The 230,686-nt window shown below is 52.3% G+C and carries 176 protein-coding genes, 1 tRNA gene, 1 other RNA gene and 1 pseudogene (2 of these 179 only partly in view); 79 read left to right on the top strand and 100 right to left on the bottom strand.

Features of this window, described 5'->3' with window-relative positions:
* A protein-coding gene (locus J3P35_RS09500; protein WP_210464320.1) for a phosphoglycerate kinase crosses the window boundary here: on the bottom strand, window positions 1-52 show its 5' portion. The gene continues 1,157 nt to the left of window position 1, outside the view; the window shows 52 of its 1,209 coding nt (coding positions 1-52); the start codon lies at window positions 50-52; its stop codon lies off the left edge, out of view.
* Window positions 53-280: 228 nt separating this feature from the next.
* On the bottom strand, window positions 281-1,294 hold the full coding sequence (locus tag J3P35_RS09505) for a zinc-binding alcohol dehydrogenase family protein (RefSeq protein ID WP_210464322.1): 1,014 nt from the start codon (window positions 1,292-1,294) through the stop codon (window positions 281-283).
* A gap of 975 nt (window positions 1,295-2,269) precedes the next feature.
* Here J3P35_RS09505 and J3P35_RS09510 point away from each other — a divergent pair.
* The 4 genes from J3P35_RS09510 to J3P35_RS09525 all read left to right on the top strand — a co-directional run bounded on the left by J3P35_RS09510 (window position 2,270) and on the right by J3P35_RS09525 (window position 9,305).
* Window positions 2,270-3,352 carry an efflux RND transporter periplasmic adaptor subunit gene (locus J3P35_RS09510; protein ID WP_210464325.1) on the top strand — a complete coding sequence of 361 codons (1,083 nt, stop codon included), beginning with the start codon at window positions 2,270-2,272 and terminating at the stop codon, window positions 3,350-3,352.
* Between the two features lie 25 nt (window positions 3,353-3,377).
* Window positions 3,378-6,584 (top strand): efflux RND transporter permease subunit, encoded by a 3,207-nt coding sequence (locus J3P35_RS09515; protein WP_210464327.1) that lies wholly within the window; start codon window positions 3,378-3,380, stop codon window positions 6,582-6,584.
* The gene (locus J3P35_RS09520; protein ID WP_210464329.1) at window positions 6,574-8,007 is read left to right on the top strand and encodes a TolC family protein; all 1,434 of its coding nucleotides are present in this window, start codon (window positions 6,574-6,576) and stop codon (window positions 8,005-8,007) included. The genes J3P35_RS09515 and J3P35_RS09520 overlap by 11 nt, the downstream gene beginning before the upstream one ends.
* A gap of 464 nt (window positions 8,008-8,471) precedes the next feature.
* A complete protein-coding gene (locus tag J3P35_RS09525; RefSeq protein ID WP_246850134.1) occupies window positions 8,472-9,305 on the top strand; it encodes a class I SAM-dependent methyltransferase in 834 nt (277 codons plus the stop codon).
* Between the two features lie 97 nt (window positions 9,306-9,402).
* On the opposite strand, the gene J3P35_RS09530 is transcribed toward J3P35_RS09525, so the two are convergent.
* From J3P35_RS09530 to J3P35_RS09545, 4 genes are all read right to left on the bottom strand, one after another.
* A complete protein-coding gene (locus tag J3P35_RS09530; protein ID WP_210464331.1) occupies window positions 9,403-9,855 on the bottom strand; it encodes a GNAT family N-acetyltransferase in 453 nt (150 codons plus the stop codon).
* Window positions 9,856-9,948: 93 nt separating this feature from the next.
* A complete protein-coding gene (locus J3P35_RS09535; RefSeq protein ID WP_210464333.1) occupies window positions 9,949-10,539 on the bottom strand; it encodes an SMI1/KNR4 family protein in 591 nt (196 codons plus the stop codon).
* A gap of 216 nt (window positions 10,540-10,755) precedes the next feature.
* Window positions 10,756-11,871, bottom strand: coding sequence for a WD40 repeat domain-containing protein (locus J3P35_RS09540; RefSeq protein WP_210464335.1), 1,116 nt, complete (start codon window positions 11,869-11,871; stop codon window positions 10,756-10,758).
* Between the two features lie 95 nt (window positions 11,872-11,966).
* A complete protein-coding gene (locus tag J3P35_RS09545) occupies window positions 11,967-12,527 on the bottom strand; it encodes a suppressor of fused domain protein (protein WP_210464337.1) in 561 nt (186 codons plus the stop codon).
* A gap of 346 nt (window positions 12,528-12,873) precedes the next feature.
* On the opposite strand from J3P35_RS09545, the gene J3P35_RS09550 reads away from it, so the two are divergent.
* From J3P35_RS09550 to J3P35_RS09565, 4 genes are read left to right on the top strand one after another with little or no spacing between them, the layout of a single operon-like run.
* On the top strand, window positions 12,874-15,573 hold the full coding sequence (locus J3P35_RS09550; protein ID WP_210464339.1) for a D-alanine--D-alanine ligase family protein: 2,700 nt from the start codon (window positions 12,874-12,876) through the stop codon (window positions 15,571-15,573).
* 3 nt (window positions 15,574-15,576) lie between these two features.
* Window positions 15,577-16,371, top strand: a complete 795-nt coding sequence (locus J3P35_RS09555; RefSeq protein ID WP_210464341.1) for a PASTA domain-containing protein — start codon at window positions 15,577-15,579, stop codon at window positions 16,369-16,371.
* 10 nt (window positions 16,372-16,381) lie between these two features.
* The gene (locus J3P35_RS09560; RefSeq protein WP_210464343.1) at window positions 16,382-18,217 is read left to right on the top strand and encodes a T9SS type A sorting domain-containing protein; all 1,836 of its coding nucleotides are present in this window, start codon (window positions 16,382-16,384) and stop codon (window positions 18,215-18,217) included.
* Entirely contained in the window at window positions 18,214-18,519 is a 306-nt protein-coding gene (locus tag J3P35_RS09565) for a rhodanese-like domain-containing protein (protein ID WP_210464345.1), read from the top strand. Before J3P35_RS09560 ends, J3P35_RS09565 begins: the two co-directional genes overlap by 4 nt.
* A gap of 473 nt (window positions 18,520-18,992) precedes the next feature.
* On the opposite strand, the gene J3P35_RS09570 is transcribed toward J3P35_RS09565, so the two are convergent.
* Both J3P35_RS09570 and J3P35_RS09575 read right to left on the bottom strand, forming a co-directional pair.
* Window positions 18,993-20,117: a site-2 protease family protein gene (locus J3P35_RS09570; RefSeq protein ID WP_210464347.1), complete on the bottom strand. Its 1,125-nt coding sequence runs from the start codon at window positions 20,115-20,117 to the stop codon at window positions 18,993-18,995.
* Window positions 20,107-20,751, bottom strand: a complete 645-nt coding sequence (locus tag J3P35_RS09575; RefSeq protein WP_210464350.1) for an HAD family hydrolase — start codon at window positions 20,749-20,751, stop codon at window positions 20,107-20,109. The genes J3P35_RS09570 and J3P35_RS09575 overlap by 11 nt, the downstream gene beginning before the upstream one ends.
* Window positions 20,752-20,823: 72 nt before the next feature.
* Between J3P35_RS09575 and J3P35_RS09580 the strand changes: the two genes are divergently transcribed.
* Window positions 20,824-20,897 (top strand) — tRNA-Ile (locus J3P35_RS09580).
* A gap of 437 nt (window positions 20,898-21,334) precedes the next feature.
* Here J3P35_RS09580 and J3P35_RS09585 read toward each other — a convergent pair.
* Entirely contained in the window at window positions 21,335-22,417 is a 1,083-nt protein-coding gene (locus tag J3P35_RS09585; RefSeq protein ID WP_210464352.1) for a glycoside hydrolase family 5 protein, read from the bottom strand.
* A 635-nt stretch (window positions 22,418-23,052) separates the two neighbouring features.
* On the opposite strand from J3P35_RS09585, the gene J3P35_RS09590 reads away from it, so the two are divergent.
* Complete coding sequence (locus tag J3P35_RS09590) at window positions 23,053-24,729, top strand: GH39 family glycosyl hydrolase (protein WP_210465548.1); 1,677 nt, start codon at window positions 23,053-23,055, stop codon at window positions 24,727-24,729.
* A 139-nt stretch (window positions 24,730-24,868) separates the two neighbouring features.
* On the opposite strand, the gene J3P35_RS09595 is transcribed toward J3P35_RS09590, so the two are convergent.
* On the bottom strand, window positions 24,869-26,200 hold the full coding sequence (locus J3P35_RS09595; RefSeq protein ID WP_210464354.1) for a S41 family peptidase: 1,332 nt from the start codon (window positions 26,198-26,200) through the stop codon (window positions 24,869-24,871).
* A gap of 143 nt (window positions 26,201-26,343) precedes the next feature.
* On the opposite strand from J3P35_RS09595, the gene J3P35_RS09600 reads away from it, so the two are divergent.
* From J3P35_RS09600 to J3P35_RS09615, 4 genes are all read left to right on the top strand, one after another.
* Entirely contained in the window at window positions 26,344-27,066 is a 723-nt protein-coding gene (locus J3P35_RS09600) for a winged helix-turn-helix domain-containing protein (protein ID WP_210464356.1), read from the top strand.
* Window positions 27,067-27,347: 281 nt separating this feature from the next.
* Window positions 27,348-33,065, top strand: a complete 5,718-nt coding sequence (locus J3P35_RS09605; RefSeq protein WP_210464357.1) for a PAS domain S-box protein — start codon at window positions 27,348-27,350, stop codon at window positions 33,063-33,065.
* Window positions 33,066-33,408: 343 nt separating this feature from the next.
* Entirely contained in the window at window positions 33,409-34,911 is a 1,503-nt protein-coding gene (locus J3P35_RS09610) for a PhoX family protein (RefSeq protein WP_210464358.1), read from the top strand.
* 201 nt (window positions 34,912-35,112) lie between these two features.
* A complete protein-coding gene (locus J3P35_RS09615; protein WP_210464359.1) occupies window positions 35,113-36,798 on the top strand; it encodes a cytochrome-c peroxidase in 1,686 nt (561 codons plus the stop codon).
* Window positions 36,799-37,351: 553 nt separating this feature from the next.
* Here the strand turns inward: J3P35_RS09615 and J3P35_RS09620 are convergent.
* Complete coding sequence (locus tag J3P35_RS09620) at window positions 37,352-37,579, bottom strand: hypothetical protein (protein ID WP_210464360.1); 228 nt, start codon at window positions 37,577-37,579, stop codon at window positions 37,352-37,354.
* Window positions 37,580-37,759: 180 nt separating this feature from the next.
* On the opposite strand from J3P35_RS09620, the gene J3P35_RS09625 reads away from it, so the two are divergent.
* From J3P35_RS09625 to J3P35_RS09650, 6 genes are all read left to right on the top strand, one after another.
* Window positions 37,760-40,759 carry a SusC/RagA family TonB-linked outer membrane protein gene (locus J3P35_RS09625; protein WP_210464361.1) on the top strand — a complete coding sequence of 1,000 codons (3,000 nt, stop codon included), beginning with the start codon at window positions 37,760-37,762 and terminating at the stop codon, window positions 40,757-40,759.
* A 17-nt stretch (window positions 40,760-40,776) separates the two neighbouring features.
* Window positions 40,777-42,369, top strand: a complete 1,593-nt coding sequence (locus tag J3P35_RS09630) for a RagB/SusD family nutrient uptake outer membrane protein (protein ID WP_210464362.1) — start codon at window positions 40,777-40,779, stop codon at window positions 42,367-42,369.
* Window positions 42,370-42,750: 381 nt separating this feature from the next.
* Window positions 42,751-43,125, top strand: coding sequence for a beta-L-arabinofuranosidase domain-containing protein (locus J3P35_RS09635; RefSeq protein ID WP_210464364.1), 375 nt, complete (start codon window positions 42,751-42,753; stop codon window positions 43,123-43,125).
* 12 nt (window positions 43,126-43,137) lie between these two features.
* On the top strand, window positions 43,138-45,108 hold the full coding sequence (locus J3P35_RS09640) for a glycoside hydrolase family 127 protein (protein WP_210464366.1): 1,971 nt from the start codon (window positions 43,138-43,140) through the stop codon (window positions 45,106-45,108).
* A gap of 134 nt (window positions 45,109-45,242) precedes the next feature.
* On the top strand, window positions 45,243-46,907 hold the full coding sequence (locus J3P35_RS09645) for a M1 family metallopeptidase (protein ID WP_210464367.1): 1,665 nt from the start codon (window positions 45,243-45,245) through the stop codon (window positions 46,905-46,907).
* A gap of 109 nt (window positions 46,908-47,016) precedes the next feature.
* Entirely contained in the window at window positions 47,017-49,329 is a 2,313-nt protein-coding gene (locus J3P35_RS09650; RefSeq protein ID WP_210464368.1) for a S9 family peptidase, read from the top strand.
* A 70-nt stretch (window positions 49,330-49,399) separates the two neighbouring features.
* On the opposite strand, the gene J3P35_RS09655 is transcribed toward J3P35_RS09650, so the two are convergent.
* A complete protein-coding gene (locus J3P35_RS09655; protein ID WP_210464369.1) occupies window positions 49,400-50,308 on the bottom strand; it encodes an AraC family transcriptional regulator in 909 nt (302 codons plus the stop codon).
* Window positions 50,309-50,518: 210 nt separating this feature from the next.
* Here J3P35_RS09655 and J3P35_RS09660 point away from each other — a divergent pair, with 210 nt between their 5' ends.
* The 13 genes from J3P35_RS09660 (at window position 50,519) to J3P35_RS09720 (ending at window position 72,882) form a co-directional block, all read left to right on the top strand.
* The gene (locus J3P35_RS09660; RefSeq protein WP_210464370.1) at window positions 50,519-51,451 is read left to right on the top strand and encodes a dihydrodipicolinate synthase family protein; all 933 of its coding nucleotides are present in this window, start codon (window positions 50,519-50,521) and stop codon (window positions 51,449-51,451) included.
* A gap of 114 nt (window positions 51,452-51,565) precedes the next feature.
* On the top strand, window positions 51,566-53,020 hold the full coding sequence (locus J3P35_RS09665; protein WP_210464371.1) for an aldehyde dehydrogenase (NADP(+)): 1,455 nt from the start codon (window positions 51,566-51,568) through the stop codon (window positions 53,018-53,020).
* A 6-nt stretch (window positions 53,021-53,026) separates the two neighbouring features.
* Window positions 53,027-54,028, top strand: coding sequence for a 4-hydroxyproline epimerase (locus tag J3P35_RS09670; protein WP_210464373.1), 1,002 nt, complete (start codon window positions 53,027-53,029; stop codon window positions 54,026-54,028).
* A gap of 1 nt (window position 54,029) precedes the next feature.
* Complete coding sequence (locus J3P35_RS09675; RefSeq protein ID WP_210464375.1) at window positions 54,030-55,277, top strand: NAD(P)/FAD-dependent oxidoreductase; 1,248 nt, start codon at window positions 54,030-54,032, stop codon at window positions 55,275-55,277.
* 90 nt (window positions 55,278-55,367) lie between these two features.
* Window positions 55,368-57,140: a DUF885 family protein gene (locus tag J3P35_RS09680; protein WP_210464377.1), complete on the top strand. Its 1,773-nt coding sequence runs from the start codon at window positions 55,368-55,370 to the stop codon at window positions 57,138-57,140.
* A 160-nt stretch (window positions 57,141-57,300) separates the two neighbouring features.
* Window positions 57,301-59,514, top strand: coding sequence for a S9 family peptidase (locus J3P35_RS09685; protein ID WP_210464379.1), 2,214 nt, complete (start codon window positions 57,301-57,303; stop codon window positions 59,512-59,514).
* Between the two features lie 100 nt (window positions 59,515-59,614).
* The gene (locus J3P35_RS09690; RefSeq protein ID WP_210464381.1) at window positions 59,615-61,390 is read left to right on the top strand and encodes a glycoside hydrolase family 97 catalytic domain-containing protein; all 1,776 of its coding nucleotides are present in this window, start codon (window positions 59,615-59,617) and stop codon (window positions 61,388-61,390) included.
* Window positions 61,348-61,599, top strand: coding sequence for a glycoside hydrolase family 97 C-terminal domain-containing protein (locus J3P35_RS09695; protein WP_210464384.1), 252 nt, complete (start codon window positions 61,348-61,350; stop codon window positions 61,597-61,599). Before J3P35_RS09690 ends, J3P35_RS09695 begins: the two co-directional genes overlap by 43 nt.
* Before the next feature lie 343 nt (window positions 61,600-61,942).
* The gene (locus tag J3P35_RS09700) at window positions 61,943-65,128 is read left to right on the top strand and encodes a glycoside hydrolase family 2 TIM barrel-domain containing protein (RefSeq protein WP_210464386.1); all 3,186 of its coding nucleotides are present in this window, start codon (window positions 61,943-61,945) and stop codon (window positions 65,126-65,128) included.
* 169 nt (window positions 65,129-65,297) lie between these two features.
* Window positions 65,298-66,683: an aminopeptidase P family protein gene (locus J3P35_RS09705; RefSeq protein ID WP_210464388.1), complete on the top strand. Its 1,386-nt coding sequence runs from the start codon at window positions 65,298-65,300 to the stop codon at window positions 66,681-66,683.
* A 432-nt stretch (window positions 66,684-67,115) separates the two neighbouring features.
* Window positions 67,116-69,521 carry a glycoside hydrolase family 127 protein gene (locus J3P35_RS09710; protein ID WP_246850137.1) on the top strand — a complete coding sequence of 802 codons (2,406 nt, stop codon included), beginning with the start codon at window positions 67,116-67,118 and terminating at the stop codon, window positions 69,519-69,521.
* Between the two features lie 136 nt (window positions 69,522-69,657).
* On the top strand, window positions 69,658-72,225 hold the full coding sequence (locus J3P35_RS09715; RefSeq protein WP_210464391.1) for an alpha-L-arabinofuranosidase C-terminal domain-containing protein: 2,568 nt from the start codon (window positions 69,658-69,660) through the stop codon (window positions 72,223-72,225).
* Between the two features lie 99 nt (window positions 72,226-72,324).
* Complete coding sequence (locus J3P35_RS09720) at window positions 72,325-72,882, top strand: hypothetical protein (RefSeq protein ID WP_210464393.1); 558 nt, start codon at window positions 72,325-72,327, stop codon at window positions 72,880-72,882.
* 25 nt (window positions 72,883-72,907) lie between these two features.
* Here J3P35_RS09720 and J3P35_RS09725 read toward each other — a convergent pair whose 3' ends face one another.
* A complete protein-coding gene (locus tag J3P35_RS09725; RefSeq protein WP_210464395.1) occupies window positions 72,908-73,531 on the bottom strand; it encodes a TlpA family protein disulfide reductase in 624 nt (207 codons plus the stop codon).
* 61 nt (window positions 73,532-73,592) lie between these two features.
* Window positions 73,593-74,471, bottom strand: coding sequence for a cysteine synthase CysM (cysM, locus tag J3P35_RS09730; protein ID WP_210464397.1), 879 nt, complete (start codon window positions 74,469-74,471; stop codon window positions 73,593-73,595).
* 465 nt (window positions 74,472-74,936) lie between these two features.
* Between cysM and J3P35_RS09735 the strand changes: the two genes are divergently transcribed.
* A complete protein-coding gene (locus J3P35_RS09735; RefSeq protein WP_210464399.1) occupies window positions 74,937-76,421 on the top strand; it encodes a tetratricopeptide repeat protein in 1,485 nt (494 codons plus the stop codon).
* A 250-nt stretch (window positions 76,422-76,671) separates the two neighbouring features.
* On the top strand, window positions 76,672-77,808 hold the full coding sequence (locus tag J3P35_RS09740) for an AI-2E family transporter (RefSeq protein WP_210464401.1): 1,137 nt from the start codon (window positions 76,672-76,674) through the stop codon (window positions 77,806-77,808).
* A gap of 187 nt (window positions 77,809-77,995) precedes the next feature.
* Here the strand turns inward: J3P35_RS09740 and J3P35_RS09745 are convergent, their stop codons facing one another.
* A complete protein-coding gene (locus J3P35_RS09745) occupies window positions 77,996-78,346 on the bottom strand; it encodes a hypothetical protein (protein WP_210464403.1) in 351 nt (116 codons plus the stop codon).
* 648 nt (window positions 78,347-78,994) lie between these two features.
* Here J3P35_RS09745 and J3P35_RS09750 point away from each other — a divergent pair.
* The 6 genes from J3P35_RS09750 (at window position 78,995) to J3P35_RS09775 (ending at window position 88,314) form a co-directional block, all read left to right on the top strand.
* Entirely contained in the window at window positions 78,995-79,501 is a 507-nt protein-coding gene (locus J3P35_RS09750; RefSeq protein WP_210464405.1) for a cupin domain-containing protein, read from the top strand.
* Window positions 79,502-80,368: 867 nt separating this feature from the next.
* A complete protein-coding gene (glgP, locus tag J3P35_RS09755) occupies window positions 80,369-82,027 on the top strand; it encodes an alpha-glucan family phosphorylase (protein ID WP_210464406.1) in 1,659 nt (552 codons plus the stop codon).
* An 833-nt stretch (window positions 82,028-82,860) separates the two neighbouring features.
* Complete coding sequence (locus tag J3P35_RS09760) at window positions 82,861-84,087, top strand: multidrug effflux MFS transporter (RefSeq protein ID WP_210464408.1); 1,227 nt, start codon at window positions 82,861-82,863, stop codon at window positions 84,085-84,087.
* Window positions 84,088-84,308: 221 nt separating this feature from the next.
* Entirely contained in the window at window positions 84,309-84,986 is a 678-nt protein-coding gene (locus J3P35_RS09765; RefSeq protein WP_210464410.1) for a response regulator transcription factor, read from the top strand.
* 2 nt (window positions 84,987-84,988) lie between these two features.
* The gene (locus J3P35_RS09770; RefSeq protein WP_210464412.1) at window positions 84,989-86,374 is read left to right on the top strand and encodes a HAMP domain-containing sensor histidine kinase; all 1,386 of its coding nucleotides are present in this window, start codon (window positions 84,989-84,991) and stop codon (window positions 86,372-86,374) included.
* A gap of 377 nt (window positions 86,375-86,751) precedes the next feature.
* Window positions 86,752-88,314: a SulP family inorganic anion transporter gene (locus J3P35_RS09775; RefSeq protein WP_210464414.1), complete on the top strand. Its 1,563-nt coding sequence runs from the start codon at window positions 86,752-86,754 to the stop codon at window positions 88,312-88,314.
* A gap of 122 nt (window positions 88,315-88,436) precedes the next feature.
* On the opposite strand, the gene J3P35_RS09780 is transcribed toward J3P35_RS09775, so the two are convergent.
* Window positions 88,437-89,843 (bottom strand): hypothetical protein, encoded by a 1,407-nt coding sequence (locus J3P35_RS09780; protein WP_210464416.1) that lies wholly within the window; start codon window positions 89,841-89,843, stop codon window positions 88,437-88,439.
* A 311-nt stretch (window positions 89,844-90,154) separates the two neighbouring features.
* Between J3P35_RS09780 and J3P35_RS09785 the strand changes: the two genes are divergently transcribed.
* The 4 genes from J3P35_RS09785 (at window position 90,155) to J3P35_RS09800 (ending at window position 97,750) form a co-directional block, all read left to right on the top strand.
* A complete protein-coding gene (locus J3P35_RS09785) occupies window positions 90,155-92,617 on the top strand; it encodes a type IA DNA topoisomerase (protein WP_210464418.1) in 2,463 nt (820 codons plus the stop codon).
* Between the two features lie 287 nt (window positions 92,618-92,904).
* Window positions 92,905-93,921: a septal ring lytic transglycosylase RlpA family protein gene (locus tag J3P35_RS09790; protein WP_210464420.1), complete on the top strand. Its 1,017-nt coding sequence runs from the start codon at window positions 92,905-92,907 to the stop codon at window positions 93,919-93,921.
* 221 nt (window positions 93,922-94,142) lie between these two features.
* Window positions 94,143-94,922 carry a TIGR02757 family protein gene (locus J3P35_RS09795; RefSeq protein ID WP_210464422.1) on the top strand — a complete coding sequence of 260 codons (780 nt, stop codon included), beginning with the start codon at window positions 94,143-94,145 and terminating at the stop codon, window positions 94,920-94,922.
* Between the two features lie 419 nt (window positions 94,923-95,341).
* Complete coding sequence (locus J3P35_RS09800; RefSeq protein ID WP_210464424.1) at window positions 95,342-97,750, top strand: endonuclease MutS2; 2,409 nt, start codon at window positions 95,342-95,344, stop codon at window positions 97,748-97,750.
* A 101-nt stretch (window positions 97,751-97,851) separates the two neighbouring features.
* On the opposite strand, the gene J3P35_RS09805 is transcribed toward J3P35_RS09800, so the two are convergent.
* The 3 genes from J3P35_RS09805 to J3P35_RS09815 form a co-directional block, all read right to left on the bottom strand.
* Window positions 97,852-98,385, bottom strand: a complete 534-nt coding sequence (locus J3P35_RS09805; RefSeq protein WP_210464427.1) for a hypothetical protein — start codon at window positions 98,383-98,385, stop codon at window positions 97,852-97,854.
* Between the two features lie 19 nt (window positions 98,386-98,404).
* Window positions 98,405-99,424, bottom strand: coding sequence for a UDP-N-acetylmuramate dehydrogenase (murB, locus tag J3P35_RS09810; RefSeq protein ID WP_210464429.1), 1,020 nt, complete (start codon window positions 99,422-99,424; stop codon window positions 98,405-98,407).
* Window positions 99,425-99,559: 135 nt separating this feature from the next.
* Window positions 99,560-100,867, bottom strand: coding sequence for a sugar MFS transporter (locus tag J3P35_RS09815; RefSeq protein WP_210464431.1), 1,308 nt, complete (start codon window positions 100,865-100,867; stop codon window positions 99,560-99,562).
* A gap of 233 nt (window positions 100,868-101,100) precedes the next feature.
* Here J3P35_RS09815 and J3P35_RS09820 point away from each other — a divergent pair, with 233 nt between their 5' ends.
* Entirely contained in the window at window positions 101,101-102,282 is a 1,182-nt protein-coding gene (locus tag J3P35_RS09820; RefSeq protein ID WP_210464433.1) for a THUMP domain-containing class I SAM-dependent RNA methyltransferase, read from the top strand.
* 164 nt (window positions 102,283-102,446) lie between these two features.
* Here J3P35_RS09820 and J3P35_RS09825 read toward each other — a convergent pair whose 3' ends face one another.
* The 9 genes from J3P35_RS09825 to J3P35_RS09865 all read right to left on the bottom strand — a co-directional run bounded on the left by J3P35_RS09825 (window position 102,447) and on the right by J3P35_RS09865 (window position 116,930).
* Window positions 102,447-103,691, bottom strand: coding sequence for a serpin family protein (locus J3P35_RS09825; RefSeq protein WP_210464435.1), 1,245 nt, complete (start codon window positions 103,689-103,691; stop codon window positions 102,447-102,449).
* A 184-nt stretch (window positions 103,692-103,875) separates the two neighbouring features.
* Complete coding sequence (locus J3P35_RS09830; protein WP_210464436.1) at window positions 103,876-104,697, bottom strand: DUF4349 domain-containing protein; 822 nt, start codon at window positions 104,695-104,697, stop codon at window positions 103,876-103,878.
* Between the two features lie 514 nt (window positions 104,698-105,211).
* Window positions 105,212-106,516, bottom strand: coding sequence for a UDP-N-acetylglucosamine 1-carboxyvinyltransferase (gene murA, locus J3P35_RS09835; protein ID WP_210464437.1), 1,305 nt, complete (start codon window positions 106,514-106,516; stop codon window positions 105,212-105,214).
* A 6-nt stretch (window positions 106,517-106,522) separates the two neighbouring features.
* Entirely contained in the window at window positions 106,523-107,185 is a 663-nt protein-coding gene (locus tag J3P35_RS09840) for a DUF4290 domain-containing protein (protein WP_210464438.1), read from the bottom strand.
* A 213-nt stretch (window positions 107,186-107,398) separates the two neighbouring features.
* Window positions 107,399-109,636 (bottom strand): ATP-dependent helicase, encoded by a 2,238-nt coding sequence (locus J3P35_RS09845; RefSeq protein ID WP_210464439.1) that lies wholly within the window; start codon window positions 109,634-109,636, stop codon window positions 107,399-107,401.
* 118 nt (window positions 109,637-109,754) lie between these two features.
* Window positions 109,755-112,220 (bottom strand): hypothetical protein, encoded by a 2,466-nt coding sequence (locus tag J3P35_RS09850; RefSeq protein ID WP_210464440.1) that lies wholly within the window; start codon window positions 112,218-112,220, stop codon window positions 109,755-109,757.
* Between the two features lie 24 nt (window positions 112,221-112,244).
* Complete coding sequence (locus J3P35_RS09855; protein WP_210464442.1) at window positions 112,245-113,387, bottom strand: DUF4249 domain-containing protein; 1,143 nt, start codon at window positions 113,385-113,387, stop codon at window positions 112,245-112,247.
* Window positions 113,387-116,182, bottom strand: a complete 2,796-nt coding sequence (locus J3P35_RS09860; protein WP_210464444.1) for a TonB-dependent receptor — start codon at window positions 116,180-116,182, stop codon at window positions 113,387-113,389. Before J3P35_RS09860 ends, J3P35_RS09855 begins: the two co-directional genes overlap by 1 nt.
* A gap of 55 nt (window positions 116,183-116,237) precedes the next feature.
* Window positions 116,238-116,930 carry a hypothetical protein gene (locus J3P35_RS09865; protein ID WP_210464446.1) on the bottom strand — a complete coding sequence of 231 codons (693 nt, stop codon included), beginning with the start codon at window positions 116,928-116,930 and terminating at the stop codon, window positions 116,238-116,240.
* Between the two features lie 442 nt (window positions 116,931-117,372).
* Between J3P35_RS09865 and J3P35_RS09870 the strand changes: the two genes are divergently transcribed.
* Window positions 117,373-117,948 carry a DUF3109 family protein gene (locus J3P35_RS09870; protein ID WP_210464448.1) on the top strand — a complete coding sequence of 192 codons (576 nt, stop codon included), beginning with the start codon at window positions 117,373-117,375 and terminating at the stop codon, window positions 117,946-117,948.
* A gap of 198 nt (window positions 117,949-118,146) precedes the next feature.
* Here the strand turns inward: J3P35_RS09870 and accC are convergent, their stop codons facing one another.
* The 9 genes from accC to J3P35_RS09915 form a co-directional block, all read right to left on the bottom strand.
* Window positions 118,147-119,490, bottom strand: coding sequence for an acetyl-CoA carboxylase biotin carboxylase subunit (accC, locus tag J3P35_RS09875; protein ID WP_210464450.1), 1,344 nt, complete (start codon window positions 119,488-119,490; stop codon window positions 118,147-118,149).
* A gap of 161 nt (window positions 119,491-119,651) precedes the next feature.
* On the bottom strand, window positions 119,652-120,146 hold the full coding sequence (accB, locus tag J3P35_RS09880; protein WP_210464452.1) for an acetyl-CoA carboxylase biotin carboxyl carrier protein: 495 nt from the start codon (window positions 120,144-120,146) through the stop codon (window positions 119,652-119,654).
* A gap of 4 nt (window positions 120,147-120,150) precedes the next feature.
* Window positions 120,151-120,714 carry an elongation factor P gene (gene efp / locus J3P35_RS09885; RefSeq protein WP_210464454.1) on the bottom strand — a complete coding sequence of 188 codons (564 nt, stop codon included), beginning with the start codon at window positions 120,712-120,714 and terminating at the stop codon, window positions 120,151-120,153.
* Between the two features lie 123 nt (window positions 120,715-120,837).
* Window positions 120,838-121,836 carry a beta-ketoacyl-ACP synthase III gene (locus J3P35_RS09890; RefSeq protein ID WP_210464456.1) on the bottom strand — a complete coding sequence of 333 codons (999 nt, stop codon included), beginning with the start codon at window positions 121,834-121,836 and terminating at the stop codon, window positions 120,838-120,840.
* A 36-nt stretch (window positions 121,837-121,872) separates the two neighbouring features.
* Window positions 121,873-122,814 (bottom strand): phosphate acyltransferase PlsX, encoded by a 942-nt coding sequence (gene plsX, locus J3P35_RS09895; RefSeq protein WP_210464458.1) that lies wholly within the window; start codon window positions 122,812-122,814, stop codon window positions 121,873-121,875.
* 64 nt (window positions 122,815-122,878) lie between these two features.
* Window positions 122,879-123,073 (bottom strand): 50S ribosomal protein L32, encoded by a 195-nt coding sequence (gene rpmF / locus J3P35_RS09900; RefSeq protein ID WP_062544815.1) that lies wholly within the window; start codon window positions 123,071-123,073, stop codon window positions 122,879-122,881.
* Between the two features lie 32 nt (window positions 123,074-123,105).
* The gene (locus J3P35_RS09905; RefSeq protein ID WP_210464460.1) at window positions 123,106-123,666 is read right to left on the bottom strand and encodes a YceD family protein; all 561 of its coding nucleotides are present in this window, start codon (window positions 123,664-123,666) and stop codon (window positions 123,106-123,108) included.
* A gap of 321 nt (window positions 123,667-123,987) precedes the next feature.
* The gene (gene pdxA, locus J3P35_RS09910) at window positions 123,988-124,995 is read right to left on the bottom strand and encodes a 4-hydroxythreonine-4-phosphate dehydrogenase PdxA (protein WP_210464462.1); all 1,008 of its coding nucleotides are present in this window, start codon (window positions 124,993-124,995) and stop codon (window positions 123,988-123,990) included.
* 3 nt (window positions 124,996-124,998) lie between these two features.
* Window positions 124,999-126,435: a leucyl aminopeptidase family protein gene (locus J3P35_RS09915; protein WP_210464463.1), complete on the bottom strand. Its 1,437-nt coding sequence runs from the start codon at window positions 126,433-126,435 to the stop codon at window positions 124,999-125,001.
* A 54-nt stretch (window positions 126,436-126,489) separates the two neighbouring features.
* On the opposite strand from J3P35_RS09915, the gene rsmA reads away from it, so the two are divergent.
* Genes rsmA through J3P35_RS09930 form a run of 3 tightly spaced genes read left to right on the top strand, consistent with a single transcriptional unit; the run spans window position 126,490 to window position 129,636 of the window.
* Window positions 126,490-127,272 carry a 16S rRNA (adenine(1518)-N(6)/adenine(1519)-N(6))-dimethyltransferase RsmA gene (gene rsmA, locus J3P35_RS09920; RefSeq protein WP_210464464.1) on the top strand — a complete coding sequence of 261 codons (783 nt, stop codon included), beginning with the start codon at window positions 126,490-126,492 and terminating at the stop codon, window positions 127,270-127,272.
* The gene (mgtE, locus tag J3P35_RS09925; RefSeq protein WP_210464465.1) at window positions 127,262-128,614 is read left to right on the top strand and encodes a magnesium transporter; all 1,353 of its coding nucleotides are present in this window, start codon (window positions 127,262-127,264) and stop codon (window positions 128,612-128,614) included. Before rsmA ends, mgtE begins: the two co-directional genes overlap by 11 nt.
* Window positions 128,615-128,661: 47 nt before the next feature.
* Window positions 128,662-129,636 (top strand): NAD(P)-dependent oxidoreductase, encoded by a 975-nt coding sequence (locus J3P35_RS09930; RefSeq protein ID WP_210464466.1) that lies wholly within the window; start codon window positions 128,662-128,664, stop codon window positions 129,634-129,636.
* A gap of 263 nt (window positions 129,637-129,899) precedes the next feature.
* Here the strand turns inward: J3P35_RS09930 and J3P35_RS09935 are convergent, their stop codons facing one another.
* The 5 genes from J3P35_RS09935 to J3P35_RS09955 form a co-directional block, all read right to left on the bottom strand.
* Window positions 129,900-131,228: a type IX secretion system plug protein gene (locus J3P35_RS09935; protein WP_210464467.1), complete on the bottom strand. Its 1,329-nt coding sequence runs from the start codon at window positions 131,226-131,228 to the stop codon at window positions 129,900-129,902.
* A 223-nt stretch (window positions 131,229-131,451) separates the two neighbouring features.
* Complete coding sequence (locus tag J3P35_RS09940; protein ID WP_210464468.1) at window positions 131,452-133,380, bottom strand: ABC-F family ATP-binding cassette domain-containing protein; 1,929 nt, start codon at window positions 133,378-133,380, stop codon at window positions 131,452-131,454.
* A 222-nt stretch (window positions 133,381-133,602) separates the two neighbouring features.
* Window positions 133,603-133,959 (bottom strand): SxtJ family membrane protein, encoded by a 357-nt coding sequence (locus tag J3P35_RS09945; RefSeq protein ID WP_210464469.1) that lies wholly within the window; start codon window positions 133,957-133,959, stop codon window positions 133,603-133,605.
* A gap of 3 nt (window positions 133,960-133,962) precedes the next feature.
* Window positions 133,963-134,106: a DUF5989 family protein gene (locus J3P35_RS09950; RefSeq protein ID WP_210464470.1), complete on the bottom strand. Its 144-nt coding sequence runs from the start codon at window positions 134,104-134,106 to the stop codon at window positions 133,963-133,965.
* 5 nt (window positions 134,107-134,111) lie between these two features.
* Window positions 134,112-135,914, bottom strand: a complete 1,803-nt coding sequence (locus J3P35_RS09955; protein WP_210464471.1) for a carbamoyltransferase family protein — start codon at window positions 135,912-135,914, stop codon at window positions 134,112-134,114.
* Between the two features lie 50 nt (window positions 135,915-135,964).
* Here J3P35_RS09955 and J3P35_RS09960 point away from each other — a divergent pair, with 50 nt between their 5' ends.
* Entirely contained in the window at window positions 135,965-137,119 is a 1,155-nt protein-coding gene (locus tag J3P35_RS09960) for an SGNH/GDSL hydrolase family protein (RefSeq protein ID WP_210464472.1), read from the top strand.
* A 185-nt stretch (window positions 137,120-137,304) separates the two neighbouring features.
* Window positions 137,305-137,880 carry a 2'-5' RNA ligase family protein gene (locus tag J3P35_RS09965; protein ID WP_210464473.1) on the top strand — a complete coding sequence of 192 codons (576 nt, stop codon included), beginning with the start codon at window positions 137,305-137,307 and terminating at the stop codon, window positions 137,878-137,880.
* Window positions 137,881-137,934: 54 nt separating this feature from the next.
* On the opposite strand, the gene J3P35_RS09970 is transcribed toward J3P35_RS09965, so the two are convergent.
* From J3P35_RS09970 to hslV, 5 genes are all read right to left on the bottom strand, one after another.
* Window positions 137,935-139,368, bottom strand: a complete 1,434-nt coding sequence (locus J3P35_RS09970) for a pyridoxal phosphate-dependent decarboxylase family protein (RefSeq protein WP_210464474.1) — start codon at window positions 139,366-139,368, stop codon at window positions 137,935-137,937.
* A gap of 197 nt (window positions 139,369-139,565) precedes the next feature.
* Window positions 139,566-140,162, bottom strand: a complete 597-nt coding sequence (locus J3P35_RS09975; RefSeq protein ID WP_210464475.1) for a DUF4136 domain-containing protein — start codon at window positions 140,160-140,162, stop codon at window positions 139,566-139,568.
* 105 nt (window positions 140,163-140,267) lie between these two features.
* Window positions 140,268-140,972 (bottom strand): VOC family protein, encoded by a 705-nt coding sequence (locus J3P35_RS09980; RefSeq protein ID WP_210464476.1) that lies wholly within the window; start codon window positions 140,970-140,972, stop codon window positions 140,268-140,270.
* Window positions 140,973-141,111: 139 nt separating this feature from the next.
* Complete coding sequence (locus tag J3P35_RS09985) at window positions 141,112-142,083, bottom strand: deoxyhypusine synthase family protein (RefSeq protein ID WP_210464477.1); 972 nt, start codon at window positions 142,081-142,083, stop codon at window positions 141,112-141,114.
* A 109-nt stretch (window positions 142,084-142,192) separates the two neighbouring features.
* Window positions 142,193-142,732: an ATP-dependent protease subunit HslV gene (gene hslV, locus J3P35_RS09990; RefSeq protein WP_207431224.1), complete on the bottom strand. Its 540-nt coding sequence runs from the start codon at window positions 142,730-142,732 to the stop codon at window positions 142,193-142,195.
* Between the two features lie 327 nt (window positions 142,733-143,059).
* On the opposite strand from hslV, the gene nagB reads away from it, so the two are divergent.
* Window positions 143,060-145,000, top strand: a complete 1,941-nt coding sequence (gene nagB / locus J3P35_RS09995) for a glucosamine-6-phosphate deaminase (protein ID WP_317195396.1) — start codon at window positions 143,060-143,062, stop codon at window positions 144,998-145,000.
* Between the two features lie 574 nt (window positions 145,001-145,574).
* Here nagB and J3P35_RS10000 read toward each other — a convergent pair.
* Both J3P35_RS10000 and J3P35_RS10005 read right to left on the bottom strand, forming a co-directional pair.
* Entirely contained in the window at window positions 145,575-147,320 is a 1,746-nt protein-coding gene (locus J3P35_RS10000) for a pyruvate dehydrogenase complex dihydrolipoamide acetyltransferase (protein ID WP_210464478.1), read from the bottom strand.
* Window positions 147,321-147,457: 137 nt separating this feature from the next.
* Window positions 147,458-148,072, bottom strand: coding sequence for a histidine phosphatase family protein (locus tag J3P35_RS10005; protein WP_210464479.1), 615 nt, complete (start codon window positions 148,070-148,072; stop codon window positions 147,458-147,460).
* A gap of 52 nt (window positions 148,073-148,124) precedes the next feature.
* Here J3P35_RS10005 and J3P35_RS10010 point away from each other — a divergent pair, with 52 nt between their 5' ends.
* The 10 genes from J3P35_RS10010 to gldC all read left to right on the top strand — a co-directional run bounded on the left by J3P35_RS10010 (window position 148,125) and on the right by gldC (window position 158,556).
* On the top strand, window positions 148,125-148,544 hold the full coding sequence (locus J3P35_RS10010) for a hotdog fold thioesterase (protein ID WP_210464480.1): 420 nt from the start codon (window positions 148,125-148,127) through the stop codon (window positions 148,542-148,544).
* A gap of 7 nt (window positions 148,545-148,551) precedes the next feature.
* Complete coding sequence (locus J3P35_RS10015; RefSeq protein WP_210464481.1) at window positions 148,552-149,769, top strand: chorismate-binding protein; 1,218 nt, start codon at window positions 148,552-148,554, stop codon at window positions 149,767-149,769.
* Window positions 149,766-151,478 carry a 2-succinyl-5-enolpyruvyl-6-hydroxy-3-cyclohexene-1-carboxylic-acid synthase gene (menD, locus tag J3P35_RS10020; protein ID WP_210464482.1) on the top strand — a complete coding sequence of 571 codons (1,713 nt, stop codon included), beginning with the start codon at window positions 149,766-149,768 and terminating at the stop codon, window positions 151,476-151,478. Before J3P35_RS10015 ends, menD begins: the two co-directional genes overlap by 4 nt.
* Before the next feature lie 65 nt (window positions 151,479-151,543).
* The gene (locus J3P35_RS10025; RefSeq protein ID WP_210464483.1) at window positions 151,544-152,020 is read left to right on the top strand and encodes a DoxX family protein; all 477 of its coding nucleotides are present in this window, start codon (window positions 151,544-151,546) and stop codon (window positions 152,018-152,020) included.
* Between the two features lie 294 nt (window positions 152,021-152,314).
* Window positions 152,315-152,788 (top strand): DoxX family protein, encoded by a 474-nt coding sequence (locus J3P35_RS10030; RefSeq protein WP_317195367.1) that lies wholly within the window; start codon window positions 152,315-152,317, stop codon window positions 152,786-152,788.
* 109 nt (window positions 152,789-152,897) lie between these two features.
* Complete coding sequence (gene menB / locus J3P35_RS10035) at window positions 152,898-153,722, top strand: 1,4-dihydroxy-2-naphthoyl-CoA synthase (protein WP_210464484.1); 825 nt, start codon at window positions 152,898-152,900, stop codon at window positions 153,720-153,722.
* Window positions 153,723-153,935: 213 nt separating this feature from the next.
* Window positions 153,936-155,030 carry an AMP-binding protein gene (locus J3P35_RS10040; protein ID WP_210464485.1) on the top strand — a complete coding sequence of 365 codons (1,095 nt, stop codon included), beginning with the start codon at window positions 153,936-153,938 and terminating at the stop codon, window positions 155,028-155,030.
* Window positions 155,031-155,419: 389 nt separating this feature from the next.
* The gene (locus J3P35_RS10045) at window positions 155,420-156,112 is read left to right on the top strand and encodes a hypothetical protein (protein ID WP_210464486.1); all 693 of its coding nucleotides are present in this window, start codon (window positions 155,420-155,422) and stop codon (window positions 156,110-156,112) included.
* A 412-nt stretch (window positions 156,113-156,524) separates the two neighbouring features.
* A complete protein-coding gene (gene dnaN, locus J3P35_RS10050; RefSeq protein WP_210464487.1) occupies window positions 156,525-157,649 on the top strand; it encodes a DNA polymerase III subunit beta in 1,125 nt (374 codons plus the stop codon).
* Between the two features lie 544 nt (window positions 157,650-158,193).
* Complete coding sequence (gene gldC / locus J3P35_RS10055; protein WP_394344096.1) at window positions 158,194-158,556, top strand: gliding motility protein GldC; 363 nt, start codon at window positions 158,194-158,196, stop codon at window positions 158,554-158,556.
* A 65-nt stretch (window positions 158,557-158,621) separates the two neighbouring features.
* Here the strand turns inward: gldC and J3P35_RS10060 are convergent, their stop codons facing one another.
* From J3P35_RS10060 to J3P35_RS10095, 8 genes are all read right to left on the bottom strand, one after another.
* Window positions 158,622-159,101, bottom strand: coding sequence for a hypothetical protein (locus J3P35_RS10060; RefSeq protein WP_210464488.1), 480 nt, complete (start codon window positions 159,099-159,101; stop codon window positions 158,622-158,624).
* 225 nt (window positions 159,102-159,326) lie between these two features.
* A complete protein-coding gene (dcd, locus tag J3P35_RS10065) occupies window positions 159,327-159,863 on the bottom strand; it encodes a dCTP deaminase (RefSeq protein WP_210464489.1) in 537 nt (178 codons plus the stop codon).
* 204 nt (window positions 159,864-160,067) lie between these two features.
* On the bottom strand, window positions 160,068-161,051 hold the full coding sequence (locus tag J3P35_RS10070) for a glycoside hydrolase family 5 protein (protein ID WP_246850142.1): 984 nt from the start codon (window positions 161,049-161,051) through the stop codon (window positions 160,068-160,070).
* A gap of 129 nt (window positions 161,052-161,180) precedes the next feature.
* Window positions 161,181-163,151: a sialate O-acetylesterase gene (locus J3P35_RS10075; protein ID WP_210464491.1), complete on the bottom strand. Its 1,971-nt coding sequence runs from the start codon at window positions 163,149-163,151 to the stop codon at window positions 161,181-161,183.
* A 91-nt stretch (window positions 163,152-163,242) separates the two neighbouring features.
* The gene (locus J3P35_RS10080) at window positions 163,243-164,115 is read right to left on the bottom strand and encodes an alpha/beta hydrolase (RefSeq protein WP_210464492.1); all 873 of its coding nucleotides are present in this window, start codon (window positions 164,113-164,115) and stop codon (window positions 163,243-163,245) included.
* A 59-nt stretch (window positions 164,116-164,174) separates the two neighbouring features.
* Entirely contained in the window at window positions 164,175-164,576 is a 402-nt protein-coding gene (locus J3P35_RS10085; RefSeq protein WP_210464493.1) for an acyl-CoA thioesterase, read from the bottom strand.
* Between the two features lie 112 nt (window positions 164,577-164,688).
* Window positions 164,689-165,387, bottom strand: coding sequence for an SDR family NAD(P)-dependent oxidoreductase (locus J3P35_RS10090; protein WP_210464494.1), 699 nt, complete (start codon window positions 165,385-165,387; stop codon window positions 164,689-164,691).
* Window positions 165,388-165,569: 182 nt separating this feature from the next.
* Window positions 165,570-166,886 carry an NCS2 family permease gene (locus J3P35_RS10095; RefSeq protein ID WP_210464495.1) on the bottom strand — a complete coding sequence of 439 codons (1,317 nt, stop codon included), beginning with the start codon at window positions 166,884-166,886 and terminating at the stop codon, window positions 165,570-165,572.
* Window positions 166,887-167,053: 167 nt separating this feature from the next.
* Between J3P35_RS10095 and J3P35_RS10100 the strand changes: the two genes are divergently transcribed.
* The gene (locus J3P35_RS10100) at window positions 167,054-167,284 is read left to right on the top strand and encodes a hypothetical protein (RefSeq protein WP_210464496.1); all 231 of its coding nucleotides are present in this window, start codon (window positions 167,054-167,056) and stop codon (window positions 167,282-167,284) included.
* Between the two features lie 79 nt (window positions 167,285-167,363).
* Here the strand turns inward: J3P35_RS10100 and hemL are convergent, their stop codons facing one another.
* The 3 genes from hemL to guaA form a co-directional block, all read right to left on the bottom strand.
* Entirely contained in the window at window positions 167,364-168,662 is a 1,299-nt protein-coding gene (hemL, locus tag J3P35_RS10105; protein ID WP_210464497.1) for a glutamate-1-semialdehyde 2,1-aminomutase, read from the bottom strand.
* A gap of 99 nt (window positions 168,663-168,761) precedes the next feature.
* The gene (locus tag J3P35_RS10110) at window positions 168,762-170,447 is read right to left on the bottom strand and encodes an ABC transporter substrate-binding protein (RefSeq protein ID WP_210464498.1); all 1,686 of its coding nucleotides are present in this window, start codon (window positions 170,445-170,447) and stop codon (window positions 168,762-168,764) included.
* A gap of 26 nt (window positions 170,448-170,473) precedes the next feature.
* On the bottom strand, window positions 170,474-172,003 hold the full coding sequence (guaA, locus tag J3P35_RS10115; RefSeq protein WP_210464499.1) for a glutamine-hydrolyzing GMP synthase: 1,530 nt from the start codon (window positions 172,001-172,003) through the stop codon (window positions 170,474-170,476).
* A gap of 272 nt (window positions 172,004-172,275) precedes the next feature.
* Here guaA and J3P35_RS10120 point away from each other — a divergent pair, with 272 nt between their 5' ends.
* Window positions 172,276-172,938: a hypothetical protein gene (locus J3P35_RS10120; protein ID WP_210464500.1), complete on the top strand. Its 663-nt coding sequence runs from the start codon at window positions 172,276-172,278 to the stop codon at window positions 172,936-172,938.
* A 253-nt stretch (window positions 172,939-173,191) separates the two neighbouring features.
* Here the strand turns inward: J3P35_RS10120 and J3P35_RS10125 are convergent.
* From J3P35_RS10125 to J3P35_RS10140, 4 genes and pseudogenes are all read right to left on the bottom strand, one after another.
* Window positions 173,192-173,883, bottom strand: a pseudogene (locus tag J3P35_RS10125) (ABC transporter ATP-binding protein).
* 166 nt (window positions 173,884-174,049) lie between these two features.
* Entirely contained in the window at window positions 174,050-175,297 is a 1,248-nt protein-coding gene (locus tag J3P35_RS10130) for an ABC transporter permease (protein WP_210464501.1), read from the bottom strand.
* Between the two features lie 12 nt (window positions 175,298-175,309).
* The gene (locus J3P35_RS10135) at window positions 175,310-176,431 is read right to left on the bottom strand and encodes an efflux RND transporter periplasmic adaptor subunit (RefSeq protein WP_210464502.1); all 1,122 of its coding nucleotides are present in this window, start codon (window positions 176,429-176,431) and stop codon (window positions 175,310-175,312) included.
* Window positions 176,421-177,764, bottom strand: coding sequence for a TolC family protein (locus J3P35_RS10140; RefSeq protein WP_210464503.1), 1,344 nt, complete (start codon window positions 177,762-177,764; stop codon window positions 176,421-176,423). The genes J3P35_RS10135 and J3P35_RS10140 overlap by 11 nt, the downstream gene beginning before the upstream one ends.
* 215 nt (window positions 177,765-177,979) lie before the next feature.
* On the opposite strand from J3P35_RS10140, the gene ffs reads away from it, so the two are divergent.
* From ffs to J3P35_RS10165, 5 genes are all read left to right on the top strand, one after another.
* Window positions 177,980-178,079, top strand: an RNA gene (ffs, locus tag J3P35_RS10145) — signal recognition particle sRNA small type.
* A 234-nt stretch (window positions 178,080-178,313) separates the two neighbouring features.
* Window positions 178,314-178,970: a fructose-6-phosphate aldolase gene (gene fsa, locus J3P35_RS10150; RefSeq protein ID WP_210464504.1), complete on the top strand. Its 657-nt coding sequence runs from the start codon at window positions 178,314-178,316 to the stop codon at window positions 178,968-178,970.
* Window positions 178,971-179,059: 89 nt separating this feature from the next.
* Window positions 179,060-179,263 (top strand): fructose-6-phosphate aldolase, encoded by a 204-nt coding sequence (locus tag J3P35_RS10155; RefSeq protein ID WP_123128844.1) that lies wholly within the window; start codon window positions 179,060-179,062, stop codon window positions 179,261-179,263.
* A gap of 114 nt (window positions 179,264-179,377) precedes the next feature.
* Window positions 179,378-180,088, top strand: coding sequence for a cell division ATP-binding protein FtsE (locus J3P35_RS10160; protein ID WP_210464505.1), 711 nt, complete (start codon window positions 179,378-179,380; stop codon window positions 180,086-180,088).
* The gene (locus tag J3P35_RS10165; RefSeq protein ID WP_210464506.1) at window positions 180,078-180,965 is read left to right on the top strand and encodes a glycosyltransferase family 2 protein; all 888 of its coding nucleotides are present in this window, start codon (window positions 180,078-180,080) and stop codon (window positions 180,963-180,965) included. Before J3P35_RS10160 ends, J3P35_RS10165 begins: the two co-directional genes overlap by 11 nt.
* A gap of 103 nt (window positions 180,966-181,068) precedes the next feature.
* Here the strand turns inward: J3P35_RS10165 and J3P35_RS10170 are convergent, their stop codons facing one another.
* Window positions 181,069-181,935 carry a DUF6565 domain-containing protein gene (locus J3P35_RS10170; RefSeq protein ID WP_210464507.1) on the bottom strand — a complete coding sequence of 289 codons (867 nt, stop codon included), beginning with the start codon at window positions 181,933-181,935 and terminating at the stop codon, window positions 181,069-181,071.
* A 224-nt stretch (window positions 181,936-182,159) separates the two neighbouring features.
* Between J3P35_RS10170 and J3P35_RS10175 the strand changes: the two genes are divergently transcribed.
* From J3P35_RS10175 to J3P35_RS10190, 4 genes are all read left to right on the top strand, one after another.
* The gene (locus J3P35_RS10175) at window positions 182,160-183,287 is read left to right on the top strand and encodes a DegT/DnrJ/EryC1/StrS family aminotransferase (protein WP_210464508.1); all 1,128 of its coding nucleotides are present in this window, start codon (window positions 182,160-182,162) and stop codon (window positions 183,285-183,287) included.
* 151 nt (window positions 183,288-183,438) lie between these two features.
* A complete protein-coding gene (locus J3P35_RS10180) occupies window positions 183,439-184,452 on the top strand; it encodes a Gfo/Idh/MocA family protein (protein WP_210464509.1) in 1,014 nt (337 codons plus the stop codon).
* Window positions 184,453-184,479: 27 nt separating this feature from the next.
* Window positions 184,480-185,166 (top strand): class I SAM-dependent methyltransferase, encoded by a 687-nt coding sequence (locus tag J3P35_RS10185; RefSeq protein ID WP_210464510.1) that lies wholly within the window; start codon window positions 184,480-184,482, stop codon window positions 185,164-185,166.
* A gap of 20 nt (window positions 185,167-185,186) precedes the next feature.
* Complete coding sequence (locus J3P35_RS10190) at window positions 185,187-186,263, top strand: glycosyltransferase family 4 protein (RefSeq protein WP_210464511.1); 1,077 nt, start codon at window positions 185,187-185,189, stop codon at window positions 186,261-186,263.
* Window positions 186,264-186,297: 34 nt separating this feature from the next.
* On the opposite strand, the gene J3P35_RS10195 is transcribed toward J3P35_RS10190, so the two are convergent.
* The 3 genes from J3P35_RS10195 to J3P35_RS10205 all read right to left on the bottom strand — a co-directional run bounded on the left by J3P35_RS10195 (window position 186,298) and on the right by J3P35_RS10205 (window position 190,648).
* Window positions 186,298-187,800, bottom strand: a complete 1,503-nt coding sequence (locus J3P35_RS10195) for an oligosaccharide flippase family protein (protein WP_210464512.1) — start codon at window positions 187,798-187,800, stop codon at window positions 186,298-186,300.
* 128 nt (window positions 187,801-187,928) lie between these two features.
* Window positions 187,929-189,248: a polysaccharide deacetylase family protein gene (locus tag J3P35_RS10200; protein WP_210464513.1), complete on the bottom strand. Its 1,320-nt coding sequence runs from the start codon at window positions 189,246-189,248 to the stop codon at window positions 187,929-187,931.
* Window positions 189,249-189,328: 80 nt separating this feature from the next.
* Window positions 189,329-190,648: a glycosyltransferase family 4 protein gene (locus J3P35_RS10205; protein WP_246850143.1), complete on the bottom strand. Its 1,320-nt coding sequence runs from the start codon at window positions 190,646-190,648 to the stop codon at window positions 189,329-189,331.
* A 217-nt stretch (window positions 190,649-190,865) separates the two neighbouring features.
* Here J3P35_RS10205 and ffh point away from each other — a divergent pair, with 217 nt between their 5' ends.
* Both ffh and J3P35_RS10215 read left to right on the top strand, forming a co-directional pair.
* Window positions 190,866-192,203 (top strand): signal recognition particle protein, encoded by a 1,338-nt coding sequence (ffh, locus tag J3P35_RS10210; protein WP_210464514.1) that lies wholly within the window; start codon window positions 190,866-190,868, stop codon window positions 192,201-192,203.
* 500 nt (window positions 192,204-192,703) lie between these two features.
* Window positions 192,704-194,014, top strand: a complete 1,311-nt coding sequence (locus tag J3P35_RS10215; protein WP_210464515.1) for a glycosyl hydrolase family 8 — start codon at window positions 192,704-192,706, stop codon at window positions 194,012-194,014.
* Window positions 194,015-194,060: 46 nt separating this feature from the next.
* On the opposite strand, the gene J3P35_RS10220 is transcribed toward J3P35_RS10215, so the two are convergent.
* The 8 genes from J3P35_RS10220 to J3P35_RS10255 all read right to left on the bottom strand — a co-directional run bounded on the left by J3P35_RS10220 (window position 194,061) and on the right by J3P35_RS10255 (window position 201,814).
* On the bottom strand, window positions 194,061-194,819 hold the full coding sequence (locus J3P35_RS10220) for an OBAP family protein (protein WP_210464516.1): 759 nt from the start codon (window positions 194,817-194,819) through the stop codon (window positions 194,061-194,063).
* Window positions 194,820-195,090: 271 nt separating this feature from the next.
* Window positions 195,091-195,573: a nucleoside deaminase gene (locus J3P35_RS10225; protein ID WP_246850145.1), complete on the bottom strand. Its 483-nt coding sequence runs from the start codon at window positions 195,571-195,573 to the stop codon at window positions 195,091-195,093.
* Between the two features lie 71 nt (window positions 195,574-195,644).
* Window positions 195,645-196,166 (bottom strand): DinB family protein, encoded by a 522-nt coding sequence (locus J3P35_RS10230; RefSeq protein WP_210464517.1) that lies wholly within the window; start codon window positions 196,164-196,166, stop codon window positions 195,645-195,647.
* Between the two features lie 74 nt (window positions 196,167-196,240).
* Window positions 196,241-198,574, bottom strand: a complete 2,334-nt coding sequence (locus J3P35_RS10235) for a hybrid sensor histidine kinase/response regulator (protein ID WP_210464518.1) — start codon at window positions 198,572-198,574, stop codon at window positions 196,241-196,243.
* A gap of 15 nt (window positions 198,575-198,589) precedes the next feature.
* Entirely contained in the window at window positions 198,590-199,018 is a 429-nt protein-coding gene (locus J3P35_RS10240; RefSeq protein WP_210464519.1) for a response regulator, read from the bottom strand.
* A 62-nt stretch (window positions 199,019-199,080) separates the two neighbouring features.
* The gene (locus tag J3P35_RS10245; protein WP_246850147.1) at window positions 199,081-199,557 is read right to left on the bottom strand and encodes a response regulator; all 477 of its coding nucleotides are present in this window, start codon (window positions 199,555-199,557) and stop codon (window positions 199,081-199,083) included.
* Between the two features lie 45 nt (window positions 199,558-199,602).
* A complete protein-coding gene (locus J3P35_RS10250; RefSeq protein WP_210464520.1) occupies window positions 199,603-200,310 on the bottom strand; it encodes a sensor histidine kinase in 708 nt (235 codons plus the stop codon).
* Window positions 200,291-201,814, bottom strand: a complete 1,524-nt coding sequence (locus J3P35_RS10255; protein WP_210464521.1) for a sensor histidine kinase — start codon at window positions 201,812-201,814, stop codon at window positions 200,291-200,293. Before J3P35_RS10255 ends, J3P35_RS10250 begins: the two co-directional genes overlap by 20 nt.
* A 444-nt stretch (window positions 201,815-202,258) precedes the next feature.
* On the opposite strand from J3P35_RS10255, the gene J3P35_RS10260 reads away from it, so the two are divergent.
* The gene (locus J3P35_RS10260) at window positions 202,259-202,975 is read left to right on the top strand and encodes a class I SAM-dependent methyltransferase (protein WP_210464522.1); all 717 of its coding nucleotides are present in this window, start codon (window positions 202,259-202,261) and stop codon (window positions 202,973-202,975) included.
* A gap of 104 nt (window positions 202,976-203,079) precedes the next feature.
* Here the strand turns inward: J3P35_RS10260 and J3P35_RS10265 are convergent, their stop codons facing one another.
* The 3 genes from J3P35_RS10265 to J3P35_RS10275 form a co-directional block, all read right to left on the bottom strand.
* The gene (locus J3P35_RS10265) at window positions 203,080-203,499 is read right to left on the bottom strand and encodes a hypothetical protein (protein ID WP_210464523.1); all 420 of its coding nucleotides are present in this window, start codon (window positions 203,497-203,499) and stop codon (window positions 203,080-203,082) included.
* A 104-nt stretch (window positions 203,500-203,603) separates the two neighbouring features.
* Complete coding sequence (locus J3P35_RS10270; RefSeq protein ID WP_149091626.1) at window positions 203,604-204,587, bottom strand: pyruvate dehydrogenase complex E1 component subunit beta; 984 nt, start codon at window positions 204,585-204,587, stop codon at window positions 203,604-203,606.
* A 141-nt stretch (window positions 204,588-204,728) separates the two neighbouring features.
* On the bottom strand, window positions 204,729-206,510 hold the full coding sequence (locus tag J3P35_RS10275) for a tetratricopeptide repeat protein (protein ID WP_210464524.1): 1,782 nt from the start codon (window positions 206,508-206,510) through the stop codon (window positions 204,729-204,731).
* 130 nt (window positions 206,511-206,640) lie between these two features.
* On the opposite strand from J3P35_RS10275, the gene J3P35_RS10280 reads away from it, so the two are divergent.
* Window positions 206,641-206,859, top strand: a complete 219-nt coding sequence (locus tag J3P35_RS10280; protein WP_210464525.1) for a PspC domain-containing protein — start codon at window positions 206,641-206,643, stop codon at window positions 206,857-206,859.
* On the opposite strand, the gene J3P35_RS10285 is transcribed toward J3P35_RS10280, so the two are convergent.
* The 15 genes from J3P35_RS10285 to J3P35_RS10355 form a co-directional block, all read right to left on the bottom strand.
* A complete protein-coding gene (locus J3P35_RS10285) occupies window positions 206,824-207,876 on the bottom strand; it encodes a glycosyltransferase family 2 protein (RefSeq protein WP_246850149.1) in 1,053 nt (350 codons plus the stop codon). The genes J3P35_RS10280 and J3P35_RS10285 overlap by 36 nt on opposite strands.
* Complete coding sequence (locus J3P35_RS10290) at window positions 207,866-208,201, bottom strand: YbaB/EbfC family nucleoid-associated protein (protein ID WP_210464526.1); 336 nt, start codon at window positions 208,199-208,201, stop codon at window positions 207,866-207,868. The genes J3P35_RS10285 and J3P35_RS10290 overlap by 11 nt, the downstream gene beginning before the upstream one ends.
* A 210-nt stretch (window positions 208,202-208,411) precedes the next feature.
* Window positions 208,412-210,061: a T9SS type B sorting domain-containing protein gene (locus J3P35_RS10295; RefSeq protein WP_210464527.1), complete on the bottom strand. Its 1,650-nt coding sequence runs from the start codon at window positions 210,059-210,061 to the stop codon at window positions 208,412-208,414.
* Complete coding sequence (gene hutH / locus J3P35_RS10300; RefSeq protein ID WP_210464528.1) at window positions 210,058-211,563, bottom strand: histidine ammonia-lyase; 1,506 nt, start codon at window positions 211,561-211,563, stop codon at window positions 210,058-210,060. Before hutH ends, J3P35_RS10295 begins: the two co-directional genes overlap by 4 nt.
* On the bottom strand, window positions 211,563-212,945 hold the full coding sequence (hisS, locus tag J3P35_RS10305) for a histidine--tRNA ligase (RefSeq protein WP_210464529.1): 1,383 nt from the start codon (window positions 212,943-212,945) through the stop codon (window positions 211,563-211,565). The genes hutH and hisS overlap by 1 nt, the downstream gene beginning before the upstream one ends.
* A 135-nt stretch (window positions 212,946-213,080) precedes the next feature.
* Complete coding sequence (locus tag J3P35_RS10310; RefSeq protein ID WP_210464530.1) at window positions 213,081-214,334, bottom strand: O-antigen ligase family protein; 1,254 nt, start codon at window positions 214,332-214,334, stop codon at window positions 213,081-213,083.
* Window positions 214,300-215,415, bottom strand: coding sequence for a glycosyltransferase family 4 protein (locus J3P35_RS10315; RefSeq protein ID WP_317195368.1), 1,116 nt, complete (start codon window positions 215,413-215,415; stop codon window positions 214,300-214,302). Before J3P35_RS10315 ends, J3P35_RS10310 begins: the two co-directional genes overlap by 35 nt.
* Window positions 215,416-215,482: 67 nt before the next feature.
* Window positions 215,483-216,604 carry a glycosyltransferase family 4 protein gene (locus tag J3P35_RS10320; RefSeq protein ID WP_210464531.1) on the bottom strand — a complete coding sequence of 374 codons (1,122 nt, stop codon included), beginning with the start codon at window positions 216,602-216,604 and terminating at the stop codon, window positions 215,483-215,485.
* Entirely contained in the window at window positions 216,585-217,835 is a 1,251-nt protein-coding gene (locus J3P35_RS10325; RefSeq protein ID WP_210464532.1) for an O-antigen ligase family protein, read from the bottom strand. The genes J3P35_RS10320 and J3P35_RS10325 overlap by 20 nt, the downstream gene beginning before the upstream one ends.
* Before the next feature lie 56 nt (window positions 217,836-217,891).
* Window positions 217,892-218,875: a glycosyltransferase family 2 protein gene (locus tag J3P35_RS10330; RefSeq protein ID WP_210464533.1), complete on the bottom strand. Its 984-nt coding sequence runs from the start codon at window positions 218,873-218,875 to the stop codon at window positions 217,892-217,894.
* 9 nt (window positions 218,876-218,884) lie between these two features.
* Window positions 218,885-219,826, bottom strand: coding sequence for a glycosyltransferase family 2 protein (locus J3P35_RS10335; protein WP_210464534.1), 942 nt, complete (start codon window positions 219,824-219,826; stop codon window positions 218,885-218,887).
* A gap of 20 nt (window positions 219,827-219,846) precedes the next feature.
* Window positions 219,847-220,941: a glycosyltransferase family protein gene (locus J3P35_RS10340; protein WP_210464535.1), complete on the bottom strand. Its 1,095-nt coding sequence runs from the start codon at window positions 220,939-220,941 to the stop codon at window positions 219,847-219,849.
* Between the two features lie 2 nt (window positions 220,942-220,943).
* Window positions 220,944-222,062, bottom strand: a complete 1,119-nt coding sequence (gene wecB / locus J3P35_RS10345) for a non-hydrolyzing UDP-N-acetylglucosamine 2-epimerase (protein ID WP_210464536.1) — start codon at window positions 222,060-222,062, stop codon at window positions 220,944-220,946.
* A gap of 13 nt (window positions 222,063-222,075) precedes the next feature.
* Window positions 222,076-223,200 (bottom strand): glycosyltransferase family 4 protein, encoded by a 1,125-nt coding sequence (locus J3P35_RS10350; protein ID WP_210464537.1) that lies wholly within the window; start codon window positions 223,198-223,200, stop codon window positions 222,076-222,078.
* Window positions 223,187-224,710, bottom strand: coding sequence for an oligosaccharide flippase family protein (locus J3P35_RS10355; protein WP_210464538.1), 1,524 nt, complete (start codon window positions 224,708-224,710; stop codon window positions 223,187-223,189). Before J3P35_RS10355 ends, J3P35_RS10350 begins: the two co-directional genes overlap by 14 nt.
* A gap of 212 nt (window positions 224,711-224,922) precedes the next feature.
* On the opposite strand from J3P35_RS10355, the gene J3P35_RS10360 reads away from it, so the two are divergent.
* Window positions 224,923-225,834 carry a chain length determinant protein gene (locus tag J3P35_RS10360; RefSeq protein WP_210464539.1) on the top strand — a complete coding sequence of 304 codons (912 nt, stop codon included), beginning with the start codon at window positions 224,923-224,925 and terminating at the stop codon, window positions 225,832-225,834.
* Between the two features lie 86 nt (window positions 225,835-225,920).
* Here the strand turns inward: J3P35_RS10360 and J3P35_RS10365 are convergent, their stop codons facing one another.
* From J3P35_RS10365 to J3P35_RS10390, 6 genes are all read right to left on the bottom strand, one after another.
* Complete coding sequence (locus tag J3P35_RS10365) at window positions 225,921-227,474, bottom strand: GNAT family N-acetyltransferase (RefSeq protein ID WP_210464540.1); 1,554 nt, start codon at window positions 227,472-227,474, stop codon at window positions 225,921-225,923.
* A gap of 219 nt (window positions 227,475-227,693) precedes the next feature.
* The gene (locus J3P35_RS10370; RefSeq protein WP_210464541.1) at window positions 227,694-228,350 is read right to left on the bottom strand and encodes a CoA transferase subunit B; all 657 of its coding nucleotides are present in this window, start codon (window positions 228,348-228,350) and stop codon (window positions 227,694-227,696) included.
* 91 nt (window positions 228,351-228,441) lie between these two features.
* Window positions 228,442-228,798, bottom strand: a complete 357-nt coding sequence (locus J3P35_RS10375) for a four helix bundle protein (protein WP_210464542.1) — start codon at window positions 228,796-228,798, stop codon at window positions 228,442-228,444.
* A gap of 132 nt (window positions 228,799-228,930) precedes the next feature.
* Complete coding sequence (locus tag J3P35_RS10380; protein WP_210464543.1) at window positions 228,931-229,629, bottom strand: CoA transferase subunit A; 699 nt, start codon at window positions 229,627-229,629, stop codon at window positions 228,931-228,933.
* A gap of 114 nt (window positions 229,630-229,743) precedes the next feature.
* Entirely contained in the window at window positions 229,744-230,148 is a 405-nt protein-coding gene (locus tag J3P35_RS10385) for a hypothetical protein (protein ID WP_210464544.1), read from the bottom strand.
* Window positions 230,149-230,245: 97 nt separating this feature from the next.
* On the bottom strand, window positions 230,246-230,686 hold the 3' portion of the coding sequence (locus J3P35_RS10390; RefSeq protein WP_210464545.1) for a bifunctional riboflavin kinase/FAD synthetase. Its footprint extends 486 nt past the window's final position; only the last 441 of its 927 coding nucleotides appear in the window; its start codon lies beyond the right edge, outside the window; the stop codon is at window positions 230,246-230,248.

Below are 230,686 nucleotides of genomic sequence, written 5' to 3' on the forward strand. Positions count from 1 at the left end.
CCCGCACCAAGGCCCGCTTGCCCTGGAAATTGTATTGGTCAATGGTTATCATAGTCTGGTAAAGGTTTGATTGTAGCTACGGATTCCCGCCGAAACAGGTCGGGGCAAATATAGTAATTCTATTTTTCTTTGCGCTGTTGCCCTCTATTGAGGAAGAAACCGGGTTGATGCCTCCGTTTCAGGCCTGTTTTACGGAAAAAGGCACAAAAAGGAGAAATGCCGTTCAGGTAGGTGTAAATGTATCCTTCCCGGAAATGGCTTGGTACAGCGTTTCCATTTTCTAGAATTTAATGACGAGCTTCCCGATGGTGGTGCCGGATTCCAACTGGGCATGGGCCTTTTTGAGGTTCTCGGCCGTGAGGCCATGCAGGGTCTGGGTAAGGGTGCCTTGCAGAACGCCCTGGTCCAGCAGGTCAGCTACTTGGTTCAGGATGTGGTGCTGTTCTACCATGTCCTCGGTCTGGAAGGTGGAGCGCGTGTACATCAGTTCCCAGGAGAAGGTCACGCTCTTGCCTTTGATTTTGTTCAATGCAATAGGGGTGGCGCTGCCGGTAATGGAGGCAATGTGGCCCTGCGGCTTAATGAGATCGGCCATGACGTCCCAGTACTGGTTTGTGTCCACGAAATCCACGATGTAGTCTACGTAGTGGAATCCGGCTTTTCTCACTTCCTCTGTTAGGTTGCGGTGGTTCACCACGTAATCGGCACCCATTTTCTGGCACCATTCAATGGTCTCAGGTCTGGAGGCTGTGGCAATGACGGTGAGTCCCAGCAGTTTCTTGGCCATCTGGATGGCAATGGAACCTACACCGCCCGCGCCACCAATAATGAGCAGGGTTTTGTTCTGGTCCCGCTCACGGGAAAGCCGCATGCGGTCAAAGAAGATTTCCCAGGCGGTTAAAGCGGTCAACGGAATAGCTGCGGCGGCTTCATCTGATAAGGTGCTTGGTTTTTTGCCCACAATGCGCTCGTCTATCAACTGGTACTCAGCGTTGCTGCCTGGCTTGGTGATGTCGCCGGCGTAGTATACTTCATCACCCTCCCGGAACAAAGTCACCGCCTCGCCCACAGCTTCTACCACGCCCACGGCATCCCAACCAATGACCTTAGGCTGGTCTAAAACGGTATCCTTGGCAGAATTCTGCCTGATCTTGAAGTCTACCGGGTTCACCGAGACGGCCCTTACTTTCACCAGTAACTCGTGGCCGCTTGGGGTGGGTTTGTCTATTTCAACATCAATAAAACTGTTGGGGTCTGAAATGGGGAGAGAGGTTATAAATCCTACTGCTTTCATAGTTTGAATGGTTTAAGAATAGGGGCACGTTGTCTGGTGCCAACGCTCCCGTTGCTTTTGAAAAGCTAACTTAGCGCTTTTTTGGTTTATGAAATTGTTACCTAAAAGGCTGGTTAAAATTTCTAAATTTCAACCTTTCACACCTGGGTTAAGAAGGTTCATAGCGATTAACTTTTATTTTACCGAATTTAAGAGGGACAGTACTTGCCTAACTTAAATGCCTGCTATACCTTTACGCGCAGATGTTAAAGGCTTTCTTCAAATATCTTCTGTGTCTGGGTATTCTCCTGTTGGGAGTATACGGCTACCTGTCTGCCCATACCTATAAGGAAAGCACTTTCTTTTCTCCCGTAAGAATCTTAACCGGGGTACAACATGCCGGCATTGTCGGTATCCAGCATTCCAGTGATATTCACCTAAAGGCTACCAAACTTGACGTAGCCAGTGGGCATGACAAGATCTCTCCCTCTGAAACTGAGGTAGAGGATGACAAACTTGTTTCTCCCCAACAGAATCTTGGTAGCAGCTACTTTCTTGCTGCAGTTTACGCCGGCGCCTTAGCCTTCCTTTTAAGATACCTGCAACAAATCTTACACACTTGTAAGCAGATTGCATTCTTTTCCTGTCACAGGTGGTATCTCCTGTTCCGGGTTTTCCGGATTTGATTTCCAATTCTCTGAGGTAATTACCCATTACCGCTCACTTCCTTAGTTGCCATTCACCAGCTAGCAGGATGCTTCCTGGCGGCACAAGTGTAAGTACACATTTTAAAAAGTTTATGGACTGCGTATTCTGCTCCTGCAGCAAACGCGCAAACACCCAGACGGGCGATATCCATTGCCTGTGTTATTCCTGAAAAATCCTTTCTGATAAGTGCCTTACCCGCGGGTTGCTGCGGGCAGGCACGGGTGTATCTGCGATACACTTCTTAGGAGAAATCATCAACCAACCCTTTTACAATAATTCCAAAACAGTATGAAGAGAATTTTCATGCTCGTGGGCTTGTGTGCCTTATTGTGGCAGACGGGCTGCCAGTCAGAGAAAGTAGAGAAAGAAGAGGAGACTAGCTTTTTAGTCACCAGTCCTCTGGCAAAAGACACCTTGATTACCAAGGAATACGTGAGCCAAATCCGCTCCATCAGCCACATTGAAGTTAGGGCCTTGGAAAAAGGCTACCTGCAGAAAATCTTTGTGGACGAAGGACAGCACGTGAAAAAGGGACAGCTCATGTTCCAGATCATGCCGGTGATGTACCAGGCCGAGTTGCAGAAAGCCCAGGCCGAAGCCAGTTTCGCGGAGATTGAGTACCAGAACACCAAAAAGCTGGCCTCCAACAACGTGGTGGCACCCGGTGAATTGGCCATGGCGAAGGCCAAACTGAACAAGGCCAAAGCCGAGGTGAGCCTGGCCCAGGTGCATCTGGGATTCACCCAGATCAGAGCCCCGTTTGACGGCATCATGGACCACTTTCAAGTACGGTTGGGTAGTCTGGTAGACGAGGGCGATCTGCTGACCACCCTTTCAGACAACAGCCAGATGTGGGTGTACTTCAACGTGCCCGAGGCCGAATACCTGGATTATAAAACGAGCCAGCACAGTGAGAACCAGACCCAGGTTAAGCTTGAAATGGCCAACCGCCAGGTGTTTGACTACGCCGGTGTGGTGCAAACCATAGAGGCTGACTTCAACAACGAGACCGGGAACATTGCGTTCCGGGCCACCTTCCCTAACCCTAAAGGCCTGCTGCGCCACGGCGAGACCGGCAACATCCTCATGGAAGTGCCCATGAAGAACGCCCTGCTCATTCCGCAGAAAGCCACCTTTGAGGTCCTGGACAAGAAGTACGTCTATGTGCTGGACAAAAACAACGTGCTGCGCTCACGCGAAATCACCGTTGCCGCCGAGTTGCCGCACATCTATGTGGTGCAGAAAGGTTTGTCAGCCAATGACAAGATCCTGCTGGAAGGTTTGCGTTTAGTGCGCGAAAACGAAAAAATACACTCAAAATACGTGGAGCCTAAAACTGTCCTATCTCAGCTGAATTTGTATGCTGAGTAAGCGGGTATCCTAAAAACCAGAAGACATGTTTAGCAAGTTCATACGCAGACCCGTATTCGCTATCGTAATATCGGTCATGATCGTTTTTGTGGGTGGCTTGGCCATCCGGAAACTGCCTATTTCCCAGTTCCCGGACATTGCACCCACCACCGTCAATATCTTTATCGCTTACCCCGGCTCCAGTGCCGATGTGCTGGTCAAATCCACCCTGATTTCTCTGGAACAGGCCATAAACGGGGTGGAAGGCATGCGCTACATCGCTACGGATGCCACCAGTGCCGGTGAGGCTACCCTTAGGATTATCTTCGAGCCCGGCACCGACCCCAATGATGCGGTGGTGCGGGTGAAAACCAGGGTAGATCAGGTGATGCCGCTCCTCCCGGAATTGGTACAGCGCGAAGGGGTGGTAATTACCCCGGTGCAGCCCAGTATGTTGATGTACGTCAACCTCTACTCCAAGAATGAGAGCATGGACGAGAAGTTCCTGTTCAACTACGCCACCGTGAAGATGATCCCCGAGATCCAGCGGATCAAAGGGGTAGCCAGGGCCCAGATCCTGGGTAGCCGCCGCTATGCCATGCGTGTTTGGCTGAACCCAGACCGGATGCGGGCCTACAACATCTCCGTGGAGGAAGTGATGAAAGCCCTGGGTGAGCAAAGCATCATCGGCCGTCCGGGCCGCATTGGGCAAAGCTCCGGTATTGCCGCACAGTCACTGGAATATGTGCTCACCTACAAAGGCCGGTACAACAAACCAGAGGAGTATGAAAACGTCATCATCCGGGCCAACTCCCAGGGCGAAAGCATCCTCCTGAGGGATATTGCCAAAGTAGAGCTGGGCAGTGAATTCTTCGATATATACTCCAACCTGGACGGTCACCCATCCGCGGCGATTGTCTTGAAGCAGAACTACGGCAGCAACGCCAGCAATGTGATTGCCGATGTGAAAGCCCAGCTGGAGGAAATGAAACCCTACTTCCCTCCGGGAATGGATTACAAAATCAGCTATGACGTTTCCAAGTTCCTGGATGCCTCAATTGAACAGGTGGTGCATACCCTGCGTGACGCTTTCATTCTGGTAGCCATTGTAGTGTTCATCTTCCTGGGCGATTGGCGTTCTACTTTGATTCCTATCCTTGCGGTGCCAGTATCCTTAATTGGAGCGTTCTTCGTGATTCAGTTCTTCGGGCTATCCATTAACCTGGTGACGCTCTTTGCCTTGGTATTGGCCATTGGTATTGTGGTGGATGACGCCATTGTGGTAGTGGAAGCCGTCCACGCCAAGATGGAGGAAGAGCCGCATCTATCGCCGTTTAGTGCGGTGAAGAAAGTGCTGGGCGAAATTAGCGGTGCGATCATCGCCATCACGGCGGTAATGGTGTCTGTGTTCCTGCCTATCTCCTTTATGACCGGTCCGGTGGGTACGTTCTACCGGCAGTTCTCCATCACCATGGCCAGCTCTATTGTAATCTCGGCGCTGATTGCGCTCACGCTTACGCCGGTGCTGTGCGCCATGCTATTGAAAAACCACCACGGGCACGCCAAAAAGAGCAATGTCTTTACCAGAGCCCTGGACAGTTTTAACCGTGGTTTTGATAAAATGACCGGAAAATACGTGGGCTTATTGAAGTCCATCGTGAGCAGAAGATGGCTTACGTTTGGGGTGTTGCTGGCCTTCTGCGCCGGTATCTTCATCGAGAACCAGATGGTGCCATCGGGTTTCATCCCGAACGAAGACCAAAGCACCATTTACGCCATCATCCAGACGCCTCCGGGTTCCACACTGGAGAAAACAAACCAGGTCTCTCAGAAGCTGCAGAAAGTCTGCGAGGAGATTGACGGGGTAGAATCGGTGTCTTCTTTGGCCGGTTACGAGATCATGACCGAAGGACGCGGTTCTAACGCGGGTACCTGTTTGATCAACCTGAAAGACTGGTCAGACCGCAAGCACACCGTGAAAGAGATCATGGAAGAGCTGGAGGAGAAATCCAAAGGACTGGGCGCGGTGATTGAGTTCTTTGAGCCACCCGCAATCCCGGGCTTCGGTTCTTCCGGCGGTTTCTCCATGCGTTTGCTGGACAAAAAATCGGATACCGATTACCACGAGTTCGATAAGATCAACCAGGAGTTCATGGACAACCTACGCAAGCGACCTGAGCTTTCGGGTCTGTTCACCTTCTTCGCGGCCAATTATCCGCAGTACGAACTGGAGATTGACAACAACAAGGCCATGCAAAAGGGTGTGTCTATTGGCCGAGCCATGGATAACCTCAACATCTTGATTGGTTCTACTTATGAGCAGGGCTTCACCAAGTTCAACCAGTTCTTCAAAGTGTACGTGCAGTCAGACCCCAAATTCAGAAGACTTCCGTCTGACCTGTTGAATCTGTATGTGAAGAACGAGGCGGGGGAAATGGTGCCTTACTCGGCGTTCATGAAGCTGAAAAAGTCGCAGGGACCCAATGAGATCACCCGTTTCAACATGTACAACTCGGCCTCCATCCAAGGACAACCGGCCAAGGGCTATACCACCGCCGATGCCATCCGCGCCATCCAGGAGGTAGCCGCTAAGTCTCTGCCTAAGGGCTATGATATTGCCTGGGAAGGTCTGTCTTACGATGAGTCTATCCGGGGAAACGAGTCTATCTACGTCTTCGCGATTGTGGTGGCCTTCGTTTACTTCGTGTTGGCTGCGCAGTACGAGAGCTTTATCATTCCGTTGGCGGTGGTGTTCTCGCTGCCGGTAGGGGTGTTCGGGTCGTTCATGGTGCTGCAGATGATGGGGCTGGAAAACAACATCTACGCGCAGATCGGGCTTATCATGCTGGTGGGGCTTTTGGGTAAAAACGCGGTGTTGATTGTGGAGTTTGCCGTGCTCAAGCGACAGCAGGGTTACTCAATTCTGGAGGCCGCCATTGAAGGCGCCAAAGTGCGTTTCCGGCCTATTTTGATGACTTCGTTCGCTTTCATAGCCGGTTTGATTCCGTTGGTAATTGCAACCGGCGCCGGGGCCATCGGGAACCGGACCATTGGGGCTTCTGCCATGGGCGGGATGCTGTTCGGTACCATTTTCGGGGTGATTATCGTGCCGGGCTTGTACTACATCTTCGCCAAAATGGCCGATGGTCGTCACCTGATCAAAGACGAAGAAGAAAGTCCTTTAACGGAAGACTACGTGCATGCCATTGACAGTTTTCCCCAACCTTTAGAAACCGAAATCAATGCTCACTAAAAGAATAAGGAATTGGTTTGGGATCACGTTGGTAGCCCTTACCTATACCGCCTGCAGCGTACCCACGCTGGTGCAGAAATCAGAAAACAGAACAGTACCTGCGAGTTTCAACAACTCGCAGGATACTACCAACACCGCCCAAGCCAAGTGGAAGGACTTCTTCACCGATCCTAACCTGGCCTCGCTCATTGACACTGCTCTGCACAACAACCAGGAGCTGAACATCACCTTGCAGGAAATTGAGATTACCAGAAATGAGGTAAGAGCCAGAAAAGGGGAGTACCTGCCCTCGGTGGGCTTGCGGGCTGGAGCAGGCGTAGACAAAGTGGCCCGGTTCACCAACATCGGGGCGCTGGAAGCCACCACCGACATTGAGCCCGGAAGAGAGATGCCGGAGCCGTTGCAGGATTACCTGGTGGGCGCCTTTGCAACCTGGGAGGTAGATGTTTGGCATAAACTGCGCAACGCCAAGAAAGCAGCCGTAAACCGGTACCTCTCCTCGGTAGAAGGACGGAACTTCATGCAGACGAACCTCATTTCTGAGATCGCGAACTCCTATTATGAGCTGCTGGCCCTGGACAACCAACTGGCCATTGTGAAGCAGAACATAGAGATCCAGAGCAACGCCCTCAGAATTGTGAAACTGCAGAAAGAAGCCGCCCGGGTGACCGAGTTGCCGGTGCGAAGGTTCCAGGCTCAGGTATTGAACACACAAAGTCTGCAATACGAGATTCAGCAGAAGATCACCGAGACCGAGAACCGCATCAATTTCCTGGTAGGCCGGTTCCCGCAGCCGGTGCAACGGAATACCCAGGATTTTGCCAGCTTAACGCCTAAGGTTGTGAATGCCGGAGTTCCGGCGCAGCTACTTGCCAACCGGCCAGACATCAGGCAAGCCGAACTGGATTTGGCGGCGGCTAAACTGGATGTACAGGTAGCCAGAGCCAGGTTTTATCCATCCGTTGGAATCTCGGCAGGGGTAGGTTTACAGGCCTTTAATCCAACCTTTCTGCTGAAACCTGAGTCCATGCTGTTGTCCCTGGCCGGCGATGTTGCCGCGCCGTTGGTGAATAGAAATGGCATTAAGGCCGTTTACGCCAGCGCCAATGCCCGGCAAATCCAGGCGGTTTACAACTACGAGCGCACTATCCTGAACGCTTACGTGGAAGTAGCGAACCAGCTTGCCAAGATCAGCAACCTGGAGAAAAGCTATAACTTGAAGTCCAGGGAAGTGGAGGCGCTTACCCAATCCATTGATATCTCAAACACCCTGTTCAATTCTGCCCGGGCAGATTACATGGAAGTGCTCCTGACCCAGCGCGATGCCCTGGAGTCTAGGTTTGACCTGGTTGAAACCAAAATGCACCAAATGAATGCCATGGTAAATGTGTACAGGGCGTTGGGCGGCGGTTGGGCTCAATAAGGAAGTACACAAAAGACCAGATTTGTTTTGAGGCCAGTTTTGAAAAAAGGAAGCCCCTTTCACAAGGTAGTGAAAGGGGCTTCCTTTTTATTTTTTCATCTGACTCAGGAAATAGTTTGTCCAAATCAAATGAGGATTAAGGGGCTTGTTAGAATTACGGCTTAGGTTTGGTTAAGGCATCAAGGCAGGAAAGGGTTTGCAAAACAAGCTGATTCCTATTACCTTAATACTGGGCTAAGGCCTTAATAGCCATGATTGTACCTAAAGCGGCAGTTGGTTTACCACCTAAAATTAGCTATTCTGATTCTGGGCTGTTTTTGGTAAATAAAGCAAAACCCGGATTTCCTGATCCGACAAAGGAATTACCGGCCTTATCCTAAGCCTCCCCAAGGTATTTACCTCCAATACCTGATCACGTGAAAAGTTTGCTAAATCCTGCTTTTTAGTATTTAAAAACTAGTCACATGTTTCAAACCACAGAACAAATCAACCCCAACAAAGCCTTATGGGAAAAAGGCGATTTCACCCAACTAGCCGAAACCATGCGCGAAAGCGGGGCGGCTTTGGTAGACAAACTGGGCATTAAAAAAGGCATGCGCGTGCTGGACCTTGGCTGCGGAGATGGAACCACAGCTTTGCCAGAAGCAAGGTTAGGCGCTAACGTATTAGGCGTTGACATTGCCCGTAACCTGGTAGCCGCCGGGAACAAACGGGCAAAAGCCGAGGGACTCACCAACTGTACTTTTCAGGAGGGAGATGCAACTGATTTGCATGACCTGCAGGACCACACCTTTGACCTAGTGGTCAGCATTTTCGGGGCGATGTTCGCTCCCCGGCCATATGACGTAGCGCGGGAGATGGTCAGGGTTACCAAGCCAGGAGGGAGGATTGTCATGGGAAACTGGATTCCTGGCGACCCTACGTTGGTAGCGCAAATTCTGAGAATCAGTTCTGCCTACACCCCGCCTCCGCCCGAAGGATTTGTAAGTCCCATGCTGTGGGGCCAGGAAGATCAGGTCATTGAACGTTTCGGGAAAGCAGGCATACCAAAGGAAAACATCTCTTTTACCAGGGACACTTTTACTTTTGCAGCCCCATATCCGCCCTCAGAGTTCCTGGGGAAATTCAGGGATTACTACGGCCCCACCATGAATGCCTTTGAAGCCGCACAAAAGAATGGAAAAGCCCAGGACCTGCAGCGTGATTTAGAAGAACTGTTCAAAAGCCAGAACAAAAGCACCTCTGAGAACAGTACCTCTATTCCGGCTACTTACTTAAGGGTTACGGTGCAATGCTAAGTTAACAGGCTGTTCGACCTGTTTTCAAGCCGTTTTAAAGAAAATTACCCAAAGCAACCATGTAAACGGCGGCAAGTTCGTTGGCCATAGCTGCCGTTTACATGGTTGCTTTATTCTTTAGCTCCATCTGGTACAAGTCAAAATTTGGGGCCCAGAAATCCTTTTCCACCTTGGTTAGGGTGAATCCCATCTTTTCATAAAACCTGTAAACCAATTGGGTGGTTCTTACCACTATCAACTCAATCAATTTATTATTTTTAAGGTGGTTGATCCTGTGTTCGGTTAGCTTTTTGCCAATGCCTTTCCCATGCAGATCAGGCTTAATGATGTCCCAAGAGATACGCGCAGTTCTTTCCTCGGGGAAATAGTTGATGCCACCTGCTCCAATGATCTCAGCATCTTCTTCCACCACAAAGTAATCCTCCACTTCATGGTCCAGGTAATGCTCCAAATCCTTCTGCTCTGTAGGGTGGAAAAACTCAGGTGTGTTCAACTGTAGAAGGTTAATCACCGAAGCTTTGTCTGCTGTTTTATAGGTTCTTATTTTCACGTTTCTTTAAAACTTATGCACACGGTCTCATATAAACGACGGCGTGGCCGTCTGCCGGTGCTGACGTTTACACATTGATAGCAGCTGCTTTCTTTATACTTTTAGCCAATACTTTATTTTAGGAGCATTAGTAGGAGGATTCTCAAACTCTGAAATATTCTCAACATTATCGAATATCTCGTTCACAAGCATGTTAACAATATTCTCAGACAAGTAAATAATATCGGTTCCGTACATAGACAAAATAGGACAAGTCGGTTCGTCCACTAGCATGAATCTATGCCCGCTGATTGGAAATATTCTTGAGATTCCTGCTTGGAGCATTGTTTCTTGTTCAATGTGGTTCTCTTCATAAATCCACGCAATCATCTCTTTGATTTGAGGTAAGTTCTCTGGGTAGGAATAGTAAATTGGCTGATATTTAGGTTCACCTTTGTTGCTACCCGAGACATTAATTCCAGGTTTGTCCAACCCATTCATAGTGAGGTAGAAGTTAATTAACGGGAGAGGAAACGTTAACCCCATTTCCTTCTCAAAATCTTTTATCTGTTCCTCTGTTAATCCTTCCTTCCACTTTGTCCCTTTCTGGACTTGGTAGCCGTATACGCCAGGATTGATGTCAGTTTCAGACCAATACTTCCCACTCTCAACCTTTATAGCCATGAAGGTTTCAATATTTTCCAAAGAGGTTGGCAGCTTAATCATTTCAAAAGAAGGTTCTTGCCAAAAAAAAATCTAAGGAAATATCCATTATTTATAAGTTACTACTAACGGTCTCGTGTATGAATTGTGGATAGGTTTCAAAGAAGTATCCTGTCCTATGTGGCAAAACGTATTTAAAAAACTACAAATGCTCACTGTATTCCATCCATGTTCTATAAACCATGTCATGCATAGGCTTTACTCATTTTTCCAAATAATTACTTTCCCATTGTCATCTCCTGTAATAATGAACTGCCCATTAGGCGAAAAACCGATACTACTAATTTTACTGAACAATCTAATCTTTTCCCCTCGGAATGTCATTACCTCATTCCTGTCTTTGCCGAAAGTAGATAGGAGGTCTCCCTTTTCATTTATTACACGAATAAGTCCATCAACTCCAAGCAGTGCAAGTTTATTATTTGTGGGAGTACCAGTTAATGTGTAAAAACCATTTAAACTAAGTTCCTTTGAATGGGTTGTTGCAGAATTGTAAAGCTTTTCCTGTCTACTGTCATTATTATGATTGAAATGGAAATAGATTGCCGACCTAAAAGGAATGCTGGAATATCTCTCGAATCCTTTGATTATATGTGTACTGCTGTCCCTGATATTGAGGACAAGGTTCGGTTCAATGAAAATTGTAGAATCGGTAGAAAAGTAGATTTTGGTGTCCTTCTTATTGTTGAGTATTTTAAAAGAACTCTGAATTTCGTGATTCTGATTCCACGTCTTGAGGATATTAAACTTGTCTATAGATGCGATGGTCTTCTTGTCAGGCGTAACTGAAATTGACTGTACTAATTCAATGTGTGATATTTCCCTACTTACCTGAGGTACTTCCAAATCTTTCTTTATGTTCAATTTAGGAAATGTAGATTTAACAGAACCAATAGCATTACGAGCGCCAGTGACATTTTTATCAAAAGAAATATTAGCATAATCTTGAGTTAACCTTCTATCGATAAGCTCATATTCTATTTTCCCTAAACTGTTTAAGCATTTTATTACATGTCGATATATTTCATTGTTGTTCATTTCTGTAACCCCAACTAAAAGCGAATTGGAATTTGGAATAAATGACAATGAATTAATTTTTCCTTCAGCTAACTTGTAACTGTAAATGAATTTTCCATTATAGTCCCAAACGATAACTGACCTGTCATAACTACTAGTAGCAAAAAGAGAATCAGTTGTTGCTACTGAAATTATTTTTTCTGTATGCCTAGTTTTCAATTGATGTTTTTTGAAGTCCTGCCCATGAATATAAGAACAGGTAAAAAGCATTATTAGAAGTGCTAATATTCTACACATTATTTTTTAAGCTTTTGCATAAGGGTCTCGTGTAAACAGCATGCGAGGCCTTTGGCCGAAGTATGTTGTTTACATAATGTAAGCTCCTGTGTTTTTTATTCAATTCTTTTTCTGTTCACGTTGTAAAGGTCAAAATTGGGGTGATGCCAAAATTTTTCAAGACCTACTTTATTAAATTTTTCTATCTCTGAGGAGTAAATCGGGTAAAGTCCAGCAAGATTAATTTTATAATCTTGTCCTACATCAATACCAAGATAATCCTCCTTGCCAAGTATTGAAGGCCCGAAAATCAGGAACGCGTCCATTCCCGAATCATCAGATATTTGCTCTTTGAAATTAATAGTATGTCCATAGGCAAAGCTTGATTTTCCCCGAAGGTGGTTCCCAATGTATCCGACTACTTGGCCCCAAGATATGTCATCTGATTCAACCGTGATACAGAGTTCAGGTCGCCCAGATTTCCAATCCTTATGCTCTGTGAGGGAAACTCCGTAAGTCAATGCAGTAATCATCCCTTTTTCAGGTATGTCCCGGTATACAATGCTCGTTACTCCAGGAAGGTTTTCGTCCAATGACTCCTCAGTAAAGAATTCTGGCTCCACTTGAAATATAGAATCTAGATATTCAAGGTATTTTTCTATCGTGGTATTTGCCATTTCTTATTCTAACATTAGAGCTTACTATTGGCTAAACGGAGTTATTCGGCTTATCAGCATTATATCTGCAGTCAGACATACTGTTTAACAGCAATATAAACGGATAACTGAAACAGGGCTACCAAATGCTATTTGCAAAAGCAATGTAATCAATTTTGGCTGTGGCTTAATACCCACTAGGCATTTCTGTATTAAGGCTGTTTTCCTGAAATCGGCTTGAAAACGGAACAGCGGGTGGGGCTTGCTTCGTTATAGACAAATGCTATTCTTCGTTTCGGCAGGCTAAGGTTAGATGGAAAGCGCTGGCACTAGGAACGAAAGAGCAAAAACCAGTATCTTTGCCTTAATGAAAATTGGAATCATCTTTGGTGGACCGTCCCGGGAGCGCGAAATCTCTTTCGCCGGTGGCCGCACCGTCTTCGATAACTTAGATAAATCCCTGTTTGAGGCCGTTCCGGTATTCGCCGACAGCCTGGGGAACTTCATTCTGCTGGACTGGCACTACATCTACAAAGGAACCATCCGCGATTTCTACCCACCGGTAGACGTGCTGCCCAACACCGAGCACGGCCTGCAGATGTACCTGGAGTCTTTGGGCCAACTGACCGAGGAAGAACTGAATGACATCGCCTCGCGCGTAGGAAAGCGCATCCATCCGCACCAGTTCAAGGAGCTGTTTGACTTCGCGTTCCTGACCCTGCACGGGCCATATGGCGAGGACGGCAGCATCCAGGGCCTGCTGGAGTGGTACGGCATTCCGTATTCCGGCTCGGGTATTCTGCCATCGGCCATTGGTATTGACAAGATCGCGCAGAAAGCCTTGTTGCAGCAGCACGGGTTCGCCACGCCAGATTACCGCATTCTGAGCTTGCAGGAGTGGCACGCCACCCAGGACCGCGCTGCGTTGCTGGACAGCCTGGTGGCTGATCTGGGTTTGCCGTTGGTCTTGAAGGCCCCGCACCAGGGTTCTTCCATCGGGGTGTCTATCATCAAGGAGAAAAACCTGCAACTGTTTGAAGAAGCCATCGCGCGCAGTTTGTTCACCCTAACCATCCGCAAGAGCGAGTGGAGCAGCAAGAGCGCCGCGCAGCAACTGAACTTCATCAAAACCTTGACCGATATCCGCGAGGGCATCGGCTTGCCGGTACAGACCCAGGACGGAAAACTGGTGTACGCCCCCGAGGAACTGCTGAGCCTGCTTTCGGCCACTTTTACCCAAAACGGCCCCGAAACGCTTACCCTTACCAACGTGGAGAGCGAGACGCAGGTACTCATTGAAGCCTTCATCAACGGTCGCGAGTTCTCGTGCATAGTGGTGCAGGACCAGGCCGGGCATCCTATTGCCTTACCCCCCACCGAGATCCGGAAAGGCGGCGAGGTCTTTGACTACCGCTCTAAATATCTGCCGGGCCTCAGCCGCAAGATCACGCCGATAGATTTGCCCACGGAGCAGATCCAGGAAATCAGGTTGCAGTGCGAGCGCCTGTACACCAGCCTGGGCTTCAACGTGTATGCGCGTCTGGATGGCTTCATCACCGAGGCTGGCGAGATTTTCCTCAATGACCCCAACACCACCTCGGGCATGTTGCCGTCGTCGTTCTTCTTCCACCAGGCCGCTGAGATCGGGTTGAACCCGTCTCAATTCCTGACCTACATCATCCGGACGTCTCTGGCTGAGCGGGTGAAAAGCGGAAAGAACACGGCGTACCTCACCGGCTTATTGAAAAGATTAGACACGGCCATGGCCGATGAGCGCGCGCACCGCCACGACAAACTGCGGGTGGGCGTGATTATGGGGGGGTACTCCTCTGAGCGCCATATCTCGGTGGAAAGCGGCCGTAACATCTATGAGAAACTGTCTTCGTCCACCAAGTACGAGCCTATTCCTATCTTTTTGACCGGCGATCAGGACTCGCACCAGCTGTACCAAATTCCGATCAACATCATGTTGAAGGACAACGCCGATGATATCAGGGAGAAGATTGAGGCCTCAGAGGCGGGTGTGCCTACGCACCCGGTTTTGGCCCAGATCAAGGAAGCGGCCTCGGGCATCACGCGCCTGTACGCCGGTAACTCTTTGCAAAAGCCGCAGCGCCTGACCTATGAGCAACTGCAAGGGCTGGTAGACGCGGTGTTCATTGCTTTGCACGGCAGACCCGGCGAGGACGGTGAACTGCAGACCGAGCTGGAGAAATTCCATATCCCGTACAACGGATCAGGTATCCAGTCTTCGCAGGTGACCATCAACAAGTTTGAGACGAACAAGATCCTGCGCCAGAACGGCGTACCGGTGGCTGATCACATGTTGGCCTTCAAGAAAGACTGGCAGGAAAACCCCGAGGCGTTTTTCGCCCAAATTGAGCAAAGCTTCCGCTATCCGTTCATCGCCAAACCCGCCGATGACGGCTGTTCTTCGGCGGTGAAGAAGATCAAGACCCGCGAGGAGCTGGAGGCGTTTGCCGAGCTGATTTTCCGGAACTCCATTGATATCCCGGAGACCCCGGCCCGTGTGCTGAAGCTGAGCTTTAAGGAAGAGGTGCCCCTGAAAGGCTATTTCCTCATTGAGAACCTCATCTCTCGTGAGGGCGCGAAGCACTTCCTGGAGATCACCGGCGGTCTGCTCACGAGCTACGGCCCCAACGGGCGCACCGAGTACGAAATATTTGAGGCTTCAGAAGCGTTGGCCGAAGGAGAGGTTTTGAGCTTGGAAGAGAAATTTCTGGCCGGCGAGGGGCAGAACATCACCCCGGCCCGTTACGCCCGTGATCCTGAGGAGCGCCAGCGCATCTCAGACCAGGTGAAACAGGATCTGAAGCGGGTTGCCGAGATCCTTAGAATTGAGGGCTACGCCCGGATAGATGCCTTCGTGCGGGTGCACCCCGATGACAGCGTGGAGACCATCATCATTGAGGTGAACTCGCTGCCGGGCATGACGCCGGCCACGTGTATCTTCCACCAGACCGCCATCAACGGCTACAAGCCTTACGATTTCATTGACCGCATCCTGCAGTTTGGGATGGAGCGCACCAAAAAAGTTATTTCTTAATTCATGAGTGGTTTTCTGAAGGCCCAAACGCTGGGCGATTTGTTTAAGCACCTGTTCATCATGGCGGCCATTGTGTTGCTGCTATTGTTCCTGTTCTTCTTTGTTTACCTGCCCAGCACCACCAACCACGGCGAAACTATCTCGGTGCCCAACTTGGCGGGCATGAGCGTGGAAGAACTGGAGGATTTCCTGGCCGACAAAGACCTGCGCTTCTACGTGAGCGACTCTACCTATGAGCAGGGCAAGCAACCGTTTACCGTGATCACCCAGGAGCCTAAGGCAGGGGAGAAGGTGAAGGAAGGCCGCAAAATCTACGTGAGCATCAACATGAAGAACCCGCCGCTCATCAAGATGCCCAAGCTGATTGAGGGATCGGTGAAGAACGCCGAAATGATCCTAAAAAGCTATGACCTGAACCTGGGCGACATCAAATACGTGCCGGATCTGGCTGAGAACTCCATCCTGCGTCAGTTTGTGAACGGCCGCGAGATCAAACCCGGTGAGCCGGTAGCCAAAGGCTCACGCATTGACCTGGAAGTGGGCAATGGTCTGGGCAACACTGAACTTGAAGTGCCGCTTTTGGTGGGAATGCCCGTAGATGAGGCCACCATGCTGGTAACCGGACAAGGTTTGCAGATCGGGTCCGTTATCTACATGGAAGGGCCCAACGGAGAGCCCAACGGAACCGTATTGAAGCAAAGACCCACCACCACAGACAGCGTCAAAACCATGATCCGGACGGGTCAGTTTATAGACATCTGGGTGGCCGGTCCGCAACCGGTAACGCCAATCCAATAAAAAGACCTCTATGCGCAAGGGACTGACCATCTTTCTGATTTTAATCTTAGGGGGATGGACAGCCCGCGCACAGGTGCTGACTCCGCTCAACTCACTTCCCCGTTTAGGGGCAGATTTCGGGAAAACGGCCCTAAAACCCGTTACCGGCCCGCAACCGCTGGCCTCCGGTGATACCCTGGCCCTTCCTTTTTTTGATGATTTCGCGAAGGGCGAAGGCGCTCCCGATCCTGCACTTTGGATCTCCCGAGGCGGGGTCTCCGTGACCAACCGATACGCGGCCAATCCTCCCTCTATCTTCGCGGCAACCTTTGACGGCCTGCAGGCCGATGGTCAGCCCTACGGTGTAAGCACCAGCATCGGTCCTACCGATACCCTTACTTCCAAGCCCCTTCACCTGGGTGGTTTGCAGCCCCAGGACTCTATCTATCTCAGCTTTTATTGGCAGTCCGGCGGCTTGCTCGATGCCCCTGATTTCTCCAGTTCCAACCTGTTTTACCTGCAGTTGGAGTTCAAAGACGCTAACGGCGCCTGGAACCCGGTCTGGACCCAGAAAGGAAACGGCCGCTCTACAGATTTTGCCGCAGTGATGCTGGCTCTGAAAGAGAGCCGATATCTCTACAATGGGTTTCAATTCCGGTGGGTAAGCAGTGGGCGCCAAAGCGGCCTTAGGGATGTCTGGCAAGTGGATTATGTGTTCCTGGATCGTAACCGCCGCATGAACCAACTACAGACTTTTGACGTAGCCTTAACTCAGCGATTGCCTTCCTTGCTGCAGCGCTATACCGCCATGCCGATCTGGCAATTCCTGGAGAACCCCGCCGCTGAGACCCGGGCACAGGTGGGTTCAGAGATGGGCAACCTCAGCAACGTGCCCGCGGCCATCAGTTGGCGGGCCTCGGTGCGGAACCTTACCACCGGCGTGGTAGATACTTTCCTGCGCGGCAATGCGCCTATTAACGCCGGGACCAGAACCCCTATCACGGCCGCGCCTTCCAGCGCTTTCCTGGGGAGCCAGAGCCAATCCTATTCCCTGGAGACTCTGCTGTTCCTGAACACCAAAGAGCCTAACTTCTACACCCGCTACAACGATACCCTTCGGCGCCAGACCGATCTCCAGGACTACTACGCCTATGACGATGGTTCAGCAGAAACCGGTTTCAGCTATCCTTCAGGCACGGCCGTGCAGCTGGCTTACCAGTTTGACCTGAACAAAACTGACTGGATTAAGGCCGTCAGGATTTACTTTACCGGCACCAACACTCCTGGCACCGAGCTGTTCCTGCGTATTTGGAACGACAACAACGGCCAACCTGGAGCCCAGCCTGTGTACGAGCAACGCTTCGTGCTGCCCGCCACGTCTGGCTTGAACAACTGGTTGGATATTACCCTAGAGCGGCAGGTAGAAGTGCAGGGTCGGTTTTATGTGGGTTATCGGCAGCCTTCGGGCGGCGTGTTTGTGAACATCGGCTTTGACCTGAACGATAATGCAGATGGAAAGCTGTTTGCCATGAACGGTGCTACGGCCTGGGGAACGGTGCCCAACTTAGGCGGCGCTGTGCTCATCAGGCCTGTCATGACCGGTACGTTGACCGCAGCCGGGGATGAGCTTGCGACGGTTGAAACGCTTCTCTATCCAAATCCCACCACAACGGGAGAATTTTACCTGAGCCAGCCTTTTGATAGCTTTGAGCTTTATTCCCTCACCGGTCAGATGCTGCAAACCTGGACTAAAGGAACAGCCAGCCAGCGGTTGACGTTACCTACAGGGTTGGCCTCGGGGATTTATCTTGTAAAAGCCCGGAAAGGTGACCAACTTAGAACCGCTAAACTAATACTTCATAGATGATTACTTCTGATATCACCGCCGCCGAGCTGAAACAACGCCTGGCCAACAACGAAACACCTATCCTCATTGACGTGCGCGAGCCCTGGGAGTTTGAGGAACAAAGCATCCCCGGCGCCAAATTGATTCCCCTGGGGTCTTTGCCAGAGCAACTCCATGAACTGGAAGAATACAAAGACCAGGAAGTGCTGGTGCAGTGCCGCTCCGGCAAACGCTCTGCCACCGCCCAGGCCTTCATGCAACAGCAAGGCTTCACCAACGTGCGCAACGTGTTAGGCGGTATCCTGGCCTACAACGAAGCTTAAGCAACTAACCTTTTATAAAAGAGAGAACCCGTTTGGGGTCTGTTTTTCAGAAAACAGTCTCCAAACGGGTTCTCTCTTTGTGGCCTGTAATAACTGGGTTAAGGATTGGTGGCTAAATAGCTTGGCTAGAAAAGCCTGGCGCTAGTCCATTCACCTAAAAACCTGGTTCAAGTTTTCAACTTGGACCCAACATGCCGGAAGTTTGCAAATCAGTGAGGCAAAGCCTCAAATGGGTTTTGCAGATGATGTCACCCACAGCCTCACACCAGAAAGATCCAGGTAATCTTAGCTGCGGTGGCAGGCGCAAGGGCAACCACAAGGGATTGCCTCTATAAAAGATAAAGTCAGTAAAACCAACCAAACAGTTTAAAGGGGCAATGCTACCTTGAGCGTATTGATTCCCCTCCTAGGAGGGGTAGGGGAAGGTTCCATTTTAGCCCTACTTTCCTCAAAACAGCCCTAAAACAAGAATCTTAATCTATGATGAACGGGGCCGGGCTGAAGCAGAGCACAAAGACTACCAAGGCAAACCAACCCAGAATTAACCTTCCCCTGCTCAATGGCTCCTCGTTGGGGCTGGGTGGGTGGAACACGCCCAAGGCCCTGGACAGCACCAACCCGAATACGAGCCAACCATTGTAACCCTGCACTTGGGGCCAAATCGATTGTACGGCCAACTGACCGCTTAGCACCCCGGCGGCTACGAGCAGACCCCGGCGAGAATCCGGGAACAGCGGCTGGAACACAATAATCAGGTACAGCGCGTAACCTCCCCATTTCCACCAGTCCTCCTCCAGATTGACCTGCAACGGTAAAAGCCCCAGGCCGGCGTAAAACACGAAAATGGTGAAGAGGATGGGAGACAACCGGTTGAAGCGTTCGTAGCCCATCATTCCGTACAGAATGTGGCCGCCGTCCAGCTGGCCGATAGGCAGCAAGTTAAGGGCGGTAAAAAACAGGGAGAGAAACCCCGCGAACAGGATGGGGTAATGCATGATCTCGTAGCGACTGGGCAGCAAGGCCGGATCGGCTATCAGTTCCTCAAAAAGCCAGAACAGCAGGTTTTTCCCAATGGCCAGGTCATCAGGCTGGAGATAGGCAAAGGCTTGATAATTCTCTCCCCAAGCGCGGTAATTTGGGTGGATGGCGTACAGGTACTCCATTGACGGCAGGTGGGTGAACCCGTAGCCCAGCAAACCCAAGGCTACCACAAAGCCGGCCAAGGGTCCCGCAATGCCGATGTCAAAGAACTCCTTCCGGGAGAAGATACGCTCTTTGATCTTGATGAAAGCCCCCATGGTTCCAATCCCGAAGGTGACGCCCAGCCAGACGGGGATGTAATAGGGCAGGGTCACGCGTACCCGGTAGAAGCGGGCAGTGAGATAGTGCCCGAACTCGTGGGCCGTGAGGAACCCCAGGAAAGCCAGGGAAAACACCAGGCCGCCGGCCACCTCCTGGACGGTGATCGTCGGGGGCCAGATGAATCCCTCCAGTCCGTAAAAGAAAGACCTCCCGTAACGCCATTCGGCCCCCGCAAACGTGGTGGTGGCGAGGGTGATCAGAAAAAGTAGCGCATGCAGGAAAAGGTTACGCTTCATGCGCGGGCAGGGCCTCTTTCAGGGCTTGGTTGATGGTAAGGGGAGGAGCCAGGTGAAGCGTTTGCAGGCCCACTTGTTTAGCGCCCTCAATGTGCTGGATGCTGTCATCAATGAAAAGGGTCTCTTCGCGGTTCAGACCGTTTTCTGCTAAAATGTGCTCAAAAACCTCTCCGCCGGGCTTCCGCATCCGCACCAGGTGCGAGTAGTAGGTTTTATCAAAGAGGCTGTCCAGGCTGGGGATCCCGAAGTTGTCTTCCACAATCTTGTTGAAGGCCAGCATGTGGATGGCGTTGGTGTTGCTGAGCAAGTACAGGTTGTAACGCTTTTTCAGCTCGCGGAGCAGTTCAATCCGCTCGGCCGGGATGTCCAGGAGCAGGCTGTTCCAGGCTTCGTCTATCTGCGCATCAGAGGCCTCAATGAAGTACTCGGCCCGGAGCCCTTCCCTGAATTCCTCAGAGGAGATATCTCCGCGCTCATAGAGGTCAAACAATTCAGATTGTTTCTTTTGGCTGAAATCTACGTTGGCGCCGGTTCTGCCGTAAGCTTTCAGGGCATCGGTTCCTTTGGCATAGTCAATGTTGATGATCACGCCGCCCAGGTCAAAGATGATATTTTTGATTGAAGAAAAGTCCACGATTATTGAGTCTATATTTTGCGATTTAAACGCAAATTTGTAGAATTGCACTCCCAAATCAAAGATTTGGCCGGGCCTATAGCTCATTCGGTTAGAGCAACTGACTCATAATCAGTAGGTGCTTGGTTCGATTCCAAGTGGGCCCACTTCATAATCAGCCACTTACGAGGTAAAACTTGTAGGTGGCTTTTTTGTTTGCACACAATTTGCACACCATTCAATATGTATTGGTTTATCTAAGTACTTCAAGTGCTGGTATATTACCTTAGGCAGAGGTATTTTAAATACTAGTCCATTCTCATAAACTATATTTTCCTGCGTTTCTATCTGATTAAGTGCAGGGTGCTACAGAAGGGGCTTCCATCAGAAGCAATTAAAGAACTTGTTGCGAAGCCTGCTGATCTAACAGCCTATAAGGTTGTATTGGGTTAGCCTCTTTTGCTTAACATGTGCCATGTCAAATTGGAATCCTTCCGGTTCATCTATATGATAGAAAAGAGCAGGTGGCTCTCGGGTGGCGAAATGCAATAAACAGCTACATGTTCAGGATGCGTTTCGGGGAATGCTTTCGTGGCTCTCTATTTTAGTAAGCCTGGAGTAGCGCCAACATCTTTCTATCCAGTTGATGCCCTTTATAGTCTTCATAGGCAACATCAGCCCGGCCGCTGTCCAGCACTCCGAAATCGCCGCGCAGATTCCATAGTGACCAACCCCACCCGTTTTCTTTCCAGATCTCCAGATTGTCTTTCATCCAGGCGAGGGACACATCGTGGGGCGTGTGTCTGTAAGCCCCCCATTCGCCCACATGAACCCCTACGTTTTCATTTGATAACTTCTTCCAGGGTGCAAATATTTCGCGTTGCAGGCGTGCTTTGTCCCACACATCCGTTTCGCTTTGTTTATAGGGCCAGGTTGGCAGGGGCCATGTATCGGAGCCGGATACCCAAGATGCCTTGTAGTGGGTAAGCTGGAAAGGCCCGTAACCGCGGGTGCTCTGGCCCACCTGCAGGTCTTTGATGCCGAAAACAGGCTTGGTGCCGTAATGCATGCCATCGGCAATAATAAGGCGTTTCGGGTCCTCCGCCCGGATGGCTTCAACCAGTCGCGTTACCACGCGCACGTAATCGGGTTCCTCTACCTTGGAGGGCTCATTGATCAAATCGAAGCTCAGCCTTTTATTGGAGATGCCTTTGTAGCGCCTGGCAAACGTTTGCCAGTGGAAAGCGGCGGCCTCCAGGGCTTTCTCATCTTTCCAGAGGTTAAGCGGCTCTTCCGGCGGATTCACGCAGTAGCCTGGAATGCGGTGGAGGTTCAGGTTTACGTGTATCTTGTACTTGCGGCCAATGGCAACAGCCTGGTCAATTTCCTTCAGCACCTTCTCATCCATCTGCAACCAATTATCGGGCTTGGACCAGCAATGGTACGACATAGGTAGGCGGGCAAAATCAAAACCCCATTCGGCCATCATCTGAAAGTCGGTTTCCCGGTAAGGCTGGTTATGGTCACCGTTAAACTTCTCAAGCAAGTTAAAGCCTCGCCAGCGCGGCAAGTGGTTTGGGTTGGGATTATCGCGGGCGGCTAACGGGAAAGGCACTCCCGCCAGCGCAAAGGCAGTAGCACTTAGCCCTAATTTGATAAAATGGCGACGGTTCAGGTTTTCGAGCATCAGAGGCAATTAGGCATTATACAAACCTTTGGCTGACTATACCTTTAAATATAAGCAAGTGATTGTATCCTTCGGCAAGGTTACTAAGATATTTTGATGAGGTCTGATGCCAGGCCCTGAGAAGCTTGCGAAGCATCATTCAAGACCAGTTCCCAAACGTTCCTCCTACCTGGCTCACCTCGGGCTTTGAGCTGCCTGGTACCTCTGTTTTTGGCGTCTGCTTATTCAAGAATTCTACTGAATTTGTAAGCCGTTATAGAACAACGATGGGCCCTAAATCCACCAGGTTTAACAAGTAAATCCACAGGAAACTTTAAATGCCCTAATTCCAATGTTGTATATCCCGCTACCATGTATACATATTAGGTAGCAGGTTTCTTCATAGTATTCTGCTATTATTTTGGTGATTTATAAGCCATTTTTTGTAAAAAACTTAATAAGTGTCAAAAAAACACTATATTGCTTTAGAGAAACACTACAGCATACCTCAAATACCTCTGGCAGTAGAATAGACTTAGTAGAATAGACTTATTTAGATATCAGATCAAAAGTTTAACTCACAAACAAAGGACATGATACAAAGATTTATGACGGCTTGCATCTCAAGATTGGTCTTCATGGCCCTTACAGGGGTGATGGCTATAGGAATTTTCGCCCAGAACGGACACGCGCAGACGAGAAGCAGTAGCCAGGAGAAAAAGGTATCTGTGGAGATCGATCTCGCCAAACCCATCGGCAAAATGTATCCGGCCTGGGCCTGGTTTGGCTATGATGAGCCAAACTATACCTATATGAAGGATGGCAGGAAGCTGCTGACCGAGATTGCCCAGCTAAGCCCTGTGCCGGTGTATGTCCGGACCCATAGTTTGCTGGTCACCGGCGATGGGGAGGCTGCCCTCAAATGGGGATCTACCAATGCCTATACCGAAGATGCGGCTGGAAACCCGATCTACAACTGGCGACTGATTGACAGCATCTTTGATACGTATGTCCAAAGAGGCATGAAGCCCTTGGCGCAGGTAGGGTTTATGCCCCAGGCGCTTTCCACCAATCCAGAACCGTACCGGCACTACTGGAAGCCCGGCGACCCTTACACCGACATCATTACCGGCTGGGCCTATCCGCCGAAAGATTACAACAAGTGGGCCGAACTGGTCTTTCAATGGGTGCGGCACTCGGTGGAGCGCTACGGCCAGAAAGAAGTAGAGAGCTGGTATTGGGAGCCCTGGAATGAGCCGAACGGCCACTACTGGAAAGGCTCCAAGGAAGAGTTTTTCAAGCTGTATGATTATACCGCCGATGCGATTAAAAGAGCCTTGCCGTCCGCCAAAGTTGGGGGTATCAATATTGCGGGCACTGGTGGGAGAGACGCGCAACGCTGGATGCACGCCTGGGCAAAGCACTGCCTGGAGGGTACCAACTACGCTACCGGTAAAAAGGGCTCTCCGGTAGATGCCATTCTTTTTCATGCCAAAGGAGCGCCGCGGATAGTGGATGGACACGTACGGATGAACATGGGGACTCAGCTAAGAGACATAGAGGCAGGCTTTAAGTTTGTAAAGGCTTACCCGCAGTTCAGGAATCTACCAGTCATCATAGGAGAGTCAGACCCTGAAGGATGTGCGGCCTGTGGGATGGCCACAAACCCTGAGAACGCCTATCGCAACGGTACCATGTACTCCAGTTATACGGCTGCTTCGTTTGCCCGCAAGTACCTGCTGGCCGACCTGCACCAGGTAAACTTTGCCGGGGCTGTTTCCTGGTCGTTTGAGTTTGAGAACCAACCCTGGTTTTATGGTTTTAGGGATCTGGCCACCAATGGCGTAGGTAAGCCGGTACTGAATGTGTTCCGTATGTATGGCATGATGAAAGGCGACAGAGTGGCGGTAACCTCAGCGCAGGGGTATGATTTGCGTACGGCCGTTGACTCCAGCTTTCGCAAACCCTTCACCGACATCAACGCGCTGGCCTGCAAAGATGCCAGGGAAGCCACTGTCATGCTCTGGAACTACCATGATGATGATGTCAAAACCGAAGCAGAAGCCATCGCGGTGCGCCTCAGCGGCGTTCCGGCTAAAAAAGTAAAACTGACGCAGTACCTCATAGACAGCCAGCACAGCAACTCTTATGAGCTTTGGAAAAAGATGGGGTCACCTCAGAATCCTACGGCACAGCAAATAAAAGAATTGGAGAAAGCCGGGCAGCTACAGATGCAGGGCTCACCCTGGATGGTTTCTGTCAGCAACGGAAAAGCGGTAGTTGATATGAAACTGGAACGGCAAGGGGTAGCGCTACTGAGACTACAGTGGTAAGGAAGCCTTTGAAAAGCCGGCAGAGGAGTTGAACCAAACGGGGATCTTGTAAGGGAGGAAAAATAATCAATCTGGTTTGGTGACCAATTCAGAAAAATAGCCTCAAAAGAGCAGTAAGTAGTTAATGATTTGTAAAGGGTTAAGGTTGTTGACTCTTATTGACATCATCCACCCAGCCATCATTCCATAAGAGCCTTATGGCACTAATGCTACCACCTGAATCTCTGATAAATTCTACCTGGCTTTCATTGTCTACCTTAAAGAGACTTTCACTGATTGGTACCAGCAAGTCCATTTTATCTTTCTGATGCAGGTTTCTGCACCAAAGCTGGCCTTTTTCTACGGTAAATTGAAACTCTTCAAAGGTGCCGGTATACTGGGCAAGTGTCTTCTCAGGTAATGCCAGCTTCCTGGTTTTTGCCTGTAGGTCGTTCAGTAACCACTGGAATTTTCGTTTCTCAGCAGCTTCATTGGTACTACTCAGCAACTTGATTAAAATCAACTCCTGGGCTTTCAGGAAGGCACTGTCCTCAGGGATTGCAACGTTGGGAACAACCCCAATTCCTTCCCAATCTGTTTTCGTTTCTACATGCTCTAGCCGCGAGAAGGGGATAAACCCCACAAAGCCGTTTCCTAGGGCAAAGCTTCTGGTGGCATGGGCACCGCCCCGGGTGGTATCTCCTACAACTACAGCCTTTTTCAGGTGTTTCAGGTGATAGGCAAGGCCTTCGGCGGCAGAATAGGTTCTTTTGCTGGTCAGTATGTAGATTGGCATCTCAAGGTGAAAAGCATCCGGGCTTTCTGGCTTACTACCCACCCATTCTTCGGTCCAGCTATTGGTGATTCTATTGAAGGTTTTTCCGGCCAGTTGGGGTTGGCTGAAAAAGTATCGGGCTATCACCTGACCCATTTCTGGCCTACCTCCCATGTTGTTGCGCAGGTCCAGGATAAGCGCATCTGCATTGGCTACAAACTGCATGGCGGCTTGCACGGTTTTCTTTGACAGATCATTGAGGTCCGCAAAGTTGTTGAACACCAGGTATCCGATGTTCCCGGGCAGGACCTCGGCTTTTTTGAAGTAAAAGTTCTGCTTTTTGTCTTTCTCCGCGTCCTTTTGGTCTGGTTGGGAGGTGGCTACAAACTTCCGGATTCTTTTCTCCAGTTCAGGGTCATATCTTACTACCAGATGTTTGTCATGGTGATGCGCTCTTAAATCCCTGGTGAGGGCATTCGCCAGTTGAGGGTTGTCAGGCAGGTGGTCATATTCACCCTTTTTCAGCTTCTTTTGGATGCCTTTACTCATTTCATTGGCCTTCTCAGGGTACACGTAAACCCGCTTCAGAACACTGCTAAGGCTATCCACTACTTGCCTCCTGACAGTTCTATCCATTTTAGCGGCCTCCTGGGCAGTGGAAGGCCAGGAAAGTAAAACCCATAGCAAACCTGTGAGCACGGTTGATTTAAAGTTCATAAGGATTTTTGTTGAGGTTAACAGTGGCCGTAAACATAAAGCAACATGCCCCTTCACAGGCTTTAGAATTTCTTAAGCTATCCTGTAGATTTCACCATGGCTGGTCATCAATAACTTGTATATTTAGCTTAGGAGACATTTTTATGGAACAGAAAGACTTTCTTCTACAAGGCAGATATCTGGTGCGGCCCAACATTAATTCCGTTTCAGACACCTTTTCGCAAAATGAGGTGCGAATTGAACCCAGGCTGATGAAGATTTTATGTATGCTGGCCAGCCATGCGAACCAGTTAGTGACCAGGGAACAGCTGGTGAAAGAGGTATGGGATAATTACGGGGGAGGCGAGGAGGGGCTGACCTACGCCATCTCCTCCTTGAGAAAATTGCTCCATGACACCTCCAAGGAGCTGATAGAGACTATTCCTAAGAAAGGGTATATGCTTCATGCCCAAATCCAGGAGGCTGGTCAGCAGGAGCAGGTTACAAAAACAGAAAGGAAAGCAAGGCCCTTAAAGCCTGTGTTATATGGCTTGGTTTGCCTGGTGCTGGTCATGGGTATATACCTAGTGAGGGCGCTACCTTCAAAAGAAAGTGCTGCAAAAGAGGAGCAAATGGCCCAGGGTAAACTGATGGAGGTACCATTTGCAGCGGTGAACAGGCCAATAGAGGAGACTCCTTACAACACCATCACCACCCTTGGAAATGATAGTACCCGGTATAAACTGAAAGTGGAGGGTGACCGCCGGCCTGAGTTTTACATCAATGGCAGACTGCTTACTCCAGAGGAGATGGAAGGCCATCTAGATCTTATTCATCACCTCCGTAAAGAGTTAAAAAGGAGAAACGCTATTGGATTGAAAAACTAAGTAAAGCTGAAAGCCCGGTTTTCCGGGCTTTCAGCTTTACTTAAGCTTATGAAGTTTTGTCTCCTTTTCTTCTAGGACACTTCAGTATTTGCACCAGAACTCCTTTACATAAGTCTCACATAGCAATTGATTTGAGAAAGGGAGAGAAACGGAAGATGGTTTCTAAAGGTAATTTACCGTGTTTCCCTCCTAAAATACCGTATTTGTTCATCAACCAGCGGAGGAATAACGCTATAAAGAATTATGTTCCTTTGTATATGTAATAAGTTCCAGACTTGAATATGAAGCCTGCCACTTTAGTGCCATTGGAAGTGTTGAAAGCGTTTGAGACCGTGCCAGACCTCTACCTGGTGCTGTCTCCGGAGTTGGAGGTACTAACGGCCTCAGATGCCTTTTTGTGGGCTTCAAGGTCTGGGCGGGAAGAGTGGATGGGCAAAAACCTGTTCGGGGGAGCCTTGCCTGGCAACCTGGAGCAGCATGTTTTTTCCCCCGCAAAAGTGGAAGATGCCTTCCGGCAGGTACTCTCCGGCAAAAAGCCGCACCAACTGTCCCTGCACCTCCACAGCGAATTCCCCTGCACCAACGGTACCAGTAAACCAGGGCAAAAGTTCCTGCGCCTGCACTTAACCCCCGGCTTCAACGGCCAGCAGGAACTCCAGTACCTGCTGGTAAAGGTGGAGGACCAGACCGAACTGACTCTGTGCCGGGAAACGGTGCAGGCCATCACCTGTGACACCACCCAGCTCAAAAAGGCCGGAGAAGAACTAAAGCAGAACCAGCAATTGCTGCAGGCCACCCTGGACAGCTCCCTGGACATGATCCAGGTGTTTGAAGCCGTACGGGATGAAAGCGGCGAGATCATTGACTTCAGGTGGGTATTGAACAACCATACCTCTGAGAAATGGTACGGCAACGTCATCGGGCAGAGCCTACTGCAATCAAACCCCGGGGTGCGGGAAGAAGGGATTTTTGACACCTTCAAACGCGTGGTGGAAACCTGCCGGCCCGAGCAGTCTGAGCGGCACTATGTGCACGAGCAGTTTAACGGCTGGTTTTTCCAATCTGTGGTGAAACTGAACGACGGGGTGGCCACCACCACAACTGACATCAGCGAGCAGAAGAAAGCGGATAAACAAATAAAGATAGCCAAAGAGAACCTGCAGGCCGCGCTAGACAGCTCCCTTTACGTTATCCAGGCCTTTGAGGCGGTGAGAAATGAAAGCGGCGAAATAGTGGACTTCACCTGGATTTTCACCAATAATGCATGGAATGAGCTTTATGGGGAAATGATTGGCAAAAGCCTGTTGCAACAGAACCCCGCGGTTGTAGAAACAGGCTTGTTTGAAAAATTTGTGCAGGTAACAGAAACCGGCATTCCCGTAGACCACGAGCAATTTTACTCGCATGAACAGTTTCAGGACCAATGGTTTCATCAAACCCTGGTCAAGATGGGCGATGGCTTTGTGATGAACACAGAAGATATTACCCAACGCAAAAAAGCCGAAGAGGAAATTAATCGTCTGAAAGATGAAATAGCGCAAAAAGCAACCGATAAATACAAGGCACTTTTTGATTCCATAGATGAAGGGTTTGCCATACAGGAGGTGGTTACAGATGAAAATGGAAACGTTACTGATGTGATTTACCTTGAGGTTAACAAAGCTTTCGAACAGATCTCCGGAATGAAGGATGTGCCTGGCAAGAAGGCAAGTGAATTGCTTCCCCATCTCGAACAACACTGGCTCGATACCCAGACACATGTTTATAAGACAGGCAAGCCCATACGTGGCGAAAATTATTCAGTAGACCTGGGTCGCTGGATTACATATCAATTTTCACGGATAGGCGAGGCAGGCAGTCCGCTTGTTGGTGTCGTTTTCAATGACATCACGGATCGCAAACAGCGTGAGCAACAGCAAGACTACCTGCTCCGGCTGAATGATGCATTGCGCCCCATTGCTGATCCGAAAGAAGTTCAACGGGTCGCAATGCAGGTTTTAGGAGAGCACTTAAATGTAGACCGGGCTATATATGCTGAGATAAACATTGAGGAAGACTGGTTTGAAACAACAGATAATTATACAAGCAAGTCCGTTCAAAAGGTAATTGGTCGTTTTCCTTTTACTGCATTTGGGCCTCCCGGCGAAAAACTCAAAAAAGGTGAAAGCCTCATCATACATGATGTAACTGATGAGGTGGATGATGATTCAAAAAAGGCGTTTTATTCCATTAATGTGCATGCGGTTGTTGCAGTACCGCTTATTAAGCAGGGGAAGTTAGTAGCAGATCTCTCTGTTCACCAAACAACGCCCCGTCATTGGCTTGACCATGAAATCGCCCTCATACAGGAAACGGCTGAACGTACTTGGGCCGCAGTAGAAAGAGTGAACGCAGAAGCAGCGTTGCGCGAAAGCGAAGAAAAATACCGGACGCTGTTTGAAACAATCGAAGAAGCCTTTTGCATCATGGAATTGGTGCGAAATGAACAGGGCGATGTGGTAGATGTTATTTACAGGGAAGTAAACAAGGCTTTCGAACGCCACACCGGTCTTACCAATGTAGTAGGAAAAAGGTCCACCGAAACCATTCCAAACCAGGATCCTAATCGCTTCAAATTCTACCAGCGCCTTAGCGAAACAGGTGAAACAAGGCTGGATGAAGTGTATATAAATGACGTCAACAGGTGGTTGCGTCTTTATCGTATGCGCCTTGGCAGGCCAGAAAGCAATTTAATTGCAGCGGTGTTTGAAGATATTACCGAACGCAAACGCCGCGAACAACAACAGGAGTTTCTGCTACAGTTCTCAGATAATCTTCGTGCAGAACGAACAGCAGATGCAGTGGCTAATAGAGCGCTCCAAATGCTTATTGAATATTTGCGGCTTGATCGCAGCTATATCGTTTCTTATTATTTAGATAAGAACATCGCTTTACTTGATTACCAGATTGGCAATGAAACGGTGCCACCTTTGCCGGATACATTTGACCTTTCTCATTATCCTGAGGCTTACAAAGCGGTATTAGATCAGACCCTTGTGATAGAAGATGACTTTGAAAGACAAGGCTTATCAGAAAACGAAAAGCAAAACAGTGCCACGTTAGGAATGCGTGCAATGGTGGCTGCAACGGTACGTAAAAGGGAGAATAAGCCGCTTTGGTCAATGGTGGCTATCAACTCAAAGCCTCGGCATTGGACACCAGATGAAGTGCGGTTGGTTGAAGAAGTAGCAGAACGTACCTGGGCTGCAGTAGAAAGAGCCAAAGCAGAAGAAGCGTTACATAAAAGCGAAGAAAAATACCGCAGCTTGTTTGAATCTATTGACGAAGGCTTTGCTATACAGGAAGTGTTAACAGAGCAAGGTGGAAATGTAGTTGATTTAATTTACCGTGAAGTAAACGAGGCTTTTGAGCAACACACGGGAATGAAAAATGCACTTGGCAAAAAAGCCAGTGAACTAGTTCCCCATCTTGAACAGCACTGGCTACATGCCTTAACCCAGGTTTACAAAACAGGTAAGCCGTTACGTAGTGAAAACTATGCAGCAGATTTAAATCGTTGGATTACGTATCAATATTCACGTATCGGCGGGGAAGGCAGCCGGCTTATTGCTGCAGTCTTCAATGACATCACCCAACGCAAGCAACAAGAGCAACAACAGGCTTTTTTGCTCAGGCTCAGCGATGCGCTGCGGGCCTTACCTGATGCGGCGTCCATCAAAGACCTGGCCGTCAGAATGCTTGCCGGGCACTTGCGCCTGGACCGCTGCTATATCAGCGAGGTCTTCGAGCAGAAAGGAATCTCCACCGTCGGCCCGGAGCATATTCGACTGGATCTTTCTCCCATGTCGGGCGTCTTTCAACTGTCGGATTATCCCGAGACGATGCGCCAGCTCGTGACGCACCCTATGGTCATTGAGGACGTGACCCACGATCCAAGCTTCTCTGACTCCGAGAAAGAACTGCTGGCCGGGTTAAAGCTGCGTGCCCTGATGGTCGTTCCGCTCCGGAAGGGAGAGAGCCAGGTCATTTGGGCGCTCGCGGCCGCCATGGCCACGCCACGCTTCTGGACCTACCATGAGCGTATGCTGCTGGAGGAAACGGTTGAGCGCACCTGGGCGGCCGTGGAGAGAGCCGAGGCGGAAAGGGCCTTGGCCGACTCAGAGGAGCAGTTCCGCAGAGCCATAGAGGATGCCCCCATCCCGGTGATCATGCACGCCGAGGACGGGGAGGTGTTGCAGATAAGCCACTCCTGGACCGAGCTGACCGGCTACCGGCAGGAGGAGGTTCCCACCTTTGACCACTGGCTCACCCAGGCCTACGGCGAAGGGGCTGAGAAAGTACGCAGCCACATGCAGCACCTGTTCACGGGCCACCGGCGCACCGTAGACATAGATTTCCCGGTCCGCACCCTGCGCGGCGAGGTGCGTCACTGGAGTTTCAGCGCCTCCTCGCCGGGTACGCTCAAAGACGGGCGCCGCTTCATTGTGGGCATGGCCGTGGACATCACCGAGCGCCGCAGGGCCGAGGAGCAGCTGCAGGAGTTCAACGCCCAGTTGGAGTGGCAGGTAACCGAGCGCACCAAGGCCCTGCAAGAAAGCAAAGAACTGCTGGAAGCCTCCGCCAATACCTCCCCGCTGGGCATGGTAGTGGTGAAAAGCATTCGCAACGCCTCCGGCAAGCTCATTGACTTTGAGTACGTGTGGCTCAACGCCGTGAGCCGGGAGATGGCGGGCGAGGACGTGACCGGGCTCCGGATGCTGCAATTGTATCCGCATATAAAAGAAATTGGCCTGTTTGATGCCTATGTGAAAGCCGTGGACCAGAACGGCAGGGTAGACTTTGAAGAAAACTTCTCTTTAAGTCAGCGTTGGTTCCGGTGGCTGGCCGTTAAACTAGACGATGGGTTGTTCATCTCTGTGGAAGACATCACCGAAAGGAAGAATGCCGAGAAGACCGTGGCGGAGCACCTCACCCTGCTGCGCCAGTCAGAGGAGGTGGTCCGCATGGGCAGCTGGGAGTACAACCTGCAAACCGGCGCCTATCGGTGGTCGGACGGCATGTACCGCCTGTTTGGGCTACCCCTGGGGACCACTGTGCACCCCGAGACCTACCTGGAGTACGTGGTGGAGGAGGATCGGGCCATGGCCCAAGAGATGGTGGAGGGCCTGCGCCAGGGCCGCGAGCCCAAGGAAGACACCTTCCGGGTAAAGGTGGGCGAGGCGGAACTGCTCCTCAAGATCAAAGGCGTTGCCCTGCGCAACGGGCAGGGCGAGGTGGAGAAGGTGCTTGGCGTGGACCTTGACCTTTCTGAGGTACACCGCCTGGAGCAGGAGAACCTTCGGATGCGGCTAGAACAGCAGAAAGCCCTGCTGCTGGCCATCTTGGAGGCGCAGGAAGAAGAGCGCCGCCGGATCTCGGAGTCACTGCACAACGGCGTGGCCCAGATCCTGTACGCCACCAAACTGAATCTGGACCGGGCCAAAGAACAAGAGGTAGAAAGCGGCAAGGAAGAAAACCAACCGCTCCAGACCGTGGAAGATCTGCTCACCGAGGCCATCAACGAGACCCGGCGGGTGTCGCATGAGCTGGTACCTATGCTCCTGCAGGAGTTCGGGCTACAAGTGGCCCTGGAGGGCATGTGCCGCAAGTTTGAGGACAGCGCCTTATTCCTGCAGTGCAAGGTGGAGGGTCTGGAGCAAAGGCTGGAGCCCTACCTGGAGATCGCCCTGTTCCGGATGAGCCAGGAGCTGGTCAACAACATCGTGAAGCACTCCGGGGCCACGGCCGCCACGCTGTCCATCTGCAAGGAAGGAGAGCACATTCAGCTCCAGGCCAGGGACAACGGGCGCGGCATCAAGTCCGGGAAAAGCAACGGCAAGGGCATCGGGCTTAAGTCCATCCAGGACCGGGTGAAGCTCCTAAACGGCACGCTTTCCGTTTCCACGCCAAAATCCGGAAAAGGCACCTTAATCACCATTCAGGTGCCAGTCCGCTTTTGAGGTGTTTTCAGAAAAACGGAGGGAAATTGTTTGCTACTCCAGGCTTATCCTTTGTCTGTTGTAAACCAGCGTCTGCGTTTTAAGCGAACTATAAATTTTATTATTTGAGGCATGGGGTTTTCCTGAAAGCAAACAGGATTAGGAAGGGTCAGTTAACTCCCCTTTGCAAGTCCGCAGATGAAGATGACCAACTTTAAGTGGGAATGAGCCTCCTAAAAAACTATCGGACTTATGTTACGCAAGCGTTAAAGGCGGGAGCCAGATTTAACAATGGGTTAAAAGTGAACTAATGAAGGGGTAACAACAGGAAAATACTTTTGAGGTATAAACTCAACCCCTAGCCATGAAACCTTTTGTTACCAGAAAATCAGCCTTTGCGGTGGGCCTAACCGCTCTCTTCTTTTTAAGCGCCTGCCAGGACGATGACTCCTCTGGGGAGACTACTCCGGTTTCACCAGCGTTGGAGATCAAGAACCAGTCTGTGACGCCCTCGCTAGTGAAGTTGCTGTCTGGGTTTGAGGGCGTGAAAATCAATACCCTCATCAGCAGCGATGACAAACTGGAGGGTTCTCCCTCCTTTATCTACGGTGCCCAGCCAGATGGCTCCGGCCTGCTGAAGAACCCCGATGGCGAAGGCTACGTCATGATCACGAACCATGAGATCCTGCAGTCTGTGTCACGGGTGTACCTGGACAAAAACCTGAAGCCCACCAAAGGGGAGTACATCGTGGACGGTGCGGGCGGACGCTGGAGGCTTTGCTCGGCCACCTTGGCCACCCCGGAAGAGCATGGCTTCGGTCCCACGTTCCTGACTGCGGGCGAGAGCGGAATTGAGTCCATGATCCATGCCATCAACCCCTTCGGGTCCACCAATGACAAGAGCAACCCCAACCGGGTTTTGCCGGCCCTTGGCAAATGCAGCGCAGAAAACGCAGTTCCGCTTCCCAAGACCGCTTATCCGGGGAAAACGGCCATCTTCATAGGGGAAGACGAAAGCAATGCGGCCAACAGCCTGGGCCAGGTGAATCTCTACCTCTCTAACACCACCGGCGACTTACAGAACGGTAAACTGTACATGCTGCGCCGGACAAACAAGAACACCGTGGAAACCGATATGCAGGTAAACACGGCTTATGACGTGGAATTTGTTGAGTACAAAGACGTGGCCACCAGCACCGGTGCGCAACTAGTAGCCCAAACCGTGGAGCAGGGCGCCCTGCAGTTTGCCCGCGTAGAAGACCTGGACTACGGCAAAGGCACCGCCAACGCCAACAGAACCCTTTACTTTACTTCCACGGGCGTGAGCCAAGGAGACAAGATCACGCCGGTGACAGGCCTCACCATGTGGGGACGGGTGTACAAGCTTGAACTGGATGCCAATAACCCACTAGCCGGTAAACTCACCCCGTTGATTGACGGCTCGGTAGACCCGGGCAACAGCATTGTGAACCCAGACAACATCTGCGTGACGGATAACTTTGTGTACATCCAGGAAGACGGAGACTCTTATTATAAGAACAACAAGCATGACGGCCGTATCTGGCAATACAGCATCTCCACCAAACAGATCAAGCCCATGCTGGAGATGGACCACCGCAGATCAGACCCCACCTTCAACGCCAAATACAACCCCGGCAATGATACCCGCCTGAGCTCCTGGGAGTACGGCGCCATGTATGATATCTCCAGCCTGGTGGGCGTGCCCGGCACGTTTGTAGTGAACATTCACCCCCATACCTGGACCAGCGATAGCTTCCTGCCCGGCGGCAAAGGAGCCGATGGCAGCGGCGTCATCAACAACAAAGAAGGCGGCCAGACCGTGATCCTCACTGGGGTAGCCCGCTAGAAAACCAGCTTTAAATCTTCCATACACCATCGTCTGTCATGTCGCAAAAGCCTTCCGATTTTCGGTAAGGCTTTTGTCTTTCACCTGTTCAAGCCCATGAGACTAAACCTAAACCCTTCTCTTCTCTTACTCATAGCTTTTCTGTTTTGCGGCTGTTTTCCGGAAAAGAAGCCTGAAATACCCGCCAGAACAAAGGCGCATTTGCAGGCTCAGATTGATTCCCTGCAGCAGATCACCGAAGGGCAATTACTCCTGAGCGCAGAAAAAGGGGACGGGCCAACCCTGCAAAAAGCTTTCCTGCAAACCCGGCGGGCGTATAAGAAAATAGAATGGTTCACGGAGTATTATGCCCCCACCGCCAGCAAGGAACTGAACGGGGCGCCACTGCCCGAGATTGAGATTGAAGAAACGCGGGTTTTCCCACCCTCGGGGCTGCAGGTCATAGAAGAATATGTGTACCCAGAACCGCAGGCAAAGGACCGGGCAGCGCTGGTGCGGGAAATAAAAGCCTTTCTCTCTACCCTTAAAAGAACCCGCGTGATTCTGGACGAGACCGTGTTCACCGAGGGCCATATCCTGGATGCCACCAAGCAGGAGGTGTTCCGGACCATGGTCCTGGGCATTACCGGTTTTGACACTCCTTTGGCAAAAACAGGCGTAAAAGAGACAGCGGTGGCCTTGGCTGCGGTACAGAAAGTGCTTTCCTTTTTCGGGGAGAACACCCGGTTGCAAACGCTGCTACAGCAGGCCATCGTCTTCACCAACCAAAGCCCCGACTTTGATGCCTTTGACCGCATGACCTTCATCAGGCGGTACGCCAACCCTATTACCCGCGGCATGGTGGCCTGGCAGCAGGAACTCGGTATTCCGTTTGTGCCGCCGGCCTTGGCGCTGAACCCCACGGCCGCCACCTTGTTTGACCCCGATGCCCTCAACCTGAATTACTTTGTGGGCAATCTGGAGGCCCGGCCCACGCCCCAGAAGGTAGCATTAGGGAAAGACCTGTTCTACAACCCCATCCTTTCATCGGGCAGCCGTACCTGCAGCAGTTGCCACCAGCCTGACCTGGCCTTTACCGATGGTCTGCCCAAGAGCAATGCCTTGCAAAAAGGCCGGTTCGTGGGCCGCAACGCGCCCACGCTATTATATGCAGGGTATCAGCACGCGCAGTTCTATGACATGCGCTCGCCCACCCTGGAAAACCAGGCGCTGGATGTCATCGCTAACAAAGACGAGATGCATGCCTCCGTGGAAGAAGCCGCCAGCAGGCTCAATAGCCAGCCTGCCTATGTACAGACGTTTAAGAAGGCATTTCCAACCATGGAGAATGAAATCCTGCCCCGGCACGTGATGATGGCTTTGGCCGCCTACGTCAGGTCACTGGCTCCTTTCAACTCCCGCTTTGATTTGTATGTGCGGGGCGAGGAAGGCCAATTGAATAGCCAGGAGATTGCAGGCTTCAACCTCTTCATGGGCAAGGCCAAATGCGGTACCTGCCATTTTATGCCCGTCTTCAACGGTACGGCCGGTCCGGCCTTCACCAATACCGAGGGCGAAGTTCTAGGCGTGCTCCAATCCCCCAAAGCCAAAAAGCCCACCCTGGACCCCGATAAAGGAAGATTCGTCCATAATAAGATAGACGAGCTGAAATTTGCCTTCAAGACGCCCACCGTCAGGAACATTGCCAGGACCGCTCCCTACATGCACAACGGCGCCTACAAAACCCTGGAGGAGGTGATCGACTTTTACAACCAGGGTGGGGGAGTGGGGCTGGGCCTTTCGCTGGAGAACCAAACCCTGCCCAGTGACCAACTCCAGTTGAGCGCCCAGGAGCAGAAAGCGATTATAGCGTTTCTCCATTCCCTAACAGACCGCACGGAGTTGTAGTCAATAAAGTATCACCTGTCTATTGAGCACCTAAACCTTCAGGTTTGCTGCCGTTCCTGTAATAAAGGCCCCTAAACGGGTCTGCCGGGCCTCTTGGGCTTGGCTGCTTCTGTATGCCCATCCATTTAAATGTCCCTGGTTAGTGGTGGTAAGTATTATTTCCTGCCTTTAAAGCCTGCCTCAGTATTTCCTCTTTATGTGTGGGGTGTTAACCTATTGTTAATATAGTATCTGTATTAGATAATCCAGAAGAGGAGTTGCATTAGAGTATATAGTAGATTTGTACAGGTGCCGCACTCAAAATATCAGATTAGGTAGAACAACAATTGTTAGACATCATAAACGCAGAAGCGATGGTGAATGCAGAAAACCTTGTCTTATTATCTGAAGAACTATAACCATTTTCTTAATTGACATGAGAAAGGGCGCAAAGGGCTGAAATTAATACGGTGAATTGTATTCGCATTGACCTGCCCCAGGAAGGGTCGGTTATATGATGATTCAAATAACATGGAGCTGTTATTTGAACCTGTGATTTCTATGGATAATTGGATTATTCATGGAGGAAGAATCGTTTGCCTTCTAACTTCCCTTGAAATTGCCCCTTGTTCTCTTTAAAGTTCATTAAAAACGGACTTGCCAATAAGAAATTCCACAAAAGAGGTCTGATAAAATCAGATGTTCCCTCTTCTTGTGCTCCTGCCTGTGTCCATAAAGTTTTAAGACAATAGGCTTTTCCATGCTTTTCCTGAGAGTTGGAGGTGTTCAGCAGCATTTCCATTCTCTTTGATACCCGCACTGCTGGCGGGTGTAGCTAAATCTAGCTTAGGCTGCTCGTTTTACAGCTTCTATCTGTCAATTTCTCAGATGGCAACCCAGCGCCTCCTGGTTCTGGTAGAGGGCACCTCCATTTCTGGAGGGTAGGTGAGTTTTTTCAATTTGTAATTAAACAATTGACTTTATGAAATGGAAATTTACGAATAGGGTACTCGCCCTGTCGGGTACTGTGGTATTGTACGCCCTCCTTCCCTGTTTGCCGCAGGAAAGTGCCTATGCTGGGGTAAGGGACCACCGGGTGGTCTCCAAGCAAGACAGATCCGTGTCTGGAACGGTGACTTCGGCGGAGGATGGCTCTCCGTTGGTTGGGGTTTCTGTCTCTCTCAAAGGCGGCACCGCGGGGGCTATGACCGATGTCAATGGCAAATACCAGATCTCGGTTCCTGGGAACGCGGTCTTGATTTTCAGTTACATAGGGTATACTCCCCAGGAAGTATTGGTGTCTAACCAGTCCCAGTTGAATGTTCGCTTAAAGGCCGACCGCCAGGTATTGGAGGAAGTAGTGGTGATTGGTTATGGTACCCAGAAGAAGGGTGATGTGACCAGCGCCGTGGCCGGGGTAGATCGTGAGGACTTCGTGCAGGGTGCCGTGCGTGATGCGGCCCAGTTGGTGCAGGGGAAAGTAGCTGGTCTGCGGGTAACCACCCCCAGCGGCGATCCCAATGCCACCACCCAAATCAACCTGCGGGGCATCAGCTCCATCCAGGGCAGTTCCGAGCCATTGGTAATAATAGACGGTGTTCCCGGTGAAATTAACACTGTGGCTCCAGAGGATATTGAGTCAGTGGATGTGTTGAAAGACGGGTCAGCGGCTGCCATCTACGGTACGCGGGCCACTGGCGGGGTAATCCTTATCACTACGCGCAAAAACCAGGGTGACCGCAGTACAGTGGAATACAACGCCTATACCAGCGTGCAGACTATTGCCAGAAGACCTGAATTGTTGACTGGAGATGATTACCGCCGGTTGATCGCTGAGGAAGGCATTGACTATGAAGATTACGGCGGCAATACAGACTGGCTGGATGAAATCATGCAGACTCCAATCAGCCATAACCACAACCTGACCTTCTTCGGGGGAAACTCTGCCACCAACTTCACAGGCTCCCTCAACTACAGAAACTGGGGAGGTATTATAAAAAGAACGGGGCAGGAGCGTTTTGTCGCCAGGGCTGATGTAAACCACGCTATGTTTGATGAGAAACTGAAGGCGAATATTCAGTTGATCAATACCATTGGTTCTTCTAAGCAAGGCGGTGGCGATGGTTATGCTTATCGGCAGGCGATTATCCGGAACCCTACGGACCGGGTAAGGACCGAAACCGGTGAATGGCAGGAGCGAGATGGATACTTTTACCTCAATCCAGTGTCCAGGATAGAAGAATTCAACCGGGAGAGTACCACCCGGGAAATGAGAATGAGCGGAAGCTTGGATTATTCTCCTATTAAAGACCTGCATTTCAAAATACTAGGGTCTCATATCCAGGGGAGTTCTTTGTCTGGATATGCCTCCACGTTCAACCACTCAGACACATGGTTGGATAACCGAAACAGCAATGCGGGCAGAAGCACGGGCGCTAGTCGGTCTAACTTGCTGGAGCTCACCTCTAATTACGCCAAAACTTTTGGAGCCCATAGTTTCAGTGTGTTGGGTGGCTATAGCTGGCAAGATGAAACAAATGAATCGTTCTATGCTGATAACTGGAATTTTCCTACGGATGCCTACGGCTGGAACAATCTAGGGGTTGGCCAAGCAGTTCAGGCTGGTTTAGCAGGGATGGGTAGCTACAAGGAAAATTGGAAACTCATTGGCTTCTTCGGCCGCGTGACTTACGACTTCAATGACAAATACCTGTTTATGGCCAGCGTGAGACGTGAGGGTTCCTCTAAGTTTGGCGCTAACTCTAAGTGGGGTACCTTCCCGGCCGTATCGGTAGGCTGGAGAATAAGCCAGGAAGAATTCTTGAAATCCTTCGGCTTTATCTCAGACCTGAAGTTAAGAGCCGGTTACGGGGTAACTGGTACCATTGCTAACAGCGCCTATTTATCGCAGATCAGCTATAATTTTAGTCAAGCTGAAGGGGCATTTATTGGAGGAAAATGGGTGAGAGGCTTTTCCCCGGCCCGTAACTTCAACCCAGATCTGCGGTGGGAAAGAAAAGGGGAATACAACGTAGGTCTTGATTTTGGTTTCCTGAAAAACCGCATCAGTGGCTCCTTGGATTTCTTCCGTCGGGACATTGAAGACTTACTGTACCAATTTGAGGTTCCATCACCTCCTTACCTGATTGGGTTTATGACCATCAATGCGGGTGCGTTGCGCAGCCAGGGATTTGAGGCATTGGTAAATTTTGTTCCCGTTGAAACCAAGAATTTTACCTGGAACTCCAATGTGACTTACTCAACGAACAAAACAGAGCTGGTTTCTTTGACCAATGACCAGTTTGATAATGCAATAGATTATTTTGACCAAGGTTATACCGGTGAACCCATCCAGGACTTCACCCACCGGGTAGCTGTAGGAGAGCCCATCGGCCGCTTCTATGTTTGGAAAACCGTGGGAGTGGATGCGAACGGCGGTTGGTTAGTGGAAAGCAAAACCGGCGAAGCTATTCCAATCAATGACGCCACTCAGGAAGACCGTCAATACTACGGCAACGCCATTCCCAAGCACGTGCTAGGCTGGAACAACTCTGCCCGCTTCAAGAACTTTGACCTGACGGTAAACATCAGAGGTGCTTTTGGCCATGACATCCTCAACTTCCAGCGCATGTTCTATGAGAACCCAAAGAACCCATCTTACAACATGCTTAAGACCGCTTATGACCCGGTTTACGGAAAACGACTCAATAACGACCTGGTGTATGTAAGTCATTACATTGAAAAGGGAGACTACGTGAAAATTGACAACGTCACCTTTGGCTATACTTTACCAAAGGACCTGATCAAGATTGTAAGGAATGCAAGAGTCTTCGTGTCTGGGCTAAATCTGGTGACCTTCACCGGCTACAAAGGATTAGATCCGGAAGGGGTAAGCTACTCAGGATTTGCTCCTGGCAATGATGAGCGCGACAAATACCCTACCACCCGCACGTTTACGGCAGGCATTAATGTATCCTTCTAGGTTTTAAGAGCACAATCATGAAAAAGAGATTAATAGTATATACCCTGGCTACCACCTTAGGGGCAGTAGGCGCTATCAGTTCCTGTACCAACCTGGATGAAGAGGTTTACTCAGAGGTTTTGGCTTCCAGTTTTAAGCCCACTGAAAAAGACATCCCAGCCATCATCGCGCCAGTGTATGCCTCTTTTAGGGGGTTAATGATGGGCTGGCAAGGATACTTTGATTTGCAGGAAGAAAGCGCAGATGCCATTGCCACACCGGCTCGTCCTAACGGCTGGTATGACGGTGGTACCTACCTCAGGATGCACACCCACACCTGGACCCCGCTGCAATGGCAACCCCAGAATACCTGGTTAAGCTCTTACCGGAGCATCACCCAAGCCAACCGCGTACTGGCGCAGATTGAGGCCGGGCAGATAGCCATGGAAAGTGGGAAAGAAGCGTTGGTGGCAGAACTAAGAGCCGCTCGGGCATTTGCCTATTACCTGTTATTGGATAACCATGGAAATATACCCATAGTGACCGATTTTAATAACACCGAGTTGCCCGAACAGAAATCCCGCCAGCAGGTATACGAATTCGTGGAAAAGGAGCTTTTGGAAGTAGTGGACCTCTTGAGCGACGATCCTAAAGCCACCTATGGCCAGTTGAACAAGTGGGGAGTGAAAGCCTTGCTGGCAAAGATTTATCTTAATGCCGGGGTGTACACCGGCACGACACAGTGGGAAAAATGTATCCAGCAGGCCGATGAAATTATCAGTAGCCAGAAGTACTCCTTGGATCCCAACTACTCAGATGTCTTCACCTACACGAACCAGAATTCACCAGAGATCATCTTTGCCATTCCATATGACCAAATTTACGGTCAGGGAAATATTGTCCATATGAAAACGCTGGACCCTGCCAGTAGATTCGTGTACAAAATGCAGGCTGGCCCTTGGGGAGGCAACGCCGCCGTACCGCAGTTCATAGACACCTATGATGCGCAGGATGGCCGCCTGAAAGACACCTGGATCATGGGACCACAGAAAAATGCGACCACTGGCGCTATCGCCATTGATTATGTGAAATTGATGCCTAGCATGGCTGCCACCGAGTCAAACGAGGGCTACCGCATTGGGAAGTATAAAATCAAGGAAGGAGCCACCGGAGCCCTGGACAATGACTTCCCTATGCTGCGCTACGCCGATGTGCTCATGATGAAGGCAGAAAGCCTGCTGCGCATGGGCCGCGCCGATGAAGCAGCCGTGTTAGTGACCCAAGTGCGCCAGCGCGCTTTCCGGGATACCAATCCAGCAAAAGCTACTGTGACCGGCGATGACCTGAAGCAGGGCAGTACCTATGAGTACGGTCTTCAGGATGAGAACGGCAACGTGCTTTCTGGCCCCGGAAGCGGTGGTGCCGATATCCAGTTCGGGAGAATGTTGGATGAGCTAGGATGGGAGTTTGCGGCAGAGGCGCACCGCAGACAAGATTTGATCCGTTTCGGGGTATTTGGCACAAAAGCCTGGTTTAACCATAGCCCAAGCAGCCCTAGCAAAGCCCTGTTCCCCATCCCCGCCGAAGAGATCAATAAGAACCCTAAACTGGCCCAAAACCCTGGATATTAAAGCGTAATTGGTTTGTTTGTTGAGGAACTGCTCATTTAAACCTTCTGGAAACAGGGGTGAGGATGGGCAGTTTTCTTTTCCTCTCCTCCCGTTTAATAAGCCGCTGTTAACATAGTATTACCATTGGCTAACATGCTGAAGCTTCTTTTAAGGTTTATAATGTTTATTGCATTAGAAGAAGATTTGAGGAGCGATGCGTTTTAAGCGCGTTTTTCTGAAAAAAGGCCCAAAACTATCCTTCAGATATAAGAAAGTGCCCTGACCCGCACACCCAAAGTCAGTCATTCCAGCAGGCGGTAAATCCTTTTTTGTACTAGCGATTGCCCTCAACGATTTCAGTATCATCAAGTAAGACCCCAACTTTATGAGCGAAATGAAAAAATGGTCTATTCTGCCTATACTCTTGGTAGTTTGATCTCCCTCAATCCCGCGCAGGCCCAATCCTATGTTCCGGAGTGGAACAACACCAAGATGCAGGTCAAGCCGGTGGTTGGCATTAAGGCTTACGCGTTCAACCTGCAGGACGTGAAACTCTTGGAAAGTCCTTTCAAGGAGGCCATGAACGCAGACGCCGATTACCTCCTGAAGGTTGAGCCTGACCGCTTGCTGTCTGATTTCCGGGCTCACGCCGGTCTCAAACCAAAGACGGCTAAGTACGGCGGCTGGGAGTCCTCGGGCCTGGCCGGGCATAGTTTGGGGCATTACCTCTATGCATGCGCCATGCAGTATGCGGTGTTTATGCGCTGTTTTTTGTAAAAGACCCCTAAAATGAAGAAAAACCTACTTAGTCTACTGGCCATTTGCCTCGTACAGACGGGGGCGTTCGCGCAGGGCGGCATCAGGAACATCGCGCCAGTGAACTTCTCCCAAGTCACCATCAACGATGCCTTCTGGAAGCCCCGCATTGACCAGGTGGCCACCGTCACCATTCCGGTCTGTATTGAGCAAACCGAGGTGAAAACGCCCCGCATTCAGAACTTCGAGATCATGGCGGGCCTGAAGAAAGGTGAGTTCAAGGGCATTTTCTACGATGACTCCGATGTTTACAAAGCCCTGGAGGCGATTGCCTATTCCATCAAAAACAAACCTTCCCCGGAGCTGGAGAAGAAGGCCGATCAGTGGATTGACCTCATCGCCAAGGCCCAGCAGCCCGACGGTTATCTGAATACCTACTACACGCTCCAGTTCCCCGAGAAGCGCTGGACCGACATGAGCATGCACGAGGATTACAACGGCGGGCACCTCATAGAGGCGGCCGTGGCGTACTATGAGGCCACCGGCAAGCGCAAGCTCCTGGACGTGGCCACCAAATTCGCCGATCATTTCGCCTCGCTTTTCGGGCCGGGCAAGCATCATTGGGTGACCGGGCACCAGGAACTGGAGCTGGCTTTGGTGAAGCTGTACAAAACCACCAAAAACAAAAAGTACCTGGACCTGGCCGATTGGCTTCTGGAGGAGCGCGGCCGTAAATTGGCCAAAGGCTACACTTGGACCGATTGGAAAGACACTGCCTACGCCCAGGATGTCATGCCTGTGAAACTGCAGAAGGAAATCACGGGCCACGCCGTGCGCGCCATGTACATGTACACCGGCGCCGCAGATGTAGCCGCCCTGAAGGGCGATGAAGCCTACATGGGCGCCATGAAAAACGTGTGGGAAGACGTGGTCTACCGTAACATGTACATCACCGGTGGCATCGGTTCCTCGGGCCGCAACGAAGGCTTCTCCAAAGACTATGACCTCCCCAACGAGCACGCGTACTGCGAAACCTGCGCCTCGGTGGGCATGGTGTTCTGGAACCAGCGCATGAGCTCCATGACCGGCGACAGCAAGTACGTAGACGTGCTGGAGCGCAGCCTCTACAATGGCGCTTTGGATGGTTTGTCGCTGAGCGGCGACCGGTTCTTCTATGGGAATCCCCTGGCCTCCCGGGGGCAGCACCAACGCAGCGAGTGGTTCGGGACGGCCTGCTGTCCGGCCAATATCTCCCGCCTCATCGCCTCGCTGGGCAATTACGTCTATGCGCAGTCCGACAACGGGGTGTGGGTGAACCTGTACATCGGGAGCCAGACCAACCTTAATACCCCCAACGGGAACCTGCCGCTGGAGATGAAAACCAATTACCCCTGGGAGGGCAAAGTGGATCTTACGGTGAATCCGGCCAAAGCCACCAATGCCACGTTGCACCTGCGCATTCCGGGTTGGGTACAGGGTGAGCCCGTACCCGGCGATCTGTATCGTTTCTCTGACAAAACCCCCTCAAAATTCACGGTGAAGCTCAACGGGAAAGCCATCCCCTACAAAATGGAGCGGGGCTACGCCGTCATCGACCGGAAGTGGAAAAAAGGAGACCGCCTGGAGTTGGACTTCCCCATGGAGGTAAAAAAGGTAGTGGCCAAAGACAGCCTGACTAACAACCAGGACAGGATCGCGCTGCAACGCGGGCCGCTGGTGTACTGCGTGGAAGGCGTGGACAACGGCCAGGAAGCCTGGAACATGGTGGTGCCCGAGGATACCCGTTTTAAGGCTACTTTCAACCAACAGCTCCTAAACGGCGTGGTGGCCCTGAAGGCCGAAGTACCAGTCATTTCCGTAAGTGCCGATGGTTTGTCCACCGTTACCCAAAGAAAAACCATCACCGCCATCCCGTACTATTCCTGGGCCAACCGCGGCAAAAGCCCCATGCAGGTCTGGCTGCCCACCAGGATCAACGGCATCATGTTGAATTATACCCAGTGATAAAAGGTAGCTGCACGCTGGCTCAGGCGAATGCTTTTAGTTATTACTGAGCTTGTGTGTACATCTGTATTTTGCTTTACCTGTTTTGGGTCTGTTTTCTGAAAATCGGCCCTCAAACACTTTATCAATTTTGTATGAATCTTATATCACTTAGCGTGAGAACCAGGTTTTTGTCGGTCATCTTTCTGTTGCTGTGGGGGACCGCCGCGCAGGCCCAGACCAAAACGTTTACCCGGCAGGACACTCTGCGGGGAAGTATCACCCCGGAGCGGGCCTGGTGGGATCTGGCGTATTATCACCTCAACGTGAAGGTGAACCCCGCGGACAGCACCATCAAAGGCATGAACGCCATCACCTACAAAGTCCTCACGCCCAACCAGCGCCTGCAGGTGGATTTGCAGCCGCCCATGCAGATTGAGAAAGTAACGCAGAGCGGGAAAGAACTCACCTTCACCCGCGACGGGAACGCCTGGTTTGTGCAGCTGGATCAGAAACAGACGAAGGACGCGGTGAACACCGTGGAGGTGTATTACGGCGGCAAACCGGTGGTGAGCAAGAATCCACCGTGGAGCGGCGGCATCACCTGGAAGAAAGACGCCAACGGCCAACCCTTCGTGGCGAACTCCAACCAGGGCGATGGTGCCAGTCTGTGGTGGCCCTGCAAAGACCACATGTATGATGAACCCGACAGCATGCAGATCAGCGTCACCGTGCCGGAGAACCTGATGGATGTCTCCAACGGGAAACTCCGGGGCATGACCCAGAATAATGACGGCACCAGAACCTTCCACTGGTTTGTGGCCAATCCCATCAACAACTACGGCGTGAACCTGAGCATCGGGGATTACGTGCACTTCTCTGAGAAATACAAGGGTGAGAAAGGCCTGCTGGATCTTGACTATTATGTCTTGAAAGAGAACCTGGAGAAAGCCAAAGTGCAGTTCAAAGACGCTCCCCGAATGCTCAAGGCATTTGAGCACTGGTTCGGGCCGTACCCGTTCTATGAAGACGGTTTCAAACTGATTGAGGTGCCTTACACCGGCATGGAACACCAGAGCGCCGTCACTTATGGCAATGGCTACAAAAACGGCTACCGGGGTAAAGATCCCAGCGGTTCCACCGGTTGGGGCATGAAGTTCGATTTCATTATCATCCATGAATCGGGGCACGAGTGGTTCGCCAACAACATCACCTACAAAGACATCGCGGACATGTGGATTCACGAGAGTTTCACGAATTACTCTGAGAACCTGTTTGTGGAATATTATTACGGGAAGAAAGCTGGCAGCGAGTACGTGATCGGGACCCGGGCCGGCATCGGGAACAAGCAGCCTATCATTGGCGAATACCACGTGAACCACAAAGGCTCCGGCGACATGTACCCCAAAGGCGGCAACATGCTGCACACGCTTCGGCAGGTGGTGAATGATGATGCCAAATGGCGCAACATCCTGCGGGGCCTGAACAAAGAATTCTACCACCAGACCGTCACCACGCAGCAGATTGAGAACTACCTGAGCAAGAAAGTAGGCCGTGACCTCACACCTTTCTTCAACCAGTACCTCCGTGACATCCGGATTCCCAAACTGGAGTACCAACTCGCCGGCAACACCCTCAAGTACCGCTGGAGCCACACCGTCGCCGGGTTCAACCTGCCCGTGAAAGTGTACCTAAACGGCAAGGAGAAATGGCTGGAGCCGGTGACCACCTGGAAAGAACTCAGCGGCATGAAACCCGGCACGGAGCTTACCCTGGACCCTAATTTCTACGTGGAGTCCTCCCGCAAGGAAAGTATCTAGGTTGTTCGGTAGGTCTGCTAATATGGTATCAGGACGTGCTAATATGCTGAACAAAAATTGATTATATCAGATACATATTGCCATACATATCCACCAAAAACATCCAACCATGCTTCTTTTCCCCCGCCTTACAATCTCACCTAGTGGGTATTCCGCTGCGCTGAAACAGGTTCTGGTTTGTGCCCTTGTGCTTCTGGGTTCTGGCGCTGTGCAGGCGCAGGGAACCAAGGCAGATTATGAACGGGCAGAGAAGTTGAAGGTGGCCATGAATACCAAGGTGTACTATGCGCCGTCGCGTTTTAGTTGGGAGAAGGGGAAGGAGTCTTTCTGGTATGTGCGACAGACGCCCAGAGGAAAAGAATTTATGCTGGTCAACGCCCAAAAACGGTCCAAAAAACCTGCCTTCGATCAGCAGAAACTAGCGAAAGAACTGTCGGCGGCTTTAGGTAAAACGTTGGATTCCTACAACTTGCCCTTTACTGAGATCACCTTTGTGGAAGACGGCAAAGCCATGGAATTTGTAGCCGAAGGAACGAAGTGGCGAACCAACCTGGGCTCTTACAAACTGCAGAACCTGGGCAAAGCCGAAGAGCAAAACAACCGCTATTGGGGTGACCGCTGGAGTGACCAAGGCAACAAGCCGGTGCTCTCGCCTGACAAACAATGGGAAGCCTTGATCAAGAACCACAACGTCTACATCCGCTCGGTGAAAGACAAAAAAGTGGAGCATCAACTGAGCTTCGATGGCTCGGCGGGGGAGTACTATTCTTCCTTCCTGGAGTGGTCCCCGGACTCAAAAAAACTGGCCACTAACCGGGTGAGGGCCAACAAGGAGCATTTACTGTACCTGATTGAGTCCTCGCCTTTAGATCAGTTGCAGCCCAAACTACATACCCGCAATTACCTGAAGCCCGGCGATGCGCTGCCGCAGAGAGCTCCGCAGCTTTTCCTGGTGGAGGAAAAACGGCAGGTGGCTGTTGATCCGTCGCTCTTCGGGGTGGGGCAGCAGTATGATCTCTCTAATCCTAGCTGGCGGAAAGATGGACGGGCATTCACGGTGGAGTACAACCAGCGCGGGCACCAGGCCTACAAAGTGCTGGAGGTAGATGCTGCCTCGGGCAAGGTGCGGGACCTGATCAAAGAAGAAAACAAGACCTTTATTGATTACAGCGGCAAGAAGTTCCGGCAGGATGTAGCCGATGGGAGGGAAATCATCTGGGCCTCGGAACGCGACGGCTGGAACCACCTCTACCTTATTGACGGCGCCACTGGCCAGGTCAAAAACCAGATCACCAAAGGCGATTGGGTTGTGCGTGAGGTGGTACACGTAGACGAGAAAAACCGGAGCATTCTGTTTGAAGGCAGCGGCCGCGAAGCGGGGCAAGACCCCTACCTGGTGCAGTACTATCGGGTGAACTTTGACGGCTCCGGCCTCACGGCGCTCACCAAGGAAGACGCCCACCACACCGGCACTTTCTCTTCAGACTTCAAGTATTTCGTGGACAATTACTCGCGGGTAGATAGTCCGCCGGTAGCGGTGCTCAGAAGCGCCACCGACGGAAAAGTGGTGATGGAACTGGAGAAAGCCGATGCCTCTGAACTACCCAAATCTGGCTGGAAAGCGCCGGAGGTATTTACCGCCAAGGGACGCGACGGGCAAACCGATATCTGGGGCATTGTGGTGCGACCCACCAACTTTGATCCTGCCAAGACTTACCCGGTTATTGAATACATCTACGCCGGTCCGCACAGTGCGTTTGTGCCAAAGACGTTTAACTCCGGCGCCCGGCACATGCAGGAACTCGCGGAGCTGGGCTTTGTGGTGGTGCAGATTGACGGCATGGGTACCTCTAACCGGTCCAAAGCTTTTCAGGATGTTGCCTGGAAAAACATCAAAGACGCGGGCTTCCCGGACCGCATTGCCTGGATGAAGGCTGCCGCCCAGAAATATCCGTCTTTGGACTTGAGCCGGGTTGGCATCTACGGAACTTCCGCTGGAGGACAGAGCTCGGCCGGGGCCCTGCTGTTCCACCCGGAGTTCTACAAAGTAGCGGTTTCTTCGGCGGGTTGCCATGATAACCGCATGGACAAAATGTGGTGGAATGAGCAGTGGATGGGCTTCCCCATCGGGCCGGAATACGCTGCCTCCTCTAACGTGGTCAACGCCCACAAACTACAGGGTAAACTGATGCTAATCTTAGGCGAACTGGACGATAACGTAGATCCAGCCTCCACGCTGCAACTGGTAGATGCACTCATCAAAGCCAACAAGAACTTTGACTTCCTGATGGTACCCGGCATGGGCCACTCGTCCGGAGGGGAATACGGGGAGCACAAGCGACGCGACTTCTTCGTGAAGCACCTGCTGGGCATAGATCCGCCTGCCTGGGAGATAAAAGGCCAGGAAAAGGCTAAAAGCTGATTTGCGCCTGAAAACCCAAAAACAGCCCTTAAACAGAAATCGCCAGGTGGCTTAGGCTATTGTCCAAGCTTTACACCTGGGTTGTTTCCATCAGAGAAAAGTCGCTGGTGAACTTGGTGTTGTGGAGCTTCACAAACTCAGTAGGGGTGAAGTTGGTGATGTCTTTGAACTGGCGGTTGAAATAGGAGATGTTGTCATACCCGCATTCAAAAGCCGTCTCCCGGATGTTCCATTTGTCCTCAATCAGGAGCTTGCAGGCGTGGCCAATCCTGATTTCGTTCAGAAACTGGGAATATGTTTTTTGGGTGTGTTGCTTAAAATAGCGGCAAAACGCATTCACACTCATGTTGGCCACATTGGCGGCATCGCTGAGCTTGATGTCCTCGGTGAAGTTGTTCATGATGTAGTTGAAGACATCATTGATCTTGCGGTTATCAGATTCGTTGAGGTTCGCGTTGAAACCCACCGAGGACAGCATTTCCAGTTCATGGGAGTGGGAGAGAAGGTTTAGAATGATGAGCACCTGGATGATGCGCTCAAACCCTTTCATGGCGCGCATGTCCTGGATCAGGGTTGATACCTTGTCCCGGGTTTCTCCTTCTATAAGTAACCCCCGCTTGCTGTTGAGTAATAATTTTTGGATCGCGTGCGCCTCAGGAAGGGAGAAAAGATTATCTTCAAAAGCCGCAAGGTCCACAAAGACCGAGATGTTTTTGGCTTTGAGCTCAGAGTCTGGTTCGTAGTACCTTTTATCGTTCCGGAATACGTGCGGCAGGTTAGAGCCCAGGACAATGATGTCGCCGGCATTGAAGTTACCAATGCTGTCACCAATGAAACGGGTTCCGGTGCTTTCACAAATCACCATGATCTGCAGTTCTGGGTGGAAATGCAGGTTCTCATAGAAATGGCGCTGTTCGTCATACTGAATCCGGACGGATTCGCCTGACGTCTTCGGGATTTTGAAATGTAGGGGTTTCATGGTCTGGGTAAAGAAAAAGAAAAAGGAGAACGTACTTAAATTTAACTAACATAATTGATAAATCGGTACAAGCAGTCCAATTGATAATCTTGTATCACCAATGGGTAAAATGTAGGAATTCCCTTCAAACCCGATAGGGTAGTTTTGTTAAGCTCTTATACAGGTTTAGAAATCATAAAATCAAATACAGTAACATTAAAAAAGCACGCCATGAATGTACAATGGAAAGGAGTTTTCCCTGCTGTCACCACCAAGTTCACGGAGCAAGACAGACTTGATATACCTGCGTTTCTGAGCAACATTGAGGCTCAACTGAATGCCGGGGTGGACGGGATCATATTAGGAGGGACCCTAGGGGAAGCCAGCACCTTAACAGATGAGGAAAAAGCAACGTTGGTAAAGGAAACCGTTGCGTTTGTAGACGGCAAGGTGCCCGTGGTGATGAACATAGCCGAGCAGTCTACTGCCAAGGCGATTCAGGCGGCCGAAGAAGCCCGGAAAAACGGGGCCAGCGGACTCATGCTGCTGCCCCCTATGCGTTACAAAGCCGATGCCCGGGAGACTGTGACCTATTTTAAGGCCGTTGCCCAGTCTACGCCGCTTCCTATCATGATCTACAACAACCCCATTGATTACCGCATTGAGGTAACCTTGGATATGTTTGAAGACTTGGCTTCTGAGGAGAACATTCAGGCAGTAAAAGAATCTACCCGCGAGGTAGGCAACATCACCAAAATGAAGAACCGCTTCGGAGATAGGTTCAAGATCCTTTCCGGCGTGGATACCCTGGCTTTGGAGAGTTTGGTACTAGGTGCCGAAGGTTGGGTAGCCGGTTTGGTCTGCGCTTTCCCCGCTGAGACCGTGGCCATTTACCGACTGGTAAAAGCCGGCCGCTTAGAGGAAGCCGTGAAAATCAACCGGTGGTTCTATCCGCTGCTGGAACTGGATGTGCATCCTAAACTGGTGCAGAACATTAAACTGGCCGAAGTCTGCACAAACCTGGGCACCGAGGCCGTACGGCAGCCCCGCCTGCCCTTGGAAGGCGCAGAGCGTGAGCAAGTGCTGGCCATCATCCATGAGGCCCTGGAGAACCGTCCGGTTTTGCCTGACTTTAAAACAGAAAAAGAACTTATATCCTTGTAGAAGCCTAAGCCTATGTGCATGCACATAGGCTTAGGCTTTATAGGGCCATCTGGTAAGATGGCTTGCGCCGAAAGGACTAGTATTCATTTAAACGGAGGATAATTAATGCCAAGCATGTCGCTAGACCAGGTGCTTCAAACCGCCGAGGAAGCATTCCATACCTACAAAAAAACACCCGCCCAGGTAAAAGCCAACTTTCTGCGGGCCATTGCCACGGAAATTGAGAGTTTAGGTGAGGAGCTGTTACAAGTAGCCAGCCAGGAATCCAATCTGCCCTTGGCGCGCCTTACCGGGGAGCGGGGCCGGACCATGAACCAGCTCAAAGCCTTCGCCGATCTGCTGGAGCAGGGCGGCTGGCTGGAAGCCACCATTGACCCCGCTCTGCCCGATAGAAAACCCCTGCCCAGACCGGATTTGCGCCGCATGCTTTTCCCGCTGGGGCCGGTAGTGGTGTTTGGGGCCAGCAATTTTCCCTTGGCTTTCTCCACCGCCGGAGGAGACTCAGCCTCGGCATTGGCGGCCGGTTGTCCGGTGGTGTACAAAGAGCATCCGGGGCACCCCAAGACCTCCCAAATGGTGTTCGGGGCCATCCAACAGGCGCTGGGTTCATGCGGTTTGCCCGCTGGGCTTTTCCAGCACGTAAGTGGCGGCATTGAGGTGGGGCAGGAACTGGTAAAGCATCCTAAAACCAAGGCGGTGGCGTTCACGGGTTCTTACAAAGGCGGCAAAGCCATCTTTGACCAGGCTTGTCAGCGTGAGCAACCTATTCCGGTGTATGCCGAGATGGGAAGCATTAACCCGATTTTCGTGCTGCCCGAGAAAGCGGAAGCTGAAACCACTACTTTGGCAGAACAGGCGGCAGCCTCTGTGTTGCAGGGTGTAGGGCAGTTCTGTACCTGTCCGGGCTTGGTGTTTTATCCGCAGTCCACAACCACCGAAGCTTTTTTAGACCTACTTTCCCAAAAACTAGGTGAATCTGCCGGCGACAAAATGTTGCATGAAGGTATCTCCCGCAACTACTACCAGGGTTTGACCAGGCTGTTGACCGAAAGCGGTGTGGAAACCCTAGTGACGGCGGAGGAAGATGTCTTGACCGGCCACGCCGCCTTAGCCAGAACCAACGTGCAGGAGTGGCTTAAAAACACCGCGTTGCAGGAAGAGGTTTTCGGGCCGTTCACCCTGGTGGTGACCTATAATGACATGGTAGAACTGGAGCAGGCGGCCGAAGTACTGCAGGGCCAGCTCACCTGTACAATCTGGGGAACTACAACTGAATTAGCAGCTGCCGGAAACCTGGTAGACACGGTACGCGAGAAATGCGGTAGGCTGTTGTTCTCCGGCGTACCGACGGGCGTGGAGGTAAGCCCGGCCATGACCCACGGCGGACCGTTCCCGGCTACCTCAGACAGCCGCAGCACGTCAGTGGGTACCAACGCCATCAAACGGTTTGCCCGGCCTATTACTTTCCAATCGGCGCCGCAGGACTTGCTGCCCGATGAATTAAAAGATCAGAACCCCCTTTCCATCTGGCGTACCGTGGATGGACAGTTCACCAAAGACCCCATTTAACCCTTTATGGCAAGAAAAACCTTCTTCTGTATTGATGCCCACACCTGCGGGAACCCCGTGCGCCTGGTAGCCGGGGGCGGACCCGTTTTGCAGGGCGCCAACATGAGCGAAAAGCGCCAGCACTTCTTACAGGAATTTGATTACATCCGGAAAGGCCTCATGTTTGAGCCGCGCGGCCATGATATGATGTCGGGGAGCATTCTGTACCCGCCGCATGACCCAGAGAACGATGTCGCCGTTTTATACATTGAGACCAGCGGTTGCCTTCCCATGTGCGGTCACGGCACCATCGGAACCGTCACCATTGCCATTGAAGAGGGCCTGATTACACCCAAAACACCCGGCGAACTGCGTTTGGAGGCACCGGCCGGCCTTGTGAAAATTCAATACACCCAAGAAGGCAAAAAGGTAAAATCGGTGAAGCTGACTAACGTGGCTTCCTATCTGGAAGCCGAAGGTCTGACGATAGAATGCCCGGACTTAGGCGAGCTGAAAATTGACGTGGCCTACGGCGGAAACTTTTACGGCATCATTGATCCGCAGGAGAACTTCCCCGGTCTGCAGGAGTTCACCGCCGATAAACTCATTTCCTGGAGTCGGGTGATAAGGGAGCGGATGAATGAGAAATATAGCTTCGTGCATCCGGAGAACCCCACCATCAAAGGCATGAGTCACGTCCTCTGGACCGGCGATACCCTGCAACCTACCTCCACCGCCCGCAACGCGGTGTTCTACGGCGACAAAGCCATTGACCGCTCGCCCTGCGGCACCGGAACCTCGGCGCGTATGGCCCAGTGGTACGCCAAAGGCAAGTTGAAGCCCGGCGATGTGTTTGTGCATGAAAGCTATATCGGGTCCATCTTCAACGGCACCATTGAGGGCGAAACCACGGTTGCCGGCAAACCCGCCATTCTGCCCGGCATTGAAGGTTGGGCCATCGTTACAGGGCTAAACACCATCTTCTTTGATGATGAAGACCCTTATGTTCACGGATTCCAAGTGATTTGATATGAGTAGAGTTACCATTGTGGGGGGCGGCATCATCGGCCTTTTTACCGCGTACTATTTGTCTGAAGAAGGCTTTGAGGTCACCATCCTGGATAGGGGAGATTTGTCTAACAGCTGCTCCATCGGGAATGCCGGCATGATCGTGCCCAGCCACATCGTGCCGCTGGCCTCGCCGGGCATCATCGCCAAAGGAATGAAATGGATGCTTTCCTCCACCAGCCCGTTTTACATCCATCCCAAGCTGGATCTGCGCCTGGCGCAGTGGTGCCTGCTTTTCTACAAGGCGGCCACCAAAAAGCACGTGGAATACAGCATCCCGTACCTGAAGAACCTGAGTCTGTACAGCAAAAACCTGTACGTTGATTTTGCCGGTAAGCACAACTCGCCGGAGGTAGGTTTCCAGGAGAAAGGCCTGCTGATGCTGTATAAATCGGAGGAGGCAGCCCACGAGGAAGTAGAGTTTGCGCACCTGGCCCGCAAGCACGGTTTGGAAACCGAGATCCTGTCGCCGGACGAGGTGAAGCAACTGGAACCGCATGCCGGCATGGATGTGCGCGGCGGGGTCTTTTTCCCCGGCGATGCCCATTTGAATCCCTCGCAACTGCACGCCTACCTGGTGCGGCACTTAGAAAAGAAAGGTGTGAAGATCGTGCGCCACGCCGAGGTGCTGGACTTTGCCACCTCCGGTAGAACCGTCACCTCCGTCATCACCGACAAAGGAGAATTTTCCTCAGACCAGGTCATCATTGCGGCTGGTAACTGGGCCGGTGAGGTGGCCCGCAAACTCAAGATCAACATGCCCATGCTGGGCGGCAAAGGCTACAGTTTCCTCACCAAAAATTCCCCCGCCATTCAGCGCCCGGCCATTCTCACCGAGGCCCGGGTGGCGGTGACGCCTTTCGGGGAGCAGGTCCGGTTTGGCGGCACCATGGAAATCACCAATGATAACACCAGCATCAACCTGAACCGGGTAAAAGGCATCCACAATTCTATCTCCAAGTACTATGGTGGTTTTCAAGCCGATTTTCCGGAAAAGGATAAAATCTGGAGTGGCCTGCGGCCGTGCTCGCCGGATGGTCTGCCCTACATCGGGGCTACCTCTCGCTGGAACAATGTGTTGTTTGGCGCCGGCCACAGCATGATGGGCCTCAGTTTGGCCCCGGCCACCGGCAAGTTGCTCACCGAGGAACTCATGAACCGGAAATCATCAGTGGGCATTGACGCCTTCTCTCCTGACCGGTACAGTTAACATCTTAGTAGGTTCCTTCCTGCCAGGCAGGCGAGTGACTCTGACTGCGCTTACCATGTTCACCCCAGACCTTTAAGCCTTATCAAACCCATGATCCACCGTTACGCTCGCTTCCTGAAGCTTTCCTATTTACCGGTTGTATTTACCCTCCTGGGTTCGAGGGTCATCTTTGCCCAGAGCCCTAATGTGCTGTATGAACAGACAAGCGAGGTAAACAACCTTCTGGTGAAATTGAAAGCCGATGAAGGGAGTCTGCGGCGCTTCTATTTCATGGAGAACTCGCCGGAGTTTACGGCCCGTTTTCAGAAACTGTACGGGGAATACCAGCAGCAGCTCAACACACTGAATTACGACCAGCTGAACACCGGCAGCCGGGTAGACTACCTGCTCACCAAACGGAACCTGGCCGAGGAGTTACGCCTGCTGGGCGTGGCCGCCAAAGAATATAGTCAGATCAGCAAATGGGTGCCCTTCGCCGAGAAGATCTACGCCCTGGAGAAACCCCGCCGCCGCGGCCTCAACGTGGACGGGCAGAAAATCGCCGCTGAACTGAACCTGATCGAGAAAAGCCTCAAAGCCTCCCAAACCGCTTTGGAGGCTGAGCCGCGTTTAGACCGGGACCTGGCCTACTGCCTGCAAGGCGTGACGCTGGATCTGAAGGATGCCCTCAAAAGTGTCTACACCTTCTACTATGACTATGAGCCCAGCTTCTCGTGGTGGACCAAAGAACCGTACAAAAAAGTAGATACGCTGCTGACCCAGTATGCGGCCCTCGCGGAGAAAAAAGGCAAGGTTCCGGCGAAAGGCCAGAAGATAGACCAGAGCGGCATCGTGGGCAACCCTATCGGAAAGCACGAACTCATCCGGCAGCTTCAGTATGAAATGATTCCCTACACCCCCGAGGAGCTGATTGACATCGCCAACAAGGAATTTGCCTGGTGCGACCAGGAGATGCTGAAGGCCTCGCAGGAGATGGGCTTCGGGAAAGACTGGCACGCGGCCCTGGAGAAAGTAAAGAACCTGTACGTACCGGCCGGCAAGCAACCCGAGGCCATGCTGGATCTCTACAACCAATCAGTGGCATTCCTGAAGGAAAAAGACCTGATCACCATTCCGCCCGTGGCCGAGGAAACCTGGCGCATGCAGATGATGAGCCCTGAGCGGCAGTTGGTGAACCCTTTTTTCCTGGGCGGCGAGACGTTCATCATTTCGTACCCCACCAGCACCATGGCCCATGAAGACAAACTCATGAGCATGCGCGGCAACAACCCGCACTTCTCCCGCGCCACCGTGCATCACGAACTCATCGCCGGGCACCACCTGCAAGGCTTCATGAACGACCGCTACAAAGCCTACCGCAATTTTTTCACGCCCTTCTGGACCGAGGGCTGGTCGCTCTACTGGGAGATGCAGCTCTGGGACCAGAAGTTTCCGCGCTCCGCCGAGGACCGCGTGGGCATGCTTTTCTGGCGGATGCACCGTTGCGCCCGTATCATTTTCTCGCTTAACTACCACCTAGGCAAATGGACCCCACAGGAGTGCATTGATTTCCTGGTTGACCGGGTAGGCCACGAACGCGCCAATGCCGAGGGCGAGGTGCGCCGCTCCTTTGAGGGCCGCTACAGTCCGCTGTACCAGTTGGCCTACATGATTGGCGGCCTGCAATTCTATGCCCTGCACAAAGAACTGGTACAGACCGGCAAGATGACGAACAAGCAGTTCCATGACGCCATCATCCAGGAGAACAACATGCCTGTTGAGATGGTCCGCGCCATTCTGCTGAACCAGCCACTGCCCAAAGATTTTACCTCCAACTGGCGCTTCTACGGCAACGCCAATGGGAAATCCGCTTCCAGAAAATAAAAGAGTAAGAGCTGGAAAACCAAAGCCACGGCATCCAATTTCAAACCCGTTTTCGGGCTGTTTTCAGGAAAGTAGCCCGAAAGCAAGGTTTGTCTAATCCAGCCACTTGGAGACTCATCTAAAATACACGATACTGCAGATGAATCATCATCAACCATCTATGAACAGGGTACAATACACTTCCGGGAAACCGGTTTTCTTCTTCTTCATTCTGCTGCTGGTTTTATGTGCTCCGGGCTTCGCGCAGCAACGCGGCGGCGTCTTTTGGCTCAAGTCAGGGAATACCTATGTGGTGCCGGAGGAGGGGAACATCACCGCTTATACCTTGCCGGGTAAAACCAAACAGGTACTGGTGGAGAAAGGACAGTTAGTGCCCTCCGGGAAAACCGAACCACTGAAAGTGCGCAGTTTCGCTTTCTCAGACGACGAGCAGAAAGTGCTGCTCTTTACCAATACCCAGAAAGTATGGCGCTACCACACCCGCGGCGACTACTGGGTCTATGACCGGCAAACGAAGAAACTGCAGCAGTTGGGCGCGGGTCGTCCGGTTTCTTCGCTGATGTTCGCCAAGTTTTCGCCAGACGGCAAGCAGATGGCGTACGTGAGCGAAAACAACATTTATGCGGAGGACCTCGCCTCGCAACAGGTAAAACCACTCACCACCGACGGAACCCGCAAGCGCATCAACGGCACTTTTGACTGGGCCTATGAAGAAGAGTTCGCCTGTCGCGACGGCTTCCGCTGGAGCCCCGACAGTAAGAAGATAGCGTTCTGGCAGATAGACGCCTCCGACGTGAAAGACTATTTCATGTTCAACCTCACCGATGGCGTGTATTCCAAAGTGTTACCGGTAGAATATCCTTCGGCGGGAGAGGCACCCTCGCCCTATAAGATTGGGGTGATTGACGTGGCGGCCGGCGCTACCAAATGGATGGACGTGCCCGGAGATCCCCGCCAGCATTATGTGCCTCGTATGGAGTGGGCGGCCAACGCCAACGAGATCATCCTGCAGCAACTGAACCGCAAGCAGAATGAAAGCCGTTTGTTTCTCTGCAACGCCGCTTCCGGCAAAGCCACCAACATCCACACCGAGAAAGACCAGGCCTGGATTGACGTGATCTCTACCTGGGACAGCAATTACAACAACGGCGGCTGGGACTGGCTGAGCAACGGGAGAGAGTTTTTGTGGGCGAGCGAGAAAGACGGCTGGCGCCACCTGTACCGCGTGAGCCGCGACGGCAAAAAGGAAACCCTCATCACCAAGGGCGCCTATGACGTAATGTCCATCGTGAACGTGAACGAGCCGGAAGGCTATGTGTATGTGATGGCCTCGCCGGAAAACGCCACCCAGAAATACCTGTACCGCGTGAAGCTGAACGGCAAAGGCAAACTGGAGCGGCTTTCCCCGACTTCGCAACCGGGCACGCACCAGTACGCCGTGTCGCCCAACTCCAAATTTGCTTTCCATAGCTTCTCTAACCATTATACTAGACCTGCCTCTGAATCTATTTCCCTGCCAGATCATAAAGCACTGGGCGGTGCCAGTGCCGTAGAGCAGGCGCTGGCTCAGTCCAACAAAGCCAATTCCCCAGTGGAGTTTTTCAAGGTGAAATCTGCTGAAGGAGTGGAAATGGATGCCTGGATGGTAAAACCCACCAACTTTGATCCGAAGAAGAAATACCCTGTGGTGTTCCAGGTCTACACTGAACCTGCCGGGCAAACAGTGCTGGATTCTTACGGCACCGGCATGAACAATCTATACCGCGGCAATATGGCCCAGGACGGTTATGTGTACGTCTCCGTGGATAACCGAGGCACTCCGGCACCGAAGGGCAGAGAATGGCGCAAAAGCATCTACCGCAAAGTAGGAAATCTCAACATCAAAGACCAGGCGATGGCCGCGCAAGAGATCCTGAAGCAACCGTTCATAGACACTTCCCGCGTGGCGGTATGGGGCTGGAGCGGCGGCGGCTCGGCTACGCTCAACCTCCTGTTCCAGTATCCCCAGATTTACAAGACCGGGATTTCCGTGGCGGCCGTGGGCAACCAGCTCACCTATGACAATATCTACCAGGAACGCTACATGGGGCTGCCGCAGGAGAACCTGGAAGATTTCGTGAACGGATCGCCCATCACGCATGCCAAAAACCTAAGAGGCAACCTGCTCTACATTCACGGCACCGGCGACGACAACGTGCATTACAATAACGCCGAGCAACTCATCAACGAGTTGATCAAGCACAACAAGCAGTTCCAGATGATGCCGTACCCCAACCGCTCGCACAGCATCTCAGAGGGCGAAGGCACCTCTCAGCACCTGGCCACCTTATTCACCAATTACCTGAAGCAGTACTGTCCGCCGGGTGGGCGCTAGGCTTCCTAACTAGCTTTGATTAAATCCTTTTAAGGCAGTTTTTCAGAAATCAGGCCTAAAACAGCTCGGGCCAAGCCTTGGGCAAACAAAACGATACTCCATGCAACGCAATCTCCTCGGGAAAATTCTGGTCCTGTTACTGTGTCTCTGGTTCACCAGCACCGCCGCCTTCGCGAAAGACTACCTGCTTACTTCACCCGATAAAAACATTCAGGTGAAGGTGTCCGTGACCGATGTCATCAAATGGTCGGTGACCCGGAAGGGGGAGACGGTGCTGTTGCCCAGTCCGTTGAGCATGACCTTAATCTCGGGAGAAAAGTTGGGCGTGAACCCGGTGGTGCAAAAGGACAGCCGGAAATCAGTGAAGGAAACCATTACGGCGGTGGTGCCCGTGAAGAACCGCTCCATTCCGGATATCTATAACGAACTGAAGCTGCAGTGCAAAGGCGGCTACGTGGTGCATTTCCGGGCGTACAACGATGGGGCCGCTTACCGGTTTGAGACTAATCTTCCCGTCAAGGAAATAGAGGTGCAGCATGAAACCGCCGATTTTCAGTTGGGCGGCAATTACCAGGTGTACTGGCCCCAGGAAACCGATCCGGAGTTCCAGTTGCATTACGAGGCTACGTTCAAAGACACCACGCTGGCCTCTATCGGGAGCCAGCAGTACGGGTACCTGCCTCTGCTGTTCACCTCGGGCAAAGGAACCAAAGTGCTCCTCACGGAATCTGACCTGTACGATTACCCCAATCTGTTTCTCTTCGGGACGGGTGGAACCGGTTTGAAGTCAGTCTTCCCCAAAGTAATCCTGGAATCCCAACTGAAACCCCGCAGCGACCGAAGCGAACAGATCACCCGCAAAGCCGGGTACATCGCCCGTACCTCCGGGAAAAGAACCTTCCCCTGGCGCACGCTCATCGTCACCGATGACAAAGGGCTGCTGGAAACGGAACTAGTGTACAAACTGGCTTCGCCCAACGCGCTGCAGCAAACCGCCTGGATCAAACCCGGCAAAGTGGCCTGGGACTGGTACAACTTCAACAACGTGTACGGCGTGGATTTCAGGGCCGGCCTGAACACCGATACCTATAAATACTACATTGACTTCGCTTCTAAATACGGCCTGGAGTACATCATCCTGGACGAGGGCTGGTCGGCGGCCACCACCAACCTGATGGCGCCCAACCAAGACCTGGACCTGAACGCGCTGGTGCAGTACGGCAACAGCAAGAACGTGGGCGTGATTCTGTGGGGGCTGTGGAATACCCTGGACAAAGACATTGACGGGATTCTGGACCAGTTTGTGAAATGGGGCGTGAAAGGCGTGAAGGTAGATTTCATGGCCCGCGGCGATCAGTACATGGTTAACTATTATGAGCGCGTGGCCAAAGCAGCCGCCCAGCGCCAGTTGCTGGTGGATTTGCACGGCGCCTACAAACCCGTCGGGCTGAATCGGAAATACCCCAACGTACTGAGCTACGAGGGCGTGAAAGGCCTGGAGAACAACAAATGGAGCGACATCATCACGCCCACGCACAACGTTACGGTGCCTTTTACCCGCATGGTGGCCGGACCCATGGATTTCACGCCCGGCGCCATGGTGAACTCCACCAAAGTGGGCTTCAAGGACGTGTTCAACCAACCCATGAGCCAGGGCACCCGCGCGCACCAGGTGGCCATGTACGTGGTCTACGAAAGCCCGCTGCAGATGCTCGCCGATAGCCCCACCAACTACCTCAAAGACCCGGACTGCACCAAATTCATCAGCCAGATCCCCACTACCTGGGACAGAACGGTGGCCCTGGCCGGAGAATCAGGCAAGTACGTGTCCCCATGGCCCGGCAGCACGGCAAGAATTGGTACATCGGGGGCATGACCAATTGGGATGCCCGGGACCTGAGCCTTCCTTTGACTTTTCTGGACGGAAAGACCTACCAAATGGAAATCCTGAGGGATGGCATCAACGCCGACCGCCATCCGCAGGACTACAAAATCGAAACTAAAACTGTGAAGGCCGGGGAGACGATCCAGGTGAAAATGAGCGGCGGGGGCGGCTGGGCAGCCATCCTCCGGCCGGTGGAATAACTTTTCCCGTTTTGGGGCTAATTTTTCAAAAGCTGACCTAAACTAGGTATTGATGCAAATTATAGGACACCTCTTGATTACACCTCTTATCATCTTGGAAAGATCTTGTGGGCGAACTAGAAAAACGAGTAAGAATTGCTACTACCGCTCGCCCACAAGATCCTTTCAGGATGACAAAGGGAAGAGGGAGGTAAGCTGATTTGAGGCTATTTACATTGGAAAAGCGGCGGTAATAGGTGAAATCCAAAACCGCATTCTACGAACAAATTATTTCAGCCGGTTTTTGGCTTTCTTTTGGTAAAACAGCCTTAAAGCTCAAGCTGGCATACTTTGATTAAACCACATGACTTTTTCTTTTCATCCTGCTTCCCTTGTCTCCCTTTTCAGAAGAATAGCTCCCTTGGTGTTCCTGATTTCCGGTTTAGCGGCCCACGCCCAAGCACCGATGTGGCTTGATGAACGGAAGAACGAAGAGAACCGCATGCCCATGCACAGCTCGTATGAAGTGTATGAATCGGAGGCAGCCTTACAGAAAGAGGACTGGAAAACCTCGGCCAATTACCTCAACCTGAACGGCGCCTGGAAATTCAAGTGGGTGGAGAACCCCGCTGATTTACCCGCGCGTTTTGAAGCGACGGATTTCAACGACAGCCAATGGAAAACCTTCCAGGTGCCGGGTAACTGGGAGTTGAATGGCTACGGCTTCCCCATCTACTCCAGCGGCGGCTACGAGTTTGTCTACCTCATGCCGCCCACGCCACCGGTGGTGCCCATGCAGGAAAACCCCACGGCCGTCTACCGCCGCGAGATTACGCTGCCTCAGAATTGGCAAGGCAAAAAGGTGGTGCTGCACATCGGGGCGGCCAAATCTAACCTGGCGGTCTGGGTGAACGGCACCTACGTGGGCTACGGCGAAGACAGCAAACTACCCTCAGATTTCGATGTTACGTCTTACCTCAAGCCTGGCAAGAACCTCATTGTACTCAAACTCATGCGCTGGTGCGATGGCAGCTACCTGGAAGACCAGGACATGTGGCGCATCAGCGGCATCACCCGTGACTGCTACCTGTTGGCCCGCAACCCCGTGCACCTGTATGATGTGGAACTGATCCCTAGCCTGGACGATGCCTACAAAAACGCTTCGCTCCGGGTGAAACTCAAGCTGAACAATAAACCCACGCAGCCCGTCTCCGCCGATTTTCAATTATTAGACGGGAAAAAGCTCATCAAGCAGCAGCTGGTTTCCTTCAAATCAGATTCCGCGGTCTTTGACTTGGAAGTGATGGCGCCCAAACTGTGGTCCGCCGAGACCCCGAACTTGTACCACGCCATCATCCGGCTGAAAGATGCGCAGGGAAATGTCACTGAGATTATCCCGCAGCGGGTGGGTTTTAGGGAGGTGGAGATCAAAGGCGGAAAGTTGCTGGTCAACGGCAAGCCAGTCTTGGTGAAAGGCGTGAACCGCCACGAAACCGATCCTAAAACGGGCCAGACCATCTCCAGAGAAGCCATGCTGCGCGACATCAAGCTCATGAAGCAGTTCAACATCAACGCCGTGCGCACCAGCCATTACCCCAATGATGAGTACTGGTACGAGCTCTGCGACCAGTACGGCCTGTACGTGGTGGACGAGGCCAACATTGAAACCCACGGCATGGGCTATGACATCACCAAGACCATCGCCAATAAACCCACCTGGGAGGATGCCCACCTCATGCGGGTGCAGCGCATGATGGAGCGGGACAAGAACCACCCGTCTATTATTGTCTGGAGTATGGGAAACGAGGCCGGAAACGGGTATAATTTCTACCGTTCTTACCTCTGGATGAAAGCCCGCGACGCCTCTCGTCCGGTCCAGTACGAGCGTGCCGTGGCCGATTACAAGACCTTTACCTGGGAGTGGAACTCAGACATAGTGGTGCCCATGTACCCCACGCCCGAAGGCATGGCCGCTTATGCCAAAGCCAATCCTTCGCCGGAGCGGCCCTTCATCATGTGTGAGTACGCGCACGCCATGGGCAACTCTTTGGGTAATTTCATAGATTATTGGCAGCTGATTCGGGAGAACAAGCACGCGTTCCAGGGAGGCTTTATCTGGGATTTCGTGGACCAGGCTTTTCAGGAAGTGAACGCCGCCGGCGACACCATTTACATGTATGGCGGGGATTATGGTCCTAAGGACCGGAACATTCCCTCAGACAAGAACTTTGTCTGCAACGGCATCTTCTACGCCAACCGGCAACCATATCCGCATGCCTGGGAGATGAAGAAAGTGTACCAGGACATCCATTCCACGGTGGTGAGTCCCACCACCATTGCGGTGTACAACGAGAAGCTGTTTACCGGGCTGGAGAACGTGAAACTGGAGTGGGAACTGGTGGTGGATGGCGTCAGGAAAAAGTCTGGCGTAGTGAACCGGCTGGAGGTGGGTCCGCAGAAAACAGCCCAGGTGAACATGCCCGTCAAGCTGCCCAACTCCGGCGAAGTTTTCCTGAATCTGACCTACAAACTCAAGAACGCAGAGCCTTTGGTACCCGCCGACCACATCATCGCCACGGAGCAATTGACGCTGCGTAAGAACACCCCGCAACAGCTGGTCTTGAAAGGACAGGCACCCCTGCAAGTACATGAATCTGCCAACGCGCTCACCATTCCCCTGGCCTCCGGCACCATCAGCTTTGACAAGAAAACGGGTTGGCTAAGCCAATACGTGGTAGAGGGCGTGAATTACCTGGAGGCCGGCGCTGCCCTGAAAAGCAATTTCTGGCGGGCACCCAACGACAACGACTTCGGGGCCGGCCTGCAAACCAAGCTGAAGGTCTGGAAAAACGTTCCGCAGCAAGCCCAACTGCAGAAACTCACGTCTTCAGAAAAGAACAAGGTGGTGACGGTGGAAGCCGTGTACACGCTGCCGGAAGTTTCAGGGCAGTTATCCGTGCAGTACCGGGTGAACAGTGCCGGCGAGATGCTGGTACGGCAGCAACTGCAAGCCGATACCTCCAAGAAAGTGGTGATGCTGCCCCGTTTCGGGATGCAGTGGATCTTGCCGGCCGGTTTCAACGCCGTGGAATTCTACGGCCGAGGTCCGCACGAGAACTACCAGGACCGAAATTTCAGCGCGCATTTGGGCGTGTACAAGCAAACCGTGGCGGAGCAGTATTTCCCTTATGTGCGTCCGCAGGAGACCGGGAACAAAACGGATATCCGCTGGTACAAAGTCACAAACGGTGCCGGGAAGGGGTTGCTGGTGACCTCAGACAAGCCCCTCAGCATGAATGCCCTGCATTACTTTGACCAGGATTTAGATGATGGCGAGGAGAAACAACAACGCCACGCCGGGGAGTTGAAACCCAGACCCCAAACCCAACTCAACATTGATGCCGCCCAGATGGGCGTAGGCGGGGTGGACAGTTGGCGCTCCTGGCCTTTAGAAAAGTACCGGTTGCCGTATGCCTCCTATGAAATGCAGTTCCTGATCAAGCCCATCACGTGGGCTGCCCCGTCGCAGGCTCAGTTTAAAAGTAAGTAGCGTTGAAAGGCGTTTTATGTCTGTTTTTGAAAAATTTTCCTAAAACGGCCCCGCGTCATCGGCACTCAACGGCAGCAGTATTCAGAAAGAATTTGAAGAAATAAGTTGTGCCCGAGTATCAGCGTGAGCGTTTCCGGTGATACTCGGGCACCTGACAAGAGATAAAAGTATGTTCAACAAAGAAACGTATGTAAGCCGGAGAGAACGGCTGAAAAAGCAGGTAGGAAGCGGGTTGATTGTGCTGCTGGGCAACGAGCAGAGCAGCATGAACTACAAAGACAACTGGTACCCTTTCCGACAGGACAGCACCTTCCTGTACTTCTTCGGGATTGACCGGGCCGGGCTGGTGGCGGTGATAGAAGTAGAGGACGATGCCGAGGTGATCTTCGGGGATGAACTGACGCCGGATGACATTGTCTGGATGGGGCCGCAGAAATCAATCCAGGACCAGGCCAGCGAAGTAGGGGTTTTCGCGACCAATCCACTATCCTCGCTGGAATTCTATTTCCGGGAAGCTTTAGCGAAAAAGCGAGAAATCCATTTTCTACCCCCTTACCGTCCGGAGAACCTGCTGAAGTTAAGTTCCTGGCTGCAAACCTCACCGGCTTCCATCAAGTCCATGGTTTCGGTGCCGTTGATCAAAGCCATCGTGGCGCAGCGGTCCATTAAGACTCAGGAAGAGGTGGTGGAAATTGAGAAAGGCATCAACACCACCGGCGAGATGCTGAAAACGGCCGCCCTCCTAGCCCGAGCCGGGATGACGGAGGCCGAGCTGGCGGGACAACTGCAGGCCATTGCTATTAAGGACGGCGGAAACCTGGCCTTCCCTACCATCCTGACGGTAAACGGCCAGATTCTGCATAACCATTACAGCCCCACCCAACTGCGGGAAGGGCAACTGGTGCTGGTAGACTGCGGCGCGGCCTCGGCCATGCATTACTCTGGCGACATGACCCGTACATTCCCAGTGAACCAGACTTTCTCCAGCCAGCAAAAGGAAATGTTTGACGTAGTACTGACCGCCTATGAACAAGTCGTTGCCAGGCTGAAACCCGGTGTGTTATACAAAGATGTGCATCTGCAGGCCTGCGCTTCTTTGGTAGACGGACTCAAGCAATTCGGCCTCATGAAAGGCGACACGCAGGAGGCAGTAGCCCAAGGTGCGCACGCCTTGTTCTTCCCCTGCGGGCTGGGCCACATGCTGGGCCTGGACACTCATGACATGGAAGACCTGGGCGAGGAATACGTGGGCTACGCCGAGGACCAGCAAAAGAGCACCCAATTCGGGTTGAAGTCCCTGCGGCTGGCCCGCGCCCTGGAGCCCGGTTTTGTATTGACGGTGGAACCCGGCCTCTACTTCAACCCTGATCTAATTGATCTGTGGGCGGGGGAGAAGATGCACACAGACTTCATTAATTATGACAAGGTTGCGGGCTACAAAGACTTCGGTGGCATCAGAATTGAAGAGGATTTTCTGATCACCCCTGAGGGAAGCAGGCTGCTGGGAAATCCAGTCTCAAGGAATATGGAGGAATTAAGAAGTTCAGGGGGGTAATAGCACCTCGGCAATCACCAGACTTTGTCGCAAATTATAAGGTTGCTTCCCCTTAGGTAAGTATTCAGATGGTAACCTGGTTTTCGCCTGTTTTTCAGGAAATTGCCTAAAAACGGAACACCCATAAAAAGTTAGAAATGGTCACTTATACATGCGTAGGTGACCGTTTTGCTTTTCAGCATTTTGCTCAACTGGGTTTTAAAGGTGTTTCCAAAAAGTAAGCTAAAAACAGTCTGGAGGTATTTGGCGGAGGTCGATGTTATCACCATGTTAATATGGTGGAAGCATCGGCTAATATCCGGTCAGGGGAAGTGGTTGGGGAAATCTAAATTTGGTTAGATGAAAGGTGTCTTTGAGACACGATTTCCTGCTGGCAGACCTGTTCCGGTTTTCCATTCTTCCCCAGTATCCAGAGCCTTAACGTTTGACCCAATGTCCTTAACCAGATTCATGGCCGTTGCCCTCACCGGGTTGGTGGTTCTCGCAAAACCCGTGTTGGCGCAGCATCAGCACAATGACTATCCCATCCAGCCGGTGCCGTTCACGCACGTGCATGTGCACGATGAGTTCTGGGCGCCAAAGATGCTGGTCAACGCCACGGTGACCATTCCGCATACGCTGGAGAAAAGCCGGGAGCAGGGCCGCATCGACAATTTCCTGAGGGCCGCAGGAAAGCTGGAAGGCGATAAACTCAGCCAGTTCACCTTCGATGATACCGATATCTACAAAGTCATCGAGGGGGCGTCTTACGCCATGCAGGTGCAGAAAAACCCCAAGCTGGACGCCTACGTGGATTCCCTCATCACCATCATCGGGGATGCGCAGGAGCCCGATGGGTACCTCTTTACTTTCCGGACAGTGAAGGCGGCAAAGCCCCATGAGTGGATCGGGAGTAAGCGCTGGGAGAAGGAGGAGGAACTCAGCCATGAGCTGTACAACTCGGGGCACTTGTTTGAGGCGGCGGTGGCGCATTACCAGGCCACCGGGAAGAAAACGCTGCTGAACATCGCCTTGAAGAATGCCGATTTGCTGGTAAAGGACTTTGGGTACGGCAAAGAGGAAAAGTACCCGGGTCACCAGGTGGTGGAGATCGGATTGGCGAGACTGTATAGAATCACGGGCAAGAAAGAGTACCTGGACCTGGCCAAGTTCTTCCTGGACGTGCGCGGGCCCAAAGGAACCGAGTACAACCAGGCGCACGCCCGGGTGGTGGACCAGCAGGAAGCGGTGGGCCACGCCGTACGGGCCACCTACATGTACACCGCCATGGCCGATATCGCGGCGCTCACCGGCGACAAAAGCTACCTGAAAGCCATTGACGCCATCTGGAACGATGTGGTAAACAAAAAGCTGTACATCACCGGCGGCATCGGGGCGACCGGAGCCGGGGAGGCCTTTGGGAAGGCGTATGATCTGCCCAACATGTCGGCTTACGCCGAGACCTGCGCCTCCATCGCCAACGTGTACTGGAACAACCGCATGTTCCTGCTGCACGGTGACGCCAAATACATTGACGTGCTGGAAAGAACGCTGTACAATGGGCTGCTGTCCGGCATTTCCCTTACCGGGAACCGCTTTTTTTATCCTAATCCGTTAGCCTCCATGGGGCAGCACCAGCGGGGCGAGTGGTTCAGCTGCGCCTGCTGCATCTCCAACATGACGCGGTTCCTGCCCTCGGTGCCGGGCTACGTGTACGCGCAGAACAACAATGACCTGTACGTGAACCTGTTCATGACCAGTGCCAGCGACATCAGCCTGCCCGCGGGCCAGGTGAAAGTGAAACAAACCACCAATTACCCCTGGAACGGCACCGTGGACCTGGAGGTAGACCCGCAGAAAAACAAGGGCTTCACCCTTAGGGTGAGGATTCCAGGATGGGCGCAGCAACAGCCAGTGCCCGGTGACTTGTACACCTTCGCCGATGCCACCAGGAAGCCCATTGTCTTGAAGGTGAACGGAAAACCCATCCAATACAGCACCGAGAAAGGCTATGCCGTTTTGAAGCGGAAATGGAAAAAAGGGGACAAAATCACGCTGGACCTGCCCATGGAAACCGAGAAAGTGCTGGCGAACAAAAACGTGAAAGACGACCTCGGGAAGTTCTCTTTCCAGCGCGGTCCTTTGGTGTACTGCTTGGAAGGTCCCGATAACAAAGACAACCTGGTGCACAACATTCTAGTGGACAAAAACGCCCCCGTGGAGGAGGCCTTCGAGGCGAGTCTGCTGAAGGGTGTGCCGGTGATCAAAACCAACGGGGTAGGTACCAAACGGCAGGCTAACACTACTGCCCTGTTGCGAACCGAGCAGGCAGTAAAAGCCATTCCGTATTTCTCCTGGGCGAACCGCGGCTCGGTAGACATGACGGTGTGGGTACCCTATGAGGCATCGGCCGCCAAGCCGCAACCGGCTCCTACCATCGCGTCCACCAGCAAGATCTCGGCCTCCCTTAAGAACGCCAGAACTTTAGCCGCTTTGGTAGACCAATATGATCCGCAGGATTCCCGCGACTCCAACTACCCGTACCTGCACTGGTGGCCGAATAAAAACACCAAAGAGTTTGTGCAGCTGGATTTTGACGGGGAGCATACCGTGTCTGAGTCGCAGGTGTACTGGTTCGATGACAGCCCATGGGGCGGTTGCACCATCCCGGCCTCTTACCAGATCTTCTACAAGCAAGGCGACAAGTGGCTTCCGGTGAAAAACACCACTGCCTATGAGGTTTCCAAGGACAAGTACAATATGGTCAAATTCGCTCCGGTGAAAACCACCGCCCTCCGGATGGAAATCCAATTGCCCAAGGAAGCCGCGACCGGTATCCATGAATGGGCAGTGAAGTAATTCGTTCACTTTATTCTGACTTGGGAAACTCAAAAAGATTTTGAGTTTCCCAAGTCAGGTTTAGGGTTCCTTTCCTAAAAACAAGCCCTAATCCTACACCTCTTTCCGCCATGAATTCTAAAAGACAGTTTTGCGTATGAACGCTAGAGTTGGAACCCTTCTTCTTTGGTTCGCTTCGTTTTCGGTCTGTTTTGGTCAGAGGCAGGCTTCCATCTCTATTGATGCCCAGAAGCGTGAAAAGAAGGTGTCGCCTACCCTGCACGGGATCTTCTTTGAGGAAATCAGCCACGGGGGCGAGGGCGGTCTGTACGGCGAGCTGATCCAGAACCGAGGGTTTGAGGAAGTCCGCATCCCGAAAGGCACCACCCTGCAGAACGGGTTCCTGGTCCCTAATCCGGCGCCGCACTACAACCTGCCCAACGGACAGGCCAGCGACTGGAAAATGCCCTGGGCCTTGAAATCGGATTGGCCGGCCTGGTCGGCCCAGACCAGCGGGGGAGCCACCGTGACGCTGGCCTTAACGCAGGAAAAGCCCCTGAATGAAGCCACGCCCAACTCGCTGAAGATAACGGTTTCCGGTCTGGAGAAATCGGGCCAAGCCAGTCTGGTCAATGAAGGGTTCTGGGGCATCAAGGTGGACCAGGGCAAAGCCTACAAGCTCAATTTCTATGCCCGCTCTGAGAAGAAATACAAGGGGCCGCTGACCGTGGCGCTGCAGAGCGAAGACGGGAAAATCCTGGCCAGCCACGTGTTCAATAACCCGCTCAAAGCCGGAGACTGGCAAAAGCTTAGTTGCGATCTGGTTGTGAAAGCTTCTGACCCGAAAGCCAAATTCGTTATCAGCTTTGGAAGTACGGGTACGCTGTTTCTGGACTTTGTTTCGCTTTTTCCAGCTGAGACCTTCAAGAACCGGGAGAACGGCTTGCGTCCTGATTTGGCGCAGTATCTGGCTGATCTAAAGCCTTCCTTCATCCGGTGGCCGGGTGGTTGCTTTGTGGAAGGCATCACTGTGGAGAGTGCACCTAACTGGAAACAGAGCATCGGGCCGGTGGAGAAAAGACCGGGCACCTTCAGCCCGTGGGGCTACTGGTCCAGCGACGGCCTGGGGTACCATGAGTTCCTGCAGTTCTGCGAAGACACCGGCGCCGGTGCCATGTACGTCTTCAATGCCGGCGTGGCCTGCGAGTTCAGGAGCGGCACCTTCCTGCCCGATGCCCAACTGCCCGTGGTGATAGCCGATGTGCTGGACGCCATTGAGTACGCCGTAGGCCCTGCTGATTCTAAATGGGGGAAAGTAAGAGTTGCCAACGGGCACCCGGCGCCTTTCCCGCTGAAATACGTGGAGGTGGGAAACGAGCAGCACGGTCCCTGGTACGCCAACCGGTTCAACCTTTTCTACGACGCAATCAAAGCCAAATACCCGGACCTGAAGGTGATTGCCAGCATGGGCATTGCGGATGTGAACCGGCATACCCTGGACGGGATGAAAAAGCTGGACATCGCCGATGAGCACGCCTACAAATCGGCGTACTGGGCCATGAACAACTACGACCACTTTGACAAATACAAACGGGGCGATTGGGAACTGTACGTGGGTGAATACGCCACCAATGCCGGGGTAGGGAGCGGGAACATGCTCGCAGCGCTCAATGACGCAGTGTACATCCTGGCCATGGAGCGCAACGGCGACCTGGTGACCATGTCCAGCTACGCCCCGCTGCTGGTAAACACCAACGATGTGGACTGGCCGGTGAACCTGATCAACTTCAACAACTCGCAGAGTTTCGCGCGGATCTCCTACTACGCCATCCAGATGTTGAACAAGCACCGCGCGGATCAGAACCTGGCCACCACGGTTCAGGTACAGCCCGCCCAGATAACCAAGCCGGCTTTCGCCGGGGGCATCGGCTTGAGTACCTGGGATACCCAAACGGAGTACAAAGACATCCAGGTCATCCAAAAGGGCAAAGTGGTCTACAGCAGCAATTTTGAGAAAGCCGAGGGCGAATGGGAAAAGGTGCGGGGCACCTGGGGCGTGAAGGAAGGCGCCATGGGCCAAACCGCTGAGGGAGCACAGCTTTTCGCGATGCTCAAAGACAAGTCTTATGACACCTACACCCTCAAACTGAAAGGTCGAAAACTTAGCGGGTACAATGCATTCATCATCCCGTTTGCGGTGAAGGATGGGGGCAAAACGCAGGTGCGGGCGCACATAGGCTCTTACTGGAACCAGTACGGCGTCTTCGAGCAGGTCACCGAAGGCACGGAAGTGGCGAACTTATCATCCTCCACCAAACTGCCGGAGAATATAGAAACCGGCAAGTGGTACGATATCCGGCTGGAGGTGGGCCTCAATAAAGTGGACTGCTACCTGAACGACCAATTCCTCATGAGTTACACCATCCCGGATATGTTCTACAGTATCTCGGGGGTAGACGAAAAAACCGGCGACATCATCGTGAAAGTGGTGAACGGCTCCCCGGAAACCTTCCAGACCAACCTCAACCTGAAAGGCGCCACAAACTTATCTCCGGTTGGGGAGGTGGTAACCTTATCGGCAGAGAACTACCAGGCGGAGAATTCCTTTGAGACTCCTACAAAGTATGTTCCCCAGACTTCCAGATTAACTAATGTCACCTCCTCCTTTAAGGTGGGCGTGAAGCCGTATTCTATCTCGGTTTACCGGCTCAAGACAAAGAAGTGAGTAAGTAAAAACATGGAGCATTTAGCGCCTCCTTATTTATAATTGGCTACTAAACGAAGCCTACCTAACCTAAATGAATTTCCCCTAAATCTATACCCTATGGCAGATTTACACTCCCTGGAAAAACAGAAACTGGAGAGCCTTCTCAGGATGAAGCAGGGTTTTCTCCTGAATTTCACAGATGTCTCTTTGCAGGCCTTTGTTATCAAGAGTGTAGGGCTGGATTTCAACCATGAGAAGTATAGGAATGGCTCAGGGTCAAAGGCCAGCCGGATGCGGGAGTTATGGAAGGTGGAGCCTAACTTTATAGTGGCCAAACTGATATTTGACCTTTGTCAGTATATCAAAGACCTGAAAGAAAGAAAGGGAGAAGCGCTCCTGCCCGATGAACAACGGCTTTTGGAAGAATGCTTTGGCATAAGCAGACGGTTGTCTAATTCTGCAGAAGTGGTGGCCTTGCTTCTGAAAAGGAAAGACCCGGATAAAAAAGGCTCAGGATTGAGCAGGGTGGAGGTGGTGGAGGAAGTAGATACCGCCGGGCTGTTCTCGGCTTTGTCGCTGGAAACTCAGTTGACAGGCAGAGAAAATGAAACCGTCTTCCTCATCACCAATGAGAACATCATGCCCTTCCTGAAGAACCTGAGTTTCGTTTCTTAAGAGTTAAAGAGGACCACATTACCCTTTATTTGGCAAGGTTTACCAGAAAATCCCGCATCTCCTGCGTGTCATACTCCGCCATCCCTATTTGTTTGGACACGATTTTGCCTTCTGGTGAAAGGATAAACGTGGAGGGGATGGAGGGGCTGTCAAATTCCTGGGGTAAGGGACTGGCCGGAAGGAACACCGGGAAAGTATAGCCTTTCTTTTGGATGTGTTTCTGCACCTTCGGCAATCCTGCCTGGTCCACGGATAGCATCACAAAGGCAATTTTATCTGAGCCTACTTTCTCGTATAAACTCTGGATGCTGGGCATTTCTGCCACGCAGGGTGGGCACCAGGTGGCCCAGATGTTCAGAAACACTACCTTGCCTTTCAAACTCTCAAAGGGAACAACCTTGCCGTCCAGGGTGGTCAACTGGAAACCGGCTCCTGCCATCTGGCTTGTAGGGGAGAGGTCAGTCCCGGCCATTCTACTTGGGGTGGTGCCCTCGGGAACATCCGCCTTTTTGAGTCCGGTGGCCAGCAAGAGCCGCTGTAATTGACCAATGGCCTCGGTGTGGAGCCCCGTCAGGTACAAAATCCCGAAGATGGCCAGAACAATAGCCCAGCCCGGGATATTGCGGAATGAAAGTCCTTGCTTGTTCATATGTATTTAGTAGCCTCTTTCCCTTTTTCTTACACCATCCCTCGCAAGAGATGGCAAGGTTTTACTCAAATAGGTCGGTGCTGAGGTAGCGGTCTCCCCGGTCGCAGACAATAAAGACAATCACGCCTTCCTCCAGTTCCTGGGCTACCCTGATGCTGGCTTGCAGCGCGCCGCCGCTGCTCATGCCGGCCAGAATCCCTTCCTCTTTGGCCAGCCTTCTGGTCATCAGCGTAGCTTCCTGTTCACTGATGTCCAGGATGCGGTCTACCCGCGCCGGTTCATAGATCTGGGGCAAAAACTCCGGCGACCAACGCCGGATCCCTGGGATGTTGGAGTTGGGGCCGGGCTGGGTGCCCACAATCTGGATACTAGGATTCTGTTCCTTCAGGTACCTGGAGACGCCCATGATGGTGCCCGTGGTGCCCATCGCCGACACGAAATGGGTTATCTGTCCCTGGGTGTCTCGCCAGATCTCGGGGCCGGTGGTTTTATAGTGCGCCAGGAAGTTGTCTGGATTGGAGAACTGGTTCAGGAGGTAATAGCCCTGGTTTGCCGCCATATCCTCGGCCAGCTCGCGGGAGTATTCAATGGTTCTGGCAGATGGGGTCAGAATCACCTCGGCCCCGTAGGCTTCCATACTTTTTACCCGCTCAGCGGTGGAGTTGTCTGGCATGATCAAGGAGATCCTGAGCCCCAGCGCCTGCGCAATCATGGCCAGCGCGATGCCCGTGTTCCCGCTGGTGGCTTCCACCAGTTTGTCGCCGGGTTTTATGTCTCCCCGGTCCAAGGCACTTTTGATCATGTTAAAAGCCGGGCGGTCTTTTACGCTGCCCGCCGGGTTCTGGCCTTCCATCTTGGCGAAAATCCGCACGTTCTTGGAAGGGGAAATATGTTGAAGCTCCACCAAAGGGGTGTTGCCAATCAGGTCAAATAAGGTCATAGGTTCTCAGGTTGGGTAAGGCGTACGTTGCACCAGCGCCCATGGATCGAGATCATGGGGCTAATGATGCCGCTGAGTTTGCCTCAAAGTTAGGAGGGATCTGGAAATTACGCCTGTTTAGGGGCTGGTTTTAGAGAAACAGTGAGAAAACAAGGAACCGAATAGAAGTGAGCCTTTACGCGTAATACTATACCTGAGGGATTTGATTTGTATTATTTCCAAGGTCTAGGATTTCCTTAAAAGGTGAAGAAGTAGTTCTAAGTTTAAGAAAATCAATATTTTACTTAGGTGCTAAAGACGAATTAGTTAAATTTAAGTAAGAATTGAACCTCTCTGGCGTTGGTATGTCCAATCCATACCTTCCTGCTCCCAAGTTATGGCTGGTTAAGCCGTAAATGTCCGCCTGATGGGCTACACGCATCCGCCGTGTCATCTGTATCTTTTCTCTTTCAATTCTTGAAAATCATGGGAAAACCATCATATTACCATTTTCTCCTTTCCTGTCTGGTGTTGGGCCTGCTTTTGCTCAATACTTTGCCTACATGGGCCCGGCAGGAAATGGAAGCCCCCATCCCCATCACCACCAAATCTGCTGAGGCCCGGCAGTATTTCAACCAGGCCCGCGTCCACATGGGCAACATTCAGATATACAAAGCGGCCCAGGCCCTGGACAAAGCCCTGCAACTGGACCCCGATTTCGCCCTAGCGCATATGCTCAGGGCCCAGGCCGCTGGACCAGACCGGCAAAGTTTCAGGGAGCACTACAACAAAGCCCTGGCCCTGAGGGAAAACGTATCGGAAGGCGAGCAGCTGATGATCTCCGTGATGCAGGCCAACGTGGAGAACAGGCCGGAGGAGGTGATTAGCAACCTGGATAAACTCGCGCAGCGCTTCCCCAATGACAAATACGTGCACCTGATGAACGGGCAATTCGCCATGGGCCGTAATGATGCAGACAAAGCCATCACGCACTTCACCAAAGCAGTGACACTGGACCCTGGATTTGGGGCCGCTTACAACCTATTGGGGTACGCCTATACCAGCAAAGAGGATTATGCCAAGGCCGAGGAGGCGTTCAGAAACTATATTAAGGCGGCACCCAGGGAGGCGAACCCCTATGACTCCATGGGCGATTTGCTGACCAAACGGGGAAAACACCAGGAAGCCATCCAGAACTATAAGAAAGCCGCAGCCATGGACCCCGAGTTCAACGTCTCCCTCACCAAAGTAGGGCACAATTACCTATTGATGGGCCAACTGGACGAAAGCCGCAAAGCCTACCAGTACGCAGAAAGCAAAGCACCTACCTACACCGACAAAGTGGACAACATTATGGCCCTGGCCGAGTCTTACCTTTTTGAAGGCCGTTACAAAGAAGCTTTGCAAACCTCTGATAGGGGCATAAAACTGCTACAGCAGCACAAGAACGACAACTATCTGGCCTGGGCCAGTCTGGAGCAAGCCGAGATCTACATCCAGATGAATGACTTGGCCAAAGCGAAAACCTCCCTTGCCCATCTTATTGCCGCCCAGAACAGTCCTGAGCTAGCTCCTTACCAAAAAGCCAACCTCCAGCACCATCAGCTGTTTGTGGAAGCCTTGATCGCGGCCAAAGCCAAGGATTTCGCCCAGGCCAATGCCAAAGCCGCAGAACTCAAAGCGAAGGTGGATGCCTCCGCCAATGTTGGGCAAATGCAGAATTATCACAAACTCATGGGCATAATCGCCTACCAGCAGGGCAACATGAAAGAAGCCTTAACCCACCTGGCAGAAGCTGACCAGAACAATCCCCGGGTGCTGTATTACCAATCACTAGCCGAAGCCAAATCAGGGAACAGCGAGAAATCTGCCCAACTAGAGAAAAAACTCAATACTCTAAACGAACCCGGCCCCGAGTTCGCCCTGGTGAAAGCCTCTATGGCCAAATCCAGACTGGCGTCTAATAAGTAAGCCAAAATTGATTTATAGGTACAAACGTGCAAAGGCAGCCCACTTTCTATCAGGTAGAAGTGGGCTGCCTTCGTATTACTTCATAAGAACCGTGAATGAAAAATATGGAGTTGTCAAGTACTGCCTTTTGAAATCCTGACCTAATGCAATGGTTCTGTTGCTTGGCACTTAGAAGGTAAATGCCAATCCTTCTAAATAGGACCGGGTATTGCCTGGGAAACATTCTCGCATCTTTCAAGTAAACCTTGCTATGACTGCTTCAGAACCGTTTTACAAGAAAAGTACACTGGTATTATTGGGTATCATTCTGCTGGTGTACGTGATGCATATTTTGGCTGATATTCTGGTGCCTATTGCCTTTTCGCTATTATTGGCTATTCTGCTCAACCCTCTGAACAGCCGCATTATGCGCATGAAGGTACCTACGGTTCTCTCCATTCTGCTTACGCTGCTCATTGCGGTTATCATTTTGGGCATTATCCTGTATTTTCTTTCCGCCCAGATCATCCAGTTTGGCGAGATGATGCCTGCCCTTAAACTGAAGTTTACCCAGATCCTTACAGACCTGCAGAACTTGCTGCAAACCAAATTTGGGATCAGTATCCAGAAGCAAACCCAATTCCTGAAAGACACCGCCAGCAGCGGAAAAGCCCTGGTGGGCCAAACGGTGAGCAGTGTGCTGGGCGTCTTCAGTTTGCTTTTTCTCATTCCGGTTTACATCTTTCTTTTTCTCCTGTATAAACCCCTCATCCTGAACTTTCTTTTTGAGGTGTTTTCCACGAAGAACACCCATTCTGTGGCGGAGATTCTGCACGAGACCAAAGCGGCTATTCAGAGCTACATTGTGGGCCTGCTCATAGAAGCCTCCATTGTGGCGGTTCTGAACTCCGTGGCGCTCCTGATCTTAGGGGTGCCGTACGCAATACTGTTGGGTGTTATTGGGGCTATCCTGAACATGATTCCCTACGTAGGCGGGCTGATCGCGATTACGCTGCCGGTGTTGATGGCAACGGTGACCCAGGACGGCTACTCCACCCAATTGTTTATCATCGGGGCTTACCTCCTGATTCAGTTTATAGATAACAATGTGCTGGTGCCCCGCATTGTCTCCTCCAAGGTGAAGATCAACGCCTTGATTTCAGTGCTGGCCGTTTTGCTGGGAGGCGCCTTGTGGGGCGTATCTGGCATGTTCCTGTCCATTCCGTTGGTGGCGGTACTTAAAATCATCTTTGACCGGATTGAGGACCTGAAACCCTGGGGCAGAATACTTGGGGACCAGATTCCAGACAGTTACCCGGGTCAGCTGTCGCCTAACACCAGAGTGCCTGATGTGCCGGATAGGATGGAGAAATATGTAGATGCCGAGGACCGGAACGAGAAAGGGTAGGCAGGAACTGAATGGGTGGTTACGCCAGTATCTCAGTTCAATGATCCAGGGTTTGCCGCGGTTGGAAATGTTTCCCGGGTTGTTATTCCAACTAATAACTGAATGCTCAACAGGGGAGTTGGTGTAAAGGCATAAACGCCTTTCCCATCGTGATTACAAAAGGGCTCTTGAGAGCAGACCTTTAAATTTAAGCAGTGGAGATATTAAGGAATGGGAACATATCCTTCATCTTTTCCTTGAAGGAATGAAAAGCCCTCAAATACAGAAAAAGGTCATTCTTAGGGCTATTCTGCATGTTTTCCGCTTCCAGTATGAGCGAATCAAGATGCCATGTCACACCATCGGTATGTTCAGCATCTTCTGGGATAGCGTTTTCGCGCAGGATTTCTCTGTAGGAAGTAGCTACCAATAGAACTTCTTCTATGGCTTCGCCGCGTTCATAAGCTTCGGATTGAAGCAAGTATAGCAGTTTCCCAGCTATTCTAGCGTCTAAGTATTCAGGAGTTCCTGCTGAGGGTGAGTTGTAGAAATTTCCCATGGATTTTCCTCTCCATTACTTTTAATTTTCTCTTACAAAGATACTTGATTGAATTGTGATAAAAATTTCATTATTCAAACAATGTAGTAGCATCTAGGAGGTAGGTATTACCCTGGAATTCACTGCTAAAATCATTGGAGGTTTCTTTCTTCTTCTCCTGAAAATCAGAAGTCAATGACCATGCAAAACAAAGGCGTCCTTTTCTGTAAGTATTGGTTTTTGCTCAAAAATAAGTGTTTTTTAGACGTCATTGTTCATCGCCGGTGTGAAAGACTTATGCTTGCAGGCCTTGATTCTAAAGTTTGGCAAAGGTAGGATTTTGCAAGTGTGGTAAGAGCGATTGGAAGATAATATCAGGTTTTAAAAATGGGAAAATACCTATGGTGTGGCTTTAACTGTGCTGTGTTGTTTTTTTATACTTATTGCCGATAAAAGGCAAAAGATTTTACCATTTTATGAATCTGCCTTTTCACACTTGTCAATAAACCAATAATGACGACCTAGATACGGTTTTTGTTTAAGGACCGGTTTTTTGAAGGCAGCCCCAAAGCAGTAGAAGGCCCAGTTGCTCATCGTCGGAAAAATTAATGTGGTTAATTAAACTTGGGCTATTAAATTAGCCGCTGTACATCTATACCCCAATGCACTATGTCTGCTACTGAAGACCAGAAACAAGCCCTATTTCAAGAGATTGAACAAGAACTGACTTCCAAGGGATTTACCGTGGCCAGCCAGGACCAAACCAGACCCTGGGGCGGCTTCTTCGTGATTGATGAAAACCAGGCCCAGGAGTTTGCCGATACTTACTTTGACGGGATCTCCGTTGATGACCTTCGGATATCGGGGAAACTTAGCCCCAAGATTCTGGTAGTGGCCCCTGAGAAGCGGCTTTCATGGCAGTACCACCACCGCCGGGCCGAGATCTGGAAAGTGGTGAAAGGAAAAGTAGGCGTGGTTACCAGTCCCACCGATGAAGAAGGCCAGTTGCAGCGCCTGGAGCCAGGTGCCCTCATCACTTTAAAACAATCTGAGCGTCACCGCTTAGTGGGCTTAGACGATTGGGGCGTTCTGGCTGAGATCTGGCAGCACACCGATGCCACCAACCCGTCCAACGAAGACGATATCGTTCGCGTGCAGGACGATTTCGGCCGATAGGCTGATCCATATTTATTGTCAGAAGTTATTTGACGATTAAACAGAGCCATTGGCAAGCTTTATCCTTGCTGATATTTCTTTCTTCTCGGGTTCTAGAGGCAAGTCCTTGACCAAATATTTTAACGCCTCCGTTCTGGGGCCGATTTCATGAAATCAGCCCCAGAACGGAGGTGCTCTTTTTTTTTAAAGGGTAGGAGCTACGGTTTGTTTTACTGGTGCTACTTGTCTGGGTCAATGGTGAGTTCACGCACAGCAGAACCTCCGTTGTTTCTTTGTTTCTAAGTGGGCAAGGTAATCTGCGATGATGCTGAACAGTGCCGGTTTGGCCTTAAGTGCATATACTGCGTTTTAAGGCCATTTTTAACAAGAGGCAAGTAAGTCAATCATCGCTTATATATTGGAGATCAGCCTTGTAAGGGATAGACATTCTGCGGTATTAGCCCTAGTTTGCTCTATTCATCTTCCCGGTAAAATGAAAAGTGTTGTTTGGCCCAAAGTTGCCCATCATCTTGATTGGACTGGGAAACCGCGGCAATGAGTACCGCATCTGTGTGTAAGAACCGATTTAGGAAAAACCTTCTAAAATGGCTCTTTTAAGGCTAAAAAGCTGAATGAGCCGCATGGCGGTTATCCTGGTCAACTTCCCTGCAGAAAGTAATAAGTATTGCTTATGGATGTAATTAAAGGGTTTCTCCCAAACTGTGGGTAAAGAAATATTGAAGTATTTGTTTCTGAATAAGATTATAGCTAGTATTAATACGCATTTTCCTTGCGGAGCTCTCGTACAGGTTCAGAAAATGGTACTGGAGTTGCTTAAGGCAAATTCAAACGTTCAGAATTGTTTTACCCTTCGTCCGCCCACATCATATGGCAAATTATAACAAGTGGTATCATCCGTATACCATTAATGAGAAGTACAGTGAGCGAGTGGCTTACTTCAGTATGGAGTTTGCAATCCATCAGGCCCTGAAAATCTACTCGGGTGGTCTGGGGTATCTGGCCGGCTCGCACATGCGCAGCGCCTATGAACTGCGGCAGAACATGATTGGCATTGGCATTCTCTGGCGGTACGGGTACTATGACCAGGTGCGCACCGATGACCAGATGATGGGGGTTCAGTTCCAGAAGAAGTATTATGCGTTTCTGGAAGACACGGGCATCATGGTGCAGGTGACTATCCATAACAACCCGGTTTGGGTCAAGGCGCTTGTGCTTCCCGCTGAGGTTTTAGGAACGGTGCCCATGTATTTCCTCACCACCGATATCCCTGAGAACGATTTCCTGAGCCGCACCATCACGCACCGGCTCTACGACCCTGAGCTACCCACGCGCATCGCTCAGAGCATTATTCTGGGTATTGGCGGGGCCAAAGTAGTGGAAACCCTGGGCGGGGCAGCCATCTACCACATGAACGAAGCCCACGCCCTGCCTTTGGTCTTCCATCTGTTTGACAAGTACCGCGACATCCATGAGGTGAAAAAACGCATGGTCTTCACCACACACACACCAGAGAAAGCCGGAAACGAGGAGAATGACGTGGATCTGCTGGCCAAGATGTCTTTCTTCGGGCCGTTGCCCGTGGAAGAGGCCCGGCGCATCTCCGGCACCTTCGGTCCCAGCCTCAACTACACGCTCACGGCGCTGCGGCTGGCCAAAATAGCCAATGGGGTGTCTAAACTGCACGGCGATGTCTCCCGCGAGATGTGGTACGGCAACGAGGGCGTAAGCGAGATCAGGTCCATCACCAATGCCCAAAACATCAATTACTGGCAGAACACTTCCTTGCGGCAGGCCTTGGAGGCCAATGATGATGAGCGGTTGGTGCAGTTGAAGTGCGAGATGAAAAAGCCGCTCTTTGACGTAGTGGCCGACCAGACCGGGAAACTCTTCAAGAACGATGTGCTTACTATTGTCTGGGCCCGCCGGTTTGCCGCCTATAAACGCGCCGATCTGCTGCTCTATGACCTGCACCGCTTTTTTGAGCTCATCAACCGCGAAGGGCAGCCCGTGCAGGTGATCTGGGCCGGAAAGCCTTATCCTTTTGACTACGGCGCCATCAGTATCTTTAATAAACTTATTGAGGTCTCTCACCAGAAAAAGAACGTGGCCGTTTTGACCGGCTATGAGTTAGATCTATCCGCCAAACTGAAACAGGGCGCCGACGTCTGGTTGAACACTCCAAGACGTCCCAGGGAAGCTTCCGGTACCAGCGGCATGACCGCTGCCATGAACGGCGCCATCAACTTCTCGGTGCAGGACGGCTGGATTCCTGAGTTCGGGAAGCACGGCGAGAACAGCTACCTGTTCCCAATAGTGGACACCTCCTTGCCAGATTTTGAGCAGGACCAGATAGATTACAACAACATGATGCACATTCTGGAGACGGAGGTAATCCCGGCTTATTATGTTGACCGCAAAAAATGGGTGAGCATCATGAAGCAAAGCATGCGGGATGTAACGGCGTATTTTGGGTCAGAAAGGATGGCGGACGAGTATTATCATTTGCTTTACCAAGACGGGAAATAAGGTTTAGTTTTAGCGTTCCTTTTATATGGGTGTTTGAAGGGGTGAAAGCCTTTTTGAGCACCCTTTTTCTATTTTGGATGTGAAGTGTGGGGGTGTTTTATGCACTCGTAGTCTGCTTGTGCTTGGGTGGCGCTGCTGTTTCCGTGGGTTTATGAACTGTATTGTTGCATCTCTGGGCTCCGTGCGCTCACGGCCGCGAAGCCCCGCCTTCCGGCCTCGCGCTGCGCCAGCTTCCTTTGCTCCCTTGCGGTCGCAATGCCTAGCGGCACCGGAACCTGACAAGGCGCTCCACCGAAAGGCTGGAAAAGGGGAATGCGTTAGCAGGAACGCCGCAGACCTCGCAGCGTCCGAAGGTCCTGCGAGCGTCTTCCTCTGTAAAGGCCAATACCTTACGTCTTCACGCATAGCTGAGAGACTCCCCCCTTGAGGGGGGCGAAGGAGGGTGTTTACACCTGCTGATCAGGTCGTTTGTTCTCTAATTTCATTGTTCAAGTCTGTGACTCGGACCTCCCATGACCGGCAGTTTGCAACTGCCGTGAGGCGATAGCCTCAAATCCACATTTATGTCCTCTTGCTGCCACTCACTGGTTTCTACCTTACATTTTTTCATAGCAGTGATTTCCTGCGATAATGGCAAAGAAAGGTGTTTGTACCTGCCGGTACCATTATTCTATTTTCACCTTGATTTATCTAAAACACACTTAAAACATCGGGCCTATTGTGGATGATACCCGTAAGTAAAAGCTGGTTTCACAGATGGTACTTGGTACAGTGGGGTTTTCTGGGTGATTGGCCTGGATAAGCCGTACCTTTGCCTTCTTTGGCTTACAGTTATGACGCGTAAACAATATTTCCTTATAATCCTGATTCTGGGTTCCCTCTCCACCATCAGTCCCTTTTCCATTGACATGTACCTGCCGGGCTTTCCGGCAATTGCCGAGGATCTTCAAACCACCATCTCTACCGTTCAACTTTCGCTTACGGCCTATTTGATTGGGATCTCCGCGGGGCAGTTGCTGTACGGACCGCTTCTGGACCGTTTCGGGCGGAAGTATCCCTTGTACGTGGGGTTGGGCGTGTACATACTGGCCTCCATTGGGTGTGCCCTTTCCACTTCGCCCGATATGCTCATTGGCATGCGCTTTCTTCAGGCCGTTGGCGGATGCGCGGGTATGGTGGCGGCCCAGGCTTTGGTAAGGGATTTGTTCCCGGTCACCGAGACGGCCAAGGTTTTCTCCTGGCTCATTCTGGTGATTGCTGTGTCGCCCATGATCGCGCCCACCGTGGGCGGTTACATGACAGCGGGATTTGGGTGGCACTCGGTGTTCCTGGCTTTGGGCGGTATTACCTTGTTGATTCTGACCGGGATCTTCTTTGCCTTACCCGAGGGGAAACAGCCAGATCCTTCCATGTCACTAAAGCCCCGGGCGGTGCTAGGTAATTTCCTCACTGTCCTGCGGAATCCCCAGTTTCTGGTGTATACGCTGGTGGGCGGCATTGCCTCGGCTGCTCCCTTCGCATACATCTCCGGTTCCCCTGATGTGTTCATGAACATATACAAAGTAAGTGAGCAGGAGTACGGCTGGATTTTCGCCATTCTATCAGTGGCCATGATCGGGTCGCCGCAGTTCAACCACATCCTGTTGCGGAAACTCAGAAGCGAGCAGATCATTAGAATGGGTCTTCTGTACCAAACCGTGGTGGGCACCCTGATGGCGGTAGGCGTATATGCGGGCTGGTATGACAAACTGGCCCTCATCATTGTGTTGTTTCTCTTTTTACTGGGGCAGGGGCTTACCGCACCCAATGCCTCGGCTTTGTCTCTGGCACCATTCTCCCGATTCGCAGGTAGCGCCTCGGCGTTAGGCGGAAGCTTCAGGATGGGCATCGGGGCCTTGGTTTCCGGCGCAGTGAGTTTGCTGCACAACGGCACGGCCTTGCCCATGGTGACCGTCATGACTTCCTGCACAGTACTCGGCATCCTGATTTACTTCCTGGGCCAGCAAAGCGCAAATGAATACCGAAAAGCCGAATTGGACGGTGCGGTTCCTGAGCTGTAAGAGACTTTGAACGAATGTTACAAAGCCGTTTGGGGCCTGTTTTGCAGAAATCAGCCTCTAAACGGCTTTTTCGTTTTTGTCTCCTGAGCAGTTGAATACTTAAAGCCGGAAGCAGAATGTGAACGGCCTGGGATTTGAATTGCAGAAGCATAGCAGGCTGCCGCCCAGTTTTTGGGTTGAATGTTTACCTTTGTCCGCCAACCAACCTGAATTGACGTGATATGAAAATACTGCTCATTGAAGACGAACCTAAAGTAAGTGCTTTCATCAAGAAGGGATTGGAGGAGCAGATGTACGAGGTAGAGCAGGCCTACGATGGCTTTTACGGCGCTAAACTAGCCACTGAGAACGAGTACGCCCTAGTGATCCTGGACGTAATCCTGCCGCGCATGAACGGGGTGGAGGTCTGTAAGCTCATCCGGCAGCAGAACCTGACGGTGCCTATTCTCATGCTCACCGCCCTGGGCTCTACCGATGACAAGATCCTGGGCCTTGACTCCGGTGCCGATGATTACCTAGTTAAACCTTTTGAGTTCCAGGAACTGTTGGCCCGCATCAGGGCTTTGACGCGACGGTCGCAAGAAAGCGTGGGCACCGAGGTGCTGAAGATCGCTGATCTGGAGCTGGATGTGCAGAAGAAGACCGTGCAGCGCAACGGCACGCCCATCTCGCTTACCGCCCGTGAGTTTTCCTTATTACAGTATTTATTGCGCAACAAAGAGCGCGTGGTCTCCAGGGTAGACATCATTGAACAGGTCTGGGAAACTTCCTTTGACACCGGCAGCAACGTGATAGATGTCTACATCAATTTCCTGCGAAAGAAGATAGACAAAGATTTTTCACCTAAACTGATCCATACGTTGGTGGGCATGGGGTACGTGATGAAGGAGATGGAATAGAGATGAAGATCAAGACCATTCTCACCCTGCGTTTCACACTGATCTTCACCGGCATCCTGCTTTTCTTCTCGCTGTCGGTGTATTATTTCAGCGCCCTTTACCGCAAAAACGACTTTTACGGCCGTATCCTGAATCGGGCCTACGCCACCGCCCACTACGTGCTGGATGCTGATACCGTGAGCCAACAGCAGCACGCCCTGGACCAGCGCCTTTACTTCCAGATGCTGCCCCGTGAGGTGGTGAAAGTCTTTGACCAGAACCAAAACCTTATTTTCAGTGAGGGGGAGGAAAGCGTGGAGGTGCCGTCCAAGCTTCTGGAGCGTTTGAAAAAAGAAGGGGAGGTGCATATGGAGGAAGGCGACCGCCAGATGGTGGGCATCAGGTACCTGCACCGCGGCCAGGTGCATTTTGTGTTCGCCTCTTCCATTGACTTGTACAACCTGAACAAGCTGTATCACCTGCGCACGCTGTTGATCACGGGTTTTGTGATGGCGCTGGTGATCGTGGTGCTCTGCGGCATGGCTTTCTCGCGGGCGGCCCTGAACCCTTTCCTGAAAGTGGTTTCTGAGGTGGAGAAAATAAATGCCTCTGACCTGCACCGCCGCCTGAGCCAAGGCGATGGGGAGGATGAGGTGGCCATGCTGGCTAAAACCTTCAACAACCTGCTGGACAGACTGGAAACCGCATTTGAGGTGCAGAAGACTTTTGTCTCCAATGCCTCGCATGAGTTGCGCACCCCGCTCACCGCCATGATTGGTGAGTTGCAGGTAGCCCTCATGAACAAGCGCCAGCCGGAGGAGTATGAGCGGGTGCTGCAATCTATCTTGGAAGATGCCCAACTGCTGACCCAACTCTCCAACGGATTGCTGCAGATGGTGCAGGCCAGCACAGACTCTTCCAAGATACAGATGAGTGAGTTGCGGCTGGACGAACTGGTGTGGCAAGCCTGCGGCGAGGCCCGCAAGCGGCAGCCCGCCATGGTGGTAGAGGTAGAGTTCCTGGATATGCCCGAAGACGAAAACGAACTCATCATCAAAGGCAACGAGGCGCTGCTGCTCATTGCCACGGTGAACGTGCTGGAGAATGCCGGCAAGTTCTCAGGTGCGAATAAAACCATATCGGCCTCTATTGAGGTGAAGCCGAAGGATCTGATTTTGCGGGTGCGCGACCGGGGGATAGGCATGGCGCCGGAAGACGTACGCAAGGTGTTCGTGCCTTTTTTCCGGGCCGAAAGCGTGCGCGATATATCCGGCCACGGCATCGGGTTGCCGTTGGCGGAGAAGATCATTCAGCTGCACCGGGGTTCCATTGCGGTGTACTCCCAGCTGAATCAGGGCACCGAAGTCACCATCACCCTCCCAAAACTCTACGAGGTCTTCAAGATTTAAGCAGCCTCTACTAGTCTATTGGTGCTCAATGCCGCTGGCATTTTCCTGAGTAAGCAAACCGTTTAGGGGCCATATTTTACAATCTGGCCCTTAAACGGTTTTTTTCATGTTCAGGTGATTTCTAAGGTGAACTTAAGAAAATTTTTAACCTGCTTTTAGGCCATGTTTTAAGCTTGTTTTGATAGAAAAGGCTTCAAAACAGCTGATTTGGGCGTAAAGGGTAACAAGAGTGCTTAATCCCTGTATTTTCATTTTAATCAAATTTTAATCTCGTTTTAATTCGGTCTTAATTTCATTCAATGACTTTTGTAGGATAGATTACACTAAAAGGGTTATTGGCTTGCCAGAATTGCAATTTGGCGCAAGGAACAGGAATTATGAAAGAGCGAGGATTATTTAGCACGGTAGGGAAAGACCTATCTGCGGGACTGGTGGTGTTTTTGGTAGCGTTGCCGCTATGCTTGGGTATTTCCCTGGCCTCCGGAGCACCACTTTTCGCTGGTCTGATTGCCGGGGTTACGGGTGGTTTGGTGGTTTCGTGGGTAAGCGGGTCACAGTTGAGCGTGAGCGGTCCGGCCGCGGGTTTGACTGTTATCGTACTGAACGGAATCCAGAGCCTGGGGAGTTATGAGGTATTTCTCCTGGCCGTGGTGCTGAGCGGGGTGTTCCAGGTGATTCTGGGCTTCCTGAAAGCCGGTATCATTGGGCTTTACTTCCCATCATCGGTAATCAAAGGAATGCTGGCCGCCATCGGTCTTATCCTCATCCTCAAGCAGATTCCCCATTTCTTGGGCGCTGACAATGATTTCCTGGGTGACCTTGACTTCTTCCAATCTGATGGGCGCAACACATTCAGTGAGATCGGTTACGCTTTCAGTAACAAACTGCAGCTAGGGTCCCTGATTGTGGGTATGGTCTCTCTGGCCATTCTTATTCTGTGGGAGCGTCCGTTTATGCAGCGAATTGCCATTTTCAAGCTGATTCCAGGGGCCCTTATTGCGGTACTCGTTTCCATTGGCTTGTTCCTGCTGTTCCAGAACTCTTTCCCTGCTTTGGCCATCGCAGACTCGCACCTGGTGAACCTGCCGGAAATCTCTGGTCCGGCTTCTCTTTTGAATGAATTGCGCTTCCCAGAGTGGGCCGCCATCACCAACGCCAACGTATGGGTGGTTGCCATTACCCTGGCCATTGTAGCCAGTTTGGAAAGCTTGCTGAGTGTAGAGGCCGTAGATAAACTTGACCCGCATAAACGCCGCACCCCTACTAACCGTGAGCTGAAAGCCCAGGGGGTAGGTAACATGATCAGTGGTCTTATTGGCGGTATTCCGCTTACCGCGGTGATTGTACGTAGCTCCGCTAACGTGAACGCCGGGGGCGAGTCAAAACTGTCCAGCTTCTTCCACGGGGTGTTCCTGCTGCTGAGCATTCTGTTCCTGACCAATGTGCTTGGCTTGGTTCCTTTGGCTGCCCTGGCTGCCGTATTGCTCATGGTAGGTTTTAAACTCACCAAACCGGTTCTTTACAAAACGCAGTGGAAATTGGGCATGGACCAGTTCCTGCCGTTCATCATCACCATTGTGGCCATCCTGTTCACTGACCTCCTGAAAGGTATCAGCATTGGTTTGGTGGTAGGGGTCTTCTACATCCTTAAGGCCAACTACAAATCTCCTTACTTCTTCAAGCGCGAGAACCACAACGGCCAGGAGAAGATCCATATCAAACTCAGCGAGAACGTTTCTTTCCTGAACAAAGCCAGCGTGGCCCTTACCCTGGACCATCTGCCTGAGAACAGCGAAGTGCTGATTGACGGCTCACAGTCTACCTACATTGACTACGATGTACTGGAAGCCATCCAGAATTTCAGAACCGTAGCCCACGAAAAAGACATCCGGCTTACGCTGCGCGACATCCCTGGGGTGAAAACCATGGACATGCATTAGTAGACGTAACCCATTGCATATCCCCAGATTAATTGTTCCTATAACTGTTTTAGTGTTGAGCAAGAAAGCCCCGCCATATTGGCGGGGCTTTCTTTTTTAAATCACTTATTCTAACCGGTGGATTACCACCCGGCGTTGTTAGATCCGGCGCCGTAGTTGTAAGGAGGTCCACCGGCAGAGTTTCTGCGGTTGTTGTCATTGTCATCATCGTCACCGGCAATGCTGTTCCAGGCGTCTTTGATACCGTGGCCTATTCTTTCAAAGAAGCCTTCGCCCTGGTTGTCATCATTGTCGTCATTGCGGCGGTTCTGATATCTATCCTGATCATAGTCTCTGCCGCGGTTCATGTTAGACGGATGGCTGTAGTCATCTGAGTAACGGTTTTCGTTTGCGTTTCCGTGGCTGAAACGGGCATGATCATGGTCATCATCGTTCATCCAGCTGCTGCCGCTACTTCCGCTGCGGTAGTTGCTTTGGTTGTTGGTGCCGTACATGTTGGAAGTTCCGCTGGAGTGACGGTCATTGTCACGGTCCCAGGAGTTGGAGCCTCTGTTCATGCCAGAAGAAGAGCCCATGCCTGAGCCGCTGCTCATTCCATATCCAGAACCGCCTCTGGAAGACTGCCCGTAATTAGATTCAGTATTGCCCCCATACGAAGACCCGCTGTGTCCAAAAGACCCGCCGTAGTTGCTGGATCCAGACTGTTGTCCGCCTTGGCTCCCGTAGTTGGATGAACCGTAGCCAGAACCTGAGCCTCTGAAGTCATTAGAGCTGCCATAGTTGCTGTAGGCGTTTCCTCTGTCCATGGCGCCTCCCATGGAGTGCCCGGAAGAAGAACCAGCGTAGCCAGAACGGGCGCCGCCGTATGTTCCCATATCACGGGAAGAGCCGCCGGTGTTGGAAGATCCGCTTTGGCCGTAGTTAGAGCCACCGCGTGATCCGTAGTTTGAAGAGCCGTAGTTGCCGGAAGAACCTTGGCTAGATCCTGAGCCGTAAGAGCCGTATCCGCCCTGGTTCATGCTGCTTTGGTTGCCCATTGAGGAACCATAGCCGTAGTTAGAGCCACCCATGGAAGAGCCGCTGCCGCTGCCCATAGAAGAGCCGTAGTTGCTTTGGTTAGAGCCGCCCCGGTTTTGCATGGAGGAGCCCTGCATATTGCCGCTTTGCATGGAGTGTCCACTCCAGCCGCTGGTGTTGCCGTGCTGGCCACCCATTCCGCCTCTGTTTTGGTCGCTTTGGTTTCCAGTGCGGTATTGGTTTCCGCCGTAGTTAGAGCCTTGGCTGCTGTAATGGTTTTCTTGTCTGTCGCCTTGGTGGCCACTATAGATTGAGCCGCCTTGGCTGGTGAAATTGCTTTCACCGCGGTCTCCGGTATTGCCGCGGTTCATGCTACCGCCGTAAGATTGATAGTCCTTATTTCCTTGTCCCTCTGTGCGGTTGCCTAAGCTGCCCCACTCACTACGACTGGTGTTCTCATTTCCAGAGCGATACGAGTTAAACGCATCGTACCCCATTCCGTGATTTCTCATAGTTGTTTATAGTTTAAGGTGAATGATGGATTCATGTGATGCCCCATGGGGCACCGATTAATGTATACGAGTCCATTTTGGCCTTGTTTAGTATAAATCCCAAAATGCGGTGTAAAAACCTAACGGATGTAAGGGCTTTTAAGAGGGGTAACTGATTGGTAAATAAATGGTAAAGGAAATCGATGTAGTGCTGCAAAATTTCCAATACATAGGTAAAGTGATATGTGCGCGCTCAGGCTTTGGAATTGGGTTAAGGCCCTAAATTTCGTACCTTTGTGGTCTGTTTTTGACCCGTTTTCCTATAAATAGCCTTGAAACTCTGCATCGCCGAAAAACCCAGTGTAGCCCGTGAAATCGCCCATGTGATTGGTGCCAAGACCAAGATGAACGGCTATTTTGAGGGCAATGGGTACCAGGTCACGTGGACCTTCGGGCACTTCTGCCAGCTCTGCGAACCCGATGACTACAACCCCAACTGGAAGCGCTGGTACCTACCGGACCTGCCCTTGGTGCCTGACCGTTTTGACATCAAACTCATCAGCAACAAAGGGGTAGAACAACAGTTCAAGATCATCCAGACCTTGCTGGAAAATGCCAAGGAGGTGATCAACTGCGGCGATGCCGGCCAGGAAGGGGAGGTGATCCAGCGCTGGGTTCTGCACCAGGCCAAATACCGCAAGCCCTTCAAACGCCTCTGGATCTCCTCTTTGACTGAGGAAGCCATTAGGCAGGGGTTTGCCCAATTGCGCGACGGGAAAGAGTTTGACCAACTGTACCAGGCCGGTAAGAGCCGCGCCATAGGCGATTGGCTCCTGGGCATCAACGCCACCCGCCTGTTCACCGTGAAGTACGCCCAGGGGCGACAGCTGCTTTCTTTAGGTCGCGTGCAGACGCCTACTTTGGCCATGATCGTGCACCGCCACCTGGAGATCCAGAACTTTAAGTCTGAGCCTTTCTGGGAACTGAAGACTGTCTACCGCGAGGTAACCTTCAGCAGTACCTCGGGCCGTTTCAAAGACGAGGCCAAGGCGCAGGCCATTATGGAGCAGATCAGGCCCGCCGAGTTCGAGATCAAGGACGTGGAGACGAAGAAGGGCACCGAGAGTGCGCCCAGGCTCTTTGACCTGACCTCGCTGCAGGTGGAGTGCAACAACAAGTTTGGGATGTCAGCGGATGAGACGCTCAAGACGGTACAGAGCCTTTACGAGAAAAAGGTAGTCAGTTACCCGCGCGTGGATACGACTTTCCTGCCCGATGATATTTACCCCAAGATTCCCAGTATCCTGAGCGGCCTCACCGGGTACCAGCACCTCACACAGGAACTCCTGGGCAAGAAAATCAGGAAGTCGGCGAAGGTCTTCAACAACAACAAGGTCACTGATCACCACGCCATTATTCCTACGGGCTCAGAGGCCAGGGGGCTGTTCGGGACCGAGGCCAAGGTCTTCGATGTGGTGGCCAAACGGTTCATTGCGGCGTTCTACCCAGACTGTATCGTGAGCAACACGGTGGTGAATGGCGAGGCAGCGCAACACGCTTTTAGGGCCAAAGGCAAGCAGATCCTGGAGCCCGGCTGGCGCGTGGTCTACGGACCCGAGGAAAACACCTCGACACCCAAGCCTGCCGGTAAACCATCCGCCGAAGGCGAGGAGAAAGAAGAGGACCTGGCGGTGCTTCCGCACTTTGATGCCGGCGAGCGAGGCCCGCACGAGCCTTTGCTGGAGCGGAAATCCACCAGTCCGCCTAAGGATTTCACCGAGGCCACGCTCTTGCGCTCCATGGAGACCGCCGGCAAACAGGTGGAGGACGATGAGCTGAAAGAAGCGCTGAAGGAAAACGGCATCGGGCGGCCTTCCACTCGGGCGGCCATTATTGAGACGCTGTTCAAACGCAACTACATCCGGAAGGAGAAAAAGAAAATACTGCCTACCCAAATGGGCATTGACCTGATCCAGGTCATCAAGAACCCCACGCTCAAATCCGCGGAGATGACAGGGCAGTGGGAGAAGAAGCTTCGGCAGATTGAGGGCGGCGAGTTCTCCGCCGATGATTTCCTGCGTGAGCTGAAAGGCTTGGTGTGGGAAATGGTGCAGGAGGTAAAGCAGGACAACAAAACCGTGACCTTGCAACCTACCGAGACTGCCGCCAAAGCCCAGGAGAAAGAGCCCGCCAAAAAAGGGGAGAAAACCAAAAAAGAGGCCAAAAACACCCCATCCGCCGCAGGCGGGTTAGGTACTTGCCCGGCTTGCAAAACCGGCGCCATCCTGAAGGGAAGCCAGGCTTACGGCTGCGCCCGCTTCCGGGAAGGCTGTACGTTCAGGCTGCCCATGACCTTCCAGGGCAAGCCGCTGGGCGAGAAACAGGTGCAGACGCTTTTGAAGAAAGGCAAGAGTCCGGTGGTGAAAGGCTTTGTGGACGAGGCCTCTGGCGAGAAGTTTGACGCTGCGTTTGTGCTGTCGCCCACCCATGAACTGCAACTGGAGAAAGCCCAGGCCAAGGAACAGAAGCCCGTGGTCATGATCTGCCCCAAATGCAGCCAAGGGCAGATGCTCAAAGGAAAGACTGCCTACGGGTGCAGCCGGTTCAGGGAAGGGTGCCAGTTCATGGTGCCGTTTGAGCTGCACGGCAAGACCTTATCTGAAAGCCAGATACAGGCTTTGATCCTGAAAGGAAAGACCGGTAAGATCAAAGGCTTCACCTCGCCCAAGACTGGCAACAAATTTGAGGCTGCGCTTAAATTGAACGAGGAATTTAAGGTGGTATATCAGTTTTAAGGAGAAAATCAGTTATAAGAGGGGCTGCCTTCCGCCCGTTGAGCCGGAGGAAGGCAGTTTGAGAGGAGCTCTAAACGGGAAAGGAAGGCAGAAGGTTTTCGGTTTTTTTGGTAACTTACACCCTCTTAGCAGATTCAGCGGGGTTGTTTAAGCCTTCTGGTGCTGCTTTGAAACCAGGAGCCGCCTTTCTGAATTAGGGAAAAGTATTCTCTGGGGCAGAAAACCTCTGAAATAGGCAAGTTTTGAACTCCCCCTATGTTTGTAATTGATTAAACGAAGTAGAGTCCATGTTAAAGAAGTTTGTGTTTGTTTTGGGATGCCTCATGGTATCATACGGCGCTGCCTCCGCAGAGACGTTGTTCCTGCGTGATTCAACCGGGGTGAAGGTCCAGAACGGAAAAACCTACATCACCCATAAAGTAACTCCCGGCGAAACCCTTTACGGCCTGGCCCGCAAGTACGCGGTAGCCGTTGATAAAATTGTAGCCGCTAACAAGAACGTGAACAAAGCCCTGATTGTGGGCCAAACGGTTCTTATTCCCATTGAAGGTGGCAGTTCTGCTTCTGCTTCCAATTCCACCACCACAGCCAGCAAACCGGCGGAGACCGCAGCCAGTCCGGCCGCAAACCGTACCTACGAGGTAGACGCTAAAGGGAATAAAATCCATACGGTGCAGGCCCGCCAGACCATGTTCTCCATCGCGAACCAGCACCAGGTGAGCATTGATGACATCAAAAAGTGGAACAAGCTCACTGCCTCCACCGTGAAAGTGGGCCAGAAACTCATTGTAGGCACCGGTGAAAAAGCCCCGGCCGCCGCTGCTGCCAACGCCAAAGTGTACGTGCCTGAGTCTGATGACGTAGTTACCACGCCTAAGCAGGCCTCCAACACGCCGGCTGCCAGCCCGTCTACCCCGGTAGCCACTTCGTCCAGAACCACCAATGCCGCCTCTGCTAAGGCAGATAAAGCAGAAAAATCCGATAAAGCTGATGCCGATGACGACAAACCGGCCTCTAAGACTTCTGAGTACGTTTCAAGGGTGAACGAGAGCGGCATGGCCGAGCAGATTGAAACCCGCACCGATGCGAACAAATTCTTGGCCTTGCACAAGTCGGCCCCGGTAGGCACCATCATGGCGGTGAAAAACCCGATGAATGACCAGACCGTGTACGTGCGCGTAATCGGTAAACTGCCCGCCACCGGTGATAACGACAAAGTGGTGGTGAAGCTTTCCAGAAAAGCCTGCCAGCAGATAGGCGCTGTAGACAAACGCTTCCGGGTAGAAGTATCCTACATGCCCTAGGCGTTTATAACCTCATTTTATCAGAAGAGGCAAAAAACGGAAGCCACCACGGCCCGTCTTTTGCCTCTTCTGTTTTAAAGCTTTTTCACTGAAAACAGCTTAAAAGCAGGACAAGGAGAGGAGGCTCAGTGAATCCAACTATATCCTGTAAAAAACTGTAGATCTTTCTCGGGGCCTGTCCCTGATACTTAATTCTTAATTCCCCATTCCTAATTAATTCAATGTCCTACTCGTTCGCGCAACTGGAAAACCTGCTGGAAGACCGCTACCGGAAATACAACACCCCAGACTTCATCCCGCATGATCCGGTTTCTATTCCGCACCTGTTCACCCAGAAGCAGGACATTGAGATCGCTGGGTTCTTTGCATCCATTCTGGCTTGGGGTCAGCGCAAAACCATTATAAATAAATGCCGGGAACTGTTGCAGCGCATGGATAACGCCCCTTACCAGTTCATCACCCAGCACCAGGACGAGGACCTGAAGAACCTCCTTGGTTTCAAGCACCGCACCTTCAATGACACTGATCTGCTGTACCTGGTGTATTTCTTCCGCTGGTTCTATGAGCAGCACGACAGCCTGGAGAAAGCCTTTCTGGGTAATGGCGAAACGCCGATTCACTCTCAGAAAGCTCGTTTGGAGCACTTCTACGACCTGGTGTTCTCCTTAACTGAGGCCCCGCACCGCACCCGCAAGCACATTAGCACACCCGCTAAAAAATCGGCCTGTAAACGCATCAACATGTACCTGCGGTGGATGGTGCGGCAGGATGACCAGGGCGTTGATTTTGGGATATGGCAGCGCATGTCGCCCGCAGACCTGGTTTGTCCCTGCGATGTGCACGTGCAGCGCGTCTCCCGCCGTTTGGGTTTGATCCAACGCACCCAATCAGACTGGGCCATGGCCGAGGAACTCACCCAGAACCTCCGCCAGTTTGACCCCACAGATCCGGTAAAGTATGACTACGCCTTATTCGGGTTAGGGATAGAGGAGAAGTTTTGAGGTTTGCTTTTTTCTCCATTTGTCATCTTGGAAAGATCTTGTGGGCGAACTAGAAAGGCTTGGAGCCACTGCTTCAACAGTCCGCTCACAAGATCCTTTCAGGATGACAAAGAGGGGGAGGGAGGATCTCTATAAAATAGAATCATCTGCGTCATTGGAGAGAAAGCAATACACCTCCGTTCGCCCTTGTTGGTGTTATCACCAACAAGCACAATGCCCAATGAAGAATCAAGGGCAAAGTACTACTTGTGTCTTTGGTTGTAAAAATATGTTAAGTAAACTCCCCTCTTGTAAATCTTTATACCCACGCGGAACATAGAATGCTTAGACTATGTTCTATAATCCTGACCAATCCCGTATTTAAGCTATTTTTGCAGAATCGGGCTTGGAACGAAAATAAAACTAGAAAAAACAAAGACTTGATATATCCATCAAATTTTGAACAGAAGATAGGCTTCACCCAAATCAGAGAGATGCTGTCTGATGCCTGTTTAAGCCCATTGGGGCGGAAATTCGTGGAACGGGTTTCTTTCCTGGACCGCTTTGACCTGGTTCAGCGTTTGTTGCAGCAAACCCACGAGTTTGCCAACATCCTGCGCTCCGGCGAGGATTTCCCCTCCAGCTATTATTTTGACGTTACCGAGCACTTGAACCGCGCCGCCTTGGAAGGAGCTTTCCTGGAGGTGCGCGGCGTGTTTGAGGTGAAAATGTCCTTGCGAGCCATCCGTCAGGCTTTGGGCTTCTTCGTGGAGTCTGAGGAAGGCGAGTACCCGGCTCTGAAAGCCCTTACCATTGGGGTGGAAGTAGATCGGTCTCTAGTGGCTGCGTTGGAGAAACTGGTAGACGATAACGGCAACGTGAAAGACGATGCCTCGCCGGAACTGCAGCGCGTGAAACGGGACCTGATTGGGCAGCAAACTCAGCTCCGCAAGAACATCAGTAGTATCCTGCGCCACGCCAAAAACGAAGGCTGGACGCCCGGCGATGCCGAGCCTACTATTCGGGGTGGTCGTTTGGTGATTCCCGTGATTGCCGAGTACAAGCGCCGCATCAAAGGCCTCATCCATGATGAATCGGCCACGGGGCAGACCGTGTACCTGGAGCCCGAGAGCGTGTTTGAGCTGAACAACGACATCAAAGACCTGGAAAACGCCTACCACCGCGAGCTGATCAGGCTGTTGACGGCCGTTACCAATCAGGTGCGTCACCATTTACCGGCGTTGCGTAAGGCGTATCAGTTCCTGGCCTTGCTGGACTTCATCCGAGCTAAATCAGTAGTTGCAAACAAGCTGGGTGCCATTATGCCGGAGTTACACAAGCGCCCGGTGATGAAGTGGAAGAACGCGCGTCATCCCATTCTGCACCTTACCTTGCAGGCGCAAGGCAAGAAAGCTGTGCCTTTGTCGCTGGACCTGGACCAGGAACAGCGCATCCTGCTGATCTCCGGACCTAACGCCGGGGGTAAATCGGTGGCCATGAAAACCGCTGGTTTGTTGCAGTACATGCTGCAGTGCGGTCTGTTGATTCCGGTGGACGAGGGTTCTGAGGCTGGTCTTTTCGGGGATATCTTCCTGGACATGGGCGATGAGCAATCCATTGAGAACGACCTGAGTACCTATAGCTCTCACCTGCAGAACATGAAGCAGTTTGTGCTGCTGGCAGATAAAAAATCCCTGGTCTTAATCGACGAGTTCGGTACCGGGACGGAGCCAGCGTTGGGCGGGGCTATTGCCGAGGCGGTGTTGGGGCAACTGCACCAGCAGAAAGTGTTTGGCGTGATCACCACCCACTACACCAACCTGAAGAACTTCGCGGAGAAGAACCCTGGCATCGTGAACGGCGCCATGCGCTACAATCCCGCCGAATTGCAGCCGCTTTACCAACTGGAGATAGGCAAACCGGGTTCTTCTTTTGCCCTGGAAATCGCCCGCAAGATCGGCTTGCCGAAGAACATCATTGACAAAGCCGGCACGCTGGTAGGGAAGGAGAAAATTCGCTACGACAAATTGCTGGAGCAACTGGAGCAGGAGAAAACTGACCTGGAACGCAAAAACGCGGCCGTGGCCAAACACGAGCGCAAACTGCAGAAACAGGTAGAGGAATACACCGCCCTCAAGCAGCACCTGGAGGAAAGCAAGCAGGATATCATCCGGACCGCCAAAGGCCAGGCCAAGCTGCTCCTGAAAGACGCGAACCAGCAAATCGAGAGCACCATTGAGCAGATCAGACGCAGCCAGGCCGACAAGGAACAGACCAAAGCGGCCCGTCAGCAACTGGAGACGTTCAAGGAGACCCTCACGCCCGAGCCGAAGCCGGTCTTCAAACGGAACGGATCGGTACCGACTGGACCTCTGCAGCCAGGCGAGCGCGTGGCGTTGATCGGGCAGGACTCCGTGGGTGAACTGTTGGCCATCAAAGGGAAGACCGCGGAAGTGAGCTTCGGCGGACTGAAAACCATTGTGAAGCTGGAGAAACTGGAGCGCCCTGACCCGAACGTGGTCCGCGAGAAAGCCAAGAAGGAGAAGGAACTGGCCACGGCCACTGCCCCTTCCAAAGGACTAGATGTGACCCAACGCATGGCCGATTTCCAGTACACGCTTGACGTTCGCGGCCAACGCGCCGAGGAAGCCCTTACCACCGTCATGAACTTCATGGACGATGCTATCATGCTGGGCATGCCCGAGGTGAAGATCATCCACGGCCGCGGCAACGGTATTCTCAAGCAGATCATCCGGGATTATGTGCGCACCCTGCGCGAAGTAGCCAGCGTCGCCGATGAACACATAGAACGCGGTGGGGACGGGGTTTCCATCATCGTGCTGAAGTAAGATCGTTTTAAGGCTGTTTTCCAGAAAATAGCCTCAAATCAAGTGCATACAAAAAGGGCCTGCAAAAACGCAGGCCCTTTTTTATTTCAGGATACAAAGTCTTATAGTTTTGCCAGGATTTTCAGGAGCATCCGGCCTCTGGCGTTAATGGCTTTGCCGCCTTTGGCCATGTGGTGGTGCACCAATTCCTCCACCTCCTGCCTCAACCAGGGCTGCTGGCGGGCAATGTCGGTGAGGGACTGGAGGCAGAACACTTTCACAAACTGGTGGTCCAGGTGCAAGAGCCAGTATTGCAGCCGATCCACGACGGTGGGCACGGCCTCATCAGACCAGGGCAGCAGACCCAGTAAGGAAGGGATGAAAAAGTTGAAAGCGGGGTCCAGGTCAGGTAGGGCCAATCGCTCAAGGATTTCTTCTTGGTAGGGCTTGAACCACCCGGGTTGCTTTTTCGCGACGGCTTCCACCACATGTGCCGCCCGGGCCCGCACACCATATTCAGAGTGGTACAGGCAGGGCCATAGAGCAGCCAGGGTTTCTTCGCCGTTCTGCAGGATGATTTGGGCAACCTCATCGGCACGACCTTTACTGTTGGGTTTGCCTTCGGTCAAGAACTCCTGGAAGTCTGCGGTGGTCATGCGTGCCGGCAGATAGCCCTTAGATAATGTTCACCTCGGGCGTGAGCGTGATGCCGAATTTATCCTGCACCGATTGGATGATCTCGTAGGCCAGGTCCTTCACGTCATTACCAGCAGCGCCGCCGTAATTCACCAGCACCAGCGCCTGGTCTTTGTGCACGCCGTGTTTGCCCAGCACCTTGCCTTTCCAGCCGCACTGTTCAATGAGCCAACCAGCCGGTACCTTCATGATCTCGGGGCTCACTGGGTAACCCGGGATGCCGGGATACTGCGCTTTCAGCATCTCAAACATGGAAAGGGCAATCTCGGGGTTTTTGAAGAAGGAGCCTGCGTTCCCTATCTGGGCCGGATCTGGCAGCTTGCTTCTTCTGATATGGCATACGGCCTCGCTAATGGCTCTCAGACTTAGTTCCTTCATCTGCTGCTGCGCCAGCGTGTCCTGGATGGCACCATAGGAGGTGTTGAAGGTATGCTCTTTCGTGAGGCGGAGGGTAACTGAGGTGACAATGTACTGGCCTTTGGCTTCTTTCTTGAACACACTCTCGCGGTACCCAAAACCGCATTGCTCCTTGTTGAACGTCAACACGTTGCCAGTAGCCATCTCCAGTGCCTCCAGAGAAACAAAGGTGTCTTTCAACTCCACACCATAGGCCCCAATGTTCTGCAGCGGAGCGGCGCCCACCGTACCAGGTATCAGCGACAGGTTCTCAATTCCGCCCAGGTCATGCTCCAGCGTGTACAGCACCAGTTCATGCCAGGTCTCACCGCTACCCGAGGTCACCAGCACGTGTTTCCCGTCTTCTTCCGGGGTTTGGGTAATGCCTTTGATGCGGTTCAGGAGAACGGCTGCTTCCACATTCTGGGTGAAAAGCACGTTGCTGCCGCCGCCCAGAATCAGTTTGGGCAACACCTGTACTTCGGAATTCTGGAGGAGTTCCCGCAGTTCATCCACCGAGGCGAACTCGGCTAGCAGGGTAGCTTTGGCATCAATTCCGAAGGTGTTGTAAGGCTGCAGCGAGGCGTTTCGTTCAATTTTCATGGGTGACAAGTGGAGTGAAAGGGCAAAAGTACGCAACTATACAAAATATTACTCTAAGGGGCTGTAAACAAAAAGCCACCCCGGGTAGGGGCGGCTTTCCTGGTTTGAGGCTGATTTCTAAAAATCGGCCTTAAATCAAAGGTTTACTTTTCTGGTTCTGATTTTATAACCAATAGCGGCGAAATACCAGATGAACAGGTAACACGGCACCATCATCCAGTAGGCGCTCTGCGGGTTCAGCACGTCTACCAGGAAACCATACAGCAGCGGAAGCAAGGCACCCCCGGCAATACCCATGATCAGGAGTGAGGAACCTATTTTAGTGAACCGGCCTAAATCAGCAATAGCCAGTGGGAAGATGGTCGGCCACATCAACGAGTTGGCCAGACCCAACAAAGAAATGCTGAGCACCGAAACACTACCTTCAGTGAAAAGAGCCATCAAGGTAAAAATCACCCCTAAAATAGCACAGATTTGCAATGCCCTTTGTTGGCTCAGGTACTTAGGAATTGCTCCGATACCGATACTGTACCCGATTACCATGGCCCATAAAGTGAAAGTTGTATAACGTGAGGCTTCTTCCAGCGGGACACCCTGGCTAGATGCATAATTGATCACGGTATCACCAGCCATCACTTCAACACCCACATATAAGAACAGACTTATCACGCCAATGACCAAATGGGGAAATTGGAACACGCTGGTCTTGCCAGTGTTGGCGGCGGCTACCGTCTCATTTTCCTGCTCAGTGTCTATTTCGGGCAATCCCGAAAAATAGGTAAACACTGCCAGTAAAAGGAGGGCAACCATGATGAACAGATAAGGAGATATCACGCGTGAAGCAAGGGCATCTAATCCTGCTGCTTTCTGGGCCGCATCCATGGTTTCTAAACTTGCCACCAGTTCATCGGTGCCAACCAATAAAATGCTACCTAAAATAAAGGGAGCTGCTGAACCTGCAATTTTGTTGCAGATACCCATGAAACTGATGCGCTTAGCTGCACTTTCAGGAGGGCCTATAATGGAAACGTAAGGGTTCACGGCTGCTTGTAGCACCGTTAATCCAGTTCCCTGCACAAACAGGCCTAATAGAAACAATGCATAGGTACGAGTCATAGCTGCCGGAATAAAGATCAAAGCGCCCACGGCGATAATCAGCAAACCAGCAGACATTCCTTTCTTAAATCCGGTTTTCTTCAGGAGCCAAGCGGCCGGGACACCCATCACCAGATAGGCAATGTAAAACGCGAACGTTACGAGGAAGGCCTCAAAGTTGTTGAGTTCACAGGCGATTTTGAGGTAGGGAATCAGGACGGAGTTGAGCCAGGTCACAAACCCGAACACAAAAAACAGGGCCCCGATGATGGCCATGGCCCGGGTATAGTTTGTTTGGGGGGCTTGTACCTGACTAGGAGAAGAAGCCGAAGACATTATTTTAGACATAGCTACGTTTAGAAGAATTTTCCACGAGTATCAATATTAAGAATTATCTCTGTGCGGTAAACCATCTCAAGCCCGAAAGTTTATGTTTTTTCCGCGTGCCAGGCTCAGAAGACGGTTAACTGTATTTAAAAAGTCAAATAGAGTTAGTCCTTGCGGTAAAAGCTGCGGTGATGCCTGCTTTTTTTCCGAAATTGCGGCCTCTTAAATTTGAAGCATCATTAAACGCTCCGCACATGGCCAAGGCAAAATCATCGGGTAATTTCAATATGACGGCAACTACCCTGGCGGGTCTGGAAGAAGTGCTGGCGCAGGAGCTCCGCGATCTGGGAGCGCAGTACGTGAAACCAGGCGTGCGGGCGGTAACCTTCAGCGGAAACCAATACCTGATGTACCAGGCCAACCTGTGCTGCCGCACTGCTATCAGAATTCTAAAGCCTTTTGCCCAGTTCAAAGCCCGTGACGAGAAAGAGCTGTATTTGAAGGTGCGGGAACTGGACTGGGACAGATACATGAGCCTGAATGATACCTTCGCCATCAACGCGGTGGTATCGCGCTCCACGTTTGAGCACTCGCTGTATGTGTCTCAACTGACCAAAGATGCCATCGTGGATCAATTCCGGGAGAAAACCGGCCGGCGTCCAAACATTGATGTGACTACCCCGGATGTCCGGATCAACCTGCACATGCACGAGAACATCGTGTCCCTGGCCCTGGATTCCTCGGGCGACTCACTGCACCGCCGGGGTTACCGCCAACAGACCAATGTGGCCCCGCTGAACGAGGTACTGGCCGCCGGCATTTTGCTGTTGAGCGGATGGGACAAAAGATCACCGCTGTATGACCCCATGTGTGGTTCCGGGACGTTTCTGGCCGAGGCGGCCATGATTGCCCACAATATAGCGCCGGGCGTGTACCGCCGCGACTACGGCTTCATGCGCTGGCCAGATTATGATGCCGACCTCTACAAACGCGTGTACCAGGATGCCCTCTCCAAAGAAGACCTGGAGGTGGAAGTGGATATCTATGGCTCTGACGTGGACCCCGACTTTGTGGAAGCCGCTTTCCAGAACCTGGAGTATGCTGAGTTGGACCAGTTCGTGCGCATCAAAGAATTAGATTTTAAGGAAGCGGTGAAACCAACAGATAGAGGCATCATTGTCATGAACCCGCCCTACGGCGAACGGATTGGTGACGAAAGCGAGATCAACGGCCTCTACAAAATGATTGGCGACACCCTCAAAGCCAACTTCCAGGATTGGGACGCTGCCATCTTCACCGGTAACCTGGAAGCCGCCAAGCACATCGGGTTAAAGCCATCCCGCCGCATCCCGCTCTACAACGGCCCCATTGAGTGCCGTCTCTTCAAATATGAACTCTACCGCGGCAGCCGCAGAGAGAAAGAAGTGAGTGAGTGAGTGAGTGAGTGAGTGAGTGAGTGAGTGAGTGAGTGAGTTGCGGATTAGACTTTGCTTCTTTTAACTGGTAAGTCTCTTATAAAAATACAAACCCCGTTTAAAGGCCATTTTCGGGAAATTGGCCTTTAAACGGGGTTTGTATTTTTAGCTTTCGCCAAAGCGCCTTACTGGGGTTGCATGAGTCTCCCGATGAAGAGGATGGCGTTGGTTGATTTTTCCCGGATAAGGAACACGAACGGTTTGTCAATCATAACAGAAAGCGGGACCGAAGTCACCATAATCCCCACCGAGGTGGCCGCCGCGGCTTCGGTGCCTTCTTCGTTCACTTCCACAAAAGTCTTGTGGTTCACCTCGGAGATACTGAGGTTGCCGGTGGCATTGATCCGGCTGAAATCGGCTTGGTCGCTGAATGCCACGGCCATGCCCAGGTTTTTCAAAGCCTGCTCAAGGTTTTCGCTATATTTCAGCTCCAGCTTGAATTTGGGCATTTTCAGTTCCAGGGAAGAAGTATCTGCCTTGGCTAACCAATGTGTCACATTAGCTTGGGTCAACTCGGGCATAAGGTCCTTTACCGTGCGCTGGCCCGAGGGCACAATCATGGTCATGCTGTACTGTCCGTTGCCATACGGTAGGTCAATGACCTGTTTAGAGGCATCCTGGTACATGAGGTACTTGCCTTTGCGGAGGGTCATGAACGGGTGCGACACCGTAGCGCCGTTCTCTAACTTAAACAGCCTTGGGGCAGTAAGTTGCTTATCAAACTGGTAAGCCCAGGCGCCTTTGAAGTAAATGGCGTTGATGAGGAAAAGCATATGGTCTGGCGTTACCTGCTCCACAATGGTTTTGATCTTGCCTTTGGTCTTGTCGTTCACCCAGTTGTTGATCTCGTTTTTAGCCGATGGGGAGGAGAAGTTCAGCGGCTTCACGGTGGCCTGGAAGTAATTCTGGTTTGTACTCACAAAGGGGGCCAGCACCTCAAACTTGTCGTTCAGCCAGATAGAATTAGCCGCGTTGAATTCCACTTTCTTGTCCATGCCCACCAGCAATTCAGACAGGCTCTTGAAGGAGCCGTTGATCTCCTCGTCTGAAGCATCCCCGAAGCCCAGGGTTTGCTTCATGGCTTCTTTGGTGCCGTTGGCCGCGCCGTTGTAAGTCATGGTAAGGGCCATACTCAAGCTTATAGGCGAGATGAACACGTTTTTGCCATCCTCCAGTTGGCTTATCTGCGCGAAGGACTTAAAGGCGAACTCGTTGGAACCAGCCACGGTTTTGGATTCCTGGACCGTAAGTGGCCGGGTTTTAGGCGTATTGTCTTCCGGGCTAGGGTCTTGGCCCTCACAGGCGTTGGTGAGCATCAGCAGGGAGCCTGCCATGGCCAGAAAAGAGGTTTTCAGTAAAGTCTTGTTCATGGAGGGTGGGGTTAAGGTAAGTGCCGTTGTAAGTTTTAGATCAGGTTATTCAGCAAGATGACCCTTTACCCGGGCAGATAGTTGCATCTACTAAAAGTTAAATTTAGCCTGTTCTACATTGTAAAACTAAAAGACCGCCAGTTTATGTTTTGGCGGTCTTTTGCTAGAAACAGGACCTAAACGGCTAGGCCAGATTCCGCTTCCGGAGGAAGATGAAAATGCCCAGCACTACGCACCAAACCGGCCAAATGTAGAACAAACCCACAATCAGCGAAAGCCATAGTTGCCAGCCCGTGTTCATGGCCTCCAGAAGTCTGGTCACAAAGCTGGGCTCCACGGCTACCGGCACAGGAATCACCTGGTACATGGCAAGCTTGATGGTGCTGTATGAAGTCTGGTTCTGCAGGTAACGTAGGCGGGCCTCGGTGCTTTCAATCTCTTCGCGCACAAGCTGTATCTCACGCTCCACCTCCAGGATCTGCTTTATGTTTTTGGCTTCCTTCAACAAGCCCATGAACCGCTGCTCCACCGCCAACTTCGCTTTCTTACGGGCTTCCAGATCCACGTACTCCATGCCTACATCCTCAGTGGTGATGGTGCGCTCATCTATCACCACGCTCTCTTTCTGCAGCTGCCGCAATAGCGGTTTAAAGTTCTCGGGTTTCACCCGAATGACGAACTCCGTCGTTTTGGCCTCATCGCTCTGGTGTTGGGTGGTGTTGGCGAGCGTAGCATCCATTTCATCTACCATAGCCTCCACCCGCTGCGTGCTGGCCGATAGGTCCTGCACCTGGAACTTTACTTCGGCCTGCCGGATCACGTGGTCCTGGGTTTTAGATTTTGCCTTGTCTTTGGCTACGTTGTCTGTCACCGGAGTACTTTCTGTGGTCGCCTGCTGCGCAGAATCCTCCATGACAGAGGCTGACTCTTTGGCGGCGCACCCGCTGAACAGCACAGAACCTGCAATTAAATAGGGAAGAGAGAAGAGAGAGAGGTTGGTTTTCATAGGCTTCATTGGCTTAGGTTTCACCTTAATCCTTTATGCTTCAAAAAGGTAACCCGTAAAAACAGGACAATATAAAGACGAACTTAAGCGTTTGCCAACCATTTTTAGGCAGCTGGAATTCATGTGAATTTGAAAGCAGAAGGCTAATTTAGGCCTGTTTTGGAGGTAATATGCCTAAAATAGGGATAAGAAAAATTGAGCTAAAATATATTAGATATGGTTTTGGAAAGGGGCAAAAGTTAAACCTACTTCCACCCAGGAGGTGAGTATAGGATAATGTGGAAGTGATTACTGCAATCTTTGCAATCTGGAAAGGCGCCTATTTTTAGTATAAGTTGCTCAAAGTAGATTCCCCTCCTCGGAGGGGTAGGGGTGGGTTATTCAGCTTACGAGCTTTACAAGCTATCCTTGAGCAAATAACTCCACAACCAAAAAACCCATAAAGCAGAAAAGGAACCTGTTTTAGGCTCCTTTTCTGCTTTATAGGTTAAAAACGGATAATTCCGCTTAAGAACTAGATACGGTTGATTTGCGCGCCCAGGGCGTTCAGACGGCCGTCAATGTTTTGGTAACCGCGGTCGATCTGCTCAATGTTGTGGATCACGCTACGGCCTTCGGCGGAAAGCGCGGCGATGAGCAGGGCCACTCCGGCTCTGATATCAGGCGAAGTCATAGAGATACCGCGTAGAGCTACTTGTCTGTTATGGCCAATCACGGTGGCACGGTGCGGATCGCAGAGGATGATCTGGGCGCCCATGTCAATGAGTTTGTCTACGAAGAACAGGCGGCTCTCAAACATCTTCTGGTGAATGAGCACGGTTCCTTTGGCTTGGGTAGCCACCACCAGTGCGATGCTGAGCAAATCTGGAGTGAAACCTGGCCAGGTGTGGTCAGAAACCGTCAGAATGCTGCCGTCAATGTAGGTATCAATCTCGTAATGGTCCTGCGCCGGGATGTAGATATCATCCCCGTGGAATTCCATCTTAATGCCCAGGCGGCGGAAGGTATCCGGAATCAAGCCCAGTTCACGAATTTGCGCGTCTTTGATGGTGATCTCAGAACCGGTCATCCCGGCCAGGCCGATGAAAGACCCGATCTCGATCATATCTGGGAGCATGCGGTGCTCGGTACCACCCAGTTTCTCCACGCCTTCAATGATGAGCAAGTTAGACCCGATGCCGCTGATCTTGGCACCCATGCGGTTCAGCATTTTGCAAAGCTGCTGCAGGTAAGGCTCACAGGCGGCGTTATAGATGGTTGTGATACCCTCTGCCAAAACGGCGGCCATCACGATGTTGGCGGTTCCGGTCACCGAGGCTTCGTCCAGCAACATGTACGTGCCTTTCAGGTTTTTGCCTTCCAGGTGGTAGAAGCTGTCATTGGCATCATAGGTGAACTTGGCTCCCAGTTTCTCAAACGCCAGGAAGTGCGTGTCCAGTCTGCGACGACCGATTTTGTCTCCGCCCGGTTTAGGCAGTTTGGCCACGCCGTAACGGGCCAGCATCGGACCTAAAATCATCACCGATCCACGGATGGCACGGGCCTGCTCAATGAATTTGTCGGTGGTAAGATAATCAAGGTTAACGTCTGCGGCCGTGAAGATATAGGTGTCTGGCGCAGTCTGCTCCACCTGAACGCCCATGTCCCTTAAAAGCTCAATCAGCTTGTTTACATCCCTGATGTTGGGGATATTGGAGATAATAACCGGTTCAGCGGTTAAAAGCACAGCGCACAGAATCTGCAACGCCTCGTTCTTTGCTCCCTGTGGGATAATCTCGCCGTGTAGAGTACGGCCGCCTATTACTTCAAAAGAAGCCATGCGTTCTTATTTATTCTTACTTCTGTTCTGATTCTGATTCTTGTTCTGGTTGTTGTTCTTGTACTTCTGGTTGTTGTTCTGGTAGTTGTTACCCGGGCCTTGCGGCGCCTTTACGGTACTTTCAAACAGATTTCCTTTTTCCAGGAGCGAAGGATCCAGATCCAGTTCGCCTTTAGACAGGTCACGGAGGTTCTCCAAAATCACCTCATCGGTCACGCTGTCTTTGTTATAGGTGCGGTAAAGCACCTTCATTAATTTCCCGATGGAGACGATGGCGGCCTCGCGCTCCTGCGGATCGCTGATTTGCTTGGCCTTGTCAATGAGGCGCTCCAGGTTGGTGCCGTAGTGCTTGAACCTGGGGTTCTGCACTGGGTAATCTACCCGTTGCGGCTTGTCATTGAGGTATTCCATGGCGCTCAGGGTAAAGGGTGCGTCCACGTCCAGCTTGCCGTCAGACATCACGTAGAGGTGGTTCCAGAGCGTCTGCTGGGCATCCTGAATGTCCTTTACGTTAGGGTTCAGGCGACCCATAAGGTTCACGAGCAATTGTGCCAACTGCGTACGTTTGCCTCGGTCTTCTACCGTGAGGATGTACTGAACAATGTTCTGCACGTTGCGGCCGTACTCCCGCAGCAATAGCTCTTGTTTAAATGTGGAACTGGCTACCATGTAATGGAATGTGTTGCAAAGTCAAAATTAGGAAAATTAGTTGTTCGTTGTTAGTTATTCGTGATTAGTGTTTGCAAGGCCGCAGTGGGTAGTTTCAAAGGCTATGTAAATGAAGCAGTTATCATGGTGTTTTGGCTCTGTTTTCTGGAAAACAGAGCCAAAACACCATGATAACCTTACAAAGACTAATAACTAAAAACGAATAATTAACAACTACGCATGTATGCGCAGCTTAGCAAAGCTCAGGAGCAGGGTTTTCTCGCCCACGCCTTCAAATTCAATGATGGCTTTGGTAGAATTGCCCTGGGTATCCATCTTGGTGACGGTGCCAAACCCGAATTTAGGGTGCTCTACGCGCATCCCGGCGGTTAGGTTGGAAGTATCACTGGGCTTGAAGTCGGCGGGCGGGTTGTAAGACGGGGCCGCGGCCGGTTTTTTGGCTGGGGAAATCAGCTGGGCCGCCGGCGTTTTGCGCTGCAGTACTTTCTCAAACGGACCGCGCTCATCGCCAAACTTGAAGTTGAGGAACGTTGGGTCAATCTCGTCAATGAACCGGCTTTTCTCGGCGGCCCGCAGGTTCCCCCACTGGTAGCGGCTGGTAGCGTAGGAGAGGGTCAGCTTTTTCTCGGCGCGGGTGATGGCCACGTAAAACAGACGGCGTTCCTCCTCCAGATCAGCGCGGGACTGCAACATCATCTGGCTCGGGAACAGGTTCTCCTCCATACCCACGATGAACACGTTGCGGAACTCCAGACCCTTGGCCGAGTGGATGGTCATCATGGTTACATACTCGCCTTCCTCTTCTTTCTTGGTATCAGTGTCGGTGAGCAGGGCAATGTCCTGCAGGAACAAAGCCAGTGAGTTGTCTTCTTTCTCCGGATCGTCCACGAACTCCTTGATCGCGTTGAGCAATTCCTGGATGTTCTCGTAGCGGGCCAATCCTTCCACCGATTTATCGGCGTACAGGTCATCTACCAGCCCAGAGTGCTTGGCAATGTAGGTAGCGGCCTCAAAGGCGTCTTTATCCTGGGCAATGACCGCGAAGCTCTTGATCTTGGTGGCGAAATCAGTAATAGCCTGGCCGGCGCGGCCACCCACCAACTGGTTTGCGTGGCTCACCACTTCCCAGATGCTGTGGTTTGTCTCGTTCGCGGTGACAATCAGTTTCTCCACCGTGGTGTCGCCAATACCCCGTTTAGGGTAGTTGATCACGCGGCGCAGGGCCTGCTCATCATTGTGGTTGATGGCTAGACGCAGGTACGAGATCAAATCCTTGATTTCCTTGCGCTGGTAGAACGACAGACCACCCACGATGCGGTACTTGATGTTCATCTTGCGCAGGGCCTCTTCCATGGCCCGGGACTGGGCGTTGGTTCTATAAAGAATGGCGAAGTCTTCGTAGGAGAGGTGCTGGTTCATCTTCTCCTCAAAGATGGCGTGGGCCACCAGTTTGCCTTCCTCGTTGTCTGAGCTGGCTTTGATCACGTCTATCAGCTGGCCTTCCTCGTTCTCAGAGAACACGCTCTTGCGCAACTGCGCCTTGTTGTTCTTGATCACTGAGTTAGCCGCCTTCACAATGTGCTGGGTAGAGCGGTAGTTCTGCTCCAGTTTGAACACTTCCAACTCTGGGTAATCACGCTCAAAGTTGAGGATGTTCTGGATATCCGCTCCGCGGAAGGCGTAGATACTCTGGGCATCGTCACCCACCACGCAGATGTTGCGGTCCTTGGCGGAAAGCTTGCGGGTGATGAGATACTGGCTGTAGTTTGTATCCTGGTACTCATCCACCATCACGTACTTGAAGATGTGCTGGTATTTGTTCAACACGTCCACGTGGTCCCGGAAGAGCACGTTGGTGTTGAAGAGCAAATCGTCAAAGTCCATGGCGCCGGCCTTGAAGCAGCGTTCGGCGTAGGTTTTGAAGATCTGACCTATTTTCGGGCGCAGCGCGGCCTCGTCATCGGCTTGGATGGCCGGGTCTCTGAGGTACTGGGCTACGGAGATCAGTTTGTTTTTGGCCGCGGAGATACGCCCCAGCACCATGTTGGGCTTGTAGAGCTTATCGTCCAGGTTCATCTCCTTCACTATGTTCCGGATGAGGGTCTTGGAGTCATCGGAGTCATAGATGGTGAAGTGGCTGGGGTACCCAATCTTCTGGGCCTCGGCCCGCAGGATGCGCGAGAAAACGGAGTGGAAGGTTCCCATCCAGAGGTTCTTGGCCTCGGGGCCCACCACTTTCTCAATCCGGCCGCGCATTTCTTTGGCGGCCTTGTTGGTAAAGGTGAGGGACAGGATGTTGAACGGGTCCACGCCTTTCTCCAGCAAATGCGCGATGCGGTAGGTAAGCACCCGGGTTTTGCCCGAGCCCGCACCGGCGATGATCATACAAGGGCCCTCGGTATTTAAAACAGCGGCTCGCTGTGACTCATTCAGGAGTTTCAGGTAATCCATGCTCACAATTATTCTTTCTTCAGGGAGAACACAAAATTACGGAATAAAGTCGCATTTCCTGACTCCGTTTTCAGCCTGGTTTCTGAATATCTTGCCCTAAAGGGCCGGGCGCTGTTTACTACAATGGTTTCTTCACCTCAAAGGTCACTACCTTGCTGCCGGGCAAACCGCTTGGGGTGAGGCCCTGCACCATCACGGTGTAGGTGCATGCCTGGTCACCGGTGTAGAAATGCGCGGTGGCTTTACCGGTGGCGTCGGTGGTCAGGTCCGGGGACCAATAGAGGAGGTTCCGCCAGTCTGGCAGGCGGCTGAGTTTCTGCTCCTCGGTGTCATAGGTAGGGGCGTAGAACTCGCGCTGCAGCTGGAGGCCTTCGTACTCCTGCAGTAGGGCGCGGGTATCCAGCGGAAAACCGGCCAGGTCGCCTTTGTAGGTGGTGTAGCTTACCACGCCGCTGGACACCAAAGAACCGTTGTAGTATTTGCCGGTCATCACCTCCAGTTTCCGGATCTTGAGCGGATCAAAGGCCATGATCTGGTCTATGTCGAAGACCGGTACGCCATCCAGCAGCACCAGCGGGTCTTCCTGAAAAAAGCGGTCATTGGGCAAATCCATTACCAGGAAGTGGAACCCGTCGCGGCGCTTGCGCACCATCACGCCGGGCACGTACTCCCGCATGACCTCCTCCAGCACTTTGAAGCGGGTGAAATCGTCCAGTAGGAATTGTTGGTCCGGTTTGCCGTAGAAGGAAATGCTGTCAATGCCTGGGGCTCTGAACCGATTCAGGTTTCGCTCAAAGTAGATATTCTGGGCCTGTACATCGTGGTGGCGCAGCAGGATGGCTTCTTTCAGGTTCTCGCCCAGGTCAAAAACGGGCAGATTGTTTTTTGTGTATTTTTCAGAAAACGGGTTTAAAAGCTGGAAATGGTAGGTGCTATCCTTGAGCCAGTTGGTCTGCACCACCACTTCCTTGGGCCCGAAAAAGTCCTTCGCCTCAAACAGCACGGAGCCGTCTTGGGCGCTGATGCTGCTGTAGAACCGCACGTTTCGGCCCGGCGCCGCCAGGTAGGTTCTGATGTCCTTGGCTGGTGAGCCAGTGACGCTATGGGTGACTTTGCCCCGGATCAGGTGCCCGCCGAATTCCGGCACAAACGCGTAAGTGGCAGCTTTAGGATTCAGCACCTCGTCCCAGGTAAAGCGGCTCCAGCCGTGCGTGAGCATCAGGTTGTCCAGGGCTTCCTCGGCCTGGGGGCCGTTTTCTGTGAAATAGGCCGCCGGGTTCTCCACCGTGCCTTTCAGATCGGAGGTCAGGTAGAGGTAGGCTTTGATATCGGCAGGGTCAGTGGCCTGCAGGTGGTCATTCCGGAAGACGGCCAGGGAGAGGTTGGCTTCCGTTGGCTTTCCGGACGAGGTCTTGGTAAGCAAATCCAGAGTGACTTTCTCCCGCGGGCCGAACTGGTTCTTGCCCAACGCGGTTTCAATCTCCAGGCCTTTGGTAGGGCGGGAGAAGAAAAGGCGCTCAGCTACGGGTTTCTGCTGACCGTTAAAAAGCGTGAAATGCGTGATGCCGGCCGCCAGCGAATCTTTCACCACCGAAAAAGAAACCTTGCCGTTCTGCAGGGTGGCCGTGGCGGCTACCGCAACTGTTCCGCGCGTGTGGCCCAACAGATATAACTGTTCAGCCTCTGGTTGGGTGCTTTGGGCGGTGATCTGCAGCTGGCCCAGTCTGCTTTCCTCTACCCGTAGTGTATAGCCCTGTTCCTGCACTTGCGGCAATTTCTGCCGGATTGTTTTCCCGCCGGCAAACCTCACCACTGCCGTGTATTCCCCGGCGTCCGAGGGCGTGAAGCTAAAGTTGCCCATCCCGAGCTTGCCGGGCTGAAAACTGGCGACTACATTCCCGCCTTGGTCCAGGACCTCGCCCTGGCAGGCAGTGCCTTTCCCGGTTTTGCTGTTAGTGGCTTTAAACGCCACTTTGCCCGGCAGACCCTGCACCAGGTTCCCGCCTTCGGGGAAAAACTGAATGGCATAGGAAGCGGCCGTGTCTGCGGCGGTTTTCAGGCCCAGCGGCTGGAACGTGTTGATGATGGTGACCGGTTGCCGGAAATAGAAAGCCGGGCTGAAGTTCTTCAACCAGTTGGTATAGGCCCGTACGGTATAGTTGCCTGCCTCCAGCGTAACCGGCAACACAAATGATCCGCTGCCGGCGCCTTCCCTCAGGGCGATCTTGCCTTGCAGCACCGGCTTATGGGCGCCATCCAAGACTTCCACGTAGGCCACTTTGCCCAGGTCCAGCGGCTGGTGCCGCATGCCCTCTACGTTGTATACCTTGAACCATATGGTTTCGCCAGCGGCGTAGGCAGGCCGGTCCAGGTGCAGGAAAATCTTCTCCTGGAAGGCCTTTCGGCCGTGTTCCTGAAACTCGGTGACCAGGCTGGGGAAAGATTGAGTTTGGGCAATGCCCTGACTTGCCGAGAGGCCCAGCAGCCCCAGGGACAAAAGGAGTTTATAGCCGGTTATCTTAAAAGGGTTGCTAAAACAGTTTTTCTTAGATCTGCCGCCCGGCAAAGGTTGTGTATGTTCCATCGGTGAATTCATGCTGACCATCCTTTATTCCCAATAAGTAGGTTTAGTGGTGGTGCCCAGAACACGGCAGTCTACGCACGGTTTAGAAGCTCCCGCATAACCAATCAATGTCATGTTGTTGGAGTATATGCGATCAATGGGAACATTGGATCCGCTAGAGAAATACTCAGCTTCTTTGCCTACTCGAACGGTATCAAAGGTACAATAGGGACTAGGGGAGCGCCACTTGCCGGGCAACTCCGCATTGGTGACAAAAATCCTTTGCTCCGTGACAGAGGAGATGCTTATAAACCCAATGACAGGCTCTGATGGCGTAGTAAGACACTGGATGTTGCCGGTAAGCTGAGTAGGAAGCGGATCAAACAGGGAGCCCAGGCTCTCGGTGTTTTTCTTAAGGGCTTCCCAGTACTCATAAGATTCTTTTGTCTGGGCGTACTGCTTTACCAGTATGCTGTATTTCCGGTCCAGCTTGTCAGAGTTGGCGGGTACCTTCACCAAAAGAAAGTTACTTACCACATCCTGGCTAAGTTTTACGGTGTTGCTGATCTGGATGCTGGTGGAGTTATTGAAGCGATAGCAAAGATTGATCATTCTATCGGGCGTGCGGTCTATGAACTCTTTGTTGACGTATTCAATCACCGAATGGTAGAAAGCCTGGTACTCCCAGGTTTCTTCGTATTCCCAACGGTAGTAGCGGGTGTTATTTTGGGCATCATGGGTACTCACCTTGATCTGCAAACCGTCTGAGGCAGCCTCCCAGGTCACGGCGTCAATGGCAGGGGTCATTTGTACCACTACATAGTCAGAGGCGTATTCTTTTCCGGCGGCCTTAATGTAAAGCCGGTACTTCCTGGTCGGATTCAGGTTCAAGGTGTTGCTGGAATAAGTGCCGGCGGAGGTTTCAAGCAGCGGGAATTTCTCACCGTTTTCTTCCTCAACCGCCACCGTAGCATTGGTCACCTTGAGGTGAGCGCTGGTCTCAGACAGGTTCTGGGTGCGCGAAAGTTGGATGGTGGTGGGGCCGTTGCTGTTGATGAAGCCGCTCACCACCAAAAAATTATTGGAGCTTTCCAGCACCTTGGGAGTGTAAGGTTCCTCGCAGCCAGCCAGGAAAAGGAGGCAAAGCAGGTAAAAAGCTGTTTTGAGGCTGATTTTATGAAAACGCATTAGAATCTGAAGTTATAGGTAATGGTGGGGATGGGCTTCCCGAAGATGGAGAGTTTGTAGCCTTTGATCTTTCCGTTGTCTGACCGGAAGTATACCGAGTAAGGGTTCTTGCGGCCGGTGAGGTTGTACACGGCCAAAGTCCAGGAGCTGTGGGCCAGTTTCTTCACCTTGTGGTTCCCCTCAATGTTCATTGCAAAGTCCACACGGTAGTAGTCCGGCACGCGGTACTGGTTGCGGTCTGAGTAGAAGATGCGCTGCACGTTGCCATCGGTGTACTTGGCGATGGGCAGGGTGATGGGCCGGCCGGTGCTGTAGGTGAAGTTCAATGAGGTGCTGAACCGCTGGCTGAACCGGTAATTGCTGATGAGCGTGACATCATGCGGTTTGTCAAAGTTGCTGGGGTACCACTTGCCCTGGTTGATGATCTCAGACACCTGCGGGTTGTTCAGGCGCACCAGCGTTCGTGAGTAGGTGTAGCTCACCCACCCGTTGAGTTTGCCGGTAAGCTTCTTAAGCATGACCTCCACACCATAAGCTTTGCCCTCGGCATTGGCTACATCGGTCTCTATGTGGTGGTTGAGGATGATGGTGGCCCCGTTGCGGTAATCCAGGAAATCCTTCATCTTTTTGTAGTAACCTTCCACGGAGAATTCCACGGTATTGGCCCTGAAGTTCTGGTAATAACCCAGTGAGATTTGGTCGCCCACCTGCGGCCTTATGTTGGCATCACTCAGTTTCCAGGTATCGGTGGGGGACATGGTGGCCGTGTTGGAGAGCATGTGGATGTACTGGCGCATCCGGTTGAAACTCATCTTCAGGGAGGAATGGTCTGTGAGCCCAAATCTGGCAGAGACCCGGTACTCAGGGCCGTGGAAGGTGGCCAGGGACTGACCCGACTTGTAGGCAAGGGTGTCCAAGATGGTGCTTTCCGTTTTTGGCACGTTAGGCGCGTAAAGGTAAGTTTCCCGTGGCCCCAAGGCGTTGAAACTGGAATACCGAAGACCTAAGTAAACCGAGAACCGGGGGGAGATATCAATCTGGTCAGAAACGTATACTGCGCTCTCCAGCGCTTTCTCCCGCTGCAGCACATCAGGGGTGATGAGAGATTCGGAGCCCACCGGCTTGAGGCTGCCCGGCGACACGTTGTAGAGGATGGAATTGGCTCCGAAATCCACGGTGTGCTTACCATTTAGGAAATAGTTGAAATCAGCCTGAAGGTTCACCTGGTTCATATTGTAAGCCATCTCAGAGGCGTTTACCGGGTTGTTTTCGGCATTTACCCCGTAACCATAGTAGCTGTAGGCGCCAGTTAGCACACTGTAGAGCTTGTTGTGGAAGATATGCTTCCATTTCACGCTGGCATTACGGTTGGTAAAGTTGTACAGAGAATCGCTGCCCAACCTGAACTTGTCTTTGCTGAGGTACCCGGACAGGTACAGCGTGTTCTTGCTATCGAACTCGTGGCTGATCTGGGCGTTGAGGTCGTAGAACGAGGCCGAGCTTTTCTTGAAGGTCTCCTGCGGCAGCTTCTTCAGAAGCCAGTCTGAATACGTGCTGCGGCCTGCCACCAGGAACGAGGTCTTGTCTTTGGTGATGGGACCTTCCAGCGTCAGGCGGCTGGTGAGCAACCCGATGCCGCCGGAGCCAGCCAGCTTTTTCTTGTTCCCGTCGCGGGTAGTCACCTCCAGCACCGAGGAAAGGCGTCCGCCGTACCGGGCCGGAATATTGCTTTTGTGCAGTTCCACCGCCTTCACGATATCGGGGTTGAAGGCCGAGAAGAAGCCGAATAAATGCGAGGGGTTGTAGACGGTGGCATCGTTGAAAAGGATGAGATTCTGGTCAGTGGAGCCGCCGCGCACGTTCATGTCGGTGCTGCCTTCGCCCACTGATTTTACCCCCGGCAGCGTGAGCACCACTCTAAGGATATCGGTCTCCCCGAAGGCGGTTGGCACCTGTTTGATGGCCCGCATATCCAGGCGCTCCGTGCCCATCTGCATGCCGGCCACGTTGCGGTCTTTCTCGGCCTCCACCAATACTTCCTTCAGGGACCGCACGTCTTCCTCCACCTCAATGTCCAGCTTCCCGTCTGAATAAAGGGCAATGCGGCGTTTGGAGTTCTTGATCCCGATGCCCCTGATGAGCAACTCGTGTTGGCCCACGGGCAGAGTGAGGGAGAAGTAACCGTACTGGTCAGAGGTGGTGGCCAGCAGCGGCGACTGAATGTACACCGAGGCCCCGATAATGGGCTCCCCGGATTTGGCGTCGCGGAGGTGACCGGCCAGGTTGGCGTTTCCGGCGGCGTTTTCGCGTTTTACCCCAATTTCATAGAACTTGGCCTCTGATACTGCTTTCTTCCGGGTGGTTTCCCCGGCTACATAGGGCTTATTGCCGGCACCAGTAGAAGCCAGGCTTTGGCTTGCGTTCCAAGGTGAGACATCCCTTCTGAAAAAGCCCTCGGGCAAGTTGGCCATAAACTCCTTGCCCTGGGTTAAGAGCACATGACCCTGCTCGGTGATCGCGAATTCAAGGTTGGTACCGGCCACGGCCTGCTCCAAAATGCTATTCAGCGGCTTCTGCGTGGCCTGCAACGTAACCGTGAAATTGTCTACTGCAGCGGGCTCAAAATAGAAGCGATACCTGCTCTGGGCCTCCACCACCTTGATCAGATCCTGAAAAGGGGCCTGTTTCAGGTCAACCGTAAGAAGTGTTTCCGGGCCAGTTTGGGCAAAACCCACTGTTTTCCCGGTGAAGAGCAGTACCAGAAGTAAGAAAGCTAAGCGGTAAAAGTGATTCATATTTGCGGCAAAGGAGGGGGATATGATGCCAAAGGAAAATAGTTGGGGCTTCATGTTACTTCTGGAGGGCGTCATACTGCAACACTAGGGCCAACAGGGCGGCTTCCTGTGTCTTGCGGAAGTTGAGTTTCCGGGCTCGGGCATACTTCTTCAGTTCCTTCTTTTGGTCCTCTAACACCTTGTACACCGACTTTCCGCTGCTGACCTGGTGATAGGCGTCGCCCTTCTTCACAAAGAACTTGTCTTCCACATCATAATGCTCCACCTCTTTCATGTCTTCAATGGCATAGGTTTTCAGCTTTATCCTTTTCGCCAGCAGTTGCGTGTTACCAGCGTAGAGTACATCATAGAAACCGGTGGGCATGGAATGGTCACTGGCAGAATCTGGTGCTGTGTAGCGCACAAACGTATGCCGACCCAACATAAAGGCGTCTACCTTTTCTTTGATCAGTTTCTGAAGCAAAAAGCCATTGGAGACGATCACCAACTCGTCCAGGACAAGGTCATGCAGCATGGGCACGTCATGGTACCAGGAGCCATCATAGAGCACGCTGCCCGGGGCTTTCTGGTCCTGCAGGAAGAACTGGTGCCCCACACGGTTCACCTTGCGGTAATCTACGTACTCTGGTCCATTCAACAGGTGTGACTCGGTTTTGGTGGCCTGCTGGTAAAGGCTGATGGGGTAACTGGCTTGATTTGGCTGGGAGGGGGAGCCTGAAGGGGCGGTTTGGGCCCATCCGTGAAACATTATGGAGAAAAGAAGTAGCACCAGAAGAAGTAGCTTTACCTTCAGTTTATGCGGTAAGACAGGGGGCATCTAAACGGATCTATATATGAATTCCCAATCTATCACTTTTAAACCACAATATCATCTTAGTTTATTTAAATTGTAAAGGATTGTCATGCCTGCTGTGAAACTCATTAGCCTGTTCATTGAATTGGAATAAAACCGTAAAAAAGAAGGGTATTTTCTTCTGTATTGCACCATCTCTCGCTGCTTTTCAATCGCCTTAAAAATTCAAGTTTAGGATAAGGGATGGGCAGGAAGAAGGGGCCAATTCTGCTTTTGACCTATTTACTTGAAAACTTGCCCAAAACGGCTGTCTGGCAGGGCTTCAATGTTCCTATTCCCTTTTTGCCCCCGAACTTAAATAGCGGTACTTTTGTCTTTCTGCTGTAAGAATTAGCTCATGATTGTACTACAAAATACCGTCCTCTCAGATGACCTCAAAGACAAGTTCTTTGTCTGTAATCTGGAGAAGTGCAAAGGCGCCTGCTGCGTGGAAGGTGACCTGGGCGCCCCGCTTGACAAAGACGAACTACCCATCTTAGCCGAAGCCTACGAACACGTAAAACCCTATATGTCCCAAGAGGGCATTAAAGCGGTGGATGAGCAAGGCCTGTTTGTGGAAGACTTTGAAGGCGACTACAGCACCCCTACCATCGGGGACCGAGAGTGCGCCTATGCCATCTACGATGATAACTTCACCCTCAAGTGCGCGATTGAACAGGCGTACCTGGACGGGAAAATCTCCTGGAAGAAACCCATTTCCTGCCACCTGTATCCCATCAGAATCACCAAATACGATGGTTTTGAGGCGCTGAACTACGACCGCTGGGAGATTTGCAACCCGGCCTGTTCTTTCGGGTTGGATCTAGGCGTTCCGGTGTACAAGTTCCTGCGCGAGCCCCTGGTCCGGAAGTACGGAGAGGAATGGTTCAACGAACTGGATGAGATGGTAGCCAAAGAAACCCTGGCCAAATAAGAATTCAAAAAAATACGTTTAAAGGCTCGTATTCTAAAAACAGCCCCGAAACAAAAGAATGGCCTCCTCTGCGCACAAGCAGGGGAGGCCTTTTTATAGGACTTACCATTGTAGCACCGTTATACAGTGGTGGCCTAAAAACAGAAAAGCAGCCTAAGTGAGGCTGCTTTTCTGTTTTATACTTTGGTGAAGTGCTTTCTAAACGTTAGCGAAATCGTAAGTGTCCAGGTAGCTGGTGGTGAAATCTCCTTCGTTGAAGTTCTTGTCATCCATCATGGCTATGTGGAACGGAATGGTGGTTTTCACGCCTTCAATCACGAACTCGCTCAAAGCACGCTTCATCTTCACGATGGCTTCCTCGCGGGTCTGCGCACTCACAATCAGCTTCGCAATCATGGAGTCATAGTTGGCTGGGATGGTGTAACCCGCATACACGTGCGTGTCTACGCGTACACCGTGACCGCCTGGGATGTGCAGTACGTTGATCTTGCCCGGGCTAGGACGGAAACCTGCCTTAGGATCCTCGGCGTTGATGCGGCACTCAATGGCGTGCATCTGCGGATAGTAGTTCTTACCAGAGATTGGAATACCCGCTGCTACCTTGATCTGTTCCTTGATCAGGTCATAGTTCACTACCTCCTCGGTGATGGGGTGCTCCACCTGAATACGGGTGTTCATCTCCATGAAGTAGAAGTCCTTGTGCTTGTCTACCAGGAATTCAATGGTACCCACGCCTTCGTAGTTGATGGCTTTGGCACCGGCGATCGCAGCCTGACCCATTCTTTCGCGCAGCTCGTCAGAGATGAACGGCGAAGGGGTTTCCTCAATCAGTTTCTGGTGACGGCGCTGGATGCTGCAGTCACGCTCAGATAAGTGGCAAACGGCCCCGTACTGGTCACCCACAATCTGGATCTCAATATGGCGCGGCTCTTCTACGAATTTCTCCAGGTACATGCCATCATTTCCGAAAGCGGCTTTGGCTTCCTGGCGAGCATCGTTCCAGGCTTTGTCAAACTCATCGGCAGATTTGATGATGCGCATGCCACGTCCACCGCCACCCGCCGTGGCTTTGATGATTACCGGATATTTGATTTTAGCGGCCAGTTTCTTGCCTTGCTCGGCAGAAGACAACAGTCCGTCTGAACCCGGAATGGTAGGCACGCCGGCTTTCTTCATGAACTCCTTCGCCGATGACTTGTCGCCCATGGAGTTGATCATCTCCGGGGAGGCCCCGATGAACTTGATACCGTTTTCGGCACAGATTCGGGAAAACTCGGCATTTTCAGAAAGGAAACCGTAGCCTGGGTGAATAGCATCGGCGTTGGTAATCTCCGCGGCCGCGATCAGGTTAGGGATGTTGAGGTAAGACTGGGAAGAAGGAGCAGGCCCGATGCATACCGCTTCATCCGCGAAGCGCACGTGCAGGCTTTCCTTATCGGCGGTAGAATAGACAGCTACCGTTTTAATTCCCATTTCTTTACAAGTCCGGATAACCCTCAGCGCAATCTCGCCACGGTTGGCAATCAGTATTTTTTTGAACATGTAGTTTAATGTGCTAATGGATAAATGTGCTAATGTGCTAATGGCTCAAAAAATAATGTGCTGATAAACCAATCAAAGGAAGGAGGGAGGTTTAAGTCAAACTTAAAGGATTCCGTCCGTACCATTCAATCAGCACATCAGCACATTAAAGAATTAGCACATTAGCTAGGATCTACCAAGAACAACGGCTGGTCGTACTCAACCGGGCTGGCGTTGTCTACCAGTACTTTTACAATGCGGCCAGAAACCTCAGATTCAATCTCGTTGAAGAGTTTCATGGCTTCAATGATACAGATCACCTGGCCTTTTTTCACCTCGTCGCCTACGTTCACAAACGCCGGAGACTCTGGATTGGCAGAGCGGTACAGCGTGCCAATCATAGGGGCTTTGATGGTGATGTATTTGCTCGTGTCATCTGCGGCGGGCTGAGCCGGAGCGGCGGGGGCAGCAGGTGCGGCCGCTGGAAGCGGAGCAGGAGCAGGCAAGTGCGGGGCAGGGGCCGTAGCGGCTGCGGGAGCACCTCCTTGCACAAATTTTACTTTCTGGCTCGCCTCGCGTTCTACTGAGATTTTAAACTCTTCTGTCTCAATGTCAACTTTGTTCAGGCCCGATTTCGCGATGAAATCAATCAGTTCTTGGATTTCCTTTGCTTTCATAGTTTTATTTTACTCGTTCGGCGTAGGTATAGGTACGCGTGTCTACCTTGATTTTTTCGTCTTGCCCAATAAACAAGGGAACCGAGATAGTCGCACCTGTTTCTACAGTGGCTGGTTTAGAGGCGTTGGTAGCGGTGTCTCCTTTGATGCCGGGTTCTGTATACGTAATTGTGAGCTCTACATACGTAGGAAGTTCGGCAGTGAGCGGAGTTTCGGTCTCAGCGTGGAACAAGATGGTTACTTCCTGGCCTTCTTTCATCAAGTCAGCGAAGGGCACCATCTTCTCGTCCAGAGATACCTGCTCAAAGGTATTCATGTCCATGAAGTTGTAGCCGTAGTCATCTTTGAAGATGAACTGGTGCGGGCGCTGCTCCACGCGGGCCGTGGTTACTTTCACACCGGCCGTGAAGGTGTTGTCCACCACTTTACCGGTCTTGATGTTCTTTAGTTTAGTACGCACGAAGGCTGGACCTTTGCCGGGTTTCACGTGCTGAAACTCCGTGATGAGCCAGAGGTCACCGTTAAATTCAATGCAAAGCCCGTTGCGGAAATCAGCGGTAGTTGCCATAGTTAGTAGTGTGTTTCGGTTTAAGATGCCAGCGGGTTTTTCCCGGCCGGACATAAAAAAATTCGGCCAAAGATAGCCGAATTTTTTGATCTATTTTAGAAAAGTGCCTTAAAAACGAGGGGATTACTTAGGGTCATAAGCCCACTTAAGGTAAATAGATCCCCAGGTGAAACCACCGCCAAAAGCGGCCAGAATCACGTTGTCGCCCTTTTTGAGTTGGTTCTCATACTCCCACAGGCACAAAGGAATGGTGCCGCTGGTGGTATTGCCATATTTCTGGATGTTGAGCATCACTTTCTCAGAGCCTACGCCCATGCGGTTGGCAGTGGCGTCAATGATGCGTTTGTTCGCCTGGTGGGGCACCAGCCAGGCAATGTCATCAGCGGTAAGGTTGTTGCGCTCCATGATTTCGGCAGATACATCGGCCATGCCCTTCACCGCGAACTTGAACACCTGCTGGCCTTCCTGGAAAGCGTAGTGCTCTCTTCTGGCCAGGGTCTCAGCGGTGGCCGGGCGGCGGGAGCCACCGGCTTTCATGTGCAGGAACTGGGCACCGGTTCCGTCAGATTTCAGGATGCTGTCCTGTACACCCAATCCTTCGGTGTTGGGCTCCAGCATCACGGCCCCGCCGCCATCCCCGAAGATGATACAGGTGGCGCGGTCTGTGTAGTCCACAATGGCCGACATTTTATCGGCCCCCACGATGATGACTTTTTTGTATTTGCCGGTCTCCACGAACTGCGCGCCGGTAGCCAGCGCGAACAGGAACCCGGAGCAGGCAGCCTGCAGGTCATAGCCAAATGCGTTCACGGCACCCACCTCGGCGCAGATGATGTTGGCCGTTGCCGGGAACACCATGTCTGGAGTAGTGGTGGCGCAGATAAGCAGGTCTACTTCCTCTGGCTTGGTGTTGGTTTTCTTAAGGAGGTCCAGAACCGCCGGAATAGCAATGGCCGAGGTGCCCTGGTCTTCGCCCTTCAGGATGCGTCTTTCTTTGATTCCCGTGCGGCTAACAATCCATTCGTCGTTGGTTTCTACCATGGTCTCCAACTCCTGGTTGGTTAACACGTACTCGGGGGCATATCCGCTCACACCGGTGATCGCGGCGGTAATCTTGCTCATATCGTTCTGAAGGAAAGTCTGGTGAAGGGGCGCACCTTAGGCGCTAAAGTGTTTCTTGAATTTTTCCGAAATATGGGACTCGGCCATTTTGTTGGCCAAGTGCAGCATATTGCAGATAGCGGTAGGGCTGGAGACGCCGTGGCCAATGACCGCGTTGCCGTTGACGCCCAATATGGGGCTGCCGCCTACCGCCTCATAGTTGAAGCGATCAAAAAATGGATCAGAGATTTTTTTCTCCTGCAGGATGTCAAAGATAGACTCTGCCATTTTGAGGAGAACGTTACCGGTGAACCCGTCACACACAATGACATCAGCCTTGTCGTTGAACAGGTCGCGTCCTTCAATGTTACCGATAAAGTTGATGGAGGTGTTTTCTTTGAGGAGTTTGTAAGTGGGTTGGGTCACCATGGTGCCCTTGCCTTCCTCTTCGCCCAGGTTCATGAGGCCCACGCGGGGCTTCTTGATGTCCAGGAGGTTTTTTGCGCAGATAGACCCAATTTCACCAAACTGCTCCAGAATCTCGGGTTTGCAGTCGGCAATGGCGCCTACGTCCAGCATGACGCCGTACCCGCCCGTGAGTTTGGGCACAAAGCTGGCAAGTGCGGGCCTTAAAATACCCTCTACCTGCTTCACGCTGAAGACGGCGCCCACCAGCATGGCGCCGGTATTACCGGCGCTGCAGAAAGCGTCTACCTTCTTGGAAGCCAGCATGCCGTAACCTACCGCAATGCTGGAGTCTGGTTTCTGGGTGAGGGCTTTGGTAGGGTGTTCACCCATCCCAATGACCTGGGATGCGTGAACAACCTTTACTCTGGAACCTTTGTAGCCGTGCTTTTGCAGGAGTGAATGGATAATATCTTCGTCTCCAATGAGGAAAATCTCAACCTTATCCGTCAAAGTCTCAGCCGCTAAAAGTGCGCCTTCTACAACTGCTTCGGGGGCGAAGTCGCCACCCATTGCATCCAGAGCTATTTTCATGTAAAGCGTGTTTCGTAAATTATCCTACAAGTAACTAAAATAAAGCCTGTCTAGGCAAGCTTTACTAGGCAACAGAGGTATAATTTTTGATGGCCACTTTTCCGTTGTGGTACAGGTCGCCGTCTACTACGTAGGCTCTGTGGTATTGGTGCACCTCACCGGTGTTAGGGCAGATAGAAATCGCTTTTGGAGTGATTTTGTCGTGCGTTCTTCTCTTATCTCTTCTGGTTTTGGAGATTTTTCGCTTAGGATGTGCCATCTCAGGTAATTATTACAAAATTGGTTATAAACTTATTTTAACTTTTTAAGGGCGGCGAAGCGCGGGTCTACAGGACCGTCCTCGTCATCGTCATCATTGCCGTCCTCATCGTCTTCGTCAGAGCCGGTAGAGTAGATCAGCAGGCCTTCTGCCTCTGGGTCGTCCTCCCGCTCCTGGTCTTCTTCTACAAACCGGGGGGCCAGTTTCTTCATGGGTACCGCCAGGCCAATGTAATCATACAAATGCTGGGCGATGTTGAGGTACTGGGTATCCGGGGTAATCTGCAGCACGTTCACATCCAGTTCCAGGTCTTCCGGGCCGTAGCGCACGAGCAGCGTCTGCTCTACTTCCAACGGATGCTCAAATTCCTCCAAGCTTCGGTCGCAGGTCAGGCGAACCGTTCCTTTGATGTGGAAATCGAACTGCAAAAGAAGCTCCGACTTATGCAGCACCACCTCTGCCTTCAAGTTGCCGCCCAGGATCAACTCCTGCTCAAACAACTCAAAGAAGCGGTCATCCAACTCAAACTCGTAGCTATGGCTTTTGTTGCCAAGCTTCACAAGGTTGATATCGTATTTCTTAATCTCCTTCACGTTGCCTCTTTTTTTGCAAGTCGCAAAATTAGCAAGAATATCTGAATTATAAAATACAAATGCCTTTTTTGCACTGGTTAATAAATAACCCATTTGGGCGTGTCTTGGGGAAAACAGCACATAAACAGGAGTAGTTCATTGTGAGCGAGATACCTTTGGGTACCTGCCATTTTCCGGGTCATCCTTCCCGTAATACGGCCATTATCTGTAAAGGTCCAACCTCAAAGGGTGTTCTGGGCCCTTCACAAGAAAGCGTTTCAGAGCCGCTTTACGCAAAACAGCCCCGAAACGCTTCTCGGTCTCTAATTATATGGTGCGAGCCTACACCCCAGCCCGGGCACGGAGGATGTCAATAGCGGCGAACAGGGCCTCGCGGAACGAGGTCTCGTCGGCGCGGTTCTGGCCGGCGATGTCATAGGCGGTGCCGTGGTCAGGGGAGGTGCGTACAATGGGCAGCCCGGCCGTGAAGTTCACGCCGCGCTCAAAGGCCAGGGTCTTGAACGGGATAAGCCCCTGGTCATGGTACAGCGCCAGGGTGGCGTCAAACTTCTGGTAGCTGCGCGTCCCAAAGAAGCCATCGGCGGGGAATGGGCCGAACACCAGGTTGCCTTTGTTCTTCAGCTGCTCAATGACCGGAATCACGATCTCCGTTTCCTCGGTGCCCAGCAGGCCATTCTCACCGGCGTGCGGGTTAAGGCCCAGCACCGCGATGCGGGGTTTCTGGATGCCGAAGTCCTGGCGCAGGGAGTTGTCCAGTATAGAAAGTTTGCGGATGAGCAGTTCCGGGGTGATCTGGTTTGCGACTTCCTTCAAAGGCAGATGCCCGGTCACGGTGGCCACCCTGAACCCATCTGCTACGAGGAACATGAGGCTCTCCGGCGCGTCAAAGTAGGTAGTGAAGAACTCGGTATGACCTGGGAACTGGAAGCCTTCGCCCTGGGTGTTGTCTTTGTCAATAGGGGCCGTCACTACCGCCTGGATGTGGCCGTCTTTTAGGTCCTGGGCGGCACGCAGCAGCGCCGCGCGGGCCAGGGCTCCAGTGGCCGCTGTAGGAGTGCCAGGCGTGAAGTCAATCTCTTCCTCCACGCAGTTGAGCACGCTGGTCTTCTTAGGGTGCAGCTGGTCAAAAGCCTGGATGGTCTGAAAATTGAAATTTTCCAGCGAGAGCAACTTGCGGTACTTGTTCACCGCCGAGGCGGAGCCATATATAATAGGTGTACAGTAATGCAGCACCCGGTTATCAGAAAGGGTTTTCAGTACAACTTCCGGCCCGATGCCGCTGATATCTCCTATGGTAATCCCTATGCGGGGCTTGGTCTTTTGCTCCATTTATTAAGCAGTGGCTTGTGAGGTGAGGAAATGGTACAGCAACCGAACGCTGCTGCCGGTAGCGTGTTTGCCGCGGTAAGAATCTGGGCTGAGCAGGTAGGCCGTGCCGGCGATGTCTAGGTGAACCCAGGGGTAATTGGTGAAGAACTCCAGGAACTTGCCCGCCGAGATGGCGCCTGCTTCGGCTCCGCCAATATTTTTTAGGTCCGCAATGTCTGATTTCAGGTGCTCCTGGTATTCTTCCCACAGCGGGAACTCCACCAGGCGCTCGTGGGCGGCCTCGCCGGCCAGTTTCAGGTCCGTTTTTACCAAATCATCGGCAGTACCCATCATCACAATACCTTCGCGGCCCACGGCGCGGGCGGCGGCTCCGGTCAAAGTAGCAATGTCAATCACCAGCGCCGGGTTGTAGCGTTTCGCGAAGTGGAGGGCATCGGCTAAAATCAAACGGCCTTCGGCATCGGTGTTGAGGACTTCCACGGTGTGGCCGCTGTGCATGGTGATCACATCGCCCGGGGCGAAGCCTTTGCCGCTGATGAGGTTATCGGTGGCCGGGATGAGCCCGATCACGTGCAAAGGCACTTTGTTCTGCGCCAAGGCGTACAGGGTTCCGGCCACGGCCGCGGCACCGGACATGTCTGATTTCATGTAGTCCATGGAGTTGGGGGTGGGCTTAATGCTCAGTCCGCCGGTGTCATAGACCACGCCTTTGCCCACCAGGATCACCGGCTGGGCGTTGGTGGCGTTCTCGGGTTTCCACTCCAGAATGTTGAAGGTTGGCGACTCGTCAGAAGCCTGGCTTACGCTCAATAATCCACCCATTTTCAGGGATTGGATCTGCACCAGGTCAAGCACCTCCATTTCTACCCCGGACCCGTCCAGCATCTCCTGGATCTGCTCGCTCAACAGGGTGGGTGTCTGCATGTTGGGCGGGGTGTTGATGAGGTCGCGGGTTTTGTAAACGGCCTTCAACAGGTGGGACAGTTCCGCAACCTGGGTCTGCGACACGCCTACGCCCGTGATGGTCACCGTCTGCAAGGTAGGAGGGGTGGCTTTCTGGGTTTTGTAGCGCTGGAATGCGTAGTTGCTCAGTACCAAGCCCTCGGCCACAAAAAGGGACGCCTCGCCATCGGCGCCGTCCAATAATACCACATGGTCCACCTTGTCGGCAGCCAGGCGCTGGTGCAGGGCGTTGCCGGCCTTTCGCAGGGCTTCCTGGGTCTCGGTGCCTTTGCGTTTGGGCTCGGTGAGGACCAGGTACAGTTGGTGCGTGTATCTATTGAGACCTACCAGGGTGCTTTTCAGTTCCAGTTGGCGATGGATATAAGTCAGCTCATCGGCGGAGAAAAGTTCCTCGGGGAGATGCTCGCGGCCCGGTACCAGTACGGCGGTGCTGGTATTCGCGGGTAATGTTGCAGCGTAGGTCAGTTCTGTGCGCATAAGATGTGTATCTTTGAGCTGCAATATAGCCTTAACAAACGGAAACCAAAACCAGTGAAGCCCGTCCAGCCCAAGAAACACCTGGGTCAGCATTTCCTTACTGACCTCAATATCGCCCAGAACATAGTGGAGGCGCTGCGCCTGCCCAACGGGGTACAGGAAGTGCTGGAAGTGGGCCCCGGCATGGGCGTTTTGACCCAGTTTTTGGTAAACCACCCCGAATACAGAACCACCATCGTGGACATTGACCGGGAGTCCATCGCCTGGCTCAACGAGCATTACCCGCAACTGGAGGGCCGCGTGCTTTTCGCCGATTTCCTGAAAACCGACCTCAAAACGCTGTTCAGCGGTCCGTTCGCGGTCATCGGGAATTTCCCTTACAACATCTCCAGCCAGATCTTCTTCAAGGTGCTGGACCACCGCGACCAGGTTCCCGAGGTGGTGGGCATGATCCAGAAAGAGGTAGCAGAGCGCATCGCAGCGCCGCACGGCTCCAAGACCTACGGCATCATGAGTGTGCTGCTGCAGGCGTTTTACACCATTGAGTACCTGTTCACGGTGCATGAGCACGTGTTCAACCCGCCGCCTAAAGTGAAAAGCGCGGTGGTGCGGCTCACCCGCAACGAGGTGGCCTCTTTACCCTGCGACGAGAAACTGTTCTTCAAAGTAGTGAAGACCAGCTTTGCCACCCGCCGCAAAACCCTCCGTAACTGCCTTAAACCGTTTAACCTGCCCGCCGAGGTTGCCCAGGATACCCTGTTTGACAAGCGCGCCGAGCAGCTTTCCGTGAATGATTTTATAAACCTGACCCTTCTGATCCAGCAGCATGCAGTCTGAAATCACCCGTGAGTTTATTGACCAGATAGAGGACGCCATTGAGCGCCGCGATGCCGAGTTCATTCTCTCCAACATGGAGGAGATGTACGCCGTGGACATCACTACCGTGCTCTATGAACTTAACACTGAGCAGAGCAAGTACGTGATGGACGTGCTGCCCGCCGAGGTGGGCGCCGAGATCCTCAGCGACCTGGACTCTGACGTGCGCACCAATTTTCTCAAGAACTTCACCATAGAGGAGATTGCCCGCTACATCGGCGAGATGGACTCTGATGACGCCGTGGATTTGCTCAATGAGCAGCCCGTGCAGCGCAAAGAAGAGATCATTGCCCTGCTGGAAGACCAGGAGCATGTAGCGGATATCATTGAGCTCCTCCACTATGACGAGGACTGCGCCGGCGGTCTCATGGCGAAGGAGTTGATCAAGGTAAACCTAAACTGGCGGGTAGGGCAGTGCATTGAGGAGATCCGCCGCCAGGCCGAGGAAGTAGAGAAAGTCTACGCCATTTACGTGGTAGACGACCGCGACAAACTGGTGGGCCGCCTGGGCATGAAAACCCTGCTGCTCTCCAATGACCACACGCCCATTTCCCAGATCTACGACGCCGATGTGATTTCCATTGAGTCTTACAAAGATGAGCAGGAAGTGGCCGCCGTCATGCAGAAATATGACCTGGATGCCATCCCGGTGGTGAACATCCAGGGCCGCCTGTTGGGCCGCATTACCATTGACGACGTCCTGGATGTGATCCAGGAACAGGCCGAGTTGAGCCGCCAGCTCATGACGGGTATCACCGAGAACATAGAGGAAGACGACAGCGTGTTCCGCTTGTCCCGCGCGCGGTTGCCCTGGCTCATGGTGGGCATGGTGGGCGGCTTGCTGGGCGCCCGGTTCATTGGGCTTTTTGAGGGTGATATCTCCATCATTCCGGCGTTGGCCATGTTCACGCCGCTCATCACCGCCACCGGCGGAAACGTGGGCATCCAGTCCTCCTCCATCATCATCCAGACGCTCGCTAATAAAACCATCTTGTTTGACAATTTCACCTCCCGGATTGTGAAGGTGCTGCTGGTAGCCATCATCAACGGGCTGGTCATGTCAAGTTTGGTGTTTGGGTTCAATGTGCTCCTAGGGGTGCAACTCACCTTGTCGGTAGTGGTGGCGGTGGCCTTGTTCAGCGTGGTGTTGCTGGCCTCGTTCATGGGTACTGTGACCCCGATGATCTTGGACAAATACGGCGTCAACCCCGCTGTGGCCGCTGGTCCCTTTATCACTACCGCCAATGACCTGCTGGGCCTAGCGGTGTATTTCTTAGTGGCGCATTTGCTGCTCAACCTTTAAACTTCATTAACAGCTTGCCTCCTTTTCGGGCCTGAATCATCTTTGCTATGATATTACCTTCTACTTCACCCTTCCGTTGTCTTGTAATTGACCTGATGCACGAAAGCCTGTTGCCTATGCTGGAAAACCTAGGGGTGGAGGTGACCTACGTGCCGAACGTGAAAAAGGAAGAAGTCCCCGGCATGGTTCAAGATTACCAGATGCTGGTAGTGCGTAGCAAAATGCGAATCACGGCCGATTTTCTGAAACATGCCCCAAACCTGGAGATCCTGGCCCGGGCCGGCGCCGGCGTAGACAACATTGACGATGGCGTGCTGGAAGCCCGTAACATCACCCTCATCAACGCCCCCGAAGGCAACCGCGATGCGGTGGGCGACCATACCTTAGGCCTGCTGCTGGCGCTGTTCCGGAAAACCACCCGCGGTGACCGGCAGATAAGGGAAGGCCAATGGCTGCGCGAAGACAACCGCGGTGTTGAAATCGGCGGCAAAACTATCGGGCTGATCGGGTACGGGCACATGGGTAAATCCTTCGCCAAAAGATTGATGGGCTTTGACTGCGACGTACTGGCCTTTGACCAACAACCGGTAGAGAACCCTTTTCCGCACGTCCGGCTAACGTCTCTGGAGGAACTCCAGGAGAAAGCGCAGGTACTGAGCCTGCACATCCCGTACACCAAGGAGAACCACCATTTCGTGAATGCCCAAGTACTGGCCAAGTTCAGGCATCCGCTGTGGGTCCTGAATACCGCTCGCGGCGAGGTGTTGGACCATGCCGCCTTGGTAGAGGCCATGAAAACCGGGCAGGTTCCTGGTGCCGCCTTGGACGTGCTGGAGAACGAGAAACTGAAAACGCTCACTTCTGAGCAGCAGGAAAGACTGACTTTTTTGATGGATCATCCGCGTGTGATCTTAACGCCCCACATCGCCGGTTGGACCCAAGAGTCTTACGTGCGCATCAACGAGGTCTTGGTGCAGAAACTAGCAGGCTTTCTAGCCACTAGAAGTCGAGAATCGCTTTAAGCATGTATTCCTGAAAATAGCCCGATTGTAGCGGTGTTACACCGTAACGCCGTTGTTCAACGCAGCAGCCCTCGTCCCCATCACCAACCCCAGTTTTGAATTCTCGCTTTTAGGAAAGGTTTGCGGGTGGAGGGACGGTTTTGTTTCATAGTCACACGGCGTTAAGGTGTAACGCCGCTACAGATTAGGTTTTACAGCCGTTTTCCCAAAAACGGCCTTAAAACAGAAGCGCCTCTCTTAATCTAAGAGAGGCGCTTCTGTTTTTATTTCTGCGGGTTGAACTGGATGGTGGAGTACCCGATGATTTGGTCGGCGCGGGAGCCTGGGGGGCGGTAGTAGACCAGGACATCATAGACGTTCTCGGTGGCGAAGTGGCTGCCCTCAAAGTAGCGGGGATCTGGCTGGCCGTTGGCGCCTTTCATCGCGAAATAGTAGTTGTAGTAGCCCTGCTTGAGCAGAACGGTACCGGTGTAGGCCTGTTTCTCGGCATCGTACGTCATCCGGAAAGGCTCTTGTAGTTGCCAGTCAGAAAGGCCCCCGAAGATGTACACGGGGCCGGGGGCGGGCTCTGGGGCCTGAAGAGAAAATGTGACCTGCTGGTAATCGGCGTTAAGGGGTGCGTTGCCGTATTCGCGGCTCCCGAAAAGGAACTTGCCGTTGGCGTCTGGCTGGGTGCTATAGGCTTCACGGGCGCGGCTTCGGCCGGTGATGGCGTACACCCGGTCCGGGTTAGCGGAGATATCGCGGCGCTCCACCCCAAATCCGCTGAACCGCTCGCTGCGCGTGTCTATGGCCCGGAACTCATTCAAGCCCAGAAACGCCTGCTCGGGCTCAAACAACTGGTACTCCAGCCGGCGCTGCGATTCCTGGATGAAGGTGGGGCGGGTGAAGTATTTGGCATTGTCCCAGCGGTGGTTCTGGCGCATGACCACTTTGATCTCCTGGGCAGGGTTCACCAATGGGTACTGGGCATAGAAGATGTTGAAGTCCATTTGCTGGCGCACGTAGCGGTCGCCGGCGCCTGGGGTGGCCACCGGTTTCAGGCCTACGTTCACCAACTCCTCAAAAATAACGAAGCGCCGGCTCAACAGCAGGTTGCCGCCCTCCTCGGTGACTTCCATGAGGTAATTCCCGCTTATTTTCACGCGCGGCAATTGGAAACGGTAATGCCAGTACGGCACCTTGGTCCCCGCCGAGGGCTCCACTTCCATGATGTAGAACTCGTTGTAATCCTGCACATACTGGAGCGGCTGCAGTTGCGAGGGCTTCCAATCGGCGTTGCAGTGGTAGAATTTCACTACGGCGCGGCTCCGGGGCGGGGTCATGCGGTCAAACTCCAGCACCAGCGGGCTGGACTGGTCAATGGGCACCACCGGCGGGGCCAGCACATCGCCCACGTTGAGGCTTCTGGAATAGAACTGCACCGACCGGACATCCTGGGCATAGATGGCATCTTCAAATCTGACGGATCCGGTGCCCGAGGTGGCCGCCCCACCAGTGCCCGTAGTTTCTACCGGCACGCAGGCGGTGAGGGTGGAGGCTGCCATCGCAAAGGTTAGAAGGCTATGTTTCCAGTTTAGGTTCTTTATCATGTGAGGAGTTTCAAATAGGGCAATGGCATCCGCGTTCAGGGGAAATACCGATAAACGGGAGGCCAGGGTTTTCGGGTTCTCAAGTTAAGTTAAACTTCGCTTCTAAACGATGGCCCCTGGCGTGCCCTTGCCCAAAATTCTGTTTTTATCCTGATTTTCTAAAAACAGGCCTGAAAAAGAAAACCCCACCGGCCTTGCAAGACGGTGGGGTTTAAGTGAATCTTTATTTAAGCTGGTTTTCCAGCTCGTCTACCTGTTCCATGAGTTGTTCCCAGGTGGTTTGTTCTTTGTCCAGTTGGGCTTTGACCTTGTTGAACTGCTGGGTGGCCTCTTGCAGGGCGTTGGGGTCTGAGTAGGTGCTGGGCAGGGCCAGTTTGCTTTCGCAGTTCTTGAGTTTGCCTTCCAGATCGTTCACAAGGCCTTCAATCTGCTTTAGTTTCTGGTTGATCTTCTTCAGCTCCTGCTCCAGTTCCTGCTGCTGGCTGGCGGTGGGCTTCGGTTTGGGCTGGGCTTTGGCAGCGGCGGCTGGCTGAGTAGTCTGGCGTTTACCGGTTTTCTCGCGCTGCTCCATCCAGTACTCATATTCATGATACGTGCCGGGGTATTCCTTTAGCTCATGGTCTTCAATGTACCAGATCTTGTTGGCCACGTTCTCCACAAAGTACCGGTCGTGGGAGATGACCACGAAGGTACCCTCGTACTGCTCCAGCGCCTGGATGAGGATGTTCACCGATTGCATGTCCAAGTGGTTCGTGGGCTCATCCAGCAAGAGGAAGTTGGCCTCCGATATCAGGGTTTTGGCCAGTGCCACGCGGCTTTTTTCGCCCCCCGAGAGGACTTTGATTTTCTTGAAAACGGTATCGCCGGTGAACAGGAAGGAGCCCAGTACGCCGCGCAACTCCATCTCGGTGCGGCGGCTGCCGGCCTGTACCATTTCCTGCAGGATCTCGTTCTCCACGTTCAGGCTTTCCAACTGGTGCTGGGCGTAGAAGGCCATGATCACGTTGTGGCCCAACTGACGGTCGCCTTTGATGGGTTCATCACCGGCAATGATGCGCATGAGTGTGGACTTCCCTTTTCCGTTCGCCCCGATCAAAGCGATTTTGTCGCCACGCTCAATGTTCACGTGGGTGTTTTTGAAGATGAGTTTCTCGCCGTAGCTTTTGCTCACGTTCTCCAGGCGCAGGAGGTTGCGGCCGGGCTGCACGGTGAACTGAAATTTGAAGTTCACCACCGGGGCATCGGCGGCCACATCTTCAATTCGCTCCATTTTGTCCAGCGCCTTCATGCGGCTCTGGGCCTGTTTAGCTTTGGTAGCCTTTGCCTTAAAACGGGCGATAAACTGCTCGGCCTGCTTTATCTGCTGCTGCTGGTTCTCGTAGGCGCCTTTCTGGATCTCGTTGCGGAGTTCTTTTTCTTCCAGGTAGAAGCTGTAGTTACCGGCATACACATTCAGTTTACCGCCCGAGACTTCCACGGTAACGTTGGTGGTCCGGTCCAGGAACTCACGGTCGTGGGAAACAATCACCAGCGCACCTTCATAGTCGCTTAGGTAATTTTCAATCCATTTGATGGAAGGTAAGTCCAGGTGGTTGGTAGGCTCATCAAGCAGCAGGAGGGAAGGTTTCTGCAACAGGATCTTGGCCAGCATCACGCGCATGCGCCATCCGCCGGAGAAAGTCTTGAGGGGTTGCTGCAGTTCCTGCGTGGTGAAGCCCAGTCCCTCCAGGATCTCCTCGGCTTTCACCTGTATGTTATAGCCGTCCAGGGCCTCAAAGTGCTCCTGCAGGCGGGCCAGTTTGTCAATGTGCTCGTCCTGGTAATCTGTTTCCATCTCGTGCAGCACCTCGTCTATTTGGCGCTGTAGGTTGATGGCTTCCTCAAACGCCTGCAGGGCCACGTTCAGGATGCTCTCGTGGGTGTCATAAGACAGAAGATCCTGGTTCAGGAAACCCAGCGTGGTGTCGCGGCTCATCTGAATGCTGCCGCCGTCAGGTTTGTATTCGCCCACCAGCAGGCGCAGCAGCGTGGATTTGCCGGTCCCGTTCAGTCCTACAAGCCCAATCTTGTCTTTGGGTTTGATGTGCAGGTTGGCGTCTTCGTACAGCGTGCGGCTCCCGAAATGGAAGTTGAGGTTATTAATGGAAATCATGGGTCAAATAGTATCGGAGGGCAAAGGTAACACTTTGAAAATAATAGGCGTCCGCCTTTTCCTCCCGAGGTGCTTTAAGGCTTATGTTGGCTTGTTCTTAACACAAAACCAGCCGAAAACGTGCCGAGGTCCGGCGGGAAATAGCTGAGGAGAAAAGGAGAGAAGAACGAATGAACCTGTTTAGTGGCTGTTTTCTCAAGAAAGGGCAGAAAACAGATCCAGTTAAAAGGTGCGCTCAAAATCTGAAGCATCAAAGGTGTGTTCCCGCTGGACAAAGCTGGAATCTTCCTTTTTAGGGGACTTGTGAAAAAAGCGGTACATCCATGCAATGGGGGTGAGCACCCCAAAGAAGACAATCGCCAATAGGATCTTTGTGTTGATGCGCCCGATAAAATGTAGCAGAACCATCCATTTCTGCAGCAGCCAGGGAATAGGCGGGACCGAGAGTAACCCCAAGAGCAGGGTTCCACCAGCCATGGCTACCAAAAAAAGATTAGGATACCAGAGAATATAAAAGAAGAGCAAAGGAACCGCCAATGAAATAGCAGCTTCCAGGGTCTGTACTCGGTTACTAGGCATTGCTTAAAAAAGAGCGTAAATAAAGGACGCAGCCGGTCCGCCGGCCACTACCAGTAAGCCCAGGAGGAGGAGTAAAAACAATATTGGGGTGAGCCACCATTTCTTTCTGGTGAGCATGTACCGCCAAAGCTCTTTCAAAGAATCCATGTAATTCAGGGTTTGCTGATGACAAAGTTACCTAATACCAGCAAATCTATCTCAGTGCTCAAAAAACATCTGAGGGCATCTGCGGGAGTGGCTACAATGGGTTCTTCGTTTACGTTAAAACTGGTGTTAACCAATACCGGGGTACCAGTAATGCTTCCAAAGGCATGCAGGAGTTTCCAGAACCGCTCATTGGTGTCTGGTGTAACGGTTTGTACCCGGGCCGAAAAATCTGAGTGGGTAATGGCGGGTAAATTGCTCTTAGGTGTTTGAAGTTTCGTGTTGATGTCTGCTTGCGAAAACTGTTCCCCAACGGGAAGGCGGTGTTCTGCCTTTAGAAGGGTGGTGGTAGTCATGTAAGGCGATGGCGCTGCACTTTCAAAAAAGGCAGTCTTGTATTCCAGGGGAACGGCCGGGGCAAACGGCCGGAAATCTTCCCGGTGCTTGGTTTTCAGGTTTAGGATAGATTGCATCTTGGGGTTGCGCGGATCGGCGAGAATGCTTCTGTTCCCCAAAGCCCTGGGCCCCCACTCCATCCTGCCCTGAACCCACCCAATGATTTTTCCCTCTGCCAAGTTAGAAGCGGTGAAATGCACCAATTCTTCCAGATTTTTAAAATATTGAAAAGGAAGGCCGGTTTTGAGAAGAACGTTTTCGACCTCTTTTTCTGAAAACGAGGGGCCCAGGTAAGAGCCTTGTAAAGCGTCATAGCCGTTTGCCTGCAGGCGGGGAGTTTTCAGGTAAAGATGAGAGAATGCCAGGGCTGCACCCAATGCTCCCCCGGCATCACCGCTGGCAGGTTGTGTGTAAATGTTTTCAAAGATGCCACAGTTTTCCAGTTTGCCGGTTGCCACGCAGTTGAGAGCCACGCCCCCGGCCAGGCAAAGGTTTTTGCTCCCGGTCAGTTCTTTAGCGGTTTTAGCCATCCGTATGACTGCTTCCTCTGTGAACTGTTGAATGGCCAAGGCTAGATCGGCGTGGTTTTGGTTCAAGGGCTCAGAAGAGGAACGTACCGGAAACCCCCACAGTTGCTCCCATTTCTTTTCATGGATCATCCGCAGCCCGGTTGCATATTGGAAATAAGGTTGATGCAAGGTGACGGACCCATCATGATGAAGCGTAACCAGTTCCTTTTCCATTTTCTGCCTGAGTTGCCTAGCCTGTTCTGGTCTTCCGTAGGGGGCCAAACCCATTAATTTGTATTCCCCGCTGTTCACCTTAAAACACAGAAAATACGTGAAGGAGGTGTAAAGCAGGCCCACTGAGTCTGGAAACTTCATCTCCACCAATGATTTAAGCTGGGTTCCCTGGCCGTGGTATATACCCGCCGTGGCCCATTCGCCCACCCCGTCTATGGTTAAGACTGCCGCTTCTTCAAAAGCCGAGGCATAAAAGGTGCTGGCGGCATGGGAGAGATGGTGCTCTGAGAAATAAAGGGGAGGTTCAGCCTCTGGGTCCAATATTTTAAAGGCTTTTTGCAGGGTGGTTTTCAGAAATAGTTTATCCTTCAACCAAATAGGCATTGAAGCTTGGAAGGAAGAAAACCCAGCGGGGGCATTGTGGTAATAGGTTTCCAGTAAGCGTTCAAACTTAAGTAAGGGCTTGTCATAGAACACCACTGCTCTTACCTCAGAAAGGGTGATTCCGGCTTCGGACAGGCAGTAACGGATAGCGTGCTCAGGAAACGATTCGTCAAATTTTTTCCGGGTAAACCGCTCCTCCTGTGCTGCTGCCCAGATCTTACCTTTTCCTACCAGGCAAGCGGCCGCATCATGGTAATAGGCCGATATGCCCAGTACAAAATCATCCATTATTAAAAGACTCTGAATTTTCTCAAATTGCCCCCTGAAATATAGGGTTTATGTTCAAGAAATGGGTGTCAAGGTATCAATTCGTGGCGGTGCAGGTGTTTACCTTACTTTTGTTGGTCTTGTTGCTCAATGCGTTACTATCCCTTTTTTATTTCTACAAAGACCAGCAGCTTAAACAAACCAACCCTATTGTACAAAAGTACGGAAGAGAGGCCTTGCGATCGGTGTATCCTTCCTACTCAGATCAGGAGCAAGATGTGCTCCTAACAGAAACCTGGACCCGAAAGCAGCAATACGAAAGTTTCACTGGGTTCAAGGAAGCGGCTTTTAAAGGAAAGTATTTGAACGTGCATCCGGCTGGTTTCAGGATGGGGTGGCAACAGGGCCCCTGGCCTTTGGATACTCAGTACACCAATGTCTTCGTTTTTGGCGGGTCTACCACCTTTGGGTACGGCGTGGCCGATACTGAGACCTTGCCCTCTCACTTACAGCGCTTATTGCAAAAGCAGCAGCCAGGGGTACGGTGTTACAACTTTGGCCGGGGCTTTTATTATTCTGAGCAGGAACGGGCTCTTTTTGAGAAACTCCTGGTAGAAGGCGTTCACCCAGACCTGGTCATTTTTATTGATGGCTTGAATGAGTATGCCCAACCTGAACCTGAGTTTGTAGAGCAGACGAAGGCGCTTTTTGCCCAACAGCCTGGCACTTTGTTCCAGTATTGGTTCCAGGGAATACCCCTGAGCCGACTAGCCCGGTCCCTGCGTTACCGATTACTTGGTATTTCCCCTGAACCACCAGAACCTAACCACAGTTGCGCGCCAGATTCCATCCAACAGATACACAGCCGGTACTGGCAAAACCGCAAGCTGATTGAAGCGGTAGCCAACCACGTGAAAATCCCCTGTGTGTTCATTTGGCAGCCAATATCCTGTTTCCAATACCAGCCTAAAGATGCTTTCTTCTTAACCCCGCAAGAAGCAAATGATTGCTACCCTGGGTGTGGGTATGGGCAGATTGCCACCGAATGGAAAAAGAACGCAGATATGGATAACTCCCTCTGGCTGGCCGACATCCAAAAAAGCCGGATCGCTAACCGGTACGTAGATAAAGTGCACTACACCTCTGCTTTCCATGCTGAGATTGCCGATAGTATTGTCTCAAATTTGACAAGAAGAGGAGTTCTGAACCAGCCTGCAAAGAAGTAAACGGCAGTTAACCTTTGATTAAAAATCTATTTAAGGCGTGAGGGGAAAAGAGGTATTTAACAACCTGCTTTGTTAAAAAGGAACGAAAGGATCTCTCCCTAAAGAACATTTCACCTTCTTTATCAACGTTTCACCGTTTCTGCCGTTATTTTGGAAAATCAGCCCTAAAACGCTAATCTTAAGATATGGTAGCTATAGTTTCTTTGCTCGATGCCGAACACTCAGACCGGATGAACCAACTGATTTACGGCTTAGAGCGTGAATTTGGGCTGAAAGAAGTACAGAAAACCCCATACCCGCACATCACCTGGCTCACGGTGAACGACGGCAGCTTGCATAACCTGCAGAAAACGCTGGGGCACGCGGCCGGGATCTGCTGCCGCTTCCGGATCAACACCACCGGCCTGGGCATTTTCCCCGGCGAGAAGCCCGTGCTGTACATTCCGGTCCTGAGAACGGCCAACGTGAACCATTTCCACAACCAGCTCTACAAGGCAGTCTGCCTCCTGAGCAACGAGATCAACCCATATTACCATCCCGATGTCTGGATGCCGCACCTTTCGCTGGCCTTGGGAGACACCACGCCGGAGCTGGTAGCCCAGGCCATGGTGTACCTGAACCGTAAGAACTACCAGTGGAAGGTAGAGCTGGATAACCTCACGCTGCTCACTAAAAACGGTGACCTGTTCCTTAAAAACGGCGTCTTTCCGTTGGTGGAGGTAGAGGCGAAAGATGTCATCAAACTCTCAACCTCCAAATAATCACCTTTATTAACGACTCAGCCGTTAGCGCATGCCCGGGTTTGCAAAGCTTTCTTAACCTTTTAGCTCCCTTTCCAGCTCCGCGGCTTTTTCCCGAAGTATACTTAAGGCCAAGTCAATGGTATCCCGGTGCGTTCTAAAAGACAGGATGGCCAGACGCAGCATGAAATTCCCTTCCAGCAGGGTAGAGGATAGGAACACGCGTCCGTCCTGCTGCACGGCTTTGATCAGTTTTTGGTTGAACTCATTCACGTCAGTGGCGACCTCAGGAACGTAGCGGAAAATCACCACCGATAACTCCGGTGCCACGGGCGCCTCAAATCCAGGTGTCTGCTGTAATTCCTTAAAAGCGTACTGCGCCAGGCTAAGCTTTTCTTCCAGGGCATCGCGGAAGGCGGCCACTCCGTGCAGTTTCAAGGGGAGCCACAGCCGAAGCCCTCTGAAATGTTTGCTCAGTTCCGGTGACAGATCCGCAGGGGAGGCTTCCTCAGTGGCAGAAAGAGCATCCTGCATGTAATTGGCCAAGTAATGGTGTGTCTCGGCGGTCTGCTGGCGGTTTTTGATGAGCACCGCGCCCAAGCCGTAAGGAATAAACAAACCCTTGTGCGGGTCCATCACCACTGAGTCAGCTGCTTCAATTCCCTTAAGCCTTGATTTACCCGATGGAGCCAGAACAAAGAATCCGCCGTAGGCTGCATCCACGTGGTACCACAAGCCATGTTTTTTGGTTATCTGGGCTAGTTCCGGCAAGGGGTCAACTGCGCCCACATCGGTAGTGCCCGCCGAGGCGATGAGGAGCCAGGGCTTCAATCCGGCGGCTTTGTCCTCTGAGATAGCTTGCTCCAGGGCCTCGGGTTGCATGCGGTACAGGGCATCCATGGGGATGTGCCGGACCGGGCATTCCCCCAAACCGGCAATCCGGAGGGCTTTATCCAGGCAATGGTGCGCGTGGGCGGTGGTATAGACCACTGCATCAGGGATAATGCGGCTCGTGATTTTCTGCGCGTCACGGGCCGTGGCCAAGGCAATGAGGCTGGCGATGCTGCCTCCCGAGGTGAGATTTCCGGCCGCGTCTGCCGGGAAATCGATAAGGCTGGCCATCCAGCGAAGCAGCATGTTCTCCATCCGCACCGCGCCGGGGGCCGAGAAGAAGATGCCCGCATATTTATTCGTGACCGCCGCCAGGTAATCTCCCAACCCTGAGTAGTACAAGCCACCTCCCGGAATGTAGCCCAGGTGCCCGCCGGAGGCCGAGTTAATGCCCGGCATATCCACCTCGCGCTGCAGCAGGCCCAATGCCTCTTCTATCTGAATGGGGGTTTCTGCCAATGGGCTTTCCAGGAGGCCAGCGCCTTTTTCAGGGGTGTCTACAAAGGCGGGCAGGGAAGGAAGTTGATGAAGGAAATTCTGGACGTAGGTTTCCACGGCCTGCTGAACTGCTAAACGTTCTGGTTCACTGGGTTCCAGGGGATATTTGGGAGAAGTCATTAAAGCAAAAGTCGTTTTTTCAGGAATAGTAACGCACCTGGCCAAAGGAGGGAAGAAGCCTAGGTGTTTCCTTTGCCTTTGGGGGCTGTTTTTCGGGAACCAAGCTATAAAATAAAAGTGGGTTTTGCGGCCGATTTTTCTGAATCAGACGCAAAACCCACTCAAAACAAAATGAATATGTGAAGCCTGGCTTAACCTTAGTTAGCCGAGGAGTTTTCTCGGAGATAGCCTTTCCGGAAGACGCGGTACTGGTCAAAGATGGTTCTCACGGCCCGGTTGAGGTAGGCGGTGTTTTCAGTGGTAGGGTCTGAGAGTACACCTGAGGTGTAACCCTGCCAGACGGCATTCTGCTTTTTATGGTCCAGGAGGGTGACCAGCAGGGTGCCCTGGCTCATGTACATTTTAATAGGACGGTAGGCCTCATGCTCAGTATTATTGGGCTCCTCGTTGTTCACTAGCCAGATGTCAAACTCTTCCTGCTCGTACCCTTTCATGTTCAGGTCATTGTAGTAGATGTAGTAACTCACCAGCAGATCCGGTTTTTTGTCACTGTACTCGTAGCCCTGGATTTCCAGCCGCTCCCTGATGTATTTCTTCAGCACCTCGTAGTTCTTGAGGGTGGTGCTGTCTTCTTCAGAGGCGTGGGTGATGAAATTGAAAGTCCGGTACTTATGGAAAGCACCCGCGTAACTGTAATCTGAACCAAATTTGCGGTGTCCAAAACCCAGGCAGCCACTCAGGCCAGCCATTAAAATCACCAGAAGGATTGTTGACAGAAGGTAGTGCTTTCTCATTTTTCTTTCGTGTTTAAAATTCTGTATCTCCGTTACTTACGACTTTGCAATCCGGGAAGGTTTTAAAATTTTAATGGAAAATGAAAAAAACAGGCTAACCACACATCAGGCCAGTATTTCCTTCTTTTCCTGAATTAATTCCTTTATCTGTACAGTACCTTCCGTACCCTTTAACAAAAAGTTTCTACTCCTATGCCTGAAGATCACCTGCAGGTTAGAAGCCCTGGCAGGCAGTTGGGTGGGGAACCAGGATCTGCCTTCTTTCACCAGGATGAACAAGCCTGTTTCTGTCCCCAACGCCTTAAAGTTCGGTCCGGCTTCCTGCCAAACCTCCAAGCCCGCTGTTTGGGCTAAAAGCCCTACTACTGGGGCGACCTCAGGTGCCACCAAGCCTACCTCACTCACACAGATAATACTTTCAACCCCGAAAGGCGCAGCAGTGGCAGTAGCTAGATTATGCCGGCAGATAAACTCCAGCACGTTTCCATCCGGATCCTGGAAGTAGATACCTTCAGCGTTCCAGGCCGGTGCGAACAAAAAATCGTCGGCGCCGTCTTTGGCCAACAGGCTGGTGCGGGATTGAAGCCAGGCTTTGGCTTCAGTGAGTTGGTTCTCAGGGATGTTGAAGGCAAAGTGATAGTGCGGGTTTTCAATTTTACCGGCCTGCTCAAATGTTATCCGCGAGGCTCCTGCCTGAAAGGTGAAAGAGGTTTGTGAAGCATCCAGCAAGGCAAGCCCCAGCGTCTGGGTATAAAAATACCGCTGTTTCGGTAGGTTCCTGGTAGAAAGGTGAAGGTGTTGTATCAGCATGATTACCAGTTGCTTTTAGGCTCCAGTAAATGGTGTCTTATATACAAGTTATCAAATAATATTGAAAAAATCACAACTTTAGGGCATAAAAAAAGGCGGAAGAAACTTCCGCCTTTTAAGGTTTTTACAAATATGGTAATTACATGTCCAGCACAATCGCGAACACCAGCGGCGCCACGATGGTAGCATCAGACTCAATCACGAATTTAGGGGTGTCAATGCCCAGTTTACCCCAGGTGATCTTCTCATTTGGCACTGCGCCTGAGTAAGAACCGTAAGAGGTGGTAGAGTCAGAGATCTGCGCGAAGTAACCCCACAACGGAACTCCGGTGCGCTGTAAGTCCTGGTGCAGCATAGGCACCACGCAGATAGGAAAGTCACCGGCAATACCGCCGCCAATCTGGAAGAACCCGATGGTGGACTCCTCAGTAGCAGTTTGGGTGTACCACTCGGCCAGTTCCATCATGTACTGGATACCGGTTCTCATGGTGTGCACATTCTTGATATCACCAGAGATTACGTGACCGGTGTAGATGTTACCCAAAGTGGAATCTTCCCAGCCCGGTACGAAGATAGGAAGGTTCTTCTTGGCCGCTTCCAGCATCCAGCTGTTTTTAGGGTCAATTTGGTAATACTGCTCCAAATCACCGGACAACAGGATCTGGTAGAAGAACTGGTGCGGGAAATAAGCCTCACCGGCTTGGTCGGCTTTCTGCCAGTATTTTAATACGGTGTGCTCCAGACGGCGCATGGCCTCTTCCTCCGGAATACAGGTATCGGTTACGCGGTTCAGGTGACGGTCCAGCAGGTCTTGCTCGTCCTGAGGGGTCAGGTCGCGGTAGTTAGGGATGCGCTCGTAGAAATCGTGGGCTACCAGGTTGAAGATGTCTTCTTCCAGGTTGGCACCGGTACAGGTAATGGCCTGCACTTTGTCCTGACGGATCATTTCGGCTAAAATGATTCCCAGTTCGGCGGTACTCATGGCACCGGCCAGGGTAATCATCATTTTACCGCCGTTGTTCAGGTGCGTTTTATAGCCTTCGGCGGCATCAATTAACGCAGCAGCGTTGAAGTGCTTGTAATGGTCTTTCAGGAACTGAGTTACCTTCATTCTGTTGTTAAATGTTTTAAAAAGCTTGAAATAAAGCAATTTAAACCTCTAGTGGCTTTCTGATTTCTCGCTTTCTGAGGTTCAAAGTGCAAACACAGATACTACCGGCTTAGTTCGGTTTCTCAATGATGAAATTATGGTTTGTGTAGATACAGATATCGGCGGCGATGGTGAGGGCCTCGCGTACCATTTCCTCGGCGGTGAGGTGCGGAGCGTGCTTCTTCAGCGCCAGCGCCGCGGACTGCGCGTAGGTGCTGCCAGACCCGATGGCCGCGATCTGGTAATCTGGTTCCAGCACGTCGCCGGTGCCCGAGATGATGAGCAGCTCCTCTTTGTTGGCTACCACCATCATGGCTTCCAGCTTGCGCAGGTACTGGTCTTTGCGCCAGTCTTTGGCCAGCTCAATGGCCGCTCGCTTCATGTTGTTGCTGTAGGCGGCCAGCTTCTCCTCAAAGCGCTCCAGCAAAGTGAAGGCATCGGCGGTGGAACCGGCAAAACCCGTGACAATCTTGCCGTCCTGCAGCTTGCGGATCTTGCGCACGTTGCTCTTGGCAATATATTTATCCATGGTGGCCTGGCCATCGGCACCCAAAGCCACTTCCCCGTTATGGTAGATGCCCAGCACGGTGGTTGAACGTATCTTCGTCATGCTATTCCTTTCTTAATGAGAAGCCTTGGCCTCTGGTTTAGTGCCGCGAAAGTACGACAAAGTTTCCTAATACCCGAACTTACCCCTGAACCGCCTCAATGCCGCCGCTCCTTCCTGGGGTATAGCAAAGCTTTAGGCCAAATTTGCGTTGTTTTCCCAAAATCAGCTTAAAAACACCGGGCTATCCTGAAAAAAACACTTCATTGCAGGAGAGAGGATTAAGAAAAACGGGGTTTGTAGATAAAATTTAATAATAAATTTCATCTTTTTAAATTTTGTGAAATTGTAGGTCCTTCTACCTTTGTAGGCTCCACCCTGGCAACATCCATTAAACAAAATACGACTATGAGCAGGCTTAACCTTTTGGAGGAAACCCGGTACGAGAAGGTGCCGGTAACGGTCTATAATGACCAACACGAGGCCTCCAGGGCCGTTGCCCAGCGGATTGCGGCCTTGATCAGAGAAAAGCAGTCCAAAGGCGAGAAAACCGTATTGGGCCTGGCCACGGGCGCCACCCCCGTGGGCGTGTACGCCGAGCTGGCCCGCCTTCACCGTGAGGAAGGCCTTAGTTTCCGGGACGTGATCACCTTCAACCTGGATGAGTATTACCCCATGAAACCTACCGCACCGCAGAGCTACGTGCGCTTCATGGATGAGAACCTGTTCAACCACATTGACATTGACAAGGCGAACGTGAACATCCCGGACGGTACCTTGCCCCTGGACCAGATTCCGGCCTTCTGCCTGGACTACGAGCGCAAAATTGAGGCCTTGGGCGGACTGGACCTGCAGGTGCTGGGCATCGGGCGGACGGGCCACATCGGGTTCAACGAGCCGGGCTCTGCGCCAAACTCTGGTACCCGCCTGGTGACCCTGGATGACCTTACCCGGCGCGATGCCTCCCGTGATTTCGGGGGTAAGGAGAACGTGCCCACCAAGGCCATCACCATGGGCATAGGCACCATTTTCAAGGCTCGCGAGATTGTGCTCATGGCTTGGAACGGTAAGAAGGCCTCCATCGTGCGCAAAGCGGTGGAAGGCGAAATTTCCGGCGAGGTACCCGCCACCTACCTGCAGCTCTCCGATAACGTGGAGTTTGTGCTGGACCAGGACGCCGCCAAAGATCTTACCCGGTTCGGGACGCCTTGGCTCGTGAAAGACTGCGTTTGGGATACTGCCCTCACCCGCAAAGCGGTGCTTTGGCTCTCTGAGCATGTGAAGAAGCCTATCCTGAAACTGACCGAGGAAGACTACAACGCCCATGGCATGGCCCAGCTGGGGGTGAACCGAGGACCGGTCTATAACATCAACATTGACGTCTTCAACCAACTGCAGCATACCATCACCGGTTGGCCCGGCGGCAAACCCAATTCTGACGACTCGCAGCGACCAGAGCGGGCGCAGCCAGCAAAGAAACGCGTGCTCATCTTCTCGCCGCACCCTGATGACGATGTGATCTCCATGGGCGGTACTTTTATCCGGTTGGTGGACCAGGGCCATGATGTGCACGTGGCTTACCAGACCTCGGGAAACACGGCTGTTTGGGACGATGACGTGCTGCGCTACATGGAGTTCGCGATTGACTTCAGCCGCAGCATCGGGCACGACGGGGAGACATTGACCTCGGTGTACGAGCAGATGCGCACCTTCATTGGAGAGAAGCAACCCAACCAGGTAGACACTCCGGAGATCCAGAACGTGAAGGCCTTCATCCGGAAAAGTGAGGCTATCGCGGGCGCTCGTTATGCCGGCCTGCCGGATGACCATATCCATTTCCAGGCGCTTCCTTTCTACGAGAGCGGCAAAACGAAGAAGAACCCCGTCACCGATAAGGACATTGAGCTCACCATGGACCTGCTGCAGAAGGTGAAGCCGCACCAAGTGTTCGCCGCCGGCGATTTCGAGGACCCGCACGGCACCCACATCGTCTGCTTCAACATCATCCTGGAGGCGTTGAGAAGGCTGCGTGCGCAAGGCGAGGCCTGGGTACAGGATTGCTGGCTGTGGATGTACCGTGGCGCCTGGCACGAGTTTGAGACCCACGAGATTGAGATGGCCGTTCCCCTGTCGCCGCAGGAAGTGGAGCGCAAGCGCATCGCTATCTTCAAGCATCAAAGCCAGAAAGACCGCCCCGTGTTCCCCGGCGACGATGAGCGCGAGTTCTGGGTACGCGCCCAGGAACGCAACCGCGAGACTGCCCGCCGCTATGACCAACTCGGCCTAGCAGATTACGAGGCCATGGAAGCCTTTGTGCGGTATCATTATTAATCTTCTTCTAGTCACTTCACCAAAAAGCCGCTTCGGGTCAATTCCTGAAGCGGCTTTTGGCTTTTTAGGTTGATTCAGGGTGAAGCAGCGTTTAAAGGCTCGTTTTTGAAAAATAGCCTAAAGATAAATGTAGGGGTAATCCCTTGTGGTTGCCCTTGCTCTTAGCAGATGTTTTCGGTTCTACAATCGGCCTCGTCATCCCCCTACCCCCTTCAAAGGGGGACGGAATGCGTGGTTGTTTGTGATTTTACCACCGTTGGTATTATCGCCGTTGTTGGTGTTATCACCAACAACCAAAAAATCAGATGGATGTGCAAGGGCAACCACAAGGGATTGCCCCTACATTCCAAATCCGTTGGCGGTTTCCAAGTAATTCAAATCGGAGGAGAATTCCCCTCCTGGGAGGGGTAGGGGTGGGTTACACGTTTGCAGCTAACCCAGTGGCCCAAATCCGTTTCCAGGACGTTTTCATAAAAACAGTCCTAAAACAAAAGAGCCGAAGGATTGCTCCCTCGGCTCTTTCTTATATCAGGTTCGATTACTAATCACGAACAGCTAATAACTATCAACTAAATCACACCAGCATTCTAACCGGATCTTCCAGGAAGCCTTTCAGGGTCTGCAGGAAGGCGGAACCAACGGCGCCATCTACCACGCGGTGGTCGCAGGAAAGGGTTACTTTCATCACATTGCCGATCTGGATCTGACCGTTCTTCACCACTGGGGTCTGCTTGATTCCGCCAACGGCCAGGATACACGCATCTGGTGGGTTGATGATGGCGGTGAATTCTTCAATACCGAACATGCCCAGGTTGGAGATAGTAAAGGTATTGCCGGTCATCTCAGCAGGCTGCAGTTTCTTAGACTTGGCTTTTCCGCCCAGGTCTTTCACTTCGGCAGAGATGGTAGAAAGTGATTTTTGATCTGCGTTGCGGACAACCGGTACCAAAAGACCTTCTTCCACGGCAACGGCCACACCAATGTTCACCACGTTGTTGTAACGGATCTTGTCGCCTAACCAGGAGGAGTTCACGGCCGGGTGCTTGCGCAGGGCAGCGGCAGCGGCTTTGATCACCATGTCGTTGAAGGACACTTTCACTGGGGCTACCTCGTTCATGCTCACGCGGGCTTCCATGGCTTTGTCCATGTCAATCTCCATCGTCAGGTAGAAGTGCGGCGCTCCGAATTTGCTTTCGGCCAGACGGCGGGCAATCACTTTGCGCATCTGCGATACCGGAACCTCGGTGTATTCCTCGCCAGGTGCGGCGGCAGGAATTGCAGCCTGAGGGGCTGCGGCCGGAGCCGGAGCAGCGGCTTGTAGTTGGGCCTGAGGAGCGGCAGTTGGCGTGAAGTTCTCCACGTCACGCAGTACAATGCGGCCGTTCTCGCCGGAGCCTTTCACCTGGGCCAGGCTGATGCCTTTTTCCTGGGCAACTTTCTTGGCCAGCGGAGAAGCCAGCACGCGGCCTTGGTTCACCGCTGGAGCGGCGGCACCCGCTTCCACACCCGGACCTGGTACCGGAGCACCAACGGTCTGGTTTACGCCGTCACCAGACTGGGACTGCGCATCTGATTTATGGTTCTCAGCACGGGTAACTTCCTCAATGGAGCCAGTCATTACATCTGGGCCTTTGTCTTCTGCTTTACCACCAAAAGTAGCACCGCCGTTGAGCAGGGCCTGGTAATCGGCACCGGCTTCACCAATGATGGCCAGCACGCCGTCTACCTGAACGGAGGCACCAGCCTCCACACCTATATAAAGGAGCGTACCATCTTCATAAGACTCCAGCTCCATGGTGGCTTTATCGGTTTCTACCTCGGCCAGCAGGTCACCTGATTTTACTTTGTCGCCCACTTTCTTGTGCCAGGCAACAATGGTACCTTCCTGCATGGTGTCGCTCATCTTAGGCATGGTCACCACGGTGGCGTTCACGTTAGCGGCGGCAGGGGGTTGGGCGGCAGGAGCAGGGGCAGCGGCCGGAGCAGGCTCCGCAGCTTTGGGTGCCTCGGCTTTAGGGGCTTCCTGGGCAGCAGGGGCAGCGCCGCCGTTCACTTGGGCCAAAAGGCCAGAGATATCTTCACCTTGTTTCCCGATGATGGCCAACACGCCATCTACCGGTACAGATTCACCATTTTTCGGGCCGATGTACAGTAACGTCCCATCTTCATAAGACTCCAATTCCATGGTTGCCTTATCGGTTTCCACTTCGGCAAGAACGTCCCCAGATTTCACAGAGTCACCAACTTTCTTTAACCATGAGGCAATGACCCCATCGGTCATAGTGTCACTCATCTTGGGCATTCGGATGATTTCGGCCATAGTTTTTTGCTCGGTTTTAAGGCCTCAAAAATAGAGGCAAAAATGCTGTAATACAAATATGCTTTTAAGAGAATCTATGCCGGTTTTTGGCTTGTTTATAATAAATAGGCCCAAAAACGGGAATGTTGTTCTTTTTTCTAGATTAAATGTGAGACATCGGCAAAGCGCTCTACCCAGAACATGGAGCCCGTGAAATTGAGCTCGTAGAGGCAAAGGTTCTGGTGCACAAACCTATCCATCTGGTGCAAGGGGTAACGCAGCAACTGGGACAGCAATACCCGCATGGCGCGGCCGTGCATACAGATCAGAATGGTCTTTTCTTCGGGGCGGGAGAGGATGAGGTCAATGACCGGTTTCTGCCGGTCGGCCACGTCCTGGGGGCTCTCACCGCCCTCAATGGGCACGTGCGTCTCGCCCTCCTGCCAGCGCCGGAGCATGTCATAATAGTAGGCGTCTTCCTCGGGGGTGATGCGCGAGCCCTCGCGGGTGCCCCAGCAGATCTCGTTCAGGCCGGCGTGCCGCTCATGCGGAATGCCCAGGTCAATGAAGCCCTGCACAGACTGCACGCTACGCTGAAGCACGGAGGTATATACCTTGTCAAAGGCCACGCCCTGGTACGCCTGGAAGAACCTTTCGGCTTGCCAGAAGCCGGTTTCATTGAGGGAACTGTCCACACCGCTGCCCTGCACAATTCCCTGGAGGTTGAGGTCGGTTTGGCCGTGACGGACGAGGAAGATTTTTTTGAGGCTCAATTTTACGCTAATTTGCAGGCCCTAAGATAGGCCATAATTACGAGAAATACGGATGAAAAGACGCCCCGATGTGACCCTGGAACAGCTAAATGCCTGGAATAAAAACACCTTGGGCGAGCACCTGGGCATGGAATACACAGAGATTGGCGATGATTTCCTTATCGGGCGCATGCCCGTAGACCACCGCACGCACCAGCCGCTGGGATTGCTGCACGGCGGCGCCTCTGTGGCCCTGGCTGAAACCCTGGGCAGCGTGGGGGCCACCATGTTCCTGGACCTGAGCAAACAGTACTGCGTAGGGCTGGAGATCAACGCCAACCACATCAAAAGCGTGCGCAGCGGCTACGTGTACGGCAAAGCCTCTGCCATTCACATAGGCCGTAAGACCCAAGTCTGGGAAATACGTATTACCTCCGAAGCCGGTGACCTGGTCTGCATCAGCCGCATCACCATGGCCGTTCTGGATAGATAACTCATTCATGCCCCTAACCCAACCTTCTGTTCCCCCAACTTCTTCCGCTTCTTCTTCTGAGGAAACTGCCTTCAGGATTTTCAGGTCGGCGCTAGCCAGTAAACTGCCGGTAGCGCTCTGGCGATTGCCCAACACCAAAGAAGTGCAGGTGCTGGTGTCTGCCCAGGTGGAGCAAATCCTGCCGCCCCTGGAAGGGCCGCAGCGCGGCTTCGCCTTCTGCCCCTTTCAGGCCTCGGCCACCGCACCCAATACCTTTCTGCCCGCTGACCTTTATTTCTCCGGCAAAGCCGATGCTGCCCCGGAAAAAGGGGAGACCGAATTACCCGCCTGTTTCTGGGCCGAATTAGAGAAAACAGACTCAAAGCAGGGAAAAGCCTTGTCGTGGCCGAGCCACCCGGACGGAGCCGTGAAGCCCATCGCCCGAGATGCCTTTGAGCAGATGGTGACCACGGCGGTAAAAGCCATGCAGGCCGGCTGCCTGGAGAAGGTGGTCTTGTCCCGCACCAAAACGCTGCCGCTTTTCAACGGCTTTGACTTGCTCACCGCCTTCACCCAACTGACCAGACTGTACCCCACGGCTTTTGTGTCCTTGGTGGCTATTCCGGGTTTGGGAACCTGGTTGGGCGCTACGCCTGAACTGTTGGTGCAAATTGACCGCCATAGAGTTTTCCGCACCGTGGCCCTGGCCGGCACCCAGCCCATCACAGATGGCCTTACCCCCGCTGATGCCATCTGGCGCCAGAAGGAAATTGAGGAGCAAGCCCTGGTGCAGCGCTACGTGGTGAGTTGTTTCCGGCACCTGCGCCTGCGCGAGTACGTGGAGATGGGACCCCGCACCATCATCGCCGGAAACTTGCTGCACCTGCGCACCGATTTCAGCGCGGCCATGGACGAGGTAGGCTTCCCCAAACTGGGTACCCAGATGCTGGAACTGCTGCACCCTACCTCGGCGGTAGGCGGTATGCCCAAGGCTGCGGCCCTGCAGATGATAGGCCAACTGGAAGTGCATGACCGCCGTTACTACAGCGGATTTATGGGGCCGGTGCAACTGGGGCAGGAGACGAACCTGTTCGTGAACCTGCGGTGCGTGGAGCTGGGCCAGGACACAGTCACGGCCTACGCCGGCGCCGGCATGACCGCCGATTCTGTGCCGGCCAAAGAGTGGGTGGAAACCGAGCTCAAGATGCAAACCGTGCTCCGTCTTTTTCAAGCGTCTGAATCATGATTTTACAATCCGTTATAGATATTGCCGAAATCTGCGCCCGGAAAGGCGTAGAGGATATTGTGTTGTCGCCGGGCTCCCGGTGCGCGCCTTTGACATTGGCCTTCGCCCGGCATCCGCAGCTGCGGGTGCGCACCGTGCCTGATGAGCGGAGCGCCGCCTTCATTGGCTTAGGCATCGCGCAGCAGACCGGCAAGCCGGTGGTGCTGGTCTGCACCTCGGGCACCGCGGCCTACAACTACGCGCCCGCCGTGGCCGAGGCCTTCTACCAGAACATCCCGCTCCTGGTCCTCACCGCCGATAGACCCCCCGAGTGGATCGATCAACTGGACGGCCAGACCATCCGGCAGACGCACATCTACGGTGGCCATGTGAAGCGAAGCTTTGATTTTCCGGTTGATACCAAGCATGTTGATTCCCAGTGGTATGCTGCCCGTTTGCTCAATGAAGCCTTGAATGAAGCAGTAGCCTTTCCAGAAGGTTCTGTGCACGTGAATATCCCCCTGCGGGAGCCCTTTTATCCCGAACCGGACGAGGAGTTCACCTATTCCGCGGACGTGAAAATCATTGAGGAACTGCCTTCGGGGTATGGGTTGCCCGCCCAGGCCTGGGAACAGCTAAAAACGGAGCTAAAACAGTACCGAAAAGTGCTGGTAGTGGCCGGTCAGGGTAGGAGAGATGAGGCTTTGCACGCCGAGATTGTGCGGTTCTGCCGCGCCACCGGGGCCGTCTTCATCACCGACACCATCAGTAACCAACAGGTAGCCGGGGAGACTATCAATTACCATGATGTTTTTCTGGGCGCCAAGCACCTACATACCGCTGAGGCACTTCAAGCAGATTTATTGATTACTTTCCATAAATCACTGATTTCTAAAAATTTGAAACTGTTCCTGCGCAAGCAGCAGCACCTGAAGCACTGGCACGTGCAACCGGCCGGCATGGTAGCGGATACCTTTCAGTCCCTCACCCGCATCATCAGGACTACCCCCCAGGATTTCTTTGCGCAGGTAGGCCAAAACGGGGAAGGTTTACAGGTTTCACCGGCCTTCACCAACGCCTGGCACGAACTGGAAATGCAGGGTAAAGCGGTTTTGGAGCGTTTTCAGGAAAACAGCCCATTCTCGGAATTCCAGGTATGCCACCAGGTGCTCAGGAATCTGCCCCAGCACAGCCTGCTGCACCTGGCCAACAGCATGAGCGTGCGGTACGCCAACCTCATTGGGGTAGCCGGATTGGAAGGAGTGGAGGTGTTTGCCAACCGCGGCACCAGTGGGATTGACGGCAGTACCAGCACCGCCGTTGGCTCTGCGCTGAGCACTGATAAACTGGTGACCCTGCTTACCGGCGACATGGCTTTCCTGTATGACCGTAATGCCCTATGGCATAATTACCCTCCCCAGAACCTCAGAATTGTGGTGCTGAACAACCACGGGGGCGGTATCTTCAGGATGATTGAGGGACCACGGAGCCAGCCGGAGTTACGGCCTTTTTTTGAAACTGACCAACGGCAGACGGCCCAGAAAACCGCTGAGGACATGGGGTTAACCTATACGCGAGTGACGGATTTAGCCTCGCTGATAGCGGCGCTGTCCAATTTCTTCAGCCTTTCCGCAGGACCACAATTATTGGAGGTGGAAACCAACAGCCCAGAGAATTTTGCAGTTTTTGAAGACTACAGAAAACAGGTGAATTCCAGCATAGAGCTTTGAGCCTCAGGAGCTTGAAATTTAACGCTTTCTTTGTTGACTAAGCCAAAAATTAGTCGTAACTACCATTGGAGACGCTGTATAATGGCGGTATTATTGTGGAGTTTACAAAGAACGTAGAGAAATGGCACCACAAGCATCATGTGGTCCTGTATGATTACGGAAGAATAGCTTTGGGCTGTTTTCTGGTATTCAAAGGCATCTCTTTTCTGTTTAACATCACTGCCCTGGAGCAAATCCTCCTGGATAGTAAGCTGTATGAAATGGCCACTTTTCTGGCCTACACTGTGGTAATAATCCATATTGTGGGCGGCGCCATGATTACAGTGGGGTGGCAAACCAGGTTGGCATTGTTGTTACAGATTCCTATTGTGTTTAGCGCATTGTTGTTTTTTACGCCTAAGCATGACTTTTTTTCCTTATACTCTCCGTTTGCGGTAACTATTTACACGCTGCTTTTCTTGCTCTTTTATTTAGTGGGCGGTGCGGGTTACTACTCTTTTGACCACAGCAGAGCCTACAGATACAGAAAGTCTTCTAGATAGGCAGCCGGTCACCTCCACCTTAGCTACTCTACCTCTGGTGGTAGAGGTGACCTGCATGGATACACACACTTCTAAGATATCCCACTCATGCCTTCTGCCAGGATCACCGGTTTAGCCGGAAGGTGCTGGTAGAAGGCCATGATCGTTGCTCCCTCTGAAATCCTGAGGAATGTTGCCGCTGACCCCAAACGCGGAATAAATCAGAACTCAGGAAAAAGTTAAGTTGGTTATTATAATATATTAATATTCAACGTATAATATACTTGGAGGCGCTGATTTAACGGCGATACAAAAATGATGAATTGGGTACAACAAGTAGACCGGTGGCAAAACGAGCACCGGCCCGTAGCCTATGACTATGGTAGGATCATCCTGGGCCTTTTCATCTTCTACAAAGGCCTCACGTTTATTGCAGACACTGACTCGTTGGCGCAGATCATTGAGAACAGCCAATTTCACTGGGTAGCCCTGGGGCTGGCGCATTATGTGGCGTTCGCGCACCTGGTAGGTGGCCTCTTGATAGCCATTGGGTTGATTACCAGGGTGGCCATCGCGTTCCAGATTCCCATCCTGATTGGGGCGGTTTTCTTCTTTAACCCAGACCAGGGGTTCTTCTCGGTTAACGCTCAGTTCGGGATCTCACTCATTACCCTTATTGCCCTCATCTTTTACTTTGTGGGTGGGTCTGGCTACTATTCTGTAGACCATAGGTTTGAAGTGAACGAGAGAAGGCTGCAAGAGAAGAAACGGATGCAGAACAACCTTTGATGGTGGGGTAATGTATTAGGGTGGAGCGCAAATCTGCGTAAACCTTTGCAATTTCCTGCAAGGGCACAGTACCTTTACGCCCACATTGTTCCACCCAAACCAGAGGTTCATGCAAAGTAAATTCAACTGGACTACGCTTAAAGAATACCAAGAGATACTTTTTCAATTCTATAACGGCATCGCCAAAATCAGCATTAACCGGCCGCACGTGCACAATGCGTTTACGCCCCGCACCGTGGCTGAGATGATTGATGCCATGAACATCTGCCGCGACAACCCAGAAATCGGGGTGATCATCTTCACCGGCGAAGGTGGCAAGGCTTTCTGCTCGGGCGGTGACCAGAGCGTCCGCGGCCATGGCGGCTACATCGGGGAAGATACCGTGCCGCGCCTGAACGTGCTGGACCTGCAGATGCAGATCCGCCGCATTCCTAAGCCGGTGATTGCCATGGTGGCGGGTTGGGCCATCGGTGGCGGTCACGTACTACACGTGGTGTGCGACCTTTCAATAGCTGCAGATAATGCACGTTTTGGCCAGACTGGCCCTAAAGTAGGTTCCTTTGACGGAGGTTTCGGGGCATCTTACCTGGCCCGCATTGTGGGACAGAAAAAGGCCCGCGAGATCTGGTTCCTCTGTGACCAGTACAACGCCCAAGAGGCTTTGGACATGGGGCTGGTGAACAAAGTAGTGCCACTGGACCAACTGGAGGAAACCACCGTGGAGTGGTGCGGGAAAATCCTGGAGAAAAGCCCGTTGGCCCTGCGCATGCTCAAAGCCTCTTTCAACGCCGAGCTGGACGGACAGGCCGGCGTGCAGCAACTGGCCGGCGACGCCACCTTGCTTTACTACCTCTCAGACGAGGCCAAAGAAGGCAAGAACGCATTCCTAGAGAAGCGTAAACCAGACTTCTCTAAGTACCCTAAGTTCCCTTGATGGTAGCAAGTAGCACGTATCAGGTACCAAGACCTAAGTAGTGGTGCCAGGACGGATACCAGATAATATGCGGAGCAGTTCTGAAATAACTTCAGGGCTGCTCCGTAACTTTTTTAGGCCTCTCCCTAGTAAGAGAAGGCATCGGTAAGAAGATTGTTTCTTACTTTGTTTAATCGTGATACCTGATACCCGCACTACGTGCTACCCAATCCCATGCCCGACCACCTCCTCCTGAATGGTAAGAAATTCTTTTTAGACGAGATCCAGCATTACTCCTTCCGGGAGAGCATTCCCATTGACGGGTATGAGGCCAAGACCCTGGAGTTCTGTAAGCAGTGGCTGCAGGGCGTACAGGAATATCCCGTACAGACCTCGGGGAGTACCGGTACCCCGAAGTTCATTGAACTCACCCGTGATAGGATGGAGGCGAGTGCCCGGCGTACCCTGCGCATCTTCAATCTGCAGCCAGAAGACCGGGTGCTGGTGTGCATGAACACCGAGTACATTGCCGGTATGATGATGCTGGTGCGTGGTTTGGTGGGCAACCTGCACATGACCATTATCGAGCCCATCGGGAATCCATTAGCCAGCGTAGACCCGGATGCCGAGTTTGATTTCATTGCCATGGTACCGCTTCAGTTACAGACCATTCTGGAAGGAACACCGGAAAAGATAGAGAAACTAAACAAAATGAAAGCCATTCTGCTGGGGGGCGCCGCCATCAGTAAAACCCTGGAAGAAGCTGTTCAGCCCCTGGAGGTGCCGGTGTACCAAAGCTATGGCATGACCGAGACCATTTCCCATATTGCCGTCCGCCGCCTGAACGGACCGGGGAAAACAGATTACTATACAGCCCCTCCAGAAGTGACGCTGGGCCAGGATAAGCGTGGCTGCCTCACCATCTCGGCGGAGGTCACGGGCGGTGAGACCTTAATCACCAATGACCTGGTAGAACTGCTGGAGAACAACTCCTTCAAGTGGCTGGGACGCGCCGATAACACCATTAACTCGGGAGGGGTGAAAGTGCAGCTGGAGAAAGTGGAGACCGCCTTAGGAGATGCCCTGGCTGGTTTGGGTATCTCGCGCCGCTATTTTGCCGCGGCCCTGCCTGATGAAACCCTGGGTGAACGCCTCATCGCCGTGCTGGAGGGAAGCCCCCTCACCGATGAGGAGGAAACTAACCTCAAAGGCAAACTCACCGAAGCCCTGTCTAAGTATGAAATTCCCAAGCACTTTGGTTATCTGCCCCGCCTGCCTGAAACTGCCACCGGCAAGATAGACCGGCGCGGAGGCATGGCTTTGATTTAGCCTTTTGGCCTGTTTTTCAGAAAAAAGCTATAAACACCAAGTTGTGATTTGAAAGTCAGTGGTTGAGAAGTTGGCATATCAGCTAGCTGGGTTGGGTCTGCCAATAATCGGTCTGATTAGGCTAAATTTCCTAACGGCCAAATACCCAGTGTACGAGAGAGTTGCCATAAGATTAATACTATTTTTTACAATAGTAAAATTTTAAATGGCTGTGAATTAGATGTATAAAGGTTGGTTGAGTTAAATTAGTTATAAATCACTTTCCTTTTTTCTGAGAAATCGTAATAGGAGCAGCACACTTTAGTACTTCTTCTGTTATGAAACATTTTTTATCTCTGACGTGTCTTTGCCTGGCTTCTTCATTCTTGTTTTCCTGCGAAAAAGAAGAGGTGGAACCAACCTTACAGGCGACCTCGGTTTATGAGGTCCGTACCGCTGGATGTATCAACTTTTCCTATTATAATAAACTCTCCGGTACCGTTAACTTCGGCACAGCCAAAGCTGATAAAATTTTGGTTAGGTTCACTGATGGACTGTCTTTGGAGGCTCGGCGGCAGGTGTTGAGCAGATATCCGCAGTTCCATAGCATAGAAGGTGAGATTGCGCTGGACTCTGGCATCTTAACGGTGGTGCGCCTGGTGCCTAATGCAGATTGCGGCGATGCCGAGCGATTTGGCCTGAAACTGCTCCGGGAAGGCACAGTTTCCTATGTAACCCCGTTCTTTAACCGCACCTCGGCAGATCCCGAGGAACCCTTTACCGGTTTGTCTAATGAGTTCATGGTGTCCATTGAACCTGGTAAGATGGCGCAGTTGGAACAGCTGATTGCTCAAACCAGAACCAGCATTGTTTTCTCTTTCTCTGAAGAGGTTCACGTGCTCAGCGCCGATAAAAACTCCTCTGCCAGTATTCTGGAAATCCTCACTTTATTCAATCAGCAGGATTTTGTTTCCAGTGCCGAGCCCAACCTGGTGTACAGTTTCCCTACCTCAGAAGGCTCTGTGAACGCCCAGACTTCAAAAAAAATGAATATGGCATTCTGGAAAGCCGCCAAAGCTGAGAAAAAGAATAAACAGCGATAACCTTTGAATTAAACAAAGAATCCTGCCGGGGCTTTATTGGGGTTTCGGCAGGATTCTTTGTTTTGCCCCTGGGGCTGGAGGTCTGGTGAGGATAAATGGACTGGAAACAGCTTTTTATAGTGGTTTTCTCTTGGAGCGCATCCTTGATCTCTAGAATGACAATCCCTAAATCTATGCTTCAATAAATCAGGTTTGGAAAGGCAAAACCTTCTGGTGAAAATGAATAAGTAAGTGTAGAAATAGGTAGGATTTAACCCGGAGAGAAGTCGTTGGTCGGTTTAGGGCAGGTTTTTGGGAAAAGAGGCTTAAAACGGTGGTTTGGCGGAAACAAAAACGCCCCCTGGGATAGGAAAAAATCCTTTTTTGGTTAACTTTGCCCGATAAAGCTCCTTATCCAAACCTACTATAACGGATGAAATTCATTGTATCTTCTACGGCGCTGCTGAAGCAGCTTACTAGCATCAACGGGGTAGTGGCCAACAACCCGGTGGTGCCGATTTTGGAGAACTTCTTGTTTGAGATCAACGACGGCGTCCTGACCATCACGGCAAGTGACCTGGAAACCTCCATGATCACGGAGATACACGTGGAAGCCCGCGAGAACGGCCGCATCGCCGCGCCGGCCCGTATCCTGATAGATACCCTGAAAAACCTGCCAGACCAGCCGGTTACCTTCACCATTGACGAGGAGACCTACACCATTGAGATCAGCTCTTCCAATGGCCGTTACAAACTCTCTGGTGAGAACGCCACCGATTTCCCTAAGGTACCAGTGGTGCGTGGCGGCAACGCCATTGAGATTCCTTCCAATGTGCTAGGCCGGGCCATCAACAAAACCATCTTCGCGGTGAGTAATGATGAGTTGCGCCCAGCCATGACCGGTATCTTTGTGCAGTTGAACAGCGGTAACATCACCTTTGTGGCCACAGACGGACACCGCCTGCTGCGCTACCGCCGCCAGGATGTGAGCAGCGACAACGCCGCTTCCATCATCATCCCTAAGAAAGCCTTCAACCTGCTCAAGTCCACGTTGCCTAATGAGGCCACGGCGGTTAGAGTAGAGTTCAACACTTCCAACGCGTTCTTCAGCTTCGATAACATCAGAATGATTTGCCGCCTCATTGACGAGCGCTATCCAGATTACGAGAATGTGATTCCGGCTCAGAACCCCAACAAACTCACCATTGACCGTTACGATTTCCTGAGTTCAGTAAAACGTATCTCTATCTACTCAAACAAAACCACCCACCAGGTACGTCTGCGCATCACCGGCAGCGAACTGCAGATCTCTGCTGAGGACCTGGATTTCTCCAACGAGGCCAACGAGCGCCTCACTTGCCAATACGACGGCGAGGACATGGAGATCGGGTTCAACGCCAAGTTCCTCACCGAGATGCTGAGCAACATTGACTCTGACGAAATCACCCTGGAGCTGTCCACGCCAAACCGCGCCGGTTTGCTTATGCCATCTACCAACGATGACGAAGAAAGCATCCTGATGCTGGTGATGCCGGTTATGCTCAACAACTACGTGTAAACATTAGAGTAACCTTAGAATACAGAGATCCTGCCCGGTGTAAAGCCAAGGCAGGATTTTTCTTTTAAAGCTGATATAGAAAAATGACCCTTGAAACAGGAACGCAGGGGATTTGCATCTTGAAGTAAACTACTTTGTGCCCGGGAATCTCCACGCATTCCGTCCCCCTTAGAAGGGGGTAGGGGGATGATCACTCGTGCAGATCATAGCATTCCCGAAATGTAGGGGCAATCCCTTATGGTTGCCCTTGATTGAGAAGCGCCATTGAAGTCTCCGCTCTGTAGCAAATTCAATGGTTCTACAAACGTCCTTGTCATCCCCCAACCCCCTTCCAAGGGGGGACGGAATGCGTGCGCAGCATAGAGACCAGGCAATCTTTAACGCAGAATAGGTTGCCTGATTATGACTTTCCTGTTTAGAGCCTGTTTACTGCAAACAAGACCCAAAACAGAGCCGCTGTTGAAAAGCAGATTCTTGTATCCGCAGAACTCCGAAAAACATTTACCTTTGTGCTTTGAACGAAGCGCCGGTGGCGTGAAAGACCATGAAACAAATGAAAAAATCAGAGATACACTTCAGCATTGCCTTAGACGAGCAGCGGGTTCCGGAGGCCATCAGTTGGACCGCTACCGATGCCGGTAATGACATTCACTTCGCCAAAGCCATCAACATTTCCCTGTGGGACCGCAACGACTCCGGTACCATGAAAATTGACCTTTGGACAAAGGACATGCCTGTTGATGAGATGAAATACTTCTACATTGACACCATCGGGGCGATGGCGCAGAGCATTGAAACAGCAACCAATGACAAGCTGATGGCCGAGAAGATGCGCAGCTTGTGCCAGGAACTTATGCAGCACGTAGAAGAACAGCAGAAGCGTAACGCGGCCCAGAACCCGCAGTAATCTGTGATTTATACAAACAAAAAAGCCGCTCCAGGGAGCGGCTTTTTTGTTTGTATAATATCTATTTAGTTACGGGGAGAGGCTTCTCTGATCACCGCTGTCTCTGGCTGAGGGAAGGTACGCTTGGCGTCTGTCTTGTCCTGGGCAACCAAGGTTTTGGCGGCTTTGCCGTTTTCTTTTTCTAACTGCAGGGCATAGGCGCGATCATAGCTGTTGAAAGACTTACGTGCACCGTAGTAGCGAGAGTATTGGGCCGTGCTTAAAACCTTTTCTAAGGCCGCATCACGCTCTTTACACACCCCATTGATACATCTTTCCAGCTCGGCCGGGTTGTTAGCGTATTTGGTCTCAAAAGCGATCATTTTGTGGGCATTGGCCAGGTTGAGTTCTCTCAGCTTTCTAGACTGATAGTTGTTCAGCTGCAGCTCCCTAATCATTTTGTCTGACAGGTTCCTGGCGCGTTGCTCGGCGGTTCCGCCGTTTTGGGCAAACGAAGCAAAACTTACGGAGAGAACAAGGGCCAAAGTATACACTAATCTTTTCATAGTTGTTCAGTTTTGAGAGTTACTACACAATTCCTGTGCCATCTATTTTAGAACAAAACCGATGGCGAAAAAGTTGAATCTCTGTAAAAAAGAACGTGCCACAAGCCACTTTGTTTCCTTTTTACGCCACTATAAATAGCTGAAAATAAAGTTCTTCCTGTACTACAAGCCTTATGTGAGATTTATACAAAAATCTGGTGCAGAAGCCTTGAAAAGCGGAAAAATCTAAAATTTGTTCTTCCACATCATAGACTCTACCGGGTACACAGAGCGCTGGTTGTACTTGGCGTTGCTCTTCTGGTTATAGTAGTTCTCAATACCGCCGTTCACCACAAAATAGATCAGCTGCCCGATGGGCATGTTATGGTAAACACGCACTTTCTGGCTCACCGAAATTTCCAGGGTCCAGTTGTTGCAGAAGCCCACATCGCCTTTGCCGGCTGTGGCATGGATGTCAATGCCTAACCGACCAACGCTGGATTTACCCTCTAAGAATGGCACGTGGGCGTGGGTCTCGGTATACTCCTCGGTAACTCCCAGGTAAAGTCTGCCGGGCTCCAGAATGTAGCCTTCCTCCGGAATCTCAAACACCTCTATCTGGTTGTGTTTGCGGGCATCCAACACCTCGTCTTTGTAAAAAGCCAGGTACTTGCCCAGGTGCACATCGTAAGAGTTAGTGCCCAGGCAGGAGCGGTCATAAGGCTCAATAACTATGGTGCCTTTTTCTATCTCTTCCAGAATCTGACGGTCGGTGAGGATCATGCGGGTTGGTAGCTTATAATAAAGATGCAAGGTACGCGTAAAATCCGGTTCTTGCCACGAGTGCCGCAGAGGAGAACCGTTTTTGCCCTGTTTCCCTGAAAAGAAGCCAAAAACGCCGGCACTCCTTTTCTTAGGAGAGTTTACTGGGCGTTTTGGCAGAAACAGCTTCAAATCGTGACAGCCGTTTACTTTGAAAAATGCTTGTTACTTGCCTGCGGGTTTCGTTTTCTTTACCGGCTGGGCTGCATAGCTTTTAATAAGGGCGCGGCTTTTGAGCCCCGATGGTTTCAGGTCGCTGTCTTTCCATTGGCCGGTGGCCGAAGCAGAGGGCAGCAGCACTGAGCAGGTTTCATCCTTATCAGAGACTGACCAGGTGACCCAGCTGATCTTGCGCAGCTCGGCCCAGTCCAGCCATTTCTTCCATTCTTCTTCGTTCAGAGGCCCGTTACCCGTGGCCTCCATGCCCGCCGATTCTGAGATGAAAAGCGGCAACCCTTTGCTCAAGGCGTAATCCCCGCGGTCGCGGAGTTCCTGCTTGTGGGTAGCGGCGTAGAAATGCAGGGTGTACATGAGGTTCTTCACGCCCTTAATAGGGTCATCGGCGGCCACGTGCACGTCCTGGTCCCAATGCGGTGTGCCAACCAGAATGAGGTTATCCGGGTCTACGGCCCTGATGGCGGAGATCACCTCCTCAGAATAGGCTTTTACCTCGGGCCAGGTTTCCTGGTCGGGCTCGTTGAAGATCTCGTAGATCACGTGCGGGTTCTTGCCGTAAGTCTGGGCCATCTCGGTGAAGAAAGCCTTTGCTTGTGGCAGGTTGATGTTGTGGCTGTGCCAGTCTATGATGACGTAGATGTTCTCCTTAATGGCGCCGTCTACCACAGCCTTGATTTTCTCTTTTGACCAATCGGGTTTCTCCAGGTAACCGTTCTTCGGCTCTATACCCATCGCAGCCCTGATCACGTTGATGTTCCAGTCTTTGGCCAGCCAGCTCACCGTCTGCGGGGTGTAGAAGCGCGGCCAGAAGTTGTGCCAGCCAAAGCTCATGCCCCTAAGCATAACGGGTTGGCCTTTCTGGTCCACGAGTTGCGTGCCTTTTACACTAAGTGCGCCATGGTTCTTCACCGCTTGCGCGGGTGCTAAAAGGCTAGTGCCAGCCAGGAGGAGCGTAGGAATAATCTTCTTCAAAGACATAGGTACAGTAGAGGTTGAACCTCAAAGTAAGAAAATTATGCTGTGCAGGGCATAACACTCCTTTAGCATTTCTTTGACCGGATTAGTGTCCCCGTGTCTATAGCTCACAGGTAAACTGCAGCGCTACTTTACCTCGGCCGTATTCCAATTATCGGTGCGGAAGGGGACGGTGGGCAAGCCGTCTTTGTTGATCAGGTTGCAGGCGGGGTTATCGGCCCAGGCATAGCGTACCGCCACCGGATTCTTCACTTTCTCGGAGCTTACCTTTACTGTATTTCCGTCAATCACGCCATCGGCCCAATAAAACTTTTGGTCACTTCCGGCCACGGCAAAACCTGTGAGTTTTCCGTTGCCTCTGGTGGCCAAGCCAGCGCCTGTTTCGGTGAATTGAATCCTGATCTGGTTTCCTTCTACCTGATGGTTCTGGTACATGGGGCCTGAGGCCTGGACTGGCTTTTTGTAGACAAGTTTTTGAGCCACCAAGGCAAGTCTATGGCCTACCTCTTGCTTGTTTTTGGGGTGGATGTTGTCTGCCTCGCCTAAGTCAATAATGGAAGCCATACCGGTGTAGGGCTGGGCTAAAGCTTGGGTTTGGGCTTCGCGCAGGATTGCCCAGTTGCTTTGAGAGGGTTCCGGCTGCTGCTTCATGTAGTTGGCCAGTTGCACGTACAGAAAAGGGAAGTACCCCTGCTGCCACCTGATGCGCCAGTCATTGATCATCATAGGAAACAAGGTGCGGTAATCCCCTGGGACATATACATTGTTTTCGCCCTGGTACCAGATCACGCCGTTGATACCGTAAGGGATCACCGGGTGGATCATGGCGTTGTAGAGATAGGTAGGGAATTGGTAGTAGTTCTTGATGGTGGGAAAGGTGGGTTCCAGGTCTCTCCGGTATTTCCAACCCCCGGCTAGACTGACTTTGGAGGTTCCGTCTGTCAGGTACATTTCCTCAGCGGGCGGATTGAAGCCACCGCCCGACCACAGGAAGGCCATTCTGACCGCAATCACGTTTTTGCCTTGTTTTACCAAATTGGCCGGAATACGGTAGTGGTGCGTGGGGTTGGCGTTCCAGACGTTTTTAGCAATTTCTTTCCCGTTGAAGTATAAAGAATAGTTCATCTCGGGGTGCCCGAGGTGAAGGGCTACCTCTTTCCCTGCCATATTCTGGGGAAGATTAATGGTTTTCCGCAGCCACATCATGCCTTCGTAGCCGGGCATGTTCAGGTCTTTAAGGGTGGCGGGCATCACCAGCTCCGGCCATTTGGCATCGTTGAATCTGGGGTTGGGAATGGTTTTATCGGTTTTGTTTTTGGGGTTGTTCACAATGTCCCAGAACCGCACCAGATCCAGGCTGTCTTTGATGAAATGCTTCTGGGTCACCGTATCATTCTGCAGGACGGTGCGCTGGGTGAGGGGAGAGGAAAGCAACTGTTCCCGGCTGGTCCAGGCCTCCACCGGGGTGCCGCCCCAGGTAGACTGGAGAATACCAATGGGTACCTTCAGATCAGCCTGTAGTTCCCGGGCAAAAAAGTACGCTACCGCCGAGGCGGTTTTCACAGTAGCTGAGTCAATGGCTTGCCAAGAGCCGCCCAGCACATCAGATTGGACATTGGTTGTTTTGTTATGGGGTACATTAAAGAACCGGATGTTAGGAGAGTGGGCGTTTTTGATTTCTGTTTCAGCATTCATGGCCTGCTGTACCTGCCACTCCATGTTGGATTGCCCCGAGGCCAGCCACACATCGCCTATCAGCACGTCTTTAAACAAAATTACCGGTTTGGTTTTGTCTTCTTCAGACACCTGCATAAGGTACGGGCCGCCTGCCTGCATCTGGGGCAGATGCACCATCCATTTACCATCTTGGCCAGTAGTTGCCTTAATCTTATGGCCGCCAAATTCCACCGAAACCTGCTTCCCCGGCTGTGCAGTTCCCCAAACCGGAATGTCCCGGCCCCGCTGCAGGACCATGTGGTCGCTGAAAACCTTGGGTAAACGCACTTGCCCGAAAACCAGGGAATGGGCTATTATGAGCGAAAAGGTAAAAGCAAACCGCAAAAGGGGTGAGCGGAAGGAAGGCATTGATTTTTCCATTTTGAAGGTCTTAAAAAGAAGCGAATACCTAGGCAGATAGAACCTATAGAGGAAGCCAAATTCCATGGCCTATTTCAGCGTTTGCTTTAAATTACTTGGCGTCTCTTTTATCTGGGTACAACAGCCGCAGCGCGTTGAAGATGGCTTGGTGGGTAACCGTGGCGTGGTCTTCCTCCGGCAAATAGTCATAGTACACTTTTACCTGGGGGTTCTTGGTCCGGAGGTTTTCTACCAGCAGGTTCGCGTCTACTTCCATCACGTGGGGAATATCGCTGGGCGAAAGTCCTTCTTTGCCCACCCCAATGTAGATGTCGGTTTTCTGGGAAAAACCAGTGGTAAGCAGGGGAGAGGGTTGGTTTAAGATAGAACCGTTGTCCCACCAAATGCTTGGGCTAATGATGATGTATTTATTGAAAAGAGTGGGTTTCTTCAGCAGTAGTTCGGTGACAAAAAGCCCCGCCAGTGATTGCCCTATGAGGGTCCTGGCCCCATTAGTACGGTATTTCTTCTCTATGTACGGCTGAAGCTCCTTCTCAATGAAAGCCATGAAGTTGGCCGAGTGCCCGCTGGTTGGGTATCTCTTCTGGTCTTTTTCCAGAGTAGTGGGGTAAGTGAAATCCCTTCTCCGGTCCACGTTGGCAATCCCGACGATAATGGATTTGGGTACCCGGTCTATCCAGGGGAAGTTGTTGAACTGGAAAAGCCCCACCACGTGGATGAAATCCTCCTCGGCAGACCCGTCCAGCAGGTACACCACCGGGTATCTGGTGGTGTCTCGCGGGTTATAACCTTCTGGTAGGTAAATGTTCAAGATCCTTTTCTCTCCGAGCTCCTTAGAGGTGATCTCGTCTATTACCCCCAGCACAAAAGGTTTGACCATGTCTTTTGGGGTAGTGGATTTCTTTTGGGCGAATGCCGATGCCGTAAACAGCAGCAGGAAATAAACCGGGAGAAGGATTCTCATTTTGGGCTTTGTTTTTGAAAAGGGATGGATTTATGCAATCTCCGGAAGTAAAACCTCTATCACAGCAGATCCAGCATCTCCTGCTCAATGCGTTTCGGGCGCAGGGTACGCGCATCCAACAGGCACCAGGTGGTTTTGGCAGAAGCCAGCAGATCCTCGGTTCCGGTGCGGTACAGACTCACGAAGCGCTCAAACTTGGCTCCCTGGTGATTTCCCACCCAGGTGTAGCCAGTGATGGTATCTTCCGCGAAGGCAGGTTTATGGAAATCAATCTCATGCCGCAGCACCACCCACAGGTATTGCTCTTGCATGTGGCCAGGAGCCACATGCGCCCAATGCGCCGCAGACACCTCCTGCACCCACCGCAAATACACCACATTGTTCACGTGGCCCAAGGCATCAATATCGGCCTCGTTTACTTTTATGGCAATGTTGAATTTTTGCAGGTGTTCTTTGGCCATGGTAAGATTGTAAGCAGAGGTGAGAGTGAATCAAATATAAAGTTCTTTGGAACACTTTTCGTAAAAACAGGCTACAAACCCTTTCTGCTTTTCTGGCTGCAAGAAAGTGATACTATAACCGAATGCTGGACATGCCTCCGTCTACATGCAGGATTTGCCCCGTCATCCAGGAGGATCTGGAGGATAACAGGAAGGCCGCCATTTCCGCGATGTCTGGGGCGGTGCCCAGCCTTTTCAGAGGATGCCGTTGCGCATTGGCCTGCGTCTTCTCGGGGGTGTTCAGGTATCTGGCTGCCAAAGGTGTATCGGTGAGGGAGGGCGCGATGGCGTTCACCCTAATGGCTGGCGCAAACTCGGCGGCCAGTGCCCTGGTCAGTCCCTCAATGGCTCCTTTGGAAACAGCCACCTGCGCATGAAAGGGGAAGCCGGTCTGTACCGCCACGGTAGAGAAGAACACGATGGAGGCTGCCCCGGCAGCTTTCAAGTACGGGAGAACAGCCTGTACTACCTTGATGGCGCCATTCACCTGTAACTGGAAATCGGTCACGAAATCACCGGGTTTAAGCCGGTGGAAAGGCACCAAGTTGATGCTGCCGGGCAGATAAACCAAGCCATCCAGCGTCTCTGGCAAAAAGCTCAAGTCAAGGTTGTCTTGTAGCACATCCAGAAAATGAAAAGTGGTGTTTGGGTTTTCGGTTTCTACCGGATGTTGGCAATAGGTGGCATAAACGCGATGTCCTTCAAGCTCAAGCTGTTGAACAAGTTCTTTCCCAATGCCTGAGGAACCGCCAATAATCAGATAGTTTTTCATGATGTCCCTTATAGTTGATGGCTTTCGCCTTGTACCAAAGGAAACAGATTACTATGTGACAAGTTTTACGACAAACCTATCCTGCCATACCGGTTGAGAAACGGCTCCTTTCAGACCTTGGATTTCTCTGTTACCTGAGAACTTTCCACCTGATTTCAGAAAAAGAGCTTCTAAACAGAAACTTACTCCAGCACCAGGGCCACCACGCAGAAAACGTCCACAATGAGTAAGGGCAGGGTCACATCTTCCTTTTTCCCCGTGATCAGTTTTAAGGCAGTCCAGGAAAGAAAACCCCAGATGATGCCCTGGGTGATGGAGTAGGAGAAGGGAATGAGCACCATGGCCAGAAAGGCCGGTATGGCCTCATCCAGCTGGTCCCAGTTGATCTTGGTGACTGGCCGCACCATGAACACACCCACCAGCACCACCGCCGGGGCCGTGGCAATAGCAGGCACCACGGATAGCAGCGGGGCCAGAAACAGGAAAGGCAAAAACAGCAGCGCCCCCACCACGGCCGTGAGCCCGGTGCGTCCGCCTTCCTCAATCCCCACCGCCGATTCAATGTAAGCCGTGCCGGGGCTGGAGCCTACCAAGCCAGCAAGGGTTGTAGCAATGGCGTCTACCATGAGGGAGCGCTTCACGTTGCGCGGTTCCCCGTGCTCATCCAGCAGGTCGGCGGCCTCGGCCAGGCCCACCAGGGTGGAGAGGCTGTCAAACATATCGGTGAAGACAAATGCGAAGATCACCGGCACCACCGACCACTGCAGGGAGTTTAGGAGGTCTAATTTCAAAAACAGGCTGAAATCAGGGGCGGCAAAAATGCCCTGCCAGGAAATGAGCGTACTGGCTTCTGCGCCCGGCACCACGCCCCACCAGCGCCCAATAGGGTAAGCCGCCAGCGTAGTAAACAGAATCCCGATGAGGATACCGCCTTTCACGTGTTTGGTCACCAGCACGGCCGTCACCAGCAACCCCGCCAGGAACGTAAGCACCGCCGGTGTCAAAGGACCGATCCCGATGATGGTGGCTGGATTGGAGACGATGAACTTGGCGTTTGAGAACCCGATAAGCGAGATAAACAACCCAATGCCCGCCGCAATGGCGTACCGTAGCGGCCTTGGGATGGCCTTGATGATGTAGGTCCTGATGTTGAACGCCGAGAGTAGCAGAAACACAATCCCTGACCAGAAAACCGCCCCCAATGCCACTGGCCAGGGTACTTTCATGCCCAGAACGGCGGTGAAGGTAAAGAAGGCATTCAGTCCCATACCGGGAGCCACCAGGATAGGGTTCTTGGCGTATAGGCCCATCATGAGGCTGCTGAAGAAACAGACCAGCACCGTGGCAGTCAGCACGGCGGAGAAAGGCATGCCGGCCTGGCTCAGGATGCTGGGGTTCACCACAATGATGTAGGAAGTAGCCAAAAAGGAGGAGATGCCGGCAATGACCTCGGTTTGGACAGTGGTGCCGTATTTCTTCAGCTCAAAAAAGGAGTTCATGGGTGTCTGGGTTGGGTTGATGGTCTGCAACGGCTCTCAGGGAAAACCTCAAGCGGAAGCCCGTTAAAAAGCAAAGTAAAAGGTTTCTGCTTCATTCTGGCTTCTTCGCCTAATTAGACGTAAGCAAACGGTAAAAGTGCGGCCACCAAAACGTTAAACCAGCGGCTATGGAGAAACCAAAAGGAACCTGGCTCAGCCATCCCACCAAAAAGCAGTTGGTGCTGTTAACGGTATTCTGGGGCTTTGCGGCGGTATCAATGGTCTTGGCCATGACAAATTTCTTCAGCCAAAGCCTGTTAACCCAGAGAAACCTGGGTTTCCTGCTGTTGTTGGGAACCTCTGCCTTGATGATGCTGGGCGTGTACCTCAATTACTTGAAGGTGAAGAACAGCAGGTAAGCGTTCGGACTACTTATAAAGCATAAGCGGCACCTGATCTGTTTCAGGTGCCGCTTATGCCTTTTACTTGGTTTTGCAATTATGCCTGTAAAGCTTGCAGGGCTTCGCGGTTGGCAGCCAGGTAAGCATCCGCTAGATCATCGGTGATGGCAGCGGAAACGAACAGGGTCTCAAACTGGGAAGGGGCCAGGTAAATGCCGCGCTGCAGCATCTGGTGGAAATACCGACCGAACAGCTCCAGGTCTGAGGTTTTGGCCGAAGCGAAATCCGTCACCGGTTGCTGGGTGAAGAACACGCTGTACATAGAGCCCACCTGATTGATGGTGTAGTTCAGGCCTAGTTCCTGCATATTCTGCTTTGTGCCGTTCACCAGTTTATCGGTGATTTGCTGTAATTGGCCATAAAGCTCGGGGTGCTCATTCAGGTAAGACAAAGCCGCCATCCCCGCCGACATAGCAATAGGGTTTCCTGACAAGGTACCCGCCTGGTACACCGGACCGGCCGGCGCCACGCTGTTCATGATCTCTACCTTTCCGCCGTAAGCGCCCACCGGCATGCCTCCGCCAATGATCTTACCCAGGGTAGTCATATCCGGAGTTACGCCATACAGTTCCTGCGCACCGCCTTTGGCCAACCGGAAACCGGTCATCACTTCATCAAAGATCAGCACGATGCCTTCCTTGGTGCACAGGTCGCGGAGGCCTTGCAGGAAACCTTCGGCAGGAGGGACCAAGCCCATGTTGCCTACCACTGGCTCGAGGATGATGGCAGCTATTTGGGCGGGATTGGCGTCAATCAGGGTCTGTACCGCAGCCAGATCGTTGTAGGGAGCAGTCAGGGTATCGTTGGCCACACCTTTGGTCACGCCGGGGCTGTCCGGAACGCCAAGGGTGATGGCGCCACTGCCAGCGGCAATCAGGAAAGAGTCGCCGTGGCCGTGGTAACAGCCTTCAAACTTGATGATCTTGTCACGGCCGGTAAAGCCCCGTGCCACCCTAATGGCCGACATAGTCGCCTCGGTACCGGAGTTTACCATGCGCACCTTCTCCACGCTGGGCACCATGCTGATGATCAGCTCGGCCATCTCCACCTCGCGGCGGGTGGGCGCACCAAAGGAAAGGGAACCAGGCAAGGCATCGCGCACGGCTTTCTCCACCACCTCGTGGGCGTGGCCCAGAATCATAGGGCCCCAGGAGTTGATCAGATCAAGGTATTGATTTCCGTCTTCATCGTAGAGGTAGGCACCTTTGGCGGATTTCATAAATAGCGGCTTGCCGCCCACAGCCCTGAACGCCCGTACCGGTGAGTTCACGCCTCCGGGAATTGATTCTTGTGCACGTTGAAATAGCTCCTGGCTGGTTGTATGGTTAAGTGACATGTGTTGTAATTGAGTGATGGAGAGAAGGAGTGAATGAGAGAATGAAAATTGGAAATGTTATTCAATTCATCATTCAATCTCTCAATCACTCATTTAAAATTAAAGCACCGGGTTCACCACCAGTAAACGGCCGTTCTCTACTTTAACAATAGGAAGGTACTGGTTGTCCTGGGCTTGTTTGCCGGATCCGGCTTCATAGCCGATGCCTTGGTAGAAAGCGCCCGGCTGTACGCCGCTTAACCTGGGAGGAGCGGAGTATCCGTTTTCCTGCAGGCTGCGGCCATAGTAATTCAGCAGCTCAAAACCGGTGTAGGTGAAAGCGGAGGGAGGCAGGTTATAACGGCTGGTGTAAGCCCGCTTGAAATTCTGCACCGCCGGGTTTTCTGGGTCAATGAACTTAGGCGCGGGGAAATACATCTCCAGGAAATCGAGCTGCGAAAAACTGATCTGCGGATTCTCCAGCCAGGACTGTGGGGCAATCACCGGCACCTTAGCCGCTTTCTGCTCCAGCAAGCTAACGGTGCTGGTGGCCACGGCCTGGTTGGAGGATTGCACCACCAGTACGCCCAAATCTTTCAGGTTCACGGCTCCTAAAACTCCAGCTACATTGGTGCTGGTCTTGGAGTTGATCTTCTGCGCGCTCACCACTTTCCCGCCCAGGGCGGTATAGGTGCGTCTGAAGTTGCCGGCAAAGACGGTGTCGTTTTTCTCGCTGTCAAACACCAGTACGGCCGTTTTCTTAGGGAACGTCTGGTAGGCGTAGGCCGCAGCACGCTGCCCTTGGGTAGCCACCGAGGTTTCCATTAAAAACAGGTACGGGTTGCCCTTGGCAATATCAGCGTCGTCTGAGAAGGGGTTCACCATGTTGATGTTCCGCTGTTGGGCAATCTTGGCGGCGTAGGCGCTGTTTCCTTTGTAGATCGGCCCGATGACCAGGTCCATGGTGCCCATCTCAGGCAGGGTCATGACCTTTCTTACCTGCGCCGTGTCATTACTCACGTCATAAGGGAAGACGTTCACCCGGACGCCCTGCCTCTGCAGTGAATCCCGCGCCGAGAGAATGCCGGCGTAGAAATCGGTGACGTAGAGGTTCTTTTTGTCTACTTTGATGGTATTGTCCGAGACGTTGAAAGGCAGCAGCACCGCCACATTGTAAGCGTCTTTTTTGATATTCTGTGAGCGCTCAAGATAGCTGCGGTCCAGCTTGAAGTTGCGTACCAGCGCCTCCAGATCGGGGCGGTCTTGCTGGGTGAACCAGCCGCCCACCAGCTTATCAGCGTAGGCGCGAGCCAGGGTGGCATCCTCGGGGAACTGGCGCATCAGGTACTGGAACGTGGTTTTGTCGGTGAGCAGCATCATGTAATGCCGTTTCATGGCCGCCACCTCATCGTTCATTGATTTTTCATCAATGGCCGCCAGCGCCTTCAGAGCCCGCAGGTATTCTTTTTTCTCAAACAGTACTTGCCCGTGCAGGTATTGCGCATCGGCTAGGCCGCCCCAGTTGGTATGCTCAGAAGTGAGTTGGGTGAGCATCTTGTCAGCCTCGGCCCACTTCTTCTGCCTGGATGCCGCCACGCTGTACAGGTAGGCGGCATCAGGAGCGTAGTTTTTACCCGTAGCCTTGCTGGAGATGGGCTGCAATTCGGCCATGGCCAGGGCATACTTCTCCTGGTCCAGCAACAACCTCCCGTTCTGTAGCTTGGTGTTCAGGTCGGCAGAGGTCTGGGCCTGCACGTTCCAGCACAGTGCCATTCCGGCCGCGGCAAGTACAATCTGTTTTTTCATCGTTTTCAGAAAAATAAGCGCTAAACCTATTCCCACTCAATGGTAGCGGGTGGCTTGGAGCTGATGTCATAGACTACGCGGTTTACCCCGCGCACCTTGTTGATGATCTCATTAGACACATCGGCCAGGAATTCATACGGCAAATGACACCAATCGGCGGTCATACCGTCTACGCTGGTTACGGCGCGCAAGGCCACTACTCTTTCATAAGTGCGTTCATCGCCCATCACGCCCACGCTCTGGATAGGCAACAACATGGCGCCTGCCTGCCAAACCTGATCATAAAGACCGGTTTTCTTCAGCGACGAAATGAAAATATGGTCCACTTCCTGCAAAATGGCTACTTTCTCAGGGGTGATGTCGCCCAGGATTCGGATGGCCAGACCCGGACCCGGGAAAGGATGGCGCCCGATGATGTTGTCTGAGATACCAAGGGTTTTGCCTACTAAACGAACTTCGTCTTTAAAGAGTGTCTTCAGAGGCTCTACCACTTTCAGTTTCATGAAATCTGGAAGGCCACCTACGTTGTGGTGCGATTTGATGGTCGCGCTCGGGCCTTTCACCGACACAGACTCAATTACGTCTGGGTAAATGGTGCCCTGGCCCAGCCACTTAGCGTCCTCTACCTGGTGCGACTCCTGATCGAAGACCTCAATGAACACCCGTCCGATGGCTTTGCGCTTGGCCTCAGGATCGGTTAAATTGGCCAATGCGGAGTAGAACTGGTCTTTAGCGTCAACGCCTTTCACGTTAAGGCCCATGTCTTTGTAGGAGTGCAGCACGTCCTCAAACTCGTTCTTGCGCAGCAAGCCGTTGTCTACGAAGATACAGTACAGGTTCTTACCGATGGCCTGATGAATGAGCATGGCCGCCACGGAAGAGTCCACGCCGCCGGAGAGGCCCAGAATCACTTTGTCATCGCCAATCTGCTCACGCAGCTCGGCCACGGTGCTTTCAATGAATTGGTCCGGGGTCCAGTCCTGGGAGCAGCCGCTTATGTGGACCACAAAGTTGCGGAGCAGGGTCTTGCCCTCGGTGGAGTGCGTCACCTCGGGGTGGAACTGGATGCCGTAGGTTTCTTGGTCTTTCACTTTATAGGCCGCCACTTCCACCGAGTCGGTGCTGGCGATGACCTCAAAATTGTCAGGGATATGCTTGATGGTATCGCCGTGTGACATCCACACCTGGGAGTCAATGGTGATTTCTTTCAGTAGAAGGTTGTGATGATCTACGTGGCTAAGTTTGGCCCGGCCGTATTCCCTGATGGTAGAAGCAATCACCTCGCCGCCGCCTTCCTGCGCCATGAGCTGCGCGCCGTAACACACGCCCAACACCGGCAGGTTTCCCAAAAACGGGGTAATGTCTGGGTTAGGATAGTTTTCTTCCCGCACCGATGACGGGCTACCGGACAGGATCACGCCCTTGAGATCTGGGGTGATTTCTGGGATTTTATTGAAAGGGTGGATTTCGCAGTAGACGTTAAGCTCGCGGACGCGACGGGCGATCAGTTGGGTGTACTGAGACCCGAAATCGAGGATGAGAATTTTTTCTGGCATGTGCAAAGGTACGTGCCCGTTTTAAAACATGAAAATGAAATTGCGGCCGAGTAGGGGAGAATGGGGCAGCGCCTGTCATGAATACAGTTGACCGGAGCTTTTGTCCGTTTCAAGCACATTTTTGAAAAATCGGCCAGAAAAAAGGACGTATTTTACGAAACCAAAAAGAAGGCACGTATTTTGTTAATTAAAAGTGCAATCTTCCGGGGTCTTTGATCATGAAGAAAAGCCCCCGGTTGCCCGACTAGATTCTAACCAAAGAAACAGATACTATGTTAAAAGCTTTACTTCTTCCTTTCCGGACAGCATTAGGGGTGGTACTCACCGCTTCCCTACTGTTTGCTTGTGAGGCAGATTCAGATTCCACGGAGCCTACCCCTGAGGCAGCCCCCACCCACACCAGTTTTTCCATGGTAGACAGCATTAAGGTGGATGCCGCTTACCAGAACATGTACCCAGAGGCGTACGCTAACCTGCGGGGTAAAACCTACAAGGTAAATGCGCAGGATAAGTTGGAGGCCTATTTCATTGAGGAGAACAACGGCATTACCCTGTACTTCAGAGACACGTCCACAGTGAACACCCGGTCATGGGTGTCGGTGCATTTTAAAAACCGCACTATTCAAAACCTGCCCGCTTCCATTTCGCTCAAAGACGCGTCAGCTGTTTGCGTGCACAACGGCCAGAACTTCTCTGACGGCAGTGGCGCCATGTCGCCCGGCTGCGTTATAGTGCTGGATGGGACAGCCACCCTGCAATACAACGCCTTAACCAAGGTGCTGTCTGGATCAGTCATCAACCTGAAGCTAGGCTTGGAGTACTACGTGCCTGAATATTCTTTCCCTAACCGGGCAGGCAACGCCTTAAAGAGCAGCGGCTCCAGCCGGAACCTGAATATCACCTTCGAGAACATCAGAAGTCATTCCGGCAACTAAGAGCTTCATCCTTAAGGAATCCCTCTAAACCGTTTCGGGGCTGTTTTGTATAAACAGCCCCGAAACGGTTTTCTTTTCTACTCATATTATAAGGTTATTTTGCAGGTATTCCCCTTCTGGGAGGGGGGGCACTCTCCACCGGTATCGCCACAGCGAATCATTTCTGCTTAATTTAAAGGTCAATTTAGTCATCTTCCACTTTCAGCCTGTTTTGCCAAAAGAAGCCCATAAACCGGCAAGGCAATCATGCTTACTAACGATTCTTGATGTTCCCGATGATATGGCCGTCGCTCATTTCCAGGATGCGGTCAGATTTGGCGGCGAATTCGTTGTCATGCGTCACGGAGATGATGGTCTGGCCCATGTCGCGTGTGAGTTGCTGAAAGATGTCCAAAACCACCTGCGTATTATAAGAGTCCAGAGGTTGCCGGTGGGTTCATCGCCCATGATGATGTTGGGATCGTTGATGAGCGCCCGCGCGATGGCCACTCGCTGCTGCTGTCCCCCGGATAGTTTGTTGGCTGGTTTTTGTGCCTGTTCCTCCACGCCCAAGAGTTTGAGTTTCTCCAGGGCCCGCGCCTCAATCTCTTTCTCAGAGTGCTTCTTCAGTTTCAAAGCCGGAATCATGACGTTCTGCAGCACCGTGAACTCAGGCAGCAGAAAGTGAAACTGGAACACAAACCCGATGTGCTCATTCCGGAACTTGGCCAGTTCATTCTGGTTCTTGCCCGTCAGAAGCTCCCCGTTCAGTTCCACCGTTCCCTCATAATCTGTATCCATGGTAGAGAGGAGATACAGCAGCGTAGACTTCCCGCACCCGGACTTCCCCACCAACGACACGAATTCCCCCTTCGGCACCTCCAGGTTGATATCCGTGAGCACCTGGAATTTCTCCGGCTCATAGAAGTACTTATTCAGGTGCCGGGCAATGAGCAGTAGTTCCATAAGGAGATTTGGAGATGTGAAAATTTGTAGATGTGAAGATGAAATGATGTTGATAATATTTTTATGTTTCTAGCCTGATTTCTGAAAATGACCTCAAAATCTTTCTCTTTTGTAATACACCTCCCCATCTTCAAATCTCCACATCTTCTCATCTCCAAATTAAATGTCACTGCCCCCTGATAATCTCAATGGGATCTGCTTTTCCGGCGGCGCGGCTCGGGAGGTACCCGGCGAAGGCAGTAGTGGCGTTCCCGAAAACCAATCCGATGAGGTAGTATTTGAGGTGGAAATTGACGGGCAGCGTATCCATGGTCACGATGTCGCCGCCGTTGAAGGGCACCAGCGACACCAGGTAGGAAAGCCCCAGGCCCACAGCTAGCCCCAGCACGCTCCCAATTAACCCGATGGCCATGGATTGGATGAGGAACACGTTGCGCACATCTCGGGCGGCAAAACCGGTGGCTTTGAGAATGGCAATGTCCTTCATTTTGTTGTGGATGGTCATGTTGAGGATGTTGTAGATCCCGAAACCGGCCACGATGAGCAGGGTAATGGAAACCGAGTAGGTAAGGATGTTCCGGATGATGGAGCCGGTGAGGAAGGTGGCGTTAGCGGTTTCCCAATCCTCGGCTTTGTACCCGTAGAGGCGCTGCAACTCCACCGCTTTGGGCTTGGCTAAATCCAGGTCGCGCAGCTTGATGTTGATGTCCGTGACGTAGCTCTGGTCTTTCTGCAAGATCTTCTGCACCGTGCTGATGTTGGCGTAGGCTTTGGCATTGTCAATGGTGCCCAGACCCATCTGGAAAGTGCCCACCACGTTCAAGGTCATGGTATAGCCCTGCGGCGTGGTGATGACCACGCGGTCGCCGTTGATCATGTTCAGTTTCCGGGCCAGGCCCGCCCCCATGATGATGCCATCGGTGGAGACCAGCAGGTCCTCCAGGCTGCCGGTTTTGATCTTCTGCCGAAGGTTGAAAAGTTTGTCCTCCTCCAGGATGTCTACCCCGGCCAGGTTGCCATTGAGTTGCACTGGCCCGTAATTATAGAACACCTGGGTACTCAGAAGTGGGGCGGCGCCCAGCACCAAAGGGTCCTGCCGCAGTTGCTCAGCGATCTGGAAAGCGTTCCTGATCTTGGGCGTCTCGTTCTTGGGTTTGGGATGGTGGACCACCACCAAGCCGGTGGGTTTCTGCTCTTCCAGGATGCTTTTGCGGGGCTCGGTGACATCGTTGTACATCCTGATGTCCGGGGTGGAGGTCATGGTGAGTTCCTCGGTGAAATCGTTGAGGCCCGTCATGAGGCTCACCATGGTGATGAACATGGCGATCCCGAAGGTCACGCCCAGCATGGCCACAATGGTTTGCCGGGGTTTGGCCAGAAGGTGGGTTTTGGCGATCCGCAGCGCGAGGTTCATGCTTTTGTCAGGTTAAGAAGGAAGGATGAGTCGGGTCTGGGGCGTGAGGCCGGAGGTGATCTCCACCTCGTTCAGGGTCTCCACGCCTTTGGTCACTTTCACCCGGGTAGGTTTGCCGTTCTGTTCTACGTCCACGGAGTCGCCGGGCAGGAGCAGGGTGCGCGGAATCACCAAGGCCTTGTCTTTCTGGCGCGTGATGATGTTGGCCTCTAGCGCCAGGCCCGAGTAGTAGCCGGGCAATGAATCGGTGAGTTTGGCGTCTACCCGCAGCGACTGGCTCTGCGGGTCTACCATGGGGTACACTTTGGTTACCTGCCCGTTAAAAACCTTGTCGGGAAAAGCGTCTATTTTCACCAGGATCTTCTGGCCCGGTTTCACCCGCTGGATGTCCAGCTCGTCTACCAGCAGCCGCAGGTAAAACTCGTCTAATTGTCCGGCCACGGCAATGGCCTCGCTACGGCGCACCAGTTCGCCCGGTTCTTTGAGCAGTTTGAGCAAAGTACCGTTGATGTTGCTCCGGACCGTGAAGTTGCCGCGCTCGCTCTGGGCCACCTGCAGGTTGCTGCGCGCATTCTGGACATCCAGATACAGCTGGTTCTTCAGTTTGTTGTAGCGGCTCAATTGCGCCTGGTACTCGCTGCGGCTGTTCTGGTAAGCCAACGCATAGCGGTCATACTCGGCTTTGGAGGTGGCGCGGTTCTGCAGCAGGTTCTGGTAGCGCACGAAGTTGGCCGAGTCATAGGCGCGTTTGGCTTGGGCGGCCTGCAAAGCGGCGGCGGCTTCCCTTAAAACCGGACTGCCACTGCGGTAGTTGGCGGCGGCCATGTTGGAGGCTTCTTGTGCATACTGGAGCCGGGCATTCTGCTGCGGGCTCTCCAACACAAACAACACCTGGTCTTTTCTGATGGGCTGGCCCTCCTGCACCAGCTTTTTCACCAACACGCCTTCGCCCTGGGCAAAAATCTGGTATTCCTGGTCAGACACCACGTGCCCCGAGGCATACACCGCCTCAGTGAGCGGTTTTATCTCTGGGGTAACCGTTTCCTCCCCGTTCCGGCAAGACAGTAACGCCACGCTGCCCAGCATGAACAGGAATAAACGTCTGGACTGATATTTTGGTAGCTTATTTAACATGCAGCGCAGGGCTTTTTGGTTGGGCAAACTGGTTCTTGATCTGCAGCAGCGCGCGGTTCACGTAATAATCTGCCATGGCATTGAGGTAAAAGTTCTGGGACTTGAGCTTCTCAGCGTACACCTGCAGGAGCTGGTCTACGGTGTACACCTCTTGGTTGTATTTGTAACGGGCGATGGTGTAATTCTCCTGGTACAGGGCGTAGTGCTGGCGGTAACTCTCCAAGCTTTGCTGCGCGTTCTGCAGGGCCAGACCTATTTCCTCATTTTCTTCCTGGGCGCGCAATGCGAAATGCTGGAGCTCGTTCAGGGCGATCTGTTTCTGCAGGGTGGCTCTCCTGAACTCGGCTTTCCGGTTGAAACCGCTGAACAGAAGCCACTCGGCCCGGAGGCCCACCAAACCTATCTGGTACCAGGGATAAGCGGAATCGGTGAAGTTGAAAGCGTTGCGCTGGGCCTGCTGCGTGAACCGCCCGTACATGGAGACTTCCGGGAGCCAGCTCAGCCTTTGTTTCTGTTCCTCGGACTCGGCGGCCTGGATGCGCCATTGCAGGGCCCGGTACAAACCCAGGGTCTCCACGGAGGGCTGGAGTGGGGGAGCGGCAGTTGTCTGGTCATTCAGCGTCTCGGTGAGTTGCAGGTCTTCCTGTGGATTTAGGCCGCAGAGCATCTTTAGGCGGGCCAGATTTTTCCGGTACACAGTCTGGTTGTCATTCAGTTGCTGGCGGCTTTCCAGTTGCAGGGATTTGAGGCGGTTCAGTTCCAAAGGCTCGGCCAGGCCGTTCCTGAAACGCTCCTCGGCGGTGAGCAGCAGGGTGTCGTTCACGTGCAGGTTCTCCTGGGAGAGGGCGGAGGCCTCGCGGCTCAGGAGGCAGAGGTAGTACGTTCTGGCAATCTCCTCACTCGCTCTCTGCTGCGCGTCCTGCTGCTGGAAATAGCTGGACTGGACCTCGGCCTGGGCGATGCGGCGGTTTTTCCAGGCTTGCACGCTCACCAGGGGCAGGGCCGCCTCCAGGTTGAAGGCCAGGTTGTACTGCGTCCCGAACTGTACCGCTACCAGCTCCCCCTTCTCACCATCCACAAACTCCGCCGGGATCAACTGCACCGGCAGGGCCAGGTAATCATCAAAGGCACCGGAGACCTTCACCTGCGGATACAGAGGGGCTTTGGCGCGAATGACTCCCTGTTCCGCTACCTGCCGGGCCAGGTCTGCGTTGCGCAGATCGGGGCGGTGCTGCAGCGCATGGGTCGTGGCCTCGGGCAGGGAACCGAAGGTCACCTGCGCCTGCGCCCGTACGCCAGCCAGAAGAAAAAGGAACAGGAGGTATTTGTTCATTTCAGGGTGAAGGAACAAGGTTCTGTGCTTAAGCTGTGATAGGCAAGGAGCTCGAAAAAAATGTTTGCAAGAAGATACTCATTTTTTTGGCTGATTATCAAGCGTTAAGGGATTTATTCTTGTCGGTTGGCAAGCCGAAAACTGTATTTTTGGCCTGTTTTGAAGAAAATAGGCCAAAAATCGCTTGCGGTGAACAAAAGTGTTCCTATCTTTGCAACGGCAAATCGGTACGGCCAGCTCCTGCTGAACTCCCCCAGGCCCGGAAGGGAGCAAGGGTAGGTGGTTGAGCGGCGCGATACTCGATTTGCCGCTTTTTTTTGCCCATACCCCAACGGATTCTCTTCCGCTTGTAAACCCGTCACTTTCTTTTCAAACCTTGTTTTAAGCCCAATTTTCCCAAATGAGGCCTGAAACGAACAACTTAGCTTCTGTTTTTCAGTCAGGTCAAGTCAACTGACCAAGGCAATTCCTTTAGGCTAAAATACTTGCGGCGGCCATTCGGTTTTAATTCAGATTGAACTAGATTTGTGTTTCCAAACTACTTCAACTATGAAATTTTTCATTGATACCGCTAATCTTGCTGAAATCCGCGAAGCCCATGATTTAGGCGTGCTGGACGGCGTAACCACCAACCCCTCGCTCATGGCCAAAGAAGGCATTGTGGGGTATGACAACGTCATGAAGCACTACCGCGACATCTGCGAGATTGTAGACGGCGACATCAGCGCCGAGGTCATTGCCACCGATTTTGACAACATGGTGAAAGAAGGAGAGGAGCTGGCCCAGCTGCATCCTAACATTGTGGTGAAGGTTCCCATGACCCGCGACGGCGTAAAAGCCATCAAATATTTCACTGACAAAGGCATCAAAACCAACTGTACGCTCGTTTTCACCGCAGGTCAGGCCTTGTTGGCCGCCAAAGCCGGGGCTACCTACGTGTCCCCGTTTGTAGGCCGCTTGGATGACATCGGGAACGACGGTTTGAACCTGATTGAGCAGATCGTGCAGATCTACCAGAACTACGGCTTCCCTACTGAGGTATTGGCTGCCTCCGTGCGCCACGTGATGCACCTGGTGCAGTGCGCCGAGATTGGTGCCGATGTGGTGACCTGCCCGTTGAACGTGATCACCGGCCTGTTGAACCACCCGCTCACCGACAGCGGCCTGGCCAAGTTCCTCGCCGATCACAAGAAAGCAAACGCGTAATTAGTTTAGAATTTAGAATTAGGAATTAAGAATTTAGGATAGCAATCATCATTCCTAATTCTTAATTCCTAATTCCTAATTAAAAGAAGGTGTACATCATCAAAGTAAAGGGCAAGGCCAAGATTCCGGATTACATTCAGCTGCGCGATGAGAACTTCGTGCTGATCGCCTATTTCCGGGCCGACCGGCCGCTGAAGAACCTGGACCGCTACGGCCTGGACAACAAGGAGGAGGAACTGGCCTCCGTCATTGCCGGCCTGGAGTTTGGCAAACTGCAGAAACTGGAGATTTAAGCCTGTTTTAGAGAAAACGGCGGCAAAACGCTGTTACCTTATCGGGCTGTTCTAAAGCCTTTATCACAAGATTACCCGCTGCCTGGCAGCATTTAACTTTACCTTTTACCTGCTATGGATTTCTCGTCTAACCCGGTGGTGTCGCTGCACAAAGTGTCTATTTTCCAGGATGTGAACACTGTCTTGTCTGATGTGACCTTTACCATTGAGAAAGGGGAGTTTGTGTACCTGGTGGGCCGAACTGGAAGCGGTAAAAGCTCGTTGCTCAAAACCCTGTACGCCGATCTTCCCCTGCGGGCCGGCACCGCGCAGGTGGCCGGTTACAACATCCATACGCTTACTTGGAAACAGGTGCCCTTCCTGCGCCGCAAGATTGGCATCGTCTTCCAGGATTTCCAGCTCTTGTTTGACCGCTCCGTGGCAGACAACCTCAAATTCGTGCTCAAAGCCACTGGCTGGGGCGATAAATCCCGCATCAAGAACCGCATCTCTGAGGTGCTCATGCGCGTGGGCTTGGATTCCTCGGCGAACAAAATGCCGCACCAGCTTTCCGGCGGCGAGCAGCAGCGCGTGGTCATTGCCCGGGCTTTATTGAACGAGCCCCTCATCCTCTTCGCAGATGAACCCACCGGAAACCTGGACCCCGACGTGACCCACGGCATCATGGACCTGTTCCAGGAGATCAACAACAGCGGCACGGCCGTACTCATGGCCACCCACAACCACCACATCCTGAAACGCTACCCGCGCCGCATCCTCAAGTGCGAAAAAGGCCTGGTCCTGGACTCTACCCGCGAGGAGTTCTCCCTTATAGATGGTATCTGAGGTATCCATACTCATTCCCGTTTACAACCAGAACGTGCTGGCGCTGGTGGAAACCCTGCGCCAGGAAGCCATTTCGCTTTCCATTACCTTTGAGATTAGGGTCTATGACGATGGCTCTAACGCAGAAATCCAACACCAGAACCAATCACTGCAAGGCGTTACCGGCGTGGTTTATCAGGAGTTGCCACAAAACATCGGACGGTCCCAGATCCGCTACAAACTAGCCGAGGAAGCCCGTTTCCCGTACCTGCTTTTCCTGGACAATGATGTTCTGCCCGTCTACCCGGATTTCCTGCAAAGGTATCTTGTGGTTGGAAACGAAGGAGTAACGGTGGGTGGTGTCGCGTATAAAGAAAATCCTCCGACTGGCCAGGAACTGCGCTGGAAATACGGCAAGGCCCGAGAGGAAGCCCCAGCCCGAGAAAGGCAGAATAATCCTTACCAGCGCGTCTTCTCCAGTAACCTGTTTCTGCCCAAAGAAGTGTTTTTGGCCTGTTTCTCGCAAAACGAACTCAGCGGCTACGGCCACGAAGACACGCTCTTCGCCTGGCGACTGCAGCAGAACCAAGTAGATGTTTATCACATTGACAACCCCGTCTGGCACCTTGGCCTGGAACCCGCTGATGTTTTTCTGCTCAAGACCCAACAGGCACTTCATAACCTGGTGCTACTCTATCGGAAGTACGGGTTGGGAGAGGAAACCAAACTCATGAAAGCGCACGCCTCCCTCGCCAGGTGGAAAGTAGGCCAGCTTCTGCGGGAAAACAGCAACTGGCTTTTCCCTCTGCTCAAGAAAAACCTGGTCTCCCGAAAGCCCAATCTGCGCATGTTTGATCTATACCGACTGCTGCTGCTGGATAAGTACCTGAAGAAGTAAACTGCTTCTGACCTGTTTTCTAAAATCCGAGGCCAAAACAGAAGGCATAAAAAAGCCCCTCCAACCGGAGAGGCTTTTTTTATTCAATGAAAGAACGTGCTAATTAATCGTTGTCTTTCACGGCGTTGCCTACCTTTTGGGCGGCTTTCTTGGCGGTGTTACCTACGGCCTTACCTGCATCTTTGGTGGCTTCACCTACTTTGCTGTTAGACACGTCTTTGCCTACTTCTTTCACGTCTGAACCAACTTTAGAAGCGGTGTTGCCGGCTTTGTTGGCGTTTTTCATGGCCACGTATTTGGTTTTGGCCTTGGCAATTTCCCACTTGTCTTTGTCGGTCAGCTGGCTTTGGATGGCGTTTTTGCGGTCATCCAGCTGGTTCCAGTATTTCTCTACGGTTCTCCAGTCTTCGTTGCTGAACCCAGATTTGTGGGCTTCCACGTGCTTCACGAAATCCTCATACGCCGTTCTGATGTTGGTAGCGGTGTAAGTTGGGATTCTACTTTCATCCAAATCAGCGGTATGGCTGGAAGTGCTTCTGCTAGAGTCTGAGGCCAAACCTGTGCCCTGATGGCTCATGCGCCAGGTGTTGTACTGCTCTTCGCGGGTAGCCCAGGCAGTGTTGTATCTGGACTGCAGTTCGGAATACTCTTTCCGGCGGTTCTCGTCAAAATCATTCTCGTACTGCGCTACTGCTGAACGCTTCGCTTCATAGTCAGATTGCCACTTTTTCATTTGGGCATCGCCATCAGCGGTAGTGGTATCCCAGCCGCGTTGTACATCAGACTCCAGGGTCGTTACGTGGTTTTTATAGTCATTGTAAGCTTGGTCTGGAGAAGAGGTAGTAGTGGTGGTAGTAGAAGCCGCAGTGTCGGTTTTTTCCGTGCGGTTACACGCAAACTGGGTAAAGGCCAGCCCCAAAGAGGCCGCAAACACCAGTGTGCTTTTTTTAACAGGATTGTACATTTTCATAGTCTATAGGTTGTTTTATGGAACAAGGTAATTGTCTTTGCTTTGAACGATAACGGTTTATAGAGGTTTCGTTTAACATAAGAATGCTAATGGTTAGCGGTTGTAATTGTATTTTGCAAATAATGTTATTGAAACAGTTTGTTGTTCTGGCGGCAGGAATTATCCGGGAGAAGTACGTATGGTTCCGGTAACTACTACTTATATTTGTCTTTTCTATTGAATACATGAACCAGCTCCAGATGGTAGACCTCAAAGGTCAGTACCAGCGCCTGAAACCCCAGATTGATGCCGCCATGCAAGCGGTGGTAGACAGTACCGCTTTCATCAACGGTCCGCAGGTGAAATCCTTCGCCCAGAACCTGGGCCAGTACCTGCAGGTAGGCCACGTGATTCCCTGCGCCAACGGTACCGATGCCCTGCAGATTGCTTTGATGGCCTTGGATCTGCCTGCCGGGGGAGAGGTGATTGTGCCCGCTTTCAACTACGTGGCTACCGCCGAGGTAATTGCGTTACTGGGATTGAAGCCGGTGTTCGTGGATGTGCTGCCCGATACTTTCTGCCTTGATCCGGCCAAAGTGCGCGCCGCCATCACGGAGAAAACGGTGGCCATCATGCCGGTGCATTTGTTTGGGCAGTGCGCGCCCATGGAGGAGATCATGGACCTGGCCATCGCGCAGGAGCTGTTCGTGATTGAAGACAATGCTCAGGCCATCGGGGCGCAGTACATAGACGCCGAGGGCGGGACTTCCTTTGCCGGTACCATCGGGCACATCGGGACCACTTCCTTTTTCCCGTCCAAGAACCTGGGCTGCATGGGCGACGGCGGCGCTATCTTCACCCAAGACATTGACCTTGCTGCTACTTTGCAACAGATTTCTAACCACGGTCAGCACAAGAAATACCACTACTCCCGCGTAGGCGTCAACTCAAGATTAGACACGTTGCAGGCCGCCTTGCTGGAGGTGAAACTCACCCAACTGGACGATTTCATCCTGCGCCGCCAGAAAGCTGCCGGCACCTATGACGCCTTTTTCGCGGAGGTGGAAGAAATCAAAATACCTTCTCTAGCGCCTTACAGCAGCCACGTCTTCCATCAGTACACGCTCCAGGTGCCCGCAGAGAAGCGCGATGCCCTGAAAAGCTACCTGCAGGAGAAAGGGATTCCTAGCATGGTTTATTATCCGGTGCCGCTGCACCTGCACGAAGCCTACGCCTACTTAGGCTACAAAGCCGGTGATTTCCCTATTTCAGAGGAACTGTGCCGCAAAGTGATTTCCCTTCCCATGCACACTGAACTCACCGAGGAACAGCAAGCCTTTATTGCTGAGGCCGTGATCAGGTTTTTCAGGTAGGGGAGCAGGACCTCACGTCTCCCTCGGCCAGAAAAACATAGGCTTTATTAAATTGAGAGACGTTGTTTTTGCTTTAAATCAAATATCCATCATTAACCTGTTTTAAGGCCGTTTTTCATAAAACAGGGCAAAAACGCATACAAGACACCAGATGTCAGAAAAGATAAAGTTTGCCGTCATCGGCGCGGGACACATAGGGAAGCGCCATGCCACCATGGTGCAGCGCCACCCCGAGGGGGAATTAGTAGCCATGGTAGACACTGACTCAGGCCGTCTGGATGAAGTAGAGCCTTTCGGGGTGCCTTTTTTCACCAGCATGGAAGAGTACCTGGCCTCAGGTCCCAAGGCCGATGTCATCTGCGTGTGCACGCCCAACGGCTTCCACGCCGAGCAGGCTATGCTGGCGTTGGAGAACGGCAGCCACGTAGTCTGCGAGAAGCCCATGGCCCTGAGCAAAGCCGATTGCGAGCGCATCATCTACAAATCATTGCAGACCTCCAAGCTAGTGTTCTGCGTGATGCAGAACCGTTACAGCCCCCCTTCGCTGTGGCTCAAGCAGATGATCTCGGAGCAGCGCCTGGGCCAGATTTACCTGGTGCAGATCAACTGCTACTGGAACCGCGACAACCGCTACTACAAGGCCGGCAACTGGAAAGGAAACCAGGCACTGGACGGCGGCACGCTGTTCACCCAGTTCAGCCACTTCATTGATATCATGTACTGGCTCTTCGGGGATATCAAGAACATCACCGGCCGGTTCATGGATTTCAACCATCAGAATCTGACGGATTTTGAGGACAGCGGGCTCATCCACTTTGATTTCATGAACGGCGGTGCCGGGACGCTCAACTATTCCACCGCCGTCTGGGACACCAACCTGGAAAGCAGCATGACCATCATAGGCGAGAAAGGAAGCATCAAAGTGGGCGGACAGTACATGAACGAGGTGGAATATTGCCACGTGCAGGATTACGTGATGCCCGAGCTTCCGCCCAGCAGCCCCGCCAACGATTACGGCCACTACAAAGGCAGCGCCGCCAACCACCACTTCATCTTCGAGAACGTGATTGACACGTTGAAAGGCAAAACCTTCGCCACAACCAACGCCCTGGAAGGCCTCAAAGTGGTGGAGATCATTGAACGCATTTACGAATTGAAAAAGTAACGGCTTTCCGGCCACAGAGAAGAACCCATGTCAGTATCTGATTTTTACGACGACTATACCGAGCAGCAGTTCAAGAAGGGCATCCACATCCGGCACCGGACTATCCTGAGGAACCTGAAAGCCGCCGGTCTCAAAGCTGATTCCAAGGTACTGGAGATTGGCTGCGGTATTGGCACCGTGACGCACCTGCTGGGAAAAGCCACGCCGCAGGGGAAAGTGCTGGCCGTAGACATCAGCCCGAAAAGCATTGACATGGCCCGCCGGTTCAACCAGCAGTTCAACCACGTGGAGTTCGCCGTCTCTGACATGACCGACTTCAACCGCCCCGAGAAGTTCGATTTCGTGGTCCTGCCCGATGTAATTGAACACATTCCGCTGGAGCAGCACCCTAACCTGTTCCAGGTGATTTCCCGCCATCTGCACAAAAAATCGGTGGTGGCCATCAACATTCCGCACCCGCTTTACCTGACTTGGGTGCGGGAGCATCAACCGGAGCTGTTGCAGGTAATTGACCAGCCCATCCACACCGATGAACTCCTGCGCAACACCTACGCGGCAGGCCTGTACCTGCACAAACTAGAGAGCTACGCGCTGTTCTCGCAGGTAGAGGATTACCAGTGGATCATCCTGAAGCAGCGCCTGGTGCCGGAAACCGTGCAATCCAAGTCCAAAGTGGACCTCAAATTGCAGGATCTGTCCTCTAAGTGGCTGTAGCGTTTTAAGCCCGTTTTTCCATGTCCGCGCGTAAACCCGTTCTGCTTTATTTCTACCCGGCCCAGTCCTCCTTCGTGGTGAAAGACCTGCGGCTCATGGAACGGCAGTACGAGGTACGCCACCAGGGTTTTCTACCCAGGAAGAAGTGGCAGACGCCTCTGGTCTGGCTGTGGCAGGTGCTTTTCCTTTTGCGCCACATATGGCAAGCCCAGGCCCTGGTGGTCATGTTCGCTGGCTACCATTCCTATTTTCCGGCCCTTTTCGGGAAAATAACCCGAAAACCATGCCTCATCGTGGCCGGTGGCACCGACTGCGTGGCCTTTCCCAGCATCGGGTACGGAGTTTTTGCCAATCCACTTTTAGGGCGGTTCGCCCGATGGTCTTACGAGTTGGCCACTCATATAGCACCGGTGCACGAAAAACTGGTGTGGCAGGACTACACCTACCAACCCAATGATTTCCCGCACCAGGGCTTCCGGTTCCATTGCCCCGATCTGAAGACGCCGCACACGGTGGTGTACAACGGGTATGATGCCTCTTTCTGGAGACCTGATCCGGGAGTAACCCGCCACCCTAATACTTTCCTGACCGTCTGCGCCGGACTGGACATGCGGTTCACCCAGCGCCTGAAAGGTGTGGATTTGTTTCTGGAAGCAGCGCACCGCGTGCCGGAAGCGATTTTCACCATTGTAGGAGCGCCAGACGGTTTCCGTTTCCCCAACCAGCCGGCCAATGTGAAGCTGCTGCCCAAGATGCCCTTGGCTGATCTGATAGCCGTTTACAGCGCCCACACCTTCTATATGCAACTCTCCATGTCAGAAGGCTTCCCAAATGCTTTAAGTGAAAGTATGCTGTGCGGCTGCGTGCCCGTGGTTAGCAACGTGGCCGCCATGCCTGATCTGATTGGCGATAGCGGTTTTGTGCTGCGGGAAAGAAACGTGGGTTTATTGGAGCAACTGATCAGACAAGCCCTTTCTACTGACAATCTTGCTGAACGCGGTAAAAAAGCCAGGGTCATCCTCGTGGAGCAATACCCAGAGACAAGAAGAGAGCAGGAGTTGTTGACTTTGCTTTCGCGGCTGATTAGCCAAAAATAACTTTCCGGTTACCAGAACAGGTACTCGTTACCACCTATTTCGCCAATCCAAAACGCAGCAAGGTTTTCCTGATGCCGTTATTCAACTCCGGCGATACCTTCAGCCCGATCGCCAGACCACCGTACACGGCGGTGATTAAGAGAGACCGCACGGCAATGTCCAGCAAGGGCGTACCCCCGAAAATCGGAGGCAACTGCGGCAGGAGCCAGGAGGCCAGGTAAGTTACTCCGGCAATAAGTAGCAGCAAAAGAGAGTACCAGCCAAACGGCTGCATTTTGAAAAAATAGCCCACAAACACCACCCGGAAGACATTGATGAAAATGAGCACCAGCATGGAGGCGAAGGCGGCCCCGCTGATGCCGTAGGTAGGGATAAGCAGGTAATTGGTGAAGATGACCAGGATCACCATCACCACGTTCAGGATCAGGTCATAGCGGTATTTGTGCGAGGTCACCAGAATCATGGCGTTGAGGCCGGTGGCCAGCTCAAAAATGCGGGCGATGCCCATGAACAAAATCACGTAGCGGCCGGCGCTGTACTCGGCGGGCATGAACGCGAAGATATTGTCCACGTTGCACCAGATGCCCAGGAACAGCAGCAATCCGATGAGCAGATTCACGCGCGTCATGTTCTTGTAGAGTTGGGCCAGGGCGGGCATATCCTGCAACTTGAACAGATCGGCTACCTGCGGACTTAAAATTTTGTTCATGGACCGGTACGGCACCAAGATGGCGCTGGTGATAAAATACCCCGTGGTGTAGAACGCCACATCGGCCAGGCTCCGGTACATCATGATCATGGCCGTATCGGTGAAGGTGACGATGGTGCCGGAGATATTGCCCAGGAACGCATACAAGCCGTACTGCACCACTTCTTTGATGGGCACAATCTGGAACATGTTTCGGCCGGGCCGCACAAAAAACTGCCGGAGCCACAGCAAATACACAATGCAGATCAGCGCCGTGCTGGAGTTGGCCGCGATGAACAGAATCACAAACCACTGGAAATCTATCCAGCCCCAGAAATAGAGCGCGGCGCAGACCATAGTGAAAATGCGCACCAGAAAATCCTGCAGGAAGGTCTGAACGATGGTTTTGTAGAGCGATCGCAGGTAGGCATCCAGCAGCAGGAACAGGAGCGTGAAAAAGCTGAGCGGGATGATGTAGTAATAGTACTCCACCGCCAGCGGCGAGGTGACCCGGTACAGCTCAAATACCGCCGGTTTCAGCAACAGAAACAACACCGTGACCACCGCGAAACCCAGCATAGGAATGGCCAACATGAGGAACAGGAAGCCGTTGTGCTGTTTGTCGCGGTCGCGGAAGTAGGGGAAAAACCGGGCGCTGGTATTGGTGAACCCCAGCGCGGCAAACTGCGCGAACATGGGCGAAACACTCAGCAGAAATCGGGTAAGCCCTACCTTGTCCGGGTCGCCTAGGAAATAAGGGAGAACTAAAACTGTATTCAGGTACCCGATGACCATCCCTACGGTGGAGATGATGGTATTCAGATAACCCTGCTTGCGGATGACATCCATGGAGTGAGTGCGGCGTTTTGGGGCCGTTTTTATAAAAAGAGGCTAAAACAGCATCGGCCCGAAAGGCAAAAATAGCAGCTTCTGCGGTGGCTTTCGCTATGGCCCGTAAAATTGACTTTGGCGCAGCGCTACTGCATTTTGCTGATTACTTTCTGAGCGGTAGAGAAGCCGCTCTGGCGCTTCTGCAGGAAAGAGGTGATCTCCCGGAACAGGTGCAAACCGCCTCCCATGCCGTACAGGCTAAAATTCTCGTTGTGCCACAAAAGCGTGAAAACGCCATGAAAATGGATAATTTCCTCCAGCATGGGCGTGATGGCGGGCAACACCTCATGCGGCTGCAACTGCATATACTTAGGGTGGTTCAGGGTCACGTCCATCAGGTTCAGGGGCAATTCCCAGGTGGGCGACATGCTTCGGTTCTTGAAGTTGAACAGCCGGAAAGGGTGGCAGTAGCTGTTCCTGAAACCATAATGCTCGGGGAACCCCAGGGTGCTGTCATAGGCAAAACCTAGCTCCTCCAGCACCGCAGGCGTTTTCACGGGGTCAAAGCGCAGGTAATGGAACCGGTTTCCGGTGACGGGCAGGAGCAGCTTCTCCACCTCGGTCTGTAGTTGGCGGGCTTTGGCGCCGGTGCCGTGGCTGCCGTGCACGCCAATCTCGTGGCCCGCCGCTGCCAGACGTTTGATTTCCCTTAGGATTTTGGGGTCAGCAACGTCATAGTCGGCGTTGGGGTGGCCATCAAAGGGCTTGGCCTCGGGAAGGAAGAAAAAGGTGCCTTGGGCGTTGAGTTTTTGCAGTTCCTGTTCCACCTTGGACAGGTTAAACCAGGCATCTTGGCCGGTGATTTTCTGCTGCGCCAACTTCAGGAACAAACTTAGATTCCCCTTTTTCAGGGCTGGTTTCCCGGCCACTTTCCAGGCGCTTTGGCAATAGTCAATGTCATGGGTGAGGCAGGTGACAAAGGCGTTTCCGTCCAAAAGGCGAGGCTTGATTTCCTGTCCGTAGGCAAGTTCCACCGCTTCCTTCAAAATCTCTAGATAATAATTGACCAGGGGTTTGGTGATGAACCGGTGGCGGTTTTGTTGCGAGGCCCGGTACGGGAAACGGTTGAATTCATCGCGGTCTTTGCCGTAGAATTCCTGCCAGCCGCTCAATAGGTAAAATGCCGAGGCCACTAGGTCATAGTGCACCACCACTTGTCCCTGCTCGTTCTGGGTAAACCAGGGCTCGTCCGGAGTTTCGTCAAAGAAGAGGGGGATCTTGGTGCCTTGCCATTCTTTCCAGACGGTTTGCACGGGGTGGGGCAGTTCCCGCCCGAAGAAAGTGCTGGAGGTGGCAGTTACTTGGGTTCGGCTTTTGCCGTCCTGACCATAACTTACCTCCAGCGGTGAGGGCACATGGTACAGCCGCTGGAAATGAAAAAGGACGTATTCAAAAATGCTGTTCACGGGCTGAAAACGATGCTTTTTCTGGTTCTGGTATAGGTTTTAGGGCCGTTTTTAGAAAAACGGCCCTAAAAAAAAGCGGCTCAGCCGTTTATCAGTTTGGCAAGTTGCTCGGTGAGCGAGCGGCGCGAGTACTGGGTGTAGTTGATGATGGGCAGGTCCAGGTTGTGGTTGATTTTCCAGTTCTTGGTCATTTGCATGAGGTAATCCACCATGAGGTCGTAGCCGGCGTAATGGAAAACCCGGCCCGCGCCACACTCGTCCAGGATCTTGTCGGCGTCGCCGTGCACGGGCCCGATGCAGATAATGGGCTTGTTCGCGGCCATGTACTCAAACAGCTTGCCAGTGAGGATGCCATGGTTGTTCTCCACGTCCGGAATGGCCATAAACAGCACGGTGCTGGCCATGAGGTATTTGATGGACTCATCGTGAGGCACGTAGTCAATGTACTCGGTGATGAGGGGCAAACCGGCCTCCTCAATCTGACGACGCACCTCCGCCGATACCTTACCCACGAACCGCAACCGGTAGCGCATGAGCGGATTGCGGGTCATAGTCTCGCAAAGCGCCTGGAAAAACCCGATCACGTTATAGGCCTCGGTGAGCGTGCCGGTGTAGGTGATGATGAATTCCTCTGATGACGGTGTGGACGGGTGCACGAAATCGGCCTCATCGTAGCCGTTGGGAATCACGTGGATCTTCTTAGGATTGATATTCGCGGATTTGTTCAGGAACAGGCGCTTCATATCCTCTGAGACCACCACCACGGCATCGGCCTGCTCCAGCACCTCGCGCTCGTATTTGGCGTCCAGTTTCTGGGCCAAGGCGGTGTGGTTCAGATCCTGGTAATAGTAGATATCGGTCCAGGGGTCGCGCATGTCGGCAATCCACCGGAGGTTGTATTTCTTTTTCAGTTTCAGCCCGATGAGCTGCGTGGAGTGCGGCGGACTAGAGGTGACAATGGCTTTCACGGACTGGGCGGCCAGGGCTTTCTGTGCCGCCGCGAAGGCGTAGCGGTTCCAGCCCACCCGGGGATCGGGGATGAACAGGTTGCCGCGCAGGAACTTGAACAGCTTCTGCTTCCAGGTTTCCCCGCCCGTGTTGGCGAACCCGCCGAAGGGAATGTCTTTCTTGCCCGTGATCTTCTTATAGAACTCAAACGGTTCGCGCGTGGCGGTCCTGATCACCTTCACCCCGGCGGGCACCTCTGCGGTCAACGTCTGGTCCAGCACCGGGTAGGAGGCCTGTTTCTCATCCACGGTGATCACAGTAGGCGTTACCCCAAACTCGGGCAGGTGCTTTACAAACTTGAGGCAGCGCTGCACGCCGGCCCCGCCAGACGGCGGCCAGTAGTAGGTAATCAATAAAGCATGCTGGGGAGTTGTGATAACCGGTGATTTCAAGGGCTTTAAACTTCAGGTAATAGAATCTATTGAGCGAACGTAAACTGCTTTTGGGTTGTTTTAGGGAAAACAAGGCAAAAACAGGTTGCGCTCACCGCTGTATAGTTAAGTCCGAATATACGCACCTACGGGTAAAAGATGGTGAACTTCCGCAAATTCTCCTTATTTTTGTCTTTGTCAATCCTTGAAAAATATCTAACTCAGTCATATACCACACATGTTTGAGAATTTAAGTACCAAGCTGGACCGCGCCTTCAAAACCCTGAAGGGGCAAGGCAGCATCACCGAGATCAACGTTGCCCAGACCATCAAAGAGGTGCGCCGCGCGCTGGTGGATGCCGACGTGAACTACAAGGTGGCCAAAACCGTGACCGACAAAATCAAAGACGAGGCCATGGGCCGCGACGTGCTGATTGCCGTGTCACCGGGCCAGCTGATGGTGAAGATCGTGCACGAAGAACTCACCGAGTTGATGGGTGGCGAGAAGAAAGACATTAACATCAACGGCTCTCCGGCTATTGTTTTGATTGCCGGTCTGCAAGGATCTGGTAAAACCACGTTCACCGGTAAACTGGCCAGTTTCCTGAAAAGACAGGGAAAAGGCGTGATGGTTGCCGCCTGCGACGTATACCGCCCCGCCGCGATTGACCAGCTGAACGTTCTGGCTGACCAGGTAGGCGTGGAGTTCTACGCTGAGCGCGAATCCAAAGACCCGGTGTCCATCGCCCGTAACGCGGTAGAACATGCCAAGCGTACTGGCAAGAAAGTAGTCATTATTGACACCGCCGGCCGTTTGGCCGTGGACGAGGCCATGATGCAAGAGATCTACAACATCAAGGAGGCCATTAAGCCTACTGAGACCTTGTTTGTGGTAGACTCCATGACCGGTCAGGATGCCGTGAACACCGCCAAAACCTTCAACGAGCGCATTAACTTTGATGGCGTAGTGTTGACCAAACTGGACGGTGACTCCCGTGGTGGTGCCGCCCTTTCCATCAGAGCCGTTGTTGAGAAACCGATCAAGTTCATCTCTACCGGTGAGAAAATGGAGGCCCTAGACCTGTTCTATCCAGACCGGATGGCCCAGCGTATCCTGGGGATGGGTGACGTGATCTCCCTGGTGGAGCGCGCGCAGCAGACCTTCGATGAGGAGGAAGCCAAGCGTATCAACAAGAACATCCGCAAGAACCAGTTCAACTTTGATGACTTCTTGTCTCAGTTGGAGCAGATCAAGCGGATGGGTGATATCAAAGACCTGGTAGGCATGATCCCGGGCGTGAGCAAAATGCTGAAAGACGTGGAAATTGACGAGAGCGCCTTCAAACCCATTGAGGCCATCATCAAATCCATGACCAAAGAAGAGCGTCAGAACCCGGATATGATCAGCGGAAGCCGCCGTAACCGTATCGCCAAAGGATCAGGCACCAACATCCAGCAGGTGAATAACCTCATGAAGCAGTTCAATGACATGCGTAAGATGATGCGCAGCATGAACAAAATGGCCGGCACCAAAGGCGGCCTTGCCAAACTGGGCAACATGATGGGACGCCGGTAATTAATTGTTGATTGCTGATTGTTATAAAATCAGCCAGCGTGATAAAAAAGGCCCGAGCCAATTTGGTTCGGGCCTTTATCTTTAAGGGCTGTTTTCAGGAAAGTAGGTTGAAAACAGGGTTGGTACCTGCCATCATATCTGTCCTTCTAATGTATAAGGTAGCTTCATTACCAAAGAGCCGCATTCTCCCATAAAGCAAGAACGCATATCGTTCCCCTTTGAAGGGGTAGGGGGATGACTACTTGTGCAGGTCTCCCGCATTCCCAATATGTAGGGGCAATCCCTTGTGGTTGCCCTTGCACTCAGCAGAAGTTGAACGGTTCTTCATGCCAATTGGTCATCCCCCTACCTCCTTATGAGGGGGACGATATGCGTGCAGCAGTCAATTTCGTATTTCACTCCCTCAGGATGTCCATCCAAATTCTAGCGCTAGCACATCAATAGGAAAATAAGAGTATCTTTCAATTCCTTATATCAACCTTCTCTTAAGAACAAGACAAATGATGAAAGCTCGTGCTTGGACTACTGCTTTGGCGTTTACAGCTTTTGCAGGTTTGTTTACTTCCTGTGCGCCGAAAGAAAGCACCTCATTGTCTACCAGCCAGAAAGAGAAATTCGGCAAGGGTGTCTATGCTACAAAGCAGTACCGGAATCTGTTCAAAGAGAACGGCCATTCAGAGGAGGAAATCAAACGGAAAATTCAGGCAGGCTACCAGCAGTTGTTTCAGGGCGACTCGGCTACGCAATCCATTTACTTTAATGCGGGGCAGAATGAGCGCGGTCCGCTGGCCTATATTTATGACGTCTACAATAAGGATGTTCGTAGCGAAGGCATGTCTTACGGGATGATGATCTCGGTGCAGATGGACAAGAAAGCCGAGTTTGACGCGCTTTGGAACTACGCCCTTTCGCACATGTATATGGACCAGCCGGGACACCCTTCGGAAGGGTACTTTGCCTGGTCCGTGAAGCCGGATGGCACCCGCAACTCAGAAGGACCGGCGCCGGATGGGGAAGAATACTTTGTGACTGCACTGTATTTTGCTTCCGGAAGGTGGGGCAACGGCCAAGGCATCTATAACTACAAAGCCTGGGCTGACAAGATCCTTACCACCATGCGCCATCACCCGGAGATTTCGGGTACGACCAAATTCGGGCCGCAGACCTCAGGCCCTATGGTGAACGAGCAGCACAAAATGATTCTGTTTGTTCCCACGAACCAGGGCCGCAAGTTCTCTGACCCATCGTACCACCTGCCGGCTTTCTATGAATTATGGGCCCTATGGGGACCTCAGCCAGACCGTGCATTTTGGAAAGCCGCCGCCGATACCAGCCGGGCCTATTTCCAGAAAACCACGCACCCGGTGACCGGCCTAGCTCCGGATTACGCCCACTTTGACGGGAAACCAGTGACCACGCCGTTCAACCCCAACTCGCACCATTTCGCCTATGATTCGTGGCGCACGGCCATGAACTGGAGCGTGGACTGGGCCTGGTGGCAGAAAGACCAGCGGGAAGTGGAACTCAGTAACAGAATACAAACCTTCTTTGCCAGCGAGGGGCTTTCATCCTATGGCCACATCTACACCCTTGACGGGAAAAAGGTAAGTCCCGGGCCTTCCGCGGGCTTGGTTTCTACAAACGCCACCGTTAGCCTGGCCGCAACGCATCCGGTGGCAAAGGAATTTGTGGAGGCACTCTGGAATCTGCCCGTGCCGCATACCTTGGGAGACCGCTATTACGGAGGATTGCTCTACCTGATGAGCCTGCTACATTGCAGCGGACAGTTCCAGATTTATCCGCCGCGGTAAGGTCCTGTTTAGAGCCTGTTTTTAGAAAATCAGCCTTAAAACGCTGTTAGTGCTGGTGCTCGGGGGCTTCATATTTGTTCGTGATCTGTAGTTGGCGGACCTCGCCTTTTTCCCAGGCATTGGCGCCAACCACCACTTGGGGCATGGGAATATCCGCGCGCTGTTTCCGTTTATCAGCGGTGGAGATCCCGAAACGCTTGTCCCGGTCTGCCACCAGTTCCTTTTTTAACTGCCCGTCTTTGGTGAAGCCCATCATGATCATCGGGCTGCCTAAGGGAAGTTCCAGGTCCCGGTCGGTGTGCCAGGTGTGGATGACCTTTCCGTAGGTGCTCACCAGTTTTTCCATGAGCTCATGCTCCGCCACATCGGGGATGCCCGGCGCGATCAGTTCCCCGGATTTTACCTCGTACGAGTGGCTGTGCCAGAGTTTGCGTTCCTCCAGGGGCAACTTTTTGAACAGCCTCTCTGAGATGATGTACTCCACACCCATCAGTTTGGCGTTGGGTCCGTTGCCGTCGTACATCAGGGCCTGGTGAAGGTCTTCGTTCACCTGGGTCACGTAATGGTGTGCCTCCATCTGGCCCTGCAGGTTGCCGTTGTAGAAATGGAAGCCGTCCAGGTACATGTTTATCTTGGAGATGGGCGACTTTTTCTGCAGCAGATCGGCGCCGGCCTCCAGCACTTTGGATTTGGGGTTTTTCTCCGCCCCGGGTGCCGTCACGTTGGAGTCTGTGTTGTTACCGCCGCAGGAAACCAGCAAAAGGAAAGCAAAATAGAATAGGGGAGTAAAAAGGTTCTTTTTCATAGTCAGGAGCTTGGGTACTGCTTTTAACTACGGCGGAAAAATCTCTTAGGCTGATACTTAAGGGATCCGTTTTAAGGCTGATTTCTATAAAACAGGCCCAAAACGAGAAAGGCTGGTAAATGCGTTTACCAGCCTTTCTCGTTTTCATTTGGTGTTGGATGGCCTCTTTGGTGGTCTGCCTTTGATCAGCATTCCCGGAATCCTGCCAGCTTCAAAATAGTTAAGCTGAAGTTACCAGATAGGTGCCTCCTTGACAATCACCAAATTACAACTAATAATCCGTGCGGCTTTCGTGCTTTTCCCATTCTTTGAAGCCTTCCAACGCTTCGTCGCGCAGGAGTTGTTCCATGGGCAGGGAGCGGGAGTGGAGGGGGAGTTCCAGTTCCTCGTAGATGAAGGCGTCATCGAACCCGATGGCGGCGGCGTCTGCTTTGGTGTTGCCGAAATACACTTTGTCGGGGCGGGCCCAGTAGATGGCGCCCAGGCACATAGGGCAGGGTTCGCAGCTGGTGTAGAGCTCGCAGCCGGCTAACTGGAAAGTACCCAATGCCTGGCAGGCCTTCCGGATGGCATCTACCTCGGCGTGGGCCGTGGGGTCGTTACTGGAGGTCACATTGTTGAAGCCACGGGCGATGATCTCGCCGTTTTTCACCACCACCGCACCAAACGGTCCGCCTTTGCCTTCTTTCATTTTATCAATAGAAAGCCGGATGGCTTCGCGCATGAAGTTTTCTTTGGACGAGGTATCAGCCATGAGGGTAAAGGTTAAATAAGTAAGATTATGCCAGATTACGGCAAAAGGGCTGCAAAGATAAGAAAGGAAGGTTAAGAAAGAAGCCGGAGCATCTGCCGACGGTGGTGCTCGGTGTGCTCAATCATAAACCGGAGCGTCTGCGGAAGGGTAATCATGCCAGAACGCGGATGGAAAAACACCTCCCGGTTAAGCTGATCTTCTGGAAATGTGGATACAATGGCCAGGAGCCGGGCGCGGGTTTCTCCCCATTCTTTAATCACGTCTGAAATCTGCACTTCCTCGGGCACCTCGCTCACCGCGGGCGGCGCTTTGAATTTGATAGGCAGCCTCAGAAAAAGGTTCAGAAGAAAAGACCGCACCTTGGTGCCCAGCCGCATGGGGCGCAAAGCTTTTCCGCTCCCTAATCTTTTCTCCAGGCCCAGGACCACCTGCTGGTCTACCCTGGCCAGGTGATACAGCAACTGCGCCGCCGACCATTGATCCGGAGTCGGTTTGCGGTGCTGCCTGTCGGCCGGGGCTTTTTGTACCCACGCACTGAACTCCTCGCGCTGTTTTTCAAGGTGCTGGAAAGAGGATTGCAGCTGGTGGTTCATGGCGTAAGTTTTTTGGGTAGAACCTATTTAGGGGCCGATTTCATGAAAACAGCCACTTAACAGGTGAGGGCAGATTAAACCAACTTCCCTTGCAGGCTTTCCAGCTCTTTTTTGAGTTGCTGGACAGACCGGTTCACCAACAGCACCATTTGCTGCACCAGCGCCGGAATCTGCTCGGTGTTGGTGCGGTTCAAGGCAAACTGCTCAATGGTGTTGTTCAGGTCCTCCAGTTCCCGGATACCAACCAAGGCAATAGACGGCTTGATTTTGTGGGCAAGGGTCCTGGTTTCGTTCCAGTTGGAGAGCGAAACGGCCCTGGTTAATTCCTGCACCAACTTGGGCGTCTGTTCAATGAAGAGCCGCAGAATGTCACGCATGAACTCAACGTTGCCGTTAGCGAAGTTCTCCAGGTAAGACAGGTCTATGCGCACCTCCTGGGCTTGGCCAACAGATCGGTCTATTTCTTCCTCTTTACCTCCGGCTTGGAGCAAACCGGAAATTTCCTGCAGCAGCTCCTCGGCTTTGAAGGGTTTGGAGATGTAGGAATTGGCGCCGGCGGCCAGGCACTTTTTGAACTCACCCTCAGAGGCATGCGCCGTCAATGCAATGATGGGAATCTCCTGGCAGGCGGGCAGGTGCTCTCTTATATACTGCATGGCCTCGTACCCGTCCAGCTCAGGCATTTGCATGTCCATCAGGATCAAGTCAAAAGTCTCTTGGGCGAGCAAGTTCAGGGCTTCGCGGCCATTGTTCACTACTGTTACTTCTATTTCATGGTCCCGCAACACCTTGGTCACCAGCATCTGGTTTACCGCGTTGTCTTCGGCCAGGAGTACCCGGGCGTGCCGGAGCAGCTGCGTATTGTGGGAGGGAAGTTGCGCGGTTCTGGCGTATTGGTCGGGTTTTCCGGTTACTTTTCTGAAAGGAAGCACAAAACGGAAAGTGCTGCCCACGTTGAGTGTACTCTCCACGGATATCTGGCCGCCTTGCGCTTCTACCAGTTCTTTAGCTATGGAAAGGCCTAGTCCAGTTCCCCCAAACCGGCGGGTGGTATCATTGCTGCCCTGGGTGAATTTCTCAAAGATGGTCTGCAGTTTTTCCTCCGGAATGCCGATGCCCGTGTCTTTCACCGTGAACTCCAGTTGCAGCTGGTCATCTTCCTGCGTAATGACTTCCACGTTAAGCCGCACTGTGCCCCCCTCGGTGAACTTGATCGCGTTGCCCAGTAGGTTGTTGAGAATCTGGCTCAGCCGGAACGGGTCGCCCTCCACCATGGCCGGAATATCCTGGTCTATAAGCAGCTTCAAGGCGTTTTTGCGTTCTTTGGCCCTGATCTCCAAGACATCCAGCAGCTGTTTGATGAGTTGTTTCAGGTCAAAGGGAATGATCTCAAAGGTGATTTTGCCGGCCTCTATCTTAGAGAAGTCCAGCAGGTCATTGATTATCACCATGAGGTTGTTGGCCGAGGTGTGGATGCCCTGCAGGTATTCACGCTGGTTCTCGTCCATGGGCGTCTTGGCGAGTACTTCGCTCAGGCCCAGAATCCCGTTCATTGGCGTACGGATCTCGTGGCTCATGTTGGCCAGGAACTGTTCTTTGACCCGGGCCATGCTCAGGGCTTCATCTTTGGCTTTCTTGAGTTCCTCTTCAATTAGGATTCGCTCGGTAATGTCATAGGCCACCCCAATGACGCCACCTGGTGTTCCGTGCGTGTCTTTCAAGGGAAGGAAAAGGCAGTCAAACCAGACACCGCTGATGTTGATGGTGCATTTGGCCTGGTACCCCTGGATGGAGCGCCTTACACAGGTAAGAAAATTAGGGTATGCCCCGTAGATTTCATAAATAGACGAGCCCACCGACTGTGATTCCACTTTCCCGATGAGGGTGAGGCCTTTACCGCGGGCCATGGTGATGATGCCGTCCTGATCGGCGGCCCACAGGATGATAGGAGCCCCGTTGATCACCGTTTCCAGTTGCTTTTGCGTGCCGGCCAGTTGCTCCTGGGTCTGTAGCCTTTCCTGCTCAATCCGGTGCAGCCTTATGGCGCTTCTGATGCTCTGGGAAATGCCTTCTGGGGTAAGCAGGGTTTTGGGCAGGTAGTCTGAAGCCCCGGTTTTGATTGCTTCCACGGCAATGCGCTCATCGCCCTGCGAGGTGACAATCTGCACGGGGGTGGTGATGCCTTTCTCCCTGATCTGCTGCAGCAGTTCCAGACCGTTCATGTCTGGCAGCATGAAATCAATAAAGATGAAATCAAAGGTTTGCTTTTCCAGCGCCTCCAGGGCTTCCATGCCCAGGGCGGCGTTGGTGATGGAAGCTTCTACCTTGGCGGTTCGGAGAGACCTTTTTATGATCATCCGGTCTACTTCATCGTCGTCTACAATCAAAAGTTTTACTGCGGGCTCCATGGGGGTGGAAAGTCGTTAGTTAGGGAGTTCAATCAGGTTTAAAAATGAATTCAGGGTAGCGATGGCTTCCAGAAAAGAATCGTACTGAATAGGCTTCACAATGTAGCCGGCCACATTCAGGTCATACGCCTCCAGAACGTCCTTCTCAGAGCTTTGGCCGGTCATCACGAAAACACTGCAGGACTTGAGTTTCTCGTCTTTCCTGAGCTCCTTCAGGAACTCCAGACCGCCCATCTCAGGGAGGTCCAGGTCCAGGATGATAATCCGGGGAACCGGATGTAGCGCAGGCGTTCCCCTGCCTTGCAACATATCCAAGGCAATTTTCCCGTTGGCAGCCACATGCATGGGGCTTTCAACACCTTGCGCCAGGAAAGCACGTTTGGTGGCGGCAACATCCTGCGGATCATCCTCCACTAAGAGTATATGGGCTTGGTTCGTTTTCAAAACTTTTGAGTTAGAGGTAAGCAGGGGGAGAATCTAAAAATACAAACAAATTTGCACTCTTCTTAGGGCCGCTCGCACAATTTCCAATATCTGTTCAAGGTGGCCACTGAAGTCAGGAATTTCTCAAACGAAAGCGGTTTCAGAATGTAGCCTGCCACATTGAAGTTGTAGGCGTTGATTTTGTCACTGTCTTCGTTAGAGGTGGTCATCACAAATACGCTGATGCGGTTCAAGGACGGGTCTTTGCGCAGTTCCTGCAGGAACTCAATGCCGTTCATCTTGGGCATGTTAATGTCCAGAATGATGATAGGCGGCATGGGAATGGCACCCTCCCTGAGCATCTCTAGGGCCTCCAGACCGTTATGGGCAATGTGCAGCGGATTGGTGATGTTATTTTTTTTGAAGGCCCGCTGCACGTTCATGATGTCTACCTCGTCGTCTTCTACCAGAAGGATATTTACTTCTTTGTCTTCCATGTTGTCTCTGTAACCGGAACTCTGGTCAACTCCAGATTCTGAAAAATGGCTGGGCTTGTGCATAGGTCCGTGGGTTAGGCTGAATGAAATGGTTTATATAAAATGCTATTATACTGTTTTTGGCCAGGTAAAGGTAATTTCCGTGCCTTGGCCCGGCTCTGAACGCAGTTCCAGGGTGCCGCCTACAAACTGAATGATCTTGCGGGTGATGGTGAGGCCCACGCCCAATGATTCCTGCTGGTCTTTGGGCTGAACGGTATAGAACATCCTGAACACCTTTTCCCGCGCGTCTGCCAAGATCCCAATGCCGTTGTCCTTTACCCGGAATTGGTAAGTGTTTTCCGCCTCGGTGGCCTCCACCCAAATCTCGCGGGTCTGGTTTTCATTGTAAGTGACGGCATTCTGGAGCAGATGCTGGAACACGGTCTCCAGTTTTCGGGCGTAGGTGGTAAGAGTTGGCAGGTGATTTGCGTGCAAAATGAGGGAATGCTGCTCTTGAAATTGGGCGGCCAGCTGCGCTACCATTTCCTGAACGTTTACTTCCCGTATTTCCAGATCGAAGCGGGGCACGCGGGAGAAGTCCAGCAGGCCGTTAATCATCCGTTCCATGCGGTCGGTGCGGTTCTGCAGCAAGCGGATGTTGTTCTGGATATCAGGCTCCAGGTTATCACCCATATCTTCCTTTATCCATGCTGATAGGTTGCTGATCGCCCGCAGGGGAGCCTTCAGGTCATGGGACACGATGTAGGCGAACTCCTCGTATTCTTTCCGCAGGTCCTCTAACTGTTGCTGGCAGTTATGCTTTTGCTCCATCATGGTAGTATGAGGTTGTCGTTTGGTTTGTCACTTGCGCCTTGGGCCAGGTAAACACAAAGGTGGTGCCTTGCCCTTTCTCAGATTCAATCCAAATCTGGCCGCCTTTCTCTTCCACTATCTTTTTCACAATGGAAAGCCCCACGCCGGTGCTTTCCTTCACATCACGCGCTTCCATGGTCTGGAAAATCCCGAAGACCTTGGTCTGGTATTCTTTGGGTATGCCAGGGCCGTCGTCTTTGATCTCAAACTGGTAGAAGCCCGGTAACTCTTTGGCCTGTATCTCTATGCTGCCGTTCTGGGTGTGGTGGTACTTGAAGGCGTTGCTGAGCAGGTTAGAGAGCACCTGGTAAAAGAGGGTGCGTTCCCCGGTGAGTGTGGGCAGCGGTGTAAGCGTTTTGATCTCAAAGCTGGCCGGAGGCGCCAGGTTTTCCAACGTTTCCTTCAAGAGGTCCTGCACTGAGAAGCGCGTAGAGGGCAGGGACTGCCGGCCCACCCGGGAGTACGCTAGGATACCGTTGATGAGGTTTTCCATCCGGTGTACCCGTCCCCGCAGGATAGAGAGGTTCTTGATGATATCCGGGTCCTGGGTCTGCAGGTCTTCCCCAATCCACTCGGCCAGGTTATTGATGGCCCGCAAAGGGGCTTTCAGGTCATGGGAAACCACGTAGGCGAACTGGTCCAGTTCCTTGTTCATCTTGGTGAGGTGGGTGAAACTGTTCTGTAGTTTGGCGGCCATCACGTTTAATGATTTGGTAAGGCTACTGATTTCATCATTGCGCTTGTCTTCTAATGAAACGCTGTAATCGCCTTGGGCAATACTGTGGGCCAGTTCATTCATGCGCTTGAACCTTCTTTTGATGGTTGTTCCCAAAAGATAGGCCATAAACCCACCCGCAATAATAGACAGTAGGGTAAGGCCCACGGCAATTTCGTTTGTTCTGATGAGGGAGGCATTCAATCCCTTTACACGATCTTCTTTAATGCGTTCCTCCTGGTCCCTGATTTTATCAAAGCGGCCACGGGCTTTGTCCATGAGGCTCTTGCCTATTCCCAGTTGCACGGTGTTGTTGAAAAGGGAATCATATTGGGCTTTGTCAACGGCGCTGAGTCTTTCGCGGGCTTTGCTTTGCAGCAGCGGGGCGGCAAACGAGTTCAGCCACACATCAGCATCATTTTTTATCCCATGCACCAATGCATTCTGCTCTGGGTACGACTCCGTAAGCGAGTCAAGCTTTCTCATGCTAACCTCAAACTCGGTTTTTCCCCGGTGGTAAGGCTCCAGAAACGCGTGCTGACCCGTAAGCAGATAACCCCGCAGGCCGGTTTCCAGGTCCAGGATCAGTTTCTGGGCGCGCTCACCCTCCCTAATGACGCTGGAGGTGTAAAGAACGTCTTCAATACTGTTCTTCACCTTCCGGGTCTGGTGGATATAGCCTATCGTTACAATGCATAGCATGACCAATATTAACCCAATGGCGGTATAGATGGTAGTGATTAGTTTCATAGGTTTACCTCTCAGGGGGGAGGCCTTAGGTGGCTAAAGTCAACCTCAAAGATAGAGGATACGGCGCTACCCGGTACTTAAGTTATGTATGCTTTATGCGTGGCGGCTAAAGGAAAACATGCGTTTTTCTCCGGCCTTTTCTGTTTTATCTTTCCTTACTCCTCCATGTAAGAAGTGTAAGGGGAAGTTTTATGGTACAAATTGGAGATGTTGTGCCCCAACTTTACATAAGGTTTATTCCTCTCCAGCGCATAGGTGCTCCTAAGGGAAATAGGTTTCAAATTCTTGAATTTATATCCTTCCCTTACCAATTTTCGGTGAATGGGGTATAATCCTCGTTAAAGTCCCGTGTTTACTAGTCTGTAGGGCTGCTGGCGGGCTTCTGGTACAAAACCTGCCGTTAGCTGGGGCAGAATGTGTAATTTTGGTTTTTAGATTTACAGTATGGAGTTAGACACACCAGATCCCATAGGAGGGGCCATCAAGGCATATTGGGAAGGCAGAAAAGACGCGGCGGTCACGGTATACTCAAACCAGATGGAAGCCGATGAACTGCCCGCCGCCTATCTTTTCCGGGAGTTCGCAGAGATGCCGGAACGGGAGCAGTTCGCGCTCTCCGAAGCCCGCGGCCGGGTGCTGGACGTGGGGGCAGGGGCCGGTTCGCATGCATTGGCCTTGCAGGAAAAAGGTCTGGAGGTAACGGCGTTGGAGATATCGGCTAGGGCTGCAGAAGTGCAGAAAGCCCGCGGCGTAAGGAACGTGATCCATGGCGATTTCTTTTCCTTGCCTCCTACGCCCCATGATACGCTGCTGCTGCTCATGAACGGCGTTGGTATAGCTGGTACGCTAGAAGGCTTGCCGCATTTCCTTGATACCTGCAAAAAATGGCTGGCGCCTGGCGGACAGATTCTGCTGGAATCATCTGATATCCTGTACCTGTATGAGGAGGAAGACGGATCTGTGCTGCTGGATTTGAACGGCGCTTATTACGGGGAACTCACTTATATGATGGAATTTGGACAGGAACGCACCGAGCCTTTCCCCTGGCTTTTCATCAGCTTTGACCTTCTGCAGGAATACGCCCAGGAGGCTGGCTTCACCGCTGAACTGCTCCTGCAGGAAGAAGATGACCATTACATCGCCCGCCTAACCTTGGCGTAATCTCTGGATAAAGATAAAACCTGGGCCTCGGTTTTAGCCATGTTTTAAGAAAAACAGCGCTAAAACCGAGGCCCAGGTTTTATATGAGTTTCTGACCTGATCTGCTATTTCACCACCACAGAATCCAGGAGGTACTTGTTATCGGCTTGCCAGAACCTGAAACGGTGCACGCCCGGCGTGGTGGTCCTGAACCGAAAAGTAAAGGAATTCAGGTTAGACACATCGGCGCAGATGGCGTTCTGTTCCTCAATAGGATAGGCCGCGAAGATCTGGATGTCAGTTTGCTGGGTGGTTTTTACAGAGTCTACCCTGGAGTAGCGGCCGCAGCCGTTTTCTGGGCGGTAAAGCACTCTAAGGGTGAGAACCGTGTCTACTTTCACCGGCACCCGCGGGAACCCATCAGTTTTCTCAACGGGTACGGGTTTGACTACTTCCTCCAGCTGGGAAGTCTCGGTACAGGCGACCACCGTTCCCAGGAGCAGAACCACGGAGGCAAAAAAGGCTGGTAATCTATTCTGGAACATCCTGTTTAAGGGCTCTTTTAAGCAAATCAGGCACAAAACGCCGGTAAATGCAAGAGCCGACCATTTCTATAAAGGTCGGCTCCGGCGATTTATTGTGTGAAGGCTTACGCTTTGGCGTAAGTCACGTCTTTCACGGCTTGGATCACGCGCTTCACGTTGGGCAGGGAAGCCTCAATGAGGGTTGGCGCGTAAGGCAACGGAACGTCGCGGGCGGTTACGCGTTTCACCGGGGCATCAAGGTAATCAAAAGCATTGTGCTGTACGTGGAAAGCGATCTCAGAAGAGATAGAGGCCAGCGGCCATGCTTCTTCCACCACCACCAGGCGGTTGGTTTTCTTTACAGACTCAATTATGGCTTTGTAGTCAATCGGGCGAACAGAACGCAGGTCAATCACCTCAGCGTCCACGCCGTCTTTGGCCAGTTCCTCGGCGGCCTGCAGCACCAGCTTCACCATTTTCCCGAAGGACACAATGGTTACGTCTTTGCCTGGGCGCTTGATATCAGCTACGCCAATGGGAATGAGGTATTCTTCTTCCGGGACTTCGCCTTTGTCGCCGTACATCAACTCAGACTCCATGAAGATCACGGGATCATTGTCGCGGATGGCTGATTTCAGGAGGCCTTTGGCGTCATAGGGGTTAGAAGGAACCACTACTTTCAGGCCTGGGGTGTTGGCGTACCAGTTCTCAAAGTTCTGAGAGTGCTGCGAAGACAGCATACCGGCGTTACCGGTTGGCCCTCTGAACACCATAGGGGCAGAGTACTGCCCGCCAGACATAGACATGATTTTGGCGGCCGAGTTGATCACCTGGTCAATAGCTACGAGAGAGAAGTTGAAGGTCATGAACTCAATGATGGGACGAAGTCCGTTCATGGCGGCACCTACCCCGATACCGGCAAAGCCCAGCTCGGCAATAGGGGTGTCAATCACGCGCTCAGGTCCAAACTCGTCCAGCATGCCCTGGCTCACTTTGTAGGCACCATTGTACTCGGCAACTTCCTCGCCCATCAGGAACACCTTTGGGTCGCGGCGCATTTCTTCGCTCATTGCCTCACGCAATGCCTCTCTGAATTGTATGGTTCGCATAGTAAGATTTATCTACGTCTATCTAAAGGGTAAAATTAAGACATGCCGCACAAATAAAAAAACGCATCTGTCTTGGGCGGCAAGTTACAACAAGGTTTCTGTTTTGGGCCCTATTTTCTCAAAACAGGCCTAAAATGGGTTCTATGGTCTCAGGGCCTCAGCGAATGCCGCCGATTTGTGGTACTGTTTGAACTCCAGGTCATCAATGGCTTTGCCGGCCAGCACGGGTTTGGCTTTCACGGCCAGTTTCAGGTGCTGGGCCATCAGGGCTTCCTTCTGGCTGCGGGCGCCTATCACGGCCATGAGGTAATGGGTATTGGCATCCTGCGGATACTCCACTAGCAGTTTCTCTCCCAGCTCGGCGGCGCCCTCGTAGTTTTCTTTCAGGAAGTAGAGGAGGGTCATGTTGAACTGGGCGGCGTAGCCTTTACCAGCGTAGGAAAGGCTGCGCACGGCATCATCGTACTGGCCCACGCTCAGTTCCAGGGCGGCTTTGTCGGTGAAGACCTGTTGCAGCACGGGAAGCGGACCACCCAACCGGATGGCGTAGTCATAGCTTTGCAGCGCTTCCAGCACATCTCCGTGCTGGTGGTGGGCTACGGCCAGGTTATAAAACTGCTGGGCGTCTGGTTTGCGATGGGCGGCGTACCGTAGGTTCAGGATGGCGCTGGCTAATAAATTCTGTTTTACTTTGGGTCGCATCTCCTTCTGCGCCTGCTCATAGAACACCATGCCCAGGTTGTTCAAAGACTGCCAGTTCATGTAGGTCTCCACCGCAGACTCATAGATTTTCTTTTTCTCGGCGAGCAGGGGCGTGAGGGTGGCGGCGTACTGCATCTCGTCGGCGGAGAGGGCATCTGCGTTGGCGCGATTCTCCACTATTTTCTTGGCCAGAAGGTAGATCTCGTAGTCGCGGCGCAGGTTGGGCTGGTAGTTAATGGTCACTTCGGCGTAGCGCAGCACGGGGTACACGTACGTCTCCAGGTAGTCATAGGAGGGAACCGCCTGCAGTTTCTCTTCTTTCTCCTCAAAGGAGCCGGGTCCGTTCACAATGTCCAGGATTTGCTGCACCTGCTCCTCGGGCATGGCCGAGTTCTGCACGCGGCCCAAAAACGCGGCCCAGTTTTTCTGCAGCGTGCGTAAGTTGAATTTGATGTCTGCTACGGTGTTGTTGTACACCTCGGTCTCTATTTTCTGTTTGATGAACCGCTCCACGGCCACGGCTCTGCGGGAGGCTAGGTTGCGGGTGGTGGTCTCCACCTGATCGGGGGAGTGCATGGCCAGGATCTCTATTTTCTGGGTTTTCTGGTTCGTTTTGATAAAATCCTCCAGTAACTGCAGGTTGGTGCCGTACCCTTGGCGCAGGGTGGCCAGGCCTTGGTCAAAATATATGGGGAACTTCAGCGGCCCAGGAGCCTCGTTCTTGAAATTCTCCGGTACGTAGGCCGGTGCGTGCACGGTTTGGATCAACTGGGGCGTGGTGATGATGCCCTCGGCTAAAACCTTGGACTTGGTGAACCGCTTGCGTCCTTTGGGATCGGTGACTACGCCTTGGGCCATGAGTTGGCCCCTTATTTTGGACGGCGTGTACGGGAAGGCAAAAGAGCTGCCCATGGTGGGTTTGCCATCCACGAAATTGTAGTTCCCGAAATCGAATCCTAAAGAGCCCACGTGCTCCTCTACGCCTTTTTCGGCTTTGTAGAACACCCTTATGCCGTAGCGGTAATCATCTCTCAGCAGGTTTTTGGGTAATTGCGCCTGCACCTCTACCGGAACCTGGTTACCGCGCACCATGAGCACACTGGGCTGGGCGGTAATGGTCTGGCCTTTCTCCACCTTCTTGGCGAATCTGGAAAGGGTACAGCCGGTAAAAAGAAGCAGTAAAAGGAAAAGACTGAGAAATGAATTTATACGGGGATTCACGAAAGGCATATCTTAACTACAACAAGAAACGTATAGAAACGTTATTAGACTCAAAATTGAATCCTTAGCAATGGGAAAGTTACGGTAGAAATTGTAAATTTATTATCTTAGGAGTTTAACTTTTCACACCATGAAAAATATTCAGTATTTCCTGGAAAGCCAAGCCTTTGGAGTTTGCACCAAAGTAGGGGAAAAGTTAGGCTTCGCTACCAGCAGCATCAGGCTTTATTTCATTTACCTCTCTTTCCTAACGTTCGGCTCGCCTGTCCTGGTGTACCTGATCATGGCTTTCTGGCTTAACGTACGCAAGCACTTACGCCGGGAGCGTAGCACTGTCTGGGACGTTTAATGCCCTGAATTCCTTTTTCCCTTTCACGAAATACTGCCAGACCACGCTCTGTGGGCTCCAGCCGGTAAGCTGTGCCGTGGGTTTATGCACCGGGTTTTCCTTTCTTTTCTCTTTCCAGAACTTCATTTCAGAGAAGAAACTGCGGTGGGCTTTATAGATGGCCTGCACCTCCTTTATCTGGCCTTTCAGCAGAAACTGGGCCGCCGCCACGCCATCCAGCACCAGGCGGGTGTACAAGACTTTGTTTAGTTCTTCCTCGGCCAGGTTCTTGTAGAGGAGCGCCGCGCCGTTCCTGAAGTTGAGGAAAGTCTTCCTGGGATTAGCCTTAGGCAGGGTGCCGCCGCCTACGTGGTACACGGTGCTGTGGCCCTGGTAATAGATCTGGTGGCCCAGGTTCTGCAGGCGCCAGCAAAGGTCAATCTCCTCCATGTGCGCAAAGAACCTTGACTCCAGGCCGCCGGCTTGCCAATAGGCGCTTGACCTGATGAAAAGGCAGGCACCGGTAGCCCAAAAAACAGGCCGCACGTCATCGTACTGTCCGCGGTCTTCCTCCAGGGTGTTAAACAAACGGCCGCGGCAGAAGGGGTATCCGTAGGCATCCAGGAAACCGCCCGCTGCGCCGGCGTACTCAAAGTGGGTGCGTTGATGGAAAGATTTGATTTTAGGTTGGCAGGCGGCGATCTGCGGATTCTTCTCCAACAGGTCCACCATGGTCTGGAGCCAATTGGCCGTTACCTCTACGTCTGAATTGAGGAGTACGTAGTACGTAGCCTCTACCTGGCGGAGGGCCTGATTGTAGCCTTCGCAGAACCCGTAGTTTTCCGGCAGGGCAATGGTTCTTACCTGCGGGTAGTGCTGCCGGAGAAAAGGAAGGGAGTCATCTGCGGAGGCATTGTCGGCCACCACTATTTGGGCCTTGGCGCTGTGCTGCAGCACCGAGGGTAAAAACTGTTCTAACCAACGGCGGCCATTCCAATTGAGGATAACCACCGCCACGGTGGGCGTACTATAATCCAAAGTTGCTCAGATCTAAACCCGGGATGTTGGGCAGCATGCCTTCGGTGTTCTTTTTGATTTCCTCTTTGGCGCGCTCGCCGGCCTCGTCCAGGGCTTTGTTAACCGCGGCTACCACCAGATCAGCGAGCATTTCCTTGTCATTGGGGTTCATGAGGGTCTCATCGAACTCTACCTTCAGTAACCGCCGATCGCCGCTGGCCGTGGCTTTCACCATGCCGCCGCCGGCCTCAGCAGACACCCTTATGTGCTTGAGATTATCCTGGGCCTCTTTCATCTTGGCCTGCATCTCCTTCACCTTATTCATCATCCCGAACATGTCAAACATAATCTTCTCTTTTAGTAAGTTCTATAGAGCATAACGGGTAAACAAAGACAGAAGATACTTGCCGCCGCTATTCACGGGTCAAAAGTAATTGATTTAGGCGAATGTTTAAACCAAAGGTCCATAGGATGGTAGATGGCTCAAATTCTTTCACCTTAGAGGAAGGTTCTTTCCTGGTTTCAGCACTGTTTTACAAAAACGGCCCTTAAACGCTTACCTGATCAAAGTGACGGTTCCTTTCTGGGTGATCTTCTTGCCGTTGACATCCACTGCTTCCAGCCGATAGATATAAGTCTCGGGAGGGGAGGGTTTGCCCCCGTGCGTGCCGTTCCAACCGGTCTTGGGGTCTTTGCTTTCAAAGATGATCTGACCCCATCGGTTGAGGACCTGCAGCGTGAACCTGGAGGCGAAAGGCGTGCCAACCGGCCGGAAGACATCGTTCAGGCCATCGTTGTTGGGCGTGAATGCGGTTGGGAAATGGAATTGGAAAGCCTGGTCTATGACCGCGGTGTTAGAAAAGCTTTGGTAAGGGCCATTCTGGGCGGTAGTCAACAGCCGGTAGGTGAGCCGCTGGAATTTCTCCTGCGGCTGCGCATCCAGGTAACTCTGTCCCGAGACAGGAATGCTCCAGTACACCTGACTCTGGTCATCCAGGAGTTGAAGCGTCTGACTTCCAATCCCTGACGGGAAGCCCTCGTAGGAACTCCAGTTGAGTTGAACGCCTCCCTCTGCCTGCAAAGTAGCCGTTAAGATAGCCGGGCAGGCGCTGTTGCTTTGGCGCGACGAAACGTTGCAGGAATCAAGGTAGGCAATCTGGTAGCACAGCGGAGTCGCCAAGTTGCCAGGTGAGGCATCCAGGGTGTTTTTAGGCTGTTTTTCCCCAATCAGGTTGAAACCGCCGCCGCTTTGGCTTCGGTAAACCGATTGTTCCTTGAAGGTTTCCTCCGCCGGAACCACCGTTTCAAGGTTGACTCTGTTCTGGAGGTCAAAACTGGCCACCAGAAGCGCCGGAGCAGGTGGGGTGGTGCCGATGGTTTCAATCTCTATTGGTTGAGACGCGCTCTGGGCTCCATTCTGTAGAAGCGCGATGAGCTGGTACGTGTATTTTCGGCCGCAGGCCACCTGGGTATCGGTGAAGGAAGTCTGGGTTCCCAAAAGATTCTGGTAAGGCTGACCGCCACGCAGTAACTGGTAATTGACCACTAGGCCCGGGCTAGTATTGGCCGACCAGGAAAGCACATTCTGCCGGTCACCTTCCGATACGCTCACCGTTTGGGAGCAAACCGTGTTAGACACGATGTCTTCGCGGCCGGAGCAGATATTGGTCACCCGCACCCGGTAGCAACCAAGTATCGGGTTCACGGAAATGGTGTGCTGGCTTTGACCTGCGGCCACGCTGGTGAGCGTTTCTATTGCCGTAAATGGCCCGGTAGCGGAAGTCGCTCTTTCCACCACCAGGTCATTTACTCCTGAGGTCTGCAACTGGATCTGCACCCCTGCGCTCTGCAAGGTCAGTTTCTGCAACACCGGGGGCGAGGCCGGGGCGGCGGCTTTCACGTCAAAGGTGCGTGGGCAGAAATTGCCTACGCCTTTGAGTTGGGTGACCACAAAGCGGCCGGGAGTAGAGAAGGTGTGTGAGGTTTGTTTGGCGGAGAAATCCAGCCCATCGCGGTCGTCAAAGTCATAGAATTCAGTGACGTTAGTCTGGCCCGAATTGTCTTTGAAGGTGATGGTTTCGCCCACGCAGAAAGTTTCCACGGCTTGGTTCTGCTGGTTGTAGGCCAGGAAACAGGGCGCCTGTTGCGCCCAGGCCCCAAGGGAAATCCCCAGCCAAAAAAGCAGAAGTACTAACCGTTTTCTCACGCTATCCATTCCTCAAAGGGAAAGTCCTGGATAAATCTGATGCTTTTTTCAATATCTGGCTGTAAAACGCGGTCCTGCTCCAGCGGCGGCACCTGCATTCTAAAGGCATCCACCACTTTCTCCAAGGCCGGAGAGGTACGGAGCGGCCTTCTGAATTCCAGCGCCTGTACGGCGGCCAACAGTTCAATGGCCAGGATTCGCTCCACGTTCTGCACCACCTGGTAAGCCTTGGTGGCCGCGTTGGCGCCCATGCTCACGTGGTCTTCCTGCCCGTTTGACGAGACAATGGAATCTACGCTGGCCGGGGTGCACAGCTGCTTATTCTGGCTAACGATGGAGGCGGCGGTGTATTGCGGAATCATGAACCCGGAGTTGAGGCCCGGCTCCTGGATGAGGAACTGCGGCAAGCCCCGCTGCCCTGAGATCAGCTGGAACGTGCGCCGCTCCGAGATGCTGCCCCACTCGGCCAGAGCGATGCTCAGGAAGTCCAGCGCCAGGGCCAGGGGCTGGCCATGGAAGTTCCCGCCGGAAAGAATCAGGTCTTCCTCGGGAAAAATATTGGGGTTGTCAGTGACGGAGTTTACCTCAGTAGTGAAAACCTTCTCGGCGTATTCCAGGGCATCAAGGCTGGCGCCGTGCACCTGTGGCACGCACCGGAAAGAGTAAGGGTCCTGCACCTGCGGTTTTTCCTTCTGTTGCAGTTCGCTTCCGGTCAAAAGCTGCAGGATGCGGGCGGCGGTCTTTCTTTGCCCGCCGTGGGGTCTCACGTTGTGGATCTGGGGCAGGAAAGGGGCAGCCAATCCGTCAAACGCCTCCAGGGAAAGCGCGGCCAGCACATCGGCGGCCGCCGAGATCTGGCGGGCTTTGATGCAAATGATGGTGCCGTAGGCAGTCATCATCTGGGTGCCGTTCAGGAGGGCCAAACCTTCCTTGGCCTGTAACCGGATGGGTTCCCAACTGAAGATATCAAGGATTTCGTGGCCCTTGAGCTTGAACTCCTGGAACCGTACCTCGCCCAGACCCATCAAGGGCAGGCAAAGGTGTGCTAGGGGCGCCAGATCGCCGCTGGCGCCCAAGGAACCCTGTTGGTAAACAATAGGATAGACCTCGCGGTTGAAGAAGGCCAACAAGCGCCGCACCGTGCTCAGTTGCACTCCGCTGTAGCCGTAGCTTAGCGATTGCACCTTCAAAAACAGCATCAGTTTCACTATTTCCGCAGGAATCTCCTCACCGGTGCCGCAGGCGTGCGACATAACCAGGTTCCGCTGGAGGGTTTCCAGGTTGCCGGGGGAGATGGTGGTGTTGCAGAGCGCGCCAAAGCCCGTGTTGATGCCGTACACCGGTTTTTGCGCCGAGGTCAGGTGCTGGTGCAGGTAGGCATGGCTGGCGTCAATGCGCTGCTCCACTTCCTCAGACAGAGCCAGCGTGGCCCTGCTTTGCAGAATGCCCTTGATCTCTCTGAGCGAGAGCGGGGCCAGGGAAACCAGGTGCTGTTCGGCCATTAGTTAGCGGAGTTGTTTTGCAGGGTGGTCAATATATCCTGGAGCGGGAGTTTTTCCTGGGAGCCAGTGCGCATGTTACGCAGGTTCAAAAGGCCGCTTTCCATCTCCTCAGAACCTACCAGCAGCACGTAAGGAATCTTTTTCTGATCTGCGTAGCCCATCTGCTTCTTCAGCTTCGCCGATTCTGGGTACAGCTCCGCCGAGATGCCTGCGGCCCGCAACGTCTGCAGCACGGGCAGGGAGTAGCGCATGGAGGCCTCATCAAAATTCACGATGAGCAGTTGCGTGATGGTCTGGCTTTCCTGTGGGAAAAGGTTGAGTTCCTCCAGCACGTCAAAGATGCGGTCCACCCCAAAGGAGAAGCCCACGCCCGACACGCCCGGCAACCCGAACATGCCCGTAAGGTTATCGTAACGGCCGCCGCCGCTGATACTGCCCATCTGCACGTTGTTCACCTTCACCTCAAAGATACAGCCGGTGTAGTACGAGAGGCCTCGGGCCAGCGTCACATCCAGTTGTATATTAGCCTTGTTTACGGTAAAACTGTCTAAAAACGACAGCATGCTGCGGATGTCCCGCAGGCCGCGTTTTCCTTCCTCTGAGTCTTGCAGCAAGGTGTCCAGTTGCGGGAGTAGATCAGTAATATCTCCGGAGAGGTTGAGGATAGGCCTAAGTTTCTCTACCGCTTCCTGGGAGAAGTTTTTCTGGCGCAGCTCCTCATTCACGGCCTCCTGACCAATCTTGTCCAGCTTGTCGATGGCTACACAAAGATCTGCTTCGCGACCGTGGGCTCCGATGGCCTCGGCGATGCCAGCCAGCAGCCCGCGGTGGTTAAACTTGATGGTGAAGTCTTCCAGGCCCAGGGTGCTCAGCACCTCATCCATCATGAGGATGATCTCGGCCTCGCAGAGGAGCGAGTTGGTGCCCACCACATCGGCATCGCACTGGTAGAACTCGCGGTAGCGGCCCCGCTGCGGACGGTCGGCGCGCCACACGGGCTGGATCTGGTAACGCTTGAACGGGAAAGCGATGTCGTTGCGGTTCATGACCACGTAACGGGCGAAGGGTACGGTGAGGTCATAGCGCAGCGCCTTCTCAGAGACTTTGCGGGTAAGCGGCTTGTAGCCCTGCTCCAGGTCCTGGGCAGATACCTTGCTCAGGAAGTCTCCGGAATTGAGGATCTTGAAAATAAGCTGGTCTCCCTCATCGCCGTACTTGCCGGTAAGCACACTCAGGTTTTCCATAGCGGGCGTCTCCAGGGGAAGAAACCCGAATTTCTCGAAGGTACGCTTGATGACGGAGAAGATATAGTTGCGTTTCACCACCGTGGCGGGCCCAAAATCGCGGGTGCCCTTAGGGATAGAAGGTTTGTCTTGGCTCATGTATGATTTTGCTAATGCTGCGAAGATAGCAAATTCATACATGATTCAGGCCAGGTGGGCCGGTAACCTCATGGGACGCAAGCCTTGTTTCAGGGCTGTTTTCCTGAAATCATGCTTAAAAGGGCGGAGGGAAAATTAGCTTTGGTTCCGGTCTTCTTTTGGGGCAAACACCAGGAGGGCTATTAGAAAAGAAAACAGCAGCGTTCCGTCTCTGCGCTGCATGAGTGATTCTGTTAAGCAGCAAATGGTAAAAACGGCCACAAAACTGAACAGGATAAAGTCTTTCTTTTGGTAAGCTTCCTTGAGCAGGAAAAACACAAGCACCGCAAAGGCCAGCACCCCAAGAATGCCCAGGGAAACCCCGTACATGAGGAACTGATTGTGTGCATCGTACCTGGCATCTACACCCTCCTGGAAACCGTTATACTGGTAGCTTTCCACCAAGGCTTCTTCGGATTGGCCGGGGCTTACGCCCAGCAGCGGATTTTCCTGAATGACATCCACCGCCGAGGTCCACATCATCTTTCTTTGGGTCACGCCCGCGCTCTCACTGAACTTGATCCTGAGGTAGGTTACTTTTTGAAACACCAGCACGCTGGAGGCAATCGTGAACAGAATCACGCCAACCAGCACCACGTATTTCCCGGCCCGAAGCGTTAGGTAAACGCCCACCAAAGCCATCACCAACACCGTAGCCACCAGCGCGGTTCTGGAGGCTAATAACGCCTGAAACCCAAAGTAGAAGACGCAGAAGAAAAGATGCAGCAGAAAAGATGCCTTGTTCTGGGTAAACTTAGTGGTAAACAGAAAGTAGCCGTGGATCAAAAGGCAAGCCCCTATGTAGAGGCTGTAATATGGCGCGTGAAAGCGGATGTTTTGGGGCAGGAAGTAGGAAAAAAACGTCCAGTCAATGAGCTGGAGTTGTTCCCAATGCTGGGGGTACTTTTCAAAATATTGCCGCGTAATATCAACGGAGGCGTAGACCGAGAGGCAAAAACAGCTCAATGAGAAAAACAACAACGCTGTATTGATCTGCCTTCTGGTAAGTTGCCTGTAAAACAAAATGGGCAGCAAGGGCAGGGTGCCCTGCAAAACAATGAAGTTCAGCGTGGCTTTGGTCTGGAAGCTGTACACCAGCGATAAAATACAAAGCACATAGTAGACCCCAATGGCCCTGAACACCTGGCTTTTGAAAATGGACCCGAGCCCGTTCCCCTGCCTGTAGACATTCCAGACGAAGCCCGAGAGCAGCACCAGCAGGAATTCGGTTTTGAAATTAGACCTCAGCGGAACGGCAACGGCATATACGTAAACCAGGAAAGCAAAGACCTCTTGGCTAAGGGCGCTTTTTTTACTAGTTGTATCGCCTAAGCTCATCGTATTTCTCATATACAAACTTCCGCATTTCGTCTCTGAACCTGGTTTGGTTGAATTTCTCAACAGATAATCTGATGATTTGTTTGTCATACAGGGCTCCTCTGCCTTCAAACAACCTGATGGCTTCTTTCAGGCTTTCCTTCTCCTGGCTGGAAAAGAAAATACCGGTATCTGGGGTGATGGTTTCCAGTGCGCCTCCTTTGCCCAAGGCGATCACGGGTGTGCCGCAGGCCTGAGCCTCTACCGGCGTGATCCCGAAATCCTCCTCAGCAGCGAAGACAAAAGCCTTGGCCCGCTGCAGATGGTCTTTCAAAACCTCAAAAGGCTGATATCCCAGCAACGTCACATTGGCTGCGGCACTGGCTTTTATTTTATCATAGTCTGGACCTTCGCCAATCACCACCAACTGCTTGTCTGGCATCTCATTGAACGCCTCCACAATGAGGTCAATCCGTTTGTAGGGCACCAGGCGCGAGGCGGTGAAGTAGAAGTTCTCCCGTTTCTCTGAAAGCGAGAAATTCTCTACGTCTACCGGCGGATAGATGACGGTGGCCTCGCGGCTGTAATTCTTTTTGATGCGCCGCGCGATATACTTTGAGTTGGCCACGAAATGGTCTACCCGGTTCACGGTGGCCACATCCCAGTTCCGGAACCGGTGCAGGATCAGTTTGGCCAGCATGCCTTTGAGGCCAGAATTCAGGCCGGATTCCTTCAGGTATTGGTGGTACAGGTCCCAGGCGTAGCGGGCCGGCGAGTGGCAATAGCAGATATGCAGCTGCCCCGCATGGGTTAGAACGCCTTTAGCCACGGCGTGGCTGCTGGAGATAACCACGTCATAGGCAGACACATCCAGTTGCTCAATGGCCAGGGGCATCAAAAAAAGGTAGTTGCGGTAGTGCTTGCGGGCGAAAGGTAAGTGCTGGATGAAAGTAGTGGTGGCGGTTTTATTGAAAATGTGCTTTCTCAGGTGATCGGGCATGAAGTCAATGACCGAGAACAGGTCGGCCTCCGGGAAAATGCGTAGGAGCTGCTCCACCACTTTTTCCGATCCGGAGTAATCCACAAACCACTCATGTACAATCGCTACTTTCACAAAGAATAATTATGATGATGCAGGTGTCCTGCGATATAGCCTCAATTTGTTCCTGTAAGAAGTTTCTTTAACCTGGTGTCAGCAAACCTCTCAGAACCTTCAGGTGCCGGGCTGCTGATTTCTCCCAGGTGTATTCCTCCGCCTGTTTTAAGCCTCTTTTTACCAGATCGGCCCGCAAACGCTCGTCCGTGAGAACGGTTTTCAGCAGGGCCCTGAGCTCCTCGGCGTCCAGGGCCTGGAAGTACAGCGCCGCGTCACCGCAAACCTCGGGGATACTCGCCGATGAGGAGGCCACCACCGGGCATCCGGAGGCCATGGATTCCAAAGGCGGCAACCCAAACCCCTCGTACACCGATGGAAAAACCGACAAAGATGCGCATTTGTACAGGAATGGCAATAGCTCATCGGGCACAAAACCGGTAAAATGAACCAAGCCACGCAGCGAAGGTTGCTGCTCCAGAAACTGGAAAACCTCCTGATCCGGCGTGATAAACCCCTGTTTCTGACCCACTATCACCAAATGGTACTTTGCTTGTAACGGTGAATCCAGACCAGCATAGGCTTTCAGAAGTGTAATCAGGTTTTTGTGGGGCTTCACATTACCCACGTACACCAGATAATTTTCTGGGAGCTCAGGCAGGGCGTCCTTAAGCTGTTTTGATGCCGTTTCCGGTAAATCTGCCCTAAAACGGAGCGTGTCCACCCCGTTGTAAATGACACTGATCTTCTCAGGAGGGCAGTTGGTGTACTTCACAATCTCCGTTTGGGAGAAGTGGGAGACGGTGATGACCTGGTGTGCCAGCCGCACCGCGGCTTTCATAACCGCCGTGGCATACACCTTCTGCGCCAGGGGCAAGGTATGCCGGTAAGCCAGGTGGTACGTGTCATGAATGGTCACCACCCTTTTCTTTGCCCTGATAGGCAAAAGCGGAACATTGTACTGCGGCGACCAGAAGATGTCACAGGGTGGGATTTTAGAGGCCAGTTCAAACTGTTCTTTGATGGAGTAGATGGCCGCCTCCGCCGGGATAACCTGTACCGAAGATGCCCACGCGAACTCGTTGATTTCTTCAGGTTTACCCAGTACCGACACCTGAAAAGAGGGTAGAAGAAAGGGGATCAATTGCTTCAGGTAAACTCCTATCCCGGAGGAATGGACCATGCGGGCATCAATGACTAGGGAGGGCATTCATTCGTCTTTTGGAGATAATACTTTGCGCTAAGAGCAAACCGAAAAGAATCCAGTACAGGATATAGTTCACCTTGCCAATGAGGGCGGAGTTGATCAGGCTCCCCGCAAAGAAATACATACTGGCTCCCAGAAAAGCCAGGCATAGCTGTCTCAGGAGGAGGTTGTCTGCAAAGTAAAAGGTGTGCAGCGCATAATAAAAGCAGATGAGGTACAAACAGAAGTGAAACAGGCCCAGGAAAACGCCATTTTCCAGGAAAAGCTGCAGCCAGTACCCATCGGTTATGATCATGCTGGTGGCGTCGCTGCTGGGTCCCTGGGTGCCGGTTCCCGCCCCGAATAGATAATTTTCTTTGAGGAACTCCAGGGAATTGTCTATCTGGTTGTAATGCTCTGTGGTGGAGGCGATGGTGCTGGCCTCCTGCCCGGTCACCCTCCTCACGATAAAGCTGTCTTTGTAAAAATAAGCCAGAGAAAGGAGCGTGATCAACAGAACAAAGCTAACCAGGATGATCCTGATCACGAAGTTGATGGTGAACCTTCCGTAGTGCAGAATCAGAATGGTGCCGCTTGATAATAGGAGGCCCACCAAGGTAGCCCTAGTGAAAGTGAAGATGTTAGCAGTGACAATAATAGCGAGATAAAGCAGGTAAATCTTTTTACCTGTGGTCAGCAGTTTGGCTACCAGCACAGAGAACAAAGTAATGGTAAAACTGGCGAAAATGATGGTATTGCCCAATAGGGCGGTGGGTCTCACAATTTCCTCATTGTAGAATTGGAAGGTGCCTTCTCCTCTAAGGGCAAGGAAGGAAAGGGGCAGTTTAGAAGAGAACTTAAACTGGAATATGGCATAGAGACAAAGGATAACTCCCACCAGCACGATGGTAGCCAGGCTGTTGTCAATTGGCTTTTCTTTCCTGAACAACAGCGGGATGTAGATAATAGGGGCGGCGTAAAAAATGGTATTCCTGAGGCCTAAAACCCTTTCCCTTATGGAATTATCGTCAATGATAGAGAGCTTTGAAGTGGTGAGGAAAAGTAAAACAAGCCAGAATAGGGCAAAAATAGCGTAATCTGTGTGTACCTTCTTTTCTGTTAAACCAAACAATGCCAGGGAAAAAGCGGCGTGGGCCAGGAGAAGCCCTATGAGTAAGTCAATTAAGACCGTACCCAGGTTCAGCTTGGTGAACGAAAGAAAATTGGTGATAAAGCCACTAAACAGCAGCGTCACTATTAAGAGTAATAGTAAGACATGGGAGATAGAGACTTTATATTGTGCAGCCTGCTTCATTTAGTCTGGAGGATCAACTTGAATACCGTGGCGGCTCTTTTAAACTGCAGCCTAGACATCCGCAGCAAAGCAGAGGCTATGAGTAACAAATAAAGCTGAAGTGTCCTTTGGGGGTAGAACTTCCTGAAAAAAATAATTTTGCTTCTGATGCCGTGATAATCCGCTAAGGCGCTTTTCTGCTTACCGGAGGAACTTGACCCGATGGTTTGTCCCTCTTTGTGATAAACCCGGCAAGACCACACATAGCCCAAACCATACCCGGCTCTTTCCGCTCTTTGGGCCCAGTCCAGTTCTTCAAAGTAAAGAAAATAATCCTCGCTTAAAAGCCCAACCTCCTCCAGAAACTTTCTACTGACAAAGAGGGAAGCGCCAATCACGTAATCCTGTTGCAGCGCCGGCACGTTATGCTGTGGGCCATCCGGTTCTTCCTCCGCAAGGTGACGGGTGGTGAAAGTGCGTAGATCCAGCTTACCGCCTAGGGCTTGTATTACCTCGGGTTGGTGATAGTACAGCAGTTTTGAGCCCCAGATGCCCACGGGTTTAACAGAGCTTTGGTCAAATTGGGCCCTTTTCACCAACTCATCCAGAGAATCAGGGTCAACAGTAGTGTCGTTGTTCAGAAGCCACAGGTAATCATGGTCATTTTTCTGCAAGGCATATCGTATCCCCAGGTTGTTGCCTGCCGCGAACCCCGCGTTTTTGTCGGCCCTAATAAACACTACTGGTGGGTTTTGTCTAGGAAGGTCACTGCTTTGGGTGGCTTCGCTTTCTTTCAAAGCAAAAAAGGAGGGAAGGTGAACTTGGGCCCAGCTGGTTAGATGAAGAAATGACCCGTTGGGAGAATCATTGTCCACCACAATGATCTCCTTGTTTTGGTATTTTAGTCTCAACAGGCTTTCCAGGCACTCAACGGTGTCTTGCCAGCTCATGTAGTTGAGCACCACAATGTATACTTTGGGTTGTTGTTCCTGCACGGTCATGTTCCTCTCTTATCCTCTTAAAAGCAGGCTCAGGTTATTCTTCCAGGAAGACCTGTAAAACCGGTATTTGATCAGTTGCTGTTTTCTTGCAAGAAAGCCTTTGTTCTTCATTGAGATAAAGGCTTCTAAAATCCTTTTATTAGCCGGGTTCAAGGATAGCCTGTTTTGATGGTGTAAATGAAAAGCTTCGGCTTGTTTTATCTCGTCTGATAAAAGCTGCAGATTGTTTTTCAGGGCTTTTTCCAAAACAAAGGCTAAATGACGGAATAAACCTTTGCGCCGGGCACCCACTGCATTAAAAGAATGCTGACGGTATAGAACTGTTGGCTCGCACAGGTATTTTACCTGGCCAAAGTAGCTGGCCGTCAGGAGCAGCCAGACATCATGCATGAGCGCTTCTTTTGGTATGGGCAGCGCCAGATCTTTGGTGGCTTTATTGAGGAGGATGGTGCAGCCGGTGGCCACGTTTTCAACCAAGGCCCGGTTTAATGAATTATTCTCCGGGTTTAGCTCCATGTGGTGCCAGTAGGAGGCATCTATTACCTTCAAGTGCTCATCCACCACCTTCAAGTCGGTAAAGACCAGGGCGGGTGTTTCTTTGGAAGAGCTTTTCTCTAGTTCCTGCAGGCAGGCCAGACTCGCCTTTAACTTGCCTGGCAACCAGACATCATCCTGGTCACATAAGGCAATGTAATTCCCGGTGGCTGCGGCCATGGCCCGGGAAAAATTCTGGACTACCCCGGCTTGCTGGGTGTTAGCGTGAATAATCAGGTTGTGCCTGTTCCAAGAAATTTCCTTAAGGATCTCAAGGGTCCCGTCCGTTGATCCGTCATCGAATACAATGACTTCAAGGTGTTGGTGGGTTTGGGCAAAAATAGAGGCAAGCTGTTCTCTAATGTACTTTGCCCCGTTGTAGGTAGCCAATGTAATTGAGACCAGCGGTTCTGACATAGATTTTTCAGGTAAAACGGTCATTGTCCAGACGCCTCTGCCTGGAAGAGAGCCTCTTCAATGGTCAAGGGGTCTTGCAGCAGCTGTAAGACAATCTCTTTGTTCTTCTGGCTTTTCCGTTTGGTTAAACCATCGTTCAAAGATTTGTAGTCCAGGAACTCATATCCCAGGTCAGCAAAGTCCCCGATTTCCTGCAGCTTTACAATAGGCGTGATGCCAAAGTAAAGATACTCAATCAATTTGGTGGGGCTGGCCACCCGGTTCAGGATATGGTCATCCCTGAGAATGAACCCATAGTCTGCCAACGCATAATAATAGCCCAGCATGGAAGGGGGCACGCTTCTGAAGATGAAACCAGCAGTGTTGCAACCCACCTGCTTTGCCACTGCTTTTACCGCCTCTACCTCGCCGCTAAGGATGATGAATCTGTAGTTTGAATTCTGTAGCCTTTGTATGCACTGGAACATGAGGTCCACATTCTGCCATTTCTGGGCTGAGCCGCTATAGATAAACACTACTTCTGAACAGGTAAGGCCTAATTCTTCCCTGGTTTTGTTTAGTAAACCTAAATCTAATCCGGCCGGCATGTTGGGTTTGATGGAGTACACCAGATGGTTTCTGTTTCTAGTGTCCGGGTGTTTCTGAAGGTAATACCCCTTCATTTTATGAGTCACGTAAATGAAGGTATCTACAAAAGGCACAGCCTCCTGTTCAACCCATGAAAATAGCCTGCTTTTCTTTATTTCGCCTGAAAACGCAAGCTCCTCCGGTACCACGCCGTGCACATCAAGTGCCACCTTCGTTTTTTGGTTATTAAGCTTAAGGAAAGGTAAGGCGGTTAAAGCATTGAAAATAGAGTGGATGTAAACCAGATCCGCCTGCCTGAATATCTGCAGAATCAGGGAGAAGTGGGTGAAAAGGTTTAGCGTAAGAATGGTGAGCTGCCCCTCCCTTATTTCAGTCTTTCTGAAGGCCCTTACCAATCTGATATTCAAATATGTACGTCTATGCCCTTTCAAGCAATCATCAATGTGTTTGACCCGCTGCATCATTCCTTCTCCAATGGTGCGGTCTGTAGGGTAAGGCGCCACGAAAACAATCTCTTTGGGCATCATGACTACAGTTGGATTTCCTGGAGAAGCGAGACAATCTGTTGGGAGGTGGTACCATCTCCGTAAGGGTTGACGGCATTGGCCATGGATTGGTACACCGGCTGGTCTTGGAGCAACTCAGTTACCTTCTGCACAATGGCTTGCCGGTTTGTGCCCACCAGCGCAGCCGTGCCTGCCTCAATCCCTTCGGTTCTTTCGGTAACGTCCCGCATCACCAGTACCGGTTTGCCCAGCGAAGGAGCCTCTTCCTGGATTCCTCCCGAGTCGGTGAGCACCAGGTAGCTTTTTTCCATGAGCCACAGCAGGTGAGGGTACTCCAAAGGAGGCAACAAGTGAATGTTGGGCAGGTCGCTCAGAATACGGTTCACTACTCCTTGCACATTCGGGTTTAAATGCACCGGGTATACCACTTCCACCTCTTCAAAAGTCTTGGCAATTTCCTTTATCGCGAGGCAGATGTTCTCAAAGGGGGCGCCAAAGCTTTCACGACGGTGACCGGTCACCAGGATGATTTTTTTGGTGAAATCCAGGCCCTTGAAGAAATCCTGGTACATCACCTCGTCATGTTTGATGATGCTCAAGCCTAAATGCAGCGCGTCAATTACCGTGTTTCCCACCACAAAGACATTATCCAGGATATTTTCCTGGGCCAGGTTCTTCTGGGCAGCCGGTGTAGGCGCGAAGTGGAAATCAGCGAGGTGACCAATCATGATCCGGTTGCCTTCCTCCGGGAAAGGGGACTGCCGGTTGCCGCTTCTCAGGCCTGCCTCTAAGTGGGCTACTTTGATCTTCTTGTAATAGCTGCCCAGCGCGCCCAGGAAGGCCGTGGTGGTGTCTCCCTGCACAAACACCAAAGAGGGCGCGCAATCTTCCAGAACCGCTTCCAGTGCTTTCAGGCCTTTGGAGGTAATGTCAAATAAACTCTGATCTGGTTGCATGAGGCTGAGATCATAGTCTGGGGTGATGGAAAAGAACGCCAGCACCTGGTCCAGCATGTGCCGGTGCTGACCGGTAATGCAGGTAACGGTCTGGAAGAGCTCAGGAAAAAGGCTGAATTCTTTGATTAAAGGTGCCATTTTGATGGCTTCCGGGCGCGTGCCAAAGACAAAAAGGATTTTCTTCATGGATTTGCGTTTCCTATTCCTTCCTATTTCCGCCGACCAGGGATAAGATCAAGTCCCGGTATTTTTCGCCCATGGCTTCTACCGAGTAGTTCTGGGCGGCAGCAAGAGAAGTGGCGTGACTCATCTTCTCCATTTGGTCACGGTGGGTGTACAGATAGGTGATTCTCTCTGCAAACATATCTATATTATCATTCCCATCAATTAAGAAACCGTTTTCCCCGTCTTTTATTACAGGGGTGGTGATATTCTCCAGCCTGGTCACCAAAGGAAGACAGCCGCACACCAAGGCCTCCAGCAGAACTACGCTGAACCCCTCGAAAAACGAAGGCATGAGCATCACATGGGAAGAAAGCAGCAGTTGGTACACCTCTTTTGTCGGGAGGGAGCCTGCAAACCGGACCACCCCCAGAAGGTTCTTTTCCCCGAATAACCTTTTCAGTTCAACTTCATCAGGACCGGTGCCCGCAATAATGAGGTGCAGGTCCAGTCCTCGTTTTCGGCAGTTTTCCAGAATCTCAGGCAGGAAAAAGACTCCTTTCTGGGCGTGCTCCAACCGGCCCACAAACACTAAAGTGAACGGCTTTCCATGCCTTTCTTCCTTTAACCCAAAGGTCTGCGGAAGATCCACGCCGTTTCTGATCTGGTGAATTCTGCTGTGCGGCGCCCATTGTTTTGCCAGTTCCTCTACCAAAGGACCCACCGCAACCACAGCATCCAGGGATGCGGCATGCATGAGCCCGATCTCAAAGATGGAGGCATCAGTGTTGTGTAAAACCGAAACGGTCCTGGTTTTGGAAAAACGTCTTAAAAACGGAACCGCCCGCTGGCCATAGCGGGTATGGTTGAGGAAAATGACATCGTACTTCTTTTGGAAAATATACTTCAAAGCCTTCAGGTAATGGAAAGTTCTCTGCAGTTTGGTCTCAAGACCCTTATGCGAAAGAAAGACACCTTTAAGGCCGGTTTCCCCTATCTGTTCAAACCAGGCACCCTTTTCAGAAAAGACAGTGATTTCGACTTCCATGCCCTGGGCCTGCAAATACTTGCCCAGCCGCAGCAAAGCCATTTCCATGCCGCCGCCGTGGAAGGCATAGGTGAAGATGCCTACTTTGATGGGAGCTTTTTCAGGTTTTGCCATTTTTGAGCAGAAATTTAGAAAACAGCCTTGAAACGCCCATCCTTACCTCGTGGCTGATCACCATTTTGAAGAGGACGAATTCCACCCCCACAATAGCAACAATCCCATAGGAGAAACGGTAGCTGTTTCCTACGGCCAGAGAGGCGACCACGAGTAAAACGCTGAGAAACACGGCTGCCAGTATCTGTTTCACCAGTTGGGCAGCAATATGCTTACGGAGCAGGTAAAGGCTCAGAAAATTAATAAACAGGTAAGCCGCACCGCTTCCGTAGGCGACGGCATTGGCCCCGTATACCCCCGCAAACAGGTAGGTGGCGAGGATAAGTAAAAGGCCATAGGTGAGGTTGGTGGTAAACCCGATCCACATTTTGCCCGTGGATTGCACAAACGCCCCTAAAACGCTGCCGGCGCTGGCCACAATCACGCTCCAAACGGACCCGATGAGCACATCCTGGCTGTTTTTGAACTCCTGGCCATAGATAAACAGCACCGTGTCTGGGAAGAACATAAACAGGGTGCCTACCGGGAAAATCACCAGTACCGTAATGCTCTGGAAAAGTCCCAAAGTCTTGTGGGAAGAAGAATCCTCGGGCCCGGATAATTCCGCTGACAGCAGCGGCAGAAGTACCTGGGCGATGATGTTGGGCATGAGCATGAGCAGGTTCTTCCACTGGTTGGCCACGTTGAGCTGACCCAATTCCGAAAACCCTGCCACCTGCCGCACCAGCAGGAGATTGGTGACCCAGACCGCGGCAATGACCGAGAGGTTACTCAGAAGCGCCGGTACCGCGAATTGGCGTAAAATGGAAACTTCCTCAAGCGCGCCTCTGAATTTGATGCTTAACCCAAACCGCTTTAAGTTATTTTTTAGAAACAAGAAAGCAATGAACACCCCCAACCCGGAAGAGAGGGTGGTAGCCATGACCGCTCCGTCAATACCAAACAGATATGACCCTATGAAGGCGGCCACCATATAAAGAATGCCCCTGAGCAGGTTACTCAGCCCAATACCCGGAAAAGCCTCCAAGCCCGAGAGTACTCCCAGGGTCACCCCGGAGATGGCATTGAAAAAAATCTGCGGCGCCCCAATCCGGAACAAAGGATTCAAGTGCGGTTCCTGGATAAAAGGCTCCGTAATTATCTGGGGCCAGAAGAGCAGAAGCAGCGTGGCGCCTAAACCTAGGACCAAAGAAAAAGCCAGCGCCAAACCAATGATCCTGCTGGCTTTAAGGGGATTTTTCTGTTTGTGTTCTGCTATGTATCTGGTGGTGGTAAGCCCAAAACCCAGGCCGGCAATCTCCCCTAACAAGGCAAAAGTGCTCACCGTCAGGCTGATCTCCCCGTAACCGGTCTGCCCGAAAAAGCGCGCCAGAAAGATAGTCACCAGAAGGTTTGAGCCTTGCAAGCCCACGGTGCTTACCAGAATCCAGAAAGCGCCTTTGTTGAACCTTCCAAGCAAGCTTTCAGAGAAGAGAAGGGAGCTTAGCTTCTTTTTTAATTCAAATATCATCAGGTATGGAGGAGTGGGGAAAGCAGTCGTAAGCAGCGGTTGAATTTCAATCAGCTTAACCTTCTTGCTTGTAAGTGCTTATGGTAAATTATTGGTGCTATTGCTGCCATGATGAACCAGCCAAAGATAGAGAAATAAGAGGGAATGCTTTTCTGATTGATTTTATAAAGTTTTTTCTATTTTTGAGGCCTTCAGTACCATTAAAACGCACCATGAACAGAATATCCCGGGAGGAAAGGTCAGCCGATGAAATCGACTTGAGGGTGGTTTTTGAGAAGATAAGTTACCTTTTCAAAAAGGCTTTCGGCTATGTCAAGAGTGCCTTTCTACTGGTACTCCGCCGGTGGACATTCTTTCTGCTGCTGACCTTGCTGGGAATCGGATTAGGTTATCTGGACTTCATAAGCAAACGGCCCTACTACAGATCCTCCATGACCGTGTTGCCGGCATCGGCCATCAGGAACGAGTTTTTTCAGGACCAGGTGAACAGATTGTCTAAACTGGTGCAGGACGCGAACTTTGAGGTGGTTGCCGCTGACCTTAACATGAGCGTGGACAGTGTTTCCCAAATCAAGGCTATTGGGTATTTCAACATTGACCCAGAGAAAGTTCCGGCAGACAGTATACTTCAGGGGGCGCCCTTCAGGGTGGATGTGGAATTATATGACAACAAGTTTTTCACCCCGGTGCAGCAAGCGCTGTTAAGGCATCTGGACAACAACCCTTATTTTTCCAGAAGTACCCAGGCCAAGCGGGAGCAGATGAGAAGCATGATTGAAAAACTAAGGGTAGACATAGCCTCCATTGACAGCATCAAGCGGGCCGCCATTGAATTGAGAGGTCCCGTGAATGGCTTTGTGTACGGTGAGCCCCTGGACCCTACCAACCTTTACCGGCAGAGTGCCGAATTGTTTGAAAAGCAGGCCTACCTGGAAGCCCAGTTGCGGAATCTGGAGACGGTACAGGTGGTGGTTGGTTTTGCCCCCATTACGCACCCAACCGGACCCAAAGAGAAACTGCATTTGGTGATTGGTGCCATGCTGGGTTTCCTTGTCGCGTTTATATTGGCGGTTTGGTACGAATACAGGTTAGTACAGAGAAGAAGGAGATTTGAAAACCTGTAACCAATCTTTGGTAGAACCCAAGAAAACAGCCCCTAAACAGCGAAGGCCGGTACATACCGGCCTTCGCTGTTTAGGGGCTGTTTTGATTAAATCTCGGTTAAATCGTCTTCTTTCTGGTGCAGCCAACTTAGGTTGTATAGGTCCTTACGGCGGTCTCTCAGGTTCCTTACGCTACCGGTGGTGTTTAGGTCTTTGAGCAGGTCAAGGTCCAGGTCGGCAATGAGGGTCATCTCCGTGTTAGGCGTGGCTTCAGCGATGATGGCATCGTGCGGGAAGGCCACATCAGAAGGGGAGAAGACCGCCGATTGCGAGTACTGGATGTCCATGTTCTCCACGCGCGGAAGGTTACCCACGCTCCCCGTGATGGCCACGTAGCACTCGTTCTCAATGGCGCGGGCCTGGGCGCAATGGCGCACCCGCAGGTAAGCGTTTTTGGTATCGGTCTGGTAAGGCACGAAGAGGATCTTCATGTCCTGGTCAGACAGCATACGCGCCAATTCTGGGAACTCCACGTCATAGCAGATCAAGAGGCCAATCTTCCCGAAGTCGGTATCAAAGACGCTCAGTTTGTTTCCCCCGCGCATCCCCCAGTACTGAGACTCATCAGGGGTCACGTGCAGTTTGTATTGCTTGTCATAGGTACCATCGCGGCGGCAGAGGTAGCTCACATTGTGGAGTTTGTTGTCAATGTACTCCGGCATGCTGCCCGCAATGATGTTGATGTTGTACGCCAGGGCCAGGTGAATAAGGCGCTCCCGGATACCGTCGGTGTAGCCGGCCAGCCTTCTGATAGCCGCTGATGGCGTACTCTCGTCTGAAAGGGCCATCAAAGGCGCGTTGAAGAACTCGGGGAACATGACCAGGTCGGCCTTGTAGGAACTCACCGTATCCACGAAGAATTCTACCTGCTGCTCAAAATCCTCCAGAGAAGTCATCTGGCGCATCTGCCACTGGATTACCCCAATGCGCACCACGCGTTTGGTTCCGCCCACCAGGGTTTCCTTCTCCTCGTAGTAGACGTTGATCCACTCCAACAGGGAGGCATAGGCTTTGGAGTCTTTGTCCTGGGGCATGTAGCCTCTGATAATCTTACGTACGTGGAAGCCGTTGCTGAGCTGGAAGGTAAGGATGGGATCATAGATCTCCTTGTTTCTTACCTGCTCAATGTACTTGCCGGGCGTCATCTTCTCTGAGTGCTCTTTGTAGCCCGGGATACGGCCGCCCAGGATAATTCCCCGCAGGTTCAGGTTCTCGCAAAGCTCCTTACGGGCATCGTAGAGGCGACGGCCCAAGCGGAGGTTGCGGTACTCTGGGTGCACGAAAACGTCAACACCGTAGAGGGTATCGCCATCCGGGTCATGGGTATCAAACTTACCGCCACCCACAATCTGCTCATAGGTGTGCTTGTCGCCGTACTCAGAATACTGCACAATAAGGCTCAGCGCCGCGGCTACCACCCGGCCCTTGTCTTCAATACAAAGCTGCCCCTCGGGGAAGCGCCTTAGCAGGGAGGCGAATTCTTTCTGGGTCCAGGAGCCGCCTATGTTGGTGTAGACCAGCTCCATGATTTGTTTCACTTCCTTGTAGTCAGAAGTGGTAAGCTGACGGAGAATTAACTTATGTTCGGTGTTTTCACTCATGTTGGTAAAAATTCATTAAAAACGCTTCCTGCTAGTGGGGCCTGGTTTCAAAAGTGAAGCCAGCGCCGCAGACAAGGCGTTCTATCAAAGGTTCAACGGCTCTAAGCCATGGTTAAGTTAAGCGTATACGGCGGTTTGGCCGTGTTTTCCTGGAAACAGGCGTAAAAAGGCTTTCGCGCTTAAATACACTGGCTTTTGGCCGATTGGTAACAAAGATAGTTACACATTAATTTCCGGAATCTCACCTTCCACGGTTAATTTTCCGGCAGTGGCCGCTTTGATCTGCTCTACTGTGACACCGGGCGCCCGCTCCAGCAGTTTGAACCCATCCTCGGTGACTTCCAGCACAGCCAGGTCCGTGACAATTTTCTTCACGCAGCGCAGACCGGTGATAGGCAGGGTACAGTCTTTCAGGAGCTTTGATTGCCCGTCTTTGGAAGTATGTTGCATGGCCACGATGATGTTTTTGGCCGAGGCCACTAAATCCATGGCGCCGCCCATACCTTTTACCATCTTGCCAGGTATTTTCCAGTTGGCAATGTCGCCGCGCTCCGAAACCTCCATGGCGCCCAACACCGTCAACTGCACGTGCTCACCCCTGATCATCCCAAAGCTCTCAGCGGAGCTGAAGATGGCCGATCCCGGCAAAGTGGTCACCGTCTGTTTCCCGGCATTGATGAGGTCTGGATCCACCTCCTCCTCGGTAGGAAAGGGGCCCATGCCTAGCAGCCCGTTCTCGCTCTGCAGCACCACGTTCATCCCCTCAGGGATATAGTTGGCCACCAGGGTAGGTATCCCGATGCCCAGGTTCACATAATATCCTTCCTGCAATTCCCTTGCAATCCGTTTGGCAATGCCGTGTTTATCTAGACTCATTTCATTCGTATTTGAAGATGGGAAGATGTGGAGATTTGAAGATTAGGAAATTTGAAGATGTGGAATTGATAGGCTCCTTATCTCCGCTGTTTCAACTTTTTGACTTTGAACTAATAATGATTTTGGAGATGATCTTTTTGATAGAGTGTAAGTCTTTTTGGAGGTGCTCTGGATTGGGGTAGGAAGCCACGCGTTGGCAAAGTAGCAGCCAATATTCTGTCTCTTCAACTTCTTTGGCCGCTACTTTGAACTTGTGGATGAAATCAGCTTTGCTCTCTGCGTTTTGGGCCTCCCTTACATTTGCTCCAATGGAGGTCCCGCTTTTCAGGAGTTGGTTGGCCACCACAAATTTTCTTAAAGCTTCCAATTGTTCTGCATATTCTATCACAGCCACAGAGAAGTCAAGTGTAAGATCTAAAATGAGATTATGAGGCTGAATTTTCTCCATTTTAATAGTTTATGACGACCATCTAAGTAAATGTTAAAGGAGATTCATTTACAAATCCTCACATCCCCAAATTTCCAAATCCTCACATCTTCACATCTCCAAATTTCCTCATCTCCAAATCAATCAGGCAAGCTATGCTTGCCGCACCGTTCTTTGCTCAATTCGTTTCTCGTAATCTTTGCCCTGGAAAATGCGCTGGACGTAGATGCCGGGGGTGTGGATCATGTTGGGGTCCAGTTCGCCTACGGGGACCAGTTCCTCTACCTCTGCGATGGTGATTTTGCCGGCGGTGGCCATCATGGGGTTAAAGTTACGGGCGGTGCCTTTGTAGATGAGGTTGCCGGCGGTGTCGCCCTTCCAGGCTTTCACCAGCGCGAAATCGGCTTTAAGCCAGGTTTCCATGAGGTACATTTTACCGTTGAACTCGCGGCTTTCCTTGCCTTCGCCCACCTCGGTGCCGTAGCCGGCCGGGGTGAAGAACGCCGGAATGCCCGCTCCGCCGGCCCTGATGCGCTCGGCCAAGGTGCCCTGCGGAATCAACTCCACCTCCAACTCACCTGAAAGCAACTGGCGCTCAAACTCGGCATTTTCGCCTACGTAGCTGGAGATCATCTTTTTCACCTGGCGCCGCTGCAACAGCAACCCGATGCCGAAGTCGTCTACCCCGGCGTTGTTGGAAATACAGGTGAGGTCTTTGATGTCTTTGCGCAGGATTTCCTGGATGGAGTTCTCGGGGATGCCGCACAGGCCGAAACCTCCCAGCATGAGGGTGGCGCCATCGGTGATGTCTGCACAGGCCGATGCGGCGTCTTGCACTACTTTGTTTATCATAGAATTAGGTCAGTATCTGTAGGAGGTATATAATCTATATTTTGGAGCGTTGTGGCTGGCCTTTCCTCTGTTTAGGGCTTCTTTTTAAGAAAACCGACTTAAAATGAACCTAGCTCATGGCATGCGGCGCGCCGACATCATTCCGCCAAAGTAAGCCATAGGCAGGAAGATGATGAAAGCGACTATTTTAAACCAGAGCGGGTAAGAAGCGGGCAGGAGATTGGCCAGGCCCATGGCCAGTAAAAAGACGCCCACCAGCAGGGCATGCAGAATGAGTCTTTGATGGGTAACCCTGGCTGCCACCATACCCCCGAAGAAAGACCCAAGCGCAAATCCTAGTAAATTCACTAATAGACCTTCAGTGGGGTATCCGGGAAGGGAACCAGCTATGACATCCACTTCCGGAACGATGATTTGCGCCGGAGAAGGGTAGAGCTGCTGGCTCATGGTCTGGACCAGGCTGATGGTAAATACGCCAACCGCGGTTCCGCCTAAAACTGCGAGAATGCTTCTGAACATGGAACAGTCTTGTGTTAGATGAAAAACCAGAACCCGGCTTCCTTCCCCCTCTTCCTTTTTCGTGAAAGCCCGGGGTGAAGTTACGGATTTGCCGGATTTATCCTAACACTTGTAAGGCTGCTACCTTGTCTAAATGGAGTTGTTGGGTAAGTGCCTCCAACCCATCGAATTTCTCTTCGGCGCGCAGGTAGGAAATAAAGGAAAGGGTGATTTCCTGGCCGTACAGGTCAGCCTCAAAATCAAAGATGTTCACTTCAATGGTTTGTTTTGTGCCCTGCACCGTTGGGTTCATGCCGATGCTCAGCATACCCTTGAAATGGCCCATTGGCGTTTGCACTGTGACGGCATAGATGCCCTGGGCGGGCACCAGCTTCAGCTTTTCCTGGGGCTCCACGTTGGCAGTGGGGTACCCTATGGTGCGGCCCAGTTGTTTGCCTTTGACCACGGTACCGGTAAGGGAATAAGGCCTGCCTAGGTATTTGGCGGCAGTGGCCACGTCGCCGCGCTCCAGGGCGGTTCTGATTTTGCTGGAACTCAC

Source organism: Rufibacter roseolus, from assembly GCF_017916365.1.
GTDB classification, from domain to species: domain Bacteria; phylum Bacteroidota; class Bacteroidia; order Cytophagales; family Hymenobacteraceae; genus Nibribacter; species Nibribacter roseolus.

Coding starts and splice junctions, on each gene's coding strand:
- J3P35_RS09505 (WP_210464322.1), bottom strand. CDS start 1,294: ATGAAAGCAGTAGGATTTATAACCTCTCTCCCCATTTCAGACCCCAAC.
- J3P35_RS09510 (WP_210464325.1), top strand. CDS start 2,270: ATGAAGAGAATTTTCATGCTCGTGGGCTTGTGTGCCTTATTGTGGCAG.
- J3P35_RS09515 (WP_210464327.1), top strand. CDS start 3,378: ATGTTTAGCAAGTTCATACGCAGACCCGTATTCGCTATCGTAATATCG.
- J3P35_RS09520 (WP_210464329.1), top strand. CDS start 6,574: ATGCTCACTAAAAGAATAAGGAATTGGTTTGGGATCACGTTGGTAGCC.
- J3P35_RS09525 (WP_246850134.1), top strand. CDS start 8,472: ATGTTTCAAACCACAGAACAAATCAACCCCAACAAAGCCTTATGGGAA.
- J3P35_RS09540 (WP_210464335.1), bottom strand. CDS start 11,871: ATGTGTAGAATATTAGCACTTCTAATAATGCTTTTTACCTGTTCTTAT.
- J3P35_RS09545 (WP_210464337.1), bottom strand. CDS start 12,527: ATGGCAAATACCACGATAGAAAAATACCTTGAATATCTAGATTCTATA.
- J3P35_RS09550 (WP_210464339.1), top strand. CDS start 12,874: ATGAAAATTGGAATCATCTTTGGTGGACCGTCCCGGGAGCGCGAAATC.
- J3P35_RS09555 (WP_210464341.1), top strand. CDS start 15,577: ATGAGTGGTTTTCTGAAGGCCCAAACGCTGGGCGATTTGTTTAAGCAC.
- J3P35_RS09560 (WP_210464343.1), top strand. CDS start 16,382: ATGCGCAAGGGACTGACCATCTTTCTGATTTTAATCTTAGGGGGATGG.
- J3P35_RS09565 (WP_210464345.1), top strand. CDS start 18,214: ATGATTACTTCTGATATCACCGCCGCCGAGCTGAAACAACGCCTGGCC.
- J3P35_RS09570 (WP_210464347.1), bottom strand. CDS start 20,117: ATGAAGCGTAACCTTTTCCTGCATGCGCTACTTTTTCTGATCACCCTC.
- J3P35_RS09585 (WP_210464352.1), bottom strand. CDS start 22,417: ATGCTCGAAAACCTGAACCGTCGCCATTTTATCAAATTAGGGCTAAGT.
- J3P35_RS09590 (WP_210465548.1), top strand. CDS start 23,053: ATGGCTATAGGAATTTTCGCCCAGAACGGACACGCGCAGACGAGAAGC.
- J3P35_RS09595 (WP_210464354.1), bottom strand. CDS start 26,200: ATGAACTTTAAATCAACCGTGCTCACAGGTTTGCTATGGGTTTTACTT.
- J3P35_RS09600 (WP_210464356.1), top strand. CDS start 26,344: ATGGAACAGAAAGACTTTCTTCTACAAGGCAGATATCTGGTGCGGCCC.
- J3P35_RS09605 (WP_210464357.1), top strand. CDS start 27,348: ATGAAGCCTGCCACTTTAGTGCCATTGGAAGTGTTGAAAGCGTTTGAG.
- J3P35_RS09610 (WP_210464358.1), top strand. CDS start 33,409: ATGAAACCTTTTGTTACCAGAAAATCAGCCTTTGCGGTGGGCCTAACC.
- J3P35_RS09620 (WP_210464360.1), bottom strand. CDS start 37,579: ATGGAAATGCTGCTGAACACCTCCAACTCTCAGGAAAAGCATGGAAAA.
- J3P35_RS09625 (WP_210464361.1), top strand. CDS start 37,760: ATGAAATGGAAATTTACGAATAGGGTACTCGCCCTGTCGGGTACTGTG.
- J3P35_RS09630 (WP_210464362.1), top strand. CDS start 40,777: ATGAAAAAGAGATTAATAGTATATACCCTGGCTACCACCTTAGGGGCA.
- J3P35_RS09635 (WP_210464364.1), top strand. CDS start 42,751: ATGGTCTATTCTGCCTATACTCTTGGTAGTTTGATCTCCCTCAATCCC.
- J3P35_RS09640 (WP_210464366.1), top strand. CDS start 43,138: ATGAAGAAAAACCTACTTAGTCTACTGGCCATTTGCCTCGTACAGACG.
- J3P35_RS09645 (WP_210464367.1), top strand. CDS start 45,243: ATGAATCTTATATCACTTAGCGTGAGAACCAGGTTTTTGTCGGTCATC.
- J3P35_RS09650 (WP_210464368.1), top strand. CDS start 47,017: ATGCTTCTTTTCCCCCGCCTTACAATCTCACCTAGTGGGTATTCCGCT.
- J3P35_RS09655 (WP_210464369.1), bottom strand. CDS start 50,308: ATGAAACCCCTACATTTCAAAATCCCGAAGACGTCAGGCGAATCCGTC.
- J3P35_RS09660 (WP_210464370.1), top strand. CDS start 50,519: ATGAATGTACAATGGAAAGGAGTTTTCCCTGCTGTCACCACCAAGTTC.
- J3P35_RS09665 (WP_210464371.1), top strand. CDS start 51,566: ATGTCGCTAGACCAGGTGCTTCAAACCGCCGAGGAAGCATTCCATACC.
- J3P35_RS09670 (WP_210464373.1), top strand. CDS start 53,027: ATGGCAAGAAAAACCTTCTTCTGTATTGATGCCCACACCTGCGGGAAC.
- J3P35_RS09675 (WP_210464375.1), top strand. CDS start 54,030: ATGAGTAGAGTTACCATTGTGGGGGGCGGCATCATCGGCCTTTTTACC.
- J3P35_RS09680 (WP_210464377.1), top strand. CDS start 55,368: ATGATCCACCGTTACGCTCGCTTCCTGAAGCTTTCCTATTTACCGGTT.
- J3P35_RS09685 (WP_210464379.1), top strand. CDS start 57,301: ATGAACAGGGTACAATACACTTCCGGGAAACCGGTTTTCTTCTTCTTC.
- J3P35_RS09690 (WP_210464381.1), top strand. CDS start 59,615: ATGCAACGCAATCTCCTCGGGAAAATTCTGGTCCTGTTACTGTGTCTC.
- J3P35_RS09695 (WP_210464384.1), top strand. CDS start 61,348: ATGGCCCGGCAGCACGGCAAGAATTGGTACATCGGGGGCATGACCAAT.
- J3P35_RS09700 (WP_210464386.1), top strand. CDS start 61,943: ATGACTTTTTCTTTTCATCCTGCTTCCCTTGTCTCCCTTTTCAGAAGA.
- J3P35_RS09705 (WP_210464388.1), top strand. CDS start 65,298: ATGTTCAACAAAGAAACGTATGTAAGCCGGAGAGAACGGCTGAAAAAG.
- J3P35_RS09710 (WP_246850137.1), top strand. CDS start 67,116: ATGTCCTTAACCAGATTCATGGCCGTTGCCCTCACCGGGTTGGTGGTT.
- J3P35_RS09715 (WP_210464391.1), top strand. CDS start 69,658: ATGAACGCTAGAGTTGGAACCCTTCTTCTTTGGTTCGCTTCGTTTTCG.
- J3P35_RS09720 (WP_210464393.1), top strand. CDS start 72,325: ATGGCAGATTTACACTCCCTGGAAAAACAGAAACTGGAGAGCCTTCTC.
- J3P35_RS09725 (WP_210464395.1), bottom strand. CDS start 73,531: ATGAACAAGCAAGGACTTTCATTCCGCAATATCCCGGGCTGGGCTATT.
- cysM (WP_210464397.1), bottom strand. CDS start 74,471: ATGACCTTATTTGACCTGATTGGCAACACCCCTTTGGTGGAGCTTCAA.
- J3P35_RS09735 (WP_210464399.1), top strand. CDS start 74,937: ATGGGAAAACCATCATATTACCATTTTCTCCTTTCCTGTCTGGTGTTG.
- J3P35_RS09740 (WP_210464401.1), top strand. CDS start 76,672: ATGACTGCTTCAGAACCGTTTTACAAGAAAAGTACACTGGTATTATTG.
- J3P35_RS09745 (WP_210464403.1), bottom strand. CDS start 78,346: ATGGGAAATTTCTACAACTCACCCTCAGCAGGAACTCCTGAATACTTA.
- J3P35_RS09750 (WP_210464405.1), top strand. CDS start 78,995: ATGTCTGCTACTGAAGACCAGAAACAAGCCCTATTTCAAGAGATTGAA.
- glgP (WP_210464406.1), top strand. CDS start 80,369: ATGGCAAATTATAACAAGTGGTATCATCCGTATACCATTAATGAGAAG.
- J3P35_RS09760 (WP_210464408.1), top strand. CDS start 82,861: ATGACGCGTAAACAATATTTCCTTATAATCCTGATTCTGGGTTCCCTC.
- J3P35_RS09765 (WP_210464410.1), top strand. CDS start 84,309: ATGAAAATACTGCTCATTGAAGACGAACCTAAAGTAAGTGCTTTCATC.
- J3P35_RS09770 (WP_210464412.1), top strand. CDS start 84,989: ATGAAGATCAAGACCATTCTCACCCTGCGTTTCACACTGATCTTCACC.
- J3P35_RS09775 (WP_210464414.1), top strand. CDS start 86,752: ATGAAAGAGCGAGGATTATTTAGCACGGTAGGGAAAGACCTATCTGCG.
- J3P35_RS09780 (WP_210464416.1), bottom strand. CDS start 89,843: ATGAGAAATCACGGAATGGGGTACGATGCGTTTAACTCGTATCGCTCT.
- J3P35_RS09790 (WP_210464420.1), top strand. CDS start 92,905: ATGTTAAAGAAGTTTGTGTTTGTTTTGGGATGCCTCATGGTATCATAC.
- J3P35_RS09795 (WP_210464422.1), top strand. CDS start 94,143: ATGTCCTACTCGTTCGCGCAACTGGAAAACCTGCTGGAAGACCGCTAC.
- J3P35_RS09805 (WP_210464427.1), bottom strand. CDS start 98,385: ATGACCACCGCAGACTTCCAGGAGTTCTTGACCGAAGGCAAACCCAAC.
- murB (WP_210464429.1), bottom strand. CDS start 99,424: ATGAAAATTGAACGAAACGCCTCGCTGCAGCCTTACAACACCTTCGGA.
- J3P35_RS09815 (WP_210464431.1), bottom strand. CDS start 100,867: ATGTCTAAAATAATGTCTTCGGCTTCTTCTCCTAGTCAGGTACAAGCC.
- J3P35_RS09820 (WP_210464433.1), top strand. CDS start 101,101: ATGGCCAAGGCAAAATCATCGGGTAATTTCAATATGACGGCAACTACC.
- J3P35_RS09825 (WP_210464435.1), bottom strand. CDS start 103,691: ATGAACAAGACTTTACTGAAAACCTCTTTTCTGGCCATGGCAGGCTCC.
- J3P35_RS09830 (WP_210464436.1), bottom strand. CDS start 104,697: ATGAAAACCAACCTCTCTCTCTTCTCTCTTCCCTATTTAATTGCAGGT.
- murA (WP_210464437.1), bottom strand. CDS start 106,516: ATGGCTTCTTTTGAAGTAATAGGCGGCCGTACTCTACACGGCGAGATT.
- J3P35_RS09840 (WP_210464438.1), bottom strand. CDS start 107,185: ATGGTAGCCAGTTCCACATTTAAACAAGAGCTATTGCTGCGGGAGTAC.
- J3P35_RS09845 (WP_210464439.1), bottom strand. CDS start 109,636: ATGGATTACCTGAAACTCCTGAATGAGTCACAGCGAGCCGCTGTTTTA.
- J3P35_RS09850 (WP_210464440.1), bottom strand. CDS start 112,220: ATGGAACATACACAACCTTTGCCGGGCGGCAGATCTAAGAAAAACTGT.
- J3P35_RS09855 (WP_210464442.1), bottom strand. CDS start 113,387: ATGCGTTTTCATAAAATCAGCCTCAAAACAGCTTTTTACCTGCTTTGC.
- J3P35_RS09860 (WP_210464444.1), bottom strand. CDS start 116,182: ATGAATCACTTTTACCGCTTAGCTTTCTTACTTCTGGTACTGCTCTTC.
- J3P35_RS09865 (WP_210464446.1), bottom strand. CDS start 116,930: ATGTTTCACGGATGGGCCCAAACCGCCCCTTCAGGCTCCCCCTCCCAG.
- J3P35_RS09870 (WP_210464448.1), top strand. CDS start 117,373: ATGATTGTACTACAAAATACCGTCCTCTCAGATGACCTCAAAGACAAG.
- accC (WP_210464450.1), bottom strand. CDS start 119,490: ATGTTCAAAAAAATACTGATTGCCAACCGTGGCGAGATTGCGCTGAGG.
- accB (WP_210464452.1), bottom strand. CDS start 120,146: ATGAAAGCAAAGGAAATCCAAGAACTGATTGATTTCATCGCGAAATCG.
- efp (WP_210464454.1), bottom strand. CDS start 120,714: ATGGCAACTACCGCTGATTTCCGCAACGGGCTTTGCATTGAATTTAAC.
- J3P35_RS09890 (WP_210464456.1), bottom strand. CDS start 121,836: ATGAGCAAGATTACCGCCGCGATCACCGGTGTGAGCGGATATGCCCCC.
- plsX (WP_210464458.1), bottom strand. CDS start 122,814: ATGAAAATAGCTCTGGATGCAATGGGTGGCGACTTCGCCCCCGAAGCA.
- rpmF (WP_062544815.1), bottom strand. CDS start 123,073: ATGGCACATCCTAAGCGAAAAATCTCCAAAACCAGAAGAGATAAGAGA.
- pdxA (WP_210464462.1), bottom strand. CDS start 124,995: ATGGAGCAAAAGACCAAGCCCCGCATAGGGATTACCATAGGAGATATC.
- J3P35_RS09915 (WP_210464463.1), bottom strand. CDS start 126,435: ATGCGCACAGAACTGACCTACGCTGCAACATTACCCGCGAATACCAGC.
- mgtE (WP_210464465.1), top strand. CDS start 127,262: ATGCAGTCTGAAATCACCCGTGAGTTTATTGACCAGATAGAGGACGCC.
- J3P35_RS09930 (WP_210464466.1), top strand. CDS start 128,662: ATGATATTACCTTCTACTTCACCCTTCCGTTGTCTTGTAATTGACCTG.
- J3P35_RS09935 (WP_210464467.1), bottom strand. CDS start 131,228: ATGATAAAGAACCTAAACTGGAAACATAGCCTTCTAACCTTTGCGATG.
- J3P35_RS09940 (WP_210464468.1), bottom strand. CDS start 133,380: ATGATTTCCATTAATAACCTCAACTTCCATTTCGGGAGCCGCACGCTG.
- J3P35_RS09945 (WP_210464469.1), bottom strand. CDS start 133,959: ATGCCTAGTAACCGAGTACAGACCCTGGAAGCTGCTATTTCATTGGCG.
- J3P35_RS09950 (WP_210464470.1), bottom strand. CDS start 134,106: ATGGATTCTTTGAAAGAGCTTTGGCGGTACATGCTCACCAGAAAGAAA.
- J3P35_RS09955 (WP_210464471.1), bottom strand. CDS start 135,914: ATGGATGATTTTGTACTGGGCATATCGGCCTATTACCATGATGCGGCC.
- J3P35_RS09960 (WP_210464472.1), top strand. CDS start 135,965: ATGTTCAAGAAATGGGTGTCAAGGTATCAATTCGTGGCGGTGCAGGTG.
- J3P35_RS09965 (WP_210464473.1), top strand. CDS start 137,305: ATGGTAGCTATAGTTTCTTTGCTCGATGCCGAACACTCAGACCGGATG.
- J3P35_RS09970 (WP_210464474.1), bottom strand. CDS start 139,368: ATGACTTCTCCCAAATATCCCCTGGAACCCAGTGAACCAGAACGTTTA.
- J3P35_RS09975 (WP_210464475.1), bottom strand. CDS start 140,162: ATGAGAAAGCACTACCTTCTGTCAACAATCCTTCTGGTGATTTTAATG.
- J3P35_RS09980 (WP_210464476.1), bottom strand. CDS start 140,972: ATGCTGATACAACACCTTCACCTTTCTACCAGGAACCTACCGAAACAG.
- J3P35_RS09985 (WP_210464477.1), bottom strand. CDS start 142,083: ATGAAGGTAACTCAGTTCCTGAAAGACCATTACAAGCACTTCAACGCT.
- hslV (WP_207431224.1), bottom strand. CDS start 142,732: ATGACGAAGATACGTTCAACCACCGTGCTGGGCATCTACCATAACGGG.
- J3P35_RS10000 (WP_210464478.1), bottom strand. CDS start 147,320: ATGGCCGAAATCATCCGAATGCCCAAGATGAGTGACACTATGACCGAT.
- J3P35_RS10010 (WP_210464480.1), top strand. CDS start 148,125: ATGAAAAGACGCCCCGATGTGACCCTGGAACAGCTAAATGCCTGGAAT.
- J3P35_RS10015 (WP_210464481.1), top strand. CDS start 148,552: ATGCCCCTAACCCAACCTTCTGTTCCCCCAACTTCTTCCGCTTCTTCT.
- menD (WP_210464482.1), top strand. CDS start 149,766: ATGATTTTACAATCCGTTATAGATATTGCCGAAATCTGCGCCCGGAAA.
- J3P35_RS10030 (WP_317195367.1), top strand. CDS start 152,315: ATGATGAATTGGGTACAACAAGTAGACCGGTGGCAAAACGAGCACCGG.
- menB (WP_210464484.1), top strand. CDS start 152,898: ATGCAAAGTAAATTCAACTGGACTACGCTTAAAGAATACCAAGAGATA.
- J3P35_RS10040 (WP_210464485.1), top strand. CDS start 153,936: ATGCCCGACCACCTCCTCCTGAATGGTAAGAAATTCTTTTTAGACGAG.
- dnaN (WP_210464487.1), top strand. CDS start 156,525: ATGAAATTCATTGTATCTTCTACGGCGCTGCTGAAGCAGCTTACTAGC.
- gldC (WP_394344096.1), top strand. CDS start 158,194: ATGAAACAAATGAAAAAATCAGAGATACACTTCAGCATTGCCTTAGAC.
- J3P35_RS10060 (WP_210464488.1), bottom strand. CDS start 159,101: ATGAAAAGATTAGTGTATACTTTGGCCCTTGTTCTCTCCGTAAGTTTT.
- dcd (WP_210464489.1), bottom strand. CDS start 159,863: ATGATCCTCACCGACCGTCAGATTCTGGAAGAGATAGAAAAAGGCACC.
- J3P35_RS10075 (WP_210464491.1), bottom strand. CDS start 163,151: ATGGAAAAATCAATGCCTTCCTTCCGCTCACCCCTTTTGCGGTTTGCT.
- J3P35_RS10080 (WP_210464492.1), bottom strand. CDS start 164,115: ATGAGAATCCTTCTCCCGGTTTATTTCCTGCTGCTGTTTACGGCATCG.
- J3P35_RS10085 (WP_210464493.1), bottom strand. CDS start 164,576: ATGGCCAAAGAACACCTGCAAAAATTCAACATTGCCATAAAAGTAAAC.
- J3P35_RS10090 (WP_210464494.1), bottom strand. CDS start 165,387: ATGAAAAACTATCTGATTATTGGCGGTTCCTCAGGCATTGGGAAAGAA.
- J3P35_RS10095 (WP_210464495.1), bottom strand. CDS start 166,886: ATGAACTCCTTTTTTGAGCTGAAGAAATACGGCACCACTGTCCAAACC.
- J3P35_RS10100 (WP_210464496.1), top strand. CDS start 167,054: ATGGAGAAACCAAAAGGAACCTGGCTCAGCCATCCCACCAAAAAGCAG.
- hemL (WP_210464497.1), bottom strand. CDS start 168,662: ATGTCACTTAACCATACAACCAGCCAGGAGCTATTTCAACGTGCACAA.
- J3P35_RS10110 (WP_210464498.1), bottom strand. CDS start 170,447: ATGAAAAAACAGATTGTACTTGCCGCGGCCGGAATGGCACTGTGCTGG.
- guaA (WP_210464499.1), bottom strand. CDS start 172,003: ATGCCAGAAAAAATTCTCATCCTCGATTTCGGGTCTCAGTACACCCAA.
- J3P35_RS10120 (WP_210464500.1), top strand. CDS start 172,276: ATGTTAAAAGCTTTACTTCTTCCTTTCCGGACAGCATTAGGGGTGGTA.
- J3P35_RS10130 (WP_210464501.1), bottom strand. CDS start 175,297: ATGAACCTCGCGCTGCGGATCGCCAAAACCCACCTTCTGGCCAAACCC.
- J3P35_RS10135 (WP_210464502.1), bottom strand. CDS start 176,431: ATGTTAAATAAGCTACCAAAATATCAGTCCAGACGTTTATTCCTGTTC.
- J3P35_RS10140 (WP_210464503.1), bottom strand. CDS start 177,764: ATGAACAAATACCTCCTGTTCCTTTTTCTTCTGGCTGGCGTACGGGCG.
- fsa (WP_210464504.1), top strand. CDS start 178,314: ATGAAATTTTTCATTGATACCGCTAATCTTGCTGAAATCCGCGAAGCC.
- J3P35_RS10160 (WP_210464505.1), top strand. CDS start 179,378: ATGGATTTCTCGTCTAACCCGGTGGTGTCGCTGCACAAAGTGTCTATT.
- J3P35_RS10165 (WP_210464506.1), top strand. CDS start 180,078: ATGGTATCTGAGGTATCCATACTCATTCCCGTTTACAACCAGAACGTG.
- J3P35_RS10170 (WP_210464507.1), bottom strand. CDS start 181,935: ATGAAAATGTACAATCCTGTTAAAAAAAGCACACTGGTGTTTGCGGCC.
- J3P35_RS10175 (WP_210464508.1), top strand. CDS start 182,160: ATGAACCAGCTCCAGATGGTAGACCTCAAAGGTCAGTACCAGCGCCTG.
- J3P35_RS10180 (WP_210464509.1), top strand. CDS start 183,439: ATGTCAGAAAAGATAAAGTTTGCCGTCATCGGCGCGGGACACATAGGG.
- J3P35_RS10185 (WP_210464510.1), top strand. CDS start 184,480: ATGTCAGTATCTGATTTTTACGACGACTATACCGAGCAGCAGTTCAAG.
- J3P35_RS10190 (WP_210464511.1), top strand. CDS start 185,187: ATGTCCGCGCGTAAACCCGTTCTGCTTTATTTCTACCCGGCCCAGTCC.
- J3P35_RS10195 (WP_210464512.1), bottom strand. CDS start 187,800: ATGGATGTCATCCGCAAGCAGGGTTATCTGAATACCATCATCTCCACC.
- ffh (WP_210464514.1), top strand. CDS start 190,866: ATGTTTGAGAATTTAAGTACCAAGCTGGACCGCGCCTTCAAAACCCTG.
- J3P35_RS10215 (WP_210464515.1), top strand. CDS start 192,704: ATGATGAAAGCTCGTGCTTGGACTACTGCTTTGGCGTTTACAGCTTTT.
- J3P35_RS10220 (WP_210464516.1), bottom strand. CDS start 194,819: ATGAAAAAGAACCTTTTTACTCCCCTATTCTATTTTGCTTTCCTTTTG.
- J3P35_RS10225 (WP_246850145.1), bottom strand. CDS start 195,573: ATGGCTGATACCTCGTCCAAAGAAAACTTCATGCGCGAAGCCATCCGG.
- J3P35_RS10230 (WP_210464517.1), bottom strand. CDS start 196,166: ATGAACCACCAGCTGCAATCCTCTTTCCAGCACCTTGAAAAACAGCGC.
- J3P35_RS10235 (WP_210464518.1), bottom strand. CDS start 198,574: ATGGAGCCCGCAGTAAAACTTTTGATTGTAGACGACGATGAAGTAGAC.
- J3P35_RS10245 (WP_246850147.1), bottom strand. CDS start 199,557: ATGCACAAGCCCAGCCATTTTTCAGAATCTGGAGTTGACCAGAGTTCC.
- J3P35_RS10250 (WP_210464520.1), bottom strand. CDS start 200,310: ATGATGGAGCAAAAGCATAACTGCCAGCAACAGTTAGAGGACCTGCGG.
- J3P35_RS10255 (WP_210464521.1), bottom strand. CDS start 201,814: ATGAAACTAATCACTACCATCTATACCGCCATTGGGTTAATATTGGTC.
- J3P35_RS10260 (WP_210464522.1), top strand. CDS start 202,259: ATGGAGTTAGACACACCAGATCCCATAGGAGGGGCCATCAAGGCATAT.
- J3P35_RS10265 (WP_210464523.1), bottom strand. CDS start 203,499: ATGTTCCAGAATAGATTACCAGCCTTTTTTGCCTCCGTGGTTCTGCTC.
- J3P35_RS10270 (WP_149091626.1), bottom strand. CDS start 204,587: ATGCGAACCATACAATTCAGAGAGGCATTGCGTGAGGCAATGAGCGAA.
- J3P35_RS10280 (WP_210464525.1), top strand. CDS start 206,641: ATGAAAAATATTCAGTATTTCCTGGAAAGCCAAGCCTTTGGAGTTTGC.
- J3P35_RS10290 (WP_210464526.1), bottom strand. CDS start 208,201: ATGTTTGACATGTTCGGGATGATGAATAAGGTGAAGGAGATGCAGGCC.
- hutH (WP_210464528.1), bottom strand. CDS start 211,563: ATGGCCGAACAGCACCTGGTTTCCCTGGCCCCGCTCTCGCTCAGAGAG.
- hisS (WP_210464529.1), bottom strand. CDS start 212,945: ATGAGCCAAGACAAACCTTCTATCCCTAAGGGCACCCGCGATTTTGGG.
- J3P35_RS10310 (WP_210464530.1), bottom strand. CDS start 214,334: ATGAGAAATACGATGAGCTTAGGCGATACAACTAGTAAAAAAAGCGCC.
- J3P35_RS10320 (WP_210464531.1), bottom strand. CDS start 216,604: ATGCCCTCCCTAGTCATTGATGCCCGCATGGTCCATTCCTCCGGGATA.
- J3P35_RS10330 (WP_210464533.1), bottom strand. CDS start 218,875: ATGACCGTGCAGGAACAACAACCCAAAGTATACATTGTGGTGCTCAAC.
- J3P35_RS10335 (WP_210464534.1), bottom strand. CDS start 219,826: ATGTCAGAACCGCTGGTCTCAATTACATTGGCTACCTACAACGGGGCA.
- J3P35_RS10340 (WP_210464535.1), bottom strand. CDS start 220,941: ATGATGCCCAAAGAGATTGTTTTCGTGGCGCCTTACCCTACAGACCGC.
- wecB (WP_210464536.1), bottom strand. CDS start 222,062: ATGAAGAAAATCCTTTTTGTCTTTGGCACGCGCCCGGAAGCCATCAAA.
- J3P35_RS10350 (WP_210464537.1), bottom strand. CDS start 223,200: ATGGCAAAACCTGAAAAAGCTCCCATCAAAGTAGGCATCTTCACCTAT.
- J3P35_RS10355 (WP_210464538.1), bottom strand. CDS start 224,710: ATGATATTTGAATTAAAAAAGAAGCTAAGCTCCCTTCTCTTCTCTGAA.
- J3P35_RS10360 (WP_210464539.1), top strand. CDS start 224,923: ATGAACAGAATATCCCGGGAGGAAAGGTCAGCCGATGAAATCGACTTG.
- J3P35_RS10365 (WP_210464540.1), bottom strand. CDS start 227,474: ATGAGTGAAAACACCGAACATAAGTTAATTCTCCGTCAGCTTACCACT.
- J3P35_RS10370 (WP_210464541.1), bottom strand. CDS start 228,350: ATGAGTCTAGATAAACACGGCATTGCCAAACGGATTGCAAGGGAATTG.
- J3P35_RS10375 (WP_210464542.1), bottom strand. CDS start 228,798: ATGGAGAAAATTCAGCCTCATAATCTCATTTTAGATCTTACACTTGAC.
- J3P35_RS10380 (WP_210464543.1), bottom strand. CDS start 229,629: ATGATAAACAAAGTAGTGCAAGACGCCGCATCGGCCTGTGCAGACATC.
- J3P35_RS10385 (WP_210464544.1), bottom strand. CDS start 230,148: ATGTTCAGAAGCATTCTCGCAGTTTTAGGCGGAACCGCGGTTGGCGTA.